This is a genomic window from Halomonas sp. McH1-25 (genome assembly GCF_022348165.1).
Taxonomy (GTDB): domain Bacteria; phylum Pseudomonadota; class Gammaproteobacteria; order Pseudomonadales; family Halomonadaceae; genus Modicisalibacter.
This window is the reverse complement of record NZ_JAKRFI010000001.1, coordinates 114,406-339,382: the sequence shown is the minus strand read 5'-3', so window position 1 is coordinate 339,382 and position 224,977 is coordinate 114,406. Positions and strand designations below refer to the sequence as shown.

General features: G+C 59.5%; 230 protein-coding genes and 1 tRNA gene (2 of these 231 running past the window's edge). 103 read left to right on the top strand and 128 right to left on the bottom strand.

All coding sequences use genetic code 11. The features are described from left to right. Positions 1-668, top strand: the 3' portion of a protein-coding gene (locus tag MHM84_RS01675) for a YciK family oxidoreductase (protein ID WP_239261790.1). It extends 94 nt beyond the left edge of the window; the window shows 668 of its 762 coding nt (coding positions 95-762); its start codon lies off the left edge, out of view; its stop codon occupies positions 666-668. Positions 669-731: 63 nt separating this feature from the next. Here MHM84_RS01675 and MHM84_RS01670 read toward each other — a convergent pair whose 3' ends face one another. Genes MHM84_RS01670 through MHM84_RS01660 form a run of 3 tightly spaced genes read right to left on the bottom strand, consistent with a single transcriptional unit; the run spans position 732 to position 3,495 of the window. Next, the gene (locus MHM84_RS01670; RefSeq protein ID WP_239263768.1) at positions 732-1,400 is read right to left on the bottom strand and encodes an HAD-IA family hydrolase; all 669 of its coding nucleotides are present in this window, start codon (positions 1,398-1,400) and stop codon (positions 732-734) included. Between the two features lie 5 nt (positions 1,401-1,405). Next, the gene (gene ubiG / locus MHM84_RS01665; RefSeq protein WP_239261788.1) at positions 1,406-2,146 is read right to left on the bottom strand and encodes a bifunctional 2-polyprenyl-6-hydroxyphenol methylase/3-demethylubiquinol 3-O-methyltransferase UbiG; all 741 of its coding nucleotides are present in this window, start codon (positions 2,144-2,146) and stop codon (positions 1,406-1,408) included. After that, a complete protein-coding gene (locus MHM84_RS01660; RefSeq protein ID WP_239261786.1) occupies positions 2,143-3,495 on the bottom strand; it encodes a TRZ/ATZ family hydrolase in 1,353 nt (450 codons plus the stop codon). Before MHM84_RS01660 ends, ubiG begins: the two co-directional genes overlap by 4 nt. A 391-nt stretch (positions 3,496-3,886) precedes the next feature. Between MHM84_RS01660 and galU the strand changes: the two genes are divergently transcribed. Both galU and MHM84_RS01650 read left to right on the top strand, forming a co-directional pair. Continuing rightward, complete coding sequence (gene galU / locus MHM84_RS01655) at positions 3,887-4,777, top strand: UTP--glucose-1-phosphate uridylyltransferase GalU (RefSeq protein ID WP_239261784.1); 891 nt, start codon at positions 3,887-3,889, stop codon at positions 4,775-4,777. Positions 4,778-4,781: 4 nt separating this feature from the next. Then, entirely contained in the window at positions 4,782-6,083 is a 1,302-nt protein-coding gene (locus MHM84_RS01650) for a nucleotide sugar dehydrogenase (RefSeq protein WP_239261782.1), read from the top strand. Between the two features lie 82 nt (positions 6,084-6,165). On the opposite strand, the gene MHM84_RS01645 is transcribed toward MHM84_RS01650, so the two are convergent. Then, positions 6,166-6,744 (bottom strand): Fe-Mn family superoxide dismutase, encoded by a 579-nt coding sequence (locus MHM84_RS01645; protein WP_239261780.1) that lies wholly within the window; start codon positions 6,742-6,744, stop codon positions 6,166-6,168. 179 nt (positions 6,745-6,923) lie between these two features. On the opposite strand from MHM84_RS01645, the gene MHM84_RS01640 reads away from it, so the two are divergent. From MHM84_RS01640 to MHM84_RS01630, 3 genes are all read left to right on the top strand, one after another. Beyond that, positions 6,924-7,820 carry a hypothetical protein gene (locus MHM84_RS01640; protein ID WP_239261778.1) on the top strand — a complete coding sequence of 299 codons (897 nt, stop codon included), beginning with the start codon at positions 6,924-6,926 and terminating at the stop codon, positions 7,818-7,820. A gap of 135 nt (positions 7,821-7,955) precedes the next feature. Continuing rightward, the gene (locus MHM84_RS01635) at positions 7,956-9,815 is read left to right on the top strand and encodes an autotransporter assembly complex family protein (RefSeq protein WP_239261775.1); all 1,860 of its coding nucleotides are present in this window, start codon (positions 7,956-7,958) and stop codon (positions 9,813-9,815) included. After that, positions 9,779-13,903, top strand: coding sequence for a translocation/assembly module TamB domain-containing protein (locus MHM84_RS01630; RefSeq protein WP_239261773.1), 4,125 nt, complete (start codon positions 9,779-9,781; stop codon positions 13,901-13,903). The genes MHM84_RS01635 and MHM84_RS01630 overlap by 37 nt, the downstream gene beginning before the upstream one ends. Here the strand turns inward: MHM84_RS01630 and MHM84_RS01625 are convergent. Next, complete coding sequence (locus tag MHM84_RS01625) at positions 13,872-14,348, bottom strand: YchJ family metal-binding protein (RefSeq protein WP_239261771.1); 477 nt, start codon at positions 14,346-14,348, stop codon at positions 13,872-13,874. The genes MHM84_RS01630 and MHM84_RS01625 overlap by 32 nt on opposite strands. A 14-nt stretch (positions 14,349-14,362) precedes the next feature. On the opposite strand from MHM84_RS01625, the gene msrA reads away from it, so the two are divergent. Beyond that, complete coding sequence (gene msrA / locus MHM84_RS01620; RefSeq protein WP_239261769.1) at positions 14,363-15,013, top strand: peptide-methionine (S)-S-oxide reductase MsrA; 651 nt, start codon at positions 14,363-14,365, stop codon at positions 15,011-15,013. On the opposite strand, the gene MHM84_RS01615 is transcribed toward msrA, so the two are convergent. The 9 genes from MHM84_RS01615 to can all read right to left on the bottom strand — a co-directional run bounded on the left by MHM84_RS01615 (position 14,991) and on the right by can (position 25,168). Next, the gene (locus MHM84_RS01615) at positions 14,991-16,013 is read right to left on the bottom strand and encodes a hydrolase (protein WP_239261767.1); all 1,023 of its coding nucleotides are present in this window, start codon (positions 16,011-16,013) and stop codon (positions 14,991-14,993) included. The two genes, msrA and MHM84_RS01615, sit on opposite strands and share 23 nt — an antisense overlap. Before the next feature lie 71 nt (positions 16,014-16,084). Continuing rightward, positions 16,085-17,398, bottom strand: a complete 1,314-nt coding sequence (gene pepQ, locus MHM84_RS01610) for a Xaa-Pro dipeptidase (RefSeq protein WP_239261765.1) — start codon at positions 17,396-17,398, stop codon at positions 16,085-16,087. Then, positions 17,395-18,306, bottom strand: a complete 912-nt coding sequence (locus MHM84_RS01605; protein WP_239261763.1) for a LysR family transcriptional regulator — start codon at positions 18,304-18,306, stop codon at positions 17,395-17,397. The genes pepQ and MHM84_RS01605 overlap by 4 nt, the downstream gene beginning before the upstream one ends. 71 nt (positions 18,307-18,377) lie before the next feature. Next, positions 18,378-19,442 carry an oligopeptide/dipeptide ABC transporter ATP-binding protein gene (locus tag MHM84_RS01600; protein WP_239261761.1) on the bottom strand — a complete coding sequence of 355 codons (1,065 nt, stop codon included), beginning with the start codon at positions 19,440-19,442 and terminating at the stop codon, positions 18,378-18,380. After that, a complete protein-coding gene (locus tag MHM84_RS01595) occupies positions 19,439-20,476 on the bottom strand; it encodes an ABC transporter ATP-binding protein (protein ID WP_239261759.1) in 1,038 nt (345 codons plus the stop codon). The genes MHM84_RS01600 and MHM84_RS01595 overlap by 4 nt, the downstream gene beginning before the upstream one ends. Positions 20,477-20,480: 4 nt before the next feature. Beyond that, complete coding sequence (locus tag MHM84_RS01590) at positions 20,481-21,422, bottom strand: ABC transporter permease (protein ID WP_239261756.1); 942 nt, start codon at positions 21,420-21,422, stop codon at positions 20,481-20,483. Continuing rightward, a complete protein-coding gene (locus MHM84_RS01585) occupies positions 21,419-22,468 on the bottom strand; it encodes an ABC transporter permease (RefSeq protein ID WP_239261753.1) in 1,050 nt (349 codons plus the stop codon). Before MHM84_RS01585 ends, MHM84_RS01590 begins: the two co-directional genes overlap by 4 nt. A gap of 124 nt (positions 22,469-22,592) precedes the next feature. Continuing rightward, entirely contained in the window at positions 22,593-24,167 is a 1,575-nt protein-coding gene (locus MHM84_RS01580; protein ID WP_239261750.1) for an ABC transporter substrate-binding protein, read from the bottom strand. A gap of 347 nt (positions 24,168-24,514) precedes the next feature. Then, positions 24,515-25,168 carry a carbonate dehydratase gene (can, locus tag MHM84_RS01575; RefSeq protein WP_239261748.1) on the bottom strand — a complete coding sequence of 218 codons (654 nt, stop codon included), beginning with the start codon at positions 25,166-25,168 and terminating at the stop codon, positions 24,515-24,517. Between the two features lie 136 nt (positions 25,169-25,304). Here can and gorA point away from each other — a divergent pair, with 136 nt between their 5' ends. From gorA to MHM84_RS01555, 4 genes are all read left to right on the top strand, one after another. After that, the gene (gorA, locus tag MHM84_RS01570; RefSeq protein ID WP_239261746.1) at positions 25,305-26,666 is read left to right on the top strand and encodes a glutathione-disulfide reductase; all 1,362 of its coding nucleotides are present in this window, start codon (positions 25,305-25,307) and stop codon (positions 26,664-26,666) included. A gap of 208 nt (positions 26,667-26,874) precedes the next feature. Next, positions 26,875-27,453: a diaminobutyrate acetyltransferase gene (gene ectA / locus MHM84_RS01565; RefSeq protein ID WP_239261744.1), complete on the top strand. Its 579-nt coding sequence runs from the start codon at positions 26,875-26,877 to the stop codon at positions 27,451-27,453. Between the two features lie 73 nt (positions 27,454-27,526). Beyond that, on the top strand, positions 27,527-28,792 hold the full coding sequence (gene ectB / locus MHM84_RS01560; RefSeq protein ID WP_239261742.1) for a diaminobutyrate--2-oxoglutarate transaminase: 1,266 nt from the start codon (positions 27,527-27,529) through the stop codon (positions 28,790-28,792). Between the two features lie 86 nt (positions 28,793-28,878). Then, positions 28,879-29,268 carry an ectoine synthase gene (locus tag MHM84_RS01555; RefSeq protein WP_239261740.1) on the top strand — a complete coding sequence of 130 codons (390 nt, stop codon included), beginning with the start codon at positions 28,879-28,881 and terminating at the stop codon, positions 29,266-29,268. A 68-nt stretch (positions 29,269-29,336) separates the two neighbouring features. Here MHM84_RS01555 and MHM84_RS01550 read toward each other — a convergent pair whose 3' ends face one another. Then, positions 29,337-31,073, bottom strand: coding sequence for a bifunctional protein-serine/threonine kinase/phosphatase (locus tag MHM84_RS01550; RefSeq protein WP_239261738.1), 1,737 nt, complete (start codon positions 31,071-31,073; stop codon positions 29,337-29,339). A 50-nt stretch (positions 31,074-31,123) separates the two neighbouring features. Further along, positions 31,124-31,951 (bottom strand): formate/nitrite transporter family protein, encoded by an 828-nt coding sequence (locus MHM84_RS01545; RefSeq protein WP_239261736.1) that lies wholly within the window; start codon positions 31,949-31,951, stop codon positions 31,124-31,126. Between the two features lie 637 nt (positions 31,952-32,588). On the opposite strand from MHM84_RS01545, the gene MHM84_RS01540 reads away from it, so the two are divergent. The 8 genes from MHM84_RS01540 (at position 32,589) to yidD (ending at position 41,696) form a co-directional block, all read left to right on the top strand. Continuing rightward, complete coding sequence (locus MHM84_RS01540) at positions 32,589-33,746, top strand: efflux RND transporter periplasmic adaptor subunit (protein WP_239261734.1); 1,158 nt, start codon at positions 32,589-32,591, stop codon at positions 33,744-33,746. Next, on the top strand, positions 33,746-36,808 hold the full coding sequence (locus MHM84_RS01535; RefSeq protein ID WP_239261731.1) for an efflux RND transporter permease subunit: 3,063 nt from the start codon (positions 33,746-33,748) through the stop codon (positions 36,806-36,808). The genes MHM84_RS01540 and MHM84_RS01535 overlap by 1 nt, the downstream gene beginning before the upstream one ends. Before the next feature lie 130 nt (positions 36,809-36,938). Further along, positions 36,939-37,796 carry a RimK/LysX family protein gene (locus MHM84_RS01530; RefSeq protein WP_239261729.1) on the top strand — a complete coding sequence of 286 codons (858 nt, stop codon included), beginning with the start codon at positions 36,939-36,941 and terminating at the stop codon, positions 37,794-37,796. A 14-nt stretch (positions 37,797-37,810) separates the two neighbouring features. Beyond that, a complete protein-coding gene (locus MHM84_RS01525; RefSeq protein ID WP_239261727.1) occupies positions 37,811-39,319 on the top strand; it encodes an inactive transglutaminase family protein in 1,509 nt (502 codons plus the stop codon). 4 nt (positions 39,320-39,323) lie between these two features. Further along, entirely contained in the window at positions 39,324-40,286 is a 963-nt protein-coding gene (locus tag MHM84_RS01520; RefSeq protein ID WP_239261725.1) for an alpha-L-glutamate ligase-like protein, read from the top strand. A gap of 221 nt (positions 40,287-40,507) precedes the next feature. After that, positions 40,508-40,984: a transcriptional repressor gene (locus MHM84_RS01515; RefSeq protein WP_239261723.1), complete on the top strand. Its 477-nt coding sequence runs from the start codon at positions 40,508-40,510 to the stop codon at positions 40,982-40,984. Then, positions 40,977-41,420, top strand: a complete 444-nt coding sequence (gene hisI / locus MHM84_RS01510; protein WP_239261721.1) for a phosphoribosyl-AMP cyclohydrolase — start codon at positions 40,977-40,979, stop codon at positions 41,418-41,420. Before MHM84_RS01515 ends, hisI begins: the two co-directional genes overlap by 8 nt. 3 nt (positions 41,421-41,423) lie before the next feature. After that, positions 41,424-41,696 (top strand): membrane protein insertion efficiency factor YidD, encoded by a 273-nt coding sequence (gene yidD, locus MHM84_RS01505; RefSeq protein WP_239261719.1) that lies wholly within the window; start codon positions 41,424-41,426, stop codon positions 41,694-41,696. 12 nt (positions 41,697-41,708) lie between these two features. On the opposite strand, the gene MHM84_RS01500 is transcribed toward yidD, so the two are convergent. Then, positions 41,709-42,125, bottom strand: a complete 417-nt coding sequence (locus MHM84_RS01500; protein ID WP_239261717.1) for a SufE family protein — start codon at positions 42,123-42,125, stop codon at positions 41,709-41,711. A gap of 74 nt (positions 42,126-42,199) precedes the next feature. Further along, a complete protein-coding gene (locus MHM84_RS01495) occupies positions 42,200-43,408 on the bottom strand; it encodes a site-specific integrase (protein ID WP_239261715.1) in 1,209 nt (402 codons plus the stop codon). Positions 43,409-43,634: 226 nt separating this feature from the next. On the opposite strand from MHM84_RS01495, the gene MHM84_RS01490 reads away from it, so the two are divergent. Continuing rightward, entirely contained in the window at positions 43,635-44,600 is a 966-nt protein-coding gene (locus MHM84_RS01490) for a DNA-binding protein (protein ID WP_239261713.1), read from the top strand. Between the two features lie 80 nt (positions 44,601-44,680). Here the strand turns inward: MHM84_RS01490 and nfuA are convergent, their stop codons facing one another. Beyond that, a complete protein-coding gene (nfuA, locus tag MHM84_RS01485; protein WP_239261711.1) occupies positions 44,681-45,268 on the bottom strand; it encodes a Fe-S biogenesis protein NfuA in 588 nt (195 codons plus the stop codon). A gap of 226 nt (positions 45,269-45,494) precedes the next feature. Between nfuA and metH the strand changes: the two genes are divergently transcribed. The 4 genes from metH (at position 45,495) to MHM84_RS01465 (ending at position 53,079) form a co-directional block, all read left to right on the top strand. After that, on the top strand, positions 45,495-49,223 hold the full coding sequence (metH, locus tag MHM84_RS01480; protein WP_239261709.1) for a methionine synthase: 3,729 nt from the start codon (positions 45,495-45,497) through the stop codon (positions 49,221-49,223). 78 nt (positions 49,224-49,301) lie between these two features. Next, the gene (locus tag MHM84_RS01475) at positions 49,302-50,627 is read left to right on the top strand and encodes an MATE family efflux transporter (protein ID WP_239261707.1); all 1,326 of its coding nucleotides are present in this window, start codon (positions 49,302-49,304) and stop codon (positions 50,625-50,627) included. Between the two features lie 300 nt (positions 50,628-50,927). Next, complete coding sequence (locus tag MHM84_RS01470; protein WP_239261705.1) at positions 50,928-52,580, top strand: nitrite/sulfite reductase; 1,653 nt, start codon at positions 50,928-50,930, stop codon at positions 52,578-52,580. After that, on the top strand, positions 52,573-53,079 hold the full coding sequence (locus MHM84_RS01465) for a DUF934 domain-containing protein (protein ID WP_239261703.1): 507 nt from the start codon (positions 52,573-52,575) through the stop codon (positions 53,077-53,079). Before MHM84_RS01470 ends, MHM84_RS01465 begins: the two co-directional genes overlap by 8 nt. Positions 53,080-53,156: 77 nt before the next feature. On the opposite strand, the gene smrA is transcribed toward MHM84_RS01465, so the two are convergent. Then, complete coding sequence (gene smrA / locus MHM84_RS01460; protein WP_239261701.1) at positions 53,157-53,753, bottom strand: DNA endonuclease SmrA; 597 nt, start codon at positions 53,751-53,753, stop codon at positions 53,157-53,159. 186 nt (positions 53,754-53,939) lie between these two features. Here smrA and arsC point away from each other — a divergent pair, with 186 nt between their 5' ends. From arsC to pdxH, 7 genes are all read left to right on the top strand, one after another. Then, complete coding sequence (gene arsC, locus MHM84_RS01455; RefSeq protein WP_239261699.1) at positions 53,940-54,293, top strand: arsenate reductase (glutaredoxin); 354 nt, start codon at positions 53,940-53,942, stop codon at positions 54,291-54,293. 19 nt (positions 54,294-54,312) lie between these two features. Next, on the top strand, positions 54,313-54,933 hold the full coding sequence (gene wrbA, locus MHM84_RS01450) for an NAD(P)H:quinone oxidoreductase (RefSeq protein ID WP_239261697.1): 621 nt from the start codon (positions 54,313-54,315) through the stop codon (positions 54,931-54,933). Further along, positions 54,933-55,328, top strand: coding sequence for a DUF2069 domain-containing protein (locus MHM84_RS01445; RefSeq protein ID WP_239261695.1), 396 nt, complete (start codon positions 54,933-54,935; stop codon positions 55,326-55,328). Before wrbA ends, MHM84_RS01445 begins: the two co-directional genes overlap by 1 nt. 68 nt (positions 55,329-55,396) lie before the next feature. Then, positions 55,397-56,581 (top strand): hypothetical protein, encoded by a 1,185-nt coding sequence (locus MHM84_RS01440; RefSeq protein WP_239261693.1) that lies wholly within the window; start codon positions 55,397-55,399, stop codon positions 56,579-56,581. A 125-nt stretch (positions 56,582-56,706) separates the two neighbouring features. After that, on the top strand, positions 56,707-57,381 hold the full coding sequence (locus MHM84_RS01435; protein WP_239261690.1) for an AzlC family ABC transporter permease: 675 nt from the start codon (positions 56,707-56,709) through the stop codon (positions 57,379-57,381). After that, positions 57,378-57,731 (top strand): AzlD domain-containing protein, encoded by a 354-nt coding sequence (locus MHM84_RS01430; RefSeq protein ID WP_239261687.1) that lies wholly within the window; start codon positions 57,378-57,380, stop codon positions 57,729-57,731. Before MHM84_RS01435 ends, MHM84_RS01430 begins: the two co-directional genes overlap by 4 nt. 70 nt (positions 57,732-57,801) lie before the next feature. Further along, a complete protein-coding gene (pdxH, locus tag MHM84_RS01425; protein WP_239261685.1) occupies positions 57,802-58,446 on the top strand; it encodes a pyridoxamine 5'-phosphate oxidase in 645 nt (214 codons plus the stop codon). A 76-nt stretch (positions 58,447-58,522) separates the two neighbouring features. On the opposite strand, the gene MHM84_RS01420 is transcribed toward pdxH, so the two are convergent. The 4 genes from MHM84_RS01420 to MHM84_RS01405 form a co-directional block, all read right to left on the bottom strand. Beyond that, positions 58,523-59,407 carry a glycine betaine ABC transporter substrate-binding protein gene (locus MHM84_RS01420; RefSeq protein WP_239261683.1) on the bottom strand — a complete coding sequence of 295 codons (885 nt, stop codon included), beginning with the start codon at positions 59,405-59,407 and terminating at the stop codon, positions 58,523-58,525. A 98-nt stretch (positions 59,408-59,505) separates the two neighbouring features. After that, the gene (locus MHM84_RS01415; RefSeq protein ID WP_239261681.1) at positions 59,506-60,348 is read right to left on the bottom strand and encodes a proline/glycine betaine ABC transporter permease; all 843 of its coding nucleotides are present in this window, start codon (positions 60,346-60,348) and stop codon (positions 59,506-59,508) included. Beyond that, complete coding sequence (locus tag MHM84_RS01410; protein ID WP_239261679.1) at positions 60,348-61,553, bottom strand: glycine betaine/L-proline ABC transporter ATP-binding protein; 1,206 nt, start codon at positions 61,551-61,553, stop codon at positions 60,348-60,350. The genes MHM84_RS01415 and MHM84_RS01410 overlap by 1 nt, the downstream gene beginning before the upstream one ends. A 286-nt stretch (positions 61,554-61,839) precedes the next feature. Continuing rightward, positions 61,840-64,587 (bottom strand): bifunctional acetate--CoA ligase family protein/GNAT family N-acetyltransferase, encoded by a 2,748-nt coding sequence (locus MHM84_RS01405; protein WP_239261677.1) that lies wholly within the window; start codon positions 64,585-64,587, stop codon positions 61,840-61,842. 106 nt (positions 64,588-64,693) lie between these two features. Between MHM84_RS01405 and MHM84_RS01400 the strand changes: the two genes are divergently transcribed. The 5 genes from MHM84_RS01400 (at position 64,694) to glp (ending at position 68,480) form a co-directional block, all read left to right on the top strand. Further along, a complete protein-coding gene (locus tag MHM84_RS01400; RefSeq protein ID WP_239261675.1) occupies positions 64,694-65,647 on the top strand; it encodes a histone deacetylase family protein in 954 nt (317 codons plus the stop codon). Positions 65,648-65,739: 92 nt separating this feature from the next. Next, positions 65,740-66,372 (top strand): XRE family transcriptional regulator, encoded by a 633-nt coding sequence (locus MHM84_RS01395; RefSeq protein WP_239261673.1) that lies wholly within the window; start codon positions 65,740-65,742, stop codon positions 66,370-66,372. Positions 66,373-66,425: 53 nt separating this feature from the next. Next, complete coding sequence (locus MHM84_RS01390) at positions 66,426-66,740, top strand: DUF1244 domain-containing protein (RefSeq protein WP_239261671.1); 315 nt, start codon at positions 66,426-66,428, stop codon at positions 66,738-66,740. Then, a complete protein-coding gene (gene moaB / locus MHM84_RS01385; RefSeq protein ID WP_239261669.1) occupies positions 66,737-67,267 on the top strand; it encodes a molybdenum cofactor biosynthesis protein B in 531 nt (176 codons plus the stop codon). The genes MHM84_RS01390 and moaB overlap by 4 nt, the downstream gene beginning before the upstream one ends. After that, on the top strand, positions 67,260-68,480 hold the full coding sequence (gene glp / locus MHM84_RS01380) for a gephyrin-like molybdotransferase Glp (protein WP_239261666.1): 1,221 nt from the start codon (positions 67,260-67,262) through the stop codon (positions 68,478-68,480). Before moaB ends, glp begins: the two co-directional genes overlap by 8 nt. 9 nt (positions 68,481-68,489) lie before the next feature. On the opposite strand, the gene MHM84_RS01375 is transcribed toward glp, so the two are convergent. The 7 genes from MHM84_RS01375 to MHM84_RS01345 form a co-directional block, all read right to left on the bottom strand. Then, positions 68,490-69,038, bottom strand: coding sequence for an ACP phosphodiesterase (locus tag MHM84_RS01375; RefSeq protein ID WP_239261663.1), 549 nt, complete (start codon positions 69,036-69,038; stop codon positions 68,490-68,492). Between the two features lie 9 nt (positions 69,039-69,047). Next, positions 69,048-69,401: a TusE/DsrC/DsvC family sulfur relay protein gene (locus MHM84_RS01370; RefSeq protein WP_239261661.1), complete on the bottom strand. Its 354-nt coding sequence runs from the start codon at positions 69,399-69,401 to the stop codon at positions 69,048-69,050. 3 nt (positions 69,402-69,404) lie between these two features. After that, positions 69,405-69,695 (bottom strand): sulfurtransferase complex subunit TusB, encoded by a 291-nt coding sequence (gene tusB, locus MHM84_RS01365; RefSeq protein ID WP_239261659.1) that lies wholly within the window; start codon positions 69,693-69,695, stop codon positions 69,405-69,407. A 17-nt stretch (positions 69,696-69,712) separates the two neighbouring features. Continuing rightward, positions 69,713-70,084, bottom strand: coding sequence for a sulfurtransferase complex subunit TusC (tusC, locus tag MHM84_RS01360; RefSeq protein WP_239261657.1), 372 nt, complete (start codon positions 70,082-70,084; stop codon positions 69,713-69,715). A 14-nt stretch (positions 70,085-70,098) separates the two neighbouring features. Next, on the bottom strand, positions 70,099-70,491 hold the full coding sequence (gene tusD, locus MHM84_RS01355) for a sulfurtransferase complex subunit TusD (RefSeq protein ID WP_239261655.1): 393 nt from the start codon (positions 70,489-70,491) through the stop codon (positions 70,099-70,101). Positions 70,492-70,577: 86 nt separating this feature from the next. Further along, the gene (locus MHM84_RS01350; protein ID WP_239261653.1) at positions 70,578-71,243 is read right to left on the bottom strand and encodes a Bax inhibitor-1/YccA family protein; all 666 of its coding nucleotides are present in this window, start codon (positions 71,241-71,243) and stop codon (positions 70,578-70,580) included. Positions 71,244-71,392: 149 nt separating this feature from the next. After that, entirely contained in the window at positions 71,393-71,695 is a 303-nt protein-coding gene (locus MHM84_RS01345; protein WP_239261651.1) for a hypothetical protein, read from the bottom strand. Between the two features lie 166 nt (positions 71,696-71,861). Here MHM84_RS01345 and MHM84_RS01340 point away from each other — a divergent pair. From MHM84_RS01340 to MHM84_RS01325, 4 genes are all read left to right on the top strand, one after another. Beyond that, positions 71,862-71,951 (top strand) — tRNA-Ser (locus MHM84_RS01340). A gap of 297 nt (positions 71,952-72,248) precedes the next feature. Then, positions 72,249-72,500, top strand: coding sequence for a DUF1654 domain-containing protein (locus tag MHM84_RS01335; RefSeq protein ID WP_239261650.1), 252 nt, complete (start codon positions 72,249-72,251; stop codon positions 72,498-72,500). Then, on the top strand, positions 72,497-72,946 hold the full coding sequence (gene umuD / locus MHM84_RS01330; RefSeq protein ID WP_239261649.1) for a translesion error-prone DNA polymerase V autoproteolytic subunit: 450 nt from the start codon (positions 72,497-72,499) through the stop codon (positions 72,944-72,946). The genes MHM84_RS01335 and umuD overlap by 4 nt, the downstream gene beginning before the upstream one ends. After that, entirely contained in the window at positions 72,943-74,220 is a 1,278-nt protein-coding gene (locus tag MHM84_RS01325) for a Y-family DNA polymerase (protein ID WP_239261647.1), read from the top strand. The genes umuD and MHM84_RS01325 overlap by 4 nt, the downstream gene beginning before the upstream one ends. A gap of 732 nt (positions 74,221-74,952) precedes the next feature. Here MHM84_RS01325 and MHM84_RS01320 read toward each other — a convergent pair. Next, a complete protein-coding gene (locus MHM84_RS01320) occupies positions 74,953-75,123 on the bottom strand; it encodes an Arc family DNA-binding protein (protein ID WP_239261644.1) in 171 nt (56 codons plus the stop codon). A gap of 107 nt (positions 75,124-75,230) precedes the next feature. Here MHM84_RS01320 and MHM84_RS01315 point away from each other — a divergent pair, with 107 nt between their 5' ends. From MHM84_RS01315 to MHM84_RS01295, 5 genes are all read left to right on the top strand, one after another. After that, positions 75,231-75,515: an Arc family DNA-binding protein gene (locus tag MHM84_RS01315; RefSeq protein ID WP_239261642.1), complete on the top strand. Its 285-nt coding sequence runs from the start codon at positions 75,231-75,233 to the stop codon at positions 75,513-75,515. After that, on the top strand, positions 75,512-76,393 hold the full coding sequence (locus MHM84_RS01310; RefSeq protein WP_239261640.1) for an endonuclease: 882 nt from the start codon (positions 75,512-75,514) through the stop codon (positions 76,391-76,393). The genes MHM84_RS01315 and MHM84_RS01310 overlap by 4 nt, the downstream gene beginning before the upstream one ends. A gap of 240 nt (positions 76,394-76,633) precedes the next feature. After that, positions 76,634-77,806 (top strand): ImmA/IrrE family metallo-endopeptidase, encoded by a 1,173-nt coding sequence (locus MHM84_RS01305; protein WP_239261638.1) that lies wholly within the window; start codon positions 76,634-76,636, stop codon positions 77,804-77,806. Then, the gene (locus MHM84_RS01300) at positions 77,806-78,330 is read left to right on the top strand and encodes a DUF4411 family protein (protein ID WP_239261636.1); all 525 of its coding nucleotides are present in this window, start codon (positions 77,806-77,808) and stop codon (positions 78,328-78,330) included. Before MHM84_RS01305 ends, MHM84_RS01300 begins: the two co-directional genes overlap by 1 nt. 46 nt (positions 78,331-78,376) lie before the next feature. Continuing rightward, complete coding sequence (locus tag MHM84_RS01295) at positions 78,377-78,589, top strand: hypothetical protein (RefSeq protein ID WP_239261634.1); 213 nt, start codon at positions 78,377-78,379, stop codon at positions 78,587-78,589. Here MHM84_RS01295 and MHM84_RS01290 read toward each other — a convergent pair. The 6 genes from MHM84_RS01290 to MHM84_RS01265 all read right to left on the bottom strand — a co-directional run bounded on the left by MHM84_RS01290 (position 78,586) and on the right by MHM84_RS01265 (position 89,187). Beyond that, entirely contained in the window at positions 78,586-85,284 is a 6,699-nt protein-coding gene (locus MHM84_RS01290) for an LPD38 domain-containing protein (RefSeq protein ID WP_239261632.1), read from the bottom strand. The two genes, MHM84_RS01295 and MHM84_RS01290, sit on opposite strands and share 4 nt — an antisense overlap. Before the next feature lie 75 nt (positions 85,285-85,359). Then, entirely contained in the window at positions 85,360-86,403 is a 1,044-nt protein-coding gene (locus MHM84_RS01285) for a hypothetical protein (RefSeq protein WP_239261630.1), read from the bottom strand. After that, on the bottom strand, positions 86,403-87,014 hold the full coding sequence (locus MHM84_RS01280) for a hypothetical protein (RefSeq protein WP_239261626.1): 612 nt from the start codon (positions 87,012-87,014) through the stop codon (positions 86,403-86,405). Before MHM84_RS01280 ends, MHM84_RS01285 begins: the two co-directional genes overlap by 1 nt. 18 nt (positions 87,015-87,032) lie before the next feature. Further along, positions 87,033-87,998 carry a hypothetical protein gene (locus MHM84_RS01275; protein ID WP_239261623.1) on the bottom strand — a complete coding sequence of 322 codons (966 nt, stop codon included), beginning with the start codon at positions 87,996-87,998 and terminating at the stop codon, positions 87,033-87,035. Position 87,999: 1 nt separating this feature from the next. Next, positions 88,000-88,338 (bottom strand): hypothetical protein, encoded by a 339-nt coding sequence (locus MHM84_RS01270; protein WP_239261621.1) that lies wholly within the window; start codon positions 88,336-88,338, stop codon positions 88,000-88,002. 12 nt (positions 88,339-88,350) lie between these two features. Continuing rightward, positions 88,351-89,187: a hypothetical protein gene (locus tag MHM84_RS01265; protein ID WP_239261619.1), complete on the bottom strand. Its 837-nt coding sequence runs from the start codon at positions 89,185-89,187 to the stop codon at positions 88,351-88,353. 137 nt (positions 89,188-89,324) lie between these two features. On the opposite strand from MHM84_RS01265, the gene MHM84_RS01260 reads away from it, so the two are divergent. Beyond that, positions 89,325-90,011 (top strand): hypothetical protein, encoded by a 687-nt coding sequence (locus tag MHM84_RS01260; protein WP_239261617.1) that lies wholly within the window; start codon positions 89,325-89,327, stop codon positions 90,009-90,011. On the opposite strand, the gene MHM84_RS01255 is transcribed toward MHM84_RS01260, so the two are convergent. From MHM84_RS01255 to MHM84_RS01170, 18 genes are all read right to left on the bottom strand, one after another. Beyond that, positions 90,004-90,642, bottom strand: a complete 639-nt coding sequence (locus MHM84_RS01255; RefSeq protein WP_239261615.1) for a hypothetical protein — start codon at positions 90,640-90,642, stop codon at positions 90,004-90,006. The two genes, MHM84_RS01260 and MHM84_RS01255, sit on opposite strands and share 8 nt — an antisense overlap. Before the next feature lie 2 nt (positions 90,643-90,644). Then, positions 90,645-91,709, bottom strand: coding sequence for a hypothetical protein (locus tag MHM84_RS01250; RefSeq protein WP_239261613.1), 1,065 nt, complete (start codon positions 91,707-91,709; stop codon positions 90,645-90,647). After that, positions 91,709-92,770 (bottom strand): hypothetical protein, encoded by a 1,062-nt coding sequence (locus MHM84_RS01245; protein WP_239261611.1) that lies wholly within the window; start codon positions 92,768-92,770, stop codon positions 91,709-91,711. The genes MHM84_RS01250 and MHM84_RS01245 overlap by 1 nt, the downstream gene beginning before the upstream one ends. Then, a complete protein-coding gene (locus tag MHM84_RS01240; protein WP_239261609.1) occupies positions 92,763-94,241 on the bottom strand; it encodes a hypothetical protein in 1,479 nt (492 codons plus the stop codon). The genes MHM84_RS01245 and MHM84_RS01240 overlap by 8 nt, the downstream gene beginning before the upstream one ends. Further along, complete coding sequence (locus MHM84_RS01235; protein ID WP_239261607.1) at positions 94,238-94,870, bottom strand: hypothetical protein; 633 nt, start codon at positions 94,868-94,870, stop codon at positions 94,238-94,240. The genes MHM84_RS01240 and MHM84_RS01235 overlap by 4 nt, the downstream gene beginning before the upstream one ends. 3 nt (positions 94,871-94,873) lie before the next feature. Beyond that, a complete protein-coding gene (locus tag MHM84_RS01230; protein ID WP_239261605.1) occupies positions 94,874-95,290 on the bottom strand; it encodes a hypothetical protein in 417 nt (138 codons plus the stop codon). 81 nt (positions 95,291-95,371) lie between these two features. Beyond that, positions 95,372-96,364: a N4-gp56 family major capsid protein gene (locus tag MHM84_RS01225; protein ID WP_239261602.1), complete on the bottom strand. Its 993-nt coding sequence runs from the start codon at positions 96,362-96,364 to the stop codon at positions 95,372-95,374. A gap of 20 nt (positions 96,365-96,384) precedes the next feature. Then, positions 96,385-97,374 (bottom strand): hypothetical protein, encoded by a 990-nt coding sequence (locus MHM84_RS01220; protein WP_239261600.1) that lies wholly within the window; start codon positions 97,372-97,374, stop codon positions 96,385-96,387. Between the two features lie 62 nt (positions 97,375-97,436). Beyond that, entirely contained in the window at positions 97,437-97,643 is a 207-nt protein-coding gene (locus MHM84_RS01215) for a hypothetical protein (RefSeq protein WP_239261598.1), read from the bottom strand. Beyond that, positions 97,636-99,876 carry a hypothetical protein gene (locus MHM84_RS01210; RefSeq protein WP_239261596.1) on the bottom strand — a complete coding sequence of 747 codons (2,241 nt, stop codon included), beginning with the start codon at positions 99,874-99,876 and terminating at the stop codon, positions 97,636-97,638. Before MHM84_RS01210 ends, MHM84_RS01215 begins: the two co-directional genes overlap by 8 nt. A gap of 1 nt (position 99,877) precedes the next feature. Then, a complete protein-coding gene (locus MHM84_RS01205) occupies positions 99,878-100,600 on the bottom strand; it encodes a hypothetical protein (protein WP_239261594.1) in 723 nt (240 codons plus the stop codon). Beyond that, positions 100,597-100,830, bottom strand: a complete 234-nt coding sequence (locus MHM84_RS01200; RefSeq protein ID WP_239261592.1) for a hypothetical protein — start codon at positions 100,828-100,830, stop codon at positions 100,597-100,599. Before MHM84_RS01200 ends, MHM84_RS01205 begins: the two co-directional genes overlap by 4 nt. Continuing rightward, on the bottom strand, positions 100,827-101,537 hold the full coding sequence (locus tag MHM84_RS01195) for a terminase family protein (protein WP_239261590.1): 711 nt from the start codon (positions 101,535-101,537) through the stop codon (positions 100,827-100,829). Before MHM84_RS01195 ends, MHM84_RS01200 begins: the two co-directional genes overlap by 4 nt. Beyond that, positions 101,530-102,129 (bottom strand): hypothetical protein, encoded by a 600-nt coding sequence (locus MHM84_RS01190; RefSeq protein WP_239261588.1) that lies wholly within the window; start codon positions 102,127-102,129, stop codon positions 101,530-101,532. Before MHM84_RS01190 ends, MHM84_RS01195 begins: the two co-directional genes overlap by 8 nt. 120 nt (positions 102,130-102,249) lie before the next feature. After that, on the bottom strand, positions 102,250-102,843 hold the full coding sequence (locus MHM84_RS01185) for a Gp49 family protein (RefSeq protein WP_239261586.1): 594 nt from the start codon (positions 102,841-102,843) through the stop codon (positions 102,250-102,252). A gap of 3 nt (positions 102,844-102,846) precedes the next feature. Continuing rightward, positions 102,847-103,386 (bottom strand): 3TM-type holin, encoded by a 540-nt coding sequence (locus MHM84_RS01180; RefSeq protein WP_239261584.1) that lies wholly within the window; start codon positions 103,384-103,386, stop codon positions 102,847-102,849. Continuing rightward, positions 103,383-103,706 carry a hypothetical protein gene (locus MHM84_RS01175; RefSeq protein ID WP_239261582.1) on the bottom strand — a complete coding sequence of 108 codons (324 nt, stop codon included), beginning with the start codon at positions 103,704-103,706 and terminating at the stop codon, positions 103,383-103,385. Before MHM84_RS01175 ends, MHM84_RS01180 begins: the two co-directional genes overlap by 4 nt. Next, a complete protein-coding gene (locus MHM84_RS01170; protein WP_239261579.1) occupies positions 103,703-104,263 on the bottom strand; it encodes a glycosyl hydrolase 108 family protein in 561 nt (186 codons plus the stop codon). The genes MHM84_RS01175 and MHM84_RS01170 overlap by 4 nt, the downstream gene beginning before the upstream one ends. Before the next feature lie 357 nt (positions 104,264-104,620). Between MHM84_RS01170 and MHM84_RS01165 the strand changes: the two genes are divergently transcribed. Further along, the gene (locus MHM84_RS01165; protein ID WP_239261577.1) at positions 104,621-104,824 is read left to right on the top strand and encodes a hypothetical protein; all 204 of its coding nucleotides are present in this window, start codon (positions 104,621-104,623) and stop codon (positions 104,822-104,824) included. 58 nt (positions 104,825-104,882) lie between these two features. On the opposite strand, the gene MHM84_RS01160 is transcribed toward MHM84_RS01165, so the two are convergent. The 14 genes from MHM84_RS01160 to MHM84_RS01095 all read right to left on the bottom strand — a co-directional run bounded on the left by MHM84_RS01160 (position 104,883) and on the right by MHM84_RS01095 (position 113,300). Continuing rightward, complete coding sequence (locus tag MHM84_RS01160; protein ID WP_239261575.1) at positions 104,883-106,049, bottom strand: hypothetical protein; 1,167 nt, start codon at positions 106,047-106,049, stop codon at positions 104,883-104,885. Positions 106,050-106,528: 479 nt separating this feature from the next. Further along, complete coding sequence (locus MHM84_RS01155; RefSeq protein WP_239261573.1) at positions 106,529-107,161, bottom strand: DUF6338 family protein; 633 nt, start codon at positions 107,159-107,161, stop codon at positions 106,529-106,531. Positions 107,162-107,177: 16 nt separating this feature from the next. Continuing rightward, on the bottom strand, positions 107,178-107,798 hold the full coding sequence (locus MHM84_RS01150) for a hypothetical protein (RefSeq protein ID WP_239261571.1): 621 nt from the start codon (positions 107,796-107,798) through the stop codon (positions 107,178-107,180). Positions 107,799-107,932: 134 nt separating this feature from the next. Next, a complete protein-coding gene (locus MHM84_RS01145) occupies positions 107,933-108,166 on the bottom strand; it encodes a hypothetical protein (protein ID WP_239261569.1) in 234 nt (77 codons plus the stop codon). 92 nt (positions 108,167-108,258) lie between these two features. Continuing rightward, positions 108,259-108,591, bottom strand: a complete 333-nt coding sequence (locus MHM84_RS01140; protein WP_239261567.1) for a hypothetical protein — start codon at positions 108,589-108,591, stop codon at positions 108,259-108,261. Next, positions 108,588-108,872: a putative HNHc nuclease gene (locus MHM84_RS01135; RefSeq protein ID WP_239261565.1), complete on the bottom strand. Its 285-nt coding sequence runs from the start codon at positions 108,870-108,872 to the stop codon at positions 108,588-108,590. Before MHM84_RS01135 ends, MHM84_RS01140 begins: the two co-directional genes overlap by 4 nt. Next, positions 108,872-109,378 (bottom strand): hypothetical protein, encoded by a 507-nt coding sequence (locus MHM84_RS01130; RefSeq protein ID WP_239261563.1) that lies wholly within the window; start codon positions 109,376-109,378, stop codon positions 108,872-108,874. The genes MHM84_RS01135 and MHM84_RS01130 overlap by 1 nt, the downstream gene beginning before the upstream one ends. A 536-nt stretch (positions 109,379-109,914) precedes the next feature. Continuing rightward, a complete protein-coding gene (locus MHM84_RS01125; protein WP_239261561.1) occupies positions 109,915-110,241 on the bottom strand; it encodes a hypothetical protein in 327 nt (108 codons plus the stop codon). 87 nt (positions 110,242-110,328) lie between these two features. Then, a complete protein-coding gene (locus tag MHM84_RS01120; protein WP_239261558.1) occupies positions 110,329-110,538 on the bottom strand; it encodes a hypothetical protein in 210 nt (69 codons plus the stop codon). Continuing rightward, positions 110,535-111,260 carry a hypothetical protein gene (locus MHM84_RS01115; RefSeq protein WP_239261556.1) on the bottom strand — a complete coding sequence of 242 codons (726 nt, stop codon included), beginning with the start codon at positions 111,258-111,260 and terminating at the stop codon, positions 110,535-110,537. Before MHM84_RS01115 ends, MHM84_RS01120 begins: the two co-directional genes overlap by 4 nt. After that, positions 111,260-112,213, bottom strand: a complete 954-nt coding sequence (locus tag MHM84_RS01110; protein ID WP_239261554.1) for a hypothetical protein — start codon at positions 112,211-112,213, stop codon at positions 111,260-111,262. The genes MHM84_RS01115 and MHM84_RS01110 overlap by 1 nt, the downstream gene beginning before the upstream one ends. A gap of 236 nt (positions 112,214-112,449) precedes the next feature. Next, complete coding sequence (locus MHM84_RS01105) at positions 112,450-112,656, bottom strand: hypothetical protein (protein ID WP_239261552.1); 207 nt, start codon at positions 112,654-112,656, stop codon at positions 112,450-112,452. Between the two features lie 19 nt (positions 112,657-112,675). Beyond that, positions 112,676-113,020 carry a hypothetical protein gene (locus MHM84_RS01100; protein WP_239261550.1) on the bottom strand — a complete coding sequence of 115 codons (345 nt, stop codon included), beginning with the start codon at positions 113,018-113,020 and terminating at the stop codon, positions 112,676-112,678. A gap of 67 nt (positions 113,021-113,087) precedes the next feature. Further along, positions 113,088-113,300: a Cro/CI family transcriptional regulator gene (locus MHM84_RS01095; RefSeq protein ID WP_239261548.1), complete on the bottom strand. Its 213-nt coding sequence runs from the start codon at positions 113,298-113,300 to the stop codon at positions 113,088-113,090. Positions 113,301-113,331: 31 nt separating this feature from the next. On the opposite strand from MHM84_RS01095, the gene MHM84_RS21550 reads away from it, so the two are divergent. From MHM84_RS21550 to MHM84_RS01035, 12 genes are all read left to right on the top strand, one after another. After that, positions 113,332-114,054, top strand: a complete 723-nt coding sequence (locus tag MHM84_RS21550) for an XRE family transcriptional regulator (RefSeq protein ID WP_343218266.1) — start codon at positions 113,332-113,334, stop codon at positions 114,052-114,054. Between the two features lie 267 nt (positions 114,055-114,321). Then, the gene (locus MHM84_RS01085; RefSeq protein ID WP_239261544.1) at positions 114,322-114,624 is read left to right on the top strand and encodes a hypothetical protein; all 303 of its coding nucleotides are present in this window, start codon (positions 114,322-114,324) and stop codon (positions 114,622-114,624) included. A 1,204-nt stretch (positions 114,625-115,828) separates the two neighbouring features. Further along, positions 115,829-116,038 (top strand): hypothetical protein, encoded by a 210-nt coding sequence (locus tag MHM84_RS01080; RefSeq protein WP_239261540.1) that lies wholly within the window; start codon positions 115,829-115,831, stop codon positions 116,036-116,038. Further along, positions 116,035-116,424: a hypothetical protein gene (locus tag MHM84_RS01075; protein ID WP_239261538.1), complete on the top strand. Its 390-nt coding sequence runs from the start codon at positions 116,035-116,037 to the stop codon at positions 116,422-116,424. The genes MHM84_RS01080 and MHM84_RS01075 overlap by 4 nt, the downstream gene beginning before the upstream one ends. Next, positions 116,421-116,696, top strand: coding sequence for a hypothetical protein (locus MHM84_RS01070; RefSeq protein WP_239261536.1), 276 nt, complete (start codon positions 116,421-116,423; stop codon positions 116,694-116,696). The genes MHM84_RS01075 and MHM84_RS01070 overlap by 4 nt, the downstream gene beginning before the upstream one ends. Continuing rightward, the gene (locus MHM84_RS01065) at positions 116,693-117,010 is read left to right on the top strand and encodes a hypothetical protein (protein ID WP_239261534.1); all 318 of its coding nucleotides are present in this window, start codon (positions 116,693-116,695) and stop codon (positions 117,008-117,010) included. Before MHM84_RS01070 ends, MHM84_RS01065 begins: the two co-directional genes overlap by 4 nt. Before the next feature lie 74 nt (positions 117,011-117,084). Further along, positions 117,085-118,170 carry a YqaJ viral recombinase family protein gene (locus MHM84_RS01060; protein ID WP_239261532.1) on the top strand — a complete coding sequence of 362 codons (1,086 nt, stop codon included), beginning with the start codon at positions 117,085-117,087 and terminating at the stop codon, positions 118,168-118,170. Further along, positions 118,167-119,210 carry a RecT family recombinase gene (locus MHM84_RS21405; protein ID WP_275445631.1) on the top strand — a complete coding sequence of 348 codons (1,044 nt, stop codon included), beginning with the start codon at positions 118,167-118,169 and terminating at the stop codon, positions 119,208-119,210. Before MHM84_RS01060 ends, MHM84_RS21405 begins: the two co-directional genes overlap by 4 nt. 8 nt (positions 119,211-119,218) lie before the next feature. After that, positions 119,219-119,800, top strand: a complete 582-nt coding sequence (locus MHM84_RS01050) for a hypothetical protein (protein ID WP_239261530.1) — start codon at positions 119,219-119,221, stop codon at positions 119,798-119,800. Between the two features lie 249 nt (positions 119,801-120,049). Continuing rightward, positions 120,050-120,283, top strand: a complete 234-nt coding sequence (locus MHM84_RS01045) for a hypothetical protein (RefSeq protein WP_239261528.1) — start codon at positions 120,050-120,052, stop codon at positions 120,281-120,283. Then, positions 120,280-121,365 (top strand): hypothetical protein, encoded by a 1,086-nt coding sequence (locus MHM84_RS01040; RefSeq protein ID WP_239261526.1) that lies wholly within the window; start codon positions 120,280-120,282, stop codon positions 121,363-121,365. Before MHM84_RS01045 ends, MHM84_RS01040 begins: the two co-directional genes overlap by 4 nt. Next, on the top strand, positions 121,362-122,093 hold the full coding sequence (locus MHM84_RS01035) for a hypothetical protein (RefSeq protein WP_239261524.1): 732 nt from the start codon (positions 121,362-121,364) through the stop codon (positions 122,091-122,093). Before MHM84_RS01040 ends, MHM84_RS01035 begins: the two co-directional genes overlap by 4 nt. A gap of 178 nt (positions 122,094-122,271) precedes the next feature. Here the strand turns inward: MHM84_RS01035 and MHM84_RS01030 are convergent, their stop codons facing one another. Continuing rightward, positions 122,272-122,430 carry a hypothetical protein gene (locus MHM84_RS01030; protein WP_239261522.1) on the bottom strand — a complete coding sequence of 53 codons (159 nt, stop codon included), beginning with the start codon at positions 122,428-122,430 and terminating at the stop codon, positions 122,272-122,274. Positions 122,431-122,551: 121 nt separating this feature from the next. Here MHM84_RS01030 and MHM84_RS01025 point away from each other — a divergent pair, with 121 nt between their 5' ends. The 9 genes from MHM84_RS01025 to MHM84_RS00985 all read left to right on the top strand — a co-directional run bounded on the left by MHM84_RS01025 (position 122,552) and on the right by MHM84_RS00985 (position 129,844). Further along, the gene (locus tag MHM84_RS01025; RefSeq protein WP_239261519.1) at positions 122,552-122,818 is read left to right on the top strand and encodes a hypothetical protein; all 267 of its coding nucleotides are present in this window, start codon (positions 122,552-122,554) and stop codon (positions 122,816-122,818) included. A 103-nt stretch (positions 122,819-122,921) separates the two neighbouring features. Continuing rightward, a complete protein-coding gene (locus MHM84_RS01020; RefSeq protein ID WP_239261516.1) occupies positions 122,922-123,560 on the top strand; it encodes a hypothetical protein in 639 nt (212 codons plus the stop codon). After that, positions 123,547-124,656, top strand: coding sequence for an XRE family transcriptional regulator (locus MHM84_RS01015; protein WP_239261513.1), 1,110 nt, complete (start codon positions 123,547-123,549; stop codon positions 124,654-124,656). Before MHM84_RS01020 ends, MHM84_RS01015 begins: the two co-directional genes overlap by 14 nt. Positions 124,657-124,723: 67 nt before the next feature. Beyond that, positions 124,724-125,692 carry a recombination-associated protein RdgC gene (locus MHM84_RS01010; RefSeq protein ID WP_239261510.1) on the top strand — a complete coding sequence of 323 codons (969 nt, stop codon included), beginning with the start codon at positions 124,724-124,726 and terminating at the stop codon, positions 125,690-125,692. An 87-nt stretch (positions 125,693-125,779) separates the two neighbouring features. Beyond that, on the top strand, positions 125,780-126,658 hold the full coding sequence (locus tag MHM84_RS01005; protein WP_239261508.1) for a DUF4747 family protein: 879 nt from the start codon (positions 125,780-125,782) through the stop codon (positions 126,656-126,658). A 1-nt stretch (position 126,659) separates the two neighbouring features. Next, the gene (locus MHM84_RS01000) at positions 126,660-127,247 is read left to right on the top strand and encodes a hypothetical protein (protein ID WP_239261506.1); all 588 of its coding nucleotides are present in this window, start codon (positions 126,660-126,662) and stop codon (positions 127,245-127,247) included. A gap of 143 nt (positions 127,248-127,390) precedes the next feature. After that, positions 127,391-127,618, top strand: coding sequence for a DUF4224 domain-containing protein (locus tag MHM84_RS00995; RefSeq protein WP_239261504.1), 228 nt, complete (start codon positions 127,391-127,393; stop codon positions 127,616-127,618). Continuing rightward, positions 127,615-128,658 (top strand): tyrosine-type recombinase/integrase, encoded by a 1,044-nt coding sequence (locus MHM84_RS00990; RefSeq protein ID WP_239261502.1) that lies wholly within the window; start codon positions 127,615-127,617, stop codon positions 128,656-128,658. The genes MHM84_RS00995 and MHM84_RS00990 overlap by 4 nt, the downstream gene beginning before the upstream one ends. 1,006 nt (positions 128,659-129,664) lie before the next feature. Further along, positions 129,665-129,844 (top strand): hypothetical protein, encoded by a 180-nt coding sequence (locus MHM84_RS00985; protein WP_239261500.1) that lies wholly within the window; start codon positions 129,665-129,667, stop codon positions 129,842-129,844. Between the two features lie 57 nt (positions 129,845-129,901). On the opposite strand, the gene MHM84_RS00980 is transcribed toward MHM84_RS00985, so the two are convergent. After that, on the bottom strand, positions 129,902-131,926 hold the full coding sequence (locus MHM84_RS00980) for a hypothetical protein (protein WP_239261498.1): 2,025 nt from the start codon (positions 131,924-131,926) through the stop codon (positions 129,902-129,904). 408 nt (positions 131,927-132,334) lie between these two features. Here MHM84_RS00980 and MHM84_RS00975 point away from each other — a divergent pair, with 408 nt between their 5' ends. Next, complete coding sequence (locus tag MHM84_RS00975; RefSeq protein WP_239261496.1) at positions 132,335-132,502, top strand: hypothetical protein; 168 nt, start codon at positions 132,335-132,337, stop codon at positions 132,500-132,502. Between the two features lie 274 nt (positions 132,503-132,776). Beyond that, positions 132,777-133,037, top strand: a complete 261-nt coding sequence (locus MHM84_RS00970) for a hypothetical protein (RefSeq protein WP_239261494.1) — start codon at positions 132,777-132,779, stop codon at positions 133,035-133,037. 46 nt (positions 133,038-133,083) lie between these two features. Here MHM84_RS00970 and MHM84_RS00965 read toward each other — a convergent pair whose 3' ends face one another. Next, on the bottom strand, positions 133,084-133,335 hold the full coding sequence (locus tag MHM84_RS00965; RefSeq protein WP_239261492.1) for a hypothetical protein: 252 nt from the start codon (positions 133,333-133,335) through the stop codon (positions 133,084-133,086). 32 nt (positions 133,336-133,367) lie between these two features. Beyond that, positions 133,368-133,949: a hypothetical protein gene (locus MHM84_RS00960; protein ID WP_239261489.1), complete on the bottom strand. Its 582-nt coding sequence runs from the start codon at positions 133,947-133,949 to the stop codon at positions 133,368-133,370. Positions 133,950-134,192: 243 nt separating this feature from the next. Between MHM84_RS00960 and MHM84_RS00955 the strand changes: the two genes are divergently transcribed. Next, positions 134,193-134,702, top strand: coding sequence for a ferritin-like domain-containing protein (locus MHM84_RS00955; RefSeq protein WP_239261486.1), 510 nt, complete (start codon positions 134,193-134,195; stop codon positions 134,700-134,702). A 63-nt stretch (positions 134,703-134,765) separates the two neighbouring features. Here MHM84_RS00955 and MHM84_RS00950 read toward each other — a convergent pair whose 3' ends face one another. Continuing rightward, positions 134,766-136,475, bottom strand: a complete 1,710-nt coding sequence (locus MHM84_RS00950; RefSeq protein ID WP_239261483.1) for a potassium/proton antiporter — start codon at positions 136,473-136,475, stop codon at positions 134,766-134,768. A gap of 193 nt (positions 136,476-136,668) precedes the next feature. On the opposite strand from MHM84_RS00950, the gene MHM84_RS00945 reads away from it, so the two are divergent. Further along, complete coding sequence (locus MHM84_RS00945) at positions 136,669-137,802, top strand: ABC transporter substrate-binding protein (protein ID WP_239261480.1); 1,134 nt, start codon at positions 136,669-136,671, stop codon at positions 137,800-137,802. 115 nt (positions 137,803-137,917) lie between these two features. Then, a complete protein-coding gene (locus MHM84_RS00940; protein WP_239261478.1) occupies positions 137,918-139,312 on the top strand; it encodes a 3'-5' exonuclease family protein in 1,395 nt (464 codons plus the stop codon). Here the strand turns inward: MHM84_RS00940 and MHM84_RS00935 are convergent. The 3 genes from MHM84_RS00935 to MHM84_RS00925 form a co-directional block, all read right to left on the bottom strand. Next, positions 139,309-140,100, bottom strand: a complete 792-nt coding sequence (locus MHM84_RS00935) for an alpha/beta fold hydrolase (RefSeq protein ID WP_239261474.1) — start codon at positions 140,098-140,100, stop codon at positions 139,309-139,311. The two genes, MHM84_RS00940 and MHM84_RS00935, sit on opposite strands and share 4 nt — an antisense overlap. Before the next feature lie 12 nt (positions 140,101-140,112). After that, a complete protein-coding gene (locus tag MHM84_RS00930) occupies positions 140,113-140,778 on the bottom strand; it encodes a 7-cyano-7-deazaguanine/7-aminomethyl-7-deazaguanine transporter (RefSeq protein WP_239261472.1) in 666 nt (221 codons plus the stop codon). 143 nt (positions 140,779-140,921) lie between these two features. Then, the gene (locus MHM84_RS00925; protein ID WP_239261470.1) at positions 140,922-142,832 is read right to left on the bottom strand and encodes a propionyl-CoA synthetase; all 1,911 of its coding nucleotides are present in this window, start codon (positions 142,830-142,832) and stop codon (positions 140,922-140,924) included. A 434-nt stretch (positions 142,833-143,266) separates the two neighbouring features. On the opposite strand from MHM84_RS00925, the gene MHM84_RS00920 reads away from it, so the two are divergent. Beyond that, on the top strand, positions 143,267-143,584 hold the full coding sequence (locus tag MHM84_RS00920) for a metalloregulator ArsR/SmtB family transcription factor (RefSeq protein WP_239261468.1): 318 nt from the start codon (positions 143,267-143,269) through the stop codon (positions 143,582-143,584). A gap of 31 nt (positions 143,585-143,615) precedes the next feature. Here the strand turns inward: MHM84_RS00920 and sohB are convergent, their stop codons facing one another. Further along, entirely contained in the window at positions 143,616-144,650 is a 1,035-nt protein-coding gene (gene sohB / locus MHM84_RS00915; RefSeq protein WP_239261466.1) for a protease SohB, read from the bottom strand. A 123-nt stretch (positions 144,651-144,773) separates the two neighbouring features. Between sohB and MHM84_RS00910 the strand changes: the two genes are divergently transcribed. Then, complete coding sequence (locus MHM84_RS00910) at positions 144,774-145,091, top strand: SCP2 sterol-binding domain-containing protein (protein WP_239261464.1); 318 nt, start codon at positions 144,774-144,776, stop codon at positions 145,089-145,091. A 36-nt stretch (positions 145,092-145,127) separates the two neighbouring features. On the opposite strand, the gene nudC is transcribed toward MHM84_RS00910, so the two are convergent. The 4 genes from nudC to MHM84_RS00890 are packed head-to-tail and all read right to left on the bottom strand — an operon-like array spanning position 145,128 to position 147,924. Beyond that, positions 145,128-145,904 carry an NAD(+) diphosphatase gene (nudC, locus tag MHM84_RS00905; protein WP_239261462.1) on the bottom strand — a complete coding sequence of 259 codons (777 nt, stop codon included), beginning with the start codon at positions 145,902-145,904 and terminating at the stop codon, positions 145,128-145,130. After that, on the bottom strand, positions 145,904-146,671 hold the full coding sequence (dnaQ, locus tag MHM84_RS00900) for a DNA polymerase III subunit epsilon (RefSeq protein ID WP_239261460.1): 768 nt from the start codon (positions 146,669-146,671) through the stop codon (positions 145,904-145,906). Before dnaQ ends, nudC begins: the two co-directional genes overlap by 1 nt. A gap of 22 nt (positions 146,672-146,693) precedes the next feature. Next, positions 146,694-147,155 carry a ribonuclease HI gene (gene rnhA / locus MHM84_RS00895; RefSeq protein ID WP_239261458.1) on the bottom strand — a complete coding sequence of 154 codons (462 nt, stop codon included), beginning with the start codon at positions 147,153-147,155 and terminating at the stop codon, positions 146,694-146,696. Next, the gene (locus MHM84_RS00890) at positions 147,148-147,924 is read right to left on the bottom strand and encodes a methyltransferase domain-containing protein (protein WP_239261456.1); all 777 of its coding nucleotides are present in this window, start codon (positions 147,922-147,924) and stop codon (positions 147,148-147,150) included. Before MHM84_RS00890 ends, rnhA begins: the two co-directional genes overlap by 8 nt. 125 nt (positions 147,925-148,049) lie before the next feature. Between MHM84_RS00890 and gloB the strand changes: the two genes are divergently transcribed. From gloB to MHM84_RS00860, 6 genes are read left to right on the top strand one after another with little or no spacing between them, the layout of a single operon-like run. After that, entirely contained in the window at positions 148,050-148,817 is a 768-nt protein-coding gene (gloB, locus tag MHM84_RS00885; RefSeq protein ID WP_239261454.1) for a hydroxyacylglutathione hydrolase, read from the top strand. A 37-nt stretch (positions 148,818-148,854) separates the two neighbouring features. Continuing rightward, positions 148,855-150,159 carry a LysM peptidoglycan-binding domain-containing protein gene (locus tag MHM84_RS00880; protein ID WP_239261452.1) on the top strand — a complete coding sequence of 435 codons (1,305 nt, stop codon included), beginning with the start codon at positions 148,855-148,857 and terminating at the stop codon, positions 150,157-150,159. 38 nt (positions 150,160-150,197) lie between these two features. Continuing rightward, positions 150,198-152,030 carry an extracellular solute-binding protein gene (locus MHM84_RS00875; RefSeq protein WP_239261450.1) on the top strand — a complete coding sequence of 611 codons (1,833 nt, stop codon included), beginning with the start codon at positions 150,198-150,200 and terminating at the stop codon, positions 152,028-152,030. 14 nt (positions 152,031-152,044) lie between these two features. Next, positions 152,045-153,118 (top strand): microcin C ABC transporter permease YejB, encoded by a 1,074-nt coding sequence (locus tag MHM84_RS00870; RefSeq protein WP_239261449.1) that lies wholly within the window; start codon positions 152,045-152,047, stop codon positions 153,116-153,118. 4 nt (positions 153,119-153,122) lie between these two features. After that, the gene (locus MHM84_RS00865) at positions 153,123-154,229 is read left to right on the top strand and encodes an ABC transporter permease (RefSeq protein ID WP_239261447.1); all 1,107 of its coding nucleotides are present in this window, start codon (positions 153,123-153,125) and stop codon (positions 154,227-154,229) included. Continuing rightward, positions 154,219-155,805 (top strand): dipeptide ABC transporter ATP-binding protein, encoded by a 1,587-nt coding sequence (locus tag MHM84_RS00860; protein ID WP_239261445.1) that lies wholly within the window; start codon positions 154,219-154,221, stop codon positions 155,803-155,805. Before MHM84_RS00865 ends, MHM84_RS00860 begins: the two co-directional genes overlap by 11 nt. Here MHM84_RS00860 and MHM84_RS00855 read toward each other — a convergent pair. The 3 genes from MHM84_RS00855 to MHM84_RS00845 all read right to left on the bottom strand — a co-directional run bounded on the left by MHM84_RS00855 (position 155,802) and on the right by MHM84_RS00845 (position 158,023). Further along, on the bottom strand, positions 155,802-156,452 hold the full coding sequence (locus MHM84_RS00855; RefSeq protein WP_239261443.1) for a hypothetical protein: 651 nt from the start codon (positions 156,450-156,452) through the stop codon (positions 155,802-155,804). The two genes, MHM84_RS00860 and MHM84_RS00855, sit on opposite strands and share 4 nt — an antisense overlap. 66 nt (positions 156,453-156,518) lie before the next feature. Next, the gene (locus tag MHM84_RS00850; protein WP_239261441.1) at positions 156,519-157,220 is read right to left on the bottom strand and encodes a pseudouridine synthase; all 702 of its coding nucleotides are present in this window, start codon (positions 157,218-157,220) and stop codon (positions 156,519-156,521) included. Next, positions 157,220-158,023 carry an amidohydrolase gene (locus MHM84_RS00845; protein ID WP_239261438.1) on the bottom strand — a complete coding sequence of 268 codons (804 nt, stop codon included), beginning with the start codon at positions 158,021-158,023 and terminating at the stop codon, positions 157,220-157,222. The genes MHM84_RS00850 and MHM84_RS00845 overlap by 1 nt, the downstream gene beginning before the upstream one ends. 129 nt (positions 158,024-158,152) lie before the next feature. Here MHM84_RS00845 and rarD point away from each other — a divergent pair, with 129 nt between their 5' ends. Beyond that, complete coding sequence (gene rarD / locus MHM84_RS00840) at positions 158,153-159,073, top strand: EamA family transporter RarD (RefSeq protein ID WP_239261436.1); 921 nt, start codon at positions 158,153-158,155, stop codon at positions 159,071-159,073. Between the two features lie 14 nt (positions 159,074-159,087). On the opposite strand, the gene MHM84_RS00835 is transcribed toward rarD, so the two are convergent. Further along, positions 159,088-160,116 carry a hypothetical protein gene (locus MHM84_RS00835; protein ID WP_239261434.1) on the bottom strand — a complete coding sequence of 343 codons (1,029 nt, stop codon included), beginning with the start codon at positions 160,114-160,116 and terminating at the stop codon, positions 159,088-159,090. Between the two features lie 329 nt (positions 160,117-160,445). On the opposite strand from MHM84_RS00835, the gene sulP reads away from it, so the two are divergent. After that, positions 160,446-162,206, top strand: a complete 1,761-nt coding sequence (gene sulP, locus MHM84_RS00830; RefSeq protein WP_239261432.1) for a sulfate permease — start codon at positions 160,446-160,448, stop codon at positions 162,204-162,206. A gap of 30 nt (positions 162,207-162,236) precedes the next feature. Here sulP and MHM84_RS00825 read toward each other — a convergent pair whose 3' ends face one another. The 11 genes from MHM84_RS00825 to MHM84_RS00775 form a co-directional block, all read right to left on the bottom strand. Then, a complete protein-coding gene (locus MHM84_RS00825; RefSeq protein WP_239261430.1) occupies positions 162,237-163,358 on the bottom strand; it encodes an ABC transporter ATP-binding protein in 1,122 nt (373 codons plus the stop codon). A gap of 50 nt (positions 163,359-163,408) precedes the next feature. After that, positions 163,409-164,287 carry a carbohydrate ABC transporter permease gene (locus MHM84_RS00820; RefSeq protein WP_239261428.1) on the bottom strand — a complete coding sequence of 293 codons (879 nt, stop codon included), beginning with the start codon at positions 164,285-164,287 and terminating at the stop codon, positions 163,409-163,411. Continuing rightward, complete coding sequence (locus MHM84_RS00815; protein WP_239261426.1) at positions 164,280-165,209, bottom strand: sugar ABC transporter permease; 930 nt, start codon at positions 165,207-165,209, stop codon at positions 164,280-164,282. Before MHM84_RS00815 ends, MHM84_RS00820 begins: the two co-directional genes overlap by 8 nt. 71 nt (positions 165,210-165,280) lie before the next feature. Continuing rightward, positions 165,281-166,552: an ABC transporter substrate-binding protein gene (locus MHM84_RS00810; RefSeq protein ID WP_239261424.1), complete on the bottom strand. Its 1,272-nt coding sequence runs from the start codon at positions 166,550-166,552 to the stop codon at positions 165,281-165,283. Positions 166,553-166,705: 153 nt separating this feature from the next. Continuing rightward, entirely contained in the window at positions 166,706-168,133 is a 1,428-nt protein-coding gene (locus MHM84_RS00805) for an ATP-binding protein (protein WP_239263766.1), read from the bottom strand. Between the two features lie 59 nt (positions 168,134-168,192). Next, a complete protein-coding gene (locus tag MHM84_RS00800; RefSeq protein WP_239261422.1) occupies positions 168,193-168,909 on the bottom strand; it encodes a response regulator in 717 nt (238 codons plus the stop codon). A 145-nt stretch (positions 168,910-169,054) separates the two neighbouring features. Further along, the gene (locus MHM84_RS00795) at positions 169,055-169,456 is read right to left on the bottom strand and encodes a hypothetical protein (protein ID WP_239261419.1); all 402 of its coding nucleotides are present in this window, start codon (positions 169,454-169,456) and stop codon (positions 169,055-169,057) included. A 292-nt stretch (positions 169,457-169,748) separates the two neighbouring features. Beyond that, positions 169,749-169,955, bottom strand: coding sequence for a DUF2795 domain-containing protein (locus MHM84_RS00790; protein ID WP_239261417.1), 207 nt, complete (start codon positions 169,953-169,955; stop codon positions 169,749-169,751). Positions 169,956-170,062: 107 nt separating this feature from the next. Then, positions 170,063-171,304 (bottom strand): cation:proton antiporter, encoded by a 1,242-nt coding sequence (locus tag MHM84_RS00785; protein ID WP_239263764.1) that lies wholly within the window; start codon positions 171,302-171,304, stop codon positions 170,063-170,065. A 116-nt stretch (positions 171,305-171,420) separates the two neighbouring features. Continuing rightward, positions 171,421-172,251: an ammonia-dependent NAD(+) synthetase gene (nadE, locus tag MHM84_RS00780; protein ID WP_239261415.1), complete on the bottom strand. Its 831-nt coding sequence runs from the start codon at positions 172,249-172,251 to the stop codon at positions 171,421-171,423. A gap of 51 nt (positions 172,252-172,302) precedes the next feature. Next, complete coding sequence (locus MHM84_RS00775) at positions 172,303-172,809, bottom strand: CinA family protein (RefSeq protein ID WP_239261413.1); 507 nt, start codon at positions 172,807-172,809, stop codon at positions 172,303-172,305. 173 nt (positions 172,810-172,982) lie between these two features. On the opposite strand from MHM84_RS00775, the gene MHM84_RS00770 reads away from it, so the two are divergent. From MHM84_RS00770 to MHM84_RS00745, 5 genes are all read left to right on the top strand, one after another. Beyond that, entirely contained in the window at positions 172,983-173,231 is a 249-nt protein-coding gene (locus MHM84_RS00770; protein WP_239261411.1) for a hypothetical protein, read from the top strand. A gap of 279 nt (positions 173,232-173,510) precedes the next feature. Next, entirely contained in the window at positions 173,511-175,217 is a 1,707-nt protein-coding gene (locus MHM84_RS21400; protein ID WP_275445623.1) for a methyl-accepting chemotaxis protein, read from the top strand. Positions 175,218-175,473: 256 nt separating this feature from the next. After that, a complete protein-coding gene (locus MHM84_RS00755) occupies positions 175,474-175,983 on the top strand; it encodes a hypothetical protein (protein WP_239261409.1) in 510 nt (169 codons plus the stop codon). 93 nt (positions 175,984-176,076) lie between these two features. After that, a complete protein-coding gene (locus MHM84_RS00750; RefSeq protein WP_239261407.1) occupies positions 176,077-176,511 on the top strand; it encodes a phage holin family protein in 435 nt (144 codons plus the stop codon). Then, positions 176,511-177,545 carry a DUF3618 domain-containing protein gene (locus MHM84_RS00745; protein WP_239261405.1) on the top strand — a complete coding sequence of 345 codons (1,035 nt, stop codon included), beginning with the start codon at positions 176,511-176,513 and terminating at the stop codon, positions 177,543-177,545. The genes MHM84_RS00750 and MHM84_RS00745 overlap by 1 nt, the downstream gene beginning before the upstream one ends. Before the next feature lie 144 nt (positions 177,546-177,689). On the opposite strand, the gene MHM84_RS00740 is transcribed toward MHM84_RS00745, so the two are convergent. Beyond that, on the bottom strand, positions 177,690-178,340 hold the full coding sequence (locus MHM84_RS00740) for a hypothetical protein (RefSeq protein WP_239261403.1): 651 nt from the start codon (positions 178,338-178,340) through the stop codon (positions 177,690-177,692). A gap of 321 nt (positions 178,341-178,661) precedes the next feature. On the opposite strand from MHM84_RS00740, the gene glsB reads away from it, so the two are divergent. From glsB to MHM84_RS00725, 3 genes are all read left to right on the top strand, one after another. After that, positions 178,662-179,612 (top strand): glutaminase B, encoded by a 951-nt coding sequence (gene glsB / locus MHM84_RS00735; RefSeq protein ID WP_239261401.1) that lies wholly within the window; start codon positions 178,662-178,664, stop codon positions 179,610-179,612. 117 nt (positions 179,613-179,729) lie between these two features. After that, positions 179,730-180,899, top strand: coding sequence for a zinc-dependent alcohol dehydrogenase (locus MHM84_RS00730; protein WP_239261399.1), 1,170 nt, complete (start codon positions 179,730-179,732; stop codon positions 180,897-180,899). Between the two features lie 26 nt (positions 180,900-180,925). Continuing rightward, positions 180,926-181,498: a hypothetical protein gene (locus MHM84_RS00725; protein WP_239261396.1), complete on the top strand. Its 573-nt coding sequence runs from the start codon at positions 180,926-180,928 to the stop codon at positions 181,496-181,498. An 80-nt stretch (positions 181,499-181,578) separates the two neighbouring features. On the opposite strand, the gene MHM84_RS00720 is transcribed toward MHM84_RS00725, so the two are convergent. From MHM84_RS00720 to MHM84_RS00695, 6 genes are all read right to left on the bottom strand, one after another. After that, complete coding sequence (locus tag MHM84_RS00720; RefSeq protein ID WP_239261393.1) at positions 181,579-182,181, bottom strand: Yip1 family protein; 603 nt, start codon at positions 182,179-182,181, stop codon at positions 181,579-181,581. Positions 182,182-182,336: 155 nt separating this feature from the next. After that, complete coding sequence (locus MHM84_RS00715) at positions 182,337-182,717, bottom strand: hypothetical protein (protein WP_239261391.1); 381 nt, start codon at positions 182,715-182,717, stop codon at positions 182,337-182,339. A 382-nt stretch (positions 182,718-183,099) separates the two neighbouring features. Next, on the bottom strand, positions 183,100-184,578 hold the full coding sequence (locus tag MHM84_RS00710) for a sodium:solute symporter family protein (RefSeq protein WP_239261389.1): 1,479 nt from the start codon (positions 184,576-184,578) through the stop codon (positions 183,100-183,102). A gap of 10 nt (positions 184,579-184,588) precedes the next feature. Further along, positions 184,589-184,759: a hypothetical protein gene (locus MHM84_RS00705; RefSeq protein ID WP_239261387.1), complete on the bottom strand. Its 171-nt coding sequence runs from the start codon at positions 184,757-184,759 to the stop codon at positions 184,589-184,591. A 123-nt stretch (positions 184,760-184,882) separates the two neighbouring features. Beyond that, the gene (locus MHM84_RS00700) at positions 184,883-186,154 is read right to left on the bottom strand and encodes a type II toxin-antitoxin system HipA family toxin (protein ID WP_239261385.1); all 1,272 of its coding nucleotides are present in this window, start codon (positions 186,152-186,154) and stop codon (positions 184,883-184,885) included. Beyond that, the gene (locus tag MHM84_RS00695) at positions 186,151-186,339 is read right to left on the bottom strand and encodes a helix-turn-helix domain-containing protein (protein WP_239261383.1); all 189 of its coding nucleotides are present in this window, start codon (positions 186,337-186,339) and stop codon (positions 186,151-186,153) included. The genes MHM84_RS00700 and MHM84_RS00695 overlap by 4 nt, the downstream gene beginning before the upstream one ends. A gap of 242 nt (positions 186,340-186,581) precedes the next feature. Here MHM84_RS00695 and MHM84_RS00690 point away from each other — a divergent pair, with 242 nt between their 5' ends. Both MHM84_RS00690 and MHM84_RS00685 read left to right on the top strand, forming a co-directional pair. Further along, complete coding sequence (locus MHM84_RS00690) at positions 186,582-188,096, top strand: NAD(P)H-dependent oxidoreductase (protein ID WP_239261381.1); 1,515 nt, start codon at positions 186,582-186,584, stop codon at positions 188,094-188,096. 218 nt (positions 188,097-188,314) lie between these two features. Next, entirely contained in the window at positions 188,315-188,950 is a 636-nt protein-coding gene (locus MHM84_RS00685; RefSeq protein WP_239261379.1) for a L,D-transpeptidase, read from the top strand. Positions 188,951-188,959: 9 nt separating this feature from the next. Here MHM84_RS00685 and MHM84_RS00680 read toward each other — a convergent pair whose 3' ends face one another. Further along, on the bottom strand, positions 188,960-190,087 hold the full coding sequence (locus MHM84_RS00680) for a PQQ-dependent sugar dehydrogenase (RefSeq protein ID WP_239261376.1): 1,128 nt from the start codon (positions 190,085-190,087) through the stop codon (positions 188,960-188,962). Between the two features lie 106 nt (positions 190,088-190,193). Here MHM84_RS00680 and MHM84_RS00675 point away from each other — a divergent pair, with 106 nt between their 5' ends. Both MHM84_RS00675 and MHM84_RS00670 read left to right on the top strand, forming a co-directional pair. Further along, complete coding sequence (locus tag MHM84_RS00675) at positions 190,194-190,565, top strand: helix-turn-helix transcriptional regulator (protein ID WP_343218265.1); 372 nt, start codon at positions 190,194-190,196, stop codon at positions 190,563-190,565. Continuing rightward, the gene (locus tag MHM84_RS00670) at positions 190,562-191,818 is read left to right on the top strand and encodes a type II toxin-antitoxin system HipA family toxin (RefSeq protein ID WP_239261372.1); all 1,257 of its coding nucleotides are present in this window, start codon (positions 190,562-190,564) and stop codon (positions 191,816-191,818) included. Before MHM84_RS00675 ends, MHM84_RS00670 begins: the two co-directional genes overlap by 4 nt. Before the next feature lie 19 nt (positions 191,819-191,837). On the opposite strand, the gene MHM84_RS00665 is transcribed toward MHM84_RS00670, so the two are convergent. From MHM84_RS00665 to MHM84_RS00655, 3 genes are all read right to left on the bottom strand, one after another. Next, positions 191,838-193,265, bottom strand: coding sequence for an MATE family efflux transporter (locus tag MHM84_RS00665; protein WP_239261370.1), 1,428 nt, complete (start codon positions 193,263-193,265; stop codon positions 191,838-191,840). Next, the gene (locus tag MHM84_RS00660; RefSeq protein WP_239261368.1) at positions 193,262-193,558 is read right to left on the bottom strand and encodes a hypothetical protein; all 297 of its coding nucleotides are present in this window, start codon (positions 193,556-193,558) and stop codon (positions 193,262-193,264) included. Before MHM84_RS00660 ends, MHM84_RS00665 begins: the two co-directional genes overlap by 4 nt. Positions 193,559-193,697: 139 nt before the next feature. Continuing rightward, positions 193,698-194,615, bottom strand: a complete 918-nt coding sequence (locus tag MHM84_RS00655; RefSeq protein ID WP_239261366.1) for a LysR family transcriptional regulator — start codon at positions 194,613-194,615, stop codon at positions 193,698-193,700. Positions 194,616-194,763: 148 nt separating this feature from the next. Here MHM84_RS00655 and MHM84_RS00650 point away from each other — a divergent pair, with 148 nt between their 5' ends. From MHM84_RS00650 to MHM84_RS00640, 3 genes are all read left to right on the top strand, one after another. Continuing rightward, entirely contained in the window at positions 194,764-195,897 is a 1,134-nt protein-coding gene (locus tag MHM84_RS00650; RefSeq protein WP_239261364.1) for a 4-oxalomesaconate tautomerase, read from the top strand. Between the two features lie 56 nt (positions 195,898-195,953). Continuing rightward, positions 195,954-197,084, top strand: coding sequence for a tricarboxylate transporter (locus MHM84_RS00645; RefSeq protein ID WP_239261362.1), 1,131 nt, complete (start codon positions 195,954-195,956; stop codon positions 197,082-197,084). 69 nt (positions 197,085-197,153) lie between these two features. Next, the gene (locus MHM84_RS00640) at positions 197,154-199,118 is read left to right on the top strand and encodes a tripartite tricarboxylate transporter permease (RefSeq protein ID WP_239261359.1); all 1,965 of its coding nucleotides are present in this window, start codon (positions 197,154-197,156) and stop codon (positions 199,116-199,118) included. A gap of 164 nt (positions 199,119-199,282) precedes the next feature. Here the strand turns inward: MHM84_RS00640 and MHM84_RS00635 are convergent, their stop codons facing one another. Beyond that, a complete protein-coding gene (locus tag MHM84_RS00635) occupies positions 199,283-200,200 on the bottom strand; it encodes a hydroxymethylglutaryl-CoA lyase (protein WP_239261357.1) in 918 nt (305 codons plus the stop codon). A 30-nt stretch (positions 200,201-200,230) separates the two neighbouring features. Further along, complete coding sequence (locus MHM84_RS00630) at positions 200,231-201,436, bottom strand: CaiB/BaiF CoA-transferase family protein (RefSeq protein WP_239261355.1); 1,206 nt, start codon at positions 201,434-201,436, stop codon at positions 200,231-200,233. Between the two features lie 146 nt (positions 201,437-201,582). On the opposite strand from MHM84_RS00630, the gene MHM84_RS00625 reads away from it, so the two are divergent. Both MHM84_RS00625 and MHM84_RS00620 read left to right on the top strand, forming a co-directional pair. Next, the gene (locus MHM84_RS00625) at positions 201,583-202,479 is read left to right on the top strand and encodes a LysR substrate-binding domain-containing protein (RefSeq protein ID WP_239261353.1); all 897 of its coding nucleotides are present in this window, start codon (positions 201,583-201,585) and stop codon (positions 202,477-202,479) included. A 130-nt stretch (positions 202,480-202,609) separates the two neighbouring features. Next, positions 202,610-203,593, top strand: coding sequence for a tripartite tricarboxylate transporter substrate-binding protein (locus MHM84_RS00620; RefSeq protein WP_239261351.1), 984 nt, complete (start codon positions 202,610-202,612; stop codon positions 203,591-203,593). Positions 203,594-203,613: 20 nt separating this feature from the next. Here the strand turns inward: MHM84_RS00620 and MHM84_RS00615 are convergent, their stop codons facing one another. Next, complete coding sequence (locus MHM84_RS00615; RefSeq protein WP_239261349.1) at positions 203,614-204,408, bottom strand: hypothetical protein; 795 nt, start codon at positions 204,406-204,408, stop codon at positions 203,614-203,616. Positions 204,409-204,696: 288 nt separating this feature from the next. Between MHM84_RS00615 and MHM84_RS00610 the strand changes: the two genes are divergently transcribed. Further along, positions 204,697-205,836: a glycosyltransferase family 4 protein gene (locus MHM84_RS00610; protein ID WP_239261347.1), complete on the top strand. Its 1,140-nt coding sequence runs from the start codon at positions 204,697-204,699 to the stop codon at positions 205,834-205,836. Positions 205,837-205,853: 17 nt separating this feature from the next. Continuing rightward, the gene (locus tag MHM84_RS00605) at positions 205,854-206,456 is read left to right on the top strand and encodes a YrbL family protein (RefSeq protein ID WP_239261345.1); all 603 of its coding nucleotides are present in this window, start codon (positions 205,854-205,856) and stop codon (positions 206,454-206,456) included. A gap of 9 nt (positions 206,457-206,465) precedes the next feature. Here the strand turns inward: MHM84_RS00605 and MHM84_RS00600 are convergent, their stop codons facing one another. From MHM84_RS00600 to MHM84_RS00565, 8 genes are all read right to left on the bottom strand, one after another. Next, positions 206,466-207,692: a glycosyltransferase family 4 protein gene (locus MHM84_RS00600; RefSeq protein ID WP_239261343.1), complete on the bottom strand. Its 1,227-nt coding sequence runs from the start codon at positions 207,690-207,692 to the stop codon at positions 206,466-206,468. 45 nt (positions 207,693-207,737) lie between these two features. Continuing rightward, on the bottom strand, positions 207,738-208,874 hold the full coding sequence (locus tag MHM84_RS00595; RefSeq protein WP_239261341.1) for a glycosyltransferase: 1,137 nt from the start codon (positions 208,872-208,874) through the stop codon (positions 207,738-207,740). 9 nt (positions 208,875-208,883) lie between these two features. Continuing rightward, positions 208,884-210,104, bottom strand: a complete 1,221-nt coding sequence (locus MHM84_RS00590) for an O-antigen ligase family protein (RefSeq protein WP_239261339.1) — start codon at positions 210,102-210,104, stop codon at positions 208,884-208,886. 205 nt (positions 210,105-210,309) lie between these two features. Further along, positions 210,310-211,575, bottom strand: coding sequence for a sugar transferase (locus MHM84_RS00585; RefSeq protein ID WP_239261337.1), 1,266 nt, complete (start codon positions 211,573-211,575; stop codon positions 210,310-210,312). A gap of 28 nt (positions 211,576-211,603) precedes the next feature. Continuing rightward, entirely contained in the window at positions 211,604-212,527 is a 924-nt protein-coding gene (locus MHM84_RS00580; protein WP_239261334.1) for a glycosyltransferase, read from the bottom strand. 84 nt (positions 212,528-212,611) lie between these two features. Then, the gene (locus MHM84_RS00575; RefSeq protein WP_239261332.1) at positions 212,612-213,937 is read right to left on the bottom strand and encodes a UDP-glucose/GDP-mannose dehydrogenase family protein; all 1,326 of its coding nucleotides are present in this window, start codon (positions 213,935-213,937) and stop codon (positions 212,612-212,614) included. Positions 213,938-214,640: 703 nt separating this feature from the next. Beyond that, a complete protein-coding gene (locus tag MHM84_RS00570) occupies positions 214,641-214,922 on the bottom strand; it encodes a hypothetical protein (RefSeq protein ID WP_239261330.1) in 282 nt (93 codons plus the stop codon). A 381-nt stretch (positions 214,923-215,303) separates the two neighbouring features. Next, positions 215,304-215,687 carry a histone-like nucleoid-structuring protein, MvaT/MvaU family gene (locus tag MHM84_RS00565; RefSeq protein WP_239261328.1) on the bottom strand — a complete coding sequence of 128 codons (384 nt, stop codon included), beginning with the start codon at positions 215,685-215,687 and terminating at the stop codon, positions 215,304-215,306. 172 nt (positions 215,688-215,859) lie between these two features. Between MHM84_RS00565 and bioA the strand changes: the two genes are divergently transcribed. Continuing rightward, positions 215,860-217,137 carry an adenosylmethionine--8-amino-7-oxononanoate transaminase gene (gene bioA, locus MHM84_RS00560; RefSeq protein WP_239261326.1) on the top strand — a complete coding sequence of 426 codons (1,278 nt, stop codon included), beginning with the start codon at positions 215,860-215,862 and terminating at the stop codon, positions 217,135-217,137. A gap of 313 nt (positions 217,138-217,450) precedes the next feature. On the opposite strand, the gene MHM84_RS00555 is transcribed toward bioA, so the two are convergent. The 8 genes from MHM84_RS00555 to dctP all read right to left on the bottom strand — a co-directional run. Beyond that, positions 217,451-218,389, bottom strand: coding sequence for a branched-chain amino acid transaminase (locus MHM84_RS00555; protein ID WP_239261324.1), 939 nt, complete (start codon positions 218,387-218,389; stop codon positions 217,451-217,453). Between the two features lie 80 nt (positions 218,390-218,469). Continuing rightward, positions 218,470-219,651 (bottom strand): class II histone deacetylase, encoded by a 1,182-nt coding sequence (locus tag MHM84_RS00550; protein WP_239261322.1) that lies wholly within the window; start codon positions 219,649-219,651, stop codon positions 218,470-218,472. Then, positions 219,648-220,622, bottom strand: a complete 975-nt coding sequence (locus tag MHM84_RS00545) for an ornithine cyclodeaminase family protein (RefSeq protein WP_239261320.1) — start codon at positions 220,620-220,622, stop codon at positions 219,648-219,650. Before MHM84_RS00545 ends, MHM84_RS00550 begins: the two co-directional genes overlap by 4 nt. 1 nt (position 220,623) lies before the next feature. Further along, positions 220,624-220,983 (bottom strand): RidA family protein, encoded by a 360-nt coding sequence (locus MHM84_RS00540; RefSeq protein WP_239261318.1) that lies wholly within the window; start codon positions 220,981-220,983, stop codon positions 220,624-220,626. A gap of 31 nt (positions 220,984-221,014) precedes the next feature. Beyond that, on the bottom strand, positions 221,015-222,043 hold the full coding sequence (locus tag MHM84_RS00535; protein WP_239261316.1) for a histone deacetylase family protein: 1,029 nt from the start codon (positions 222,041-222,043) through the stop codon (positions 221,015-221,017). Positions 222,044-222,050: 7 nt separating this feature from the next. Next, on the bottom strand, positions 222,051-223,328 hold the full coding sequence (locus MHM84_RS00530) for a TRAP transporter large permease (protein WP_239261314.1): 1,278 nt from the start codon (positions 223,326-223,328) through the stop codon (positions 222,051-222,053). Continuing rightward, positions 223,325-223,897, bottom strand: a complete 573-nt coding sequence (locus MHM84_RS00525; protein ID WP_239261312.1) for a TRAP transporter small permease subunit — start codon at positions 223,895-223,897, stop codon at positions 223,325-223,327. The genes MHM84_RS00530 and MHM84_RS00525 overlap by 4 nt, the downstream gene beginning before the upstream one ends. Positions 223,898-223,976: 79 nt before the next feature. Then, positions 223,977-224,977, bottom strand: partial view of a TRAP transporter substrate-binding protein DctP gene (dctP, locus tag MHM84_RS00520; protein ID WP_239261309.1) — the 3' portion only. It continues 79 nt past the right edge of the window; only the last 1,001 of its 1,080 coding nucleotides appear in the window; its start codon lies off the right edge, out of view; its stop codon occupies positions 223,977-223,979.

Sequence of the window (224,977 nt, the reverse complement as noted above, 5' to 3'; positions counted from 1 at the left end):
CTGCGCTGGCATATGCGCAGCATGGAGCGACGGTCATTCTGCTCGGCAGAACCATCGCCAAGCTAGAGTCTGTGTATGATGAGATTGAGGCTGGCAATGGCCCACAGCCTGCCATCTTTCCTCTCAATTTCGAAGGTGCCACCCTGAAGGATTATCAGGACATGGCCGACACGTTGGACAAGGAGTTCGGCCACTTGGACGGCATTTTGCACAATGCCGGCCTGCTTGGGCGGGTTACTCCGTTCGAGCAGTACAATCCTCAGCTGTGGGATCAGGTCATGCAGGTCAACATCAATGGACCTGTATGGATGACTCAAGCGCTGCTGCCTCTGCTCAAGGCATCGGAGGATGCCTCCGTGGTATTCACCTCGTCGAGTGTGGGCCGTAAGGGAAGAGCCTTCTGGGGCGCTTATGCCGTTTCCAAGTTCGCGACCGAGGGATTCGTTGAGGTATTGGCCGACGAGCTGGAAAATCTGACCAACATCCGCGTGAACAGCATCAACCCGGGGGCGACTCGTACCCAGATGCGCAAGACCGCGTTTCCGGGTGAGGATCCCAATACGTTGCGGATGCCCCGGGAAATCATGCCTACCTATCTGTGGCTGATGGGACCGGACAGCCGGGGGCATACTGGCGAGCGCTTCGACGCTCAACCCGCTCGCAAATGAACCGATTGCGACTACCGCACAAGCAAACAGCCCAACAAGGCATGGGAGGCTGTTTGCTTGCGTTCATTCATCCTTGTCTATCAAGGCGTTGACCAGTTCTGACGGACTGTCGAACCAACGGTCCGCTTGCCAATCTTCGCGTTTCTGGCCTTCTTCGATATAGCCGTAACCCACGGCAATGGCTGTCATGCCGGCGGCATGGGCAGCTTGCATGTCACGCGCATGGTCACCGATGTACCAACAATCTTCCGGCAGAACATCCAGCCTGCGTGCCGCTTCCCAGAGTGGCTCGGGTGAAGGTTTCTTGACAGGAAGATCGTCTGCACAGAGCAGGACATGCGGTGACAATGACAGTGCCTCGAGAAGAGGCTCTGTATAGATCCTGGGCTTGTTGGTGACGATGCCCCAGCGCCGTGGGGGAGTTGCCCAGCGCTCGAGGAGCCTCTCCAGACCGGAAAACACCCGGCTCTCTACGGCGACCTCCTTGCCGTAGGCGGCAAGGAGAACATTGCGCGCCTCGGGGTGGTCCGGATGATCATGGGCAATACCCAACGCCAGTGTCACCAAGGCGCTGCCACCGTTGGAGACTTGGGCGCGTATCGTCTCGAACGCTAGAGGCGGTAGTCCGTGATATTGACGCAGAACATTCGTGGCTCGTGCCAGGTCGGGAGCCGTATCGATCAGCGTGCCATCCAGATCGAACAAAAGGCACTGCGGAGTGGGCAAAGGCAGTGAGGTCAAAGAGCCTCCTCCATCGAGCAGTGCATCATGTAATTGACCGATACATCGCTGGGCGCCAAACGGTAATGCTTGGTTACCGGGTTGTAGGTCAGGCCGCACTGCTCGCGAACGCGTAGGCCCGTGGCACGGCACCAACCCGACAATTCTGAAGGGCGTATGAACTTGCGATAGTCGTGCGTGCCGCGCGGGAGCAGCCTGAGTACATACTCTGCGCCGAGAATCGCAAAGGCATACGCTTTGGGATTGCGATTGATCGTCGAAAAGAAGATATGGCCGCCTGGCTTGGCCAATGTCGCGCAAGCGCGGACTACGGCCGCCGGGTCGGGAACGTGCTCGAGCATTTCCAGGCAGGTCACGATATCGAATTCGCCGGGATGCGCATGGGCCATTTCTTCGGCGCTGGCCTGCCGATAAGTGACGTTGGCCCCGCTCTCCCGCTGATGAAGGCGGGCGACTGCCAGGGGAGCTTCGCCCATGTCGATGCCCGTCACACCGGCGCCACGGTGCGCCATGGCCTCGCTGAGGATGCCTCCGCCGCAACCTACGTCGATGACGCGTTTTCCGGCGAGGCCTGCATGACCGTCGATAAAATCCAGGCGCAGTGGATTAATGTCGTGCAAGGGTTTGAATTCGCTGTCTCGGTCCCACCAACGGCTCGCCAAGGCCTCGAACTTGGCGATCTCATGATGATCGACGTTGCTGCGATGATCGTTGATGTCACGTTGCGCTTGCGTCATGAAGCCTCTCCGGGTTGGCCTGGTAACGACATGGCTTGCTGATAGGCATGAGCCATGCGTTTGAGTTCGTTAACGTCGACATCGACCAGTTGACCTTCGTCGACACGTAGCTTGCCGTCGACCCATACGTGGCTGACTTGCCGGCTATTCATGGCGTACACGATCGCCGAAGCCGGGTGGTGCAGGGGCAGGGTATTGATGGCATCGAGATCGAGGGCTATCAGGTCGGCATCGAAGCCTTCTGCAAGTTGGCCGCGGCGATGCGCTATTCCCAGTGCCTTCGCCCCATCGCGTGTCGCCATGGCCAGGGCCGCCATGGCCGGTAGCGCGGCGGCATTTCCACTGACGGCCTTGGCAATGAGCGCGGCGCTTTTCATTTCGTCGAACATGTCGAGATCGTTGTTGCTGGCAGCACCGTCGGTTCCCAAGGCGACATTGATCCCGGCGGCCTGCAGGCGGTCGACGGGGCAGAAGCCACTCGCCAGCTTTAGATTGGACTGAGGGCAGTGTATGACATGCGTGCCGCTGTCACGCAGTATCGTCATGTCCTCATCATTGATCTGGGTGACATGGACCGCCTGGAAATGCGCTCCCAGAAGCCCGGCATCGTGGAGGCGCCGGAGCGGCCGCTTGGCATATTTGGCCAGCCCTTGCTCGACTTCCTCGGCGGTTTCGTGCACGTGCATCTGAATCGGTAGGTTCAGGCGCTCACGAGCTTCGATCAAAAGGGCCAGGCTATCGTCCGCCACGGTATAGGGGGCATGGGGGCCAAACGCCAGGCTAATCGAGGAATGGTTGCGATAGCGTTCCACCAACGCCTCTGTGCGCTCTAACCCTGTGTGAAAGTCGGGCGCCCAAGGTGTCGGAAAATCGATCAATGGCGTACACAGCTGAGCTCGAATGCCGAGCTGTTCCACCGCATCGGCAACGGGTTCGGGGGCAAGATACATGTCGGAAAATGTCGTTGTCCCTGAACGTAGCATTTCGGCTATTGCCAGGCGCGTACCATCAGCGACGAAGTCAGGCGTGACATGTGCCGCCTCCGCCGGCCAGATATGCTCATTGAGCCAGGTCATCAATGGCAAATCGTCGGCATAGCCGCGCATCAGACTCATGCCCGCATGATTATGCGCATTGATCAAGCCAGGAAGTAGCGCGTGGTGTTCCAGTTGCAACGTGCGTTTCGCTTCGACCCGACGGCGGGCTTCATCGATAGGCCATGGCCCGAGTAAACGTCCGGCGTCGATGGCGATGGCCTGATGCTCGAGAACCGGAAGTCCCTCGCTCATTGGCAGGATCCAGCGGGCCTCGATCAAAAGTTCGGCATCGAGTGGTGCGATGGGGGGCATCACGAACCTCCTTCGACAAGATGCCTCGCATTCTACTATCTCTCGACTTTTTTTGCGGCCCGTAGCACTCTTCATGGATAAAATGGCTACATTTACCGCCTCATGGCTTACTGGTAGCGTCACGGCCGGATAGGAAGCGTCCTGATTGGATCGTTTCGACGTTCAGTTGATCGTTTGCAATGCAGCATGTACGGTAATACTTACTGTTACATTGCCGCTACGGCATTCATAGGCCATGGAGTGAAGCCTGCCGAAGTTGGCTATCAGTGATGCGTAGGCATGCGATTCCGCTCTTTTTTCCCTCGCAAGAGGGCGATTGGCGGTTGCTTGGATACCAACGTAACCGTTTGTGTCATACTGGAAAACATTATCATCATGTTGGAGGGACCCCATGATTCGTAAGGCCGTTCTCCCCGTTGCAGGGCTCGGTACCCGCTGTCTTCCCGCCTCGAAAGCCATTCCCAAGGAAATGATCACCATCGTCGACAAGCCGGTCATCCAGTATGTCGTCGAAGAAGCGGTGAAAGCGGGAATCAAGGAGATCGTACTGGTTACGCACTCCAGCAAGGGCGCCATCGAAAACCATTTCGACAAGCATTTCGAACTCGAGACCATGCTCGAGGCCAAGGGCAAGGATGAGATGCTCGACGAAGTGCGCAACATCGTTCCTGACGATGTCAGTATCATCAGTGTGCGTCAGCCAGAGGCTCTGGGGCTTGGCCATGCCATACTCTGCGCGCGTGCCGTGATCGGCGACAACGAGCCATTCACCGTTCTGCTGCCGGATGTGCTCGTCGATGACGAAGGAAGGTCGCGCAACGATCTCGCCGGCATGATCGAGGCCTACGAAACGACCGGCGATGCCCAGATCATGGTCGAGAACGTGCCTCAGGAACTGGTCTACAAGTACGGCATCGTGGCACTCGAAGGCGATACGCCCGAGCCCGGCAAGAGTGCGCCGATCACGGGAATGGTCGAAAAACCCAAGGTCGAGGATGCGCCTTCGACGCTGTCGGTCATCGGCCGTTACCTGCTGCCCGGCGAAATCTTTCCGGTGCTGGCGGATACCCCGCCTGGGGCCGGCAATGAAATCCAGTTGACGGATGCCATCGACACCCTGCGCAAGCAACACGGCGTCGCCGCCTTCCGTATGCAGGGCACCACCTATGACTGCGGTCATCAGTTGGGCTACCTGGAGGCGACGCTGGCCTACGCCAAGCGGCATCCCAAATTCGGCAAGGGCTTCAACGAACTCCTCCAGCGCTACGCCAACGAGGGGTGAATCGATGCGTATCATCGTACACGGGAGCGAGTTGGCCGCGGCGACTGCAGCCGCCGCGCTTTCCTCGGTAGGGCATCAAGTCGACTGGTGGCCGCACCCTGACGCCCCTTGGTCGCAACTTTCGCGTGCCGAATGGTTGACGGGCGAGCCCGGCGTGGTCGATCAGATCGATTTCGGACAGCGCACCGGCTCACTGCGGTTGCTCGAAAATGGCGACAGCAACGTCAGTTTATCGGGCGAGTATGATGTCGCCTGGCTGGCGTTGGCACCGGACCAGCGCGACGCCGCCGAACGTTTCATCGAATTGATTGCCGGTCAGCAGAGCTCGCCGTTGGTACTCGTCAACAATTCGACCTTTCCCGTCGGTCACACGGAAAGCCTGGAATCCCTGCTGCGCCATGCCTCGCAAGTGGCAGTGGTGCTGCCCGACATGCTGGAGGAGGGTCGCGCCTGGCAGGCGTTTACCCGCCCCACACGCTGGTTGCTGGGGTGTGAAGACGACTGGGCCGAAGATCAGGTGCGTGAGCTGTTGCGTGCCTTCAATCGCCGGGCCGAACTCTTTCAGCGCATGCCTCGACGGGCTGCCGAGCTAACCAAGCTGGCCATCAATGGCATGTTGGCGACACGCATCAGCTACATGAACGAAGTGGCAGGTCTGGCGGATTCGCTGGGTGTCGACGTCGAGTATGTCCGTCAAGGCATGGGGGCCGATACCCGTATCGGCTACGAATACCTCTATCCCGGTTGCGGGTTTGGTGGGCCGAACTTCTCCCGCGACCTGATGCGCCTTGCCGATGTACAGCATGCGACGGGGCGCGAGTCGCATCTTCTCGAGCAGGTTCTCGACATCAACGAGAGCAAGAAGGAAACGCTCTTCCGCAAGTTGTGGGGACATTTCCACGGCCAACTCGAAAATCGCACCGTGGCCATCTGGGGCGCAGCGTTCAAGCCCGGCACCACACGCATCGACCATGCCCCGGTGCTGACATTGCTGCGTGCACTGTGGGCACAGGGCGTGCACGTTCGCTTGCACGATCCCGCCGCTCTGCCCGCGGTCAGGAAGGTGGTAGGCGATCATCCGCTGTTGACCCTGTGCGAAGGTACCCCTTACGAAGCCTGTGAAGGTGCCGACGCGCTGATCCTGGTCACCGAGTGGAAGTGCTACTGGAATCCCGACTGGCGCCGGCTGGGAGAGATGCTTGGGGAGCGGCTCATTCTCGATGGACGCAACATCTATGACCCGGCCTATGTCGCCGCTCGCGGTTTGACTTACCGGGGAATAGGACGGCGTGCCGATCCCGCTTGAAATGCATCACATGCAAGCCAACGCAGAACGCCCCGCACAGCGGGGCGTTCTGCGTTGGTGATGCTCTGGCGGCGTACAGATGTCAGCTGTAATTCTGGGCGGCAAATTCCCAGTTGACGACGTTCCACACGGCGTCGAGATACTTGGGTCGAGCATTGTGATAATCGAGGTAATAGGCATGTTCCCATACATCGATGGTCAGCAGAGGCGTCTGGCCATGGGCGATGGGAGTATCGGCATCGTCGGTATTGACGATATCCACGCTGCCGTTGGCGCTCTTTATCAGCCAGGTCCAGCCAGAGCCGAAGTTGCCGATAGCCTTGGCATTGAACTCCTCTTTGAAGCGCGCGAAGGTGCCGAACTTGGCATCGATGGCGTCAGCCAGGGGGCCGCTGGGCTCTCCACCGCCACCGGGAGACAGGCAGTGCCAGAAGAAGGTGTGATTCCACACTTGCGCGGCCTGATTGAAAAGCGTCCCCGAGGACGACTTGATGATCTCCTCGAGCGATTTGTCCGCTTCGGCAGTGCCGTCGGTCAGCTCGTTGAGCTTTGTCACATAGGCCTGATGATGCTTGCCATAGTGATACTCCAGCGTTCGGGCAGAAATATGCGGTTCCAACGCATTCTTCTCGTACGGCAACACGGGAAGTTCAAAAACCATGGTTATCTCCATTTTATGGGCAGCGTGGAATACAGCGCGCGATAAAAAACCTTACAATACCAAGCATCTGCAGGCGGTGTCGCGAGATCTTGTCAGCCTGGGTTATGCTCGCATGTTCTGGATATGACGCGTCATCGTCTGCCCGCTTTGCTGTGCCAGGGAATAGAGAGGAAGTCGACATGGTGGAACGCTCGGATGAGCCGCGCTTGAATGCGCCGATCGTACCGGATCCCAGTGACGAACTGGCCGACCGGCACCGTGGCGTGGTGGTCTCCTCGGCACGCACATGGCCCCTGTGGTTGCTTTGTCTACTCCTGTTGGCCGGCTTCGTGGGCATCGCCGGTGTCTACTGGCTCGATCGACAGGCTTGGCAGGCCGACCAGCGCGAACTGCAGGGCCAACTGTCCAACCTTCACGCTCGCTTCGACAGCCTGGATGATCGCTATGAGATCACCGGGATGGAAGAGAAGCTGGATGCGTTGAGCTCGGCCCAGCGCAATTTGCAGGAGCGGCAGACAGGGCTGCAATCCGCTGTTCAGAAATTGGAAAACAGTAGTGCAGATGCGTCTAATATCAATGAACTGGTCGAGCGTCTCGAGGCCGGCGAGGAAGAGCGGGACATCCTCGCGGCCACCTTGGATGCTATGCAGCGCTCGCTGGACGTCATCGAAGCGGACGGTGAAGATGCCCGAGCGGCTCTGCAGGAACGATTGCAGGCCTTGGAGAACGCTCAGGACGCCACCGAGCAAGGGCTCGCATCGTTGCGCGACACGGTCAGTGGAGTCCAGACGAATGTCATCGGCATACGCGAGTCGAGCCAACAGCTTGAGTCGCGTGTCACAGAGCTGGACAATGCTTATACTGAGATTGAAAACCAAGTACAGGATATTGCCGCTCTGGAGGATCGTCTGGCGGACATGGCCTCGAGTATCGAGACCTTGCGCTCCAGTGACGAGGAGCGACAGGCACGCCTGGATCAATTGGCTGCACGCATCGGCAGCAACCAAGCGGGGCTCTTGGAGCTTCGTCAAAGCCTGCTGGCGTTGAGTGCCAATGTGGAAAGCCTTGGCGGTTAGGCCGAAGGATAGCCCGCTTCCATTGCGGGTGATCCACTCAAGGATTAGAGGAATCATGAAGTGAAGGAAACCGGCTGCATAAAAATGTCCGTCATGTTGCCTGCCTTCGGTCACGCGTTTCGGCGACATTGAGGCATGCGTATGTTCCGCCACGGCGTTCTGGTAGTTGCGTTGGGCTCTGGCCTGTTCGCTACATCCAGCTTGGCTCTGGAAGCCGAGATTCAGGGTATCGACGGTGAAGCTGCCGAGAACGTGGCCAATTATCTGGCCGCATTCGACGCCAGTGAATATGGAAAGGATCGAGTTCGCTCCCAAGTGGCCAAGCGTACCCGCGAAGCGCTCAAGGCCTACGGTTATTATGAACCCGAACTCGATATCAGCCTGGTTGGAGAGAATCCCGTCGAACGGGCACGTCTACGGATCCGGCCAGGGCCTCGCGTGATCGTCACCGAGCTGGACGTTTCCGTCGAAGGCGATGCCGGCGATGACGATGCCTTTCAGCAGGTGCTCGACAACCTGCCACTCGAGGAAGGCGAGCCGTTACGCCACGCTCCTTACGAAGCGTTACGTAGCCGTTTCTCCACGCTTGCCGTGGAGCGTGGCTACTTCGATGCCAACTTTAGCGATCGACGCATCGAAGTCCGGCCATGGGAGGAGAGTGCGCGTATCTACCTGACGCTGGACAGTGGCGAGCGCTACGTCTTCGGGAATGTCCGCTTCGATGGCAGCCAGATCGAAGAGAGTCGATTGCGCAACATGATGCCCTTCGAGACCGGGGATGCTTACCTCGCCGGCTCGCTGGCCGTATATAGCCAGCGCCTCGGTGAAACCGGCTGGTTCCGCAGTGTCAGCGTGCGACCGCGTTTGCAGGGTCCCTCGGCTTCACTTGTCCAGGCGCATCGAGGCTGGTGGGAGGCCGTGGATACTGGAACGGACGACGCCGACAACGTACTCGAGGAGTCCCCATTACTGTCGGCCAGTGCTGTGAGTACCGCGAATCGCCTGGGTAGGGAGCGACCTCCGAGAGTGCCGGTCGAGGTCAACCTGATACCCGCCGATCGTCACCAGTTCGAGGTGGGCATCGGCTATGCCACCGATGTCGGGCCGCGCACCCAGTTCGCCTGGGAACAACCCTGGCTGAACGAGGATGGCGACAGCCTTAATCATGAGCTCTACCTGTCGGAGCCGGAACAGATATTCAGCGGCACTTACACCATTCCGCTCGCCAACCCGCTGACGGATAGCTACGAACTGACATACGGGCTGCGGCACGAAGACTATGAGGACACGCAGAGTCTAGAGGTGTCCACCGAAGTTGCCCGCCGCTGGTTGTTCGAGAACGGTTGGACGCAGCGGCTCTTCTTCCGTACCACCTACGAAGATTTCACCCAGGCGGACCAGGAAGACCAAGTGCTGCTGATGTATCCCGGCATTAGCTGGGCTCGCGTGCGTACGCGGAACCCGCGTTTCCCTACGTGGGGCGACAGACAGCGGCTTTCCCTGGCGATATCGGACGATATCTGGGGCTCGGATGCGTCGTTCGTACGCGCTACGCTGGATTCCCAATGGATTCGCATGCTGGGCGAGGATACCCGCTTCGTCGCTCGCACCGGTGTTGGGGCCATGCATACCGATGATTTCGACAGAATACCTCCGTCGCTACGCTTCTTTGCCGGCGGCGATCAAAGTGTTCGCGGCTACAGCTACGAAAGCCTAGCCCCCGAAAACGAGGATGGGGAACTTCTCGGCGGCCAACACCTACTAACCGCCAGTCTCGAGGCTCAACGACGGATCACCGGCGACTGGTGGGGCGCCGCGTTCGCCGATACGGGCAATGCGTTCAATTCGTGGTGGCCGGACGACCTGGCTACGGGGGCGGGCCTGGGTATTCGCTGGGTGTCCCCCGTAGGACCGGTTCGACTGGACATCGCCCATCCCTTCGATAGCGAGGAGGATTCGTGGCGTCTGCATTTCGCCATAGGTCCCGAATTTTGATTACCGTTCTACTCCGCCTGTTGCTTTGGTTCCCGCTGTGGCTGATCGGGTTGGTCCTGTTTCTGTTGGGCTTGGCATTGTCTCCCTGGGGAACGTCCTGGCTCGTGAATCAGGGCGAGGAGCGGGGCTTCTTCTCGGTAGAGAGTGTCAGCGGGGCGTTTCTCGACGATTTGACCCTGGAAGGACTGGAGCTGACGGCCGGCCCGGCGTTCGTTCGTATCGGTCGCCTGCACCTGGCCTGGGCCGAAGACTGCCTGCTCGATGGCAAACTATGCCTGGACGCCCTGCAATTGTCAGACGTTGACGTGGATATCCAGGAAAGCGATGCAACGACACAGGGAGCGGATCCCTCGGAGTCGGAGGGCGGCGGTATGCCCTCGATCGCCGTGCCGTTTCCTATCGAGCTACGAGCGTTGGAGTTGCGCGATGTCGACGTCCGGCTGGCTGATGGGACACGCTTCGCGTTGCAACGTTTCACCTCCGGCGCACGTCTCTCAGGCGATACTTTCACTTTGCTACCGACACGCTTGAGCGATGGCAAGCTGGTTCTGCCGGTCTCATCCGGGCAGGCCTTGGCGCTACCGGAACCGATGGTGGCCGATGGCGAATCGGACGCTACCAGCGAGACAGAGCCCCCGATACGGCCATTGACGGCGGATGCTATCGATGCGGCGATCGGTGTCGCTTCCATGCCGGTTCAGGCCAGTCCTAGCGAAGAGACGCAGGGAGAACGGGACGAGACGTCACTGGCCGATCGCGAGCCGATCAGCTTGCCCGAGATTACCCTGCCCATGGCCATCAGAGTGCCTAGCCTCGTGGCCGAGGATTTCGTCATCGACGGCCCCGAGCGTTATGTCGTCGAGCGGCTCGCGCTTAGCCTGGAAGGCGAAGGCCATGACATGCGCCTGCACAATCTGGCCGTGACTTCCTCCGAAGCCGATGCCGAACTTAGTGCCAGCGTCAGTCTGCAGGACGCTTATCCCTTGAACGCCGAACTGAACGCAGTGGTTCATCGCGCTCCCTTGGCAGGTGAAACGCTCTCGCTGACGCTCGATGGCAGCCTGGCCGATCTGTCGGCGAATCTCGAGGCCGGCGGGCCGCTGGCTGCCACACTCCAGGCGCAGGCCGACCTGCTGGCACCCACCGTTCCGTTCGAGCTACTGCTCGAGGCGGATCGTGCGCAGTGGCCGTTGGAAGGAACATATATCGACTCTGCAGCGGTCGACGTCGCTATCGAGGCAGCCACGGGAGTCTCTCCTGGAGAGGATGCAGCGAGCATCGTCAGCCCAGAGCGTGTGCCCTACGTAGTGAAGGATCTGACATTGCGTGCCGATGGCGATCTGGCCGGCTATCGTGTCGCGCTTTCCGGTGCGGTTTCAGGTGGGGAATTGCCTGAAGAAATCAGCCTGGCGATGACCGGCGAAGGTGACCTCGAACGTTTCGCCTGGACGCCGCTGGCCGTGTCGGCCGATAGCGGCGCATTGATCAGTCGCGGTGCCGTTCGCTGGACACCGCGTCTGGAGGTCGATGCCAGCCTGAACCTGGACCGCTTTTCTCTGGATGCCTTGACCGATGCTGTCCAGGGCCGGTTGAGCGGCGACGCCGAAGTGCACTTCGCCATGCGTGAAGAGGACGAAGGATGGCAGCTAAGCGTTCCGCAACTCGACATCGAAGGCACGCTGCAGCAGCGCCCGCTATCGTTGGAAGCCCAGCTTAGCGGCAACAGCGACATGCGTTGGCGGATACAGCGACTGCAACTGCGCCAGGGCGAAAATCGCCTGACGGCGCAGGGCAGCATTGCCGAATCGATGGACCTGAGTGGCGAGTTGAACGCACCGGCACTAGGCACACTATTGCCGGCATTGGGAGGAAGCGCACAAGGTCGCTTTACGGTAGGCGGAACGTTCGAGGCGCCCCAGCTCGATCTCACCCTGTCGGGCAACGATCTTCGCTATGCCGAAAACCGTCTCGACCGCTTGAGCCTGGATGCCGAGACGGCCGGCCTGGAAGACCCCCGTCTCGATGTCGCCTTGGATGTTTACGGTATCGAGGCGGGTGGGCAACGTATCGAGCATGTCGATCTCGACCTCGATGGGCGCCTGTCGCAGCATCGTCTCGAATTGGCCGTCGATGCAGCCGAGTCGATGCCGTTAACATCAGCCTCGCTGGCGTTGACCGGCGGACTCGATGCACAACGCACCCGTTATCAGGGGCGCCTTACCTCGCTGGCAGTCGACACCGAACAGGCGGATCTGCGCCTCGACGAGGCGGCAGAGTTTAGCGTCGCTCTGCCCGAGGGTCGCGTCACGGCCGAACCCTTCTGTCTGGTAAGGCAACAAGGCGGTCGTCTATGTTCCGTGGAGCGGCTCCAGGCATCCGCAGAGCAAGGCAATGTCGTGCTTGCCCTGCGCGACTTTCCCATGGACCTGGTGAATGCGGCACTTCCCGAGGCCTGGAGTGCCGAGGGCGAAAGCAATGGACGCATCGCTCTTGGCTGGTCAAGCGGTGGACGCTGGTCGGCACAGGCGGACCTGCAAAGCCGGCTGGCGTTGAGCGGCGAAGATGCCTACGGGCAGCCTTGGTCGCTGCCCGATTCGCGCCTGTCGTTGCAACTCGATGCCACCCCTGCCAGGGCCAATGTCGAGTCGACCCTGTCTCTTGCCGAGGCCGGAGAGTTGGCGGTAAATGCGGCAATCACGGATCCCACCGGCAATGCGCAGTTGGGGGGCAACATCACGTTCAACGACATTCAGCTGTCCCCGTATCGCCGCTTGGTAACCGGATTGGAGCAACTCGAGGGTGCACTGAATGGCCAGGTGAATCTGGGCGGTGCGCTGGCCGATCCCCGCCTCAATGGCAATCTTCAACTTGGCGATTTACGGGTGAGCGGGGGCGATATTCCCTTGGCCATCCGTGATGGCCGTCTGGACATTCAGCTCCTGGGCGATAATGCGACCCTGGACGGTTTCGTGGCTGCCGATGAAGGGCGACTCGAGCTGCAGGGCCAGGCACGCTGGCCCGTACCCGGCGAATGGGTGGCCGAGCTCGGCGTCGAAGGTACCCAATCGCCGCTGCTCGTCGATATGCCCGAGTTCGGTCGCCTGCGTGTCGCACCCGATCTGGACATTCGTGCCACGCCCGAGCTACTGCGTATACGGGGCGACGTGCAGGTTCCCTGGGCGCGGCTGAGCGTCTCCAGATCCGAGTCGCCACCCTCCGCCGTGGCGCCGAGTTCCGACGAGGTGATCATCACACGCGAAGATGAAGCGCGTGCTCGCGAGGCGGCGCGACAGGCGCTGGAAGAGGCGACGGAAGGAGGGGACGAAGCAGCGGCTCAGGCATTGCAAGAGGCCGGTATGCGTCTCGATGTGGCGGTCGATGTGAGCCTGGGTCCCGATGTGCAACTCGAGGCCTATGGCCTCGAGGCGGAATTGCAGGGCGACCTTCAGGTCCGCCAGGCCACGGGCCCCGTTCAATTGTTCGGTGAGATCAATCTGAATGACGGCCGCTACCAGGCCTTCGGTCAGGACCTGATCATTCGCCGCGGTCAGGTACTGTTCAGTGGCCCGGCATCGCAGCCCCGCTTGCAATTCGAAGCCATTCGCAACCCTGAAGCCACCGAAGACGATGTGATTGCCGGGCTGCGCGTGACGGGGCCTGCTTCGCAACCCAACCTGTCCATCTTCTCCGAGCCGGCCATGGACGAGAGCCGTGCGCTGTCCTACCTGCTGCGCGGCCGGGCGCCGGACGACGCCGGCGGCGATGACGGCGCCCTGACCTCGGCTCTGATCGGTCTGTCGCTGTCGCGCACTGGCGGTGCCGTGGGGCAGCTCGGCCAGGTTTTCGGTGTCGAGGACCTGAGCTTGGATACGTCGGGCAGCGGAGAAGAGAGTCAGGTCGTCGTCAGCGGCTATCTCTTCGACGATCTCAAGGTCAGCTATGGCGTAGGAATATTTTCGCCGATCGCCCAACTGACCCTGCGCTACAAGCTGCTACAGAATCTTTACGTCGAGGCCGTATCCGGTGCAGCTCAGGCCGTGGATCTGATCTATACCTTCAGTCTCGGGCGCAGCAACGCTTCGCCTTGACACCGCTGCCACAGGGACATGGGGCACTGCGGCCAGCCGATAAGCTGCGCCATTGTGCGTCGCCATCGACGTAAAACCATTGCCGTGCATCGTCGTCGAATCGAAAGCGGCTGGTTTCCTGCAGCGTGAAGAAGCGGCCATTTTGCCGTCCCGTGGCCTGGAACCGGACCCAGCCTTCGGGCGGCTGTCCACCGCTGGCCTCGATGTCCAGGTGTAGCCAGCGAGGCTGGGCATCCTCGAGAGCGTGCCGCGGCGGTCGGGTTTCGGGAGCCCAAGTGGCAAGCAGAACTTCCGTCTTGCCCTGGGCAAACGCAGTGAAGCGGGCACGCATCAACGCTTCAGGCTTGCCTGCGCAGGATGGGTCGTCATGCACCGGTTGGCAGCACTGGGCATAGGCACGGCGACTGCCGCAGGTACATAATCGAAAAACTTCATTCTGAACCAAGAGGAGGCGACTCCATGTGGTCACGTGATAAACAGCGCATGCCGGCGGCCGATGAAGCCCTGCCGGGGCGTGGCGAGCCGATACGAATCTCCGGCAGGCATCTCGTCAACGGTCACTCGATGATACCGCCTTTCCCGTCGGGCTGTGAGGAGATCGTTCTGGGCCTGGGGTGCTTCTGGGGCGCCGAGCGCTTGTTCTGGCAGCTGTCGGGTGTGCACGTCACGGCGGTCGGCTATGCTGGCGGATTCACCCCCAATCCGACCTATGAGGAAACCTGTACCGGGGGCACAGGGCATACCGAAGTGGTACGCGTCGTATTCGACCCCGAGGCGATCGGTCTCGATCGTATCTTGCAGGTATTCTGGGAAGCCCATGACCCCACGCAAGGCATGCGCCAAGGCAACGATATCGGCAGTCAGTATCGCTCGGCGATCTATACCACCAGTGATTCCCAGCGTCGCGAGGCGGAGGCCAGTCGTGACAGCTATCAGCAGGCGCTGAGCCAGGCAGGCAAGGGCACGATTACCACCGAAATTGCGCCACTCGAGACATTTTACTACGCCGAGGAATATCACCAGCAGTATCTGGCCAAGAACCCGGGGGGCTATTGCGGCCTGCGTGGCACGGGAGTGCAATGTCCACTCAGTCCGGTCGGTTCGTCATGAGGTGCAACTGACGAGGTACACTGGCCCAGTCCTGCAACTGTCGACATACGCGGCGTGCCAGCCATGAGCCAAGACGGCCCTGACGTGACTCGATGAAACCGACATGGCCGCCATGGCTGGCGATCTCGACACGCACGGCATCGCTGGGCGTCGGCAGGCGCTCGAACAGATCGTCTGGCATGAACGGATCGTCGGCGGCCTGCAGGATCAGGGTCGGCAATTCGATATCGCCTATCAGGCGCCCCGCGGAGGAGCGACGGTAATAGTCGCTGGCCGAACTGAAACCATGCAGCGGAGCAGTCACTTCGTTGTCGTAGGCCCAGAAACTATCCAGCCGACTGAGTTGACAGGATGACAGGCTAATGGGAAGCGTCTCGGTCGTCATCTTGGCGGTGATCTTCAGCTTGAGCGACTTCAGCAGGTAACGCTGATAGTGACGAGAAAAGCCGCGATTGAGCGCGTCGGCGCACGCAGCGAGGTCGAGTGGGGCACTGATGGCAATGGCACCGGCCAGGTCGAGTCCGTCGCCGCCCTGTTCGGCGACCAACTTGACAAGCATGTTACCGCCCAGGGAAACGCCTGCCGCGACTTTGATGGCCCGCGGATAACGGCGGGCAAGCTGACCAATGAACCAGTATGCATCGGCGGTATCGCCGGAATGATAGGCTCTCGGCAAACGATTGGGAGCCTGACCACAGCCACGGAAATGCATCATCACCGTTCGCCAGCCCAATGCGCTTGCGGCGGCCAATATCTCCCGGGCGTAGGGCGAGTCGAATCCTCCCTCCAGGCCATGAAACAGTACGAACACTGGGGCATCGTCGTGTAACGGCGCGGGACGCACCCAGGCCAGTTCGACGAAGTCGCCGTCGGGAAGATTGAGAATCTCGGTATCGCGTTCGAGCGACACCAAGGGGCGCAGGCGGGGCAACAGGGTTTGGACGTGCCGGTTGGAGAGCCCCCTGGCGGGCCGAAAGTCTGCGGGGACGATGCGTGACATACTGACCTCGCTATAAATCCTTCTATCAGCATATCGTTCACGCACCGGCTGGCAAGTCGCCAAAAGGCGATTCAGTGGGCCAGTCCGATGCGCGTCAAGTTTTCGTGGCCCGCTTCGGCGACTCGGATATTGTCTTCGATACGTATCCCACCATGACCAGCAAGTGCATCGACCAGTGCCCACTCGATGTGCCGCCCGGTTGGCGTTTCCCGCAATGGGTCGAGTAATAGGGGAATGAAGTACAGGCCAGGCTCCACCGTAACTACCATCTCCGCTTCCAGCTCTCGCGTCAGTCGCAAGGCGGGGTCGCTTTCCGGTGCCGGTAGCGGCTGGCCGTCAGATGCAACGCGACCTCCCACATCGTGTACCTGCAGGCCGAGGAGATGGCCCAATCCATGCGGGCAGAACGCGCGTGTAATGCCGGACTCGACGGCAGCCTCTTCGCTACAGCGAGTCAGGCCGTGCTCGATCAGCAATTTCCCCAGCTCCTGGTGCATGCGCCGATGCAGGACGATGAACGATACGCCGGGGCGAATGGCCTCGATCAGGCGTTGCTGCATGGCTTCCATGGCGTGTATCAGCGCACTGAATCGTGCATCGGCATCGCTGCCTGCCCAGGTGCGGGTAATATCGGACGCATATCCGGCCACACTGCGACCGGCATCGACCAGCAGGCTCGAGTAACTGGCTGGCGGCTGCAAATCGTAGTGCTGGTAATGCAGCACGCCGGCATGCCGATTGAGGCCAATGATGTTCTGGTAGGGAACGTCGGATTCACGCTGCCGGCTCGCACCCAGATAGGCGAGCTGGATATCGAGTTCTGCCGCGCCAGTCTCGAACGCATCATGGGCAGCCCGATGACCGGCCAGGGCCAGGCGGTTGGCGTCACGGATGCAGTCGATTTCGTACGCGGTCTTGCGCACTCGTAATTCATCGAGCGCGCGGACGAGTCTGGGCGGATTGAGTTCGCCGCCCAGCCGCTGAGCGAGATCGGCGGGTACGTCGCCAAGTATCGCTAGCCGCCCTGTGGGCGATATCGATGGTCTCGTGTCGACCGTCAGGCGGATATCGAAGCGGGACGTCCATGGCGCATCGGGCAATTGGGGGGAAAGGTGCCAAAAGTCGTCCGGCGCATGCAGGTACAGTACCGGCGTGTTGCCGGGGCGAATCCATAGCCAACTGTGGCTCACACCAGGCAACGGTACCCAATGCAGGAAATGCGCATAGGTCCGGAAGGTCGCCGCCTGGTCATCGGCATGATGGTAACGGGGCGCGCCACTGTAAAGCAGCAGCGCCTCATAGCCTTGTGTTTCGGCCACGCCTTGGTAGGCGCTCGTCAACCAGGCTAGATGATTCAAGTGGTCCGTCGGGTAATCATCGCTCATGTCACGGTCTCCTGAAGTTGCTGCCAGAGGTCGTCGAGCCCCGGATGGCGGTGCTCGCAGTAGCGATAGAGGCGCAATTCGAGGGGCACGTTCCAGCGTTCATCGCCGGCGTACACGAGCTCGCCACTGGCCAGCGAGCGTTGCACCGTACGCAACGGCAGCCAGCCGATACCGTAACCCTGCGTGACCAGTTCCTTGATATTGGCCGTCTGCACGTTCTCGTTGAGTTTCATCAGGTGAACTTCTTGCGAGGCCTGCGCCAGCCTTGCCTCGAGCACGGCATGTAGCAAGCCGCGAGGATGGTAGGCAATGTAGGGCAGCGGTTGGCGTCGTTGGCCGGGCAGAGCGTACCTGGGCTTGCCGTTATCGTCCGGCGCGCTGACAGGGATCAGTGTCTCGGTGTCGATGCGTAGATATTCGTAGCCGGACAGATCCAGGGTCAGCGGGCTGCGTCCTTGCGGCCAGTAGCAAAAGGCAAGGTCGCATTCGTCACGCTCCAGGGCGTGAAAATAATCGAGCAGCAGCCAACTGGTGGCACGCAGATAGGGTTCGACACGCTCCTGCAAGTCGTGCCGGGCAAGCCAGTCGGGAAGCACATAGGATAGTACGCTCTGCGGCGCGGCGATGACGATACGCCGGGCCTGGTTGTCGGCTATCTGATGTAGACGTTCGCGGGTCAGGCGCACGCGCTCGGTCACGTACTCGCACAGCAGCAAAAACTCTTCGCCCGCCGGTGTCAATGACAGCGGCAGCGTCTGCCGGTTGACCAGGGTCAGGCCCATTTCCTCCTCGAGCAGCTTGATGCGCCGCGAAAAGGTCGGCTGCGTCACGTTCTGAACGTCGGCGGCACGCGAAAAATGCCGCGTCTTGGCCAAGGCAATGAAGTCTTCCAGCCAGCGGATTTCCATCGCTTACTCCGTACCCCCCCGTGCAGAAGTGTCCGCACAGGGTAACGCTGCCATCGTGTTCACGTCGTGGCTCATGCCGTGATCCGGCCTTCCTCGACCGCATGGCAGGCGACCCGCGTGCCGCCGCTGGACGCAATCAACTCAGGCACCTCCTGGCGACAACGTTCGTTGGCGTGCGGACAGCGAGCGTGGAACACGCAGCCGGAAGGCAGGTTGACCGGTGTGGGCACTTCGCCCGACAGGCGGATGTGATCGGGGCGATCGTCTTCAAGACGCGGGATGGCCGAAAGCAGCGCTTGCGTATAAGGATGATGCGGCTTGGCGAACAGCTGACGCGTTTCGGCGATTTCACACACCCGACCCAGATACATGACCACGACACGCGAGCCGAAGTGCTCGACGACGGCCAGGTCATGGGTTATGAACAGGTAGGTCAGATGGCGGTCGCGCTGAGCATCCATCAGTAGATTCAAGACCTGGGCCTGGATCGATACGTCCAGGGCCGAAATCGGCTCGTCGGCAACGATGAATTCGGGATCGACCACCAGCGCCCTGGCAATCGCGATGCGCTGTCGCTGACCGCCGGAAAATTCGTGCCCGAAGCGCTTGCCCCAGTCGGGGTCGATCCCCACCGAACCCATGACCTCGGTGACCTGTTGGCGGATGCGTTCGCGGCTCCAGTCCGGATGATGAAAACGCAGCGGTTCTTCCAGGGTCTGCTGAATGGTCATGCGTGGATTCAGCGAGGCATAAGGGTTCTGGAATATCATCTGCATGCGCCGTCGGTACGGCAACAGCTGACGTGGACTGAGGTCGTCGATGCGCTGGCCAGCGTAACGGATTTCGCCACGCGACGGCGACAGCAGGCCCATGACCATGCGTGCCACGGTGGACTTGCCGCAGCCGGACTCGCCGACAACGCAGAGTGCCTCGCCGCGCCGTACGTCGATATCGACGCCGTTGATGGCGTGGACATAAGCCTGGCGACGCACCAGCTTGCCGCGCTCGAAGCGCAACTGGTCGAGGAAGTCGCCGGACAGGGGGAAACGCTTTTCGAGCCCACGGATCTCGACCAGTGTCGGGTCAGTCTGTGTGGACACGACACTTTCGGCAGCGTGCGGAACGACCTGGCTCATGAAACCTCCTGCGATGTCTTGTGCGGACCGCTGCCATCCGGTGTGCGCTCGACCAAGTCGCGCACCATATGACAGGCCACATGACAGTTGCCCGACGTGACGAACCCGGGCACCTGTTCGCGGCAGTCGCGACGCGGGTTGCCCGTGTCATCCATGGAAAAGCTGCAACGCGGATGAAAGGCGCAACCGGGAGGCGTGTTGGCCAGCGAAGGCATTGCGCCGGGAATCTGATTGAGGCGATGCCCGGGCGTGGCCATCTGTGGCAGAGCGTTGATCAACCCCTGGGTGTATGGATGCTGGGCATCGTTGATGATTTCCCGGGTCGGGCCTTGCTCGATGACACGCCCGGCATACATGACCAAGGTTCGCTGAGTGACCTGGCTGACCACGCCCAGGTCGTGGGTGATCAGGATCAGTGCGACGTTGTGCTTTTCGCACAACTCCAGCAGCAGCGTCATGATCTCGGCCTGGATGGTCACGTCGAGGGCCGTGGTTGGTTCGTCGGCGACGATGATGTCCGGATCGAGCAGCAGGGAGATGGCGATGATGATGCGCTGACGCATGCCACCCGATAGCTCGTGCGGATACTGGTCGAGCCGCTTTTCGGGCGAGGGAATATAGACCTGGCGTAGCTTGTTCAGGGCAACGTTGCGTGCGTCCCGGGTGCTGATGCGACGGTGCGCCTTGAGGCACTCGACCATCTGGTCACCGATGGTCAGCACCGGATTGAGCGTCATCATCGGGTCCTGGAAGATCATCGAGATCTTGTTGCCACGAATCTTCTGCAGCGCCTTGGGCTTCAGCGTCGTCAATTCCTGCCCGTCGAAGCGTATGCTGCCGCCGGCGATATAACCCGGTTTGCTGATCAGATTGAGAATGGTGAAGGCGGCCACGGACTTGCCGGCGCCGGACTCGCCCACGATGCCGAGACGCTCGCCCCGGTCGAGCGTGAAGCTGATGTCACGCAAGGCGCGAACATCGCCGTGGCGTAGTGCGAAACGCACATCGAGATTGTTGACTTCGAGAAGTGCCATGCGATCAGCCCTTGTAAAGACGGGGGTTCATGACGTCGCGCAACCAGTCGCCCAGCAGGTTGATCACCAGCACCAAGACGACCAGCACCATGCCGGGAATCAACGTGATCCACCATGAGCCGGATTGGATGTAATCGAAGCCGGACTTGATCAGCGATCCCAGCGACGGTTGCGTTTCCGGCATACCCAGGCCGAGGAAGGAGAGTGCCGCTTCGGAAATGATGGCATTGGCGACCTGCACGGTGGAAATGACGAAGATCGGCGAGAGCGTGTTGGGCAGGATATGCCGGAACATGATGCGTTTGGCACGAAACCCCATGACCCGCGCTGCATCGACATACTCCTTGCTGCGCTCGGCCAGCACCGAAGCGCGAACCGTACGCGCATACTGGGGCCATTCCGCCAACCCGATGATCAGCACCAGTAGCAGCACAGCGTACTCGCTGAAGGTTTCCCCGCCGAAGGTGGCCTTGAACACGGCGCCGACGATGATCGCGACCATCAGGGTGGAGAATGACAGCTGGATGTCTGCCAGGCGCATCAGAAAGGCATCGACGCGACCGCCGAGATAGCCGGCCAATAGGCCGAAGGAGACCCCGATCAGTGCCTGCAGTATGACTGCGCCGAAGCCGATAATCAGCGATACCCGTGCACCGTAGAGAATCGTCGACAGCAGGTCGCGGCCCTGGGCATCGGTGCCCAGCAGGTACTGCGGATCGCTGCCCTCGATCCAGAACGGAGGCAATTCGGAGCTGAGAATGTCGATCTGCGCCAGATCGTAGGGATTCATGGGCGCCAGCCAGGGGGCCAGGGCGGCCGCTACGACCATGGTCACGAATATCAACAGACAGACCTGGGCGATCATGTCGCGTTTGAAGCTGTAGAGCAGATACGAGTCACGGAAGCGTGCCCAGCGCGAGGGCACGGTAGGTGTTGTTGTCGTCATGCGGGCTTGCCTGTCAGTTTGACGGTGGGATTCACCAGTCCGTAGATCAGATCCACCAGGGTGTTGGTAATCACGAAGATCAGGCCGACCACCATCAGGTAGGTGATGATCAACGGAATGTCGGAGCGCTCGATGGCATCGAGAAACATCAAGCCCATGCCGGGCCACTGAAACACCGTCTCGGTGAGGATGGTAAAGGCGACCAGCGTGCCGATCTGTACGCCGCCAACGGTGATGACGGGCAACATGGTGTTCTTGAGAGCGTGCAGGAAGTAAATGCGCCGCATGCTGATGCCCTTGGCCTTGGCGAACTTGACGTAATCCGACTGCAGCACTTCGAGCATCTCGGCACGAATCAGGCGAATGAACAGCGGCAACATGATCGATGCCAGTGAAATCGCCGGCAGCACCAGGTAGACCAGGCTGTCCCAGGAGGCAAAGTTGGTGTACCAGGTACCGAACACATGGGTCAGGTCGTTGCCCCGACCATAGGCCGGCATGCCGCCTTCGGTGGAAAGCAGGCCATTGAGCCAGCTGCCCCAGCCGGTATCGTCGGGAAAGGGCGTTACGTTGATGCCGATCGAGAATATCTGGATCAGCACGATGGCGGTCAGGAAGACGGGAATGGAAATGCCGACGATCGACACGCCCATGAACAAGCGTGACAGGGGCGAACGAGGCTTGATGGCACTATATACCCCGATGGGCACGGATAGCGTGACGATAAGAAACGTCGCAGCTACCACGAGCTCGAGGGTGGCGGGCAAGTGCCGCAGAATGACATCGGTGGTCGGCTCGTTGAAGAAATACGAGTAGCCAAAATCGAACTGCACTGCGTTCTTGGCGAAGCGTAGATACTGCACCAGGAACGGATCGTTCAAGCCGAGCTCCTCGCGCAGGACGGCACGCTCACTCTCGGGAACCGACTGGCCGACCATCTGCTGAATCGGGTCGCCGAGGTTGTCCTGGATGGCGAAGCTGATCACGCTGATGACGAACATCACCAACAGGGCGTGAAACAGGCGCTTGATCAGAAAGGCAATCATGGATTGCGGGTCCTGTCTTGAAACGAAAGGCGCCACGGCGGAACACAGGCCGCCGAGCGCTTTCCTGACGTTGAATGGAGGTAGGGCCGTCCACCGCCAACGGGGCGGACGGCAGTTGGGCAAGTTATTGCTGTTCGACGACCACGTCTCCCAGATACGGGAAGTTCATGACGTTGAGGACCGGCTCGATCTGCACGTCCTTCTGTGCCGCCCAGGCCAGGTCCTGCCAGTGCAGCGGGATGAAGGCGGCATCGTCGTAAAGCCCTTTCTCCACGGCTTGGAGCATCTTGGCGCGCTTGTCGCGATCGGTCTCGAGGTTGGCCTCGGCGACCATCTCGTCGAGCTCGGGGTTGCAGTAGTTGCCGCTGTTGTACTGACCGGCGCCGGTTTCGGGATCGGGGCATTCGGTCAGGTACTGGAAGAAGTTGGCCGAGTCCTCGGTGTCGGCATGCCAACCGATCATCATCATGTCGGCGGCGCGATCGTCGAACTCACCCCAATACTGAGCCTTGGGCAGCGTCTTCAGGTCGACCTTGACGTTGATCCGGGCCAGCATGGCGGCCACCGCCTGGGCGATCTGGGCATCGTTCACGTAGCGGTTGTTGGGAGCCATCATGGTGATGCTGAAGCCATCTTCGTAACCGGCTTCCTTCATCAGCTGCTTGGCCTTCTCGATATCGTAGCGCGGCGCGAGATCCGGGTTGTAGCCGGAGTAGCCTTCCGGCGAGAGCTGAGCAGCCGGGGTGGCAAAGCCCTTCATCAGGCGATCGGCGATTGCCTCCTGATTGATGGCGTAGGCGAAGGCTTGGCGTACCTTCGGGTCCTTGAACGCCTCGACGCGCTTCTGGTTCATCTGCATGGTAATGATGCGCGTGCCGGACATGGTGACCAGCTTGACGTCTTCGTCGTTGCGGACGCGCTCGAGATCGTTGGGTGGTACCGGGGCGATGAAGTCGACGTCACCGGAGAGCAGCGCGGCCACACGAGTTGCATTCTCGCTGATCGGGGTCAGCACGATGTGGTCGACATTGCCCGGCGAGTCGGTGTCCCAGTAGTCCTCGAAACGTTCGAACTCGACCTTCACTCCCTGCTGGCGTTGGGTAACCTTGAAAGGCCCCGTGCCGGAGATGTGGGTAGAGGCCCAAGAGTTGCCGTTCTTGACGATTTCGCTCTTGTCCTTGCCGCCATCGGCGGTACCGGAATAGAACTCGCTATCCATCGGGAAGACATACGTAGCGAGGTTCAGCAGCAGCGGATAGGGCTTCTTGGTCTTGAATTCGACCGTATGTTCATCGATGGCGGTGACGCTGGCCACCGGATCGAAGATGGCCTTGAAGTCGGGGCTGCGCTTGAGGCGTTCGACCGTCCACACCACGTCCTTGGCGGTAAACGGGTTGCCGCTGTGGAAAGTCACGTCATCGCGCAACGTCATGCGCATGGTGGTGTCATCGACCTGCTCCCAGTCGCTGGCCAGGCGTGGCTCGAACTCGAAGTCCTGGGTCCAGCGCACCAGCGGGTCGAACGTCAGATGAGACAGCTGCAGCATGCCGCCGGAGAGCTGTTCATGGATATCGAGCGACACCGGGTCGGCATCGTAGGCGACACGCAGGGTGATGTCATCGGTCTGGGCAGTGGCAGCCAGCGGCAGGCTCAGCGTGGCGCCAATCAAGGAGGCGAGCAGAGTTTTCTTGAACGTCATGTGTTAGCCCGAAGTGATTGTTGGTTTTATGACCCCTAAGGTCCCACTCCACCATAGAGAGAGTCGATAACCGGAACAATCGAAAAACCGAGTGACGTCATTCACCTAACGTATGGGCAGGCTGAAGCACAACAATGAAACGGCAACGCAATCGCCCCGGCACCATGCCGGGGCAGCGACGATAGCGTCGGTTAAATAAGAGGATTTAGGTGCTGTCTGGAAAGTCGACGAGCGACGGTAAGACAAGGCGAAAATCGGCGAAGGAGCGGAGTTTACGCGGTGTAAATGAGCATCTTGAGCCGATTTTTAACGCAGTATTGCCGCGCGCAGTACTTTTTGGACAGTGCCTAGTCCTTTTGCGGAACGGGGTCCAGGCGGTCGACACGATAAAGCTGAGGGACCTGATCCAGTCCTTCGATCGTGCAGTCGAGATCATTGACCCGCCCATCGCTCAGTCCGTAGACCCAGCCATGGATCGACAGAGGCTGACCGCGCAGCCAGGCACGCTGAATGATCTTGGTTTGCGCCAGTGTGGACACTTGGCTCTTGACGTTGAGCTCGCACATGCGGTCGACCTGATCGTCTAGCGGCAGGTCGCCCAGTTCCTGGCGATGGCGGCTGTACAGTTCGCGTACCGAGTGCAGCCAGTAGTCGACGATACCGCATTCGGTGCCGGTGATTGCCGCACGAACGCCACCACAGCCGTAATGACCGACGATCATGATGTGCTTGACCTTGAGCACGTCGACAGCGAACTGAACGACGGACAGGGCATTCATGTCGTTGTGGTGAAGAATATTGGCGACATTGCGATGCACGAACACTTCACCGGGCGGCAAATCGATGATCTGGTTTGCCGGTACACGGCTATCGGAGCAGCCGATCCAGAGATAGTCGGGGTTTTGCTGGCGTGAAAGACGGGCAAAGAAATCCGGATCGCGCTGATTGATGGACTCGGACCAGGCGCGGTTCTGTTCGAGCAGCTTTTCGATGTCGTTCACAGGGCAAACCTCACGATAGAGCGTTGTCGTGGGTGAACTTTTACCTTTCGCCGAAAGAGGGGTCAACTGCTCGCCCCTCCCGAAGGAGCGGTATGGCTGGTATCATCGCCGCAACCAAAGATAGGAGAGCAAACTAGTGGCTGAGTACGATTACGATCTTTTCGTCATCGGCGCCGGCTCTGGGGGCGTGCGTGCGGCGCGTACCGCAGCGGCAACCGGGGCCCGTGTCGCTGTCGCCGAGGATCGCTACCTGGGCGGTACCTGTGTCAATGTCGGTTGCGTTCCCAAAAAGCTCTATTCCTACGCGGCACATTTTCACGAAGCCTTCGAGGACAGTGCCGGCTTTGGCTGGACCTTGCCCGAAGCACCACGTTTCGATTGGGCCACGCTGCGTGATAACAAGATCGAGGAGATCAAGCGTCTCAACGGCATCTACGGCCGCCTGTTGGAAAATGCCAATGTCCGCTTGATCAATGGCCGTGCGCGTATTGTCGGCGAGCATGCCGTCGAGGTGAATGGCGAAACGATACAGGCCGAGAAAATTCTCGTGGCCGTTGGTGGCTGGCCCTGGGTTCCCGACTTCCCGGGCAATGAGCATGCACTGAACTCCAATCAGGTTTTCGATCTCGATACCTTTCCCAAGCGCTTCCTGGTGCTGGGGGGCGGCTATATCGCCGTCGAGTTCGCCAGCATCTTCAATGGGCTGGGCAGCGAGTCCCACCTGATCTATCGCGGCGAGCTGTTCCTGCGCGGGTTCGATCATGAAGTGCGCGAGTTCACCCGTGACGAGATGGCGAAGAAGGGCGTCAACCTCCACTTCGAGACGACGATCGAAAGCATCGAAAAGGTCGACGGTGGGCTCAAGGTCATGCTGACCAATGGCGAAACTCTGGAGGTCGATGCGGTACTCGCCGCCACCGGTCGTCGTCCGCATCTCGAGGGACTGGGGCTCGACCAGTTCGATATCGCCCTGAATCCCAACGGCACGCTGAAGGTCAACGATCGTTACGAGACTTCCGTACCTTCGATACTGGCGCTGGGCGATGTCACGGGCGGCCCCGAGTTGACACCGGTAGCGCTGGCCGAAGCCATGCATATGGTTCAGCAGCATTTCAGCGAAGTTCCGGCCCAGCCGTTGAACTACCAGAACATTGCCACAGCGGTCTTCTGTCACCCCAATATCGGCACTGTGGGGCTGAGTGAGGAAGAGGCGCGCGCCCAGTACGATGCGGTACGGATCTACACGGCGGATTTTCGACCGATGAAGCACACCCTGTCGGGAAGTGACGAGCGCTGCCTGATGAAATTGATCGTTGACGATGTCAGCGATCGGGTGCTGGGAGCCCACATGGTGGGCGAAGAGGCCGGCGAGATAATCCAGGGCATTGCGATTGCCGTGCGTGCAGGACTTACCAAGGCGGATTTCGACGCCACGGTCGGTATCCATCCCACCGGAGCGGAAGAGTTCGTGACCATGCGCACTCCCAGCCGCACCTGAGTCCACATGTCGTTAGAACGAGACCGCCTTTTGGCGGTCTCGTCGTTTGTGCGGCGAGCCTGGAAAAATTGCCTAAACTGAAGCGAAGGTGGGGCTTGCTTTCATAATGATTATTTATGCTAAAAATGTTTAACAATAAGCAGCCTTTTGATTTATAGCTAAGTGCCTGTTATAGTTCATCGCAAATTCGCAACGGCGAACGCTAACCATGAACACAACGACTAAAGCATTTACCCCATCGGCCGATCTGGCAAAGCCCAGTGTCGCGGATGCCGTGGTAGGGCATGCCCATACTCCGCTGTTCATTCGTAAGCCAACGACCGACGACGGTTGGGGGATATACGAGTTGGTGAAGTCCTGCCCACCGCTCGATGTCAATTCAGCCTATGCCTATTTGCTGCTGGCAACTCAGTTCCGCGACAGCTGTGCTGTCGCCACCAACGAAGAAGGGGAAATCGTCGGTTTCGTCTCCGGCTACCCCAAGCGCAATGCGCCGGATACCTATTTCCTATGGCAGGTTGCCGTGGGTGAAAAGGCTCGCGGCACCGGCCTGGCGAGACGCCTTGTCGAAGCGGTGATGCGTCGTCCGGAAATGGCCAACATCCGTCACCTCGAAACCACCATCACGCCCGACAACCATGCGTCTTGGGGGCTCTTCAAGCGACTTGCCGACCGCTGGCAGGCACCTCTCAACAGTCGGGAGTTCTTCTCCACCGATCAGCTCGGCGGTGAACACGATCCCGAGAACCTGGTGCGTATCGGTCCCTACGATCCGACGGGACTCTGAGGCGTACTGAACGACTGGATTTCGTTACCGGTTTTCTCTTCTTTTGCTTTTTTACCGACCAGGAGGTCGTTGCATGCTGACCCAGATTCTCGAACGTATGGAATCGGAAGTCCGTACCTATTCACGGTCATTCCCCGTCGTCTTTACCGAAGCCAAGGGCGCACGCCTGCATACCGAAGACGGTAAGGAATACATCGATTTTCTCGCCGGGGCCGGCACGCTGAATTACGGTCATAACAATCCAGTCATCAAGCAGGCGCTGCTGGATTACATCGCTTCGGACGGTATCGTTCATGGCCTGGATATGTGGACCAAGGCCAAGCGCGACTATTTCGAAACGCTTGAAGAAGTCATCCTCAAGCCACGTGGCCTGGACTACAAGGTGCATCTGACGGGGCCGACCGGCACCAACGCCGTGGAAGCGGCCATTCGTCTGGCGCGTGTCGTGACAGGACGCCATAACGTCGTCTCGTTCACCAATGGCTTCCATGGCGTCACCATGGGTGCCTTGGCGGTGACGGGCAACAGCAAGTTCCGCGAAGCGACGGGCGGCATTCCGCTGCAGGGCGCCAATTTCATGCCCTACGACGGTTATCTCGGCGAGAACATCGACACTCTCGATTATTTCGAGAAGCTGCTCAACGACAAGTCAGGTGGCATGGATCGTCCGGCTGCCGTCATCCTCGAGACCGTGCAGGGCGAGGGCGGCATCAATGTGGCCGGTGTCGAATGGCTGAAACGCCTGGAAAAAATCTGCAACGACAATGACATCCTGTTGATCGTCGACGACATTCAGGCTGGTTGTGGCCGTACCGGCAAGTTCTTCAGCTTCGAACATGCCGACATCAAGCCCGATATCGTGACCAACTCCAAGTCGCTGTCCGGCTTCGGCCTGCCATTCGCTCATGTCATGATGCGGCCCGAACTCGATAAGTGGAAGCCAGGCCAATACAACGGCACCTTCCGCGGCTTCAATCTGGCGTTGACCACTGCAGCAACCGCGTTGCGCGAATATTGGACCAACGACACACTGGCACGGGACGTCGAACGCAAGGGTCGCATCGTGGCCGATCGATTCCAGAAGATCGCGGCCTGGCTGACCGAGAAAGGGCACCCGGCCAGCGAACGCGGTCGCGGTCTGATGCGCGGCCTGGACGTCGGTAGCGGCGATATCGCCGACAAGATCACCTCCAAGGCCTTCAAGAACGGCCTCATCGTCGAAACCTGCGGCCACGACGGCCACGTGATCAAGTGCCTGTGTCCGCTGACGATCAGCGACGAGGATCTGCTTGAAGGGCTGGATATCCTCGAGGCCAGCGCCAAGGATGCCATGAGCTGAACATCGGCTACGCTAAGTAAATCAGCCGGCCCTGAAGGCCGGCTGATTGGTGTACGACACGTGTCACGCAAGTCAAGGATATCAATATGATCGTTCGTAATCTCGAAGAAGCGCGCAAAACGGATCGCTTAGTGGCGGCGACCAAGGGCACTTGGGACAGCACACGCCTGCTGCTGGCCGATGATGGTGGTGGTTTCTCGTTCCATATCACTCGCATCTTCGAAGGCACCGAGACGCATATCCACTACAAGCATCACTTCGAATCGGTGTATTGCATCGAAGGCGAGGGCGAAGTCGAGACGCTGGCCGATGGCAAGATCTGGCCGATCAAGCCGGGCGACATTTATATTCTCGACCAGCACGATGAACATATGCTGCGTGCTTCCAAGACCATGGTGCTCGCCTGCGTCTTTACTCCAGCGCTGACGGGTAAGGAAGATCATCGTCCCGACGGCTCCTACGCACCGGCCGAGTGACATCGGGCATTACCCGGCACAACGAAGCTGTGCTTGCACCCGCCGGGGTTCCCGGCGGGTGTTTTCGTTCAGGCGTCGTATAAACGCCATGCCAGGAAAGCGGCGAGTACGGTCAGGAGCAGCGAGAGGCCTTTCCAGAAAAGCACCGGGTTGCGCTCCATGAGAGGAGGGCGGTGCTTGCCGAGCAGGGCCTTGCTGGCATGGCGTAGTTCATGGATGAATTCGGAAAGTTCTCCATAACGCCGGTGGGGGTCGGGGTGCACGGCCTTTCTGAGCACATCGTCGATCCACACCGGTACCTCGCGATGACCGTCGAATATCGGGGCATAGTCGAGCTTGCGTTGTGCCGCCAGTGTGCGTGACTTGGCCACTTGTGTCCCATAAGGCAGCGTACCGGCCAGCATTTGGTAGGTGATCACGCCTAGCGAGAAGATATCCGAACGTGCCGTTCCCCGGGCACCCAGAAAATACTCGGGGGCCATGTACTGCAGCGTGCCTGGCGGATGGGTCGTTTGCTCTGTGCACACGCTTTCTTCGATACCCGCGACGTGAGCCGAGCCGAAGTCGATGATCTTCACAACCCCTGAAGTGTCGATCAGCACATTGTCGGGACGCAGATCCTGATGCAGCATTTCCAGCCGATGGAAGGCTTGCAGGCCCCTGGCTATCTGCTCGACGATGGAGCGCACCGTTTCCAGGTCGGGCTGCGGATTGTCGAACATCCATTGCCTGAGCGTACGGCCCTCGACATATTCGCTCACGGTATAGAGATAGCCACGTTGACGGGTGGGCGAGTGCAACTTGAGTACATGCGGATTATCGATGCGTCGTGCGATCCATTCTTCGAGCAGGAACCGTTCCAGGTGAGCCGAATCGCCATGCATCTCGATCGACGGCGTTTTCAACACGACGGGCGCCTCGCTGGCGTTTTCCTCGCTGGCCAAGTAGACGTGACTGCGGTGGCTGGCATGCAGCGTTCTCAGAATGCGATAGCCATCGAAGCGCATCCTGGGCTCGAGCACGGGAGGCAAGGGCAGTTCCAAGAGATGCTGGTAGAAAGACTGGCTGTCGTGGGGAGGCAGGTTGTCGACTCTAACGATCTGTGCCGTCAGGTTGTCGTGACTTCCCTGAGCATAGGCGTCTTCGGCCAGTTGCCTGGCAGCGTTATCCAAGTCGGTGTCGTGCTGGCTAAGCGTTTCACGCATTTGGCGTAGAGAGACATGCTCGTAGATGCCGTCGGTCAAAAACAGGAAAACGTCCCCGATTTCGACGGCCAGCGCCTGGTAGTCCATTTCCAGGTGGGGATGAATGCCCAAGGCCCGAGTGAGGTGGCTCTGGTGCTGAGAGACCCAAATGCGATGATCCTGGGTAAGTTGCTCCAGCGTGTCGTTGCGTAGCCGATAGACCCGCGCGTCACCGACATGAAAAAGATGCGCCGTCGCCGCTTTGAAGACCATGGCGCTCAAGGTGCAGACATAGCCACGGTTCTTGTCGTCCCGGTACTGGCTTTGCTGGGTCTGGGCATGCAGCCATGAATTGATCGCCGACAGGACGCGTTGCGCCGCGGTTTTGACGCTCCAGCCATCCGACGTGCAGTAATAGTCTGCGAGAAACCCAGCGATTGCCGCCTGGCTGGCAATGTGGCTGACATCGCTACTGCCGATACCATCGGCAATGGCTACCGCAATACCTTTGGTCGTCAGTTGGATATCGTGGGGAATACAGAGACCGTGGAAATCCTGATTGATTTCCTTGCGCCCCTTGTCGGTAAACTGTCCAACGGCGATGTCGAGATAGGTCGTCATGAATTCATGAAAAGCCCCGGTTCAAGACCGGGACTTCCTGGTGTGAGCCATTAGCCAAACGATTTGTTGGGTAGCGTCTTTTTGGGCGCAGTCTTTACATGAGTGGTGTAAAGGGTCAGGCCGGTCAGGGACAGTCCGCCGACCAGATTGCCAAGGGCCGTGGGAAGCTCGTTCCAGAACAGGTAGTCGCTGACCGAGAACCCGCCACCCATGATCATCGCCGAGGGGAACAGGAACATGTTGACCACGGAGTGTTCGAATCCCATATAGAAGAACAGCATGATCGGCATCCACATGGCAATGACCTTGCCGCTGACGGAGGTGGAGATCATCGCGCCGACGACGCCCATGGAAACCATCCAGTTGCACAAGATGCCGCGAATGAAGATCGTGGCCCAGCCGGCAACGCCGTAGTCGGCATATCCCAACGTTCGTGCTTCGCCAATGCTGGCGATCTTTTCTCCGATGACGCCAGGATCGGCATTGAAGCCATAGGTGAAGACGAAGGCCATCAGGAAGGCGACGGTCAGTGCACCCAGGAAGTTGCCGGCGAAGACCAGTCCCCAGTTCTTGAGCACACCTTCCATGGTGACGCCGGGCCGCCTGTCCAGAAGTGCAAGCGGCGTCAGCATGAACACGCCGGTCAGCAGGTCGAATCCCATCAGATAAAGCATGCAGAAACCGACCGGGAAAAGCACCGCGCCGAGTAGCGGCGAGCCGGTCTGCACGGTAACGGCCACGGCGAAGACGGCGGCCAGCGCCAGGATGGCACCGGCCATATAGGCACGAATCATCGTGTCGCGGGGAGCCATGAATATCTTGGATTCACCGGCATCGACCATCTTGGTGACGAATTCTGCTGGAGCTAGATACGACATGATTAGGTTCTCTTGTCAGTAGAGGAAGAAGTTGGCCCAAGCGAGATCGCTGGCCTAGCCAACGCGCCGATTTCCCAGCCAGGCGCTTTTGCAGCGATGCACGTAAACAAAACAAAAAGGCGCCAGAGCCGCTTGAGGGCGGCTCCAAGCGCCTTTGCTTGGTCATCGTTCTATTTCTTGTCTCGCGGTACCGGCATCATCCGGTAGTGTTTGCTAAAGCCTTAGTTGCCCCGAGTCGCCATTGACTCGGAACGACGTGTGCCGTTGGGCTGGCCCTGGTAATCAGAAGCAAACTGCATGCCATGAAGGCTTTGGAGGAATGAAGCGTCGTCCTTGGGTGCTGTACGATAGATGATGTGGCAATGGCGAAAGAAAGTGACCCAGAAACGTGCAATGGGTTCTTGCCGGGGACGGTGTTGGTGCATGAAAAGCCGAAGGTCGCCTGTAAAGGAGTGCCTAATCCCTGACTTCGCATAATATATATTATGTTAAATAGAGCTTATGTTTCGCTTTGTTGCAGCCGGCTCTGGTCATTCGCCTACGATACCCGCATCATAAGCAGCTTATCTAGTTCTTATCTCCCAGGCTCCTCATCTGCTCGGGACCATAACGAAAACCTTGGCTGGGACCTTCAGGCATGAAAACCGTTGTTCGCTTGATTGTGGTATTGATCCTGCTCGCTCTGGTATTGGGCGGTATTTTCGGTTGGAAATATCTGAAAATGCAGGAAATGGCTGCTCAACAATCGCAGCCTCAGCCGCCGGTCCCCGTCGATAGCGTACAACTTGTAGCGGAGAATTGGCGTCCCGAGTTGAAATCGGTGGGCTCGATGCGTGCCGTCAATGGCGTGGCCGTTTCCAACGAAGTGGCCGGCATGGTCAGTGAGATTGCCTTCGAATCCGGTCAGCGCGTCAGCCAGGGCGAGATCCTCGTCAAGCTCGACGATAGCGTCGATCAGGCCGCACTGGCCGCTCTCGAGGCCCAGGCCAGATTGACCAACGAGACATTCCGCCGTTACTCGGACCTGTTGCCACGCAACGCCATCTCGCAATCCCAGTACGACGAAGCCCAGGCCAACTATCAGGCGGCGCGTGCCGATGTTGCCCAACAGCGCGCCCAGATGGACAAGAAGACGATTCGCGCGCCGTTCGATGGCGTGGTTGGCCTGCGTCAGGTCGACTTCGGAGAATACATTGCCGTCGGAACGCCGATCGTCGATCTCAATATGCTGGATCCTATCTACGTGGATTACAGCGTTCCCGAGAAACAGCTCGGCAGCATCCAGGCGGGACGCAGTGTAGAAGTCAGGGTTGCCGCTTATCCTGACGAGGTTTTTCCCGGCGAGATCCAGGCCATAGCGCCGGCCATCGATGAAAGCAGCCGGACCCTGGAAGTTCGTGCCACGCTTGCCAATCCTGAACGTAAGCTGCGTCCCGGCATGTTTGCCGATGTGCGCACGCTGGCTTCCGAACCCGAACGAGTACTTACCCTGCCCCGCACTGCCCTCGCCTTCAATACCTATGGCGATTATGTCTTCCTGGTCACCGAGAATGATCAGGAGCAACTGGTAGCCAAGCGAACCCAGGTAACGACCGGACGCACTCGCGGCGATCAGATCGAAATCGTGGATGGATTGGAGGCTGGTGACCGTGTCGTGGCCGTCGGCCAGTTGCGTTTGCGTGACGGTCAGCCGGTCTCTCTCGTGAATGAAGAAGGTGCGGCAGCCGTTAACGATGATCAGGAGCCGGGCGACCAGCGTGAGCCGGAAACGGCTGGTGAGGAGGCGCAAGGCTGATGAAGTTCACCGATATCTTCGTTCGTCGGCCGGTCCTGGCGACGGTCGTCAGCCTGCTGATTCTGCTCATGGGCCTGCGTTCGGCCATGGATATGGAACTGCGCCAATATCCGGAATTGGAAAGCACCGTCATTACGGTAAGCACCTCCTATCCCGGCGCCAGTTCGGAGCTGGTTCAGGGCTTCGTTACGACGCCACTGCAGCAGGCGATTGCCGAGGCCAACGGCATCGACTTCATTACCTCGGAGAGTATCCAGGGCGCCTCGACCATCGAGGTTCACATGGAACTCAACTACGATGCCAATGCGGCACTTGCCGAGGTGCAGGCCAAGGTGGCCAGCCAGCGCAGCGTGCTGCCCGAAGCGGCGGAAAGTCCGGTCATCGAATCGAGCACTGGCGACTCGACTGCGCTGATGTATCTGGCCTTCTATTCCCAGCAGATGCCGGTCCCTCAGATCACCGATTACCTGGTCCGCGTCGTACAGCCCAAGCTGCAGGCCCTGCCCGGAGTGGCCAAGGCGCGAATCTTTGGCCAAAGTTTCGCGCTGCGGGTGTGGCTGGATCCGCAGCGTATGGCGGCGCTCAACGTTACGCCGCAACAGGTCATCGACGTTCTGCAGAACAACAATTATCAAGCCGGTGTTGGCAAGACGCGCAGTGAATTCGTGGCCATCAACCTCACTGCCAATACCGATATCAGCGATCCTGAACAGTTCGCCGACATGGTGGTACGCAACGATGACGGCAATCTCGTGCGGCTGCGCGATGTCGCCCGCATCGATCTAGGGGCCGAAAGCTATGACAGCATCGCCTGGTACAAGGGAACGCCGGCTAGCTTCATGGCCATCGAGCAAGCGCCGGGAGCGAATCCTCTGGACGTGGCGCGTGCCGTGCGCGAGGCCTTGCCGGAGATACGCAGCCAGCTTCCCACTGGCCTCAATGTCGTGTTGCCCTACGATGCCTCCGAATTCATCGAGGACTCCATCAACGAAGTGATCAAGACGCTACTCGAGGCCTTGGTCATTGTGCTGGTGGTGATCTTTTTGACCCTGGGGTCGTTTCGTGCCGCTTTGGTCCCGGCGGTTGCCGTCCCGTTGTCACTGATCGGCGGCGCCTTCGTCATGCTCATGCTGGGGTTCTCGCTGAACCTGTTGACCCTACTTTCCATGGTGCTGGCCATCGGTCTCGTCGTCGACGACGCCATTATCATCGTCGAGAACGTGCACCGGCATATCGAGGAAGGCGAAAGCCGTTTCGAAGCCGCGCTAAACGGTGCGCGTGAGATGGCGACGCCGATCATCGCCATGACCACGACGCTCGTGGCCGTCTATGCCCCGATCGGCTTCATGGGCGGTCTGGTGGGCTCGCTGTTCACCGAGTTTGCATTTACCTTGGCCGGGGCCGTTGTCGTGTCGGGTGTCATTGCCCTCACCCTGTCGCCCATGTTGTCGGGCAAGGTGCTCAAACCCCACGGCAATGCGACGCGCTTCGAGCGCCTGGTCGAGAGCAGTTTCAACCGCTTGGCCAACGGCTACCGCTCGGCCCTGTCGGGGATCCTGCAGACGGTGTCCGTGCCGGTCGTGTTCGCGGCGATCGTGCTGGCATCGATCTATTTCATGTTCGTGACCAGTCAGAACGAACTGGCGCCTACCGAGGATCAAGGCATCATGTTCTTCCAGGGTACCGCTCCGCAGACGGCAACCCTCGAGTATCTCAAGCGTTATTCCAACGACATCCAGGCGAACGTCGAGCAGGTCGAAGGCTACAACGAGACCTTCATGATTCTGGGCGGCATGAGTGCCGATACCGTCTTCGGCGGCTTCAAGATGCTGCCCTGGAGTCAGCGCGATATTTCTCAGATGACTGTTTTGCCTAACCTCCAGGCGGCTCTGTCCCAGGTGACAGGGTTGCAGACGGCGGCATTCCCGCGCCCTTCCCTGCCCGGTTCCAGCGGTGGCTTGCCCGTCCAGTTCGTGCTGGCGACCGGCAACAGCTTCGAGGAGTTGAACGCTGCTGCGGACGAACTGCTGGGCAAGGCCATGGCCAGTGGCAATTTCGCCTTCCTGCGCAAATCCATCGATCTGGATCGTCCGGTGACCGACATCCGTGTCGATCGCGATCGGGTCGCCGACCTGGGGCTGACCATGGCCGACGTGGGCCAGGCGCTGTCGACCATGCTGGGCGGAGGCTTCGTCAACCGTTTCAGCATGGATGGGCGTAGCTACAAGGTCATTCCGCAGGTCGATCAGCAATATCGCCTCGACGCCTCCATGATCGATAACTACTACATCGAGGCCGATTCCGGCGAGCAGGTGCCGCTGAGCAGCCTGGTCAGCTTCGAGCGTAATGTCGAACCGTCCAAGCGAACGCAGTTCCAGCAGCTCAACGCCTTGATTCTCGAAGGTGTGCCGCGCCCGGGCGTAGCGCTCGGCGATGCGCTGACCTGGCTCAACCAGGCTGCGGCCGAGACCCTGCCTGCCGGCTATTCGGTGGATTATCAGGGGGCCTCTCGTCAGCTCATGGATCAGGGCAGCGCCTTGGTACTGACCTTCTTCCTGTCGCTGATCGTCATCTATCTTGTGCTGGCTGCCCAGTTCGAAAGCTGGCGGGATCCGCTGATCATTCTGGTGTCGGTGCCCATGTCGGTGGCCGGTGCCATGGTGTTCATCACTCTCGGCATCTCTACGGTCAATATCTATACCCAGGTGGGCCTGATCACCCTGATCGGCGTCGTCGCCAAGAATGGTATCCTGATCGTGGAATTTGCCAACCTGCTGCAGCGTGAGCGCGGCCTCGACAGGCGCAATGCCGTGATCGAGGCCGCGGCCATCCGCCTGCGCCCGATAATCATGACGTCGGTCGCGCTGATCGTCGCCATGGTTCCGCTGTTGTTTGCAACAGGAGCCGGTGCAGTCAGCCGCTTCGATATCGGCTTGACCATTGCTGCCGGCCTGGGGATCGGTACTCTGTTGACGCTATTCGTACTGCCCGCGTTCTATATCCTGCTGGCACGCGATCACAATGCCACGCGAGACGTCGATGCGGTGAACTCTTCGGCTTGAGTGTGTCTAATGCGGGCGCGACGCGTCGCGCCCGCATGGACCATTGACCATCGATTCCTTTACTATCGCGTCCCTATGGCCTGTGTGGCCCGGATCTCTATCGCATCAATGGCTGTTACTAAGGAATGACATGATCATGCCGATTCGACGTGAGCTACTGGCGGTTTCTGCTGGCTTGTTGCTCCTGGGCGGCTGTGCCCTGCAACCCCAGCCCGACGAAGGCGACCGGCTCGACGAATTGTTGACCACGTCACGCTTCAACGACCGAATCGGTGAACTCGAAGCGACTCTGGCGACCTCTTGCCAAGTACAGGAGGCTTCTCGTCAAGGTCAGCAGGACCGACTCGAGCGTGTCGGTGCCGATGTGCGGGAAATCGGTGGACTGGTTAGAGCCCTGCGAGCCGATGTCGAGACGCTCGACAATGAGCCGGGCGTCGTCATGCCCGAATGCCCTAGCGATGACATCGCTGCGTTGGAGAATAAAACGTTGCTGGGCCGTACGGAGTGGGTCGGTTTTCCTAACGTAGGCACCTATCTCAAGGCACGTGTCGATTCTGGCGCCAACACCGCATCGCTATCGGCCCGCGAGATTACCGAATTCGAGCGCGAAGGCGAAGATTGGGTGCGCTTCAAGCTGGCTCTGGATGAAGACGCCGTTGCCATCGATGCCGTACGCGACAAGTGGATAGAGGCCGAGGTCGTGCGCCGGGTGAGAATCATCCAGGCTTCCGGTGAAGAGAGTCGGCCGGTGGTCAGCTTGCTGATGGAGCTGGGCCCGATCAAGCAAAATGTCGAGTTCACGCTCAATAACCGTACCCACCTGAATTATCCCGTCCTGCTCGGGCGACGATTCATGATGGATATCGCCCTGATAGACGTCGCTCAGGCCTATCTTCACGAACGTCCGGAATATCCGGGCGGGGAATCCGCCGAGATGGCGGCCGAGGATGAAGCCGGCGACCGCGTCGATGACGACGAAGACGAGTAAGGACCTTTCGATCCATGTCACGTGCACCCTTCTATCTGCTGGTCGGCGTCCTGATGCTGGCCGGCATCGTCATGACCGTGTATCGCCACATCGAGTTCGATGTACCGTGGACGCCGGGTGAGCAGAGGGAGGTCTGGGAGGTCGAAGCCCAGGTGAACTTCTTTGCCAACGGTGGACCCATCAAGGTGAACCTCGCCCTGCCCTCGCATCAGGAAAATTTTCGGGTACTGACCGAGAACACGGCCTCTTCCGGTTATGGCCTGTCCTTCCTCGATGACGATGCCGGACGTCGCGCCCAATGGGCCATCCGTGAAGCCAGTGGCAGTCAGCAGCTCTATTATTCCGTGCAGTTGCTGGTCGCTCCCGATGCCGAGGCGCCGTCTATCCAGCCGCCAGCGATTCCTCAGGATATTGCCTGGGAGCGCCCCTACGATACCGCCGCTCAAGGCATCATTGCCCGGGCGCATCAGCAATCCGCAGATGCGTTCACCTTTGCCCGGGAATTGATTCAGGATTTCAGCGGCGATCGTCAGGATGAGAACGCACGCTTGCTGTTGAACCGCTTCGATAGGCCGGCCCTGCTCGTGCGCCTGCTTAACCAGGCCGGCATCGCTGCACGCGAGGTCGACGGCTTGATGCTCGAGGACGGTCGCCGTCGCCAAGCGCTCTCTTCCTGGCTGCAGGTCTTCGATGAGGACGGTGACTGGGTGATTCTCAATCCGGCCACCGGCGAGCAGGGGCGGCCCGACAACCTTCTGCTCTGGGAGGCCAGTGGACAACCTGTGCTCGAGGTTCAGGGCGGTAGCAATTCCCGGGTCAGCTTCTCGATGCTCAAGCACAACGAGCCGGCTGCCGTGGCCGTTCGCAACCAGCTGATGAACAACACGCTACTCAATTTCTCGATTCACAGCTTACCGCTGGAAGAGCAGTCGCTGTTCAAGACCATCCTGCTGATTCCCATCGGTGCACTGGTCGTCGTGCTGCTGCGCGTGCTGGTTGGCATCAAGACATCGGGCACGTTCATGCCGGTACTGATCGCGCTGGCCTTCATTCAAACCTCGCTTTTCACCGGCCTGGTCGGTTTCCTGCTGGTCGTGGCCGTAGGGTTGGTGATTCGCAGCTATCTGTCGCATCTCAACCTGTTGCTGGTGGCACGCGTCTCGGCGGTGATCATCACGGTGATCGCTATCATCTCGCTGTTCTCGGTGGTGGCCTACCGAATGGGGCTGAATGCCGGCCTGACCATTACTTTCTTCCCGATGATCATCCTGAGCTGGACCATCGAGCGCATGTCGATCCTATGGGAAGAGGAAGGTCCCAAGCAGGTCTTGATCCAGGGCGGCGGCAGTTTGCTGACGGCGGTCCTGGCCTACCTGGCAATGAACAACCCCTGGATTCGTCACATCACGTTCAATTTCCTGGGCGTCCAACTGATCCTGATGGCCTTCATTCTGCTGCTGGGCAACTATACGGGTTACCGTTTGCTCGAGCTGCGTCGTTTCAAGCCGATTACGGAGGATTGATGCCATGTGGGCCAGTCCCGGACAACTCAAAGCCAAGGGCATCATCGGCATGAATCGGCGGAACATTCGCTATATCAGCCGATATAACAGTCGCCACCTGTTTCCGTTGGTGGATGACAAGTTGAAAACCAAGCTGCTGGCCAAGCGATTCGGTATCACGACCCCCGATCTGATCGGTACCGTGACGACCCAGTTCGACGTCAAGCACATTGCCGATATGGTCGACGGGCATGAGGGCTTCGCCATCAAGCCCGCCAAGGGTAGCGGTGGCAAGGGCATTCTGGTCATCGAACACCAGGATGCCGATGGCTACATCAAACCCAGCGGACACCGGCTACAGCGCGAAGACCTCGAGCGCCACGTATCGAATATCCTCTCAGGGCTCTATTCGCTGGGCGGCGCGACGGATATCGCCCTGGTGGAGACGCTGATCTCCTTCGACGAGTTTCTTGCCGAATACACCTACGAAGGCGTGCCGGATATTCGTGTCATCGTCTTCAAGGGCTATCCGGTGATGGCCATGATGCGTCTATCCACTGCCGCCTCGGACGGCAAGGCCAACCTTCACCAAGGGGCTGTCGGTGTAGGGCTCGATATCGCCACCGGCACGGCCTTGCGTGGCGTGCAATTCGACCGCCCCAGAATGGACCATCCCGACACCGGGCATGAGCTTGCCAGCCTATGCATTCCCGACTGGGAAGTCCTGCTCAAACTGGCGGCCAGTTGCTACGAGATGACGGGGCTGGGCTATTTGGGAACCGACATGGTGCTGGACCGACGCCACGGTCCGATGCTGCTGGAGCTGAACGCGCGGCCAGGGCTGGCGATCCAGATGACTAACGGCGAAGGCCTTAGGCCGCGTCTCGACCTCATCGAGAAGCAGCCCGATGGCGCCAATGTCGACGCGCGCGTCGCGTTTGCCCGGCATCACTTTGCCCGGCGGGGCGAACTGCAGTCGGCGTCCTAGGCACTGTCCGAAAAGTACTGCGCTCGGCAATACTGCGTTAAAAATCGGCTCAAGGTGCTCATTTACACCGCGTAAACTCCGCTCTTTCGCCGATTTTCGCCTTGTCTTACCGTCGCTCCTCGACTTTCCAGACAGCCCCCAGATTCTGTCTGGAAAGTGCCTTCCTGGCCGTCAGGCGGCCAGGCGCGTAAAATGCCCTTTTCGCCAAGCGATCGAACCGAATGCCGGACACCCGACTTCTGATACAGCAGGCCGAGCGACAATGCCAGCAGCGTGGCGTGCGGTTCACACCGATACGCCGCCGGGTGCTGGAAATGATCTCCTCGTCTCCCGGGGGGCTAAAGGCCTATGAGTTGCTCGATCACCTGACCAGCGAGCACGCCTCGGCAAGACCGCCCACGGTCTACCGTGCGCTCGACTTCCTGATCGAGCAGGGGCTGGTGCATCGCATCGAGTCTCTCAATGCCTACGTGGCTTGTCCTTGCCCCGAACACACGCATGGCTTTCAGCTTTTGATCTGTCGTCACTGTGGCCGGGTCGAGGAACTGCATCTCGACGATGTCAACGCCCAATTGAGTCAACGTGCCCAGGCGCTGGGCTTCCGGGTCGATCGGCAGACCATCGAGTTGTTGGGCAGCTGCGATGCCTGCCGTGGACGCCTACGAGAACCCTCCATTGCCGAGAGCCAACATGAGTGAGTTGTTCAAAACCCTGGAAAACGCCTCCCCCGGCACCCGCCGTCCTCTGGCGGAGATTCTGGAAGCCGTGCGTTGGAATGAAGGCGGACTGATCCCGGCCATCGCCCAGCAGCACGATAGCGGCGAAGTATTGATGATGGCATGGATGAATCGCGAGTCGTTGCAGGAAACCTTGCGCACCGGTCGCGTGTGTTACTGGTCGCGTTCGCGCGGCAAACTATGGCGCAAGGGTGAGTCGTCGGGTCAGGAGCAGCACCTGAAACGAGCCTGGCTGGATTGCGATGGCGACACGCTATTGCTGAGCGTCGACCAGACCGGCCCGGCCTGCCATACGGGCCGGCGCAGTTGTTTCTACCTCGAGGTCGATGCCGAGCAGGCCAGTGTCGACAGCGAACCGATGATCGATCCTGCGCAACTCTATTCCGGCAAGCGGTGATTCATGTTGCAACGCGTTTCGAGCGCCCTGCTCATTGGCCTGCTTCGGCTATACCAATATGTTCTCAGTCCGCTCCTGGGGCCTCGCTGCCGTTTCTGGCCAAGCTGCTCCCAGTATGCGATCGAGGCAGTGCGTGAACACGGGCCGGCTCGCGGAAGCTGGCTGGCGTTGAAGCGAATTTTCAAGTGTCATCCCTGGCATCCGGGAGGCGTGGATCCCGTACCGCCCTGCTGCCATCATGTCCAGGGTGCGGACAGCCGCCACCATCCGCACTGAGTCGCTCGACGATTATTCGTCAGTCTCCTGCTCCGCAACGCTATAGATTCGCTGCAGCATGGCATGCAGGCCATTGGAGCGCGTCGGCGACAGATGCTTGTCCAGGCCCAGCTCTTCGAGAAAACTGGGTGGTGTGTCGACGATTTCCTCTGGGCTCCGGTCATTGTAGATCCGCATCAGCACGGCAATCAGACCCGAGACGATGGCGGCATCCGACGTCGCCAGAAAATGCACGACATCGCCCTGGCGTTCGTGATGCATCCATACGTTCGACTGGCAGCCCTGGATCTTCGTTTCCGGGGTCTTCAGTGCTTCGGGGAAATTCGGTAGCTGCTTTCCCATGTCGATGATGTACTGATAACGATCCATCCAGTTATCGAAAATGCTGAATTCCTCGATCAGCTCGGCCTGGGCGTCTTGTGCACTCATGAAATCTCCTTGCGAGTTGCTTGGGGCCGCCATTGACTAGCGATGTGCAAGCAAGCGTTGGGTTCTAATCCTCATTATAACGACTCACTCCCGGTATCGTCCGCCCTTGCGGCGATATCGAGGCGATGGGTGGCTATTTGGCGTTGCCATTCCTCGGCTTCGGCATGCAGATAGCGGGCCGTGGTATCCAAGCGTGTATGTCGCGCCGTCTTGGCCAGATAGCGCAGCTCGACGCCGGCCTGGGCCTGATGGGTGATGGCGGTGTGCCGCAGCCAGTGAGGCGATGCCTTGGCCAATTGGCGGGACATGGCGGATACGCCGCCTTGACCTGTTCCCGTGTCTTGGCGCGCCAGGTCGCTTGCGGCGTCACGAAAGGCTTCTTTTATCAGGCGATAAAGCTGATTGTCGGTCACGCCTGTCCTGCCATCCAGGCGACACAGCACAGGACGCTCGTCATCGCGGTCCGGCAGTGCATCCATTCCCAGGGCGATTCGCCAGTCGGTCAACAGGACCAGCATGTCGGGCGGCACCGGGATACTGGCCCGTTTGCTTCCCTTGCCTATGACGTTCCACCACCAGCGCCCTTCTCGGTACTGGAAGTCGCTCATGCGCGCCTGGGCCATTTCGGCGATGCGTGGCGCGAGCAAATAACCGAAACCGAACATGAACCTCCGCCGATGCCAGGCCAGCCGTTGGCGACTTGTGGTCTCCTCGCCGCAGGGACGATTGAGCCATTGCCATAGCCAGTCCCAGATGGGCCGTTCCAGGTAGCGCTCGATGTGCGTCTGGCGGTTATCCATACGCCGGCGCTTGTCCCGCATGAGTCGGAAGGGATTGTGTTCCACCCACCCTGCCTCGACCAACCAGGCAAAAAGACCTTGCAGGATGACCAGGCTCTGCCGCCGGCTGGCGGCGGATAGCGGACCGCGAAAAGGACGCCACTGTGGATGCGAACGAGCCCTGGGTGGGCCGATCCAGCGCTCCGTTGGGCGTGGGTCGGCAAGGAAGCTTTCGTAGGCTTCCAGCCAGCGTCGGTCGATGTCCCGCAGGGCCAGCCCGTTATCTGCGAGCCACAGCATGAGCCTTTCGGCTTCCTTGCGGTAGGCGCGGAGCGTCTGTGGGCTGGCGGCATATTCGGCAAGCCAGTGTCCAATGGCCTCGATGTCATCCCGTGCCGATATTCGCGCCGTAGCCGGCCGGGAGTGGCCAGGCGCAAGCGCCCCCTCGTTTCGCACGCCAGGCAGTGGCTCAAGCGCGGAAAAAGCGCCCTTTCGTTCGTCCATCGTTGTCCGCTTCGTTCGCTGGCCTCGAGTGTCGCTATTTTCCTCTGTACGCAGCCTCGATTCAAGATAAGCCGCGTAATCATGAATATTTGGCTCGAAATATTATTGTAATTACGTAATACGTAATTACAATAATATCATTACGGCCCCGGCTGGGCTAAGCTTCGGAAATCGCGGAAAATGATGAAATCCGGGCTAGCTGCAATGGGATTCCAAGGAGACAGGCATGGCGCGCAGTGGCGTGCAATACGACGACGTACGTCGGGCAATCGATAGGCTGCTTCAGCAAGGTGAGGCACCAAGCGTTCAGAAAATTCGTGAAGTGCTCGGCACCGGCAGCTTCACCACCATCAACGAGCATTTCCGAGAGTGGCGGCTACAGCGAGAGGAGAACCGTGACCAGCCGCCGCTACAGGCCATTCCCGAGCCGGTAGAGGCCTTGGTCCAATCGCTTTGGTATCAGGCGCAGGAAAGTGCGGCCGACGGGCTGGCGCACTATCGTCAGGAAGCCGACAAGCGGGTCGAGGACGCCGAGTTGAGGTCCGATCAGGCCCGCCGTGAAGCGGAAGATGCCCGGCAACGCGAGACGGTACTGGGTGAACAGTTGCGTCAGGCCCAGGAACGTCTGGAAGAATACAGCGCCAAAATCGCCAAGTTGGACGCACAGTGCGAAAGCGCCTCGCAGCGCGAGGCGCAGCAGGCCCGCCAGATCAAGCAAAGTGAAGAGCAGTTACAGCGTTTGCAGGCGGATAACGAGCGGCAAGGCGCTGAATACCAGGCCGCCCTATCGCGCAAGAGCGAGGAGTTTCGTGCCCAGCTCAATCAGGAGGAGCAGCGCCACGAAGCGGCTGAGGCCCGGCTCATGACGCTGCTCGACAATGCGCGCCAGGAGCGGCAAGCGGCCGAAAGGCAGCTCAATCAACGTCTGGAAGTCATGGAAAAGCGCGTCAGTGAAGTCGACGCTCGGCTACAGCAGGCTCGGCGCGAGCTCGGCGAGGAGCAAGCGGTTCACCGCGAAACGCAATGGAAGCTTCAGCAGGCCAAGGATCGCTTGCACGAAGAGACGCTCAGATGCGAGCGCCTGGAGGCAACGCTTGCCGAGAGGGACGATACGCTCAGGCAGGTTCGCGAGCGTCTGCGCGATACCGAGATTCGGCTAGCCAAGGCTCCGCTCCCGCCATTCGTCTGTTGATGAGATTGCGTTTTTGGTCAACGCTCAACGCAACGGGCCGCCCTCGGGCGGCCCGTTACTGTCACCATCGTGACGTCGCCTCAATAGTAGGCATTGGTCGTGTCGGTATGGTCGGTCACGTCGCGGATGCCCTTGAGTTCGGGAATTCGCTCGAGCAGGGTCCTTTCCACGCCTTCCTTGAGTGTCAGGTCGACGGCGGCGCAGCCTTGGCAGCCCCCGCCGAACTGCAACACGGCAACGTTCTCTTCGGCGACCTGGATGAGTTTGATTTCGCCGCCGTGCGCTGCCAGGCCCGGGTTGATCTCGCTGTAAAGCACATAATTGACCCTGTCTTCCAGGGGGCTGTCGGCATTCACCTTGGGCATCTTGGCGTTCGGGGCCTTGATGGTGAGCTGTCCGCCCATACGGTCGGCATTGAAATCGACGACCGCCTCGTCGAGAAACGCCAGGCTGTGCTTATCGAGAAAGACATTGATCTTTTCGAGCTCCAGCTTCTCGTCGCTGGGTTCCTCTTCGCCCGGTCGGCAGTAGGCCAGGCAGGTTTCCGCATACGGCGTGCCCGGTTGGGTGATGAAGATGCGAACGGCGATACCTTCGACATTCTGCTTGGACAGCAGCTCGGCGAGGTAATCCTGGGCACTGTCGGTAATCTGAATAGTCTGGCTCATGAACTCGACTCGTCAGGAAAGTTTTGTGACATGGTAAGAAAAAACCCCTGCCAACACAATCCTGACTTAAATACTAGGTCTTTCCCGACCGCCCCGCGACAAGCGCTTTTCTGGTAGCATGATCGCCAATTAGGCTGGCCCGCAGGGCCCCGAGGGGGCATTTCACGATGTGCTGCGGAATGTGCCCGGGCCAAATCGATTTTGTCGCTGGAGATGATCGCTGACCATGGCTGTTGATACACAACTTCCCTCTTCGCTGACGCGGGTTCCCCTGCCCGATGCCCTCAAGGAGTCGCTTGCCCGTCGGATACTGATCCTGGACGGCGGCATGGGGACCATGCTGCAGAACGCCAGGCTGAGCGAGGAGGAGTTTCGTGGCGAGCGGTTCAGCGACTGGCCTTCGCAGCTCCAGGGCAATAATGATCTGCTGGCACTGACGCAGCCCGACCTGGTGTACCGAATTCATCGCGACTACCTCGTCGCCGGCGCGGATATCGTCGAGACGAACACCTTCAACAGCACGCGCTTGTCGCAGTCCGACTACGGCATGGAAGACCTGGTCGTCGAGCTCAATCGCGAATCGGCTCGCCTGGCGCGTGAGGTCTGCGATGCGGTGGCAGAGGAAACGGGCGTGCCCCGCTACGTCGCCGGCGTGCTTGGCCCGACCAGTCGCACGGCGTCGCTCTCCCCGGACGTCAACGACCCGGCCAAGCGCAATGTCACCTTCGATGCGCTGCGCGAAAACTACTACGAGGCCGCCGAGGCGCTGATCGAGGGTGGCTCCGATTTCATTCTGATCGAGACCATTTTCGATACCCTGAACGCCAAGGCGGCGATCTACGCCCTCGAAGAGCTTTTCACGGCGCGTGGTACACGCCTGCCAGTGATGATCTCGGGCACGATTACCGACGCGTCGGGACGCACCCTGTCCGGGCAAACCACCGAAGCCTTCTGGAACTCGGTACGCCACGCCCAACCGATGTCGATCGGCCTCAATTGCGCCCTCGGCGCCGAGGAGTTGCGCCCTTACCTGGAAGAGCTGTCGGCCAAGGCGGATACCTTCGTGTCGGCCCACCCCAACGCCGGCCTGCCCAATGAGTTCGGTGAGTACGATCAGAGCCCCGAGGAAATGGCGGCAATCGTACGCGACTTTGCCCAGAATGGACTGTTCAACATCATCGGTGGCTGTTGCGGTACGACGCCCGAACATATCGCCGCGATTCGCGATGCCGTCGACGGCATCGCTCCGCGCCAGATCCCCGAGCGCCCTCGGGCGTGTCGGTTGTCCGGCCTGGAGCCATTCAACATCGAAGCCGGCTCGCTGTTCGTCAACGTCGGCGAGCGTACCAATGTGACCGGCTCCGCGCGCTTCAAGCGGCTAATCAAGGAAGAAGACTTCACGACGGCGCTGGAAGTGGCGCTGGAGCAGGTCGAGAACGGCGCTCAGGTCATCGACATCAACATGGACGAAGGGATGCTCGACTCGCAGGAGGCGATGGTCCATTTCCTCAATCTGGTCGCCTCGGAGCCGGACATCTGCCGCGTGCCGATCATGGTCGACTCGTCCAAGTGGGAGATCCTCGAGGCCGGTCTGAAGTGCATCCAGGGCAAGGCGGTCGTCAACTCGATCTCGCTCAAGGAAGGCGAAGATGCCTTCCGTAAACAGGCCCTGGCCTGTCGCCGCTTCGGTGCTGCCGTGGTGGTCATGGCTTTCGACGAGGCCGGTCAGGCCGACACCTTTGCCCGCAAGACCGAGATCTGCGAACGTGCCTACCGCTTGTTGGTCGACGAGATCGGCTTCCCGGCCGAGGACATCATATTCGACCCCAACATCTTCGCTATCGCTACCGGCATCGAGGAGCACAACAACTACGCCGTCGACTTCATCGAGGCGACACAGTGGATTCGCGAGCATCTGCCGAATGCCATGGTGTCGGGCGGCGTGTCCAACGTCTCGTTCTCGTTCCGTGGCAATAATCAGGTACGCGAGGCGATTCATTCGGTTTTCCTCTACCACGCCATCAAGGCCGGCTTGACCATGGGTATCGTCAATGCCGGTCAGTTGGCGGTGTATGACGACCTGCCCGGCGAACTGCGCGATGCCGTCGAAGATGTCGTCCTCAATCGCCGCGAGGATGGCACCGAACGGCTGCTCGATCTGGCGGAAAAGTACAAAAGCGACGGAAGCGGCGCGGCCAAGAAAGAAGACCTCGAGTGGCGCAGCTGGCCGGTCGAGAAGCGTATCGAGCATGCGCTGGTCAAGGGCGTCACCAGTTACATCGAGGATGATACCGAAGAGGCCCGACAGCGGGCGCAGCGTCCCATCGAGGTCATCGAAGGTCCGCTCATGGACGGCATGAACGTGGTCGGCGATCTGTTCGGGGCCGGCAAGATGTTCCTGCCCCAGGTGGTCAAGTCGGCGCGCGTCATGAAACAGGCCGTGGCCTACCTGATTCCCTACATCGAGGCCGAGAAGAGCGGGGACGCCCAGGCCAAGGGCAAGATCGTCATGGCGACCGTCAAGGGCGACGTCCACGACATCGGCAAGAACATCGTCGGCGTGGTCCTGCAGTGCAATAACTACGATGTCGTCGATCTGGGTGTCATGGTCCCGGCAGAAAAGATCCTGCAGACCGCCCGCGAAGAGAAGGCCGACATCATCGGCTTGTCAGGGCTGATCACGCCGTCGCTGGACGAAATGGTCCATGTCGCCAAGGAAATGCAGCGCCAGGGTTTCGACATCCCGCTACTGATCGGCGGCGCCACGACATCCAAGGCGCACACGGCGGTCAAGATCGAACCGCAGTACGAGCACCCGGTGATTTATGTCACCGATGCCTCGCGTGCCGTCGGTGTCGCTGGCCGCCTGCTGTCGCCCGGCCTCAAGGAAGCTTACGTCGAAGAGATTCGCGACGATTACGTGAAGGTACGCGAGCGTAACGCCAAGCGGCGGCCCAAGGCGGCCGACCTGAGCTATGCCGAGGCACGTGAACGGCGCTTCGATCCCGGCTGGTCGGACTACACCCCGCCCTCCCCACACGTTACCGGCATCAAGGTGTTCGACGACTACGATCTCGAGGAACTCGTCGAGCGCATCGACTGGACGCCCTTCTTCATGAGTTGGCAGCTGTCCGGTAAATATCCCAAGATCCTCGAGGACGAGGTGGTTGGCGAAGCGGCGCGCAACCTGTTCGACGATGCTCAGGCCATGCTGCGCAAGCTGATCGACGAGAAGCACATCACCGCCCGTGGCGTCATCGGCATGTGGCCGGCCAACAGCGTCGACGACGATGTCATCGAAGTGTATGCCGACGATAACCGCGAGACGGTCGTCGAGCGACTCCACCACATCCGGCAGCAGACCGCCAAGAATCGCGACGGTGTCTGCTACAGTCTGGCCGACTTCATTGCCCCCAAGGCGAGCGGCAAGGCGGACTGGATCGGTGCTTTCGCCGTCACCACCGGCCATGGGGCGGACGAGCTCGCCAAGCGCTACGAGGCGGCCGGCGACGATTACAATGCGATCATGGTCAAGGCACTCGCCGACCGCCTGGCGGAAGCCTTCGCCGAGCGCATGCACGAGCGGGTCCGTAAGGAATACTGGGGCTACGTACCCGACGAGGTTTTGGATAACGTCGATCTGATCGCCGAGAAGTATCAGGGTATCCGCCCGGCCCCCGGCTATCCGGCCTGTCCGGACCACACCGAGAAGGCCACCTTGTTCCGCCTGTTGCAGGCCGAGGCCAACACCGGAATGACGCTGACCGACAGCTTCGCCATGTGGCCGGCTGCAGCGGTGTCGGGCTGGTACTTCTCCCATCCGCAGTCGAAGTACTTCTCGACCGGCAAGATCACTCGCGATCAGGTCGAGGCGCTGGCCGATCGCAAGCGGATGGGCTTGGCGGAACTGGAGCGCTGGCTATCGCCGGTACTGTCTTACGACCCAGACCAATAGTCCGTTGCGCCACGGCACCTACCTTTTGTCGTCCCTGTAAGTTGGCCCGCCCAGGCGGGCCAAGCTTCGAGATCACGCATGCTGCCGGAAAGTACACGCAGTCAGACCATTCTCAAGCTGGCGCTACCGATCATTGGCGCCATGCTCTCCCAGAGCCTGATCAACCTGATCGATGCTGCACTGGTCGGGGCACTGGGAGAAGTTGCACTCGCCGGCGTCGGCATTGGCGGCTATGCGATGTTTCTGGTTACGGCATTGCTGTTCGGCCTGTCCTCCAGCGTCCAGGCGCAGACGGCTCGCCGTCATGGCGAGAATAATCGGCCACGGCGCGCCATTGCACTCCATGCCGGCCTGCTGATCGCCTTGTGCGTGGCGCTGCCCTTGACGGCGCTTTGTTTGTGGCAGGCTCCCCGCCTGCTGACACTGATAACCCAGCAGGCCGACGTCCAGTCGGTAGCCGTCGAGTATTTTCGCTGGCGAGTCATAGCGCTGCTGCCGGTGGCCATGATCTTCTGCTTTCGAGGTTTCTGGAGCGGTATCCAGCAGACCGGCATCTACCTACGCATTATCCTGCTCATGCATGTCGTCAACGTGGCAACCAGTATCGGCCTGATCCATGGCATCGGACTGCCCCGCCTGGGTGCACCCGGGGCTGGTGCCGGCACGGCGATTGCCTTGTTCTTTGGGCTGGCACTGTGGGTCTACCATAGCCGCTCCCATGTCGGGCCCGGCGTAGAAGCCTGGCAATGGCCGTCCCGCAAGGATGTGTCCACGACGCTGCGCCTGGCGATTCCCCATTCGCTGCAACAGGTGTGGTTTGCTGGCGGCTATGCCGTGCTGTTCTGGATCCTTGGGCTGATCGGTACCGCGAGCGTGGCGGTGGGTCACGTGCTGGTCAACCTGTCGCTGTTGCTTATCCTGCCTGGCGTCGGCCTGGGGCTCGCAGCGATGAGTCTGGTAGGCCAAGCTCTGGGACGCGATACGCCCGATGATGCGCATCGCTGGGGATGGGATGTGGTCCATGTCGCATGGGCTTGCCTGGCCCTGCTGGCATTGCCGATGCTGCTGTTTCCCGAGGCCATTCTTCGCCTTTTCCTGCACGATGCCGATCTATTGGCGCTGGGAAGGCTGCCACTACAGCTGACGGCCCTCATGATCGTGCTGGATGCGGCCGCCCTCGTACTGGGACAGGCGCTACTCGGCGCCGGCGCCAATCGCACGGTCATGGCGGTCACCTTGTGTTCCCAATGGCTGCTCTTCCTGCCTTTGGCGTGGTGGATCGGCGCGATACACGATCACGGCCTTCTCGGGGTCTGGTGGGTTCAGTTGGGTTACCGCTGCCTGAACTCGTTGTGGTTCGTACTCATCTGGCAGCGTCGCCGTTGGCAGATGGTGAGTCTCTAGCATGATATGCACGCTTTCCGATCGATATTCAGCTCTCTTGCTGCATTCCTTGAAAGGATCTACCTGTCATTGGCGTCATTCGGTATCATTGCAGGCTACCTGTTGCCCGGCCTCCTTGGTGCCCGCCCCTATCGGTTTCGTACGTTAGCGGGTCATGCCCGGCCCCTGAACGGCCGAGGCCGTAATAACGTTAATGTTAAAAACTATGCCTATTTATTCTTTCATAGAATAAAAGAAACGGAGTATGGTCTGTGTCACGGCACAGATCCCATTTCGCCCTGACTAGCAGGACACGCCTGTATGTATCGGTACGACACCTACGACCAGACGCTCGTAGACGAACGCGTCGCACAATTCCGTGACCAGATGGACCGTTATCTGGCCGGACGGTTGAGCGAAGAGGAATTCCGTCCCTTGCGCTTGCAGAATGGCCTGTATATCCAGCGTCATGCGCCCATGCTGCGTATCGCCATTCCCTACGGCATGCTGTCCAGCGAACAGCTTCGCACACTGGCGGACATTACACGGCGTTATGACCGTGGCTACGGTCATTTCACGACGCGTCAGAACCTGCAGTTGAACTGGCCGAAGCTCGAGGACGTCCCCGAGATTCTTGCCGAACTGGCCAAGGTGCAGATGCATGCCATCCAGACCAGCGGTAACTGCATTCGCAACACCACGAGCGACCAATTCGCCGGCATCGCCAAGGATGAGGTGGAGGATCCTCGCCCGTGGTGCGAACTGATTCGCCAGTGGTCGACCCTGCATCCGGAATTCGCCTATCTTCCGCGCAAGTTCAAGATTGCTGTCACCGGAGCGGACCACGACCGAGCTGCGATCCAGGTGCACGACATCGGTGTGCGCCTGTGGCATAACGACAAGGGTGAGCTGCGTGCACGCGTCCTGGCCGGCGGCGGACTGGGCCGCACTCCCATGGTCGGCGACGTGGTCCGTGAGGATCTGCCCTGGCAGCACCTGCTCACCTATCTCGAGGCCTGCGTCCGTGTCTATAACCAGTTCGGCCGCCGCGACAACAAGTTCAAGGCGCGCATCAAGATTCTGGTCAAGGCGCTGGGGATCGAGGAATACCGGCGTCGCGTCGAGGAAGAGTGGGCGCACCTCAAGGATGGGCCACAGACCTTGACCCAGGCGGCTGTCGATAATGCCAAGGCGCACTTCCCGGAACCCAGTCGCCGTGAGGTCAGCGAGGCAGCCATCGTCGCCTATGAGCAACTGCGCCAGAACGATCGCGCCTTTGCACGCTTCGTGACCAACAACGTGACCGATCATGTAGTGCCCGGCTACAAAGCCGTCACTCTGTCGCTCAAACGGCGTGAACATGCCCCAGGCGACGTCACGGCCGACCAGATGGATGCCATCGCCGACTTGGCGGAGGTGTTCAGCTTCGGCGAAATGCGCGTGACGCACGAGCAGAATCTGGTGCTTTCCGACGTGCCCGTCGATGAGATCGAGGCGCTGTGGCACAAACTCCAGGCGCTGGGCATGGCCAATCCTACGGTAGGTACGCTCAGCGATATCATCTGCTGCCCCGGTGGCGACTATTGCTCGCTGGCCAACGCCGTATCGATACCTATCGCCCAGGCCATTCAGGAGCGCTTCGAGGACTTGGATTTCCTGTACGATCTCGGCCCCCTGGACCTCAATATCTCCGGTTGCATGAACGCCTGCGGCCATCACCACGTGGGCAATATCGGTATTCTGGGCGTCGACAAGAAGGGGGAGGAGTATTACCAGGTATCGCTGGGCGGCAACTCCCGGGACGATGCGTCGCTAGGCAAGATTCTCGGCCCCTCCTTCTATCGCGAGGACGTGCCTGACGTCATCGACAAGGTACTCCAGGTGTACGTGGAACAGCGCCACGACGACGAACGCTTCCTGGATACCTATCGCCGTATTGGGATCAAGCCCTTCAAGGAGCGGGTGTATGCATAACGATCAACCGGATACCACGCTGATCAAGCTGGGCCAGCCCGAGCGGGACACCTGGAGTTTGTGCCGCGATGAAGATGGGCTCCCCGATCGACGGCCGGCCATCGTTCCCCTGTCGATTTGGCAACAGCACACTGGCGAAGCGGACCTGGCACCGTGGCTGCCCAGTGATACCGAACTGAATCCGACATTGGCCGAGGAACTCACCAAGGCCCCTCTCGTTGCCATCGACTTTCCCGCCTTCACCGATGGGCGTGGCTACACGCTGGCCCGCCTGCTACGCGAGCGGTACGGGTTTGCGGGCGAGATTCGTGCGATTGGCGATGTTCTGGTCGACCAGCTTTTCTATATGACTCGCTGTGGCTTCGACGCCCTGGCACTGCGTGAGGATCAGCATCTGGACGACGCACTGCGTGCCTTGGGAGCGTTCAGCGTCAGCTATCAGCCTGGCGTCGACGTCAAGGAAGCGCTGTTCGAGCGTCGTCTGCGCGAAGCGACCTGAACGAGCCTGCCGGTAGGCAGATCGAATGGGTAACGGCGCCGCCTATTGGGCGGCGCCGTCGTATCGTCAACGCTCATTCAGCCGCGTCGTTTTTGCTGAATTTCCCGATTGCGAGCCCGGGCTCGCTCCGACTTGCGCAGCATGACGTAGGTCGCCCCGATCCCACCATGCGCTGGCTGGGCCGAGGTATAAGCCTGGACCTCCTCGAACTGCGTGAGCCACTTGGCTACATAGGAACGGACGACGTTGGCGTGGCTGTCCACGGCCTTGCCCCGGCCATGCACGACGAGCAGGCAGCGCAGATCATGGGCGACGGCATCCTGAATGAAAGAGAACAGCTCGCTGCGGCATGTACGTACGGGTTGCTTGAGTAGATGCAGACGTGCTTCGGGCGCATAGCCGCCTTGACGCAGGCGGTCGATGACGCCCGTCTGTATGCCGTTGCGTCGAAATTCGATGGGATCGTGCTCAGGCAACAGGTCGACGAATTCGTCGCTGAGGAAATTGCCTGTAGTGGTTTCCTCTTCGGCACTGGCACGGCGAGCCAGTTGCGCTTCGCTCGGCGAGCGGGGCGTCGCGGTGATATCGGCCTTGTCGCGCCCCTTGGATAGCGGCTTGACCTCGTCTCCCATCAGGCTGCCGAAATCGAGATTCTGTTCCAGGCAGTGGTTCATGCAGCGCCCTCCCGCAGATGTCTATGTACTACATACTATCAGGCGCGATCATCGTTCCCTCAAGCTCGAACCCATCGCGCACTGCCAGTCTATGAGACAGCCGTTGCGTTGTGGAGTGCCGTACGATCGGCTTAGAATGTTTGCAATCATCTGAAAAAACGATACTTTCCAAAGGACAATGGCGGCATGGCTGCGCTGATTCTTTACCACAATCCCCGTTGCTCCAAGTCACGCGAAGCACTGGCTCTGCTCAGTGCGCATGACATCGACCTGCAGGTGCGTCGTTACCTGGACGATCCCTTGGACTTGGAGGAATTGCGCTCCTTGGCGGCACGCCTGGATGCACCGTTGGCCTCTTTGGTGCGCAGTAACGAAGCGGAATGGAAGGCGTTGGGCCTTAGCGAGGCGGATGACGAAGCCTGTCTCGCCGCTATCGCCGAGCACCCGCGCCTACTGCAACGACCGATCCTGGACCGTGGTGATCGAGCCGTGATCGGCCGTCCACCGGAAGCGATCCTTACCCTTATCGATAGCAAGTGAACCCCAGCCTGGAGTCACGATGAGCCTTTCCCGCCCCTATGTCCTGGTTCTCTACTATTCCCGTTTTGGCGCGACACGCGCCCTGGCCGAGCAGATAGCTGCTGGCATCGAAGAGATCGCCGGGATGGATGCACGGCTGCGTACCGTGCCTCCAGTGTCCACGACCTGCGAGGCGGTCGAGCCCGAGATTCCAGACGAAGGCGCCGTTTACGCCTCGCTGGAGGATCTTCGGCAGTGTGCTGGGCTTGCAATCGGCAGTCCGACTCGTTTCGGCAACATGGCGGCACCGCTCAAGTATTTCATCGACGGTACCAGCGAACTCTGGCTCAACGGGGCGTTGATCGACAAGCCAGCCACGGCGTTCACTTCCACGGCCAGCCTGCATGGTGGCCAGGAAGCCACATTGCTCACCATGCTGGTCCCTCTGCTCCACCAGGGCATGGTCTATGCCGGTGTGCCTTACAGCGAGGATGGGCTAGTGGCCACGACCAGCGGCGGTACTCCCTATGGCACCAGTCATGTCGCCGGGGAACGCAGCGATCGTAGTGTCGACGATATCGAACGTTCGCTGGCGCGGGCCCAGGGGCGCAGAGTGGCGCGTCTGGCGATGGCGTTGCGTGCACTTCGCGAGGAGGCCTGATGCGCGCTGCACTGGAGCGCCTGGAGAAGCGCCATGGGCTGGATCGTTTGACCCGGCTTTCTCGACAAGGCGTGATCGTCAGCTATGGCGTGTTGATTGCCCTGCTGTTTCTGGGAGGTTTGCAGTTACAGGCTCAGAGCGATAGCGGGCTAATGCCCATGCTGGTGCGCATTTTGCCACTGGTGCTGTTTCTGCCTTCGATCGTGACGCGACGGCCGCGTGGCCATGCCTGGCTGGCTTTCGTGAGCCTGCTCTATTTCATGCAAGGGGTGATGATCGCCACGCTACCGGACAAGGCCTGGCTGGGAATGCTCGAGGTCGTGGCCAGCCTCGCCCTGTTCATCGCCAGCATGTTCTTCGCCCGCTGGCGTAGCCGGCAACTTGCCGTCTCGTGAGGCATTCGAGCGCCCTCATTCTCGCCATGCTGTTGCTCAGCGTTGCCAGCAGCCTGCTGAACTGGCCGATGTGGCCCGCGGCTGTGCTGAGCTGGCTCGCCACCCTGCGATTGGGGCGTCAGTTGCCCCGGACCTCACGCCGACAGACCCTGCTACTGGGCGGCGCAGGCGCTGCGTTCTGGGCAGTGGCGCTACTTCGCGACACGCCGAACTCACTCGTTACCGCTCTCGTGATCAATCAGACATTGCTGATGATGTTTGCCGGGATCAGCTTCCTGTCGTTGGCCACGCCGACCGACAAGGCTGTGTCTTCCCAGCGTCAGCAAGGCAGCCTGCTAGGTACCTTGTTTGGCGTACATTTTTTTGGTGCTGTCATCAATATGTCGGCATTGTTCCTGTTTGGCGATCGTATGCAGCGTGATGGCCAGCTCAACAAGCAGCAGATGATCGTGCTGGGGCGAGCCTTTCCTGCCGCCGCGGCCTGGTCGCCGTTCTTCGTCGCCATGGGGGTGGCATTGACCTATGCGCCGGGGCTCGATTTCCTGGCGTTGTTGCCTTGGGGGTTGACTGCTGCCGCCCTGCTGCTGGGTCTGGTCGCGCTGGATGCCTATCGGGTCGGTGGCGACTTCATCGGCTATCCCCTCGAGGCGAATGCCTTGATCCTGCCCTGCACCCTCGCCCTTTCGGTCGTGGTGATTCACCGTTGGTGGCCCAGTCTATCGATTCCGCTAATCATCAGCATCGTCTCGCCCCTGTTCGCCATTCTGCTCATGCCGCGCTCGGATCGCCTTGGCCGACTGCGCCATCAATGCAATGACGGCTTACCTCGCTTGGCCCCACAATTCGCCCTGTTCCTGGCGGCCGGCGTGCTCTCCAGCGGGCTGGCTGCCATGCTGGCTAGCTGGCCGGACGGTCCCGACCTGCCCTTTACCGAGTTCGGCGAGTGGCATGCCTGGCTCCTGCTGGGCCTTATCGTGGCTCTGGCTTTTGTCGGTATCCATCCGCTGGTTGGCGTCACTACGCTCGCCCCGCTGTTGGCGCCGCTATCCCCCGACCCGACATTGTTGGGCATGCTGTTCCTGATGGGATGGGCACTGGGGACAGGCAGCAGCCCGTTATCCGGCAGCAATCTGGCGTTAAGCGTACGTTACGATGTCCAGGCCAAGGACGTCATGCGCTGGAACCTGCCCTATGCCGTGTGCGGTTGGTTGCTCTGCGGTCTGGTCTTTGCCGCGCACGATTGGCTGGCCTGAACCGTTGTTGGCCCTCGATCGACTGCCTCGATGCCAGCATTCACGCATATTCGTATATCATGAACTTTTGCCAAACGATCAGGTAAGCGCTCGTGTCTTCACATGTCAGCGATTGGCGGGACGCCATGCTTCAGACCGTTCCAGTCATGTTCGGCTATCTCCCCTTGGGAGCAGCATTCGGCATCCTCTTCATGCAGTTGGACCATCCCTGGTGGGGAGCGCTGCTGATGTCGCTCTTCATCTATGCCGGTGCCGGGCAGTTCCTTGCCGTCACGCTGCTTGCCAATCATGCCGGATTGCTGGAGATCGCCGTAGCCACGTTCATGCTCAATTCGCGGCATCTTTTTTATGGGCTTTCTTTGCTCAAGCGTTTTCAGGGTGCCGGCTGGCGTAAGCCTTATCTGATCTTCGCCTTGACCGACGAGACATATTCGCTGTTGACCAGTCAGCGGCACACGACGCTGGATCGTCACGATCATGCGTGTGCCTGGCGCATCAGTGCATTGAACCAGCTGTGGTGGGTGCTTGGCACACTCGCCGGTGCACTGGCCGGCGCTACGTTGGAGTTCGATAGCCGGGGAATCGAGTTTGCGCTGACGGCTCTGTTCATCGTGCTGACCCTGGAACAGGCGCGACGCCTGCGCAAAGCCCTGCCCTTTCTCGTTGCACTGGTCGTCGGCCTAGGGGCCATTGTGTTGCTTCCCGATCGCCATCTGCTGCTTGGTGCGATCGGTACCGCTAGCCTGGTACTTCTCGCCCATTATCTCTGGGTTGATCGACGTCAGGAGAATCGGGCATGAGTGAGACTATGCTGTTGTTGGTCATTGCCGTGTGCGCCCTGGCGACATTCGCGACGCGCGTGCTGCCGTTCGTCGCCCTGTCGCGGCATGCCGAGCATCCTTTGATTCTGCACCTGGGTAAGTTTCTGCCTCCGGCGGTCATGCTGATTCTGGTGATCTATGCGCTACGTAACTTTCGACCACTGGCAGAGGGAAGCCTCAATGGCGGAGAAAACGGCTTGCCGCTTATCGTTGCGTCCATCAGCGTGGCGGTCCTGCATGTCTGGCGACGCAATGCCTTGCTATCGATCATCGGTGGCACTGGACTTTATATGGCCATGATCCAACTGGGCTGGTTCGTGCCGGGTTGAGCCAAAACAATTCATCTTGAGCCCAACGCCGACAGCGGCGAAGATGAAGGGAAAACGTCAGGAGAGCGCCATGATTCGCGATATTGCCGATGTCCGACGCAATTATACCGGGGACGACCTGGATACATCGACGTCGCCCGATACACCGTTGCCACTGTTTCAGGATTGGCTGGCACTCGCTCTGGAAAATGAGCCCTACGACGCCAATGCCATGACATTGGCTACCGTCGACAGCCAGGGCTTGCCACATGCCAGAATCGTGCTCCTGAAAGGTATCGATGACCAGGGCGTTGTGTTTTATACCAACTATCAGAGCCACAAGGGCAGCGAGCTGGCCAACGTGCCGCATGCGGCTCTGGTCTTCTGGTGGCCGACGATCCAGCGCCAGGTACGCATCGAAGGTCGGGTATGGCAGATCGATGCTCAGGAATCGGAGGCGTATTTTCTCAGCCGTCCGCGCAATAGCCAGCTGAGTGCCTGGATTTCGCAGCAAAGCGTGGAGATTCCCGACCGTAGCTGGTTGGAGGAGCGCAAGCATCGCTTCGAGCAGGTCTACGATGGCCAGCCGGTCAAGCGCCCCAATCACTGGGGCGGATATCGCATCGAACCGTCCATGATCGAATTCTGGCAAGGCCAGCAGGACCGCCTGCACGACCGGCTGCGCTACAGCCGTCACGAAGGTCATGGCTGGTTGAAAGTGCGGCTGGCTCCCTGACGACTCATTCGGTCCCGCCATGAAAAACGCCCGACCTGATGGTCGGGCGTCGTTTTATGGCTGATCGAGGAACGGCTTATTTCCCGAGCCATTCGGACACGACGTCCTGGTTCTCTTCCACCCACTGCTTGGCGTTTTCGTAGGGGTCGCTGTCTTCTTGCTGATTCATCAGCATGACCTCGCCCATCTGCTCGGGCGTCCAGGAAAAATTATCCAGGAAAGCATAAACTTCTGGCATATCTTCCTGCAGGCCCTGACGCGCGATGGTATTGATCTGCTCGGCACCGCCATAGACGTTCTTGGGATCGTCGAGATACTTCAGATCCCAGCGAGCGAACATCCAGTGCGGTGTCCAGCCGGTCACGACGATATCTTCCTGGTTGTTGATTGCGGCTTGTAAGGCCGCGGTCATCGTCGCTCCGCTGCCTGACTGTAATTCAATAGCGTCTTGCAGCTCATATTCGTCCATCGCTTCCTCGGTCAGACCCATTAGGCCGGCGCCGGGATCGATACCGATAATTTCGCCGTTGATGGTGCCGGCCTTGTCGGCCAACTGATCGATGGAATCGATATCGGTGTAAGCGGGTGCCACGAGACCCAGCTTGGTGCCATTCAGGTTGGGTCCCAGGTCGGTCACCTGATCCTTGGTCTGCTCATAGTAGTCTTCATGCGTGGTCGGCAACCATGCCGCCACCATGGCGTCGGCATCACCGTAAGCTACCGCCTGCCACATTGCAGCGGCAGAGAGCGACGACATTTCCACCTCGTAGCCCATCTGCTCAAGGACGGCACGCACCACATTGGTCGAGGCCACCTCGGAAGACCATTCCACATAAGCCAGTTCGACCGTTCCCTTGTCCTGTTCCTGTGCCTGGCCTGTCCCGGCGGCGAAACCGATGCCAGCTACCATCAACACGGAGCCGTAGCGAACGGCGCGAGATAGAGCGTTTATCGTTTTCATCACTTTTCCCTTCTGGATGACATGGTCGAGTCACCGGCCGATAGATGGCCGACGCCCGCTTTTACCGGCCTGTGATCAGGCCGGGCCTTACAGCGTTGTTATTTTGCTTTTTTGCCATGGCGCAGAGCCTGGGTCAGGCGGTCCAGGATCATGGCCAGAATGACTACCGCAATGCCGGCCTCGAAACCATCGCCGGGGCGCAAACGCTGGATGGCTTTCCAGACCTCGTTACCGAGACCATCGGCGCCGATCATGGCTGCGATGACGACCATCGACAGGGCCAGCATGATGGTCTGATTGATGCCCGCCATGATGGTGGGTAGCGAGAGCGGCAACTGTACCTTGATCAGCTTCTGACTGCGTGTCGAGCCGAAGGCATCCGCCGCTTCGACCAGGTCCTTGGGAACTTGGCGGATACCTAGCGTCGTGAAGCGGATGGCCGGTGGCATGGAAAAGATCACTGTGGCAAATATGGCCGAGACGGAGCCGATGCCGAAGAACGGGATAGCCGGAATCAAGTAAACGAAGGCCGGCATGGTCTGCATGAAGTCGAGTATCGGCATGATCAGACTGTAGAACCGGTCGGACACTGCCGCGAGGATCCCGAGCGGCAAGGCGATGATCACCGCGACGAGCGTAGCGATGACGACCAGTGTCAGCGACTCGATCATCGGATCCCAGAGCCCCAGATTCCAGATCAGCAGCAAGCCGAGTACCGAGCCGACAGCCAGGCGAATGCCAGACAGCCGCCAGCACAGCAGACCGATCAGTGCCATGAGCGCCCATACGGGCATCCACATGAGGGCATCGTTCAAGGCATTGATGCCGGTCTGGGTGAAACGCGAAATGCCGCGCGTCACCATCGAATATTCAGAGGTGAGAAAGTCGAGCCCGCCTTCGATCCAGTCGCCCAGCGGAATACGAGGAATGTCGATAGCCATCAGTGTTCTCCTGCTTCAGCCAGTTCCGCCAGTACGGCACCCTTGACCACGACGCCGAGGAGTCGCTGATCATCATCGATAACGGCAATCGGAAAGCTCTTCTCATTGAACATGGCGAACAGGTTATGCAGTGGCTCGTCGGGGCCGACGCGTGGGAAGTCGTCGCTGATTATCCCCTCCAAGGTATTCCTGCCTTCGCGCGCCGCCCGGTTGGCGTCATCGGCTTCGATCAGGCCTATCAACTTGCGTTCGCGATTGGTCACGTAAATGGAGTCGAGGCCGTTCTCGCTGAGCTTGTGCAGCACGGTTCTGGGACCGTCGTCGGACTTTGCCGTCGCCCGCACCGGCCGCATGGCGTGGCGAGCAGTCAAAACACGAGACATATCGACGCCTTCGATGAAGCGCGCCACATAGTCATCGGCGGGCTGCGTCAGAATTTCTTCCGGCGTGCCGATCTGAACGATTTCCCCATCCTTGAGCAGGATGATGCGATCGCCAATGTTGAGGGCTTCATCCAGATCATGCGTGATGAAGATGGTGGTTTTCTTCATGCGATGCTGGAGTTCGAGCAGCTCCTGCTGCATGTCCTTGCGAATCAACGGATCGAGTGCCGAAAACGCCTCGTCCATGAGCAGGACCGTCGAGTCGTTGGCCAGGGCACGGGCCAGGCCGACACGCTGTTGCATGCCTCCCGACAGTTGATTGGGAAAAGCATCTTCCCATCCATCCAGGCCGACCTGCTTGAGTGCAGCACGTGCCTTTTGGGCACGTTCGGCCTTGTCGACTCCGCGAATTTCCAGGCCATACTCGGCATTGAGCTGCACACTACGATGAGGAAACAGCGCGAAATGCTGAAAGACCATCGAAAAGTGGCGGCGACGACATTCGAGCAGCTCCTTGTCGCTGAGCTTGGGAATGTTCTCGCCACCGATGATAATGTCGCCTTCGGTCGGCTCGATCAGCCGATTCAGGCAGCGAATCAGGGTCGACTTGCCGGAGCCGGACAGGCCCATGATGACAAGTAACTCCCCTTCCTTGACATCGAAGCTGATGTTGGAAAGGCCTAGCGTCTGCCCCGTCTTTTCGAGAATTTCGGGTCGTTTGAGCCCTTGGTCACGTAACTCGAGCGCTTTCTTCGGCTGATTGCCAAAGACCTTGCTCAGGCCGCGCACCTGAATCTTGGTCTGTTGTGTATTGTCGCTCATCGGCTTGTCCGTATGTCGCCCTTCGGTTCCTGTCGACGGCGCGCCCGGGTCGGGCCAATCGCTAAACCATAGCGCAGTGCGATGCTTTAGCGCCGCGACAATAATAAATCGTTATGGAAAAGCAATCATACGGTTTTATTCAAAGCTGGGCAAATCAGAAACTCTGATGGTTGATCAACGGTTCAATAACCCGGGCCTGCCATTGTGGGCTTCTGGAGCATTTTTGAACGTTTCCGAGTCAGGCGATGCCACAGCTGCGCGAGTGTGAACCCGACCGGGCTTGCGCTCAGTACGCCTGGTTTTCCAGGCGGTGCCGCTGCCATTCGCTGGTAGGCTCGTTGAGGCGCAGTACGGCATCCACGACCTGCTCCTCCATGTTGTAATGCAGGGTAAAACCGAGGTGCTTCATGAGCGCACGCATCGGATGGTTATCGACCATGATCTTGCCGACCATTTCCAGCGTGCCGACCCCCTTGCAGTAGCGGATCATCTTGTTCATCAGTGCACTGCCCAGGCCTTGCCCTTGAAGATCGTCGCGGATGATGATGGAAAATTCGGTGCGAATATTGTCGGGGTCGTTCCACACCCTGACGACCCCCAGCATTTCCTTGCTGTCGTCGTCGCGAACGTGCTCGGCGATGAAAGCCATCTGCCGGTCGTAATTGATCTGCGCCAGGATCGACAGGTCGCGCTTGGTCAGATCGGCCTTGTTATGGAAGTAGCGAAAACGAATGCTCTCTTCGGAGAGTTGGGAATGAAAACCGGTGATCAGCGGTGCGTCCTCGCCGCGGATGGGGCGGATCTCGACTTGCATTCCATTCTTCAACATCAACCATTCACGCAATTCTTCCGGATACGGCATGATTGCATGTCGTGCCGGAGTACCCAGATCCATGGCGAAATCGACCGCCACCAGTCCGTCGCGATTGAGTAGCAGCGGATTGATTTCGAGCCCCTTGAGCTCGGGCAAATCGGACGCGATTTGAGATAGTTTCACGAGTAGCTGGCACAGGCGATTTATGTCGCGCTGGGGAGTGCGTGAATGCTCCAGTATCAACTTGGCGGCATGGGTATGGGACACCAGGTCGTTGGCGAGTGTCATGTTCAACGGCGGTAGCGCCACATGGCGATCGGCAAGGACGTTGACTTTGTAGCCACCGATGCCGAAGACGATGATCGGGCCGAAAATGGGATCGCGAGTGATCCCGGCGCACAATTGCATGGAATGCTTGCCACGCTGCATGGCCTGCAGACAGTAGCTATAGATACAAACGTCAGGGAACTTCTCACGAACCTTGTCGCCCAGTTGCCGCACCCCTTCAGCGACCTGCTCGGGGGTATGAAGATCCTGCAGCAGTCCCGACGACAACTTGTGAGGATGCTTGCGGTATCGATAAGGCACACAGTTGTGTTCGTGGACCACTTTCAGAGCCATGCGCCCCTCGAACTCCACTGCACGTGCCGCACCCTCCTCGGCGGAAAACACATAGCAGCTCGGGGCGGTGGGAATTCCGTACGCTTCGAGGACCTTGCCGGTTTCTTCATGAGTCAGCTGGTCTCTTCCGCGTTCCTTGGCAGCCTCGATCAGGCGATGACAACGGGCGCGAATTTCCGGGGTCGTGGCGAAGGGCAAGCTGGGGGGCGTTTCCTGCAACAAGGCCTGGACACGCTGGTAATCCACCATGTGCATGAAGGCCTTTACGGCCTTTTCAGGAGATATGTAAGTCGGTATGCCCGCGAGGTTGCATTCATGGCGCGCTGACAAGGCTTCCTCGAGCCCCATCCAGCTAGTCAGCAGGTTGCGCTTGAAGCGCCTGCGATTGGCGACCAACGCCTCTGCCGTGGTCTTCGAAGGGGCCATGCGTGTCGGGGCATGAACGACCAAGACGCTATCCACGCCGGGGTCGTTGGCGACGATCTCCAACGCCTCCACGAAGCGCTCCGGCCGCGCATTGCCACCTAGGTCGACCGGGTTGCGCCCGGGCAGGCTGACATCGAAATCCCCTTTGACCAGTGCCTGGCGGGTCTGGTCGGTGAATTCCGCCAGCTTGCCTCCCGCCGTGATGAGCTTATCGATGGCCAGCAGTGCCGGGCCAAGCCCATTGGAGACGATGGCCAGGCGGTCCCCGCGCAGCGGCCTCATGCGCGAAAGCGTTTCCAAGGCATCGAAGAGTTCGTCGGAGTTGTCGACTCGCACCACTCCGGCACGGGCCAGGGCGGCATCGAAGATGACGTCGCGGTTGGCGACACCCGGCGTCGGAGGAACATCGGAAAGCTCCGATTGCGGCGTGCGTCCGCTCTTTATAGCCAGCACGAGCCGATTGCGCGACGCGTCGCGCAATGCCGTCATGAAGTGCTGGGAGTCGAAGATACGTTCCAGATGCAGGAGGATCGCCTGCGTTGGCGAAAATTGATTGATGTAATCGATCAGGTCGGGGAGCATCACGTCGATACTGTCCCCCAACGTCACCAGATGCGAAAAGCCGATCCCCCGGCCCGCCGCCCAATCGATCATGGCGTTGCCGAGCATCCCCGACTGGCCGAGGTAGGCGACGCGTCCCTGCTTGACCGGCTGACTGGCGTAGGTCGCATTGAGCTTGCGTCCAGGCACGATCAACCCAAGGCATTCAGGGCCCAGCACACGGATTCCCGAACGTCGGGCGGCTGCCAGCATCTGCTCGCGGATCGAGGTGCCATCGTCGTCCTGATCGTTCAGGTAAGAGCCCCCGGAAAGCACCATCGCCGCCCGTACGCCGAAGCGTCCCAGTTGCTGAATCAACTTGGGTACCGTGGCCACCGGCGAGCAGACGATCGCCAGGTCGGGAACTTCGGGCAGGTCGCTCACGCGTTTAACGCATGGCCTTTCGAATACCTTGGCATAGCCTTTGGGATTGACTGCCCAAATGGTGCCTGGAAACCCGCTATCCTCCAGGTTACGGATGACCAGTCCGCCCATGGAGTGGGGTTTTTCGGAAGCCCCGATGACTGCGAGGGTTCTCGGCTCGAAGAAATGGCGTAGAAAACGCGTACCCACAACCTGACTCCTTGCTCATCGTCATCCCTTGTGTACGACTTATTGCCACTGTCATGCAAGCATCGGGCGCAATTAATGTCGCAGCTTGTCGTTCCGGAGAGCCGCCATGATCACTTCCTTTATCACCCACCCCCATTGTGATCTGCATCATATGGGGCCGGAGCATCCGGAAAGTCCCCTGCGCCTGGAAGCCATTCGCAAACGCATGGCCCTGGCCGGCATTCTTCAGCAGACCATGCAATCGGAAGCGCGTCAGGCCAGTGACGAGCAGTTGGCTCGCGTGCATCCGCAGCGCCACTTGGTCGCCCTTGGCAAATGCGTGCCCGAGCACGGCCTGATCAACCTGGACAACGATACGTTCATGAATCCCCACAGCCTCGACGTGGCTCGTCTGGCCGCGGGAGCCGTGGTGCGTGGTATCGATCAGGTCTACCGTCACCAGGCCGACAACGTCTTCTGTGCCGTACGGCCGCCGGGACACCATGCCGAAGCCACCGAGGCCATGGGATTCTGCTTCTACAACAATGTGGCCGTCGGGGCCGCCCACGCGCGTGCCAAGTATGGCGTAAAGCGCTTGGCCATCCTCGATTTCGATGTGCATCAATGCAACGGCACCATCGACATTTTTGCCAATGACCCGGACGTGCTGATCTGCACCAGTTACCAATACCCTTTCTATCCTTGGCGTTACCTGCGCCCCGAGGCAGAGAACGTCGTCTGCACCCCGCTGGATTCCGGCACCGACAGCGTGGCCTTCCGGCATGCCATCGAACGGGACTGGCTTCCTGCCCTGCAGGCCCACCGGCCTGAGCTGATTCTCGTCTCGGCCGGCTTCGACGCCCACCGTGCCGATCCGATGGCCGAGTTGTGTCTCGATGACGAGGACTACCACTGGATCACCACGCTGATAATGGACGTGGCACGCATTTATGCCGGCAAGCGGCTGGTGTCGGTGCTGGAAGGCGGCTATGACCTGGATGCGCTGGGCAGGAGTGCAACGGCGCATGTCCAGGCGCTGCTGGGGTTGCCTTACACTCGGGAAGAGGAAAAAGCCATTTGACAGAGCGAGGAGGGTGCTTCGCGTTACGCCGCCCTTTGCCGAGAGTTCCTGTGATAGGATCGAGGAAACTTTATTTCCTATAGTGAACCGCCATGTCAGCCAACACCGATCAAGAGGCGGCGCTTCGCATTGCTTCGGGTCGCAAGCCGTTCGTAGAGCCGCTGAGGCTGGGTGAACGACTCAAAGAAATTCGCCTGGCCAATCAGTGGACGCTGGAGGATGTCAGCCAGCGTACCGGGCTGGCCCGCTCTACGCTGTCCAAGATCGAGAACGATCAGATCTCGCCGACGTTTACGGCGGTACAGAAACTCATCGGCGGGCTGGGCATCGACCTGCCCCAGTTGCTCAGCCCGCCCAAGCCGCAGAGCCGGACGTTGGGGCGGCGAGACCTGACCCGCGTCGGCGAGGGCCAGCAGCACCCAACGCCGACCTATGAGCACGAACTGTTGTCCTGGCAGCTTGCACAAAAGCGCATGATACCTTTCAAGACCATTGTCAGGGCGCGGCGCTTCGAAGAGTTCTCCGAGTGGGTGCGCCACGATGGAGAGGAGTTTCTCATCGTTCTCGAAGGGATCATTCGGCTATATACCGAATTCTACGAACCGTTGGTACTCGAGCAAGGCGACAGCATCTATTTTGACAGCGACATGGGCCATGCGCTGGTGTCCGCGAGCGATCACGATGCCATCGTACTTTCCGTGTGTACGCGTAGCGATGCGAGCTGACCGGACCGATCCGGCGGTCATCATCACTCATCTCGATCAGGGGGAATCCTGCCATGCAACAATTGGACGATACGACACGCACCGAACTGGAGGCGGCCGCCTTTCGGCGTTTGCTTCAGCACTTGGATGCCAACAAGGACGTTCAGAACATCGATCTGATGATCCTGGCGGACTTTTGCCGTAACTGCCTTTCCAAATGGCTGGTTGCCGCTGCACAGGAGCGAGGCACCGAACTCGACTATGAAGCGGCTCGCGAACATGTCTATGGGATGCCCTACAGCGAGTGGAAGGACAAGTACCAGCAACCCGCCACACCGGAGCAGCTCGCGGCACTCGATGCACGTCAGAAAGCCAAGGAGCGTTCATGAGCGATACCGGGAGCGCCTTCGTCCCTCTGAATATCGCGGTATTGACGATTTCCGATACCCGTACGGAAGACACCGACCGTTCAGGACAGGTGCTGGTCGAGAGCCTGACGATGGAAGGTCATCGTCTGGTCGAAAAACGCATCGTCGCCGACGATGTATATCGCATTCGCGCTGAGGTTGCCGAGTGGATAGCCGATCCGGGGGTACAGGTCGTGCTTACTACGGGGGGAACCGGCTTCACCGGTCGCGACTCCACGCCGGAAGCCATTGGCGTCCTGCTCGACAAGACGATCGAAGGCTTTGGCGAGCTGTTCCGCCATCTTTCCTGGCAGGAAATCGGTAGTTCGACCATCCAGAGCCGTTGCCTGGGCGGACTGGCCAATGCCACGGTAATCTTCTGCCTGCCTGGGTCCACGGGCGCCTGCCGTACGGCCTGGAACGGCATCCTCCGTGAGCAGCTGGATAGCCGCCACAAACCATGCAACTATGCCAACCTGGTCATTCCCGGGCGAGGGACTCATGGCTGAGCAACACGGCTCCGGGCTTCAGAGTGTGGAAGAGGCGTTGAGCGCCTTGCTCGAAGACGTTGAAGCCCTTTGCTGCGAGACGCTTCCCGTCGAGCGCGCCGGCGGTCGGGTGCTATCGGAAGACGTGATCGCGCAGCAAGATGTGCCCCCCGCCGACAATAGCGCCATGGACGGCTATGCCTTGCGCCTTTGCGATGCCGGAAAGACGCTGCCGGTCAGCCAGCGAGTGGCTGCTGGCATGCCCCCTGCCCCATTGGCGCCGAAGAGTTGCGCCAGGATATTTACCGGCGGCGAAATTCCTGCCGGTGCGGACTGCGTTGTCATGCAGGAAAAGGTAGCAGACACCGCGGAGGGGATTCGCTTCCCCGCCGGTATTCCTGAAGGCAATAACATTCGGCGTCGCGGTTGCGACGTGGCGTTGGGCAGTAAACTCTTGCGGGCAGGCACTTGTCTCGAGGCTGCCGCGCTCGGCCATCTCGCCGGGCAGGGCATTACCGACGTCAGTGTGCGCCGCCGCCCCCGGGTTGCCTTGCTCTTTACCGGCGATGAGATCGTCGATCCGGGCAAACCGCTATTGCCGGGACAGATATACAACTCCAACCGTCCCATGTTGCAACGGTTACTGGAGCGTTTCGGTGCCGAGGTCGTCATGGCGGAGTCTGTACCCGACCGCTACGAAACGACCTGTGACATGCTCCGCCAAGCCGCCGCAGGGGCCGATGTGGTGGTTACCACTGGCGGCGTCAGCGTCGGTGAAGAGGATCACGTCAAGCAGGCGCTCGATGCGCTTGGTTCATTGGATCTGTGGCGCCTGGCGATGCGCCCGGGCAAACCGCTGGCCTTGGGGCGCCTACCTCGTGACAGGCACGATGATCAGGTTAGGTTCGTAGGGCTGCCAGGCAATCCGGTATCGAGTTACGTAGGGGCGTGGCTATTTCTCCGGCCCCTGATGGGACGACTGCTTGGCTGTCCCATGCTCGAGTCGCTGCCACGCGTCTATGCTAGCGCAGGATTCAAGGCGCAGACCCAGGGGCGACGACATTACATGCGAGTCAGCCTGGAATTCGGTCCGGAAAAAAACGTGGCGCATGCCTTCGCCGACCAGAACTCCAATGTACTCTCGTCCTGCATCGATGCCGACGCCCTGGCTATCGTGCCGCCGTTTGCCGACATTGACGAGGGCGATACGCTGGAATGCCTGTGGCTGAGATAAGAAGTCGACTCAGCGGCTCAGGCGGGCGCTGATATCTGGCCATAGCCGATGGAAAGCGTCTTCCATAGCCGTATAGTCCTCTTTCAGCCAGGGAACGAGTTCCTCGAGACGGTTGGGGCCGCTTAGGCGGCGGCCCAACCCGGCCAAGGCCTTGCAGGTAAACTCGAAATCGGCATAACCACGCAGCCAGTCCTGGGCCAACATTGCCGGCACCATGCCGCCCAGGCGCGCTGGCGCGTGCCGTCTACCCAGCACACGGTAGGTACGCTCGATAATGGCATCGTCCTCGAGATCGCGGGCAAGGAAGTGGTCCCAAACCATGTCCAGGGCCACCCCGGCAAAGCGCCTGCCACCACCCGGCGCCCTGGCGCGGGCGGCCAGTACCTCGGGGTGTATATCGACCGTGGCATCGACACGTCGATGATGGCGAATGCCGTTGGCTACGTCATCAGACCAGGCGCCCAGATCGCTTCCCTTAACGCCATCGGCAATCAGATTGCCGAACAGAAAGTCGTCGCTGCCGCCCTTGGCCAGTAACGCATGGGCTAGAAAATTCACGGGCCCTCATCAGAGGCAGTTGGTGGGTTTCGGCAGGCCGGCAAGACGTGCGGCCACCTTGGCGGGACTCTCCGGAAAGAGTTTCATCAGGTGAAGGGACCTGCCCTTTTCCGCTCCCAGCGTCTGCCCCACGGCCTTGACCAGGGGGCGCATGGCCGGTGCCATCTCATAACGCCTGTAGAAGTCCCGCAGCACCTCGATGACCTCCCAGTGCTCCTCGGTTAGCACGCGTCCCTCCCTGGCTGCCAGCGCCTTTGCGACCTCCGGCGTCCAATCGTCCAGGTCGACCAGATGCCCTTCGGGATCCAGCGCGATTTCTTGGCCATCGACCGTCATCTCGATCCCATGTGTCCGTGCCGTCATTGATCAGTACCAACTCACCGTTTGCGTCGCCTGCTCCGTCAACGCCACGAAGCCATCCATGTCGACCAGTTCGATCGCTGGGTCACGCCTGTCTTCGAGCCCCCTCGAGGCCAGATCCTCTTGGAGTGCATAGACACGCCCTTGGATGGCGGCGAAAACGTTGGCTAATGGCCCAACCGCACCATATACCCCATCCTCGATGAGAAGTAGCCGATCATTACCGCTCATGGCACGCAGTGTGTCGAGCGGAACCCGACTTGATGACTGTGAACGATTAAGTATATGCAACAGCATGCCGTCCTTCCTCTCGGCTAGAAGCTATAGATCGGTGAGTGCTGGGCAAAGAGTTCGGGTAACGAGACTGCCTCAACCGGGCTGGCGGGCAATTGGAGATCGGCGACGGTCAACCCCCGCTGGGTCAGTGCCTCGCTATCGACAAGCAATGTATCGATATCGTACATCTCCAGCATATCCAGGGTAGGATGCGTACCCTTTTGGCCGAGCGGCCCATGCTGTTGTCCGGAACGAAGAGCCAACACACCGTCCCCGAGAAAAAGCAGGTTGACCGTTTTGCCCAGTGCAGCGCCGACCAGCGCCACATCGAGCCCCTCGCGTAGCCAGCTACTGCCATGCGGCGCATGGCGCAGCACGACGAGCATGGGGTGATTGGTCGTATCACTCATATCTGTCGAATTCACTATGGTGAAAAAGTGACCAGCCGGTCGTGACTGGTATGAACGTCAATGAGTTGACCGAGTCCAGTCAGCTCAAAAGGCGCTTCGAGGGTGTATCCCTCCTTGCCATGACGTCGCGCCTCGCGTTCATCGATGATGCCGCGCCGCAATGCCGCTGCGATACACACCAACAGTGACGTACCGTGGTCTTCATGCAGCTGGCGCCAAGCCTCTACCAAGTGGGGTTCGTCCTGGGGTGGGGCTGCCAGCCGCGACGCATTGTAGACCCCATCATGGTAAAAAAAGACCGTACCCAAGGTGTGCCCCCGAACAATCAGGGCATGGGCAAACCGTAGGGCAGAGTGAGCGGCTTGCTGGCTGTAGGGAGCGCCTTGTACCAGTAGCGCGTAGTTCATTCTGACTCCCTTCTTGCCAATGAGTAAAAGACATGGCCCCGTCCATCCGGACGGGGCCATATCGATAATACCCTGACGGCGTTTATTTAGTCGTCATTCATGATGCCGAGCAGAGACAACAGGCTGATAAAGAGATTGTAGATCGAGACATAGAGCGTAATCGTAGCCAGGATGTAGTTCGTTTCACCAGCACGGTGCACGATCTCGCTAGTCTGGTAGAGAATGACTGCCGACGAGAACAACACGAACCCAGCGGAGACCGCCAGAGCCAGTGCGGCAATGTCAAAAATCATCGCCACGACCATGGCGAGAATCAGGACGATGGCGCCGGCCATCAGGAAATTGCCCAGGAAGCTGAAGTCCTTGCGCGTCAGCAAGGCGACGGCAGACAGGCCGACGAACGTCGCCCCTGTCATGGCCAGCGCAGTCATGACCAGCTGTGCGCCATTGGGTATCGACAGGTACAGGCTAAGCACTGGCCCCAAGGTAAAGCCCATGAAGCCGGTAAAAGCGAAAGCCGCCAATAGCCCGGCCGTCGAATTCGCCGTCTTGTGCACCAGAAACATCAGCCCATAGGCCCCGATGAAGAACACGAAGATGTTCATCTGGCCGACGCCCATGGCCATGGCTGCTCCAGCCGTCACCGCCGAGAACAGCAGCGTCATGGCAAGCAGCATATAAGTATTGCGCAATACCTTGTTGGTACTGACCTCACGCGTCTGGCGGTCGGTCACATGCGACTGATAGGCCATCGATTTGGCTCCCCTGTAAAGTTGCTACCGTTAGATCAAGAATGCCGCCTTCTGGTTCCCTGTGCAAGTTACTAAAGTCGTGATCAAGCACATAAAAAAGGGAGCCCCATCAATCCCGGGACTCCCTTCGCAGGCTTATGAAAGCCGCATCAGAATTGCTTGAAATGATGGCCTCGCTGCTCGAAGGTCTCGAGTTGCGATAGCGTCTCGACGGCGGAGCGTAAACATTCCGAGTCGTTGGGGTCGTCGATCTCCACAAGTAACAAGTTGGGGGCCCCTTCACTGTTATGAGCGTCGCTCGAGGGCGTTACCGGCAACTGCTGCAGATCACTCATCAATTCGACATAGCGATGATCATCGTCGTGCCGTCCTACCGCACCGATAATGTGGATATTGGCCAGTTGGAGTTCCTTGGCCTGCTCGATAGGCACCCGTACGGTGTTTCCTGACATGGGCTTCTCCTCGGTTACTTAGGTGCCTCTACAGGCTGGTCCGATTAACCTCTCTTTGCCACAATTTTCTGCCGCCGCGCCGATTCGCATCATCGCATTAAGCTTATGATTGCCAACGCCCTCTTGACGAATCCTTAAAAGTTGGTAGTATGCAACGCCGTGAGCCGGAGGGATGGCAGAGCGGTTGAATGCACCGGTCTTGAAAACCGGCAAGGGTTAACGCCCTTCCAGGGTTCGAATCCCTGTCCCTCCGCCAAAACATAAAGGGGAATCAGTTACTTAGCTGATTCCCCTTTATCGTTTGTGCGGTTAAAAAATCGCCAAAGTGCAACGGGTGCAACGTTCTCCGTTGCACCGCCCGCCCTAGACCAGTGCCTAAACGCTTGTTTTTCGACCAAGGTACTAGGCCACATCATACTCGCCCGCCTCATCCTCCCTTGCAGTTCTTCCGTTGAACACTCCCGAAACGCTTCGTTGTATTAGCGGTTGCCTAACCGCGTTCCTGTATCGAATACTGTATAGGTAAACAGTACTTCAAACAGGGAGGAAAACCATGGCAGTACAGGCGCAGGCAGCGGAGACACCGCCCTCTTATCTCAAGCTCGGCCAACGCGTGCAGCGCGCGGTCAATACGCCTCGGGCCCGCATGGCTCATAGCGTCATCCTGGAACGTCAGCCGGATGAGAGCGTCGAGGACTGGGAGGCGATGCTCGAGGAGCTTGGCACCCACGGCAACGTGACGATTACGCGTTTCGATGACGACTCCGTGGGCCTGCGCTGGAACGTGGCGGAGCGTGCGGTATGACGATGGCTTTCGACATCCTCGGTCGCGTCGATGAAGTGACCCCGCCTACTTTACTGCCATTGGCCGCTGGCGAAGTCCGGGCCGGCTTCCCTTCCCCAGCCGATGACTACCTGGAACGGGATCTCGACCTGGTCGGGCATCTGGTTCAGCACCCCTCGGCCATCTTCTACGTGCGCGCCAAGGGCGATTCGATGCTCTCGTTCGGCATCTTCGATGGGGATTTGCTGATCGTTGACCGGGCGCTGGATCCGCGTCCGGGCGATGTCCTGATCGCCGTCGTCGATGGCGAGCTCACCTGTAAGCGGTTGGGCATGACCAATGGCTGCACGGCGCTCATCTCCGGCAACTCGGCCTATTCCCCGATCGTGCTGGACGGCTGTGATGTCACTGTCTGGGGCGTGGTCACGCACAACATCCATGCTCACCGGCGTGGAGTGGGACGATGATCGGGCTGGTGGATTGCAACAACTTCTACGTCAGCTGCGAGCGGGTGTTCAATCCGAAACTGGAGCGGCGACCGGTCGGCGTCCTTTCGAACAATGACGGCTGCATAATAGCCCGCTCGGCAGAGATTAAAGCGCTCGGTGTCGAGATGGGAACGCCGGCATTCCAGCTGCCGCCTGATATTCGGCGTCAATGCGTCCTGCTCAGTTCGAACTACACACTTTATGGCGACATGAGCCGGCGAGTGACCGAGACGCTGCGTGATTTTACGCCCGACGTCGAGATCTACAGCATTGACGAATCCTTCCTGGGCTTCGATGGGTTCGCCCGGGACAAGCTCGAGGCTCACTGCCAGAAGATGCGCCACATCGTTCGGCGCAACACTGGCATTCCAGTCAGCGTCGGTCTCTCGACCAGCCGCACCCTGGCGAAGGTGGCCAACAAGTTAGCCAAGAAACTGACAGCGTTAGAGGGAATCTGTCTGCTTGATCCTGATGCCCGAGTTACGCGAACCATCCTGGAGCGTACCCCTGTCACCGACTTATGGGGTGTAGCCAGGCGTACAGGCGTCCGGCTGGGTGACATGGGTATTCACTCGGCATGGGAGCTTCGCCAAGCTGATCCCAAGCGCATGCGGCGGCAATTCAGCGTGGTGATGGAGCGGACGGTCTGGGAACTACGCGGCGTGGATTGCATCGAGACCGACGATATCGCCAGGCCCAAGCAGAACATAATGACGAGTCGGTCCTTTGGCCGGCTGACCGGCTATAAGTCGGACCTGCGTGAAGCCATCCGTGTACATGCCAGCCGCGGGGCCGAGAAGCTACGCCGGCAAGGCTCGGTAGCCCGGGCCATTATGGTGTTTCTGCAGACGAACCGGCACCGCCTAGACCTGGCACAATACAATCCCAGCCTAGTGGTGCCACTACCCCGCCCCTCCGACGATAGCCTGACTATCGTCAACGCTGCCCAGCGTGCACTTGATGAAATGTATCTGCCCGGGTACGCGTTCATGAAGGCGGGCGTCATGATGATGGACCTGGCCGACAAGGCGACGCTGCAGATGGATCTGCTCGACACACCACAGTCGGATGTCGATCGGCATCGTAATGAACGACTCATGGCTGTCATGGACAAGATCAATAGGGAGCATGGCCGGGACATGGTCAGCGTCGGCAAGGCGAAGAAAGACAGCGCCTGGAAGCTACGCTGCCAGCACCGGACGCCACGATATACCACTCGGTGGGACGAACTGCCCGTGGCGTGGGTAAGATAAAGCCACAAAGAAAAGCCCGGCCACTGGGGCCGGGCTATCTAGCGCTGCTTTCCGTGCTACCACCACAGGCATCCTGCCCGTGCATCCTTGGTCATTGAGCCATCCATGTGCTCGGCCTTCCTTGCTCGAGCTTTCCTTAGCTCGATGGATGCAGTGTGGCAGGTATAGCTGGGTCACGATATAGACTATGTTGGTGGTGCTTGTAGGAGATCTACGACACGTAGCGTAAGCAATGCTCAGATAACTAGTAAGAAGGCCCCACCATCCTGGCAGGGCCTTCTAATGACGTAGACTTAGGGCGATCCCAAAAGGGAACGCAGGATGAGACGTCCCAGCGACGTTAACACGCTAATTACACGGCAGCGTCAGAAAACTCATACAATTCATGTAAGACATTCACGACAAGCGATGACAGGGAGCGGCGTACTTTGCCTCAACGGCGCGTTGCTCGCCGCATCGAGTGGGCCAGCTTTGCTGCCATTATGATGTGGGCATGGCACTCCACGGCATGCCTGCTCCCCAGCCCCTGCAATGCGGGGCCCAGCTCTGTCTGCCATCGATGGCACAGCCATTTGGCGTGATAGCACAGCAGGTTGAGGTCTGCCGCTTGCTCGCTGTTGAGTGTGACTCGCCCTTCCCTACGCTTCCAGTATCCGGCGTGGCGCTTCCCTGTCCCTGTTAGCCCCTGATGACTTCTGAATCTACTCACTGACCTACCTGCGTAAAAAGTGACTATCGGGTCGGCTCGCTGTCGTTCTTGGCGCCCTCCTGGGCCCGTCGCGACTGCTCTAGCCGATACGTGATTTCGGCGCTCAGGCTCCGGCGGTTACGCTTGGCCTCTCGCCGCAACCACTCCTTTATACCAACGGGCAGGCGTACGTTGGTCTGAACAGTAGCGGGCATGACGGGCTCCTTTCCATCAAATGGCTATTAAAAACGTAGCACACTGCTTTATTGTCACATGTAGCACTTTGCTACATTCTCGCCCCATGAGAGAAAACGAAGCCCAGATGAACCTCCGTGTACCCAAGGATCTGCGTGATCTGATCAGGGAGGCGGCCAAGCGAAATAACCGCACTCAGACGGCGGAAGCGGTGTCGCGCCTTGAAGAGAGCTTCGCCCGCGAGGGTATTGTCCGCGAAGGGGCTGAGGTAGGTCCGCGCATCTCGACCGACTCCGATACGCGAGAACTGATCGTGGCCATGGAGATGCTGCTCAACCAGGTCGATCTGATGCGCAAGGAATTGAACGGCAGGCTTAAGGGGCTCAAAGGTGGCGAGGACGAGCAATCTTGAAGCATCGCACCCTCCTTCTGCTCTCCTGCCTGCTTATTGCATTGCCCACGTTTGCGGATGCTCCTTCCTCTTTCTCGGCGGCCAAGCGGATTGCTTGGGAGATTTATGCTGACCACCGGGAAACGTTCTACTGCGGCTGCAACTACAGCGGGCCAAACAACACGCCGGACCTGGAAGGCTGCGGCTACCAAGTACGCAAACAGCCCAAGCGTGCAGCGCGCATCGAGTGGGAGCACGTCATGCCGGCGTATGATTTCGGGCGTGCGATGCAGTGCTGGCAAGAAGGAGGTCGCAAGAATTGCGAAGCGACCAGCCCCGAGTTCAACCGTGCCGAGGGCGACCTCATCAACCTGGTTCCATCTATCGGCGAAGTGAACGGTGACCGTTCGAATCTACGCTATGGCATGGCCACGAGTGTTGATGCGTTTCAGTACGGCGCCTGCCAGTCGAAGGTCGATTTCGGTGTCGATCGATTCGAGCCGCGTCCCGAAGTGAGGGGCGATATCGCCCGGACGTACTGGTATATGCGCGACACCTACGGCATAGATATCAGCAGTCAGCAGCAGCGCCAATTTGAAGCATGGGCCACGGCGGACCCCGTTGATAGCTGGGAGTTCCTGCGCAACCAGCGTATCGCCGCTATTCAAGGCAGTGGCAATCCGTATATTGAGCCCAACGCTGAGCCGGCACCACTCCCCACACCAGCTGCCAACGATCCGATCTTCGCTCAGCCGTCAGCGCAGTTTGATTGTGGGACGAAGAAGACCTGTGGCGTCATGGCCTCATGCGAGGAAGCGATATTTCACCTGCAGCAGTGCGGGAATGGAAGGCTTGATGGCGATAACGATGGTACGCCTTGTGGGGCTATCTGCAGGTAACAGTACTGCTGCTTCATGACAGAGGCGCAAATAAGCCCTGACACCACATCAGAAGCCGTTAGGCAACAGTGAGCCTGGGCAGGCGATGCATTACTTCAAAGCAGCAAATAGCGCAAAAAAACCGCCCTATCTCTGCTTTGTGCCTGGCCTTAAGGAGCGCTAATCTAGTTGGCACGTCGTGCTCTGCAGTCTACGCATTAAGGTATCGGCGCCGAGCCGAAGCCGATGGAGACATAGGTAATGGGTAAAGCAAATCCAGACATACTCAAGTGGGCGAGAGAAAGCGCCGGCCTGAGCCTTGAGCAAGCAGCGAAAAAGCTGTCACTCAAGAGTACAAACATGTCTGGGGTAGAAGTGCTGCAAGCTTTTGAAGCCGGCGAAAAATCCCCTACTCACAAGCAGTTGATGATAATGGCCAAGCAGTACCATCGGCCGTTTATCACTTTCTTCCTGCCAGCACCTCCCCGCAGCGCGTCTATGGGGGAAGACTTTCGACGCCTGCCCGATGCGAAGAGGGAAGAGCACGAGGGTAGCGTGAATGCCTTGGTGCGAGATATCTATACTCGCCAGTCTCTAGTGAAAGATGCTCTCATTGATAGTGAAGAAGACGAGGCGGTGGAGTTCGTCGGAATGGGTCTCAAAATGCCGGAGATCGACGAAGCCTGCCAAGCAATAAGAGATTATTTCGGGATCGATATCACCGAATATCGAAAAAAGCCGAATGCGCACGAAGCCTTCAACTATTTGAGAGCGCTCGTTGAGGAGCGAGGCATTTATGTTCTGCTTATAGGCGATTTGGGCAGCCATCACTCTTCAATAAGCACCGATGCATTCCGCGGTTTCGCTCTATCCGATCCGATCGCACCGTTTGTTGTAATCAACCAAAACGACTCGAAGCCTGCCTGGTGCTTCACGCTACTCCATGAGGTCGTTCACCTCTGGCTGGGCAAGACGGGCATCAGTGCTCAAACACATGAGCATCAGGTTGAACGCTACTGCAACGATGTGGCGAGTCACATCCTAATTACCTTGGACGAAATCAGACTGCTCTATAGCGATGCTCGGCGATCTGAAGAGCCTTTCGCAACGGTTCTGCAGCGCGAGGCCAACTATTTCAATATCAGCGCCTCGCTCGTTGCCTACCGCCTGTTTAGGGCCAACCTGATAGACCAGGGGAAATGGCAGCAGATAAGCGATGAGCTTCGTGAGCTCTGGCTTAACAGCAAGGCTACACGCAAAAAAGAAAACTCGGGCCCAAGCGGTAATTTTTACAATACACAACGGCACCGCGCTGGGGGCGCACTGATTGGCCTAGTGCGCCGGTCGCTCCATGGCGGGGTGCTTACCGAGACGAAGGCTGGGAGAGTACTGGGAGTAAGCCCAGGTAATGTTGCTGAAATGGTAGGGTTGTAATGCCAGTTAAACAAAAAGAATTGTTCCTACTTGATGCCAACGTCATCATCCATGCTCACGACCTCTACTACCATATGGATCGGGTGCCGGAATTTTGGGACTGGATCGAGTTTCATGCCGCAAACGGTTCGATCGCCATGCCGTACGAGACGCATGATGAAATAAAAGGCGGAGCCAACGCCCAGCACGTTCAATGGGCAAGGCGTAGGGATGTGCGGGATAGGTTAGTCCTAGATGAAGAGTTTGATCCAGTTCTATTGAATAGGGTTATACAAAAAGGTTACGCACCCGACCTGAATGAGGTGGAGCTAGAAAAGATCGCAATGGACCCATTTCTGGTCGCCTATGGGTTAAGGGATCCCGCTAATCGCATTGTCGTTTCCAATGAGGTTTCAAAGCCAAGCAAGAAGCGCGCGAACCGCAAGGTCCCTGACGTCTGCAGCGCCGTTGGCGTGAGGTGCTGTAATGTCTACCAGCTCCTTAGAGAACTAGACTTCCGGACGGATTGGCGTAGCGCAGTTTAGATTATAGCCCCTCGCATTTCACGCTACGCCCCGTTACGCTGCATCCATGGACATGGATACCCTTGGCCCGGTACTGATGACTCTGCCGCTTTTTGGCTTGATGGTCATGACCGTGATGCCTCGTGACTGGCAGAACCTGCAGGGCTGGCTGATTGTCAGCTTCGTGGCCATCCCTGGCCTATTGCTGGTGATCTGCTTTCCCCCGCTGGTGTTCGGGCTGCTGTTCTTTGCCGGCGTGTTCGCCAGCAAGAAACGCTAGCTGGCTGCCCTCGCCTCCTGCACCCGCTCGCCCAGCGCACGTTGGATCTGGTTCTTCACCGCGCGTAGCCGATCCATCCGCTGTCGCTTCTCATCGCTACCGAGATTCGAGCGACGCACCATATCCATCTGCTGGTTCACCTTGCGCAGTCTGGCCTGAGCGCGATTGAGCGCCGGGCGCAGCCGTAGCATGGCCTGCTTGCTGTCGGCTACTTCCCGGGCTCGCTCCAGTTCGCCCATCTCACGCAGTTCCTTCACGTCGCTATAGGCGCGCTGGGCAGCCTGCAAGCCGTCATAGAACAGCGTGCCGTACTTTGTGTAGCGGTCCTCGTCACCCAGGTTCTGGTAGAAGCGGCGCACAGGTTGGTATTCGTACCAGTGCTGGGCCGGGCTCTCCTGACCGTTGAGGGTACGCCAGCCGACATCGGTCGCCCCGGCTGTCCAGGCGCCGACCTGCCCCAGGTAACCCTGAATCAGGTGATCGACCTGGACTGGAGAGAGGGCTAGCGGATTGTCTTCCTTGGAGATGCCCAGCCACTCACCGAGCGCACCGGCCGTGCTGTTCAGTGCCGTGCTGACGCCCTGGCCGACAGCCGTGGTGCTGCTGTTGCGGCGCAGTTCCGGCGACAAGCGATCCATGCCCATGCTCTCGATCGGCCGCCCGGTGAAGTCATCCTTGTTAGAGTAGACATTCAGCACCGGCTGGAAGGCCTGCGGCACCGGCGAGAAGCTGAATGTGTCAGTGAGCATGTGGGCCAGGCGCTGACGGAACAACTTGCCCGTGGCTTCATCGTCCATGGCCTGCTCGAGCATGCGCTCAGTGAGGGTGCTGATGGCCCCCACCTCGAACGGCTTGGGAATGAAGAAGGCCTTGTCACCGACCCGGAAGAACCAGTAGGTATCCTTCTGCCAGTCCTCGAGCTTCTGGTATTCCTCGTCATCGTAGTTGTGGGCGTACAGCGCCATGGTGGCCATGGCTAGCGCACCGGTGACCATCCAGAAGCGGGCCGCTGCCTGGCGGTCGTTGACGCTGGCCTGCCCCTGGCCGAAGGCTTCCAGCACGGTATTGGCGCCGGGCTTGATGCCGCTGCGGTAGATCTTGTCTAGGCCCTGCAGGCGAGCGTTCAGGAACGGCACGATATCGATGAGGATACGCACCGCCGGCCAGGCGCCGTGCGAACTGAAGTCCATCAAATCGCGGGATTCGAAGGCGCTGTACAGCTTGCCGCGCCCTGCATCCCGGTTCTGCTGATAGATTGCCCCGCGGTTGAGGTTCTCGGCGAAGTTGTTGACGTCATTCCACTTGGACCATAGGGTGCGCACCGCATTGGGCACCATGCTTGGTCCGCTGACCATATTTGCGTTGCGCATGTCCCGAGTCAGTTGGGCACGCAGTTCGTCGGGGTTGCTGCCGAACAGATGGCCGAAGTTGAACGATGCCCCGCTGGCCATCATCCGGGCATTAGTGCGGGCGTCCTTGAGCGTGCGCCCTCCCGTAATCACGTTGGCCAGGGCGTTCTTGCTGACGTTCGACGTTGCCGAGGCCTGCAGGCTGTCGCGGATCAGGTTGGCCACGACGAACTGCGGCGTGATCGTCGTCATGTTGGTAAACACGCGCTTGAAGCCACGCATGATCTTCATGGCTGACGAATTCATGCCCGGGTGGGCCAGCGACGTGATGGCCTTGAATACCATCGGATCATCGATCTGGTAGAAAACCTTCTGGCCGTTGCGCATCACGAAGGTGCTGTTGGTGGTGTCGCGGTTGGATTCCGGCACCTGGCTGGCAATGCCCACCGCCTCGGCGTTGTCCACCGCCTGCATGGCCGCCTGGTTCTTGAGACTGGCTTCCATCAGGTGGTGGAAGTTCATCATCGTGTTCTGCAGCAGGTCGTTGAGGTTGTCGGTACCGCCCTTCAATTTCTTGACCGCCTGTTGGCGGGACAGGCCGCTGGTGGCGATCGGCCCCTCGAAGGACTTGTCCTGCTCGTTGATGCGGTAAAACGGCACGTAAAATTCATCGCGCCACATGGCCCGCTGCTCGCCGCTGATGATGCCGGACTGCTCAGCGATGGCCAGCACATCATCTCGGTACTGCTGGAACTCGGTGAAGACGTCATCATAGAGCTGCGAACGGTTCTGCCCGCTCTCTGTGCTGCCACGGTTCCAGTTGCGCATGGCATCGATCTCTTCGGCGGCGAACAGGTTCTCTCTGCCCTGCTTGGCAAGCTGGTGAGAGCGGTTGCCGGCAATCCAGCCCATGAAGCGCTCGATCTCGGCCGCCGAACCCAGGCGTCCAAGCACACTACCCAGCCCGGTGCTGCCATCGTCGCGAATGTCGATGACCTTCTCGTCTGGATCCAGGTAGACCCTGCCATTGTGGAGCATGGCATTCAGGGCGCCGTTGGCGGCATTGGCCATGCGGGCCAGCACCCAGCTCGATGAGGCCGTGCTGTTCTGAACTACGTCCTTGTCGTTGGCGGCCGCCTGGTCGATTTCCAGCAATGCGGCATAGCGATCCACCATCCCCTGGCGTATGACTCGCCTTGCTACCTCCCACCGTTCCATGAAATAGGTCATCGCCTGGCCGTTACGCCAAGCCTGAATCGCTTCGCTCAAGGCGCGCTGCGTCGGCGTCTTGGGTCCGATCTTATTGGCAGCACTGCGATCAGTGTCGGTGAAGTCGGCGAACTGGTCGGCCAGTGGTGTGCGTGTCTTGCCGGCCAGGGCGAAGCGCAGGGCCTCTTCGCTGTTGGGTGCAGGGTCCGCCTGACGCTTCTGCAACCAAGCGCGCGACTGTTCACCGAGGGCCAGTACATCGGTATAGGACCACGCTACGCCGGGGAACAGGCGGCGCAGTAAGCTGCGGATCTTCGCGATGGCGCGCTGCCAGGCCTTGGGCCGATGCCCCTTCTCCAGGAGGTGGGCCACCATCTCTTCAGCAATGGTCACCTGGTCGTCGGGGTTGTTCTTATCGAGGAAGTTGTAGGTTTCCAGCACCTCGTTGAGCGCTTCGCGGCCCTTCGGATGATGCGGCAGGTTGCGGTACAGGCTGCGCATCACCGGGACCAGTTCCTCGCCAAGCACGCCGCGCATGCCCTTGTGCCCTACGGCTTCATGCACTGCGGTCTGCACCGCCTGAGTGAGGCTGAGGTTGTTGCCGGCGATAATGTAGAGCTGGTCACCCAGGTACAGGCCTTTCACGTCACGCGGGTTCACGCCCTGCAGGGCCATGGCCATGATGGCGTTCTGGGGCAGCTCGCGCGGGTGATCGATGATTGTGAAGTCACCGAGCTGCTCTTCCATGCCGGCCAGTGCATTGCGCACGGCTTCGGCGGTAGGTGCATCAGCGCCTGCGTCGGAGTCCTCGAGGCGGTAGCGGGTTCCGCCATCCAATGAGCCCTGCGTCTGCTCTGGCGCGGCCTCTACTTCTTGGGCTTCTGCAGTCCCTTGGGCAGGATCAGCTTGTCGCCCTTCGGCAGCGTCTGGTTGGCGACGTGCAGTGCGTCCTGAAACATCCCGCGCAGGTGCTCGTTGCCCTACTGCTTCGGCTTGTCGGAATCCTTCATCGAATACGTCCTGGGTGGTTGTTGTGTCTTCGAAGAGTGCGCCGTTCTGCTCGCCTTCGGCACGCACGCGCACAGCCTGGCCAATGTATCGCATGGCCTGCTCGAGCGCAGCGCGGGAGCGCATGTTGGTGTTGAGCCCTAATGCCAGGTCGGCGGTCAGGGCCGGTACCGGCTCGGCAAAGGCATCGGTCTGGTTGACCAGCTCACGAATCGGCTTGCCGTCCTGACGGGAGCGGCGCACCAAGCGCACGGCGTCATTGATCGTATCGATGGCGGCCAAGGCATCCTGACTGCCTGTCTCGCGGGCAATGGCCAGGTCCGGCGCCGCGGCTTGCAGGGCTCCGGTCAGGTTGCGCATGGCGTCGCCCTGCTCGGTCGCCATCTCGACCATGTCGCTGTCGGCATAGGCCTTTGAGAATACCGCGCGTTGCATACGGCTTGCCAACTCGGGCGTGGCCTGGCCATCTCGCGTGGTGTAGCGGCTGGCTTCGTTGCTACCCAGGCGAGAAACGAAAGAGCGTAGGAAGGCCCGGTTGCTGGCGGCCAATGGGTCACCGGATTGGTCGGGAGTCCACTGCTGCAGATCCTCCGCGCTCAGTCTGTCGGCGTCGGCCTGCGCCTGCTCGTAGCTGGTCATGCCGGCGACGGTCGATTCGTTGGCTCGGCGGGCAAACTCGGCGCGGTCGATGCTGGTCACGCGCTCGCGCACCAGGACCGGTTGCGCCATATCGGCAACAGCTGCCGGGTCCATGCCCATGGCCTTGGCCTGCTGGGCGACGAACTGACGATAGCGCTGCGCCTGGCTGCCGCCTTGCTGGTATGCCTGCGAAATCGCCATGGTTCGCCCATTGCCCGACTCCACGACACCGTCGGCGCCGATGATCGGCGCGCCAGTGCCAGCATCGTTGCTGCGACCGAGTCGTTCGGGGTTCAGGTTGGCGGCGATATTGCGTACCTGCACCTGACTGTTGGCGTTCGTGCGGTCGCGCGGCTGCAGTTCCGCTGGGAAGCGGGGGTTCTTGCGCCCATCCGGCGTGTTGGAAGGCGTCAGCTCTGCCAGGTCCATGATGCGGTACCGGGCGCGCACCGGCGTGTTGTCCGCCAGGTAGGCGGTCTCGATCGGACCGCGGGTGCGGGCAAGCTCGGCAACCTCTTGGGCGCGGCGCTGCTGCTCGGCGCGCTGGGCATCGTTGTCCTGCTGGGCTCCGGTATCCGTGAACCGGGCTCGGTCGAAGGTCTGGTCCAGTCCGGTGTTGGCATTGCCTCGCTGGGCCACCGGACCGTCACCGTATACGATGCCCTGGTCGGTCAGTTTCGGACGCTGCGCGGCCACGTCCTCGCGCATGCGCTGGGCGCCCTGCTGCTGGGCTGCCATACGCTCATCGCGACGTACCGTGCGCGCTTGCTGGTCGTATTGGGTGGTATCGGCGGTGGGGCCACTGCCGTAGATTGTGCTCGGGTCACCTGGGGGCAAGCGGCGGCTGTCCTGGCCGAGCAGGCCTGCCACTCTCTGCGCTTCGCCATCAACCAATTCTCCCTCGGCTTGCACGGGACGCTCGCTGCTGCCGGCACGATTCAGCGCGTCGCGCAGGTTACGGGCAATCAGCTCGGCGCGATCGACCATGCGCTCGGCTTGGTCAATGTAGCCGACCTCATGCGCTGCAACGGCACGGTCGAGCATACGGTTGATATTGCGGAGCCGGGTCTGGCCCTGGTAACTCGATCCCTTGGCCATGTGCTGCAAGTCGTCTAGTTCACTCATGACCAGTTGGATGCGATTGCCAACTTTGGCATCGCGCTGCAGTTCAGCCTGGACCTTGCCCTCGGTGGCCTGCTCCTGACGGGTTATCCCATCGGCCATCTGCTCGGCCTGTTGCGCTGCCTGCGCCTGGCTCAGGGCGTCCCCGCCGGATGCGGCGGCCTGCTGGCGAGCTTCGGCAATCGCCTGGTCCTTGCGACGCTGGGCACGTTGTGCCGGAGGCATGTCGTACTCGGCCCAGGCGTCGCGGTATTCCTGCTGGCTGACGTTGGCATTGTCGAAGACCAACGGATCAGGATTGCCGTCCGGGCCCTGCTCGGTCGGCGGCAGGTTGCGGGCCTGTTCGATGCGCTGCACCTGGCCTTGAGCCCGGCTTCGTTCGGCAACGCCGGCAGGGGCGCCCATGGCGGCGCCCATCAGGCCACCGGCAGCAGCCTCATCGATCATCTGCTTCCAGTTGACCTCACCCAGGTTGGCCAGAAGCGACTCGCCGTTGTTCTCCACCCAGTAATTGGCGTGCTGGCTGATCAGCCCCTGCAGGCCTTCAGTGCCGCCTTCGAGCAAGGTCTGCAGTGCAGAGCCTCGCCCAGCCGCCGCTGCGGTGCCACGATTAGCAGTGCGGCGTAGACTGCCCAACACGCTGTCGGAGATCTCATTGGCCGCCCGGTTGGCGATCTCGTCGCCACCAAACTTGCGTAACGCATAGATGGCCGGGATCGCATCCAGCGCACCGGCAACGGCGCCGTGGGCCAGTGCGACATCGGCACGCTCGACCTCACCCATGATGGCACCGATCTCCATGCCGGTAGAGGCGGTATAGGCCCCGGCCGCCTGGCCCAGTCGCTTGGCAGCGAGCTTGGCCGATTCCTTGACCGCCTGACCGGCCAGTAGCTTGGCGCCCTGACCCGCAACAACACCACCCACACCACCTCCTGCCATGGACGTGGCCAGCATCGGCAGCAGGTTGCCTGCGGTATAGCTCGCCCACTGCAGTGCGCTGGTCTCGGGATCGCTGAATAGGTCAGTGAAGCCATAGCCGAGCGCGTTCTCGTCGGCCTCGGCCATGTTCGACTGGTAGATGTCGCGACCGGCATCGAGCATGCCTTTACTTTCCAGGCCTTCACCGGCAGCCATGATGAGGCCGCCACCCATCGCTTGAAGCTGGTCCACACCGGCGGACAGGCCGGCCATGAAACCGGGCTCGCTATCGCTCTTGGTCTGTGCGGGTTGGCCACTCACGTAGGCGTCGAACTCGTCGTCGCTGAAGTAGCTGAATTCGGGGGACTGGCGAATGAGGGATTTCAGTTCGGTGTCCGAGCGATCGCGCAGGGACGGATTCTTCTGACGGATTTCGTCAAGCAGAGCCATGAGGCGTTGTCTCCCGACAAGGCTGGTAGGCACTAGACGTGATCAGGCGAGGGTCAGCCAGTCACGCCCAGCGGATCATTGGTTGATGTTGATGGGAACGCCGGCGTCCTGCAACTGCATGATTCTCTCGGCCAGCCAACGTTTCTCGTCGGCGGAGAGGTTCTCGTTTCGGCCAAGCTCGACCAGCTGATCGGCGACGCGCTGGGCTTCGGCAATCGTCGCTTCGCTGATGCTGCCCTGGCCACGTGCCTGGTTGATGCTGCGCAGTAGCCCGCCGGTCGCGCCGCCGCCCTTCTCCTGTTCGATCTTTTCGAGCAGTCTATCGGCTGTCTCGCGAGCGGCATTGGCTTCACGCGCGGCCTCGTTGCTGGCTTGCGTGCTTTGCTGTACCTGGCGTTCTCGCTGAATGATGCCGGGCACGGAGTCGGCAGGCTGTGCGCTGGGCTCGGTCAGGCCGCCGCCCTCGCCCTGGGTCAGCTGCTCAAGGATAGTCTGACCTCCACCCCCGCTGCCGAGAATGGCCTCGTACTGTCCTTTCAGACGCCCCAGTTCGGTCTTCTCTTCCGTGGTCAGGTCGCGCATGTTATTGCTCGCCGCCTCGCGGATCGCCTCCATGCGATTCTGAATAGCATCGAGCTGGTAGGTTTGCCGTTCGGATAGATCGGTTGTCGCGTCCAGCTTGGCCCCTTCCGGCAGGTTTGCATCGCGGTACTCGTTACGCGTCGGGCTGTACTGGGTGTAGCCGCCGCCTTCCATGGGCACCAACTGCCAGTCGTTGCGCCCCTGCTCGCGGTCAGCGCTGAGGCGAGCATTGAGCCGAGAGTTTGCCCCACCCTCTCGCATCTGGGTGAGTCGGGTATCGTGCTGTCGGTTGGCCTGGTTCTCGCCAGCGGTAAACTCCTGTCCGGCGATGCGTTCACCGCGTTGGAATGTCCGGTTAGCGGTATTCTCCTGGGCAGTGAACTGTTGCTGGTCTTTCTGCTCGGCCATGCTGTACTTGTGACGCACGCCCAGGAGCGCCTCTTCCTTGCGCTTCTGCAACTCGAGCTTGGCATTCGTCTGCACAGCCTCGCCGGCACCGCCAATGGCGCCCATAACCGCTCCGAGTAGTCCCGCCATCAGCGTGCCTCCTGTGGTTGAGTCTGCGTCTGGGATTGCTGGGCTGGTCGCTTACCCGCCTGCTGCTTGAGCTGTCGCATGGCCCGAATCATCTCGGCATAGCGCTGCTTCTGCTGCTGGGTCATGGCGCCATCCTGCACGAGTTGGCCGAAGCGTCCGATGCCCGCCATGAATGCGGCCTCGATGGGTTCAGCATTGCCCTGGCCGGGCAGCTTGCGCATCTCGACGGCGATCTCTCCCACGGCCTTGGCAAGCTCCATGCCTGCCTGGAACATCACGCCCGGCGGCACGGTTTTTCCCTCGGCGTTGAGCGCGTGATAGGTGGTGAGCATGACCGAGCTGATGACGGTGGCCATGCGCTGCACGATGTCATCGCCCTGGTTGAGTGCCTGCTCGACCTGCGGCATACCCGGGCCATACAGGTAGCCGAGCATGGATTTCATCAGGGCGTTGTACATCTGCTGGCCCTGTTGAGGATCGGTGTCCGTGCGCGGGTCGCCCTGCTGGGGTTGCTGTGGCTGTGGGCGCTGCTGAGGCCCGGCCTGTGGGGAAGGTCGCTGCTGTGGCGGTGCAGCCTGCTGCTGCATGCCCTGCTGAAGTAATCCTGCCATGTGTCGCCTCCCGGCGAGTTATGCGAAGAAGGATTCGGCGTAACTGGCGTAACCGTCGAAGTCAGTCGGGCCGTTGATCGTCGGCGCCGTAGTCGTGGCCGGTCCTTGATTGGTCGCGCTGGCCAGCAGGCCGCCTGGTTGCTCAGTTCCTGATCCTACCCCAACCGTGGCGTTTGCGCCCGGATCGGTAAAGGCTGCTTGACGCCCCAAGTTCCGACCCATGACGCCACCAAGCAGTCCACCAGCAATGGCCCCAGGGAGTCCGGCTACCGCCATGCCGGTACGCGCCCCGGCGGTACCACCGACCTTGCCTCCGACAAAGCCCGTTGCAGTGCCTACCGATTGTTGGGCCATGCTGTGACCAAAACTGTCGTCGAGGTTGGCCCCAGTGATGTCGTTGTATCGCCCGATGTTCTTGGCCGCCTCGCGGGCAGACAGCGTCGTATTGACCGCAGTGCTCAGTGCAGCGCCAGGAACACCACCAAGCAGCCCAGCGGCAAAACCGACAGTCTTGCCGGCCCAGCCGGGGCTGGCGTCCTCCTGGATGCCGCGCGCCGCGTCCTCATGGCTCACCGGCGTGGCATCGAGACGGTCCATGAATGACCGCTCGGCCCGCTCGGCGGCCTCGTCCATCGTCGCAATGGTGCCGCTGGTAATGCTCTGGTTGTTGTGCGCAGTCGTCGTCGAGGTTGCACCCAACTCCCTACCGAAGCGACCAGCGTATGTGTCAGCCTGGGCAGCAGCTGCCTGCGAGCCTGAGTTAGAGCTTGAACGTCCACCTGACTCGGCACGACTGGAAGCATCGACGGCGTTGCCGATGGCGCCGCTGTATCCACCTCCGCCGCGACCGCTGCTGCGCCCCCCGTTACCCGCCGCCCCCTTGCCGTTACCCGATGAAGATCCACCGCTCGGGCTGGAGTCGCGCCCTGGCGATCCGGTGCTGCCGCGCCCTACGCCACCGCGTCCGTCAGAATCACCTGCCATGTCACTGCCCTCCCGCAATCATGCCGTTGGAGAGCAGCCCCTTCTTGGCGGTGCCCACGTGCGTGCCGTAGTTCTCGATCGTGCCGGGGTTGATCATTGCGTCGTCGCGCTTCTCCCGGTACAGGTCGCGCTCAAACTTGAAGCGCTGATCCAGCGCATCCTGCTGAGCGAAGTAGGACGCCGCGCCGGTAGCCAGGCCGCCTAGGACGTTGGCCGCCGCCGGGTTGTCGTTCAACCAACCGAAGGCATCGGTGGCGTAGGACGCCGCGGACTCGAACAGGCTGCCAGCGCTCTCGCTGGCCGCATCCACGGCAGTGCCAATGCTATCCATCCAGCTCATATCGCTTACTCCTTATGCCAGGTTGGGGAAGACGCCGGTATTGGCGAGGTAGGTGCCCAGGTTCTCGTAGAGACTCTGCTGGAACTCGATATCGGTGTTCCGCATGTCGAGGATCTGCTGGATCATCGTCGCCTTATTGTCGGCAGTGATGTCAGGGTTCATCTGGATCTGCTGGATAGCGCTGGCCGACTGCCCTACCAGGTCGGTCAGGTTATTGGCCATGACGCCCCAGGCGTTCGCCGTTGAGGTGGCGTAGAGGTTGTTCAGCGCCTGGTTGGCTTCCTGCGAGGACAGTTGCGAGTTGTAGCTGAACTGCTGGGCGAGCTTGCCGGTATCGAACTCGTATTGCTGCTGGTTCAGGCCGAGCTGCTGCTCGTACTGTTTGTCGCTCATGTAGTCCTGCATCGAGCGCGTGGCATTGGCCTGGGCGTTGTTGTAGTAGGTCTGGGCATCCTGCTGGGCGAACGGTGCGGCGTTGGCGATCATGGCGCCCTGCGCCGCCTGCCCTGCCATGCTTGAGTTGAGCAGGCCACGCTGGGCGGCCTGTTGCTTGCCCTGCGTCGCGCTTAGTTTCATCAGCGGCGAGCCGCTGGAGAGCATCTGCTCGAGCTGGCCCTGGGAGGTTTGTTCCTTGGTCACTGTGGTCTGAGGAACAGAGGCCGTCTGGGTGTAGGGCGAAACACCTTCGCTCTTGCCCCACTTGGCATAGTGCTGCTCGGCGCTCAGCCCGGAGTCTTTGAAGGCGTTCTGGACGTCGCCCACCGTCCAGTCTTTCCGGCCTTGGTAGCCCGTCTTGTTGAGTTGGGCGGCCTTGTTGTTGAGGTACGTCGTGGTATCGAATGCGGCCATGGGGAAACCTCACGGTTTGCCGTTTCAGATTGCTTTCGGTGCTAGCCCGACTGCAGGTGGTGGTGTCGAATGTCGCCTTACGCTACCCTCTTGAGCGCTAATCAGGACCGGCTTTATAAGATCGCCAAAGAGGAAGCATGACGTCTTATCTAAGGAAATCGTTCTTCATACCGCTAGTAGTGATTGTATTGCTGCTGCTGGCTCTTATCTACTTTGCAATCCCTTTGGTAAACGATGGCGAAGAGCAATCAATAAACAAACTCAATACCATAAGCGCATTTACAGCTGCAATTGTTACCATAGTGGCAGTAGCTATTGGTGTACTTCAGTTGGAAAGCCTTAGAAAAAGTAAAATAGAATCATGTATAAGCTCCTTATTATCTGCCACATATGATATGGAAGTTCCGGCTCGCTACTGGATCATCATAGCTGACAGAGACCTTGCCAGTGCCACAGAAATAATGCGGTATGCCGACCTAACATTCTCTGAGCAAACAAAGCTATTTGAGACCGCAATGAGGGATATTAAATATCTCCAGCGCACCCTTGGCGGGGATAACGTGCGATACCAATTAAGCATCATCCTCCAGTTTACAGAAGCCTACTCTTTGGCAATACGTTACATAAATATGTACACTGGCAAGCCTATTCCTCCAAGCAGCAATGTCAATTTGAAATACAAGCGGCTATGTCTTCGAATGGAGAGAATGAGGCGCGAAAGCTATCTTCCTCTTAACGAAATTGATAACACTTCGTCCCTAGGCATAATGCGTTGCAGGCTAAAAATGATTGAACAGTGGGCCATGAGGCGGGTCATTATTTAAGAACCAAGCTCACCCATGTCACAGCCCGTGCCGCCTCCGGCGTCTCGGCAGCGAGGATCAGCCGCTCACCGCGATGCCTGCGCCCGGTCAGTTCCTGCGAAGCGACGAAGGCCTCGACGTTCTTGAGTACCTTGCCGACGAGCTCGGCGATCGTCTCAGTACCGTCCGTGCCATTGCGGCCGGCAAGAATTCGATCGAGAACCGGGGTGGCGGGAGCGGTGCCCTGGCTGCCGTCATCCAGCCACGCCTGGTAGGCACTGGCCTCGGACTTCTGCTGGTCCCAGCTCTCGCGCTCGAGCTCGGGGTAGGTCTTGATTAGCGGGCGCATGGCGGCTTCATAGTCGGCGTTGAGCTGGGTTAGCGCGTCCTGTCTGGCCTGTGCCAGCTGTTCAGCGAGCTCGTCTTCCGTGAGTTCGCGCACCTTCCAGGTCTGGTACCAGACACTATCACGTTCCTGAGACTCACCCAGCGTGACGACATCACCCGTCGGACGCGGCGTGCTCTGGATGCGTGGATAGCCCAACGCTGCCATCTGTGCGTCTGAGGGCTTACGCGGCAACGAAACTTGCGGCAAGGCCTGACGAATCGCTGGCAGCGAGACGTCTCGCTGGTTGACTATATCTCTGTACACAATCACACCTCCGGCCTGATAGCTGCAGCGCGATAACTCGTTGAGTACCTGCCCGCATCAACTGTGGCTGCAGGCAGGCTCGCGTATTGAAATAGGGGATGAGGCCCCTGGTTGCGGCCGTCCACGTAAACCAGCAAATAACCGCCCGGGGAGTAGAGCGTGTACCCTTCGCTGCCCAGCAAGGTCACGCTGTAATCCCCGGGGTTATGAAGGGCCGCCAATGCTGCATTGCCGCTGATGATGGGTGGCACGACCGGATCCGAACCGACACTTCCGTCCCACGACAGAAAAGAGTGAAGTCCATAGGCACTGTACAGGCAGTAGTCGCCATCGATCGGGAAGCCCACGAATCCCCCCGGATCCATGTTCCGAATGGCCGGGAGCGATACTGCCGTGGTGCGTATGGTTGGGGAAAACGAGGTGTTGTGCTCGAACACCTTGTAATTCCTGTCACCGGAGTAGTTGCTTTTGAAGATGATGTTGCCAGTCACAGGGTGACAGAACAGCGCCTCGATTCTGGAATCGCTATACGCGGGATCGGTATAGATGTTGCCGACGTACTGGTCGCTGATTCGAACCTTGCCAAGAGTGTTGAGCCCGTTCTGGCCTCGCGTTACGTACAGGTATTGCTCATCCAGGGAAAAAGCCGCGCATCCTCGGTTGTCATAGCCCGGCCAAGTGTAGATCTTGCTGCCGTCAGCCAGTGAGTAAAGCACGGCCGCATTCGAGTAATTGTCGGTACCGTCCGAATACACCACGCAGAAGTAAGAGCAGTTCGGGCTGAACACTACGTTGACGATGGGAAGTTGGGCAGGTCTGAACGAGTTGAACAGAACGCACTGCCGATCGACGATCTGATAGATGTAGAGATACCCGCTATCCCAGCCTGCAGCCAGCCATTCCCCATTGCTGGAAAATCCGACATAGCAGAGCTTCCCCAGGCTTGCCTGGCTTGCTGGGGATATATCCGCGCCGCTTTCCGTATCGTGTACCACCAGCGATGTCTGGCCTGTCGCCACAATGGGCATTGTCATCGAAGCGCCTCCCGCCAACATGGCCTCAAGCATTACGCCAACTCCTTTCCGAACCCGGTGATTTCCTCATTATCGATGTCGAGCAGCACGCGGGTCGCGACATCGCCCAGCACCAGGGGCTTGCCGTCATCCCACTGGATCGGCACCGGTGTCACCCAGGTGATTGGCCCCGGCCCTGTCACCTTGATTTTCACGACCATGGACCGGCCTGCAGGCGGCAAGTTGATCAGTTCAAGCGTGCGAGCCACCGAGGCATCGACGCGGAACACCTGTTGCTGAGCCAGATCGAGCGTGGTGGTTGCTGTTGCGCTGGCCGTATCGTAGCGGGACAGCTTCGCGACCTCGTTGCCTGCCGTCAGTTGGGCGCGGAAGTCCGCAACTAGGTTGCGCGTGACCAGGCTTCCTGCGCCGTCCGTGCTGACGTAATCCTTTTCAGCTGCCAGCGTGCCGGGCTTGAGGCTGGTGACCGGTGTGTTACCCGTCACCTTTTGCTCAGCGACGCCGGCCCAATATTTGGCACTGCGCAGGCCGGGCAGCACCTCTCCTTCTTTCTCGGCCCATTCCTGGGCACGAATCCTGCTCGCGTCCGCCGCCTTGGCGTCGTCGTCAGCAGCCGTAACCAGCGGCTGCAGGTCAGCCTCGACCAAGTCGCCCACTTCAGTGCGCAGCAGGGCTTTGACGGCGGTATAGTCGAGGCCCAGCGCCCAGTTCGTGGTCGCGAAGGTGGTGCCAGAGGTATGCCTTGCCGTCGCGATATACCAGTTACGCGTGGCGGGATCGCGCACCACGTCATTGACGAAGTACTCGGTGCCAGCCACCCAGTCGCCGCGCCAGGTGAAGCCTGCCATCAAGGCCAACTTGCCCTCTGCATCGAAGCCCACCACCTTGTTGCGTCGCTGTAGCGCCGTGGCCGCAATCTCCTGGCTGACGCCAGCCTCGGCGGGGAGCTTGAGCGCACGATCGGTATCCTCCTCGACGCTATCGAAGCCCGTAGCCACGGCGTCGAACTTGGCCTCGACCGCTTCAGCTTCCGCCGTGGTGCCCGGCTGAAAGCGCTGGCCCGGGTCCGAATTGTCGTAGTATGAGTTAGCCACGACGCTGTCTCCTTACATCAAAGTGCAGGTCATAGCCCAGCAGCTCATGCGGGGCGCTGATCGAGTTGGAGTAGATAGCGAAGTTGATGCTGGTTCCGGTGCCCGCAACGTTGACCGACTCCTGTCCCAGGCTGGGTACGGACCAGTTGAAGTCGCCCCACTTGGCCACGTCCCATAGCCCGCCACCGAGCATGAAGTCGATGAACTCGCGACGCGGCTTGCCGGTCTCGGTGCGTCCGTAGTCATAGTCGGCCTGGATGGAGATCTCGGCGTCGGTACCGGACCGGATGTCCCAGAACACACGCCGAAAGCGCTTGCGCACGCTGGGCTGCTTGAGATCAGTGAAGGCCAACGTGAGGAAGGCCGGGATCGGCTCGCCGTTGAATGACGTGGCGCCATTGCCCAGGCGATAGACGTTGCCCGCGTCGTCCCCGATGAGCAGCTGTTCGGCGCCGGTCGCAAGCTCGCCGGTGTGCGCCACGGCCACCTGCAGCGGATAGCGAACGGTAGTGATACCCGCCGGGCTCATGTAGATCCCGGTGCCGTTGTCGAACCACACACGATACTGCGCCTTGCTCTTGCTGATCGCGCTGGCCACGACACGGTTGGTCAAGCCGTCCTGCGTGAATAGCGTCTCGACCTTGCGCCCCGGCTGCATGGGCCGGAAGTCGCCGAACTGCTGCACCGCGTCGAGGCTGGTGATGCCCCGCTCGGCAATGAAGTACGGCTGCATCAGCGACTGGCCTGAATATGGCCTGGCACCGCTGTTGGGTACCGTGGTCTTGAGCTGAAAGTCAGCGCTGCTCGTGCCGTAGAGCGTCTTGATGCTGTCACGGCACAGGATGTGCAGTACGCCACCGGTCCCCGGAACCAGGCCGGTCAGCGTCTGGCCGACACCGATCTCGCCGGCCCCGCCGGTCGAGGCGTCCCATGCTGCCGGATCGCCAATACCCGAGTGCTGCAAACTGCCGGCAGGAAAGCCGAGCATGAGATGCTCGCTGTGCAGGGCAATATACTTGGCGCCGGCCATGGCCGCCGTCAGCGACGTGAATGTGCCGTCTGTCTTCAGCTCGAACGGTTTGCCACCACCAACACCGTACAAGGCACGACCCGACTCCGTGGCATATAGGTTGCCCTCGACGAACTCGTGGCGGCCGTTGTGCAGTGCGCCCGCGGTTCCGACCACATCCCAGGCGTTGGCCGCAGTGTCGAGCCGGTACAGCGTGGCCGTGTCGGCGCCGGTATCCTTGCGCACGGCATAGATGGCGTCGTTGAACGTCACCACGCCGAGTAGCGACCCCTCGCCGGGCACCGCCGGCCCCTGCTGGGTGTAACCGTCGATGCGCCGATAGCCGCCGGTGACGGGACACTCGTAATTGACGCAATAAAGGGCCGCACCAGGTGGCAGTTGCTCGGGTGGCGTGACTAGGTCGATGCCACCCCCCAGGAGGATGTAGGCGGATTGGCTCATACCAGCGGCCCTCCAAGCTCCATCGCCGGAAGCTCGCTGATCTCCATCTCGCTCATGAGCCGCGCAGCATTGGCGCTGCCCTGCTGGAGCACCTCGGGAGCATTCTCGAACAGGGCGTACTGCATCATGGCGCGGTAAACGATGAGCATGTGATAGCGCGCCGGCAGGCGCGGCACGTCATTGTTCTCGGCCAAGGTCTGCGGCGTGCGGAAATACTCGAAGCGCAGCGTGGCGGTCGTCGCCGGCGGCGTGTCGAGCCGGATGCGGTTGTCCGGCAGCAATGTAATCACCTGCGGCGCCGCGGCGTTACTCGGCTCCCGGAATCGCTCGCGGAACTCGTCCCAGCCCATCAGGCACAGTCGATCATTGCCAATGCGCAGCGTCTCGGCGATCCAGTGTTCGAAGTCGTCAGGGACCGGGTAGTCGCGGAACTCGGGCGATAGCTCGATCTCGGCCTCGGCCCAGGCGAAACGCCAGTCGCGGCGCTCCGTCTGGATCTCGTGCCAGGCCTGCTGAATCCAGCCGATCAGCCTCAAGTATTCACCGTTCTGGCCCACGACCGACGCCGGACCCGCCCCGGCTGCGCCAACTTCGCGGCGCAGCCGTTGGCACAGCTCGAGGAAGGTCATGGGTTATGCCTCGCTCATGATCTGGAACGGGTACGCCATGACCTTGTTCTCTTCCATGGTCTTGGGGTCATGGACGTGCTGGACAGCATTGCGCAGCACCTCGACCACGGATTCAGGTACCGTCACTTCCTTGCCACGCTCGATGACATAGGTGCGACCGTTCACGCCCACCTGGACCGGCTGCTTGTCCTGGTCGTGGGTGGCCACGATGATCTTGAAGCGCTTGGCCTTGGGCTCTTCCCCGGGAGCGTGTGCTTCGGTGGCGGTCGGCGCCGGTGCCAGAGGCGCATCCCCCAATGCCTCGTGAATCTTGGCCACCAAGGTCTCGTCCTTCATGGTGGCGGTCACCTTGATGCCCAGATCGCTTGCGGTGGCTTCGAGTTCTTCGCGGCTCATGGTGTCGATGTTCTGCTCGGACATGCTCAATACCTCACGGTATGTCGGAAAGTAGGCAGCCCGCCGGGTGGCGGGCTGCGGTCACTTCAAGTCAGGGATGGTGGATTACGCCAGGTTGGAAGCCGCCACCTCGAGGCGAGCGCCCCAGGCCTCGTTGAGGATCTTGGCCACGAAGTAGGTCTTCCATCCGACATAGCCACGCTGACCCAGCGGGTCGTCCTTGGTCTTGGTGTCGGGGTTGATGACCGATGGCTTGATGCTGTTCTTGCCCTTGAGCGGGATCAGGCCGTAGAACTCCTTGCCGATGTAGACCACCGGGTACACGTCGGCGTTGGTTCCGGTCGTGGATACCATGGTGCTGGTAGTCGCGCCGGCATCGGCCCACTTGGTGAGCACCGGTGATAGGACGTAGCGCACGTCCTCGACCTTGCCGATCTCGTAAGGCAGCGCCTTCATCGACCCGTACTTCTCGGTCGGCGTGAAGCCTTCCATATCGCGGATGTCCGCCTCGAGGTCGGTGTGGGCGAAGGCGATGAACGCCGCATCGACCGGCTCAGTCGCATAGTTCGGCGACGCCGAGACCATGCTGGTGACTTTCTTGGCCCGGTTGCCCTTCAGGTTGCGAGTGATCGCGCGCTGCTTGGCCAGGCTGATCTTGGTGTTCACCGCGCTACGGGAAGCACCGTTCGAGTAGAAGACGTTGGTTCCTGCACGCAGGGCGCCCCAGGTCTGCAACTCGATGGTCTCGGCCGCCTGCTCGCCGCAGTTGACCGTGGCATCGGACAGCACCGGGTCTTCGGCCAGGTCGTTGACCACGTCAGTGATCTCGACGACATCGCCCCACTGCTTGATCTGGACCGTCACGTCCTCGTACTGCATCTGGCGGGCAGTCGGGGTCACGCCTTCCTGCAGCGGCGCGGTGACGACCGGGAACGGTACCGGCCGGCGGAACTTGACCGTATCGGCCTTGTTCTTGGGCAGCGGCTTGCTCTGGCCGAACTTGGAGAGCACCAGGATGGGCTCGGCGTGGGACAGCATTTCGGTGGCGGCCCAGGCGGCGGTGCGCTGGGAGATATCGCCATAGGTGGTCATAGCCATGTGCTTACTACCTCACGGTGTTAGCGGGCCGCTTTCTTTGCGGCGTAGTGGTCGAAGGCGGCATCGAAGTCATCGTCTACCGCGCCCTGGCGTGGCGCCCCTCGGCGTCCTACGGACTGGGCGGCCGCGAGACGTTCGCGCCGTTTGTCTTGCGTGTCGTGCGTGACTGCACGGCTGTCAGCGGTCCCGGCACTCCCTGTGGCTGCCTGATAGAAATCCAGCAGCGCGGCCGCGTCGGCGGCGTTGTCGGATGCTGTCAGGCGTTGCAGGGATTCGGGTTGCTGGTTGAGCCATTCAGCGAACGCCGGCGCAGCGATCACTTCTCGCCAGTCAGGATGGCGGGCTGATAGCGCGTCCTCCTGAGCCTTGAGGTGCTGTTCCTGGGCCTGCTGCTGGATGGATTGCATCGCCGGCTCGTACTGAGCCAGACGCTGCTCGAGTTGCGCATACTGCTGCCGGTCTGCTTGGAGACGGGCCTCGAATGCGCGGGCCATGTCGGGAAAGTCCGCCTTGAACGACTCCCAGTCTTCCAGTCCCATGGACTCGGCCATGTCCTGTTTTTGCTGGTCATTAACGCCTTTGGCGTCCTGCCCGTCAGGGTTCTTGCTCTGCGGCGTCGCCGACGCGCCGCTCTGGCGCTGCTGGTACTGACGCTGCAGTTCGTTGATCTGTCGCTGATACGCACCCAGGCGGCCACGTTGGCTAGCCTCGGAATGCTTCAGCCGCTGGTTCTCTGCCTCGAGGGTTTCCAGGCGAGCAAGGCGCTCGGCAATATCGTCCTTGGGTTGGCCAGTGTCCTCGCCTTCCTCCTGGTCTTCGCCGGGCTCAGGGTCGTTACCAGTTTCCCCTTGCGCATCCTCGTCCTGGGGTTCGTCATCTTTCCCAGCGAAGTCGCGGTCGGTATCACGGGTATCGGCTCCGCGACCTCCGGCAAACTCATCGAAAGCGCTATCGAAATCGTCTTCTTGTTCCGGCGGCTGGTTGTTCAGCGGCTGGTTCTCGGTGCTCATTAGCGGTTCTCCCGAACGGCTGTGGTGCCTCACGGCATGAAAAGGCCCGCGCAATGGCGGGCCTAGTAGGTAACTGGGGTCTGTATCGGCTCGGGCTCGTCAGCCAGGGCCAGCAAGTCATCGATTGCGCGGATCTCGCCGCGAAGCTTGTCATCATGGCCAGGCGCGGTGCCGCCCTGGATCAGGCTGGCTGTTGCTTCGCCCCGGCGTTTCTCGGCCCACTCGGTAACGGTCTTCCAGGTGAGGCTGTGCTTCTCGATCTCAGCCATAACTATCGAACCCCATGGCCTGGTTCTGGCCGCGTGCCAGTCGGTCGTTCTGGCGATCGGTCAGCTGTGCTGCTGCCTTGTCACGCTCGGTCTGTAGCTTGGCGGCTGTCTCCTGCATTTTGAGCTCTAGCTTTTGGGACTCTAGACCTAGCCTGGCTTCGAGCTCCGCCAACGAGATGCCTTGCTCGGTGGCTAGCTTCTGACGAGCAATCTCCTGATCGCTCTGCAACTGGGCCGCCTTGTACTGCTGATCCCACTGCTGCTGTTGCTGACGCAGCTGGAGGTCGGTCTGCTGCTGCTGGGCCTTGAGCTGCAGCTCCTGTTGCTTGAGTTGCATCTCGGCCATCTTGATCTGTACCTCGGGTGGCGGCTCCTGCTGCCCCTGGCTCTGCTGTTCTTCAGCCAGCGTTTCCTCGCTCTTGACGATACTATCCACCGGCACCTGCATGGAGCGCAGGATTTCCTTGTACAGGCCATGCCAGTCGGTCATCTGCGCGAACAACGGATTGCCGCCGGCCACTTGGGTGAGCATGATCAGCTTTTCCTGCTGCTCTTCGCGTGCCACCAGTACCGTGCTACCCCGCGCGACAATATCGAAGTCACCTTTGATCTCGGCGCGATCGGTATACAGCATGTGGTAGTCGTAGAAGCGACGCACCGTGGGCTCGGTGATACCGTCATCGAAGTTCTTCACCGCCGAGCGCAGCACGATGTTGCTGTTGTTCATCAGCATCTGCATGCCAGTCGCTGTCTTAGCGCCGGGACCGCCGCTGGCTCCTTCACCCTGGAGCAGGATCGGCAGGTTCGTCTCGGTATCAGCGAGTTGCTGGGCCGCCTGGAAGATGGCGAACAGGTCGCCCTGGTTCGACTGGATGTTGAACACCTTGAAGGCCTGATCGACGTTGCCTTCACCGGTGGCGAACCAGACTTTCCGGGGCCGGATCGTCCAGCTACCGTCTGCCGGTGAGATGCCTTTCTTGCTGACGACGACCTGCGGCCCGGCGGAGAGCCCGGCGTTGTCCATCATCATTCGCCATGCGGCATTGACCACGCGCTGAGGGTGACGCATCAGGTACGGCACGCCGAAGCCAAAGATACTCGAGCGGTCCTCTTCCCAGTTGAAAACTGAGTACGGCAGGTCGTCGGTATCCAGCGGATTGATGGCCGCCTTGATGACATGCGGGCCCACCATCAACACGCAGCCGGTGTACTCGACGAGAGGATCGTCATCGGCGTCACAGCCGCATGAACGTAGCTCGTCCTTGTCCAGCGGCCCCCAGTATTCCCAAAGCTCCCAGCGCTTGTCCGAGGCCACGGTATCAACGCCGGTAATTGCTCGCAGTTCGTCGCGCCGATCCTGACTGAAGGATTGCCCCTTCTCGTCCTCCAGCGCCTTGCGCAACTGTCCGGGGATGACGCCTGGCAGGTCAGCTAGCTCGCGCAGCTGCTTGCGGTTGACCAGCTTACGCTCGAAAACGAACTCGGCTTCCTTCATCGAGCATGCCGACATGTCTGGGAAGAAGTCCCACGGATCCACACGCTCGAGGCTAGGCCGGAATTCTTCCTGCACCTCCAGCACGCTGCGACCGGATTGTGGATCGGTGACCCAGGCACGCCGGGCGCGATTGACCACGGTCGGCCCCTTGAGGATGCCGGTACCCAGCTTGCAAGCATCGTCGATGACATCCCGAACCTTGCCGTTGTAGCTGGCCTCGGTGAAATCGTCCTCGATCTGCTGCTGCATGGCCCTGGCGGCTTGCTCAAGCTGCTTCTGCTGATCGGGCTGGCCAAACTGCGGTGATCCCGCCTGACCCATGGCGCCCATCATGACGGCCTGGCTACTCATGCCGTCATGCTGCAGGGCTCGCCCAGCCTGGCTGGTTGCCGGTACCGGGGTCGGCTTGAGACCGAAGTTGCGGTCATCATTGGGCAGCAACATGTCACTGAGCCGGGCGATGGCTGCGCGTGTCTTGTTGCGGGTGATGTTGACGTAGACCTGGGACGAGTCGTTGGCCTTCATGCGCGCAATCTCGTCCGGCGTGTAGTCGCCGTGGTACTGACGCAGGTCGGTCAGCCAGCGCGTCTCGATCTGGTTGCGTGCCGCGACCTGATCATGGGCCAGGGTGTGCAGCTTCGAACCCAGGCCGGCCAGCGTCTCTTCCAGGAATTGGCGCTCGGCCTCTTCCTCATACTGTTCGTCGTCCGTCATCGCGACGGTCGCTTCATCTCGCATGTCAGTATCCTGCAGTCGGGTCGCCGGGCGTGGTGATCTGGTGCGTCTGCCCCAACGGGCGCGTGGTGGCGTGGTGAAGCCCCATGACCAGGTAGCGGGTAGCATCCATCAGGTGGTCGTTCTCCTTCACGATGCGGCCTTTCTCGTCACGCCGATATAGCCGGAACTCACCCAGCCAGTGCTGCAGCGTGCTGAAAACCTTGAGACGCCCGGACGAGAGCCGCTCGAGGACTTCCATCAGCCCAGCTTCCACGGCCTTGTTGGCGTTATTGAGCAGCAGCCCCTCGTCCTCGTAGAGGTTGAACAGACTCCTGCCGTCTACCTGGCTGCGGCCGCGTGCGGCGGTATCGATCACGCCGGGAATCCAGGCGCCGCGCATCTTGATCGCCTTGGCGTGTACCGCTGCCTCGGCCTGGCCCCGGTAGTGCTCGCTGTACAGGTAGAGCATGTCCGTGTCCCGGTCGATCGCACCCCAGATGCCGGCGGTCTTCTTCCAGCCCACGTCGAGGCCATACACACGCGCCCACCAGGTGGGAATCTGGAACGGGTCGCAGACAATGTCGTCTTCCGGTACCGGATAGATCGCCCCGGCGCCCAGCGTCGGAATGCCCTTCATACGTGCATCCAGCTGATGCGGGGATATGCCCTGGCTCATGTCGTCGATGTCCTGCTGGCTCAAGTGAGGCGCGTCCTGCCAACCGGCCTGCACCACATAGCGGCTCATGCCTGGGCGGGATCCTGCACGGTGAATTCGGCGCCTGCGATGGTCATCACCTCGCCATGTTCGACGCGGCTGTCGATCTTGCGGGCAATGCGTAGAGCCAGGTTGCCCCGCTTGATGCCACGCTCACGCACCAGGTCGGCGATGCGCTTGGTCATGGACGTGGTGCGGCCCTGCTGGTACTGGGCTGACAGTGTCCCGGCGAGATATTCGTCACGGATCGGGTCGGTCATACCGGCTCCTGTTGATGCTTGGCTTCGAGGAACGACACCACCAGTTCGGTGAGGCCGGACAGCGGCGTGAACGTCATCATCACGATGCCGCGCGTGGTCATGGTGCGGATCAGCGCCTCGTCGTAGACATCCTTGGGCACTTCCTCGTCGAGCCACACCACGTCCTGCTCAGTGCCCTGGAAGATGCGCCGGCCCTGGTCGTAACTGCGCAGCATGAGCCGCGACCAACCGCCCGAGGCGTGCTTGACCCGGATTTCCTCATAGAGGTTGGCGACGCCACGCGCGGGTGTCGGCTTGCCCAGCAAGGCGCGCGGGATCAGCCCGGTACCAAACTCTTCGGTATCCCACAGGCCGCCGAGCAGCTTGGACTGGATGATGTCGCGGGTGGTCTGGCTGGTGTCACCGGCAGCGAGTGCCGTGATCGGCCGTTCGAGGCGATGGCCGTCCCACCAGTCTGGATAGTTGCCAGTCAAGTGGTAGGTCATCTCCCCACCCCCGGCGATGGTCTTGCCGACACGGTTGCCGGCCATGAACAGCCGTTCTCGGTGGAGCTTGCCGGCCCGGAAGAACTCCATGTGCTTGGCGTACAGCTCACGCCGGAACGGCCCTTCCTCGGGAAACAGCGAGTCGATCAGGTTGTAGCGGCGACGCCGGGCCTTTTCCTCGAGCAGGCGCAGCAGCTCCAGCTTGCGCGCCCGGTCATCCATCGGATTCCTGCAGTCGGCGGATCTTGGCGTCGAGCTCGGCGTCGGTCATCTCGCGCTCGGGTGGCGTATCTTCACCTTCCAGGTCGAGCCCGTAGGACTGTCGCTCAAGTTTGACTACCTTCTCCAGCGCGGCGGTGCCGTTGGCCATGGCCTTGCCGACGTAGTCCAGCGGGACATCGATCTCAACCACGTCGCCGGACTTCACCTGGACGTCGATCTTGCCGGTGGCCAGCTGTGACTCGAGCGTCTCGGCGTAGCGCTCGGTGATGGATCGCCAGCGAGTCAGCAGCTTGCGGTGGCCATGAACGACAGCGGAATTTTCATTGGCGGCATGCTCGACGATAGCTTCGTCATCGTCGTTGAGCGCCTCCCGGGCCTCGGGCGGCAGGGCCTCGCGGGTGATCTTCTCACGCGTGCGCTTGCGGACGGCGTCCGTCAGATCCTTTTTCCAAGGCGGACGCTTGGCGTCACCCTTGGCGCGCTTGCGGATCGCGGCCTCACTCGGCCCATGTCGGTCAGAAAGCTGACGCAGCGAGAAACGACCGGTGCGATATTCCGCTTCGATCGCCTCCCAGTCGTATCGTGCTGCCATGTCGTTTCCGGACGCCTCACGGCGTGCGGCCTCTTTGTAAAAGATGCGGGCGTCTCACGACGAGCCGCGGATAAGCGGGCGGCGCCTCACGGCGTGGCCCTACCCCTTGCGGGGATTCGGTTACCTGTCTTCGCTCAGCTCGGTATAGCCGTCTTCGAAGACATGCTTCGGCGACCAGGACTCGTAATGGTCCTCGGTGCCTCGGTTATAGATGACCAGGTAGCCCTCATCGGCCGGGTTCTCGTCTTCCGGGATCTGCCAACCTCGATAGAGGTTGTAGTCGCCTCGCGTCATTGGGCGAGCATGAACGCACTTGTGCGACTGGTAGAAGTTCAGGCCGCCGCAATCGGTTACCACCAACTCTGAAGCGCTGGGCTTGCCCTGCTTGCGAGCGGCAACGGGTGCAGTCATTGCGCCCTGGTGGAGGCGTTCACGCAGCAGGTAGCCTTCAAGCTGCCAGATCTTCTCGCGGGCATTATCGCGGGCAATCTTGCGACCGATGCTCTCGTCAAAATTCTCGGGGCTGGCACACGCCGACTCGCCCACCACGGTGAATCCATTGCGCAGTGTTAGGCAGCACACGGTCACAGTCGTGCCAGGGAAAACGTGGTAGCTTCCGGCGACAATCATGTTATCGATGTGCTCGGGCGTCAGACGTGGCGCATTGAGCCCCTTGCCCTGAATCTCTTGCTCGATGGCTGCTTCGTTGCTCATGCCTTACCTCGTCTTGATCCGATCCAGCAGGCTGCCAGGCATAATGCCAAGCCGTGTTGCCTTGTCCTTGCTGCGCTCGCGCACGTTGATGCCCAGCGCTGCGCCCATGGTCACGAACAGCCACACCAGCATGCCGGTGAAGTCGGGATCGCTGACGACGGTAGGATTCAGGGCGACGGTATAGGCCATAACGCCGGCCAGCGCGCCGAGTGAGGCAGCGAATACCCAGCCCAGCGCGGGACGCCAGCCAGACTTGAACCAGCCTTCCTGCGATAGCTCGGCCTGCATGGTCTGGTTAACGATGCGCTGCCGCTCGGTGGTTGCCTCCATCCGGGCTCGCTCCAGGTCAGCTTCCACCTGGCGCAGCTTCAGTGCGGACGCAGGGTCACGCTTGAGCGCCGCCTCGACTGCTTCCGGTGTTGCTTCCACGCCCAGCGCAGAAGCCAGCAGACTGCCAACAGCAGTACCAGCCGGTCCGCCAAGCGCCGTGCCCAGTGCAGGCGCCACGGTTGCGACGGCATTACGAATGTCTCCCCAGTTCATGACGCCCCCTTGATGAGCTCGAGCACGGCCTTGCTGATGAGGGAGCCGATCGCTCCGAGGATGACCAGGAAGATGGAGAACATAGCGCCCCATCGTCCCAGCAGGCGTTTGCCTTCCTGTTTGGTCGTGGCCACGGACACGGCATGCTGCAGTTCGATGTCGCGTAGGCGCTGGCTGTGCTCGGTCAGCTGCGCGCGTTGGCTTTCGAGTTGGGCAGACTGCGCATTCTGGCGCTCTTCCATACGGGACAGGCGATCGAGCACCTGTGAAAGCAGGCCCTCGATACGGTCAAGCTGGGTATCGTTTTGCCCTGCCATCATGCCCCTCCCAGTTCGACGACACGCCGGAACCAGCCATAGGCGAATGCTTCCTGGCTCTGTCGTTTGCGTGCCAGGTCGCGGCAGAAGGCAATGCGACAGGCATTGATCGTGGAGGCCAATACGCGCAGGCCTTCATCGCCTCGTGCCCGGTTGAAGTCGCGCAACGCCGCGAGCGTGATCGGGCCAATCGCCCCGTCCACCTTCATGTCGCGGTAGTAGCGCTGCTGATCATTGAGCACGTTCAGGGTGTGCTGCAGTTCTTCCCCGGCACGGCCATACCCGCTGTTCACGCCGTAGTCGAACAGATACTCGGCCAGCGGCTCATGGATCGACGCGATATCGTCCAGGCGTAGCGTGTGCCAGTAATCGGCGGCGTAAATGTCGAAGGCCTTCTGGTACGGCAGGTCGCACATCGGGCCGTGATAGCCATGCCGGCGTGCCACTGCCTGGGTGATGCCGTACTTGGTGGGCCCGCCACGGTCGGACGGATGATCGACGAAACCGCCCTCTCGGTCGATGACCTCGGCGATCAGTCGCTGCTGGAGCGGATGCGTCATGTAATTACCTGCTGTCTCACGACAGTAGAAACTCAGCTGCGTAGCGTTTCGCTCGCTTACTTAAACTAAACGAAAATTAGCAGCGCGTGATGAAAAGCACTTCTAGGGTGGGAAGTGCATGAATACTGCTCCTTCGGGCCGGTCACGACTGGGGGTCACGAGCCGGCCCACCCCAAGGATGGGGTAACTTGTAGGGCCGTGATCCATCCCCCTCCAGCAGGCCCTCTTGGCCCGGCAAGGATGCCGGGCTTTGTCTTTCCTGCCATGTTTACCCGCCTCACCCTTTGAACGTAACGCAATGTGTATTAACGTAATGGGCGAGGCAGTGAAGCCTTCGACATGACAAGGAGAGCAACAATGACTATGGCGCAGCGGGTCCTTCGCTCTGTCCGCGTACGCTTGGGAACGCATCAGACCAGCTTTACCAACGCTTCCAACTCTGATTTCGAAGACGAAGCCCCGGTCAGCCTCAGGCAGGCTGAACAAGCCCGCCGCGAAGCCGAGTATCAAGCTCGTCGCGAGGGGGCCAAAGCTCCCCTGCTGCAGGTCTGGAAGGTGTAGCGGGCTCTACGTAAAAGGCCCTGCCGGACTGGCAGGGCCTTGGCATGGGCAACATGCCTTATCCTAATTCTCGTCCCTCTGCCTGACCATACTCCAGCCAGTGCCCTAAGGGATTGATGCCGACCAGGGCGACATCCGGGTTGGCTTCGAGATAAGCATCGGTATCGAACTCTGCAGACGGATCACGTCCTTCTTTCCAGCCCCAGTCCCAATAGTGATCGACCGGGTCGATACCAGCTTGTGCAACATCAGGGTTCTGGCTCAGATACCAATCCACATCAAACCAGGCGTTGGGATCACGGCCTTCTTCCAAGCCGTACTCTTCAAAGTGCTTGGCCGGATTGATGCCAGCGTTGGCCACGTCAGGGTTCTCGCTGAGGTAGAAGTCGGTATCGAACTCGACACTTGGATCGCGGCCTTCTTTCCAGCCGTACTCCATATAGTGCGTGAGAGGATTGATTCCTGCGGATTTGACGTCCGGGTTCTTGGCCAGATAGAAACTGGTATCAAACCAGCTATTCGGATCACGCCCCTGTTGCCATCCGTCGGTAGCAAAATGCACATCCGGATCGACACCGGCTGCCGCTACATCCGGGTTATTGGCCAAGTAGAACTCGTCATCTAGCCCTTCCACCTCAACGCTGGGGACCGCGGGAGGGGCTGCATCAGCCCGCTGTGCCAGCACCTGCTCGCTGCCTAGCACATAAGCCATAAACTCGTTCAGGTCGGCATCCGTAGTGCCTGGTGGCAGGACGCCTTCTTCGACCAGCTGGCTAGTAGAAACGTCACCAAGGTAGTTCGGGCTCGCTTCCATGAACTCTTCGATCTGGGCGCGAGTGAAGAAACCATCAGATAGCTGGAAGTTTTCGACGGCGCCTTCAGACTTCCAATTCGTGATCGCGACCTGCTGACCGGTATAGACGTTCGCAGCAATTAGATGCTTCCCGTCCACAGTGGCAGCGTACGTGCCATCGCTGTAAGCACCGATACCGTCAGCAACTACAGTGTCCTCACCCCCTGAATCGATGATCGTCAGGACCGAGTCATAACCATCGGCAACGTACGTATCATTGCCCGCACCGCCGACCAAGAAGTTGTAGTCGGAGTAAGAGCTAGCGATAAGGGTGTCGTCGCCATTCAGGCCGAAGTTGATCTGCTGTCCATTTGAAGTCAGCCGATCGGATTGGTTGGTTCCCACCTGCTCAGGATAGCGAAGCTTTGCCATGGTCCACCTGCGAGTCCGTGTGTATTTTTATATCCCGAAGGCAGGTTAGGGCTCGTCACGGCTCGAATCAACCCCTAGTAGAGGTCAGAACTGAAAACGCCCCGGCTTTTGCCAGGGCGCAATAATCGATCATGGGAAGAGAGTAAGCGAAACGGCGGCAGAAAATCAAGACCTCTTAGGAGCTTTGGGAGGTGTCGGCTTTAGGATCGCTTGGTTCTCCTGGCCACCTCCCGCAGGTTGAAAATTGCTTTGTGCTGGCTCTTTCCGCTTAGCAGGTTGATAATTTTCCCATATGGGGCGCATCCCGCCTTTTCTGTTTTTACCTGACATATAGTTACCTCTTTGGAGCAATGGGCGGAGTGGGCTTAACAATGCCTGGTGTTGTCCCGTTGCCTTTTGTGGGCTGTCCGCCAACCTTCGCCTGCGCCGGTTGAAAACTTTTCTTGAGCACATCAGGAGAGTTATTTATCACTCTTTTGTCACTCATCGTAGTACCTCACCTTGTCGGAAATGAATTCGATATGAGAGATATTATTTCCCATCAGAAGCAGCCCTACTGAACCTTCTTTGGGCCTATCTGGATTACCCTTTTCATCGACCTCGTATTCTAAATCTAAAAAAATCTGGTGATTATCCGGAAACTCAGAGAAAGTGGCATCTTTTGTGACAGCTCCAGCCACAATAGACCCATCATCTAGGGTAATTTTTAGAATTACTGGAGTTTTACCAACAAGGTACTCCCCAAACACATACTCCCAAGCTACTGCGGAAGGATGCTTGTTGGGAAAAAATTTTCTTACAAGGAGCTTCCTCAGCCAAGCAACAAATAATGGTACAAGCAATAGACCAAAGACGGATGGCGAGTCAGAAAGCCTGATACGCAATCCTGTTAGCTCCTCCTTTTCAGAGCCAACATAAAGGGGAAGGTCAACATGGCTTGGAAAACAAGATGTAATCAGGTAGCAAATCGCACCAAAGATAGCAGCGCTTAGGACCTGCTCATTCACGGTTTGTCGGGTATACGGATTTTGTAATGACCAGAGCCTCATTACGATAAGGCCGGGGATAATATATTTAAGTAGGAAATCTACCCCGGCCGAATCGAGCGTCATTTCAGATCCTGTTATGTCATGCTGCTTCGGCGTACATGAGCTGAGCTACCACACCTAAGCATCTGTTATCCAATGTATCCAAGCATGCCAATATTCGTGCCCAAATACCACCCCAAGCAGACCTATCCTTCCTAGCCCAATCCCTAACTTCGACATCAACGCCATAGTCCTCCAGCATGAACCTTTGCACAGCCTTAGGTGTCGGCAGCCCCGACCGCGAATATGGCCAGGTAGTCTCCGCGTAGTGATACGCCGCCGCTCGGCATAGCCAGTAGAATTGGTTCAACTGCTTCTGACTGGGTTTGCCCCGTCCTTGCCCTGGTAGCCTGATGCCATCGGCGAGCAATTCCCGATATAGCGCCACCTGGATCTCGTCGAGATACTCGCCACGCTCTTCACGTGTCAACGGACCGTAGCAATAAAGCGCCATAGCCTTGAGATGTACCGGCAACGCCTCTACCCGGCTGATCACCGCCCCGGCCTCGAGCCCGTGCACGATCCGCCAGTCGTTGTTCTGCTTCTGCGTGGCCTGCACCACATTGCCCAAGCGCGCCCGATCGATAGCGCCGGCCATCACGCTGTCACCAGTCATGCGGTACGCATCGAAAATCATTTGCCGTGCCGAGTTATATCGCATCGCTTTCCCCCTAATGGTTTGCACTGGTGTGTACTGCGTACCTAAAAGTTCGCATTTGCGTACTTTCGCGTACCTGTTTTGCCCTTGAATCCCGCTCTAGCCCGCATGGTTGCTGTGGTTCGCACCTGCGTACTTTATGCCCCGCTCAGCTCTTGCAGCGCTTCCCTCACCCGCTCCCTGGTCAAGCCCGGCAGCCTGCCTTCCCACTGGGCAAATACTGCCTCTCGGCTGCCCCGCTCTGCCTTGAGCATTTCTCTGGCGACCATCTTTGCCTGGCAGTACAGCGTGTATTCGGCCCACTCCAGCGGGTAACCGTTCTCTCCACCGACTAGGCGCCCGTCTGGCCATGTGCGGGGTGGTTCTTTCACGCTGCCTTTCCCTCCCGGGATAATTCGCCCTCATTTGCCCCGCTACCGCCGATTTCTTTCCCTACAGGGATGATCTCTACCCATGTCCCACTCTATTGCTTGCGGTCGATGATTGGCGGCCTGACTTTCCACTCCCTGACGTACTCGCCACGGTCATCCGGAAGCAGGCCGGCGCGGACCAGTCCATCCTCGATGGTCTTGCAGCTGATCGAATAGTTGCCGGTGTCCCTGATGCGCTCTTTCGGACCCAGCCGAGGCGTGAAGTAGATATCCACCTGAACATCGATAGGCGGTAGACCGGAACTGATTACCGCCTGCTTGGTAAGTAGGTCGCAGAGTTCCACCTGATCCTTATGCTTCCGCCAGTGCTGACGCAGCGCGACATTGGTGGAGGGGCCGATGTACGGCACGAACAGACGGATCATCGCTTCTCCCCCAGCACGCCTTCGGCGAGCGCCCTGTTGAGGGTCCGAGCTACCCATTCCCACTGCCGTTCCCACAATTCAGGAGACCGGTGGATCTCGTCGTGATGCCGGCGACAGACCGGCATAACCATTGAGTCCGGGGCCGTCATGCCGCCACCACTCAAGTGGCCGACGCCTTTGATGTGGTGCGGATCGTCTGCCGGGGCGCCACACATGACGCAGGGCTGCTGCTTGACCCAGTCCAGATACTGACGACTGCGGAATGGCTTCTGCTTGAGCATCACGCCACCTCCCCAGGCATAATCTGAATCATTGCCTCGATCTGTTCCTGATTGCAGTTGGGCCAGTACCTGGCGCAGATATGCCTGCAGATGCCCCGGAAGAATTCCTGGAACTCGACCTCGTCCATCTCGTCGTAGTTGAGCGACTGAGCCTTGGTCAGCCTGAGCACACCTTCGCCCGGCACCTCGAGGTTATGGATGTCGCAGTACACGCCGGATTCGCGCTGCAGCTCCTTGAGCACGTCATGGGCATCCCAGCCTTCGAAGCCCTCGATGTGCTTGGCTACCAGCTGGCCCAGGGCATGCGCCCGGTAGTGCTGGCCGGTGCTGCGCGGCTTCTTGAACTCGGCCCGCACCACGTCACCGATCTTGTAGCCGCGGCTGCGCATCATCGCGTAGTCGATATCGGTTCGAGCCACCCAGGCGTTGATCTCTTCACCGCTGCGCGGATCGATGAGACGGCGGGCCTGCAGGTATAGCGGCCGGCTGCGCTTACGCTTGCTCATCCAGCCTCCTTGCCTTTCGCTCGTCACACTTGGCGCCACGAAGGAAGATGCAGACCAGCAGGAAGCCACCTAGCCATAGGGCAGGAATCAATACCCAGTTCATGACGGCAGGCCCTCGACAATAAATCCTCTAAATGGACTTAACTTCCGAAATCCCTTGCCGATAAGGAGTCGCCACGAAAAACAAACAACACTTACCCCCCTATCGCAGGACCATTGATGGCAATCTATTCGGTTGTTTTCGAACTTCTCCTTCCCCAGGAGTACGAGGCATTTTTTAGTCGGCTTCAGAACTACCCATGCAAGTACGTGACTGATACGTGCTACCTGGTTGAGGCCGAGATCAGCTCCGATTTCCTTCGGGACAAACTGATGCCGTTGATGGGCGAGAGAGATCGCGTCTTCATAACCCGCGTATGTGATGACTGGGCGAGTGCTGGTACGCAATGTGGTTCGTGGCTGAGTGCTCCTGAGCGAGAGCTCGTCTGAACTAGCTCGATCGATTGGCGGCAGGGATGCCGCTGTTTTAAATTCCTTCATGCAGCACTACCCTCGAACATGTCGCCCTGCGGTGCCGGCGCCGGCTTGTAGCCACCCTGCATGCGGTACTCGTCGGCTGTGCTGCCGGTACGGCGCCGGCGCATGATGGTCTGCCCGCACTTCCTACGAAGGTCCCGAATCCGGGCACTGATCGCGGCATGGCTGTCCACCACCTGGAAGCGCGCCTGGATCGACTCGGCAATCTCATGCAATTGCATCCAGTAGGTTGCGTCGCGCAGCACCAGGTAGGTCCGGCCCAACTGGGTGTCGTCGTCCAGGTAGCTCGCGTCGCGCTGCGGGCGAAGTTCTGTCACGGTCCCCATCAGGCACCTCCTGCGATCAGCCAGATTGCGTAGACCTCGGCCAGAATCACGGCATTGCCCGCGACCAGCAGGCAGAGGCATGCGCCATTACTGAGTTGTTTCATGCAGCCTCCCGGTAGCAGTGACTGCCAGGGCCTTACGGTTGGCTTTGCTCGAGCTGAGGCTGCATGTCTTGCACACCATGCGGGCCTGACGCTCACCGCTGACCGGATCGACGTCGGTCATCTCGGTTTCGCCCTTCCAGCGACTGCAGGCCGGGCACCAGTGGCGGCCGTAGCCGCGACGTAGTTGGGTCATGCGGCACCTCTCTGAAGCCGTTCGGCCTGTTCCAAGAGTTCTTCGCGACGCTGCTCAGTCGCCTGCTGTTGTTGCCGGCGCCGTTCCTTTGCGGCTTCGTCCTGTCCGTCGATGACCTGCCGCAGGTGGGCCACGATTTGGCGGCGTTGCTCCCGGCACCCCGGTGTGTCGGGCGCTTCCGGGGCTGGCAACAGATGCTGAACCTTGGGCGCTTCTAGCAAGCCATCAGTAACCGCTTTCTGAACGGTTTCCTGTCGGCGCACCGGATCATGGCCAAGCGATACCTCCCAGGTGGGTTGGTGCCCTTCTGCCTTGGTGGCTGCCACTTCACGCTCGTAGGCACCGATGAATGCCATCCGGGCCCCAACCTTGTCGCCTTGCTCCAGGACCGGCCGGGCGGTGCCCATGGCGATCGCGACTTCACGTGTCCATACCACGGTCTCGTTCTCATCCAGCGAGGTCAGGGCCAACGCCCAAGCCTCGTTCGGTGACAGGTAAGCATTGGCGCTGGGCATGCGCTCAAGGATCGCTGCCAAGGTCAGCCGGCCCGTCAGTTCGGCACGACAGCGTGCCAGGGCCTGTTCGATCTCCGGCCGGTTATAACTCCGCATGTCGCGAATCATCAGGTTGGCCGCGGCGGGCTTGATCTCGCTCCCCAAGACCTCGGCTGTGGCGTAGAGCTGCTCCAGCAGCTGCTCGGCGTCTCGGCTGGTCAACGGCATCACTCGTCTCCCCAGGAAGCGCGCAGCATGGCCTTGGCCTCATCCACTGCGCTGAGATTGGCTTGGGTTCCGTCCATCTGACGGGCGCGTGTTGCGGTCATCTGCTGGCCGGTGCGCATCTGCGTGGCGATGGTTTCGCAGTCCTGCAGCATCTGACCGACCTGGTGCCCTTTGGCGATGTAGAACTGGTTGTTCATGCTCAGGAAGTACGCAGCCACGCCGGGAGCAAGATCCTTGCCCACACGGTCCACCAGTTGGCTTAGCTGTCCTGCAACACGCTGGTTCCAGATTGGGTATTCGCCGTAGCGGCGACGGTAGGTCACGGCGTAGTTGGCCCAGGCCTTGAACGTCTTGGCCTTCGGATCTCGTGGACCAGGCAGGTCGGCAGGGACACGTGCCAGTTCGTCATCGTCGTGTTCGTCGTTCGAAGCCGGCCCGCCATCCAGGACCAGCGACTGGGGCTCGCCCCCGGTCGCAACATGATCACTGGTATCCTGATTGGTAACCTGATTACTGGTATCCTGATTTGTCGGAGATTTTTCCGATCCAGGCTCGGATTTTTTTCCGTGGGTGCTCGGAGATTTTTCCGACCCAGCGCGGATATTTTTCCGATCCTTGGTCGGATATTTATCCGACCCATCCAGCTTCTTGTTCCAGGTTTTTCCCTTCTCGGTCAGACGCACCAAGGTGATGGAATTCGTATTCGATAATTCGATCAAACCTGCCGCCTTGAGCGCGCGCAGCATCCGGTAAGCGGTGTCTGGCTTGTCAGTCAGCAGTGGCAGTTCTTCGACGATCTTCTGCTTGCTCAACGCATAGAACACGCCATCGTCGGTGCTTACGGGCTTCGCCCATGAAGGACATTCGTAAACGAAGGCGAATAGCAGAGACTGCTGAGCATTCAGCCCCCACTCAAGCGCCTTGGCCTGGTTTATGGATACAGTGAACTGCATTAAGAACTCCTTGCCGGGGAGCTCTTCAGGCCCGGCGCTTGGGCGTCATCTCGACGCGCGGGATGCTGGAAAAAATGTTTGGAGTCCATTACGATATCCTCACGTTGTTTCTGAAATCGCCCCGCCCTGGTCGCCACAACCTGCGGGGCTTTTTCATGTTCGCCGCTCGTCAAAAGGACTGCGAGGGCCTTGTTTTTCCAGACAGAGCGAGGCCGAAAAGCCCCGCCTGCCCTGCCTTAAATCAACCGCAAACGCGGACGTGACTGTTCCTTTCTCAGCGCAAAAAGCGCCTTCCCTGCTTCTTCCTGCGCGACCTGTAACGCTGTCTCCAGCGCGATGTCGCAAGCCGCGACGCCGCGTGTCCGTGCGGCCTCGTGCACCATTGCCTGGTATTCGGGGCTTATGCTGTTGAGTGCGGCCTGCGCCATTTCCCGGTCGAACACGTGTGCCTCCTAGGGCCTGTCAGGCGGTTTGTCGTTGGTGCAAACTGCGCATGAGCCCGACTTCGAGCATGCGCTGAAGCATTTGGGTTGCTGCCGCCCTGCTCTCGTCGCTGAGCGGCTTGCCTTCAGCCAATTCAGCGAGCATCTGCGCATGGCGGCGTTGGTTGGCCTCAAGGCTTTCCATCGTCAGGTCGTGGACATACGTGGCGAGGCGTCCCCCGGTCTGTAGTGCAGCGGCAGCCTTGAGTTCATCGAGTTCGGACTCGGTAAATCGAACCTTGACCACCTCGCTCAGGTGGGTGCCCTCCGGCTTTCGGCGGCGATCCTCGAGCAGGTGGCTGTCGTTTGAGAGAAAGCGATCCATGAATGAGTCCTTCCTTGCTGTTTTGGGAATCAGGAGTCGCGGCTCTCACGAGCAGGCGGTCAGGGATTTAGGCGGCCGCTACATCAGCGAGCCGGGGACAAAGCTCGACTGCTGCAATGGCCCCGTTTGTGATTCGCTCAGCCATCAGGGCATGCACTTCAGAGATGCCATGCCGGCCAGTTGCCCAGCCGGACACCGTGCCCTGCTTCACACCCAGAGCAGTGGCGGTTTGCTCCTGGGTGCCGAAGTGCTTAATGAGTCGGGATATAGGGGTATCCATAGGAACAACCTGAAAAGATAGGAATGCCTATATGCTAGCTATAGGAAGTCCTTTTTGCAACGCTATAGGCGTGCCTATATCTTCCGAAGCTATGACTATCGGGGATCGGGTGCGGCGCGCCAGAAAAAGCGCCGGGCTAACTCAGTCGCAACTAGGCAAAGTTGTTGGCGTGAGGCAGGCCACCATTTCAGAGCTAGAGAAAGGCGAGTCGCGCTCAAGCGCGTATCTTGTGCAGATAGCTCATGCCTGCGGAGTAAATCCAGACTGGCTGGCCACCGGGCGCGGAGATATGCACGACACCGTGCCGGAAAGCCCTGCCCCTGCTGCAAGTAACGTACGGGAAGGGCCGTCCAATATCCGCCATGTGCCTGAGATCAGTTGGGTGCAGGCTGGGTGTTGGACCGAAGTGAGCGAGTATTCCTTGGACTTGGCAGACGTGCCTCATTGGCCCTGTCCAGTTAGCTGCAGCGAAAGGACGTTTGCCCTCCGGGTCGAAGGCGACTCCATGGCCCCCTACTTCGTGCCAGGCACAATTATCTTCGTCGATCCTGAGGTCATGCCGATCAGTGGCAAGAAGGTAGTGGCCATGCTGAGCGACTCGGATTCTGAGAAAGCGACCTTCAAGCAGTTCATAGAAGATGGCGACCAGAAGATGCTCAAGGCAATGAACCCCAACTGGCCACAGCCGTACATTCCCATCAACGGCAACTGCAGGATCGTAGGTACGGTGATCTTTGCTGGGATGGAGATGTGAGCGTTTGGCGGGGGTGTGAAACCGTCCAGGTACGTGCGGTAGTGAAAAAGAGCGGTCAGAATTCCGCGAGGCTGTCCAGTCGATCCAGCAGACCCAGCAATCGATCCTTAAGCGCTTACCTTCTGCGCCTCAGCAGCCTCAGCAAGTAGATAGCTGGCTGCTCTTCCAGCCCGCCCACCGAGGCGGGTCTTTCATGTTCTGCTACTCTTGGTATGAAGCCACCCAGCCGAGGCGGCTTACAAAAACTACTACGCAAGGGAACAGACCATGATCAATCGTATCGCGGTATTCGTTACCGCCCTTCTCCTTTCGTTTGCCGTTCAGGCATCCCAGCCCGGCTCGCAGCCCAGCGAACTGCAAGCTGTTGGCCAAGGCTCAACTATCCACGCTTTTACTCAAGAGCTACAGCTCGAAGGTGACTGTCCTGTGGTTCAGGAAATGAGCAGCGACGAGCTCATCCTCGCTCAGGGCTGCTGTAAGGTCTGTCGCAAGGGTAAGGCCTGTGGCGATAGCTGCATCAGCCGGAACTACACCTGCCATAAAGGGCCTGGCTGCGCATGTGATGGGTAGGTCCAACCTAACTGGTTCCAAACCCGCCTGCCGAGGCGGGTTTTTTGTGCCTGCCTGTTAGAAAAATAGACCTGCCGATAAAAAAATATAGGTATACCTGTTGACGTGTTTTATAGGTTTCCCTATATTTCAACACATGGACGCGGCGCTGCCGGTTCAAGGCCCTCACAGGCCGACGCTCTTTAACAACCAGTCATCCGTCCCGCTCGGTAATAAGCGGGCACCTGCATTCTCAGTCGGCTGTCAGTAGCGGGACTGAGACCTTCGAGGCAAATGCATGCAGCGTGGACGAGGCCATCCAAGTGGAGCCAGGCCCTCAGCGTTGAGGGTAGGTCTTGGGGTTGGCGCCCCGGGCAGAGAGCGATGCCCAGCCTCGTTACTTCATGAGCAACACGCGATCCGCTGCGTAGTGCGGCCTAGCGCCCTGGGCAGAGGCTGAGAATATCTGTCCATCTGGAAGCACTCTGCCGGAAAAGACGATCCAGCCTTCCCTAGCCGTGGTCGTGATGACCAGTTAACGACAGAGTACTTCCAGATGTTCACTCAGCACCTCAGTTCCCTGCGTATTCCCCCGGCTATGCCGGGGGCCTTTTACCGGGAAGCTGACAGGTAAGGCCTGGTTACCCGTTTCGGTCTGGGAGGAAGCTGCTGAGACAAGGCGTGCTTGAGCATGGCGAGGTCGTGTTCACAGTCAGTTTCCATGAACTGAGCCAGCATTCGCGCCGCTTCTACACGGACGAAGTTAAGAATGTAGTCGTCATAGGTGGTGATGAAAGAGTTGCAGTACCGACAGGCCAACTCATCGGTCGGGGCGGGATCCCCTTTCCAGTAATTAACACCATGGCAATGGGTACAAGCGACTTGCCGTGAACGGTTAAACATGACTAAGGCCTCCTGCCTTTTCTCATTATTGTCAGAAGCAAATTAACAGGAGTTTGATGGCAAGAACATTAAAAATTCGTGTATATGAAAATCTATTTTCTCTAATAAAAACAGACGTTTAAATTGAAGGTTTAATTAACTTCGTTCAGTGGAACGCGGACCCTGCCGCGTACTTTCAGCCAGCATCCGGATGGGCATCGCGCCCCTTCGCGGGGCCTCCGCCGAGCGGTGCCCATCCGGATGCTTACTGCATCGATCCCTGCGTACCGATATTGCCCGCCACCGTGCGGGCTTTTTTACGCCCAATCCCAAGGAGGTTTGCATGCCGCGACCCATGGACCTGTTGAATGCCCGCGTCACGATGCCGTCACTCGACGCCCAGACGCGGCTGCAAGCTGAGCTTCGAGAACGAGCCGCCCAGGCTCGCTACCGAGATGAAGATGCCAAGCCAATGACCCTGGCCCAGCACGACAACGTGCGCCGGGGCATCGCCTACCGCCAGCGCTTGGCTGGCCTGGGTGAAGCGTCATGACGCCCCAGCGTGAAGCGCTGGCTCTGTCCAGCGTGGTCGGCGCCCTACTCGGCCCCGGCACTACACGTGCTGACCGGGCCTTCATCGTCGATGGCCGGCTCTACAAGCTGACCGTCGAGCAGATCAAGGACGAGATCGCGATGCAAGAACTCATCAATCGCGAGGCAGGCCTGCCCTCGCCGGACGACGATCCCTATGCCATCGACCCCGCCGACATGCGCGAGGCGTTACTGGCGGCATTGGTCGATCCCAACCTGGGCGCCGAAGTCGCTGACCGGCTCGCCCTGTTCACTGAATCGAATGGCTACCCAAGGCGCACAGCTGATGCGGTGGAGACGCTGCGCGACGTGATGCGCTGGTACCGAGAGCGGAAGGAGGTTTCATGAGCTATCGCGAACGACTGATCCGAGAGCATGCCGAGCGGCTGCGCGAAGGCGTATACGACGGCGAACCCGATGCCGTGGCGCCCTTCGCCGAGTATCTGGCCGAACAGGGCTCGCTAGGACATGGCGTGGTCGAGATAAAGGCCAACATGACCGTGGCCGACCTGGTTGATGCCTATCTGAAAACGCGCTCGGCACAGCTCGAGCTATCCGCCTGGGCAAAGATCGTCGCCGAGGAAGCCCAGGAAGATGCAGAGATGAGGATGGTGGGATGAGCGAGTTCCAACGAGAAGAGCGATACATCGTAGTCAAGATTTCAGATATTCCACCCGGAGAAACGCCGTGGCTTCGGCGCAAGCTGCAAGCGGCCCAGATTCCCACCCGAGAATGCGTTGTAGTTGAAGCCGACTGGCCGATTTACGAGAAGACATGGGATGCCGTACAGCGAATGGCTGAGCGTAAACCGCAGCTAGCGGAAGAGCTGTATGCGCTGCTCGATGAGTTCCCGGGTTTTACGGCATCACTGCACGAAAAAGCGGCATGGGCAAGCCGGGTGATCAGCGCAAAGCGAAAGGCACGCGGCAAATAAGAGGTGCCCCTTTCCAGGGTGAGGCCTGGTCAGGGGCTGAAGCACGGGTCAGAGCTTCATAGTGGAGAGTAGACATGATTCTGGAAGAAGCGAAGCAGGAACTGCAGGCCAATGGTCGCATCAGCACCCTTGGCATGCCCGAAGATATCTGGCTGGAACTGCGCGGCCTGGGCATCGGGGCCAGTGAGGCCGCGGCGGCGATCGGTATCAGTGAGCATCGTACGCCCTACGAGATTGCCGAGCGCAAACTCAGCTTGGCCAAGGACGACGACGAGGCCAACTATCGCCGTCAGTTGAAGATGGCCATGGGTCACGTCATGGAGCCGGTCACCGCCTCTCGCTTTGCTGAGGCCACCGGGCTCACCGTCCAGAACTACAACGCCATGGTCGCCCACCGCGACCATCCCTGGATGCTGGCCAATATCGACCGCCGGGTCGTAGGGGTCACCGAAGGCCAGTCTGTCTGGCTGGAAGGCATCTTCGGGCAGGCCGTCAGCGGCCCGGGCGTGATCGAGCTGAAGAATGTCGAGTTCGGCCAGAAATGGGGCAAGCCCGACAACGTCCACGCTACAGCCGGTCTCTGCACCTCTGGCGAGGTGCCGGAAGATTACTTCGTCCAGGTCCAGCATCAACTCGCAGTCATGGGCTATGAGTGGGCGTTCCTGGTGGTGACCATCGCCGGCTGGGAAACCCGCTGGTACCCGATCCTGCGCGACGACGCGCTGATCGAGGACATTATCGAGCTCGAGGGCGAGCTGTGGGCCGGCATCCAGCGAGGCGAGTTGCCCGATATCGACGTCGAGCATCCCAAGGCTATCGAGCTTCTGAAGCGCCGGTACCCCGGCACGGACGGAAGCATTGTTCGACTGGATAGCGTTGCGCACTGGCGTGAAGAAATCGAGAAAGCCGACGCCGAAATCAAGAAGAACGAAGGCATCAAGGAGGTCGCCAAGGCTCGCCTGCTTGAAACCATGGGCGAAGCCGCTGTCGGCGTCTTCTCCGATGGCGCCTGCTTTCGCCGCAAGGTCATCAATAAGAAGGCCTATACCGTCGAGTACCAGGCAACCAGTTACCTCGACTTCCGAGCCGGAAAGATCGGCAAGGCCGAGAAAGACCAGCTCGCCGCCCAGCACAATGACACCCAGGGAGAAGCCGCATGACTCAACAGAATATCGCCCAGTTCCAGGCGCCGACCGAAGGCCAGCAGGCAACAGCCCCCGCCGTTCAGACTCAGGAGGACATGCAGCACCTCCTGTTCAACCACAACGCCATGTCTCAGCTTTACAACCTTGCCCAGGTCATGGCCAGCGGCAAGTCCACGGTACCGCAGCACCTGCAGGGTAACGCCGGCGACTGTATGGCGGTGGTCATGCAGGCGGCACAGTGGCGTATGAACCCGTTTGCTGTTGCCCAGAAGACACACACCGTCAACGGCACGCTGGGCTATGAGGCACAGCTGGTCAACGCGGTAATTACCACCATGGCCCCGACGACCGGCCGCCTGCAGTACGAATGGTTTGGGCCGTGGGAAAACGTTCTGGGCAAGTTCGTCGAGAAGCAAGGTAATGGCGGCAAGTCATACAAGGCGCCGGGCTGGAAGCCAGAAGATGAAGTCGGTCTCGGCGTGCGCGTGTGGGCGACGATCAAGGGCGAGGAATATCCGCGTGTACTCGAGCTGCTGCTCACCCAGGCACAGACACGCAACTCCACGCTCTGGGCAAGCGATCCCAAGCAGCAGCTCGCCTACCTGGCCATCAAGCGCTGGGCGCGGCTCTACACACCTGACGTCATCCTCGGGGTATATACGCCTGATGAGATGGAGGGCTACGGCGCTGCTGCCGGTGAGCGTGACATCACTCCGCAACCGGATGCCCCTCGCCAAGTCAGCCATCAGCGCAACACCGCCTCTCGGGTGGGCAGCAAGCTGGCCGAGAAGCGCAAGGCGCGGCAGGAGTCTGAGCCACAACCCGAAGCCCAGCCTGAGCCACAGGCAGAGTCCGAGCAACAGGAAGCCGGCCCCGGCGGCGTGATCACCTGCGCCTACGTCTGCGACCAGATTCAGAAAGCCACCACGCCCGACGAGCTGGCCGAGGCCATCGACTTGGCTCGCCATGTGCCTGAAGAAGACCGTGGCGTGGTCAATGAAGCTTACAAGGGTCGCGTCGCAGCGCTGAAAAAGGCTGCCGCAGCCAAACAGTGAGGTAGCCCATGGCTAGCAAAACCTGGTTGAGCGACGAGCTCGATAAGCTGACCCGATTGCTCGAGCAGGGTCTGACTTACGCTGAAGCTGGCAAGGAAATGGGTCGATCACAAGGCAGCGTGCGTAGCGCTGCCCTGCGCTACCGGCTCATGGATCCAGCAACACGAGTGATTGGCACGCCCTGGTCGCGTGCCGATTACGACCACCTGGAAGCGCTCTATCTGAAGCGGCACACCTATGCCGAGATAGGTCGGCTCATGGGTCGAAGCGAGGCCAGCGTCCGCGGCGCCAGTGAGCGCCTAGGGCTGCGCAGCCATGACCGGCCCCATCCCGGCAGTTACGACTACGGCGAGCGCGTGGATGCCATGATCCGCGACATGATCGAGGTCGAGCGCTTGTGCGTGCCTGCGATCGTTCGTCGTCTCAAGGCCCATGACATCACAGCGTCGGGCCACTGGGTACATAAAAGGATCGCTGCCATGCCGGCAGAGGTCCGTTGGGCCATGCGCAGAAATGCCGTTGAGCGCCGAGCCAGGCTTCGCAGTCTGTGGGCGCGACGCCAGCGGGCACAGAAACGCCAGGCGGCGTAACCCCTTTCGAAACATCCCGCTGTTACCCAGTGCAGCCAGCCTCGGTGGGGCCCGGCGGAGGGTTCAACTGTACCAATAACCGAACGGCAGTCTGCGATTTGGCCAACTCTCCGGCTCTACCCCTATTGCAGTAGGGATGAGTCCACCGCCTAGCGGGAGGTCGAGGGCGCAGACCGGCGCCGCCCGTCACGCGGCTTTCATTCTCAGGCCCTGCCAGTCCGGCGGGGCTTTTCGTTTCTGGAGGTGGTTATGCATCCCCGCACCAAAACGACGTGGCACATACACATGCCGGTCGGTTACCTGCTGAAGCTGTCCGATAAGCGGTTGATGGAAACGATCACGCACCCAGGCGGCGCAGACGGAGCCCGGGCAGAGCTACGCGACATGCTCAGCAAAGGCATCACCAACCTCGTGGCGGGGCCATGCGATAACCAAAACCCGGACGGCTCGTGCGCCGGGCATTCGGACAAGGAGGCATCATGAGCACGGTAAACCGAACCGGCACTGTGAGCTTCGGCGACGCCAGTCTAAACGTCTGGGAGGATCCAGTACGTCGCGACACTCTGCAATGGCAAGCATGGGAGCGCCAGTTCAAGAAGGACGTTTTCTTACGCGTGGCTCAGCAGCTTCGCCGCCTTGGCTGGAAGACTGAAGTGCCTGCCGAGATGGTCGAGCAGTATGGCAGGCGGTTTGCCGAGAAACACCGATACTGCCGCAAGGGCGACCTGCAAGGCTTCTTGGACATCTCGGGGCGCTGCATCAAGTTCGAAATGTGGCAGGACGTGGCCAATGGCGAGAACCCGAACGGAGGGCGCTACGACTTCGGCAAAGAGAAGCGGATGCCCTACCTGCTGTGGCTGGAAATGGAGCGCACACGCCGCCGTCTGCGCACCTACTTGTGCAATATTTTCTTCGGCTACGAGTTCAAAGACGCCAAAAACGATGGCCGCAACGAGAATCGCGGGCCGGGTGCATTGACCGCGATGGAGTGGGTCGAAGCGTGTTGGCGTACCAGTTGGCATTTCAAGGGCGACACCAGCGCCTACAAGATCAGCGACTGCAACAGAAAGTCCGCCGATGGAAAGCTGATCGAGCACGGCCAACGGGTCTTCTTCACCGACCGGAAAGGCCGAATGAACACCGGTATCGCCTACTACAACATCAATAACATGTGGTGGGTTGTCAGCGGCAAGTACGGGGTGAGCAACGAAGCCAGCTTCAGTATTTACGTTGATAGCCCGGGCGATTTGCGCCGTAAGCGCAACGAGGATCTTCGTCGCAAGCGGCTCGAGGGTGAGATGGCGAAGGCTGTCAATGCGATGGACTTCAAGCGCGCCGAGACGCTGAAGCAGATCCTGTTTCCCCAGCCCGAGCCGCTCTACCTGATCTGGCACAAGGGGCACGGCGTCTACCACCGCCCCGGCGCCTGCGGCTACACCAGCAATCCTGTCGAAGCCGGCAAGTTCACATGGGATGAGCTTGGGCGCTTTCGTCCGAAAGACGGCAGCCTAGAAGACAGCCTGAGCAGGATCATTCCCCTCGATGAAGCGGAGGCGGCCGCATGAAAGAACGTCCGATCTTGTTCAACGGCGAGATGGTCCGCGCCATTCTCGACGGCAGGAAGACCCAGACGCGGCGGGTGGTGAAGCCAAAGGTGGAAGAGCTGATCCGCTGTCACGCTGGCGTGCCAGGCGAAGAGTGCGAAGTCAGCTTCCGCTACAACAATTGGTTCGACGATAACGGCACAGCGCATGACCCGGAGTGGCTTTGCTATGCCAGCGAATATCCCGAGGAAGGGATTATCCCTATCGGCCAATGCCCCTACGGCGAGCCAGGCGACCGGCTTTGGGTGAGGGAAGGGATACTGCAATCTCTCGACAGCACTACGCTGCCCAGTGGTGAATGCGAGTCCTACTGGACGCATGAGAAGGTCGAATACCTAGCCGACACGCCACAGCCTCAGCAGCGATTCCTTCGTCCCGATAGCTACAGCTCACCTTGGATGAAGCGCCGTCCCTCTATCCACATGCCCCGCTGGGCCTCGCGCATCACGCTGGAGATCGTCAGCGTGCGCGTCGAGCGGCTGCAGGAGATCAGCGAGGCGGATGCCAAGGCCGAGGGCGTCCATGGTGAGCAGGAAGCAGCGGATGCCGGCCTGAGCTGGCATGACAAGCCACGGCGCGCCTTCCGGTTCCTCTGGCAATCGATCAATGGTGCCGACTCATGGGACGCCAACCCCTGGGTGTGGGTCGTCGAGTTCAAGCGGATCGATGAAGCGAGGGCCGCTGCATGAACATGATGATGGCCATCGACGCCATGCTCAGCGCTACTGCCCGGGCATGGTCAATGCCCACCATTACGCCGCATATTCAGCCCCTGCCGCCAGCCTCTCGCCGTGGCAGCGTGAAGCGACACCAGCGCGCCGCGGCTAGGGCCAGGGCGCGCCGGCGAGCGAAGCGGTTGAGGCAGACTTAATCTTTACCCTCGAGCTCCTTTCGAGCCTCTTTTTCTAAAATTTCCAATCCTTCGTCTGGAATTTCATCAAGGTTCATTTCTGCGAAACCACACCGCTCTCTGGCTTCCATCATCTTCTCTCGAAGAAGCTTTTTGCCGAAGTTGTCTTTAGCCATGGAAGTAACCTTTCCCCTGCTGTGTTTTCGTTAGCGACGCCACATGAATATCCCAGTAAACAACTATTCGGTAAAGCCAGGCCACCCAAGCGGTGGCCTTTCTCGTTCTGGAGGTTTCGCCATGCACACGGCCATCGAGTGGCAGCGAGTCATCGAACGCAACAAGCACGAATACAGGGAGAGCGATGCTGAAGGCAGAGCCTGGCTGCTTGAGAGCTGGCAGCGCCACCATGAGCGCATGACCAATACCGCCGCCGCTTGGGAAAGGCTCCGCAACGCCTCGCCCGAGGAGATCGCAGAGCATCGCAGCAAAGCCGCGGACTATGCCGGGCTGATCGAATGGGCGGCGAGTCAGCCGGGGGAAGTGCAGAAGCGCTTGGCCTTCTGAAGATCCATGCGCGAATAATAGAAGCTTCCCTACACTCACTTGACAAAGACAGGGAAAAGCACAATTATCAGGTTTACAAATCCCTGCTTTGGAACAATTTCTTATGAATCAGCCTTGCCACCCTGCGGAGCTTGACCCAGAACTGACCGAGCAGCGTTTGAATGAGCTCGCTAGGTATATGCTGGATGTCTTCTCGCGAGCCATCGCTGAGACTAACCATCCCCTGGATGACACCTACACTCAAGGGAGCCGAAGCTGGGCTTGGCTGCGCAATTCTCTGCTTCGAGAAGGTGAGAGCCGATTCCCTTGGCTACGAATCGTCCACCGTGGCAATGATATTCAATTTAGCATTGGCAATGCTATCTTTCGTTTCTTCTGTGATGATCCAGAGAGGCCAAAAAAATATTTCGCTACTGCTTTAACTGAAGCAGAATCAATGACGACCAATTTAACGCTGTTCGATGAGGACTTTATGGGCCATGCAGGGCTGTGGAGGTTCTTTGTTCGCAAAGCTATGAATGATGAAGATGAGCACTCCCTGTTTTGCATAAATTATAAGTTTGGCTCTAGAGACGTTAATGCAAAATGGCAATATAACGCCAGCGTAAATACGTTCATGAGCACTACGGCCGATATCCCAGAGGCTGCAAAATTACCAGACCATGTACTTGTCCCAAGGCCGAATGCTGCCGAAGCGGGTGAGAACGATGAAACCATCGAAGGCAACAATGGCTCAGTTTGAAGGAAGCAAACTTAGGCTAGCGAGACATTATTGGGGTAAAACTCTTGGCCAGGTTGCGGAAGACATAGAGAGATCTAGGCAATATGTCTCTCAACTTGAAACCGGAAAAGCCAGCAGCGTTTCTCGGGACGTGCTAGAGAGTTTGGCGCATTCTCTAAATGTTACCCCTGATTTTTTTTGCTCTCCAGCTGGCCCTGCATTGACAGAGGACCAAGCTCACTTCAGAAGCTTGGCTTCTACCAAGGTTAGCACCAAATTAAAAGTGCTAGCTAGAGGTACTATATTTGATCAGCTGGCTCGCTTTATTGATGAGCGTGTAGCCCTGCCTGACGTCAACTTTCCAGACTATTCGGGAGCTTCAACTCCCGAAGAGATCGAGCGTGCTGCCGAAAAGTCTCGTCTCTATTGGGGCTTAGGGCTTGGCCCTATAGATAATATGGTCAAGGTTGTAGAGCATGCAGGCGCATTAGTTACTTTTTTCCGTGATGCATCGCAAGAAGTTGATGCTCTATCGATACCGTCGATAAGGCCAATTATAGTTAGAAATGATGCTAAAGAAAGCCCTTTCAGGCAGCGGTTCGATATTGCTCATGAGATGGCGCACTTGATACTTCATGAGGGCATAGAGACCGGAGATCGTAAAACTGAGACCGAAGCCAATAGGCTGGCATCGGCGTTTCTTCTTCCACGGTCTACCTTCGCCAAGGTATTCAAAACTCGGGGAAGAAGCCTTGACTGGCATTGCATCGTAGATATCAAGATGGCTTTTGGAGTTTCCAAAGCAGCCATTCTTTATAGAGCAAAGGTGCTCGGATTGATTGATGAGCGGCAGTACAAGAGTGGTGTAATATTCTTGAAAAATACTCGCCAAAGCAAAAAAGAAGACGAAGATGATTTGGTGGAAAAAGAGCGTGCCGACTTGCTATCCAAATCTTTCGAAGTCTTATCCAATCATCACGGGCTAGGATTCAATGACGTCGCAAGTGCCCTTGGTGTTCAACCAAGTCTGCTCAGAGTGGTAATATCAGATGTTGTTGAAGAAGATCTTATTCGCAACGACCATAAGATACGCAGACCAAATCTAAAGCTCGTTTAATTCCTCTTCATTTTAATATGAAGGCTGCCAAACAAGGCGGCCTTTTTTTATTTTTGGAGGCCTAACCATGTGGTTCAAGACCCTACACCTCTACCGCGTCCATGACGCGGTCGCCCTCGCCCTGCCCGTCCTGAACGAAGCGCTCCAAGAACAGGCCTTCCGCCCGCTGGGCAGTGCCGAAGCCAAGCGCATGGGCTGGGTTGCTCCGGCCGGGCGCGGCAGCGAGGCCTTCGTCCATCAAGTGAACGGTCAGCGCCTGTTGTCGGCGCAGCGGCAGGAGCGGCTGTTGCCCGCCTCGGTGGTCAAGGAAGAAGTCGAGGCGCGTGCCGCCGAGATCGAGCAGGCAGAAGGCCGCCCGCTTCGCCGGAAGGAAAAGCAGGCGCTGAAAGAGCAGGTTTATGAAGAGTTCTTGCCCCGCGCCTTCGTGCGCTCGTGGCGCTTCGATCTGTGGTGGGACAGCTCGCGCAACCTGATCGCCGTGAATGCCTCCAGCCGCAAGCGTGCTGAGGACGTACTCGACTTGCTGCGGCAGACATTGGGTAGCCTGAAAGTCACACCGTTGGCCACGAAGACGACGCCCAGCCGGGCCATGACGGAATGGCTCAATGAACCGGAAAAGCGCCCTGCCTGGCTGTCCTTGGGCAACCAGGTGGAGATCAAGGCAGTCAGTGGCGACGAGAGTGTCGTTCGGGGCAAGCAACTGGATCTTGACGGCGAAGAAGTTCATGTCTGCCTGGATGCCGGCCGGCAAGTCACGCGCCTGGCAATGACTATCGACGAACAGGTGTCGCTTGTACTGGGCGATGACCTGGCTCTGAAGGGCCTGAGGTTTGCCGACGCTCTCCTCGATGAGGCCAGCCAGACCGATGATGGCGACGATCCTGTCCTGCGGCTTGAGACGGACTTCGCGCTGATGGTCGGCGCGCTGGGTGGCGCGATCGACATGCTGGTCGAGGGGCTGGGAGGTAATGTGCCCCTTATTCCTCCAACGAGGTCAGATTTGACTGTAACCGCTCCATTGACCGTCTCGCATTAAGGATGCGTTGCGCATTACGCCTAGAGGCAAATTGAGCCATAAGATAATATTGGCTTCGTCATACCAAAAATGCAAGGGACAAGGCCAGTGCTAAAAACCATCAGAATCTCAGGCTTAAATATCAAAACTCACCCACACTCGCCTGATTCGTATGTGCAGTTATTTGAGAGAGCTATCAGTTTACAGAAACCGGTAAACTATCATGGCAACCGTTATGCTTTGTTAGGAAGCACCCATGAAAAGACTCTTTATGATAGACGCGTAATTACAGGTCAGATTTACACTTTTGTGGACTTTGACCCGACTGAAGATTGGCTAAACACAGAGACAAACGAGCCAGTTAGCGATGATTTAAAAAAGGAAATAGAGCTACCCCAACATCTCAAGCCAAGCTTTAGAAAATATGAGTATATCTTTTTTGTAAACAAACATAGATTATTCTTCGAATCAAAAAACACAGATGGTCAGTCTCTGGGCGTTTCGTCTCTAAAAAGAATATTTGAAACTATTTTTAGCCAAAAAGATGTAATAGCAAATCTTGAAGAAGTGCATGTCATTCCACAGGCTAAACATGGTGCACTTGATGAAGTTCTTTCCATCTCATTCATGTCCAGGTTGTATATTGAAATAACAAGACCAAACCCTGATGCTAATACCAGCTCTTTTAATAGAAAAATGCTTGAGAAGCTGGACAGCCAGAACGCTGGTAAATTCGAACAAAAGTTATCTTCAGTTAAGGACAAATCTCTTGAGCCTGACAAAGAAACCATCGAGTTAGCTAAGCTTGCGACCTCGGATGGCGAAGTAATAAGCCATGGAAAAAACCATTTGGGAAGGGTAATAACCGCCTCTACAAAAGACAAGCCTCTCAATGAGCCCCACAGTTACGATCCCAAAACACACCTTCCGCTTAGTGCCTTTAGAGAGGGGGCAATTAAGCTATTCAGCCTTCTGATCGGAGACTAATATGTCTAAGATATTGACATGGATTAAAACTTGGAAGGCTAACTCTGCTGATAATTACAAAGGATTATTTGAAAATCTCAGTGATTATTGGAGCGGCTATGGTGGCTTGGCAGCCATTCTTGCTTCACCAATATTACATATAGCGGTTGCTCTAAACCTTTTTTTCTATAGTGTTTGGAGCCAAGAAGGTTGGTGGGATATGGTAATATCGGTAATGCCAAATTTACTGGGTTTCTCCCTGGGTGGCTATGCAATACTCCTTGGGTTCGGATCCGAGTCTTTTCATAAGTTTCTAGCCACCAAGGATAAAAATGAGGAGCAATCTGCCTTCAACATTATAAACGCAAATTTTGTACACTTCATATTAGTCCAAGCATTAAGCCTGATTATTGCGGCGCTATTCAGCTCAAAGTTCTTGACCTCCGAAAGCATGATTAGCACACCGCTTTGGTTCATTGGGCATCTATTTTTTATTTATGCACTGCTCCTTCTTATATCTACAACGCTTAGTGTTTTCGCGTCTACCATATGGTACGAAATACACAGTAGAAACGAGAGTGAAAAAAATCAAACAAACACCAAAAAATAACGATAATAAGTAATATAACTATTTATATATTGTTCAGTAAGCAACAATAAAAGAAACCGCCCACGAGGCGGTTTCTTTTTTGCCGGCCGCCAGGGTTCGCAGGCCCTGCCGGTCCCTTTCAGGTCAATAAGCTAGAGGTCATCATGGCGATGGAAGCACTGTTTCTGACCCCCGAAGAGCTTGAGCAGCTCACCGGACGCAGGCGCGGCAAGGAGCAGCGCGAGACGCTCGACAGCCTGGGCATTCGCTGGAAGGTCAACGCCGCCGGCGACACCCTGGTCGGGCGCCGACACGTCGAGGAAGTGTTCTGCGGGCTCGGGGCAGCCAACACGGAACGCAAGAAGCCGAACATTGGAGCCCTGAGTCGATGAGCAAGATCGGGATACCGCGCGTCTACTGGCGTAAAGGGGCTTGGCGGTTCATGTGCAATGATCGCCAGAAAGCCCTGGTCGGCAAGTCGTGGATCCGCCTGGGCGTCACGGAGGACGAGGCGCGTGCCGAGTTCCAGCGCTGGGAAGAGAGGCTGTTTCCAAAGGCAGGGATGGGCCGGCTGTTCGATCGCTACGAGGCCGAGATCATTCCGCGCAAGGAGAGTGAAGCGACAAGGAAGTCGAACCGCCAGGAGCTCAAGCGATTGCGCCTGGTGTTTGGCGAGTGCGAACCGGAAGACATTACGGTGCACGACGTTTACAGCTTCATGGATGCCCGGGGCGCCCAGTCGAAGACCCAGGCCAATCATGAACTGGCCCTGCTCAAGCATGTCTTCCGCTTCGGCCAGCGCTGGGGCGTCTGCGAACACAACCCCGCCGACCCCGTGCAGAAGTTCAAGCCGCGCGTCAGGGATCGCTATGTCACGGATAGCGAGTTCCGCAGCTTCCTCAAGTACACCTCGCCCTGGGTGCGCCGCTACGCCTTGCTCAAGTACAAGACTGGGCTTCGCCAGGCCGATCTCTTGGCACTTCGCCTCGATCAACTACAGGCGGATGGCATCCACTTGCGCACGAGCAAGGCCAGCAAGCAGGCTATCATTCCCTGGGACGACGAACTGCGTCGGCTGGTGACAGAGATCAAGGCCGACAACCTCTCTCGGGGCCGACAGGGAGCCACCCTCTTCTGCACGCGCCTGGGCACGCCCTACGACAAGGATCGATTCCATAGCCGCTGGCAATACGGTATGCGCAAGGCGATCAAGGAAGGACGTATCGCCCGTTTCACGGAGCATGACCTGCGAGCCAAGCATGCCACCGATGCTGAGCAGCAGGGCCTCGACGTTCAGGCCAACCTGCAGCACAGTGATCGCCGTACGACTGAAATCTATCTGCGCGCCAAGCAGGTGCTGCAGGTGTCCGCGCTGGGTGCCGACGCCTTTCTCGACGACGAAATCAGTGCAATAGAAGCGACCGAGAAATGAGGGGTAATCACCCCGTTTGAGTGCCGGTGCAACGCAAAAGCGTTACCCCCACACTATCTAAATATCTGAATCATAAGGATAAATGGCATGAAACCGACCGGTCTTGAAAACCGGCAAGGGTTAACGCCCTTCCAGGGTTCGAATCCCTGTCCCTCCGCCACTTTTTACTTTCTCAGCAATGACTTACGTCACCCCGCCCGCTGAGACGAAACCCCAAAAAATCCCGTTTCTATAACGTCTATAACGATACCCGTTATAGAGCTTTGCGCGTCCCGGTGCTTAAACGCTTGTTCTCCACACCACTGCCTGACTCGCCCTACTCTCAGACTGCTCTCTCGCTTCGATGATCCGCCATTGAATCGTCTTGCCGTACCTCGGTAGGTCTGCGCTGTAACGCGTAGCTGAGTGTGCGCTCGGCATACTGCGGAGAAGCAGCACAGGGAAATAGAGTAAGACTAAGGTCTTAATGAATTTTTCTCATTGCGCCAAGCGCGCATTCCATTTGCGAAACAGAAGGTACCGGTACACACGCGACACATGGATTGGAATGCAAAAGCGGACAAGGTGGCTATCATTTAGTCTTGCCGCCTAACCCTTTCGTCCGTACAGCCTGGTAACGCCGTTCAAAGGAGGATCCCCGTGAAGCCTCTCGTTTTGCTCTTGATTCTGTTCGTTGGCGTCGTCGTCGGGATAATCATCATCAATTCAAGGGACGGAGACGAGCCTTCCTATGGCTCATGGACCCCTTCGACGCCTTCAGAACGGATCGGTTAGCGACGGAGACAGATGACCACCCTGCTTCATTATCTCTCACCGATGATGGCAGCTGCCTACTGGTGCATTGCTGTGCCTGCGGGGAGATAGGCGCTCCGCCATTATCGAAACGGAAAGTCATTAAAGAGTAAGCGAGGCGCTGGCCGTGCGGTCCAAACGTAACTGACATGTGTGTGCTTATACCCTAAGCTGACTTAGAACATTACAAAAAAGCCAGCGCAGGATAGAAGTCATGAGACAGGTCGCATTGCTGATCATCCTGCTCGTCGGAGCAGCAGCACTATTCGTAATCCTAACGCCCCAAGACGACGACGTGCAGGTGGATTCGCTTCCAGATTGGGACATGCGCCAAGAGATCCAGCAGGCATCGGATACTGAGCGCAACCCCTGGAAACGAGAAAGGGATATGTAACGCTCAGTAGCTTGCCGACAGGGGTGTGCAACGAGCCGAAGGCGAGCAATCTGTTCGTCATCCCATGTCGAAGCGTCGTTCAATTCTAATGTAGTGCCGACGTAACGCCTGCTTTTGAAGACCTGCCACTTTGAGCTCAATGTTTTCGGCCTGAGCCCACGCAATGCCCGTATCCAAGCTCAAAGCCTGATAGAGTCCAGTGGTTGTCGACATAAATAATCGGCAGTATTTGTCGTCCATGCCATTGCCTGATGCGAATATGATCTTGCCGTTCAACCCCACAGTGCCTTCATCGTGGTCCAGTTCGTGTATTGTAGTGCCATTGATTAGCAAAAGTATCTTCGCTTGGGTAGGTAGCTCGATCATTGTCTCGAAAATGACGATACTGTCATTCGCTATCGAGCCGACAGGAACTTCCAGCGAGCCTATTACGACTTGGCCGTCCATGGCATCCAGGCTATTAGAATAAGCGCTATAAAAAATAGGTGTGGACTTGAAGGTCTTGTTGCCATCCTCGTCTGTGTGAGCTTGGTGGCGATTAACCGCTCTTAAAACGTCTACGCTTCGCTTCGAGCCATCAAAACTGCGCAATACGTTGGCGTGGAATTCGCCTTTATCCACGATGATGCTTGCTCCCTTGGCTTCTTCCTGAGAAACAATGACGTTGCCATTGGCATAGCCATGACTGAAGCCGGCTATACCGAACTCCTGCCCCCAGGTGATGGTGCACCCAGACATGGTTGCAAATGCATCTCCCCAGACGCCGCGACCAAAGGTATTGATCGTGAAGTTCCTAACCGAGGACTCAGGTCCGGTTTGCAACGCGGTGGTACCGCTATCGCTGGGTCCCCCATCGTTCAGGTGCCCGCCAGTGATATGGATGCGCTTTGCACCTTCGGATGTATTCGCGTGACAGACGTAATCCCCAGGTTCCGGGGGAGCGCCCTTGGATCTCGAAATGCTCGGGCCAGTGATCTCCGTGTCGTGAGAATAGTAAGCGAACTCCCAGGCATTCCTTGAATAGAGAAACTCGCAATTGTTGAAAGATGTTCTGGCAACGGGATTTCCGGATACCGCTGTGTAACCTTCCTCCGAGCCAAAAGAGCAATTTTCGAATACAGTCTTATAGGTACTCAAATTGACTGCCGGCCATCTGAATCCCGCTTTTTGTCGAAAACCGACATCCGTTATACGAGTATTCACGGAAACGTGGAGGTTCCACTTCCTGCCTGTTGCATCAACGAGTGTGTTGCCTTTAGGTAGCTTGGGCTGATTGAGACGAATCGCCCTGCCGCCATGATAGTCGTCATCGATGGAATACTTCAGAACGATGTGATCTTTATTGACGCCTACCACTTCATTGATCTGGTTGGGCGAGTACAGGTTCGTGTCGCGAACTCGCCGATTGCCCTCGATTCCAATAATGTCTCCCAGCTTGAAGTCCAGTGCGCCGTTCAAGTAGAGGCGATTCTCCGTAATGCGCAATAATGCATAGACGTGCTCTGGGTGGTAGGCCGGAATATAGCTATTGGCAGGTCCATAAGTCCCTACGATCACGCCACGCTGACCGGAATCGAGATAATCGTTGTAAAAGAAGGATTCGTGCATGCCAGACCCCGTAATCACGGTATCGTGGGGAATGACGATCATGCTGCCATGAGTATGTGCGCCGGGAGAGAGATGAAAGCGTAATTTGCGATCGAAAGCGACATTGATGGCCTTCTGGATAGCCTTATCCTCACGGGTGCCATCCCGCCTGATTCCGGCCTGTGCACTGGTAAAAAATCCTTGTTGATCACGCCGCCAGAGCTTTTGGCCAGTTCCGGTCACGTAGATGATGTCATCGGCTTGCTCGCCGGTTTCCGTGACCAGCGAAAAAAGTCCGCCACCGCCATCGCCAGGGGTGTGGTAGCCATCTACCCATACCTTGACTCCCGTCTTCAAATGTATGCTCGAGAGCCTCCTAAGGCATTCCAGCGTGTCCACGCTGATCACTCTGGTGTCGAGTGCAGCGTGCAGCGGCTGCGGTCCCGTCACGGTCCGGACCTTGGCATGCGAGATGTCGGCACTTTGCCGATCCATGCGTGTACTCTCTGAATCCGCAGACCGGCTCGCTGTGTCCGTAGTCTGGGCTGACATTGCATTGGTCTCACCCGCCCATACTTGTTGAACCGCTGTGATCGCCGCTCCTGTTCGGAATAGGTTGTAGAGAAAATGCCGTCTCGAATGATTCACTGCCCTTCCCCGTTCTGAACTGCTGTGCTGATAGCGCCTTTCGTAACGTTGCGTTGCGGTGGCGTGACTTCAGTTGACTATAGCGGTTAGGGTCGGGAGCGAGAGGCCCTTTCTCGCATGCGGCATGCATTTCCATACCAAGGTCTGACTCAAGAGGACGGCTTCCGTGCCGATGTACATTAGGCGAATCAATTAAAGACCTGGTACGGATTGCTAAGTACCGGTCAATCATCATGACCAACGCAGGGTAGCCCCATGAACGGCATGTTCGATGAAAGGCACGAAAAACTGATGAGTTTAAGGTTCGAACGCGATGACTGGCGCCGTCGAGCCGAGGCTGCCGAACGCCAGCTCCGTGAGATGCAGCGTCAACTCGAGGCAGCCAGGCAGCCGCAAACCCAAGATATGGCGACAGAAGCCTGATATCGAACGGATATTGAGGCTGCAGCTACGATATCCGCTGATCGCTTACCTCTGACGACTCGGTCGCTCTGCGCGTCCGAGTCCAGGTATGCACTATTCATGTCTATCTGCGCTTGTTGTAAGAAATTACATTTCCTAGCCTAACGCATTGAATATTTTGGCTATCTTGATAACGGTTACCACGTGGTGCCGGCACGAGTAAGTCGGCAGTCAAGGGAAATCAATGCCTGGCCCGAACATGCCTTCGGCGTCAGCATGCATCAAGGAGCTTCATATGCCGACATTCCTGATCCAGAAGGATTACGAAACCGGGGATGCCAATACCCCAGATGGCACTTTCCAAGTCATTACGCTTGAGGATGAAAACGGCAATGACATGATGGATGAGTTCGGCATCGATCCCAGTATGCTCTACCCCATCGACACTGGTGACGCCGAGATCGCCAGTCAGATCGGTACTGTACTGGAGCTCGATCCCGGCGATATCGAACTGGAAGAATCCAATCCCGGTAATCCGCAATATCGGAATGAATAACGCCGAGGCCGAATGCAATAATGCATTCGGCCTTGCCGTGAGCCAGTCAGGGACTGGATTCTCGGTCAGTGAGATCGGAACTGTCGTAATCCTGGTTGTCGTCCGGGTCCGATCCCGGTTCCCAAGAAGTGCTAGCTTCGAATTCCCTTGCAGCCTCGATAGCTTCAGGCTCGCTCTCGTGGCGCGAAATTTCTCGCGGGCTGTCGGGCGTGGTGACGTCTACGACACGCCATCCTGAAATGAGATAGTGTTCCCCGCGATCTTCCTTGATCGGCTCGACTCGTGCGGTATGAGTCATGAAGTGCCTCCTTGTCGTCGGCGTCGGTTCCTTTACGGTTTAGCTTCAAAGATCGTTTCGGTAAACCATGGATGATGCAATAGCCCATGCAAGGCGCGACAGCGCGAAGCCAGATCAGCATCGCATGCTTGCCGATCCTGGCCTTGCCCCATCAAGAACAAGTCCATGATCCAACCCTGTATACCTTCTTCGCGAAGGACGGTGCGTTGCAGCTCAAGCTGGGCCACATCCTCATTAGCGCAAAATAGTTCATTGTCGTGCAAGGTTTCGAGTAGTCGCCCTGCAAAAATCAGGCAACGATCGAAATTCTGAAACCATGTGCGATCGCGAAAAATCATGCCAACGGCCACGACATGAGCCAACTGTCCATCATAGTCATGATAGCTGGTATCGATTCTGACGGATTCGAACATACCACCCGGTGCATTGATGGCTTCAAGCAGCTTTCTCAAGGCAGGCTGCCCTTCGAGCTCAGGAATGAGTGCTATCTGCTCGGGAGCCTGGACCAACGGACGATAGGGATGGATGGTGCCTTCGGTGTAGCTCTCCGCCTCATAGGGGATGTGCAGAGTTTCATCGTCAAGTGTCAGCCTAATACATACTTTTCTCGGCATACTCTCTCCTGGCGTTTCGAATATACAAGTTCAGGCGATGTTCGTTCACATTGAGGTACACAATATTACTTGCCATCCCGGCGTTCTCTGCCTGCACTTAGGCTTAAGTTAGGGTGGCGGCGTCAGCGAAATGGCGCTCTATCCTGGCCAGTTTCATCTATGGTGTATCGAGTCGTCGCAATCCGAACGTGCTTCTGGATTGCATTCGCCGATGAAGGAAGTTGACAAGCTAGGGAGAGTAATATGAAAGCGGCAGAGAAGCGATTGGTGGAATGGTTGCGTGATGCCCATGCCATGGAGGAACAGGCAGAACAGATGCTGAAAGCGCAAGCTGGCCGCATCGAAAACTATCCGGAAATCAAGCAGCGGATCGAGCAGCACATAGAAGAGACTGTCAACCAGGGCAAGCAACTGGAAGCCTGTCTGGCCCGCTATGACGAGAGCCCTTCAACCGTCAAGGATACTACCGGCAAGATGACCGCCATGGGTCAAGCCGCAGGCGGTATGTTCAGCGGCGATGAAATCGTCAAGGGGTGCATTGCCAGCTATACCTTCGAACATATGGAAATTGCCTCGTACCGTGTACTGATCTCTACCGCAGAAGAAGCCGGCGATGCGGAAACCAAGCGTATTTGTGAAGGCATCCTCCGTGAGGAAGAAGCCATGGCGGCTTGGTTGGAACAGCATACGCCGCAAGCCGTTCATCAGTACTTGCAAAGAGATGAAGCGCCTGGCGCAGATGCCAAGCGCTAACGCAACGTTCTACAGCTTCGGTCGCCACCTGAGTGGGTGGCGACCGAGTATGATTGGCTAATGTCAGTGGTACAGACGCAGCCCCACTTTGGTGACTCTGTTGCCTTCCATTGCACTGATTACCCATTGGATGCCGTGCCAGTCGATATCATCGCCTACCACCGGATGCCCCCCCACACGTAGCGAGACGAACTCGCCCAAGGTGATTTCCTTCTCGTCCGGGCTTAACGTCAAGCCATAAGCACTGGCGACATCCGCCATTATGGCTTCCCCGTCGAGAGTGAACGTGCCAAAGAAGGCTCGCTCGCGCTTGAGTTTTGCATCGCCATTGAAAAGGCGGTTCAGCGCAGGCAAGTCGGCGGGCCGGCCAATCACGCACAGCAGATCATCCAGCCGCAAGCGCGTACTTCCCTTGGGGTGAAGCATGGTGTGCTCCCGGAACAGTGCTGAGATCAAAGCGCCGGAAGGAAACCTCAATAGTCGTATCGGTACGTCTTCCAACGCTTCGTTGTCCACGCGATAGACGAACATTTCATAATCGTTATCGGGAAGGATGCCCAATGGTCCGCGCCTGTCGGGCTCTACCTGGAAAGGTACGGTCACGCGTAACCGATTTGCCACCAAAGACAAGGTCGTGCCTTGCACTATCAACGACATCAAGACCACGAAGAAAGCGACATTGAAGTACAGGGCAGCATTTTCGACACCGCCAACGACGGGAAAAATCGCAAGCACGATAGGCACTGCGCCACGCAGGCCCACCCACGAGATGAAGCCTACCTCTCGCCAGCGGAAATTGAAAAAGGGCTTGACGGCGAGGATGACGGCCAGAGGACGTGCAACGAAAATCAATACCGCAGCGAGCAGCGCGCCGAGCCATGCATACTCGATCATGTCCGACGGTGTGACCAGCATGCCTAGGACCAAGAACAAGCCTATTTGGCTCAACCAGGCCAGGCCATCATGAACGGGAAGTATGAAGCTGAGATGGCGTCCTGGCTGGTTACCGATCATGAGCCCCGCCAGATAAATGGCCAGGAAGCCGCTGCCGCCCAAGGCACTAGTCAGTCCAAACACGCAGAAGCCCAAGGCCAACGCCAGCAGCGAATACAGGCCAGGAGCGAGGTCCAGCCAGCGTAGCAGTTTGCCGGCGAGCCATCCTCCTCCAATACCGATGGCCAGGCCAAGCCCGAATTGCTTCATGAAAAGCCATAGCGTATCGACGGGGCCACCGATCTCGCCGGTGAGAACTTCGACTAACGTGATGGTTAGGAAAATAGCCATGGGATCGTTGGTGCCGGACTCGATCTCGAGTGTGGCACCGACGCGCTCGTTGAGGTTGACCCCCTGGCCACGTAACATCGAGAAAACGGCAGCAGCATCCGTGGAGCCCACGATAGCCCCTACCAGTAAGCCCTGAACGAGGGTCAGATCGAAGACCCAGGTTGCAAACACCCCGACGATTCCACTAGTGAAGAAAACGCCTAGCGTTGCAAGGGAGAGCGCGGGCTTGAGCCCTACCCGAAAGGTCTTCAACCGTGTGCGCAAGCCACCATCGAGCAGAATCATCGCCAGGGCCAAATGACCGATGATGAAGGCTAGGCCATAACTGTCGAACTCGATTCCCAAAATACCGTCTTCCCCGGCGAGCATTCCCAAGGCGAGGAAGATCACGAGCAAGGGAAGCCCGAACAGCGATGACAGTCGACTTGCGATCACGCTCAGCGCAATCAGCGAACCAGTGAGAATGAAGAGGGTGTTGATGCTATCCATGGCGGAGCCGTCAGCGTATCGGCTGGTAGTATGCCACAACACCGAAACGCTCACGAAGCCGCATGGCTGCATCGAAGTGGAAGCGACCCGTTGAATAAGCGCCAGAACGATCTCTATACAAAGCTGGTCTCTTCCTTTCGACAAAAGCTAGACTAAACGGCCGCTTGGCTGCAGCGCCATTGATGAGGTAGGCATGAAACATGGGGTAAAACGGGCTCTGCCCGTGGCGTTGGCATTCATTCTGGGCATGAGCGGGATGATCCCCGCCGTGGGGATCGGGGCGAACCAGACGCTGGATGAGGCAGCGCTACAGGCCGCCGAAACGGTGGTCGGCCTGCAGCCTTCCAATGGCAAGGCGAGCGATGGCGACACGGACGCCATGCCGATCTCAAGTCCTCAGGTCATTACTGGCGAACCCGAGCCTATCGTGCCTCCGCCTGCACGTCCGTTGCGTGTTGCCCTGGATTGGTACCTGACGCCTTATCATGCGGCACTGGTCGTCGCTCGCGAACGCGATCTTTTCAAGCAAGCGGGTCTGGACGTCACGTTGATCCAGCCCGCCGATCCGACCGTGCCACCCAAGCTCGTTGCGGCCCAACACGTCGAGCTCGCCCTGACCTCACAGCCCCGTCTGCATTTGTTGGAAGATCAGGGGCTTCCTCTGATTCGTGTAGGGACCTTGGTACCGGCGCCGCTGGCGACGCTGTTGGTGCGTCAGGACGCCAGCCTCGATTCCCTGGCTCAGATCAAGGGCAAGAAGGTGGGCTATGTCTTCAAGATGCCTGCGCAGCTGTTGCTCGACGGGTTGTTGGACAAACATGCACTGACTGCCAGGGATGTGGATCTCCAGCGTATCGACTTCGGACTCAACACGACCCTGGCAGATGGCGATGTCGATGCGGTCATCGGGGCGCTGAGACATGTAACGTCGCGTCAGCTGGAAGAAGCAGGCGTCAGGGTCATCGAGTTTCCCCTCACTGAAACGGATCTTCCTATCTATGACGAACTGATCGTGGTTGCCAACCGCGACGTTCTGCAGCAGCACCGGCGCGATATTCGGTATTTTCTCGATGCGCTCGAGCAGGCCACGCTATGGCTGATCAATCATCCGGAAGCGGCCTGGGAACTGGTAAGGACTGCCGAGCCTAGCCTGGATACCGAAGCCAATGCAAAAGCCTGGCCCGACGCCATACGCTATCTTGCCTTGCGCCCGGCCGCGGTGCAGATGCAGCGTTATCAACGACTCGAAACTTATCTTCTTCAGCAAGGTCTGATAGAGCACCGGACACCGGCCAACCGGCTGGCTACTGACGTAACGCGGCCATAGCCCAGTCAGATAGCCAAGCCAGGGCGACTAGGCCGTAACCACTCGTATCGGCTAGACCGGCAAGTATTCCAATCATCATCCCTGGGATTGCTCTCAGGTATGCCTTCAAGGTCGCATGAACGATATACCGCTTGTTTTTCTCGATCTAGAAACCACCGGCACACGTACGACGCGGGACCGCATAACGGAAATCGCGGCACTGCGTGTGGTTGATGGCGAGGTGATCGATCGTTACGTCACGCTGGTCAATCCCCAAACCGGCATTCCCCCCCATATTCAACAATTGACCGGGATAAACGATGCCATGGTCAGCGATGCGCCGTCGTTCGAGGCATTGGCAAACGAGTTTTTCGCCTGGTTGGGCAGGGATATCATCGTGGCGCACAATGCTCGCTTCGATTACGGTTTTCTACGTAACGAGTTTGCGCGTGCCGGCCTGGACTATACGGCACGCTCGCTGTGCACACTGAAGCTGTCACGACGCCTCGCTCCGCAACATGCCCATCACAATCTCGACGCGCTGATAAAGAGACACGCTCTGGCGTCGCAATCCCGGCATCGCGCCGAAGGCGATACCCGCGCCCTGATTGCACTATGGCATAGCTGGCACAAGCAGCATTCAGCGTCGACGATTGCGGAGCTGATCCAGGCACAGATGCGTCAGGCCAGTCTGCCGGCCCACCTGGATCCGACGCGGCTCACCGACTTGCCGGAGCATCCAGGCGTGTACCTTTTCTATGGCGAAAATCGTGCCGTCCTATATGTCGGCAAAAGCGTCAATCTCCGTTCTCGAGTACTCAGCCACTTCAGCAATGACTTGCGCAACGACAAGGAGATGCGCCTGGTCCAGCAGATCCATGACATCGAATGGCGGGAAACTACCGGCGACCTGGGGGCACAATTGCTTGAAGCCCAGCTCATCAAGCAATTGATGCCGGTACACAATCGCCTGCTGCGCCGTCGCAGCAGGCTGGTCAGTTGGAGCTGGCCAGAAGACAGCGATGCACCCTGGCTGGTCGACCAGCAGGATCTGTCGACCTCCGCACAAGCGTTGTATGGCCTGTTTCGTTCGCGACGCGATGCGATCAATGCCTTGAAGCAAATCGCCGTGGACCACCAATTGTGCGCCCAGACACTGGGGCTGATTCGTGGCAAAGGACGCTGCTTCGATCACCAGTTGCGCCGTTGCCGCGGAGTCTGCTGCGGTGAGGAGTCGCTGGCCTCGCATGCCGGACGGGCACGCGAGGCCCTGCAGAGATTACGCATTCAGCAATGGCCTTGGCCAGGACGTGTGGCGTTCGGTGAACTCGGCCAAGCCAACGAGCGAACCTGGCATATCGTCGATCACTGGTGCTACCTGGGCTCGGTCGAATCGCTCGACAGCGACGACCTGAAAGCGCTGGAAACGCAAACGCCCAGATTCGATGTGGATACCTACAAGATCCTCAATCGCTTTCTCGCCAGGCAGGACGATACGCTCGAAATCCACCCCTTGAGGGACGGGGGTTAGCTCGGACGCTGATTCAGGAACTCGTTGACTGCCGTCTGAAACGCCTCCGGCGTTTCGGCATGCAGCCAATGGCCAGCGTCCAGCGTCACGATATCGGCCTGTGTCAGGATCTCTCGTGTACGCGGCAACAGCTCATCGGTTACGTAGTCGGAGTGCAAGCCTCGTAAGACCAGTGACGGACCATCGAACGTGCCCTCGCCTGCCGGTTCTGCGACGATATCGGAATAGGCGCTCTCGATTTCGTCGAGCCCGACACGCCAATGCATCACGCCACCATCCTCTCCGCGCACCAAGTTAGTGGCCAGAAACATGCGTATTGCCGGCGTCTCGACATGCTCGGCCATCAGGCTGTCGGCTTCCTTGCGCGAGCCCGGCCGCCCTTCCTCGACGCGCCGCATGGCGGCAAAGATGCTGTCATGGCCGTGACGATATGCAACCGGCGCGATGTCGGCGACGATCAGCGACGCCAGTCGCTCGGGGACAAGGCGTGCCACACTGATCGCTACCTTGCCGCCCATGGAGTGGCCGAGCAGGTCGCAGCGCTCGATACCCAGGGTGTCCAGCAGGGCGATGACATCCTCGGCCATCGATGCATAATCCATGGCAGGCGCGTGGGGAGATCTACCGTGGTTGCGCAGATCAACGGCGATGACGCGTCGTCGTTCCTGCCATTGCTTGACATGCGAACGCCAGTTGTCGGCGCTGCCGAACAGGCCGTGGAGCACGACCAATGGCAGCGTGTCGCCAGATCCATTGTCCTGATAGTGCAATGCGAGAGGTTCGCTCATCTCGACTCCTTGTCAGATTCCTTCGGGTGACGGCTTGGCTCCCCAACTCAGCAGACGACGAATCAGCCAGCCCAGCAGCAATCCGTACATGGGCAGGAACAGTAGCAGGGAAACCGTCAACTTGATGGCGTAATCCACCCAGGCAATTTCCACCCAGTGGGCAGCCATGAAAACGTCCGGCCCCTGATGGAAGGCGATTGCGAAAAACGCAAAGGTATCGGCCAGATTGCCGAATACGGTAGAAACGGCCGGCGCGACCCACCAGTGGGCATTGCGACGCAGGCGATCGAATACCTGAATATCGAGCAACTGTCCAATCACATAGGCCATGAAGCTGGCCAGGGCAATGCGTGCCACGAACAGGTTGAACTCCCCTAGCGCCGCAAAGCTACGAAACTCGCCTTTTTCGAACATTACCGATAAAACGTAGGAAATGACCAAGGCAGGCAGCATGACACGCGCGATGATAGCGCGTGCCGGGCCCTTGCCGAACAGGCGGACGGTCAGGTCGGTCGCCAGGAAGATGAACGGGAAGCTGAAAGCGCCCCAGGTGGTATGCATTCCGAATAGAGTAAACGGCAGCTGTACCAGGTAGTTGCTGGCAGCAATCACGAGAATATGGAACGCTACCAGAGCCATCAGGCAGCGACGATATTGGGTATCGGTCAGCGAGAGCATGCATGTCCTTTTTTGGCTTGCGAGGGGTGAGGGAACCCTCGTGGGGTCTAATGGCTGAAGCGGCGAGGCATTATACAGAAAGCCTGTCTACCTGCCCAATGGCAAAAAATGCCTGGGCTCTCAGAATCCGACCTCCCCTCGCTTCAACGTAGACGAGCCTTATGCGCATCGCCGATATTGCGATCGATCATCGTGTCGTGCACATCCTGCAAACTGCCCGGATCGTCGATCGTGGAAGGCATGGCGAACGTTTCGCCATCGGCGATCGTGCGCAATAGCTTGCGCAGGATCTTGCCCGAGCGGGTCTTTGGCAGGCGGGAAACCACCAGTACCTGCTTGAAACAGGCAATTGCCCCGATCTGTTCACGCACCAAGGACACGAGTTCACGCTCGAGCCTGTCGGTGTCGCCATCGAAGCCATCCTTGGCGATGACCAGGCCCAACGGGACTTGTCCTTTAAGCGCATCCTGGATACCGATGACGGCACACTCGGCAACGGCGGCATGGGAGCCTACGATCTCTTCCATCTCGCCGGTGGAAAGCCGGTGGCCAGCGACATTGATGACATCGTCGGTGCGCCCCATCACGAAGAGATAACCATCCTGATCGAAGTAGCCAGCGTCGCCGGTCAGATAATAGCCGGGAAAGGCGGCCATGTAAGCGCTATGGAAACGTCGCGGATCACGCCAGATCCCGGCCAGGCAGCCAGGCGGCATGGGTTCTCGTATGACGACGTTCCCCTGTTCGCAGGGGCCGGCAGGCTCTCCACTTCTGTCGAGAACCCGAACGTCGAAGCCTGGCACAGGGACCGTGGCCGATCCCGCCTTGATGGGCATCGGATCGAGTCCCTGCAGATTGGCCGCAATCGGCCATCCCGTCTCGGTCTGCCACCAGTGGTCGATGACCGGCACGTTCAACAGATCCTCGAGCCAATGGAAGGTGGGCGGGTCGAGCCGTTCTCCGGCAAGAAACAGGGCCCGCAGGCAGGAAATATCGTATTTTTCCAGCATCACCCCGTCCGGATCCTCTTTCTTGATGGCGCGGAATGCCGTTGGGGCCGTGAAAAAGGCCTTGACGCGATACTCGGAAATCAGCCGCCAGAAACTGCCGGCATCCGGCGTCTTGACGGGTTTCCCTTCGTAGATGAGCGTGGTGCAGCCGTAGATCAACGGGGCGTAGATGATGTAGGAATGCCCTACCACCCACCCCACGTCCGAAGCGGAAAAAAACACCTCGCCCGGGGTCATGCCATAGACGTGCTGCATGGAATAGTGCAATGCAACGGCATGGCCGCCATTGTCTCGTACCACGCCCTTGGGTTTGCCGGTGGTGCCTGATGTATAGAGGATATATAGCGGGTCCGTTCCGCGGACGGGAACGCAGTCCACGGCGTCGGCAAAGCTGACCAGGCTCTGCCAGTCATGGTCGATGGGGCCGAGCTCGGCCTTGGCCTGATCGCGCTGCAGGATGACACACGCCGTCGGCCGGTGCCGGCACTGGCTCAACGCCTGATCGAGAATCGGCTTGTAAGGCAGTACCCTATCGATCTCGATCCCGCAAGAGGCGGCAATCACGACGCGAGGCTCGGCATCATCGATACGCACCGCCAGCTCATGAGCGGCGAACCCCCCGAAAACCACCGAATGGACGGCTCCCAGACGGGCACAGGCATACATCGCGATCAACGCTTCGGGGACCATGGGCATGTAGATGACGACGCGATCGCCTTTTTCCACCCCCAGCCCGGCCAGTGCACCGGCGAACCTGGCCACATCGTCGCGTAACTCACGATACGTCAGGGTACGCCGTTGTTCGGATACCGGCGAGTCCCAATGGATGGCCGGCTGTTCGCCACGGCCACATGCAACATGATGGTCCAGTGCCACGTAGCACGTGTTCAGCTCGCCGTCGTCGTACCAGCGAGCATGATTCTGATCATCGTAGCTGAGTATGGTTTCCGGTGGCTTGAACCAAGGGATTCGCTTGGCCTGCTCTTTCCAGAAATCGTCGGGTTGATCGATGGAGCGTTGGTGCTCGGCATGGTACGCGCGCATGGTTTTCCTACGTAATTATGGTTGTCGAGGGAATAAACACAGCTACTAGGCAAGTGATGCATTGTTGACACTTTAGTGCAAAAAAATTTCTTTACCGCTATACGAAAGGCTAGATGTGGCAAAAAGCCACCGATGCATGGCTTTGCATGACTAATTCCAGTCAGGCATTGTCGACAAAAAAGGGCTATTTATTCTATTTTTCAGTTTGACGAGATGATTTAGCGTTTAACGCGTCATGGTCAGGAATTGGCGAAGTGCTTAAAGGTTCGCTAAATCAGGAAGAGGAAGTAAGTTTTATTCAACGACAATAAAGGGTGCTGCCGATAGCTATCACAAGGCATCGTTCTCCACCTTATCGCCGATTCACGATGATGGGGCGCAAGCGCAAGCAGTCGACGCGGCGTGGAGTATCGTTACCCTTAGGAGACGTATCAATGAGTACCCCTCAGCCCGCCACACAACTTCTCGATAAAGGCGACGGCGCCATGACCCATGCCACCAACCTCCTCAAGGCCATGGCCAACGAGAACCGTTTGCGTATTTTGTGCCTGCTCGACGATTCGGAATTGTCGGTCTCGGAATTGAATGCAAGGTTGGTGCTGAGTCAATCGGCCCTTTCACAACATCTGGCCATCTTGCGTCGAGAAGGCCTGGTCGCGACACGGCGCTCATCGCAAACGATCTACTACTCCCTGCAAGGCAAGGAGGCCCGTGCCGTCGTCAAGACCCTGGCCGATCTTTACGCCTTATGAATTTTTGATGCAACGACAGGTCGATGTCGGTTCAGCGGCGTTGCCAGCGGCTGGCATCCACCACCTCGAAGAGGCGTTGCACCCCACGCTCGATGCCAAGCGATACCGTTTTTCCCAGACGTTCCGACAAACCCCGATGCTTTTCCAGAGCCAGCAGGATTACCCGTGCCTGCTTCATGCGCTCGAGCAGGTAAGCCTCGCTGGTGCCTACTTCATCAACGAGACCGTTTTCCACGGCTTCGCTGCCATACCAGATTTCGCCGGTGGACACGGCCTCGATATCGAGTTGCGGCCGACGCTGGCTCACGAAGCGTTTGAAGAGTTGGTGGGTGTTTTCGAGATCATCCAAAAACTTTTCACGCCCTTCCTGGGTATTTTCGCCCAGTACCGTCAGCGTGCGCTTGTAACGTCCTGCCGTCAGCAGTTCGACATCGATATCGTGTTTCTTTAGCAGACGGTGCACGTTGGGCAGCTGGGCAACGACGCCGATCGAACCAATGACGGCAAATGGTGCGGCTCGCAACCTGTCACCGCAGCAGGCCATCAGGTAACCGCCACTGGCAGCGACCTTGTCGATACATACGGTGGTGGTAACCCCCGCCTCGCGCAAGCGGTCGAGCTCAGCCGCCGCCAAACCGTACGCATGCACCAGGCCGCCCGGGGATTCGAGCCGGATGACGACTTCATCGCCCTGCTCCACCACGCCCAGCAGTGCGGAAACCTCCTGAGAAAGTCGTGAGGTCGCGGATGCCTTGATATCGCCATGAAAGTCGATGACCCAAACGGTCGTCGATCCCTTATCTTCGGCATCCTTGGCCTGCGCCGCCTGCTTGTCCTCCTTCTTGAACACCTTCAGCGCCGCCTTGCGCTGTTTCTTGCCCATGCGCGTCAGACGTAAGCGGCGCTGTCTGGAACGGTAGCGACCGTTGAGTTCCTCCACCCGTAGCTTGCTGCGTTCCACATTGCCCTTCGTCCGCGCAATGACGGCGATGAACAGTAGGCCTATGATGGCGAACGTAGCCACCTGGGCCAGGAACATGCCGTAATCGGCAATCCAGTCGATCACATTTCTCTCCGTTTCCATGTATGCCTGAACATAATACGCTCGGTGCTGCTGCGCAGACTTGATTCAAACGAATGTTTTAAATACTCTCGCAGTTTTCACCCACCTTGTATCAAGGGGCGCCTAATGGCCGATAGCACTACCATCATCGAGAATCTCAAGTCTCGGTTCGATCCCGCTGCCGCACAAGGCATGGATGACATTTTCCAGTTCAACATCAGCGACGCCGAGAACTACTATCTGATCGTGCAGGACGGCACCATGGACGTTCACCAGGGCGAGCACGACGATCCTTCCGTCACCTTGAGCACGGATACCGACACCCTCAAAGGGGTTATGAATGGCGATATCAATGGCATGCAGGCCTTCATGTCCGGCAAGCTGAAAGCCAGTGGCAACCTCATGCTTGCCACCAAGCTGACCAGTCTGTTCCCGAGCCGATAACGGCACATCGCCCATATGCGCAGCAGCGCATATGGCTCAACGTGCACCAACCGATTTCAGGTGCGTCTCGATCAAATCACGCGATATCGAATACGGCGGTGGCAGCTGTGGCAAGCGGCGAGGTGAAAACCAGGCCGCGTCGGCAATTTCCACACCATCGATGGCAATACGTCGGCTCGCCGCCTCGGCAAAATAGCCCAGCATCAACGAATGCGGAAATGGCCAGGATTGACTGCGATAGTAGGCAATCCTGCCGACATCCACCCCCACCTCCTCGAATACTTCGCGTCGTACGGCATCCTCGGCACTTTCACCCGGCTCGATGAATCCGGCCAGGGTCGAGAAGCGGCCGGGCGGGAAACGTGGGCTGCGTGCCAGTAACAGGTCTTCTCCGTGAGTGACCAAGGTGATGATGCACGGAGATATGCGTGGGTAATTGCGATGACCACAGGCTGGGCACTGCATCGCAAACTCGCTTTCGATGCGCTGCATCGCCGTGCTGCAACGTCCGCAGAATCGATGATCGCGTTGCCACGTGGCGACCTGCAGCGCCGTCGAAATCAGCACGGAGTACGAACCGGGCAACTGACCCAGCCACTCCCGGGCCGGCAACCAATCCTCGTCTCCCTGCTCGATACTGAGGGCAACGGGGCGGTCTTGCCAGAATCCGAGAGGCTGGGCGTTTTCGGGCCAGCTCGCTACGTCGGCCAGCACGCCAGGGGCATCGCCCGGCGCAATGACGCCTCGCTCACCGATACGTACCAACAACCCGCCCGAATGATCCACCAAAGTGGGAAGTTCTCGACGAAACATCAGAGCGTAGCCTGGCCGGTATCATCGTGCTGCCAACCGGCCAGACTGTCCCAGTGACATTGGCCGCTCTTGTCGCGGATCTGGGCCAGCTTGGCGTGGTGTGCCGCCAGCTCCGCGTCGCTCAGCCGGGTCACGGCCAGACGCGGACGTTCCATGGCCAAACGTCGAATACCGCCGGTCGTGCCACTCTCCGCGCCGGTGTCCTGCGTTTCCGCATCGAGCAGCAGAGCCGTCTGGCCCCCGGTCATGGCAAGGTAGACGTCGGCCAGGATCTCGGCATCCAACAATGCGCCGTGCAACACACGGTGGCCATTGTCGATTTCGTAGCGCTTGCATAGCGCATCCAGACTGTTGCGCTGCCCCGGATGCTTGTCACGGGCAAGTTTCAGCGTATCCAGCACACCGCAGTGGTCGGCGACCGGTCCCAGGCGAGGATCGCCGCGCTGAGCATGCAGCAACTTGAATTCATGGTCGATGAAGCCGACATCGAAGGCCGCGTTATGAATGACCAGCTCGGCGCCGCGGATGAATTCCCAGAATGCGTCGGCGACCTCGGCAAAGCGCGGCTCATTGGCGACACGTTCATTGGTGATGCCGTGAATCCCGATGGCTTCCGCTTCGATCTCCCGGTCGGGGTTGATGTATTGGTGATAGGTGCGCCCTGTCAGGCGGCGATTGATGACCTCGACGGCCCCGATCTCGATGAGGCGATGCCCTTCCTTCGGGTCGATACCCGTGGTCTCGGTATCCAGAACGATTTGGCGCATGCTTTGATCCGTACAGTCCTGATTAATCTTGGGCGAGTTTGGCGGCGTCGATGGCCTCATTGGCCAACGTGTCGGCGCGTTCATTGCCGGGATGACCGCTGTGGCCTTTCACCCAGTGCCAGTTCAACTCGTGCTTGCGGGTCTCGGCGAGCAGCTCACGCCATAACTCGGCGTTCTTCACTGGCTGTTTCGCCGCGGTTTTCCAGCCCCGCTTCTGCCAGCCGTGAATCCACTCGGTGATGCCTTTGCGCACGTACTGTGAGTCGGTGTACAGCTCGACCCGGCAGGGGCGCTTGAGTTCGCGCAGCGCCATGATGGCTGCCATCAACTCCATGCGGTTATTGGTGGTCGTGGGCTCGAAGCCGTTGAGCGTCTTTTCGTGACGCCCCGAACTCAATATAGCCCCCCATCCCCCCGGCCCGGGATTTCCCCGACAGGCGCCATCGGTATAGATCGTCACCTCGGGGCAAGTCTTGTCATTCAACCTCGGTCAACCTCTCGCGTTCATGCTCGGCTGTGATGCGTGGAGAGCTGCCTAGCAGCGAACGTCCAACGACCGTGGCCGGCAGCCGCGGTTTGACGATCCGGGCCCACTGGACCCGACGTCGTGCGCGGATCATGTATGTATCGCCCAATGGCAGGTTGTGGCGTCTTCCGAACGTCTCGAGAGAAGCATTGCGCGGCAAACTGCCGGGCAACCTGAAGCCGCAGTAGTCTACTCGTTCGATCTCGAAGTCGACAAACTCGAGCCAGTCCTTGAGCCGTCCCGGCGTTCGCCAGCGGCCTCGCCATGGTAAGGCGTCACGCGGCTTGAGCCAGGGCCGGTTCAAGCCCTCCACGCCCAAGGGCGACCAGCCGAAAATGATGACGTAACCGCTATCGCCGACGACACGCGTGGCTTCCTGTAGCAGGCGATGGGGCTCGGGCACGATTTCCAGAAGATGATGGATAACCACCAAGGAAAGGCTGTCGTCGGGAAGCGCCAAGCGATCGGGAGGACAGATCAGGCAGGAGGAATCCTCCGCCAATTCCCGAGTCGGCGCCCAGCACAGCGAATGTCGGATGGGGCACATGTCGGTCAGGCGCGGCGACATCCCCATGTGCAGGCTATGAGCGCCGAACAACCGCTCGCAGACAGGGCCAAGGCACGCCCGTTCGGCTTGCCAGTGGGCGCGGCCGGTTGGCGAGGACCAGTATTGGCGGCCTTCTTCGACCAACTGGGTCAACGATTGGGTAATATTCGAATTTGACACAGCGCTTCGATCCCCCCAAGGTTGTGCCATTTGCGCAGCCTGGGTTCAGGCCGATTCCACTATACTACGGCATACGGCATGCAGCGTCCCGGCTGGCGATAACTGCGCAGAGGAATTATCGATCCATGATGAGCGTGATCCCCATTCCCGCTTTCAGTGATAACTATATCTGGCTATTGCTACAGGACAACTCTACCGAGGTGGCCGTCGTCGATCCCGGCGATGCGCATCCGGTCATCGACTATCTGGAGCGCGAAGGCCTACGACTCTCAACGGTACTGGTGACCCATCACCACCATGATCACACGGGTGGCTTGGCGGAGCTAGCCAAACGCTACTCTCCTCGTATCATCGGCCCGGAAAATCCTCAGATCAAGGAGATAGACGAGCGCGTTGGCGAAGGCGATTCATGCCGCGTTTTGGGTCGTCGCTTCGAGGTGATGGCCGTTCCCGGGCACACGCTCGACCATATCGCCTTCTTTGCTGCAGGCACGCCTTCTCTGCTGTTCTGTGGCGACACTCTATTTTGTGGTGGATGCGGACGCCTGTTCGAGGGTTCACCGGAGCAGATGTATCGATCGCTGACGCGCCTGGCCAAACTGCCCGAGGAAACGATGGTCTTCGCGGCGCATGAGTATACGTTGGCCAACTTGCGCTTCGCCCAGGCAGCCGACCCTGACAACGCAGCACGCGACAGGCATCTGCTGGAATGTCAGAGGGCGCGGGAGTCGAACCGGGCCACCCTGCCCACTACCATCGCTCGCGAGCGCCAGATCAATCCGTTCCTGCGCGTCGAGGACAAACGCGTCCAGGCAACAGCGGCGACCCAGGGCGAAAGCGACACGCCGCTTGCCACGTTCACGACGCTGCGCGCCTGGAAAGACAATTTCTAGTCTCGAAAAATCAACCTTCGCTCACAAGGATCGTCCTATGAGTGACCGCTCGTCCCGCCGCCAGGCCATGAGCCTGGCGGGCGGCGTCATTTTGACCCTGACGACACTGGCCGGTACGGCACAGGCACAGTCCGAATCATCCACCGCCCCCTTCTGGGAGGCCCTGCTACTGGAAACTGTCACGCAAGGCGACATCTGGGAGCGCCTACGCGGCAATTTCCAGTGGCAGGTCGATACGCAGGAACCGCGAGTTCAGGAGTGGATCGACTATTATCGCCGACTTCCGGGTAGCGTAACGGCAATTGCCGAACAGGCCCGCCCCTGGCTTTACTGGGTGCTCAGTGAGCTGGAACGGCGCGATATGCCGGCCGAACTCGCCCTGCTGCCGTTCATCGAAAGCGCTTACGATCCCGCGGCGCGTCATCCCGGTGGAGCCACAGGCATGTGGCAGTTGATGCCGGGCACGAGCGACGCGCTCGGATTACGTCGGGATTGGTGGTATGACGGTCGACTCGATGTCATTGCTTCGACCAAGGCGGCACTCGATTACCTTCAGCAGCAGGCGGACCGCTGGTACGAGGGCGATCTGGAGCTTGCCCTGGCGGCTTACAACGCCGGACCGGGCACGGTCAACCAGGCGCGACGCAAGGCTGTGGCACGCGGAGAACCTGGCGACTATTGGCACTTGGATCTGCCCAACCAGACGATGGATTACGTACCCAAACTGTTGGCGCTGTCCCGCCTGATTGCCAAGCCGAGCCGCTACGGCATCGCCTTGCCCAGCATTCCCGATCAGGCGGTGTTCGCACGCGTCGCGGTAGACGGGCAGTTCGACCTGGCTCAGGTGGCCGACCTGGCGGATGTTAGCCTTGCGCGTCTCAAGGCACTCAATCCTGGGCTCATCCGAGGCACCACCCTTCCCGAGGGTTCTCCGGATCTGCTGATACCCCGAGCCGCCAAAGACTCCGTGACCGAGGCTCTGCTCGAGCAGGACCAGGTCACGGCACGCTGGGCGCAGTATCGTGTGCGTCGTGGCGATACGTTGTCTGGTTTGGCATCGCGCTACTCCATTCCGGTAAGCACGCTGCGTCACCAGAACAATTTACGTAGCAACATGATTCGTGTCGGTCAGATGTTACGCATCCCCGTCGATGCCAATGTCGATGAACTGGCTTCGACCGGCAATGGCAGCCCGCAAACCGTGCAGGTACGTGCCGGGGACAGCCTTTCCCGCATTGCCGCTCGGCATGATGTATCCACGGACGACCTCATCCGGTGGAACCAGTTGGACACCGAACAGTATTTACAACCCGGCCAGCGCCTGACACTTTACTCGCAATAAATCAGCTCGTTCGACCGGACTGCAAAGGAAAAGTGTCGATGTCGCGTATCGTTAAAGCCGCCCTGGTGGCTGTTGCCTTGTCCTTGCCGGGCATCACGCTGGCGGTAGAGGCGCAGGAAGTTCCCACCGTACATGCCCTTGCCATGTATGACGATCCCGAAATGCCGGCCGATTTCGACCATTTCGCCTACGTCAACCCAGAGGCCCCGGTAGGCGGAGAACTGGTACGCGCCGCCATCGGCAGCTTCGACTCGACCAATCCGTTCATCGTCAAGGGCACGCCCGCCAGTGGGCTCACGGAAATCTACGACACCCTGATGGTGCAAAACCCGGACGAACCCTTCACCATGTACGGCTTGCTCGCCGAAGGTGTACGCCTGGACCCGGAACGCCGCTGGATGGAGTTCGACCTGCATCCCGAGGCGCGTTTCCATGATGGAACTGCAATAAGCGCTTCGGACGTCGTTTTCAGCTTTCGGTTACTGCGCGCTGAAGGCGCTCCCTTCTATGCCGCCTATTACGCCGACGTGACATCGGCACAGGCCATCGATGAGAATACCGTCCGATTCGACTTTGCGGAGCAAAATTCACGCGAGCTGCCGCTGATCCTCGGGCAGTTGCCCGTCCTGCCAGAGCATTACTGGAAAGGCCGCGATTTTGCGAAGCCCACCCTCGACCCTCTGTTGGGCTCCGGCCCTTACCGGATCGCCGAAGTCGATCCAGGCCGGCGTATCGTCTATGAACGTGTCGATGACTATTGGGGCGAGAACCTGCCGGTCAACCGTGGGCGTCACAACATCGAGCGGCTGATATTCGACTATTACCGCGACCAGACCGTGGCACTGGAGGCGTTCAAGGCAGGCAACCTGGACATGCGTATCGAGTCCAGTGCGCGCAACTGGGCCAGGGCGTATGACTTCCCCGCCGTGGAACAGGGTTACGTCGAGAAGTTGCTGATTCCCGACGGTCAGCCTGCCGGCATGCAGGCTTACGTAATGAACCTGCGTCGAGACAAGTTCAAGGATCCCCGCGTTCGCGAAGCTCTCAACTTGGCCTTCGACTTCCCCTGGCTGAACGACAATCTGTTCTATGGTGCCTACGAGCGTACGCACAGCTACTTCGAGAACTCCCCCATGGCAGCCGAAGGCCTGCCCAGCGAAGACGAGCTGGCCCTGCTCGAGCCCTATCGCGATCAGCTGCCCAAGAGGGTCTTCGACAAACCGCTGCCCATCGAGCATCCGCAAGAGTTGCGCCCGCGCCTGCGCGAAGCGCTGGGACTGCTGAGAGACGCCGGCTATGAGGTCCAGAACGGCAAGCTGGTCAACCGCAAGACCGGAGAGCCCTTCACGCTCGAGGTGCTGCTCTACGATGCGCAGTTCGAACGTATCGTTCAGCCCCTGCTGGCCAACCTCGAACGCATCGGCATTCAGAGCAAGATCCGTATCGTCGACGTCAACCAGTACCTGAATCGGCTGCGCAATTTCGATTACGACCTGATCGTGGGCAGCTTCCCGCAGTCGGCCAACCCCGGCAACGAGCAACGCGAATATTGGACAACGCCATACGCCGACCAGCCCCAGAGCCGCAATCTCATCGGCTTGAAGAACCCCGTGGTCGATGCGCTCGTGGAGCAGCTCATCCGTGCCAGCAGCCGTGAAGAGCTGGATACCGCCGCCCAGGCACTCGATCGCGTCCTGCGTTGGGGCTTCTATGTGATTCCGCAGTTCCATCTGGCAGCGACCCGGGTGGCTATCTGGGACAAGTATGGCTATCCCGAGCCTTTCCCCGAATATAATCTGGATCTGGCAGCCTGGTGGGTCGATCCCGAGCGCGCCCAAGTCATCAACCAGCGTCAGCATGGTGGTCGCTGAGCCGGAGACTCGCCATGGCTGCCTATGTTCTACGACGCTTGCTATTGATGATTCCCACCCTGCTGGGAATCATGCTGCTGAATTTCGTGATCGTGCAGGCAGCTCCCGGTGGGCCCATCGATCAGATACTAGCGCGCTACCAGGGGCTGGATAGTGCCGCCAGCACACGCATGAGCGGCGGCGGTGGCGATACCGCAGGCGGAAGCGAGTCGCGCGGATCGCGAGGCGTCGACCCGCGCTTCATAGCCGAGCTCGAGGAGCAGTTCGGTTTCGACGAGCCGGCCCATGTGCGTTTCATGAACATGATTGTCGATTATGCGACTTTCGATTTCGGCACCAGTTTCTTCCGGGATCGTCCCGTCATCGACCTGATGATAGAACGGCTCCCGGTATCGATTTCACTCGGGTTGTGGACGACCCTGCTCGTCTACTTGATCTCCATCCCGTTAGGGATCCGCAAGGCGTTGCGTCATGGCTCGAGATTCGACGTCTGGACGTCGGGACTGGTCATCGTCGGTTACGCCATACCCGGTTTTCTGTTCGCGATCCTGCTGATCGTCCTGTTTGCCGGCGGCAGCTACTGGGACGTTTTCCCGCTACGTGGCATGACGTCGCCCTACTTTGACGATTTGAGCCTGCTAGGAAAAATCGGCGATTACTTCTGGCACATCACGCTGCCGGTCTTAGCCGCCGCCATCGGCAGCTTTGCGACGCTGACCATGCTGACCAAGAACAGCTTTCTCGACGAGATCCACAAGCAGTACGTACTCACCGCACGGGCCAAGGGCGCGAGCGACCGCAAGGTGCTCTATGGACACGTCTTTCGCAATGCGATGCTGATCATCATCGCCGGGTTGCCTTCGGCCCTGGTGGGAATCTTCTTCACGGGTTCGCTGCTGATCGAAGTCATCTTTTCGCTCGATGGTCTCGGTCTGCTCGGCTTCGAAGCGGTCATGCAACGCGACTACCCGGTCATTTTCGGAACGCTGTATCTCTATACGCTGATCGGGCTCCTTCTCAAGCTAGTCTCCGACTTGACCTATGTCTGGGTCGATCCACGCATCGACTTCGAGACCAGAGGAGCCTGATTCCATGCTGTCGCGTTTTCTTGCAGACCTGTCACCCATCACCCGTCGGCGCATTGCCGTCTTTCGTGGCAATCGTCGGGCGCGATGGTCGCTCTGGATCTTCGTGGTTCTTTTCGCGATCAGTTTGGGTGCGGAGTTCATCGCCAACGACAAGCCCATCGTCATGCAGTACCAGGACCGCTGGTACGCACCGCTGTTCGTCGACTATCCGGAAACCGAGTTCGGTGGCTTCCTGCCCACCACTGCCGATTACCGGGATGAGTTCGTCTACGATGAGATTGCCGCCAATGGCTGGATGCTCTGGCCCCCCATTCCCTTCAGCTACGATACGCTGGACCGCAATCTCTCCCACCCTGCCCCTTCGCCGCCAACCTGGCGGCACTGGCTGGGGACCGACGATCAGGGCCGTGACGTCATGGCCAGAGTGATCTACGGTTTCCGGCTCTCGGTCGTCTTCGCATTGGTACTGACTGCCGGGTCGCTGGTACTTGGCGTTCTCGTCGGCGCTATCCAGGGTTATTTTGGCGGCAAGGTCGATCTGATCGGCCAGCGCTTCACGGAGATCTGGGCCGGGTTACCGATGCTTTTCCTGTTGATCATCCTGGCCAGCCTGGTCGAGCCCAATCTCTGGTGGCTGCTGGGCATCATGCTGCTCTTTTCGTGGTTGGGCCTCGTGGATATCGTACGTGCAGAATTCCTGCGTGCACGCAACCTGGAGTACGTGCGCGCTGCACGTGCCCTGGGATTGCCGTCCTACCTGATCATGTGGCGGCACGTGTTGCCCAATGCCATGGTCGCCACCTTGACCTTCATTCCTTTCCTGTTCACCGGCGCGATCACCACCCTCACCGCGCTGGATTTCCTGGGCTTCGGGTTGCCGCCCGGCTCACCGTCGCTGGGCGAGCTGGTCGCACAAGGCAAGAACAACCTCCAGGCCCCTTGGCTGGGGATCACTGCCTTCGTTACCTTGAGCCTGATGCTGTCGCTGCTGGTATTCATCGGCGAAGGACTGCGCGACGCCTTCGATCCGCGACACATCCTCGCCCCCATGCAACCGGATACCGAAACGTCCATGGCGCCGCTCACCGAGGAGCCAGCCGATGAGCGCTGATAGCGTATTTTCCCTGCACCGTTTCAGCATTGCCTTCGGCAACACGACCGTGGTCGACAACCTGTCCCTCGAGATTCGTCGCGGCGAAACCCTTGCACTGGTCGGGGAATCCGGTTCCGGCAAGTCGGTCAGTGCCTTGGGCGCCATGGGATTGTTGCCGGAGAGTGCCAGCGTGATCGGAGAGCGCCGGCTTTCCGACGTGGATCTGTCGAGGTTGACTGCACGGGACTGGCAAGGCGTTCGCGGCAACCAGGTCGGCTTCATTTTTCAGGAGCCAATGACCTCACTCAACCCGTTACATACCATTGTCAAGCAGATCGGTGAAACGCTGCGGCTTCATCAGGGGCTGAGCGGACGCGCCGCACGTGAACGCGTCCGAGAGTTGCTCGTGCAGGTGAAACTGCCGAGGCCGGACGAACTACTCGATGCCTGGCCGCATCAACTCTCCGGCGGGCAACGTCAGCGCGTCATGATTGCCATGGCCATTGCCAACAGCCCCAGGCTATTGATTGCCGACGAGCCGACAACGGCACTGGATGTGACGGTGCAGCAGGACATCCTGGCACTACTCGCCGAGCTGCGCGAAACGCATGGCATGGCCATGTTGTTCATTACCCATGATCTCAATCTCGTGCGCCGCCATGCCGACCGTGTCTGCGTCCTCTACCGTGGCCGGGAACAGGAAACCGGGCCGGTCAGCGACGTCTTCCAACGTCCCAGGAGTGCGTATACGCGTACGTTGCTGGATGCCGAACCGCAAGGTCGTCCGAGCGACTTTCCCGTCAACGCGCCCCCTCTGCTGGAAGCCAGGCAGCTCAAGGTCGCTTATGAGCGGCCGAAGCGGCTGTTTTCCCGACGCCGCCCTCCGTTCGTGGCAGTACAGCCGATGGACCTGCAATTACATTGCGGCGAAACCCTCGGCATCGTCGGCGAGTCCGGCTCCGGCAAGACGACGCTGGCCATGGCGCTGCTACGTTTGACAGGTTCATCGGGTGAAATCGTTTTCGATGGAACGCGTATCGACGACCTCGCGGGCAATGCACTTCGCAAGAAGCGGGGTGATTTTCAGGTCGTGTTCCAGGATCCGTTCGGCTCGTTGTCGCCACGTATGCCCGTTGCCGATATCGTCAGCGAGGGGCTGCGTTTTCATCAGCCTGAACTCGACGCCGGGGAAGTCGGCCGGCGCGTCGCGAAAGCGCTTCAGGAAGTCGGTTTGCCGGCCGATTGTACCGCTCGCTATCCGCATGAGTTCTCGGGCGGCCAGCGTCAACGTATCGCCGTCGCTCGCGCACTGATACTCGAGCCGCAATTGCTCGTTCTCGACGAGCCCACCTCCGCCCTTGATCGTACCGTGCAGAAGCAACTCGTCGAGCTGCTGCGTGACGTTCAAGCTCGGCGGGGATTGAGCTACCTGTTCATCAGCCATGATTTGGCGGTGGTCCGTGCCATGGCGCATCGCATCATCGTTCTCAAGGACGGCGCCGTTGTCGAACAGGGCGACTGCGAGCAGGTCCTGCATGCCCCGCGTAGCGAGTATACCCGGGCCTTGGTCGATGCCGCTGGATTGAATGGCTAGCTTTGAGCCAGGATTTCTTCGTGATCCTTGGCCAGTTGGCTACGCACCAGGGCGGCGACCAGCAGGGGAAAACGCTCCTGCGAAACATGTTGCGCCAGACTGGCGGCATCGTTGCCCAATCCCAGCCGACTGGCGGCCTTGAGAGCCAGCTTGTCCGCAAAGGGTTGGTATTCTTCCCAGGCCACCTGGACTTCACGCAGGAAAATATCGGCGCCTACATCGCCGATTCCCTTGAACTCCTTGAGCAACCGACGTGCCTTGTTGGGATCGCCATCCGCTTCGGCGCGGAGCTTGCGTAAATCACCGGCATATTTCGCCTGGAGATGTCCGACCATGTCAGCGAGCTGACTAGCTGTCTTTTCATCGTACCGGGCGTAGCCATTCTTGTTCAGTACGTCGACGCGCTGTTCCCATCGGGTATTGGCCATTCCCTGTGGCGTTTTCCATCCCGCTCGAGCTAGCGCCTTGCTGGCCTGCATTGCCTTGCCGGCGCCTAATCTGGCACTGCTAAGCAATGCCAGACAGAGCAGTTGAAACAAAGGAGAGGGAGTATTCCGTTTGGGGTTCACTCCGAGCTCATCGGCAAAGGTACGGCCATGCTTATCGAGCAACAGAGTGACGATTCGGTCCGTTCGTTTGCCAGCCATCTCCTCCTCCTTGAGTTCCTAAGTTTTAATTCCTATTTTTTTTAAATAAAGATAACGGTATAAAGTTTAAAAGGCGTCGATTTCTTCCTGCTTCAACAGCCGACATTCGCCAGGTTCGAGTTCCTTGTCCAGAATCAACGGGCCGATCGATTCCCGGTTCAGGCTTTCGACCCGGTTACCGATGGCTGCAAACATCCGCCGGACCTGATGGTACTTGCCTTCGGTGATGGTGACACGGACTTCGGTGGAGCCAAGAATGTCCAAGGTCGCCGGCTGTGTCGGCTTCTCTTCGCCATCCAGCAAGATGCCTTGTGCAAAGGCATTCACGGCGTGCTCGGCTGCATCGCCCTGCAGTGGCTCGGCCAACGTCGCCCGATAGACCTTATCGCACTTGGCTCGAGGCGATGTAACGCGGTGCGACCACTTGCCGTCGTCAGTCAGCAGTACCAATCCTGTCGTATCCACATCCAACCGCCCTACCGGATGCAGGCGCTCCACCTTGGGAAGATCGATCAGTTCGAGGACAGTCGGATAACGGCCCGGGCGCGTCGTGCACTCCACGCCAAGGGGCTTATTCATCATCAGGTAACGAAAGCCGACCAGCTCGAGTCGCTCGCCAAGCCAACGAACGTCTTGGGTCGCCTCGACGTGAGTGGCTGCATTCTTCACGACCTCGCCATCGACGGTGACCTCTTCGCGATGCAGTGCCTTCTTGGCCAAACTGCGTGTCAGATCCGTCGTCTCGCTGAGAAACTTGTCCAGGCGCATTAGCGTTCCACCGTAAAGCGATCGGCATCCATCCAGGCGGGGAATTTTTCCCGGAAGCGGGCCAAGGCATCGAGGTCGAGTTCGCCGGTTCGCATGAACGTGGTATCGCGTGGCTCGTCGATCAGCGCCTCGCCCTTGTAGTCGACCAGCATCGAATCGCCGGCATAGGCCAGCCCCTTGGCATCCTCGCCAACCCGATTGACGCCCACCACGTAGCACAGGTTCTCTACGGCACGCGCTTGCAACAGAGTCCGCCAGGGCTGGCGTCGCGGAGCTGGCCAGTTGGCGACACACAGCAAGGCATCGTATTCGAAATGCTCGCCTTCCCCTGGCTGCTGGCGTAGCCACACCGGAAAACGCAGGTCGTAGCAGACGGAGAGCAGCAGGCGGAAACCCTTGAGTTCGACGATCATCCGCTGGTTGCCCATCCCGTAACGCTCGTGCTCGCCGGCCATGCGGAACAGATGCCGCTTGTCGTAGTGAGTCACCTGGCCATCCGGCGTCGCCCAGATCATCCGGTTGTAGTACTCGCCGTCATCGAGCACCGCCACACTACCCGTGACGACGCATTGACGCTGTGCGGCCTGATCGCGCAGCCATGCCACGCTCTGGCTATGCGCCATGGGTTCGGCCATTTCGCGGGAATTCATGGTGAACCCGGTAGCGAACATCTCGGGCAATACGATCAGGTCGGTCTCGTTGCCGTCCGTGTCTCCCAACTGAGCCTCGAGCTGACGACAGTTGGTCGCGGGATCTTCCCAGTGCAGGTCTGGCTGCACCAGGGTGACGCGCAACTTGCTCATTTCCTCTCCTTGCCGTGGCCTGCCACGGTTAATTTGGCATTACCGAAGACTAACCGATGGCGAGCCCTCCCTGCAGCCCGACTAGGGAAATGATGTTACATTAGCCTCCTACTCATCAAGGAAGACGCCATGGCCTCACCTGCATCAGCGGATAAGCAAGCCACTCAAGGGGTTATCTTCGGGCTCACCGCTTACGTGATGTGGGGCTGTTTCCCGCTGTTCTTCGCCCTGTTCGAGGGTATCCCCGCCTGGGAGGTATTGATTCACCGCATTCTCTGGTCATGTGTCTTTCTGGCGGGCCTGATCAGCGTGCTGCGCCGCTGGACACCGGTGAGTGCCGCACTAGCCCAGCCACGCCGACTGGGTCGCGTTCTCGCTTGCGCATTACTCATTGGGCTCAATTGGGGAATCTATATCTATGCCGTCGAAACACGTCATGTCTTCCAGGCCAGCCTGGGCTATTTTCTGACGCCGCTGGTCAACGTGCTGCTCGGCATGATCGTGCTCAAGGAGCGTATGGAAAGGCTGCAGGGTATCGCTGTCGGGCTGGCCACGGTGGCCATCGCCATTCAATTGATACTGCTGGGGGAACTGCCATGGATCACCTTGACGCTGGCAATCTCGTTCGGCACCTACGGACTGCTGCGCAAACAGATACCACTGGATGGCCTGTCAGGCCTGTTCGTCGAAACGCTGCTGTTGCTGCCGCTTGGCTTGGTGGCCATTGTCTGGTTGAGTGCGGTTGGCGGCTCCCACTTTTTCGCCGGTGACGGTCAAGCCACACTATTGCTGATTTCCAGCGGCATCATCACCGCCCTGCCCTTGATGGCCTTTGCCGGTGCAGCACGCCGCCTGCGACTCGCCACGGTCGGTTTCCTCATGTACATCAACCCGACCCTGCAGTTTTTCATTGCGCTACTGGTCTTTCGCGAGCCTCTGGCCCCGACACAGCTCGCGTCTTTCCTGTTGATCTGGATCGGCCTGGCGCTGTATTCCTACTCGGCCTGGCAAAGCCGGCCCCGCAAGAGATCGGTGCCGGAATCCGCCTGACCTCATGCATCGCATCAACTGCCGCATGCATCGATCGTAGCCTCGACCGCTTTAACGCATGCCAGTCGCTCGATCAATGAAGCCAGGACACGCAGGTTGGGCGCCTGACATTGCCACAGCGACTCGTCGGGAGCGAGCAACAACGCCTCGCGATGCATCTCGGCCGCCGGATCGTCGCTGCGGTCTTCCAGTCGCTCGAGGCCCAGCCCATGCAGGCTTTCGATCTCGATTCCGGGAAGCAGCATCACGCAATTGCGCACCCCTTCGGCATTGAGTGCGATGCGTCGACCGTTGCTTGGCAGGCGCCACAGCGAGAGCCGCAATCGGCTCACGTAGCGCTCGGCGACCACGTCAGGGCACTTCTCGAGCCAATCCGCCGCCAGGCGGCCGTTGATTCGCCGATCCCGGCATACGGCATTGGTGTGCGAGTACAGGAAGCCGCTGCGCTGAACCATCCAGTCGAGCGCTTCGTCCAGCGGCACCCCCTCTTCCCGGGTATGCACCATCTCGCGACGGGATACGGCATTTCTCACCGTCGTCAGCTTGAGTCCACACACGGCGGCAATCTCGATGACACTCAACCCTACGGTAGCGTGCAACGTCGGAAGGTCGACGGTGGGCGTTAGCCCGACATGGCGCTCCAGTCGTGCCCGCACCATGGCCAGCCCCAGAAGATGTAGCAAACGAGCCGGGATGGGCAAGCCCTGCGTCTCGGCCAAGCTGCGTGCCATGGCCACGAAATGGATGAAGTCTTCCAACGAGACCGACTCGGGCCGCGGCAGCACGCTGAGATCGCCGGCCAACGCCCAATTGTGCAGCACATTGAGTGGCCCCCGCATGCGCCAGGCGAGGCTCGTGGCACTCAACGAAATCTCCTGCTCATTGTCGATGCCGTTGCATAGTCGCAACAGCGGTGCTGCCATCGCCACACTGGCCTGCTCGACCTCGGTCATCAGCGCACCGATCGCCAGCACGTCGCCCACTGCCTGACCCAAAAATGGCTCCTGCAGCAAGACCAAGGGCTTCGATGTCCCTTTGTGCATGCTTGTGTTCTCCCCTGCGTAACGCCGATGACGGCCACTTGGGACCGGCAAGCCAGGCTTGCGTCCCCTTATTCTTATGTCGCCGTATCCGGCGAGCATCGGCTTGATAATCATGGAACAGAATGTTACCGAAATTAACGGCAGGTAGCAGGAATTCTTGAGGATGATGACAGCAAACGCAGGAGTTATTCGAAAGTTGCCCGGACTATGGCAGCCCGCCGGTTAGCGATACCGGATGTTGGCAAGGCCATTGCCTGCCGCTTGGACGACGCGGGTAAGCTGAAATGTTATAATCTTATGCTTTATTTACCCCGTCGTGTGAGAGCAGGATGCTGAAGCGCTACTTCCCCATTGTCGAATGGCTTCCCCGCTACGATCGTCAGACGCTGAGCAGCGACATGGTCGCTGCGCTCATCGTCACTTTGATGGTTATTCCCCAGGCTCTGGCCTATGCCCTGTTAGCGGGCCTGCCAGCCATTGTCGGACTTTACGCCAGCATCCTTCCCTTGTTCGCCTACGCCGTGTTCGGCACGAGCCGGACCCTGGCCATTGGCCCCATGGCCCTGGTGTCGTTGATGACCGGTGCCGCCCTGGTCGAAGTTGCGACGCCGGGCAGCGCCGCCTACCTCGAAGCCGCCATTACCCTCGCCTTTCTTACCGGCATCATCCTGACGTTGATGGGACTGTTTCGCCTGGGATTCTTCGCCAATTTTCTCAGCCATCCGGTCGTGTCGGGACTGCTTAGCGCCTCGGGGATATTGATCGCGGCAAGCCAGTTGGCGGGATTGGCAGGCATCGAAGCCTCGGGATTCACGCTTGTCACCCAAGCGAGCAACCTACTGGCGAATCTCGACGCGATTCACTGGCCCACCCTGGCGATAGGGCTGGCATCGGTGGCGCTGCTGCAACTGTTTCGTCGCGCACGGCCGCGACTCAAGGCCTGGGGCATGAATGCCCGCCACGCCAGCTTCCTGGTCAAACTGGGACCGCTGTTCGTGGTCGCTTTGACGACGGCGGTCTGTTGGGCTGCGGATCTACCGTCCAGGGGCGTCGACGTGGTCGGCGACGTCCCGGGCCACTTGCCACCGCTCGGCATTCCTTCATCCGACCTCGGCGTGTGGCGCGACCTGCTCGTGCCGGCGCTGCTGATCGGCATCGTCGGCTTCATCGAGTCGGTCGCCCTCGCACAGATGCTGGCCGCCAGGCGCAGACAACGGATCTCTCCCGATCAGGAACTGATTGGCCTGGGCACAGCGAACATCGCCTCGGCCGTGTCATCCGGTCTGCCAGTGATAGGCAGCCTGTCGCGTACGGTGGTCAACTTCGATGCAGGCGCGCAAACCCCAGCCGCCGGCGCCTTCGCCGCAGTCGGGGTGGCCTTCGTCACGCTCTTTTTGACACCGCTGATATATTTCCTGCCCATCGCCACGCTGGCAGCGATCATCATCGTCTCGGCCTTGACGCTGATCGACACACGCACGCTGCGGCGGACGTGGCGCTATTCTCACGGCGACGCCGCCGCCATGCTGGCGACCATCGTCCTGACCCTCGTACAAGGCGTGGAAGCGGGTGTCATTGCCGGCGTCGGGCTGTCCATCGGCTTGTACCTCTACCGTACCAGCCGCCCTCACAGTGCCCTGGTCGGGCGTATTCCGGGCACCGAACACTTTCGCAACATTCATCGTCACCAGGTCGAAAGCAGCGAACGAGTCGCCCTGTTACGCATCGATGAAAGTCTGTACTTCGCCAACGCACGTTACCTGGAAGATACCGTGTACGGCCTAGTGGCCGAGCATCCCGAGCTCGAACACATGGTGCTGATCTGCTCGGCGGTCAACCTGATCGATGCCTCGGCGCTGGAAAGCCTCGAAGCCATCAATCTGCGCCTCAAGGACTCCCAGGTCACCCTGCACCTGGCCGAGGTCAAGGGGCCGGTGATGGATCGACTCAGGTACTCGGACTTCCTGGAGCATCTGACCGGACGGGTGTTTCTCAGCACCTATACGGCCTGGAGCGAACTGCAACAGGGTCACCAGCCCACCGCCCACAACGCAGAGGCGCCGCTCGGTGATGTAACGACCAAACCCTGACTCTCGATTGCCCGCCAGTTGCAGCGAGCGCTACGCCAAGCGTCGCTCACTGTCCGGACTGAAGAGTACCGCCCGGCTCATGTCCACACGCAGCTCGATCCACTCTCCCGCAGCGATGGATGCCTTGGGCCCGACCCGGGCCGTCACTTCGCCATCGCCCAATGGCAGACGAAGCAGGATATCGGCCCCTGTGGGCTCGGCGACGGTGACTTTCGCCGCTAGCAGGGTACCTTCAGCGCGGTCGCCCAGGCGCAGGTCCTCTTCACTGAAATGCTCGGGGCGCAGGCCCAGCACGGCCCGTCCTCCAACGGCATCGGCCATGGCCGGCGTTTCACGCGCTGCCGGCCAGGGCAGGACCAGGCGCGGCGATTCCGGCGTCTCGATCGCCAGACGATAGGCACCTGCGTCGCCTTCCAGTGTCGCCTGAATGAAGTTCATCGACGGCGATCCCATGAAACCGGCCACGAACATATCGACCGGATCGTTGTAGACCTCCTCCGGCGTGCCCAACTGCAGGATATGCCCGTCGCGCATGACCGCAATGCGGTCGGCGAGCGTCATCGCTTCGATCTGATCGTGAGTGACGTAGACGATGGTGGTGCCCAGGCGCTGATGGAGCTTCTTGATCTCGGTGCGCATCTCCACACGCAGCTTGGCATCCAGATTGGAAAGCGGTTCATCGAACAGATAGATCTTCGGCTCGCGTGCCAGCGCCCGCCCCATGGCCACACGCTGTCGCTGCCCCCCGGAGAGCTGCGAGGGCTTGCGATCGAGCAGAGGCGAGATCTGCAGCAAATCGGCCACTCTTTCCACGGCCGCTTCGCGCTCGGCCTTGGGCACCTTGCGCATCTCCAACCCAAAGGCGATGTTCTGGCGCACCGTCATGCTCGGGTAGAGCGCGTAGGACTGAAATACCATGGCAATGTCGCGCTCGGCCGGTGTGCGCCAGGTGACATCCTCACCGGCAATCAGAATCTCCCCCGCCGTGACCGGCTCCAGTCCGGCAATGGCATTCATGAGCGTCGACTTGCCGCAGCCCGAAGGGCCGACCAGGATCAGGAACTCGCCCGAGTCGATCGACAGGCTGACATCCTTGAGTACGCGGGTGGCCCCGAAATCCTTGCGGACCTGGCGAATTTCCAAAGCAGACATAGCAGTTACCTCAACTCTTGTTATTCCCGTCGCCGCAGGCGACGTTCACGTCAGCCTTTTACCGAGCCGGCCGTCAGCCCGCGCACGAAATACTTGCCTGCCAGCACATACACCACCAGCGTCGGCAATGCGGCGATCATGGCCGCCGCCATGTCGACGTTATATTCCTTCACGCCCGTGGAGGTGTTCACCAGATTGTTCAGCGCCACGGTGACCGGTTGCGTTTCGAAGGCCGAGAAGGCCACCCCGAACAGGAAATCGTTCCAGATCTGAGTGAACTGCCAGATGACCGACACCACGAAGATCGGCGCGGAAATCGGCAGGAGGATACGCCAGAAAATGCGGAAGAACCCCGCCCCGTCGAGCTTCGCCGCTGATACCAGTTCGTTGGGAATAGAGACGTAGAAATTGCGGAAGAACAGCGTAGTGAAAGCGATCCCGAACACCACGTGCACCAGCACCAACCCCGCCGTGGAGGTGGACAGGCCGAGCCAGCCCAGGGTACGCGCCATGGGCAGCAGAACCACCTGGAACGGAATGAAGCAGCCGAACAGCATCAGGGCGAAGATCAGATCGGCGCCTCGAAAGCGCCACTTGGTCAACGCATAGCCATTGAGCGCCCCGAGCAAGGTGGAAATCGCTACGGCGGGAATCACGATCCGAAACGAATTCCAGAAGTAACCGCCCACGCCTTCACAGCGCATCCCGGTGCAGGCTTCGCTCCACGCCTTGACCCAGGGGGCCAGCGTGGGAGCCTGGGGCAACGCCAGCAACGAGCCGGCACGAATCTCTTCGAGCGGCTTCACCGAGGTCAGCAGCATCACCACCAGCGGCAGCAGATAGAACAGCGCCATGCCTATCAGCACTGCGTAGAGGCTCCAGCGAGCCAGGCGTGCACCGGGTGTCCGGCGCCGAATCACGTTATCCATGCTTGCGCCCCCTCAGTTCGGAAAACAGATAAGGCACCAGAATCGCCAGCACGGCACCGAGCATGAGCATGGCACTCGCCGAGCCGAGGCCGATCTGGGCACGGGTGAAGGCATGCACGTACATGAACGTGGCAGGCAGGTCCGTGGCATAGCCCGGCCCGCCTCCGGTCAGCGCCATCACCAGGTCGAAACTCTTGATGGCGATATGCGCCAGTATCATCACTGCGCTGAATACCACGGGCCGCAGACAGGGCAACACCACTCGCCAATAGACGCGCGGCAGGCTGGCGCCATCGAGTTGAGCGGCCTTGATGATGTTGTCATCGATGCCGCGCAGCCCGGCCAGGAACATCGCCATGACGAATCCCGAGGCCTGCCATACGGCAGCAAGCACCAAGGTATAAATGGCCATGTCCGAATCGACCAGCCAGTCGAACTGGAAGGATTCGAATCCCCACCCCTGGACCATCGCTTCGATGCCCAGGGACGGGTTGAGCAGCCATTTCCAGACCACGCCGGTGACGATCAGCGACAACGCCATGGGATAGAGATAGATCGTACGCAGAACACCTTCCTGGCGTATCCGCTGGTCGAGCAGAATAGCCAGACCGGCGCCGATCACCAGGCATATGACCACGAACAAACCGCCGAAGATCGCCAGATTGGTCGATGCGACCCACCAGCGTTCGTTCTCCATCAGCCGCGCATACTGCGCGAAGCCGATGAAGTCGTATTGCGGCAGCATGCGCGAATTGGTCAATGACAGGACGAAAGTCCAAAGCATGAAGCCATAGACGAAGAACAGCGAGATGGCGAAGGATGGCGCCACGACCAGACGTGGCAGCCAGTCCTGAAGCCGGGCGGCAGGCGTGCGCCGAGAGGCCGCGCTGCCAGTGCCGTCACCGAGCGTAGTGGTAACCATGACGAATCACTCTTGTGTGCAGGACCGGAGGGCGCCCGACCGGACACCCTCACGCTAACGAGGAATTGTCGTTACATCGCCGCGTTGGCGGTGTTGACCAGGCGCTCCGCGGCCTGCTGTGCGGTCATGTCGGGGGAATTGAAGTAGTTGGTCACGACATCGAAGATCGCCCCCTGCACGTCGGAGCGGACTGCCATGCCATGGGCCATGCTGGGCACCAGACCGCCCTCTTCGGCGGTGCGCTGAAAATCCTCGAGTGATTGCTGAGCGCACTGATCGAACTCGCTCATGTCGAGATCGGGGCGGGCCGGGATCGAGCCCTTGGCCAGATTGAAGGTCTTCTGGAATTCCGGCTCGAGTACCAGACGCGCCAGCGTCCGCTGGGCCTCTTGTTCCTCTTCATCGGCGACTCTGAACATCGCCAGGCTGTCGATGTTGAAGGTGAACGCCTCCTGGGTTCCCGGCGCCGGTGCACAGAGGTAATCCTCGCCCGGGGTCATGCCGGCAGCGGTAAATTCCCCCTTGGCCCAGTCGCCCATCAACTGCATGGCGGCTTTGCCATTGATCACCATCGAGGTGGCCGTGTTCCAGTCGCGGCCGGACATGCCGTCATCCATCAGCTCGTGAGTGCGTTTGAAGGTTTCGAGCGCCTGGATCATGGTATCGCTCTTGAGCGCCTCGGGATCCAGCTCCACCAGCGCCTTGCGATAGAACTCGGGGCCTCCCGTGCCGAGAACGACCGTCTCGAAGACGGTGGCGTCCTGCCAGGGCTGGCCACCATGCGCCAGAGGAATGTACCCGGCCTCGCGAATCTTTTCGCCGGCGGCGAACAGCTCGTCGAGGGTCGACGGCACCTGCTCGACCCCGGAATCTTCCAGCACCTTGGGGTTCGCCCACAGCCAGTTGACGCGGTGCACATTGACCGGTACCGCGACATACTGGCCATCGTACTTCATGATGTCGGCAACCACGGGCGGCAACAATGCGTCCCAATCCCCCTCCTCGGCGACGCTATCGAGCTGTCCCAGCAGGCCCAGCTCGCCCCACTCCTGGATTTCCGGCCCCTTGATCTGCGCAGCGGAGGGGGGATTTCCGGACATGGCCCGCGACTTGAGCACGGTCATCGCCGTTTCACCGCCGCCACCGGCCACGGCAAAATCCTTCCATTGATGGCCCTCTTCTTCCAGCAGTTGCTTGAGTACGTTGGCGGCACGCGCCTCACCGCCGGAAGTCCACCAATGCAGGACCTCGACTTCGCCCGCTTGCGCCGTGGTTCCCAACGTGGCCGCTACGGCCAGGCCACCGAGCGCCGATTTCAACAAGGTACGCTTGAGCATTCTCATGGACGTGTCTCCTAGCTTGTTATTCTGTCAACCTTTCATCCATCGGGTGGATAAGGACACGCTAGCCGATTCGCCTGCCGGTTGTTACTTACGCTTTGCTGAATAGTGTTTGCACTTTATTACATGGCTGTAATAAAGCCGCCGCCACGTGACTCACGACTCCAGCGCATGCCCGGAGAAACGCAGCGTCACGACGAGGCCGCCCGAGGGATGGTTGGCGAGCATCAGTTCCGCGCCGTGGGCGTGGGCAATGTGACGGGCAATGCTCAGTCCCAGGCCACTGCCGCCCGTATCCCGGCTACGCGAGGGCTCCAGCCTGACGAAGGGAGCGAAGACCCGCTCGAGCTGATCGTCGGGAATGCCCGGGCCGTTATCGCGAATGACGATATCCAACGTCTTCCGTCCCCGCTGCAGCGTCACCTCCGCACGTCCGCCATGAAAGATGGCGTTCTCGAGAAGATTGGCCAGGCAACGCTTCAATGACAGCGGTTTGACGCGGAGCCGCGCGGCATCGCCATGTACGCTTATCTTGCCGCCCTGTACCTCCAGTTCCTGGGCCAGCGCCACCAGAAGCTCGCGCACGTCGACGACCGCTGGCCTTTCGTCCAGGTCCAGCCCCTTGACGGAGGCCAGCGCCCCCTTGACCAGGGTATCCAGCTCATCGAGCGAGGCGCAGAAGCGTTCGCGCTGCACGGCGTCATCGAGCATCTCGGCACGCAGGCGCAAGCGAGTAATGGGCGTCTTGAGATCGTGCGAAATGGCCGAAAAGAGCCGCTCGCGTTCCTTGATCTGGCTATGGATACGCTCCTGCATGCGATTGAACGCCTGCGCCGAAGCGGCCACTTCACGCGGCCCACGTTCGGACAGCGGCACGGCCTGAAGGCTGTCGCCCAACTGTCGGGCCGCCCGCGCCAGGCGCGCCAAGGGACGGGTCACACTGCGGATGACCCAGAACGACAATCCCAGCACGGTCACCAGCACCACGAACAGCACGAACAGGCGATCCGCTGACAGCCAGCTACGTTCATCGATGCCCATCGGCAGCGTAGTCGCCACGTAGAGCCATGCGGTATCCTCGAGCGGCATCTGGATGACCAGAATCGGCGGCGAGACGGGCCCCATCAGCAATGTGTGCCGTCCCCAACGCGGCGGCAGGTCGCGCAACAAGACTTCATTGTTGAATACGCGTAGCGTGTCGGGACTGGAAAACTCGACCAGGGCATCCTGAATGCCCAGCTCATGTCTCAGGACAGCACGGACCCGCTCGACGACCATCGCCTTGCGCTCACCCTGTCCGATGTCGAGGACCGGGATCCGATGCTCGTTGACGCTGACGAAGAACCGCGTGCCGCCCATGTCGCGCAATTGCTCCAGCACGATATGCCGATATTCGTAAGGTAGGGAACGAAAGAACCTGACCGTGGAAGAAATGCTGTAGGCCAGGCTGCCGGCCATTTCATCGAGCTGCGCGTTCTGGGACGAGCGTGCCTGCGCCGACCATAGCGCATAGCTCGCAAGCTGAGCGCTGAGTACGCCGACGATCATGATCAACACGAAACGTCCACGCAACGACGCAGGCATGTAGCGGGCCAGCCAGCGACGCCCGCGTCGGCGCAGGGACGGTCGCGTCTCGTCCGGGCTCACTGCACGCTTTCCACCTGCGCAGTGAGCACATAGCCTGCACCACGGACGGTCTTGATCAACTGGGAGTGCTGCGCATCTTCGCCGAGGCGCTGGCGCAGCCGGCAGACATGGACATCGATCGAGCGATCGAGCGGCGGCGCAGGCCGGCCACGGCTAAGATCGAAAAGCGCATCACGGGAAAGGACCTGCTCGGGGTGATCGAGAAAGACCTGCAGTAATTGGTAGTCGGCCCCCGACAGGGCGCTCCGCTCACCCTTGTCGTCGATCAGCTCGCGTGTGACCCGATCCAGTTGCCACGGGCCGAAGCGCAACCAACGGGCATGATCCGACGGCAATCTCGCCCGGGTACGCCGCAGTACCGCCTTGATCCTCGCCAGCAGCTCGCGAGGATTGAACGGCTTGCTCAGATAGTCGTCCGCTCCCAGCTCCAATCCCAATATCCGGTCGGTATCGTCGGCACTGGCCGTGAGCATGATGATGGGTAGGTCGCTGCTTCGCCGTACATCGCGACAGATGGCAAAACCATCCTCCCCGGGCAACATGATGTCGACGATGAGCAGATCGGGGATGTCATCCGCCAGTAGCCGACGCAGTGCAGCGGCATCTTCTGCCACCCGGGTCCGAAAACCATGCCGCCCCAGGTAATCGGCCAGGAGCTCGCGAATCTCGATGTCGTCATCGACCACGATGAGTGTCGCTGGGGTCATCGTCATGCCCAGCCCCGCCAACGTTCCCCGGTGTTTCGTTGTGCCATGATTCATCGTCATCGCTATCGTTTGAGTTAGCGACGATCAGGATACTCGCTGGAGCGCGGGCCGCGAACGCGACCAAGGTGTTACGTCATGGCCAACAAGGGCATCACGCCGACAAGCGAGGCGAGACGGGCATTTCTTCGCACTCGCGACGCTCTTCCTCGCTATCCACGACACGGATGCTGGTAGGATCGACAGCATAGGCCTTGGCGACACGCAGCACTTCTGCCTGATGCTCTTGCAAGGCGACCCGGCGAAGACGCGAACGGCTGGGAGTAATGCATTTCAGCAGCAGCCACAGCAGGCAAGCCACCCCGACCAGCCACAGACCGTAACGTCCGAGGAACCCCCACAGCGTGAGGCCGCTGGCGAACCAGCACGTCATGCCCAGCATCGCCGTGGCGACGCCGCTCCATACCGGGTTTGGCAGCCCCAGCAACCGGTTGGCGCTGATCAGTGTTTTTTCGTAATAACGCTGCGAGTAAGCCACAGGGGTTTTGCCAAGCATGATCGATTCGCCGAACGGCTCTAGAGAAAAACAGTCTGTCTCGTTTGCGCTCATCGCGATCAAGCGAATAGCCATGCTTTACACAAGCAATTATCAGGCGAGATGCAAAGCGGAAAACTCCGCTTACCGTTCCTATACCAAGATTGCCACAATCGCTGAATATCCCCGGGTTACGTTACCTCCCGTTGCAAGTCGAATCGCCCATGAACGCTGCGCCCATCATCTGTCATGCCATGAAAATGGCCCGACACATGAGCCGGGCCATTGTTGCCTAATCGTTCCTGGCCAGAGATCACTCGACCTGTCCGACCCCTTTCGTCACGTCGGCCATGCTTTCGTAGCGTTCGTCGGGCAGCGCACGAATCACTTCCATGACGTCGCTTTCTGCGTCGTTCTGCTTGGCACACGTTTCAAGGTCCTGCTTACTGGCAGGAAAATCCACTCCCTTGAGATAATGCGTGATATTGGCCGGTGATTTGCCTCCCAAACCTCGTGTCATGATATGTCTCCCTGATTCCTTGGGTGGAAATGCACTGAGCGTCACACTCACGCTCAAGGTAGGCAACCTTTCCGGGGTTGCCTACCCGACTCACAGAACATTACCTCTCACGACATATCTTCGCGTTGGCCCCGGTCGCGTCCGGCGACACGGCCATACCACTTGGCGAAAGGCGCCGCGGTCGCGCCATGAACGACGATCGAGGCGAGCACGACGAGACTGGACACGATCCAGACCTCGTGATTGCCCGTATGCCTGGATGACAATGCCGCATAGAACAACGCCGATACGCCAATCGGACCGAACCACCCCATGACCAGGGCGATGCGCCATTGCCGTACCGGTCCGAGCCACGGTCTCAACGCTAGAATGACCGGCAGGCGACGCAACAGCAGGATCAGCGTGACCAGCCCCAGCCCCGACCAGCCCAACGCCAACCATTCGCCCCACGGCGCGATCAAGCCGAACAGGACGAACACCGGCAGGGTAAAGAACATGTTGACGGCTTCCTGGACATTGTTCTCTTCGGAGCGCTCCTGGCCGCCGACGACCTGGTCGAAGAACAGCCCAGCCACGAACACGGCCAGAATACTGTCGGTACCGCACAACTTGCCTACGCCGAGGACGAGAATGGTCAATGACAGGGTTACCGACATGAACGAAGGCTGATCCAAGTACTTTCTGGCCTCGGCCCACTGCAGCGCGCGACCGCTTAACCAGCCGAGCAACGCCCCGATGGCGATGCTGCCTCCCACTTCCCATAGCCAGACCTTGAGCGCCCACTCTTGCCAGACGCCGCCGGTCTCGGCGGATAGCACGAGTATCGGCAAAAACACCAGGGGATAGGCCAGTCCATCGTTGGCACCCGATTCACTGGATAGCAGATGCCGGAATCCACCGGGTAGGTTGTTCTTGGCAACGCCACCGGTCACGATCGACGAGGCAATGACCGGGTCGGTGGCGCAGACACACGCGCCCACGAGCAGAGCCACCCACAAGGGGAGCGGCAACGTCCAAAAGCTGAGCAGCCCACTGATCAGCCACATGGCGGGCATGCCGATGCCCAACAGAATGCCCAGCGCCTTCCATTGCCGGAGTGGATAACTGGGCGGTAGCCTGAGTGCAATCGCCATCAGGCTGATACCCAAGGTCAGACGGGCAACTTCTTCCAGGAGGTGTTCGGGATTGCCCCAGGACGACGGAGCGAGCCAGCCCAGGCCTTCGGGCCCGAGCATGACGCCGAAAATGAAGGCAAGCAGCGGCGGCGAGAGCCATGACTTGTCGATGGGGCTAGACAACAACCCCAGAACGAAGATGAACCCACCCAAACTGGCCAACACGATATTCATGTCTTGCACGACGCGTAGCCCTCCCTGGCCCGTTGCATTGCGAATCGCTAGTCAGCGCAGACAAAAGCACCGCCAGGGCGAGAGACGCACCCACCCTGTGACGGCTCTTGCCCCGCTCAACCCGGTGTCTTGGGCAGCTGACGCTTGTGTTCGGTACGCCGATAGGTGCCGACGATGATCCGGTAAGCCTCATCCTCGATCGCCTGCCCCGTCAGGAAACGATCGATCTGTGCATAGGTGACGCCCAAGGCATCCTCATCCGTCAACTGCGGTCGTAACGATTCCAGATCGGCGGTTGGAACCTTCTCGACGAGTTGGGAAGGCGCCCCCAGCGTACGGCCAAGTTCCCTGACCTGCCCCTTGGTCAGCCCGGTCAGCGGAACCAGATCGCACGCCCCGTCGCCGTACTTGGTAAAGAACCCCATCAGCGCTTCAGCGGCCTGGTCGGTTCCCACTACCAGGCCCCCTCTGGCGCCTGCCACGCCGTACTGAGCGATCATGCGCTGGCGGGCCTTGATATTGCCCATGACGAAGTCGCGCTGGCCATCGCTATCGAACGTCAGTCCGCCCTCCTCCATGGAGGCCAACAAGGCATCACTGGCCGGCTTCACGTTGGTCACCAATACCTCGTCGGGCTGGATGAAACCAATCGCCTGTTGCGCCTCCTCTTCGTCCTTCTGTTCACCGTATGGCAGGCGCATGGCATAGAAACGCGCCTCGACGCCGCGTTGACGTGCCTGTTCGACGGCAAGCTGGCACAGCCGACCGGCGACCGTGGAATCGACGCCACCACTGATCCCCAGCACCAGGGCATGCTGACCGGTTTCGACAAGCTGTTCGCACAGAAAGCCAACGCGCCGATCGATTTCCTGCTGTGGATCGATGGATGCCTGTACGGCCAAAGCCTGGATGATTTCCTGCTGCTCGGTACCGACTTCCGTTGCCATTGGGCCCTCCTTGGGTGAGATGTCACTATGTTCACTGATCTTTCGATACGATCAGACCGGCGGCGCCTTGCCTTCGAGAACCTCACGATGCAGCGCCGGCACCTGCTCGAGCGCATGATGCGCCGCAGCCAGCCTGACCTCGTTGCGATCGCCTGAAAATCGCCGTGTTCGGGTATACACGTACAATTGTCCTGCGTGCCTGAAAGCCCAGGCAAAGCAGACCGTACCCACGGGAATATCGTCCGGCGCGCCCGGTCCGGCGACCCCCGTATTGGCAATCGCGACATTGGCCCCATTGTTGTCGATGGCGCCCAAAGCCATCTCTCGCGAGGTTTCCTCGCTGGTCAGCCCATAGCGCTCGATGGTATCGAAGCTGACCGACAGGTAGCGATTCTTGGCCTCGGGCGAATACACCGCCAAACCGCAGTCGATGGACTGACCGCTCCCCGGCACGCGAGCCAGTTCGGAAACGATCAGCCCCGCCGTGCAGGATTCGGCAGTAGTCAGTATCAATTCATTGTCGTTCAGATAACGGGTTACCGTTTCAAGCAGATCCATTGCCTCGTCTCCTGTGTCCTTGCTTGACGTCCTTGTTTGCCAAGCGTTACCAGCCTATGACCAGCATAGCCAGCCGAGGGACGATTTCGAGCCCCTCTTTTATCAGCCACGCGATTTATCACTCACTCGATGGATGGCCTACGCTGCAATCAGCAGGCAAGGAGGCTAACCAAATGCTTTACCAGGAAAGAAAACCGCCCTTGGGAGATGCCAGGGCGCTTCGGGTGGGTCAGAAAGTCGAAGTCGGCGCAGCGATTGGCCACCGTATCATCGTGCTGGAAGTGACGGACGTCCTTCGCGAAGGTCATTACCAGGGCGATCAGGTCGCTCCGGACCCACTCGACCATCGTCCGCTCAATGAGGATAGCCGACTGAAAGATCAGCACTTCAGTTGGCGCAATGTATTGAGAATCGTTTCGTGAACAAAGGTATTAGCTTTGAAAGCTAAACATTAGCATGACGCTTTAATATTTATCCTGAATCAACCTTTTTGCGCTCTGTGTAAAAGTTTTGTAAATGAAATTGCGCCCCTGCCGATATACCCACCGAGCCCTTGGTTGGGTGACAGTGTGTCTCTAGAAGACCGCAAACATTAGCTCTCGCACTGGGCAAAGACTTCCGGGAATCGTAAGTGAAGCGGCACAAGACCTGACTGCCCTTGCCACGTACCTGACATCAGGTATTCGAGGAGAACATCAAGAATGGTAAATCGTCTGCGCAATCTCTCGGTCAAGGCCAGCCTGACTCTGGTCCTGGCCGTCTTCACGGTTTTTCTATTAATGACCGCCTGGCTGGGACATTCCGCCAGCAACAACGGCGAAAAGGCCCTGGAAGAGCTGCACCAGATCAACGTTCTGCAGCTCAACGCCATCAATCTGACCCGGGCGCATCTCTCCGATGTGCAATTGAACTTCGAACGCTTCGTGGATGCCACTGGCCAGGGCGAAAACGAGCGGGCCAGCGCCTATCTCGCCGAGTCCCAGGCGGCCATGCAGCGCGCCGAAACACGCTTCGCCCAATACCGGGACGCGCCCAAGACCGAACGCGGCAAGCCGTTCGCGGATGCCACCGGCGCCGCTTACAGCCATCTGGTCAACGAGCTCTTGAAACCCCAACTGCAAGCGCTGAACGGCAACGACCTCGACGCCTTCCGCGCGCTGCAGGATGAAGCCATGGCAGCCACGCAGGAATTCAAACGCGTCAGCCAGGAATTCATCGATTATGCCGATGCACGTGGCGATGCGTTGATTACCGATTTCAATGCGCAAGTGGAACGCTTCGAGATCTTCGAGATCGTCGTCCTGCTATTGACGGTCGCCCTCGTCGTGCTGGTGCGTGTGGGCATGGTTCGCGCAGTCATCCGTCCGCTCGAAGAGGCGGTTCAGCATTTCGAGCATATCGCGCAAGGCGACCTGTCGAAGCGCATCGCCGACCGCGGCAACAACGAGATCGGCAAGCTGTTCGATGCCATGCAGCGCATGCAAGCCGGCCTGACCCGTACCGTTTTCACCGTTCGCGACGGCAGCAGTTCCATTCATGTCGGCGCGCGCGAGATCGCCAGCGGAAATAGCGACCTGTCCTCGCGTACCGAACAGCAGGCAGCATCGCTGGAAGAAACGGCCGCCAGCATGGAGCAGCTCACTGCGACGGTGCGTCAGAATGCGGATAACGCCCGCCAAGGCAGTTCGCTGGCGAGCGACGCCTCAGTCACGGCAGGGCGTGGCGGCGAAGTGGTCGACCAAGTCATCACCACCATGCACGGCATTTCCGAAAGCTCGAAGAAAGTCGTCGATATCATTTCGGTCATCGACTCCATTGCTTTCCAGACCAACATCCTGGCATTGAACGCCTCCGTGGAAGCGGCACGTGCCGGTGAGCAGGGGCGCGGCTTTGCGGTCGTTGCCGGCGAGGTACGCAACCTGGCCAGCCGTAGTGCCGATGCCGCCAAGGAGATCAAGGCCCTGATCGAGGCCTCGGCCACACAGATCGTCAAGGGCTCGACCCTGGTAGAGAGTGCCGGCGCCACCATGCAGGAAATCGTCGCTTCAGTGCGCCGGGTCACCGACATCATGGACGAGATTTCCGCTGCATCCCAGGAACAGACTACCGGCATCGAGCAGGTCAATCTGGCCATATCGCAAATGGATCAGGTCACCCAACAAAACGCGGCGCTCGTTCAGCAGGCCTTGGCCGCCACGGCCGCCCTCGAGGAACAGGCCGAGCAGTTGGAGGCCGCCGTGTCGCAGTTCCGCCTGGATGGCAGCATATCGCCCGGCCAACCCGCCCTTCCTTCGGTACGCCCTTCGAGTACCGCCCTTTTGCATAATGGCGCAGCATCCGCATCGAAGACGCCGGAAAAGCGCCCGGCTCCGCTAAAACAAGCCGAAGCCGAGTGGGAAGAATTCTAACCCGTCCATAACGAAGGCCAGTAAAACTGGCCTTCTTTCCATGTCCCGGATGTCGACGCCCTCAAATGAGGTTTTTTCTCGCATTTCCAGCAGATAGCTTTGCCGCCCCAAGACGACCGGCACGGCAAAAGGACATTGACAGGCCTGTTACGAGAACTATTTTTCGGAATGAAGCGGATAAAAATACGCTCCGATTAGGTTATCGGCATGCGAATTCCGCAACGTTGTTTAACGTCATGAAACATGGAGGTGTCATATGGCCGATCCGGAAAAGCGTGCTAACCCGAGCTTACCTGCCAGCGACAATGGCGCTGCCGGGGGCAACGGCCCTGCGTCATCTGGCGGTGGATCGTCTCAACGGGACGAGTTCAAGCAACGTGGGCGTGAGACAGCGGAAGAACTCAAGGGCGCAGCGCGCCAACAGGCCGAAGGTTTGTTCAGTCATCAGCGCGATGCAGCGGCGGAACAGGCGGATAAGGTGTCTTCTGCGTTTCGCAAGATGGCGGAAGAATTCGACGATCAAGAGCAGCCGCTTTTCTCCAGCTATGCGCAAAACGTTGCGAACTGCACCGGCGACCTTTCCCAGCGGTTGCGCGAAAAGGATTTGGGCGGGCTGGTCGAACAGGCGCAGGAATATAGTCGTCGCCAACCGGCCTTGTACTTCGGTGGCGCCGTGGCTGCAGGCTTTCTACTGACGCGTTTCCTGCGCAGCTCGAGCGAGCGGCAGATGCAGCAATCTCATACTCAGGATACGGCTCCCTATTGACCATGCCATGCCCTTCGCCACAGGACATGGCAAATTGCCTGAGCGAAGAACGTTTCAGGCCCTTTTCATTGCATTCATAGGGAGGCTGCTACCATGGACGAAGAAAACAGAAACAGAACGGGAAGTGCCTCGCTGGGCTCGCTGCTGTCGAGCCTGACTCATGAGCTCACTTCCCTCGTCCGCAAGGAAATTGAGCTAGCCAAGGCAGAAATGGGCGAGAAAGGCTCACAAGCCGCTAGCGGGGTCGGTGCCATAGCCGCCGCTGGCGCTATCCTGCTCAGCGGTTTCCTGGTCCTGCTCGCTGCGGCTGTCTTCGGCTTGAATACCGTTCTACCACCGGAAACCACGCCGTGGCTTTCCGCCCTTATCGTGGGCGGAGTAGTGGTCATCATCGGGCTCATCATGCTGCAGAGTGGGCGCAAGAAGTTGAAGGCGCAAAGCCTCATGCCCAGCAGAACCATGGCCAGCTTACGCAACGACAAGGAGCTTGCCAGCCAGCATGAGCACCGGGCCAAGGAGCAAGTGTAATGAGCGAGCATACTTCACGTCGCCGTCCCGAGGAGATCGAAACGGATATCTACCAGACCCGGGCGCGACTCGACGATACATTGCATGAACTCGAAGAGCGGCTTTCTCCCCAGCATTGGGTGGACACCGCGTTCGATTACGTGCGCCAGGGCGGTGCCAATGACGCCATGGCGCGGGTCGGAAAGGTCGTCAAGCGCAACCCCTTCCCGGTCATGCTGACCGGCATCGGCTTGGGTTGGCTGGCCGTGTCGCAGTATAGCGCCCAACGCAAGGCAGACCAGGGACATACCAATCTGCCCATGCGCCAGTCCGAGGCGAATTTGCCGGTGGCGCAGCATGCATCCATGCCGGTCACCGACGAGCCTCCCCGGCGTAGTGTCGGTGCAAGCGCCACCGGGCCGGAAACGACAGGCGCCGGCACGACCTCGACAGGCAAGGACCCGGCTTCGGTAGGTGCCTCGGCAACCTATTCTTCAGCCACTCCACCAGTGGGGGAAGCTCCTCCCGAAGCCGACCATACCGGCCGCGGGAATAGCGGCAAGGAGAAAGCACGACATATGACGGACAATGTGAAAGGGAGAGCACAGTCTATGGGCAGTTCATTTCGCGAACGAGCGTCACACGCACGTAGCGGTTCCCGTTCGGCGATGCGCAACGCCGGTTACAGGGCGCAAGGCGCCGGCGAGCAGTCGCTCAACTTCATTCAGGAACATCCCATCGTGGCGGGCGCCATCGGTGTTGCCATTGGCGCTGCCCTAGGCAGCATGTTCCCCTCGACACGTCTCGAGAACGAACGTGTTGGCCGCTATCGCGACCGCGCCGTGCACAAGGCGGCAGAAGCGGGCCGACATCAGGCGGACATGGCCCAGCACAAGGTCCATGAGAAAGCCGAACAGGCCAAGTCAGGCTCCTCTTCCGATCGCGATCGTGACGAGTCGACCGGTAGCGACACGTCGTCTTCCTATTCAAACTCGGGTACGACTCAGAGTTCGAGTACGACAGGCAACGAGCATCCGCCGACCCGGGGCGGTTAATTCAGCCACCACGACTTCTCAGCCTTACATTTAGACTTACAGAGGGCCGGTTCGCCGGCCTTTCTTTTTAACGCCCCAACTTCTACACACAAAAAAGGTGCGAACTCCGCCGCACCTTTCGTTGAATATTGCTTGCCAAGAGGATTACTGGCTCTCTTGGGTATCCTGAGCGGATTGTGAGTCCGAACCGCTCTGATTCTGCGACCCGGTGTTGTCGGTTTGCGTGTTCTGCTGGCGCTGCTGGTACTGGCGATAGCGCTGGAGCTGTTGCTGTTGCTGGTTATCGCCCTGCTGGATCTGCTGAGAGGCTTGTTGCAGGCCTTGAATATAGCCTTGCTGATAGCCGCGCATGAGTCCCTGCTGAACACCTTCTTCCTTGCCTTCCATATAACCCCTGACATAGATGTACTGCATCAGTTGCTCGGGGCTATTGATCTGGCTGCCCTGGTTGCCCATCTGGCCGCCCTGGTTGTTTCCTTGGTTCCAAGGCTGGCCGCCCTGGTTATTCTCCTGGTTCCAAGGCTGGTTGCCCTGGTTATTCCCCTGATTCCAAGGCTGGTTGCCTTGATTTGCCTGGCCCCAGTTCTGGTTTCCGCCTTGATTCCAGCCTTGACTACCGCCTTGGTTGCCTTGGCCCCCGTACGGATTGGCCTGTCCCTGATTGTAAGACTGCTGACCAGCTTGGCCTTGGCGGTACTGATTGTAATTCTGTCCTTCATCCCATTGCTGGGCCGTTGCCGCTCCGGTAGCGAATGCGGATGAAATTGCTGCTGTGATGAGTAGGCGCTTGAACATACTTCCTCCTTGATTAGCGTATCCGGTGAATACCCAGTTAGGCATTCACCCCTTAAACACACTAGAAGCAGACAAGGGGATTGAAAGAAAACAAACTCATATTTCGTGTTATTTGATTTTTCAGAAAGAAACTCAGAATTACCTCGATCGGCGATTCCTCAGTACGGACGCCCTCTTATTTATTTCACGCTTAATATAAACCGCGTTTTCCGTCATTTTTGTCTTGCCGCACTTTGTGCCTGGCGATCGCTCATCGACTTTCCAGTCAGCACCAGGTGACTAGACTGAACGGTAGAATCCGCCATGTCATCGTGAGGTAACGTGATAGACGCTCCAGCTCCATTACGTCCCGAAGAACTGCAGACCCTACTCGATCAACTGGCCCGGGATGCGCCTCGTTGCTTCGGAGAAGGACGGGTCGCCAGCTACATTCCCGCCCTGGCCGAAGTCGATCCCGACCAGTTCGGCATTGCCGTGTGCCATGCCGATGGCCAAGTGCAATGCGCCGGGGATGCCCAAACGCGCTTTTCGATTCAGTCCATTTCCAAGGTGCATGCCCTGGTGATGGCCATGCAGCGACTGGCGCCGGAGGATATCTGGTCACGCGTCGGACGCGAGCCCTCCGGCCAGGCCTTCAATTCGATCGTCCAGTTGGAAGTCGAAAACGGCACCCCCCGCAACCCATTCATCAACGCTGGCGCCCTGATGGTCAGCGACATGCTGGCGTCGCGCCTGGTCATGCCGCAACACACGCTACGCGAGCAGGTACGCCGGCTGGCGGCGACACCGACAATCGATTTCGATGAACGCGTCGCACGCTCCGAAATGGATCACAAGGCGCGCAATGCCGCCCTCGCCTATCTGATGCAAGCCTATGGCAACATTCAAAGCGACGTCGAGCTGGTACTCGATACCTATTTCCATAACTGTGCCTTGGCCATGAACTGTATCGAGCTGGCCAAGAGCTTCGCCTTCCTGGCTAACCGTGGCATCAACCCACACGATGGCACGCACGTGTTCAGCGAGGTCCAGACGCGCCAAATGAATGCCCTGCTGCTGACCTGCGGGCTTTACGATGCCGCCGGCGACTTTGCATGGCGCGTCGGCTTGCCCGGCAAGAGCGGCGTCGGCGGCGGCATCGTCGCCATTCTCCCGCGCCGCATGAGCATCTGCGTGTGGTCGCCGCGCCTGGACAGTTACGGCAATTCCATTGCCGGGCGGCATGCGCTGGAGGGGCTGGTGTCCGGTCTGCGCTTCACCCCCATGGGATAATTCCGGCGCTGTTGTAAGCACGCTTTACCGAAGCATAAACATTGCTTACCTGACGCCGACAGTCCCTGAACTATGGTGTAAATGGTCATATGGCGAGTCTTACAGGGAGTTAGAGTAATGAAAGCACTTTGCTGGCATGGAAAGAACGACATTCGCTACGAAACCGTGCCCGATCCGCAAATCGAGGATCCACGCGACGCCATCATCAACATCAGCAGTTGTGCCATTTGCGGTTCCGACCTGCACCTCTTCCACCATTTCATGCCCAGCATGAAGTCCGGTGACATCGTCGGCCACGAGTTCATGGGCGAAGTGATGGAAGTCGGCAGCGAGGTGAAGAAACTCAAGGTCGGCGACCGGATCGTCGTGCCCTTCACCATTACCTGTGGCGAATGCGATCAATGCCGGCGAGGCAATTTTTCTCTTTGCGAGCGCTCCAACCGCAACAAGGCCATGGCGGATAAGGTGTTCGGCCATGCCGGTGCCGGGCTGTTCGGTTATTCCCACCTGACCGGGGGTTACGCCGGCGGTCAGGCCGAATACGTGCGTGTGCCTTTCGCCGACGAGACGCATATCCAGGTGCCCGATACGCTGACCGATGAGCAGGTCCTGTTCCTTGGCGACATTTTCCCCACCGGCTGGCAGGCTGCCGTACAGTGCGACATCGAGCCAACCGATACAGTGGTCGTGTGGGGCGCGGGCCCGGTAGGCCAGTTCACGATACGCAGTGCCGTGCTGCTGGGCGCCAAGCAGGTCATCGCCATCGACAACGTTCCCGAGCGCCTCTCCATGGCGGAAGCCGGCGGCGCGATCCCCATCAACTTCGATGAAGAGAGCGTTCTCGGCCGGCTGCAGGAACTCACTCAGGGCAAGGGTCCCGAGAAGTGCATCGATGCCGTGGGCCTGGAATCGCATGTGCCCCGCTCTCCCGACTCCATGTATGACCGCGTCAAGCAATCGCTGTGGATGGAAAACGACCGGGCCCATGTCCTGCGTGAAATGATCTACGTCTGTCGCCCAGGTGGCGTCCTGTCGATTCCCGGCGTTTATAGCGGCCTGGTCGACAAGATTCCCATGGGACAGCTGATGAACAAGGCGCTCAGCGTGCGCACCGGTCAGACGCACGTCAAACGCTGGAGCGATGACTTGCTGAGGCGCATCGACGACGGCCAGATCGATCCGTCCTTCGTCATTACTCACAGCGTCAGTCTCGAGGATGGGCCGGAAATGTACAACGTGTTCAGGAACAAGCAGGACGGTTGCGTCAAGGTCATACTCAAACCGTAAATGCCCATGGCTCAGGGAGGAAGAGCATGAACAGATCACATTCGTACATGTCACATTCGCTACACGGTTCGGATCGTCTCGCACGCGGCCTGGGCTGGTTCAGCATCGGGCTGGGGCTATGCCAGGTACTGGCGCCACGCAAGCTGACGGAGCCGCTGGGCATGGAGGGCTTCGAGCCTCTCGTCCGTGCCTGCGGGGCCCGTGAAATCGCCTGCGGTGTCGGGGCCTTGTCGAACAACCCGACCTTGGCCATATGGTCCCGGGTGGGTGGCGATGCGCTCGATCTTGCCGCGCTGGCGACGGCGTTGCGCGACAAGCACAACCCGAAGAAAGAGAACGTCGGCGTTGCCCTGGCAGCGGTAGGCGCGGTGACGGCGCTCGACCTGATTTGTGCCTCCAGGCTCCAGAAGCGTTACGCCTATCAGGCCGGCCCCACGCCCGACTATAGTGACCGCAGCGGTTTTCCGCGTCCGGCGGCAGCCATGCGTGGCGCTGCCGACGATTTCGAAACGCCTCGCGACATGCAGGCGGCGTTGCCTTCTCCGGCCAAATCACCGGGCCCGCGTGTGACACCCACGACACGTAGCCCGATCGAGTGATGCGCCGTTCGTAAATACGGGAGCCGGCATAGCCGGCTCCCGTTCGCTTTTCACCTCTCCAGAATCCCTATGTCCCACCGTCACACGGAGCCTGTCAGCCACCGGGCGCCATAGCCCCAAAGCAGCACAGTCACCGCCAACATGGCCTCGAGCACCAGCACACCGATGCCCAGCGTCGCCCCCGTGACGATGAACCCTTCCTCATGGCTGATGCCGAGAAAGGCAGGAATCCCCAGGTACAACAGGTAGGCGCTGTAACAGAGCCCGATGATTCCCGCCAGCAGGCATAGCCACACCAGGGGATACAGCGCGATCAAGCCCGCCATGAACATGGGGGTCGCCACGTAACCGGCAAAGATGATGCAGCAGCGCCGGTCCGGGTGACTCGAATAGCGTCTGGCCAACCGGTAAATGACGTTCCCCATCAGGCCGACAGCCGCCAGAATGGCAATGTAAAACGCGATTCCCGCCCCCAGTGCATCCCAGGGCGTCAGCAGAATCGTCCGGCTATCGCCGATACTCCATCCTACTGTCGTGGTACCAATAAAGGCGCAGATTACGGGCACCGCCGCCATCAGCAGCACGTGATGCGCGTAAAGATGCGTCACCGTTTCTCTTTCGCTCTGGATCTGTTTCCATTCGCGATTCGGATGAGCCATCAATCCCCAGACGTGAGCCAGCATAACAATCCACCTCCTGTCGCCTGTGTTCGGACAGTCGGCTGAGCCTCTGCCCCTAAGGGCAGTATAGGCAATCGGTATCCGAACGTGACAAATTGCCGCACTCAACAGTGCATAGCGCATGGGCGACGGAATTGGCTTTTATCAGCAGGCTCCCCTTAGGACTGTCTCGCCAGGAAAGCGTCGATATCGTCGATCTGACGAGAATCCATGGAAGTGAACTCCACGCCGAGTTCCTTCAATGCGGAGAGCATGTCGCCATCGAAAACCGCCAAGTCGTCTTGCGTGTGAAACAGCAACCGCGTCACGCCGTGACGTCTGGCCAACGAGACGGCTTCGCTCGGATAGTAGACCCGCACGCCATCGACCAGCGTGCCATGGTTCCAGGGAAAGTCGTCGATCAACGCCAGCAGTTCGTAGCGTCTCGACCGCTTGATCAATGACTGGATTCGGTAATGCTCGTAATCCAGGCCGCAGAGTATCACTGGCTGGCGCGCCCGATCGTTCCGCTGCGCGGTGGTGCGCTGCCATGGCGTCAAGAGTCGCCTCAATCGTTTCAAGGAATCACCACGTCCATTGTCACACCTCGTGTCTTCGCCATGGCCAGCAGCGCTCGTTTCAATGCCTGCTTGGCTTGGCGTTCTCCGTGCACCAACCTGACCTGCCGCGGCCAATGCGCCATGCCAGCGATAAAGCTCAGCAGGCCATCCCGCTAGCGGCAATGATGACTGCCGGTCGCTTGCTGCCGGCTAGATGGATTACTACCCACCTATGTTCTTCACGTAAGTTAACGGTATAAAGGCTATCGAAATCGAGCGGATGCCTGCCCGCCCGCTTTTCCTGTCGTCAAGTGAGCCGATAGGGTATCGCAGCGGCAGCACCTACGCTGTCAGCCATCGACCACAGCGCTATGCAGATACGTCACGATCGGGAGTCCATCAGCGTTCGGTAGCGATTTGCCTCGGCCATGAACGCCTGCGCCCGTTCGACTGGCGGGCTGGTCAAAAGGCTGACCGCGACGAAAAGCAGCGTGGCGACCGGAATGCCCCAGACGCCCGCCGGTAAGCCGAGTACCGAATTGCCCGTGAGATAGACGCCGATCACGAAGGCACCGGCCCCCAGGATACTTACCAAGGCGCCGCTTGCCGTTCCCCGCCGCCAAAAGAACGCCCCGACGATGGTCGGCACCATGACGGCCAGACCGGACGACGCCGCCACGGACAATACCGCAATCAGCCCCAGCTCGAGTTCCGCAAAGCCGAAAGCCACCAGCGCAATCAGTGGAATGACCAGCTTGCCGATCAGCAACTGGCGCCGCTCGGTGACACGCGATCCGAGATTGGCATAGACATCCCGCGCCAGCATCGAGGACAGCGTCAGCAGGATCGAGTCGATGGTGGACACCGCCGCCGCCATGATGCCTACCATGACGATCACGCCCAGCACCGGCGGCACGTAGGATGACCCCAGCAGCGCCGGTGTCGCCAGGTCGGCCGTTTCCAGATCCGGAAAGGCGACCAGGGCAGAAAAGCCCCACAGTACCGATACCAGGGTATACACGAATCCAAAGCCCAAAAATCCCAGCAACATCTGGCGCAAGGCGCGCAGCGACGACGGCATGTAGAGACGCTGGCTGACCTGCGGATTCGACAGACTGAAGAAGAACCAGGGGATCGTCAGGCCCAGAAAGGTCACGAAGCTGAAAAACCCGCCACCCGGTACGCTCAACGATTGCGGCTCTTCACGCGCCAGGGTCGAGAATAGCGAGTCGAAGCCGCCTAGTTCATGAATGACCAGCAACGCCACGAGCGTGGAGGCGATCACCATCATGATCGCCTGCAGCGAGTCGGTCCACATCACCGAACGAATGCCGGCCACCTGGGAGAAGACGATGGCCAGTACCGTGGCAAGCACGACGCCGGTCGTAAACGAGATCGCCCCGTCGGTCATGCCCTGCAACAGGTAACCGATGCCCGATAACTGCACGGCCGCATAGGGAATCAAGAACAGGCAGCTCGCCAGCGAGACCACCACGGCAACCATCCTGTTGGCATAGCGATGGCCAAGCATCTCGCTGGGCGTGACATAGCCATAGCGCTTGCCCACCGCCCAGAAGCGCGGACCGAACACGGCGACCAGGGACACGCCGGCAAAATAGATGATTTCGAAACCGAGCGCCCCGACGCCGCCGGCGTAGGTCAGCCCGGCCAGCCCGACCATCATGAAGGCGCTGTAGGTCGTGGCGCTGTAACTCAGCGCCGAGACAAAGCCATTCATTTGCCGGTTGCCGAGAAAATAGCCCGACATGTCAGCCACCCCGCGCTGGCGGGACAGCACGGCAATCGCCAACGCCACCGTCAGGTAGATGACGATGGCCGTCCAAATCAACGCCTCGCTCACCCTCGCCTCCTCAGAATCGCCGCGTCATTACGACGTTGACGGCGATGACCAGCAAGCCGACCAGCGTCCAGAACAGAAAGCTCCCGTACCAGGCATGAACGTCGCGGAGCAGCGTATACGGCACTGCGTAACTGAGCAGTACGAGTAGCCAGAGCAACCAGATTGCATGCTTTCCCTGCATCGCCTTCGTCCCCGTTGCCATACCGACCAGGCGCCGCGGGCCCACTGCCTCGCAGCCCGCCTGCAGCGGTATGTGATTGAATTGCCTGTCAGGGTAGTCAACGATACCCGTGGCCGAAAACATTCACCATCGCTGCGCTCGTCGGCACTGGCGCTGAATGTGCTGGCGCTGTTGCTGCAACCGCAGCCAGCCGTTCTCGGGCAATCCCGCACGCAGCAACGCGTCTCGCAGGCGTTCGGAATCGCCCAGCGCCAGCAACTTGGCGGCAAGCTCGGCAATTTGCCGCTTGACGAAGGGATAACTGAAACCGCATTCAGAGGCGAACTGCTGCCAATCCCGCGGCAACAGTTGCATGGAATTGAACTGGTCGCCTACCGAGAACGCCAGATCGGCATGGTAGCCAAGCACGATCGTCCCCACCAGGTCATAGGCCGGGGCTATCTGCCAACGTCCCCGGTCATCTTGCAACAGAGAAACGTTCTTGGCGTGAGCGTCGCTGTTGCCCACCAGCACATTGAATATCTGCCAGGTCAGCAGTTGCTGAATCGAGGCTGCCGGTGGCCGGCACGCCTCGCGGACGGCCTGTACGCACTGACCGAAGCGCGGCCCATTGAAGGACTGGTACTTCTGGCTTCGTGACAGCCCCATGGCCTGGCACAGATCTTCCTGGTGAATGCGCTCGATATGGGTCGTTCCCAGCCCCGTTCGGTCGTAGCGCTCGACCATCAGGTAAGGGTGACGCCCGGCAACATGCATGGTCGTGACGGGGCATGCCAGCCCGGCTTCGCGGGCTAGCGTATTCAGATAAAGCTCATTGAAAACGACCTGTTCACGCCCCTCGACGGCGAACTTGAGGATATGCGTCGAAGGAGCGTTGCCCATCGGCAGGTACAACGTGCCATCCCGCCAATGAACGGGAATTTTATCCTGGGCGCCCGCCAGCGACAGGCGCGGTCTCGCTTCAGGCGCATCACCGGCCATCAGCGCATAGCGCTCACGAAACGCCGCCCAATGGCCTAGCTTGTCGAGGGGCAGCGGCTGGTAGGTTCCCCCACGCTGGGGCGATTGATCGCTGGGTAGGATCACCAGGGCACCGGCACAATCGCCACCGATCGCTGCCAGGAGCGAGAAGTCGTCATCCGGCACGCCCAGGCGTTTGATCAACGCCTCGCGGGCCTGCTCCTCCGGTAACAGATTGCCGAACCAGCGATGGGCTCGTGAATCTTCGGGCGGCCAGACGGCTCGGGCAAGTGGCAGGCTCGTGGAAATCGCCACCCCCGACGCCTGCCAATCGGCATCGTATTCGAAGCCTATCGAGCGCCCATCGTTGCCGCGCCAGAGCGTACCGACACGCCGCTCGCCCTTCCACACGGCCAGCTCATCGCGCCGGCTCACGTGGTCGTATCCTCCGGTGGGCTGGCATACAACTCGATGCCGAGCGTGTCGAGCACCCGCATGATGCGTACGAAGCTGCACGTCTCACGCCCGTTCTCCAACTCGCTCAGAAAGCGCATGCTCAGCCCGCAGAGGCCCGCCAGCGTTTCCAGGCTCAGGCCCTGGGACTTACGAACGCGGCGCACGAGCCTTCCCAGGCTCAGTGCATCGTCCATCCGCACAAACGCCGCGCTTTGCTCTATGGTGTTCGGGGTCATACGCTCCGTCCGGCTACTATAATTTTTCCCGATAAGGAAAAATTACCATCAGGCGCCCCGGCAAACAACTAATTTTTCCCTCTAGGGAAAAAACGATGAGATTCACAGGAGCGCCTCAGTTTTTTATCCCGATAGGGAAAACCGACAGGGAATCATAGGAAGGTGATGCCATGCGAGTCCTGATCGTTCTGGGCCATCCACGCCATGACAGTTTCTGCGCTGCATTGGCGCGGGCCTATCGGGAGGGGGCGGAACAGGCCGGTGCCGAAACGCGCCTGCTGGCGCTCGGCGAGTTGACGTTCGACCCGCATGTGCGCATCGAATCACCCGAAGACCAGCCTCTCGAGCCCGACCTCGAACGCGCCAAGCAATGGCTGATCTGGGCGGAGCACTTGGTTTTCGTCTACCCCACCTGGTGGGGCACGATGCCCGCCCTGCTCAAAGGCTTTCTCGACCGGCTGGTGATGCCCGGCTTCGCCTTTCGCTTCTATGGACCGGGCGCCACGCAGTGGGAAGGATTATGGCAAGGCAAGTCGGCGCAATTGATCACCACCATGGATACTCCACCGCCCGTCTATCGCTGGCTGTTTCGCGCCCCCGGCACGCATGCCATGCGCAATGCCACGCTGGGATTCTGTGGCGTCAAACCGGTACACACCCTGATCGCCGGGTCGATTCGCACCTCAACGCAACAACAGCGCCATGGCTGGCTGGAACAGGCCCGGGCACGGGGGTTTGCCTTGCGCCATGGGGTAAACGGCCCGGCGGGACGCTGCTGGCAGCGGATCAAGCCCTGGCTGAAAGCGCTGCGCCTGCAGTTCTATCCCATGACCTGGGCGGCCTATACCCTGGGGGCACTCGCCGCCGCGGCAAACGGCCTGGACTGGGCCCCTTATCTCTGGGGCTATCTTTGTCTGTTCCTGCTCGAAGCGGCCACGGTGTTCATCAACGACTATCACGACTATCCGAGCGACAGCCAAAACCGCCATCATGGCCCCTTCAATGGCGGCTCGCGCGTCCTGGTCAGCGGCGAAATCGGCTTCGCGGCGATGCGTCGCGGCATAGGGCTGACGCTCATCGCGGCCCTGGCCGCGGCAGGCCTGGTGCTCAAGACGACGGCGGCACCCCTGGCCTCGGCGCTCTGGTTATCGATCGCCGCCGTCCTGACCCTGGGTTACACCCTGCCGCCCCTGAAGCTGAGCTATCGCAGTGTCGGCGAGCTCGATGTGGCCTTTACCCATAGCGCCATGGTGCTGTGGCTCGGCTTCGTCTTCCAGGGCGGAGCGCTCGGCGCCACACTGCCCTGGCTATTGGCGCTGCCCCTATTCTTCGCCATTCTTCCCGCCATCGTTCTCTCCGGCGTGCCCGATCGCGAGGCGGATGCCGCCACCGGCAAGCACACCCTGCCGGAACGCTTCGGCAATACAGCGGCGCTGGCCTTGGCAGCGGGTTCGGTCGGCGTGGCGGCCGGGCTGGCGCTGATCTTCGACCGCATGGGGCTGGCGGCAGGCGCCTTTGGCGGACTGAGTTACTTCGTGCTGCCTCACGCTGCCCTATGCCTTGCCCTGCTGTGGCTCGCTTTCCAGCGAGGAGCCAAGCGCCTCGAGCGTATCGACGGACTGATGTTCGTCACGCTCAACTACATGGTGTGGTTCGTCGCGGTCCCCTTTTATCACTTGGCGTAACCGGACCGTTGGGGCGTACATCGGCAGTCGTTTCCGTGCGCTGCGCCTCATGCTGTTACATCAGGCGCATAATGCGTACCATCTGCTCCGCGAGCTTCAGCGCGCACCAGCAAAGCGCCAATTAGCCACCGAAAGTGCGCGCTGAACGAAATACCGCCGCATCGGCAAATCACCAACAATCGAAGAACCAGCACACGCACTCGGAGTGATAGATCGTCATGCAGTATTTGCGCGCCCTGGCTGTCGCCGCCCTCATGGTCTTTGGCGCCTCGACGGCCCACGCCGCCCTGGAAGCATTACCCCCGACGGCGAGTGGCTCCGCCACGCTGTGGTCGGAATTGGACGCCACGCCCCTGCCGGACGTTCTGCCCAATGAAGTCTGGGTCAACATCAACCTGAAAGCGCGCAAGATGGCCGTGTACCGCGGCGATACCCAGGTACTGGTGATTCCTTACCTGGCCATCGGCAATGCCGGGGCGCAGCGCATTCGTTTCGAAGGCAGTCACCAGACGCCGATCGGCGAGTTCCATGTCGACCGGGTCAACCGCCAGAGCGATTTCAAGCTGTTCTTCGGTATCGACTACCCCACGCCCGACATCGCTCGCGAAGCCTGGCGGGACGGCCTCATGTCGACCCGCGACTACACCTATTATCGCAACTACCTGCGCCAGCACGGACTGCCGCCTGCCGACACGGCGCTTGGCGGTTCCATCGGCATTCACGGCCTGGGCGCGCGCTCGGCCCGTCTGCACAGCCAAATGGACTGGACGCAAGGCTGTATCGCGGTCACCAACGCCGAAATCGAGGCGCTCGATCGCTGGGTGAACGTGGGCACCCGCGTGGTGATTCACTGAACCCAGGCCTTACTCCAGCGGCGACAACCGCATCACCTTGCCATCCTGCTGATCGGTCAGCACATAGACGTTGCCTTGGGGCCCCTGTTCGACATCGCGGATGCGGGCGCCCAAGGGGATACGCTCTTCTCCCGTCACCGACTGTCCATCGTTGGTGACGCGCACGATCGCTTCGGCCGACAAGCCGCCGATCAACGCGCTGCCCTGCCACTGCTGAAAGACATCTCCGGTATAGAACACCATCCCCGACGGCGAGATCACGGGCGTCCAGTGCTTGATCGCATCGGCGAAATCGGGATGCGTCGGCGGATCGGGAATGTCGCTGCCGTCGTAGTTCTGCCCCCAACTGACCACCGGCCAGCCATAGTTGCGTCCCGCTTCGGGCAGATTGAGTTCATCGCCACCCAGCGGCCCCATCTCGGCAACCCACAACTGGCCAGTCTCGGGATGGATGGCCGCGCTCTCGATATTGCGATGACCATACGACCAGATCTCGTCCTCGGCATCCTCGCGATCGACGAAGGGGTTGTCGTTGGGCACCGAGCCATCGTGGTTCAAGTGCACGATGGTCCCGAGATGGTTGGACAACTCCTGGGCGGGCTCGAACTTGAAGCGCTCGCCCAGCGTCAGGAACAGCGTACCCTGCTGGGTGAAGGCGATGCGGCCGCCAAAGTGATTCTCGCCGGGCACCTTGGGCTGCTGGGTAAAGATGACCTCGAAGTCTTCGATTCTGTCATTCTCCAGGCGCCCGCGCCCCAGCGCCGTGGAGGCACCGCCCTCGCCGGACTCGGCGAAGGAAAGATAAACGCGCCGGTTGTTCTGAAAGTCGGGATCGAGCGCCACATCGAGTAGCCCGCCCTGGCCCTGGTTGAACACCTCGGGAACGCCCTCGACCGGTGCCGACAAGGTATTGTCGGAATCGAGAATTCTCAGCCGGCCTTCGCGCTCGGTCACCAGCAACCGGCCATCAGGCAGGAACGCCATGCCCCAAGGGTGTACCAGCCCCTCGGCCAATATATCCACCTGAACGGCACCGGCCTCCGTCTGCACCGAACTGTCCGGCTGGGCCAGCGCCAGCGGCGACACCAGCATGGCCGTCGTCGCCATGCCGAACGACATTTTGCTCGTACGCATCATGGTAATACCTCGCTTGGATCGCTCTTTTCAAGGTAAGCGCCTTGCCGAGTTTGGCAAGCGAGGCATTAGCAACTCATATGTTGCTTTTTGGGTTGAATAGCAACATATGAGTTGCTATCTTGCCTATAATGAAACTCAAGAGTTGCCAAACATGAATCTTCATGACCAAATCAAACGACGCCGGCGGGAGTTGGGCTTGACGCAAAAAGCCATGGAGAGCCGCATCGGGATGACCCGTCAGCAGTACCAACGGCTAGAAGCGCGAGGCAACCCGCGACTCGACTCATTGCACCTCGTGGCCCAAGGCCTCAATGCCGAGCTCATGCTTATTCCACGAGAAAAGCTGCATGCCGTCAGGCAATTGCTGGAAGAGAACGACATCCAAGGCGAGCATACGCCGCCCGCCCCCGACGAAGACCCATGGCATGGCCTATTGGATGGCCTCGGCCAAGGCGATGAGCCCAAGGAAAGAGAATGATGGAAGAGGCCGTTCAAGCGCTCGAAATCAGACTGCATGACCAGCATGTCGGCTACTTGGCAGGCTACCAGGGTGGTCGTAACGTCATGGTTTTCGACGAAGGCTACCGGAATGATCCAGAACGCTTTACGCTCACCTTGACTAACCATCCGTCATTCTCCAAAGCGTCCCGGATCATGGCCAAACCATGGATACGCCAACAGAGACTGCATCCCTACTTTTCCAATCTACTTCCAGAGGGTGCGTTACGCGATTGGCTCGCCCAAACGCTCAAGGTGCATCCCGATAATGAGTTTCCACTGTTAGCGCAGTTAGGTCATGACTTACCCGGCGCCGTTACTGCCATCCCCCTTGATGCCGATACCATTCCCGATCGGGTACTCGCGCATAGAACACGCATTACTCCCGTCAAGCGGACGGCCCAGTCCACCAGGGGATTTTCCCTGGCAGGGATTCAAATGAAATTTTCGATGCGTGAAAGGGAGGGAAGGTTTCACTTCGGACACAGCGACGAACTGGGCGATTGGATAATCAAGACACCCTCGACACGCCACCGCGGGGTCCCTGTCAATGAATACACAGCCATGCGACTCGCCATGGCTGCCGGAGTGAACGTTCCTGAGACGCGCCTGGTGGCCCTGAAGGATGTAGAGGGATTACCTGAAATCAACTTGCCTGCCGAACCTTGGGCCTATGCCATCAAGCGATTCGACCGGCAGCCCCAAGGACGCTACCACACAGAGGACATGGCCCAAGTTTTCTTTCGTTACCCTCACGAGAAATACCAAGGCCATAACTATGAGCAGATAGGCCGCCTGCTACGTGACTACACCAAGGATGGCCTTGCCAACGTCCAACAATTTGCCCGCCGTTTACTAGTCAACATTCTCTTGGCCAATGGCGATGCGCATCTGAAGAACTGGAGTTTGCTGTATCCCGATAGACGGACGCCTGTCCTGGCCCCTGCTTACGATATCGTCGTGACCCAGGCCTACATACCTGAGGAAAGTGAGTTTGCACTGAATCTCAACGGACAGAAGCGTTGGTATCAAATCCACTATGAGGATTTCAAGGCATGGGCGAGTGCCGTTGACGTACCTTGGCCGGCCATTCGCATGACTCTCGACGACACGATCCGGCGGGCCAGAGAGCAATGGAAAACACTGCTCCTCGAAAGCCCTATGCTTCCTGAGCATCAGGAACTTCTACGGACACATTGGCGCAGACTTCAACCCGAGTGGCGGATCGCATAGCTTCGGTAGAGCGAGTCAATCAAGCCGAGCGCTCTTCGATCAGCACTTCCTCCGTGACGCGCTCCGCCAAGGGATCGTGTTCGACCAGGCGCCCTTTCTTCCAGTCGCCTTTCAAGAACCAGATCGCCGTGACTACCGCAATCAGTACATTGGTGACCGGGAACGCCCACCACAGGCCCTCCAGGCCCAGCACGCCGTCGCGCGACAGCACGAAGGCCAGCGGAAACTGCAGCACCCACTGCGAGACCAGCGTCAGCACCATGGCGATCAAGGTATTGCCCGACGCGCGAAACACCCCCGTCAGCGCCATTTGCAGCCCCATGAAACCGAAGGAGAGCGAGACCGTGCGCAGGAACGTCGCCCCGGTCGTCACCACCGCCTCGTCGTCGGGCACGAAGAAACGCACGATGGCGGCGGCAAACAGGAACACGAACAAACCGACGGCGGACAACACGACAAAGGCGATGACGGCACTCAGCCGGGCGATGCGGTCAGCGCGCTCGATCTGCCCCGCGCCGATGTTCTGGCCGGCCAGCGCTGCAGTGGCCATGGACAGCCCCAGCGCCGGGATCACGATAAAGCCCAGCACATTGATGCCGACGCCGTAGGCGGCCGTGGTCACCGTACCGAACCCGGTCACCAGGAAGATCATCACGTTCATGCTGAGCGCCCGGGCCGAAAGCTCGACCGAGGCCGGAAAGCCTAGCCCGAACGCGCGTTGCATGAACGCCAGGTCGGGCCGGAAATCGCCGATGCGAAGCTGGATTCCCCAGCGCCCGCGCGACAGGATGGCCATGCCGACGGCCAGCGCGAGACCCTGGGTGATCAACGTGGCCAACGCGGCGCCGCCCACCCCGAAAGCCGGCACGATACCCCAGCCGAAGATGAGCAACGGATCTAGCACCACGTTCAGCAATACCGTGCCGGTAACGATGTAGAGAGGAAGCTTGACGTCGCCGACGCCGCGCATCAGCGACTGGAACATCGCGAAGCCGAACGAGAAGATCATCCCCGCCAGCGAAAAACGCAGGAACACCAGGGCGCCATCGTAGACGACCGGGTCGACACGCAGCAGGGCCAGCAGGCCCGGCGCCAGCGCATAGCCGAGCGCAGACAACAGCAGCGACACCACGGCGACCATCAGCATGGTCTGCGCCGCCACATGATTGACCATTCGCCCCTGGCCAGCGCCCATGTATTGCGCCACCAGCGTGGAGCCGGCCACCCCCAGCCCCGAGCCGATGGCCACCAGCAGGAAGATGATCGGAAAGCTGACCGACACGGCAGCCACGGCGTGGCCGCCCAGCCGACCCACCCAGAACGCGTCGATCAGCTGATAGGCCGACTGCAGCACATTGGCCAGAACGATGGGGATCGAAAGCTTCAGCAGCGACCCGAGAATCGGCCCTTCCAGCAAGGTAGCCTGCGAGTGACGCCCAGAACTCATTCGCTACTGCTCAAGCGCTCCCATACGCCGGCTTCCGGCTCCTCGAGGACGATATTGACGTGACACGTGTTCTTGCCCGGATAGATGGCGTTGGAATACTTGAACAAGCGGGTCTTGACGCGTCCGGTCATCGGATCGGTGTCGCCGAAGTGCGCCTGTACCTGCACGTAATCGCCGACATTGGGCAGCACATGCTGCCCGGTCTTCTCATCCTCGCCCAGTTCGATCACCTGCCCTTTGATGGGCTGTTCCTCGCCCTGGCGAATCAGCTCGTAGTTGAATGTGTACTTCACGATCGGTGCTCCATGCGGATCGACTCTTCTGCACCTTAGATGGCTGGGGCTAAAATCGAAAGTCTAGGCATCTTGAATCATGGAAGCAGCCAGCCCCTTGGCTCACATCGCGAGCCAAGGCAGGTAACCAGAGGCCTTTCTAGGAAGGTTTTTGCCGATTTTTCTCCCCCCACAGCGCCAACAACGTTTCAATGAACAACTCGGCGGTACTCGACAACGCATGGTCATTACGCTGAATGAGCCCGATGGTGCGCTGTATCCGTGGCTCGGGCAGTGGCCGAGAACAAAGCGTGTCATGGTCCGCACCCGGCATGGTCATTCTCGGCAGGATGGCGACTCCCAGGCCGGACTCTACTAACCCGAGGGAGGTAGAAAGATGCTGGACCTCATAAAAGCCATTGAGACTGATGCCCTCTGAAGACAGCACGTTATCCAAAAGGGTGCGATTGCCGCTGTCGCGGCTGACTGTAATCATGCGCACTGCCTCCAGGTCGGCCCAAGTGATGCTCTCCTTGGCAGCCAAGGGATGGTCGGAGCGCAGTGCCAGCACGAAAGGGTCACGCAGTAGCGGCGTAAAAGAAACTTCAGGCAGCTGCGGGCTGATCATGTTGATACCGAAGTCCGCTTCGCCATTGACCACCCGTTCCAATCCTTCGTTGGCGCTGACATCGAGAATGCGGATCCGAATGCCTGGCCAAGCCTCGTTGAAACGCCGAATGACGCTGGGCAGGAAATAGAATGCCGCCGTGGGTAGGCAGGCGATGGTCAATGTTCCCTTCTGGTGCGTTGCCAGCTCACGAATACCGAGGATCGACGATTCGTAGTCCTCGAGCATCCTGCGGGCCCGTGGCAAAAAGTCGGTTCCGATCGCGGTCAGCCAGGTACGCCGGGTGGTGCGCTCGAGAAGCGTAACCTCGAGCGCCTCCTCGAGTTTCTGGATGCGTCTCGACAGCGCGGGTTGCGATAAATGAAGACGCTGCGCCGCTTCGTGGAAGCTGCCTAGTTCAGCAACCTGGACGAAGGCCTGTAAATCGAGAAACTCAATGCGATGCATCATTGGCGATTCTTGCATTGGCAATAGGACATTAAACAACTTATCACATTAATGCGATTAACACATCGAATAGGGCTTTAATTTGCATTTGAGGCATCAAATAGGGGGTGACATGCTCAGTTCATGAGTTTTAGCAAAGAGTGAAACGGCAATGATCAATAGTATTCCTTGCATCATCATGCGCGGTGGCACCTCCAAAGGCCCCTTCCTGCGCATGAACGACCTGCCCGAATCGACAGAGGCACGGACGGAGACCCTGCTCAACCTGATGGGTGCCGGACATGCTCTGCAGATCGACGGCATCGGTGGCAGCGATCCGTTGACCAGCAAGGTGGCCATCGTCGAACGCTCCGACCATCCCGAAGCCGACGTCGATTATCTGTTCGCTCAGGTCGATGGCCCTGGTCGTCGCGTCGACTTCAACCCCAACTGTGGCAATATGCTTTCTGCCGTTGGTCCCTACGCAATAGAGACCGGGCTGGTCGAGGCGCTTGACGGCATGACCGTGGTGCGGGTTCGCAATCTCAATACGCAGCGACTCATCGAGTGTCACGTCCCTACCCCTGGACGCCAGATACTCTATGAAGGAGATACCCGAATCAGTGGCGTTCCGGGTACTGCGGCAGGCATCCAGTTGAGCTTCCTCGACGTCGTGGGGACCAAGACCGGTTCCTTGCTGCCTACCGGCCAGGCGCAGGAAGTCATTGACGGTGTCGAAGTGACCTGCCTCGATGCCGCGACACCCACCGTGCTGATTGCCGCCGGGACGTTCGGCCTGACGGGAAACGAATCCCCAGCCGAACTCGACGCCAACGGTCTCCTGCTCGCCCGGCTCGAAGCCATTCGCCGCGAAGCCGGACGACGCATGGGATTGGGTGACGTTAGCCAGGGCGTCCTGCCCAAGCCGATTCTGCTTTCGGCGGCAAGCGGGGCCGATGCGACGCTACGCGCCCGTTACTTCGTGCCGCATCGCTGTCACAAGGCACTCGCCGTTACCGGCGCCATCGCCCTGGCGACGGCGGTCAGCGTCCCGGGCACGATTGCCAACCGTATTGCCGTCACTAGCGGACGTCTGATCGATGGCAACTCGCTGGACCATGTTCGCCTCGAGCATCCTTCAGGCTATATCGATCTCGATATCGAGCATCGTGGACAGAACCCGCATGACGTCGCCCGCGTCTCGCTGGTCCGCACGGCACGCAAGATCATGGCCGGCACGCTGTATTACCCCGGCACAGTAACCGGCCACCCACCGGCCAATGCCAATGAGGCGAAGGCCTGCTAGATCGCGTTAACCCCCGGCAAAACAACCAGAGCCTCACAACAACAAGGAGTCACGCCATGCGCCCCTTAACATCACGACAGTCCCTCAACTCCCGTCTGAAGCACGCCGCCAGGCTTGGCTTGCTGTGTGCCGGACTGAGCCCCCTGATGCTCCCCGCCACGGCCAATGCCGCGGATACCGAAGTGCCCGACACCATCAAGTGGACCATTCCCTTTGGCGTGGGTGGTGGGACCGACGTCTGGGCACGCTTCTTCGCGCCCTGGTTCAGCGAGTCTCTAGCTGGCGAGCCGACCATCATGATCGACAATGTGCCTGGCGGCGGCTCGATCAATGGCGCCAACCTGTTCTCGGTACGCGCCAGGTCCGATGGCAGCCAGTGGCTGGGCACATCGGCATCAACCCAGTATCCGGCCATGCTCGGCGACCCCCGTGTACGCTACGACTATGCCGATTGGAAGCCGATACTCGCCACGCCGACCGGAGGCGTTGTCTACGCCTCGCCCGAGATGGGTCAGGATGCCGACAGCGCCCTGCAAACCCTCTTGAAGCAGCCGGTCAAGCTGGCCGCCCAATCACCGACGGGGGTCGAACTGCCGGTGCTGATTGCCCTCGAGATGCTGGGCGTCGACGTCGATCCGGTGTTCGGGATGCGCAGCCGGGGCGAGGGGCGCCTGGCCTTCGAGCGTGGCGAGGCGAACATCGACTTCCAGACCACCTCGGCCTACCTGAGCAATGTCCAACCGCTGGTCGACGATGGCAAGGCGATCCCACTGTTCAGCCTGGGCGTGCTCAACGACGACGGCAAGATTGTCCGCGACCCGACCTTCCCAGACCTGCCGACGTTCAACGAGGTCCACCAGCAGACCAAGGGCGAGGCACCGTCGGGCAACGCCTACGAGGCCTATCGCAAGTTCTTTGCCTCAGGCTACGCCCTGCAGAAACTGGTGATGGTGCCGGTAGACACTCCAGAGGCACTTACCGAAACCTACCGACAGGCGGCCCGCGACTTCATCAAGACCGACAAATTCAAGGAGGAATCGGCAGCTCAGCTCGGCCCCTATACACCCATCATCGGTAATACAGTCTCGGCCCACCTCGAGGATGCCATGTCCATCAAGGACGAGACGCGCCAGTGGCTGATCACCTGGCTGGGGGACAAGTTCGACGTCCATCTGGCCACGCGCTGATCTCTCCGGCTCCGTCGCATGGCGACGGAGCCGGCTCGATTCCGACACGACAATGCGAAGAACCACGCCATGTTCGACATCCTTCTCTCCAGTCTGGGGCAGGTTTTCACCCTCTCCCATCTCCTCTACATGATGCTTGGGATCATCGTCGGCCTGGTGGTCGGCATCATTCCCGGCCTCGGTGGAATCGCCGGCATGTCGCTTCTGCTGCCCTTCCTCTATGGCATGGACCCCTCGGTGGCACTAGGCATGCTGATGGGCCTGGTGGCCGTGATTCCAACCGGCGACACCTTTGCCTCGGTACTGCTTGGCATCCCGGGCTCCAGTGCCTCGCAAGCGACAGTAATTGACGGTTTCTCATTGGCCAAGCGCGGCCAGGCGGCCCGGGCTCTCTCCAGCGCTTTCCTGTCGTCAATGGCTGGCGGCCTGATCGGCGCCGCGGTACTCACCGGCTTCATTCTCATAGCCCGGCCGCTGGTCCTGGCGTTCTCCTCATCAGAACTGTTCATGCTGACACTGCTGGGGCTATCGATGGTCGCCGTGCTCTCGGGGCGCGACCTGTTCAAGGGACTGGCCGCCTGCGGGCTGGGCCTGCTGATCGGCGGCATGGGCATGGCGCCGGCTACCGGCGAGTTTCGCCTAAACTTCGGCCTCGACTACCTCTACGACGGCCTGCCCCTGGTCGTGGTGGGGCTAGGCATCTTCGCCCTGCCCGAAATCATTGAACTACTGGTGCAACGAGGTGCCATCGCCAACGAGCCCTGCCGGCTTGGTGAAGGATGGCGACAGGGCTTTCGCGATGTCCGCCGGGAACGCGGCCTGGTAGCGCGTTGTGCGGGGTTCGGCAGTTTGATCGGCACTATTCCCGGGCTGGCCGGTTCCGTCGTCGATTGGATGACTTACGGCCACGCCGTGCAGAGCGCCAAGGACAAGAGCGAGTTCGGCCAGGGCGACATCCGTGGCGTGATCGCGCCGGAGTCGGCCAATAACGCCTGCGCCTGCGGTGCGATGGTGCCCACGCTACTGTTCGGCGTCCCCGGCTCCGGCAGTGCAGCGGTTTTCCTCGGCGGCCTGCTTCTGCTCGGCATGCAGCCGGGCATCAGCATGATCGAGACCCACCTCGACCTGACCTATACCATCATCTGGTCGCTCGCCCTGGCCAACATCGTCGGTGCCGGCCTCTGCCTGGGCCTTGCCGGCCCGGTAGCCAGTCTCACCCGGGTGCGCTTCACCATTCTCGCACCACTGATCACCGTCCTCATTCTGTTCGCCGCCTATCAGGCGACCCGGGCCACGGGCGATCTGGTCGCTCTGGCCGTGGTCGGTGCCGTAGGCGTGCTGTTCAAGAAGGCCAACTGGTCTCGTCCGGCCTTTCTGATTGGCTTCGTTCTGGCGCCAGGCGCCGAGACCTACTTTTATCAGGCGGTCCAGTTCCAGGGCAGCGCGGCGTTTGCCCGTCCCGGAGTGCTGATTATCGGCGCATTGATTCTGGCGGTATTGTTCATTCCTGCACTCAAGGCGCTGTGGACGAAACGTCGGCAATCGAAGACAAGTGGCGTCACCGCCAGCCCCGAAATGACGCAGCCGGTCGAGCAATCCCCTACGGTCGGTGTGGTGGACGTCCTGCTACTGGCTGGATTGCTGGGTCTGGCGGCCTTCGCCTGGAGCGATGTCGCCGGCCTCTCGATGCTGGGCAGCGTGTTTCCCATGTTGGCCATTGCCATCATGGCGTTGGGCTGCCTCGCCGAGGCGACACGCTATGCGCTGCGCCGGCCACAGTGGCAACACCAGGCATGCCGGGAAGAGCTGATCTGGCTGGCAGGCTTTTGCGCGCTGATCGCGGTCATCCTCGGCCTGGGTTTCATCAGTACGGCTGCCCTGTTCTGTCTGGTGTTCCTGCTGGGCATCGCCCGATTGAAGCCATGGACGGCAGCGGGAATGGCCGTCGGCGTGGTTGCCTTCCTTGTCGGCATGGCGCACTTCCTGACGCTGACCTATCCCAGCGGCCTCCTAGACCCCTGGTTGTTCAGCTGAGCCCAGATGATCTGCCGGCCGATGTTAGTCGCGACGGCAGGTCTTCCCGACCCGATGTAATACCAATACATAACAGGCACTTCATGCGCAGCTTCCCAGCGGAGCTGCGCCTTCAGCGTCTGTAACACAGTAGGCCTCGTGGCATTCTCGTTCTGCCTAGTCTTCTAACCGCGCGCCGGCATCGGATAGCGCCGGTCGGCCTTGCCGGCCTTGACGACATGCCCTGGCGTTTCGTGCCCCACCAGATCGGGCAGCGTGGCCGATACCGCTAATAGCGCATCCAGATCGACGCCGGTGTCTACGCCCATCCGCTCGAACATGTGCACCAGGTCCTCGCTGCACACGTTGCCCGTGGCACCCGGCGCGTAAGGGCAGCCACCCAGCCCGCCTAACGAGGCATCGAAGTGCACGATGCCCGCTTCCCAGGCGGCCAGCGCATTGGCCAGACCCATCCCGCGCGTATCGTGGAAATGCAGCGTGAAGGGCACCTCCGGCCAGCGTGACACGACATCCCGGCACAGCCGCTTGACCTGGGCCGGGTTGGCCACCCCCGTGGTATCGCACAGCGTGATGCCCTGGATGCCGATCTCGAGGAGCCGCTCGATCAGCGTCATCACACGCCGCTCATCGACATGGCCTTCGAACGGGCAACCGAAGGTGGTCGAGAGCGAGGCATTGATGAACACCCCGCTGCCCTGGGCATGGGCCACGATCTCGGCGAACTGCGCCAGGGATTGTTCGGGCGTCATGCGCAGGTTCGCCAGGCTATGCGACTCGCTGGCCGACATCACCAGGTTGATCTCCTCCACGCTGCATTCCAGCGCGCGCTGGCAACCCTTGAGATTGGGCACCAGCGCCGTGTAGATCACCCCCGGCTGGCGGCGAATGCCCTGCATTACCTCGGCGGCATCGCGCAGGTTGGGGATCGCCTTGGGCGAGGTGAACGACGTGGCTTCGATCTTGGCCAGGCCGGTCGCCGAGAGTTTGTCGATCAGGGCGATCTTGTCCGGCGTAGGCACGAACGCCGCTTCGATCTGCAGGCCATCGCGCGGCGCCACTTCATTGATGTAGATACGTGACATGCTCGGTACTCTTGATAAAGGTATTCTCGCTCAAATGATCCCGCCCTGACGCAGCTTCTGGCGCGTTTCCTCGTCGATGCCCAACTCGTCGAGCACCTGTTCGGTATGTTGCCCCAGGTCGGGGCCGCCCTGACCGAGCTGCCCGGGGGTGGCGCTGAGCTTCGGCAGCACGCCGGGAACCTTGAGCGAACGTCCGCCCGGCGTAGTGATGGTCTGAATCATCTCCCGCGCCAGATAGTGCGGATCATTGACGATATCGGCGGCGGTATACGGATAGCCTGACGGGACTCGCGCTTCGTCGAGTCGTTCGAGGATCTCGGCGCGGGAATGCTGGCGGGTCCACTCGGCAATGGCGCCATCGATCAGCTCGGCATGCCGGCTACGCCCATCGTTATGCGCAAAGCGCTCGTCCGCAGCCAGATCCGGGCGGCCGATCACCTCCATCAGGCGCTTGAAGATGCTGTCGCCGTTACCGGCAATCAGCACGTAATCGTCATCCCGGCACAGATAGGCGTTGGACGGCGTAATGCCGGGCAGCGAGCTGCCGCTGGGCTCACGAATCCTGCCGCTGGCATCGTATTCGGGAATCAGGCTCTCCATCATCGCGAACACCGACTCGTAGAGCGCCACGTCGATGACCTGGCCCTGGCCGCTGCGCTGGCGCTCCTGCAATGCCAGCAGCGTGCCGATCACCGCATACAGCGCCGACAGCGAGTCGCCGATGCTGACGCCGACGCGCACCGACGGCTGCCCCGGTTGGCCGGTCAGGTAACGCAGCCCGCCCATCGCCTCGCCGATCACCCCGAAGCCGGGCTTGTCGCGATACGGGCCGGTCTGGCCGTAGCCCGAGATGCGCACCATGATCAGGCGTGGATTCAACTCGGAGAGCACGTCCCAGCCCAGCCCCCAGCCTTCCAGCGTGCCGGGGCGGAAGTTCTCGACCAGCACGTCGGCCTCCTGAACCAGGCGACGCACGAGTTCCTGCCCTTCGGAAGAGCGCAGATCCAGGGCGACGGAGCGTTTGTTGCGGGTCTGCACGTGCCACCACAGCGACGTGCCCTCCTCGATCATTCGCCATTTACGAAGCGGATCGCCGGCGCCCGGCGGTTCGACCTTGATCACGTCGGCGCCGAACTCGCCCAGCAGCTTGGTGGCGAAGGGACCGGCGATCAACTGGCCAAGCTCCAGTACCTTGAGGTCTTCCAGAGGCAGGCTCCGGGCGTCGGACAGGCTCATAGGGCGTTACTCCTAAACGATATGCAGGCAGGATGCGTTACTCCGCCGACAGGAACAATTAGGCGTTGAGCAACGTAGCATTCGCTTTTGACGAAGGCTTACGTAAGATGAGGCTCTGGCTGGCGTCACATCAAGAGGAGCGCAACATGGGGCGGTTCGATTTCGTCACGTTGAAACTGTTCGTGTCGGTGGCCGATGAAGGCCGGCTCACCGCCGCCGCAGAGCGCGAGCATCTGGCCCTGGCCGCCGCCAGCAAACGCATCAGCGACCTCGAAGCGCAACTGGACACCACGCTGCTGTATCGTCGCCCGCGCGGCGTCGAGCTTACTCCGGCCGGTCATGCGTTCCTGCATCATGCGCGCAGGATTCTGGAAAACATCGAACGCCTGCAGGCCGACCTGAGCGAGTACGGTCAGGGCATCAAGGGCCACATCCGGATCCACTCGAACACCTCGGCGATCATTGCCTTTCTTCCCGAGGATCTCAGCACCTTTTCGCAGCGCTACCCCCAGATCAAGCTCGACCTGCAGGAAAGGGTCAGCGCCGAAGCGATCAGCGCGCTGCGCGAAGGCCTGACAGACATCGGCATCTTCGCCGGCCATGTGCCCTGCGATGGGCTGCAGGTGTTGCCCTATCGCAGCGACCGGCTGGTCCTCGTCACCCCATGCCATCACCCCTTCGCGGAGCGCGAATCCATCTACCTGGAAGAAGCGGCGGGCGACGACTTCATCGGCCTGCAGCAGGACTCCTCGCTCCAGGACCTGCTGCACGAACACGCCAGCCGTGCCGGCAAGAGCCTGCACATGCGCATCCAGGTGCGCAGCTTCGATGCGATCTGCCGCATGATCCATCACGGCATGGGCATCGGCGTGCTGCCCGAGCAGACCATCTACCGCGAGCTGGGCGATCTGCAGCTTTGCAGCATCCCGCTCAGCGATGCCTGGGCCACGCGGGAAACCGTGATCGGCATGCGCCAATACGACACCCTGCCCGTCATCGCTCGCCATCTGGTCGACCACCTGACCGCAGGCACCCGGGACTAGTCTCGCACCCTTCGCGGCTGACGAACCCCAGCTTTCCCAAATGCTACTTCTAGCGCCATGACGCTTCGGATACGGTGCAAGGCAGACACGCCGCTTTACTACGACACATACAATAAACAAGGAGTCGTTCATGAAACGCAAAAGCACTGCACTGCTCACCGCCGCCGGTTTGGCCCTCACCTTCGCGTCGAGCGCCATGAGCTTCGAACTCAACGGCAAGGTGGACTGCATCGCCCCCTCCGACCCCGGCGGCGGCTGGGACTTCACCTGCCGCAGCGTAGGCAGGATCCTGCAGGAACTCGACATGGTTCCCCAGGCCGTGCAGACCATCAACATGCCTGGCGCGACGGGCGGGGTCGCCTACGCCCACGTCATCAGCAAACGCCCCGCCGATGAACAGCTACTGGTCGCCGCCTCCACGGTAACTTCGGCCGGTCTGGCCCAAGGGCTGTTCCAGGGGATGACCGCCGATCAGGTCAACTGGGTGGCCGCCCTGGGCGCCGATTACGGCGTGATCGCCGTGCCCAAGGATTCCGAATTCAAGACCCTGGACGACCTGACCAAGGCGCTGAACGAAGACCCGCGTTCGGTCATCTTTGCCGGTGGCGATGCCAAGCGCAGTTGGGACCATCTGAAGGTATTGATGTTTGCCGACAAGGCAGGCGTGGAGGACCTGAGCCAGGTCCGCTACCTGGCCTATGAAGGCGGCGGCGAGGCACTGACCCAGGTGGTCGGTGGGCACGTCGATGTGTTCTCGGGGGATATTTCCGAGGCCAAGGGCTTCCGCGAATCCGGCGATCTGCGCATCCTCGCCCTGCTCTCCGACGAGCGTCTGGAAGGCGACCTGGCGGACATTCCCACCGCGAAGGAGCAAGGCATCGACGTGCTGGCGCCCAACTGGCGCGGTTTCTACATTCCGCCCAACGTCTCGGATGATGCCAAGCAGTTCTGGACGTCCACCATCCAGGAGCTGTCACAGAGCGACGAATGGAAACAGGCCATGGAAAGCAACGGCCTGATGCCCTTCAACATGAGAGGCCAGGAATTCGAGCAGTTCGTCCTCGATCAGGTCAAGGACATCGAGGACCTCTCGCAGCGCATGGGCGCCGGTTGAGTATCTGGCTTAATACCCGATCATCCCCGGTCTTGGGCCGGGGATGAATCGAGAGCTGCCGCCCGGCACTCCTGCAGGGCTTCGGCCATGTTCTGCAACGCCTTCTCGCCGGTTTCGCCCTGCGTGACCTCACGCCACCAGTCGACATGCACGGCACGCACGCGGACAACGATCTCCTCCAGGCCCAGTACCTGCGCCATGGCCAGGCGATGCAGGCCGCGATTGATCTTGACGATACCGCCATGCCGATCGATCGCCACGCCCAGCCGGTCCTTGCCCAAGGTATCGTCGAAACCGTTACGGGCCATCTCGTTCATATAGCCCACATAGGTTTCCAGATAAGCCAGTACCTTGTCCGGCGTGTTGAGCAAGAAGCCCTTTTGATGCGATGTGAGCGGCCTGCCCTGCTCCAGCAGCTTTATCAGATCATGATAGGCCTGGCTCTGATCCAGCGCATGGCGATGCGCCCAAACATCGCTGATGAACTGGTAACGCTGGCCCTTGTGAAAATCGTAGCGGAAGAGGTCCCACTTGCCTTTCCAGATAAAGGTATTCTTCGCCTTGTTGCGCTGGCCCGATTTCGGAAAGGATTTCTTCATCGACAAGGAGCAAACCAATTGGCGAGGATCGATATGCAGGTCGAGACCCTCGCCGAGATAGTCATCGACACTGCGGTAAGGCAGCCCCATCTCCTCGACCTGCTCGGCCAGAAACCCATTGGCAAGCCAACGTTGGAACAGACGATTCTCCAATGGCCGGATAACTCGGTCTTCAAATGCCTCACGGGTGACATAGGCCCAGCGTGAGCGCAGCATGGACCACCGCAGCCTGGGGTCGTACAAGTCCGTTGACAAGGCTTCGCCGGACGGCGTTCGGGGCAGTTTTTTCGGTGCCGACATAGCAGGCCTGACTATGTTCCTCTGCAGTTTATTAGTTTGTTAATTAGTATAACGCGTTTTCCCCTAGCGTAACGAGCCAAATGAGCCGCAGCGCTGCACGTAAAGCAGCATTAACAATGCCTAATGCCAAGTTGCCGCAAGACATTTCTCAGCGTAGCCTATGCCCCTTCGTTAACTTTGACCCAGGTCGCATCGAAAAACGACATGACGACGCCTAGCAAGCGACACGCCCCCCTGGCAGCCATCGCCATCCGCCAGGTCGAGAAAAGCACCGGTGCCAGTCGCAACGCCTTCGAACAGGCCGCCGCCCTTCAGGAACTCGGCTACCGCGTCGTCATCCTGGCCGAGCGCGGCAAGGCAGAATTGGCTCAGCGGGCCGGCGCCGCCTTCGTCAAGCTACCGCGCTGGCCGATCAAGGGAAAGTTCCGTCGTTTCTGGTTCAATCGTCGTGTTCAGGCCTGGTGCAAACGCCATTGCCCCGATCTGCTCGTCAGCCATGGCGATACCGTCAGCAGCGACGTCGTGTACATGCATAACTGCGTGCATCTGGCCAGCCAGCGAATCCACGGCAAGCCGCTGCCCAACGGTCACGAAGTCGCCGCCATTCATGACCATGTGCTCATACAGGGTGGGTTCAAACGCGTGGCAGTGAACTCACAGATGATGGCGGACGACTTCATGCAGCGCTACGCCATTGCCCCCGACAAGATCGAGGTCAGCTACCCGGGCTACGATCCACAGCAGTTCAATCCCGACTCGGCAAGGCGTAACAGGCAGGTTACACGGAAAGAATTCGGTGCCGACGATGAGACCTTCTTGATCGGACTAATCACCTCTGGCAACTTCAAGAAGCGCAACCTGGATGGCTTCATCGAGATCGCAGCCCACCTCAACCGCCAGCTTCCGCAGCGTTGTCGCTTCCTAGTGGTCGGCAAGGACGATACGACGCCCTACCGGAAACAGGCGGAGTCCCTGGGCATCGATAGCCTGATTACCTGGCGCAGCACCGAGCCTAATGTCGAACGCCTATACGGTGCACTGGATGTTTTCGTGCTGCCCGCTCACATCGAGGAGTTCGGCCGTGTCGCGCTGGAAGCCATGGCCTGCGGTACGCCCAGCGTAGTGTCGGCCTGGGTCGGCGCCTCGGAACTGATTCGAGACTCGCACCCCGATCTGGTGCTCGACAAGGATACCCAAGGCTGGGCCGAACGCATTGCGGAGTTCCTGCAGTCTTCCAAGCGCGAAGAACTTGGCCAAACGCTGGCTGAGTTGGCCAAAGACTATTCCCATGAGCGCCAGTACGAAAAGCTCAAGGCGTCATTCAGCAGCCTGACGAACGACTAGCCGGAACGAATCGCCGCGTGACAAGAAGAAAACCAGCACCACACGACATGCTCTATCTCGACGACACCCTGCTCATTGGCCAAGGCTCCGAGCGTGCCTGCTTCAGGCATCCGAGCGACGATGGGCTGTGCATCAAGGTCACTCATCGCCACAAGAGCCGCCGTAGCCAGAATGCCAGGGATCATGCGTATTACCGGAAACTTGAGAAGCGCGACATTGCCTGGACGTACCTGCCACGCATGCACGGTTGGGTAACGACGAATCGGGGGGAAGGCCTGGTATTCGACCTGGTGCAGGATCGAGACGGCAAGCCGCTCGACACGCTAAAGCACCTATTGGCGCGGCGGGACGTACACTATGCGGATATTGCACCGGAGTTGGAACGATTTCACCGCTACTTGCTGGATAACCTGATCTTCACCAGCGACATGCGGGACAGCAACATCGCCTGCGACATGACTCGCGCCGACAGTCCGCGCCTGTATCTCATCGATGGGCTGGGCAATCATGACTTCATCAAGCTGGCATCCGTCGTGCCCATTCTGGGGCGCAGCAAGGTCGAACGCCAATGGGCGCACTTCATGAAACGCATGGCAAAGTGGCGGGACCAGACGATTTGAGACTGAAGGTCACCGCCCTCTTGCGATGACCTCGCTCATGAAACCGACCAGTTGCTGGCCGTACTGATCGATATTGAATTCGTCGCGGATTCTCGCTCGCGCCCTGGCGCCCATCTCGCGACGACGGGCAGGATTGCCGGCCCATTCTCCCAGTACACGCGCCGTCTCTTCCGGCTCGATAATACCCGCCTGGACGATGGCATCCCGTTCCGGGGAATAGACTTCATCCGGCCCCTGCAGACAGGCCTGGCCATATTTGCCCAGTTCGTGACGATTCCGCCTGGGCGACAGCACAGCGCCGTTGACGCCATCCTGCACCTGTTCCGCCAATCCATCGACAGCGCCGACCAAGGTAGGCACGCCGTAAGCCAAGGCCTCTTGAGCCACATTGCCGAACGGCTCACGCCAGGAGGGGCAAATGAAGGCATCCAATGACGAATAGAACGACGCCATATCATCGACCAGCCCACAGAAGCGTACGCTGCCTTCGAGCCCCCACTGCTTGGCTTGCTTGCGCAGTGTTCCCTCCAGTGGCCCTTCCCCCGCTATCCAGAACTCCGCCTGGGGGTACTGTGTTTTCAACCCAGCAAACGCTTCCAGCGCGACCATGGGCGCCTTCAATGGCACCAGACGGCCTGCAAAGCCCAAGCGAAAACGCCCCTCGGGGTGAAGCGCATGGTTGGACGGTAACTCAATGGTATTGTAAAGCACGCGCGAGGGTAGCTCGGAGCTCAGCCCCCATTTCAATTGCAACATGCGTAGCGCCGCGTGGGAATTGCATAGCGCCCCGTCGAGGCGCTTCAGATAGGTATGCAAGGCCGGCTGATCATCCACAAGCCAGGCACTGCCCCGCTCGAAATGTACGACTGGTGTGTTGTCTGGAAATCTTAGCGGGTGATTGACGATCTTACCCCAGACAAGAATCGCTTCTATGCCCAGCCGTTCGAGTAGCGAACGCTGATAGCGGGAGCGAATATTGTGAAAGGCGCGGGGAATCTTGACGAACCCAGGCCCTTTTATGCTGTGGATACGCCCCGCCGCATGCTGTTTGTAGTAAGGCTCAAGTAATGGATGGATACCATCGGTCTGCTTCAATATGTGCTGGTCATATTCGGCAGCGAAACGGGAAAAGTACCGCGTGAAGTAGCGCTCGATCCCACCAAGATTTTTCAGGCTCACCAGATGCCCAATGCGCGGGTTCAGAGGTTTACTATTTCCGTCAGCGATAGTAGCCATACCATTCCCTGAGCTATTCAAAAAACGTCTTCTGCACGGCCCATTTCACTCAACAAAACGCTTTGCGACTCTGCTGGGCAGGAAATCGTGTAGCCAAGCATCGTTTACGGCCGGCTTGGGCCCGGTCAATGCCACCTTCATTTTCTCGGCTAAGCCCTCTGCACTATGCGGCGCAATGGCCTCCTCCAGTTCGCCTTTCAGGACTTCGCGTATTCCGCCGGGGCAGTCGACGGAAATCACCGGAGTGCCACACGCCAAGGCCTCTGTGAGCACGATGCCCATTCCTTCCACGCGGGAACTCAGCACGAACAGCCGGGCATGGTGCATCCACGGGTAAGGATTGTTGCGATGGCCGACGAAACGCACTCGGTCAGCGATATTCAAGCTGACGGCCAGCGATTCCAGCGACTCGCGCAAAGGGCCATCGCCGACGATGACCAGGGGCAGCTCGGGCCGCGCCTGGGCGTAGGCACGCAACAGCAATTCATGGTCTTTCTGCGGCACCAGGCGCGCCACATTGACGATATAGGGCTTGTCTGGCAGATCGGACGTTTCCTCGCGCATCAGCTCGCGAATTCGCCCCACCGGACAAGGGTTGACGATGACCTGTAACGACGCCGGGCGAAACGACCACTTTGCCTGCGCCTGACGTACTGTCTCGGCCACGCCTTGCGAAACAGTCACTAGATGCTTACCGGGATACAGGCACTTGGCAAACAACCGATAACGCCAAGCATCCTTCTTGACTGGCAGATTGTTCTCCAACACGAAGCGGGCCCGTGCATCGCGATAACTCCACACCAGCTCGAAGGTACCAACACCACGAAACACGATTCGATCAAGCCGCCCATGTCGCTTCTCGAATCGCCACAGCCAAAGGCGCAATAACTGACCGCCTAGCCACCCGGTCCATACGAAATATGACCGGGGGATCAAGGGATTCATGACCAAGCGAGCCAGCAGTTCCAGAAAAAAGCCAACGATGGTGGCACGCAGCCACCAACGCAGTGGAAACACATGCAGCCTGACGTTAGGGTGTTCCGGCGCGAGCCCCTGCTCTCGCTTGCGATAAACCATCAGATGGCTTTCATGACCGGATTCGGCAAAGGCATCGGCCAGGTTACAGGCTACCCGCTCCATGCCGCCCATCTTCAGGCTGCGTACGATCACCAAGGTTCGCAAAAAAGGTCCTTACTCTGGCTGACTGGTAGGTTGCAGTTGGCTATCGTCATCTCGCTTACGGATCAATTGCCAACGCCAGTAATGGGTGACCAGCCCGCCCACGACAAGATTGTGTACGAACACGCCCGTCCAAAATGAATTGTACGACTCGAACTGATTGACGATGACCCAATAGATAAAGAACGAGACGCCGAACAACGCCATGTCATTCGGCATGACGCCACCACGCCAAGCCAGCCATGTACCGCGCCCTACCCAGAACGCCAAAGCGACAAATACGCCAACTCCTAACAGCCCATACGCGACAAAAAGTTCAAGGAAGTAATTATGTAGATGGCCATATTGATCCTTGACCCATTGCGGCATCCATTCCGTTTCGTCTATAGCCAGGCTTCGGCCAGCTCCACCCCAACCGACGAGGGGACGCTCGGCGATCCACTCCGTAGCGGCGCGCCATGTATGGAAACGGATTCCTGCACTATTATAGGGAATCTCGGAAAAGTCACCGGCAAGTATGCTTTCAATGGTAGGCCTCTCCTGCTCCAGTCGGTCAGCGATGGCCTCATATCCAAAGTTCGCTGCAGGAATGCCAACTGTCATTACTGCCAAGAAACTGCCAATGAGTACCGAGCGGGCATGCTTCAGAGGATGGAATCGCAAGTACCACCAAGAGAACAAGGTGGCCATGAGAGGCATTGCCACAATCAGCGCCAGCCACACACCCCGAGTTTGCGTAATGATCACACCGGTAAGACAGATGATCGTCGCCAATGCCCAGGCAAAGCGCCGAACTATAGCCAAACTGCCCAGAGCCAGACTACGCCGAGCAAAGGCTAGCAGCCCCAGCAGCCCCGTACCGAAATACATGGCGGTGTGCTGAGCATTGCGAATATCGAAATCTACCCTGTCGCCGCCCACACCTCTTAAGAATTCCGCCATTCCATCACCTCGAATGAATAAGGCTGCGAAATAACCAATAAGCGCAAGCGACCAAATGGCAAGTGTCCGCCTCGTGCTACCTCCCAGCCACCAAGCAACACCGATAAAAATGTACAGCTTGGCAAGGCGGTCGATCTGCGGATTGTCTGCGACCCACTGTGGGTGGTGTAAATAACCTAGCCCCCAGGAAACAAACTGCACTAGGATAACAGCTAGCAGCAACCATAAAGCAGCACTGTTGCGCAGGGTTCTTCCCCAGACCAACAAAGCCAGCAAACCTGATATCGCCATTACCGTTTCTGATGGACTGCCAAGAGACGGCCAGGCTACTAGGCATAGCGCGTACAGAGCTAGAAAGAAGACGCCGACCCATTCTATGGCCCGTGGATAACTCACCCCTAGTTTTGATTTTTGAAAAAACAGCGAGTCGAGACGTGTACCTGCACAAGCCAATATGCTACTTCCTTGAACGCTTAAACAAAGTTAGCAAAACAACTTACCTAGCACCAAACCCTGTAACCAAGGTTTTGAATGTTTTAAAAACAATCAGCACATCAATCCAGAAAGAAAACTTTTTTATATAGTAAAAGTCATATTGCAACTTTACAGTCATTCCTTCAACTTCAGCGGCATAGCCTTGCTCAACCTGCGCCCAGCCAGTAATTCCAGGGCGGACAACATGCCGATAGCTAAAAAAAGGCACTACTTCTTCATACCAATCCGAAAGCTCTTTGGATTCCGGCCTGGGGCCTATAAAACTCATCTCCCCTTTTATAATATTAAATATCTGCGGCAGCTCATCTAGCCTGTACTTTCTTATAAAGCACCCTACGCGAGTTATCCTTGGATCGGTTGATGAAACCGTAAACTTTTCGCCACTCAGCATGTGGTACATGCTGCGAAACTTATACATATTGAACTCTTTGGCTCTATATCCAATCCGCGGCTGCTTAAAAATAACAGGCCCCCTGCTGTCTATTTTTATAGCAATAGCAATAATCAGCATTATTGGCAGCAATAGCGGAAGCAATAAAATCGCCGCACAAAAATCAATTACAAACTTAAACCCGCTATACAAAGAAGAAGGGAGAAGACTTCCAAAATCATTTTCATTAAGCCTGTTTATTTTTACACGACCAAACATTGATTCATGTATTTGTCTAGTGTGGTATACAGGTATATGTGAAAGTGTGCAGGCAGCTATAAATTTCTCCCATTCGGAGTTTAGCTCTTCAGCGCGAAGATCAGCAACGACACCATCAACACGAACTCCTGCCAAACTTGGGCCAGATAAGTAGCGCCAATCAATATGAGCATTTTCTGGCAACAGACAGGCTTCACCGTAAGGAACCACAGCAAGCTTTAACCGTCGATAACGACGCCCAATAAAATAACCACAGAAAAACCATAACAAGCTTAAAATATAACTTGTAAACAAGACCTGCCTAGTATAGCTTTCACGTAAAAAGAAAAGCACAGCTATCGAAAATAGAAAAAAGAAAGTAACGGTGGGTATTATATACGCTACAATTTGAGACCCAGGCAGCGTAGCAATTCGTTTCAAGGTAAAAGCTATTAAAGAAAAAGAAATTGCGACAGCAATAAGAGTATTGGTGCGCAAATCAGGCAAATACAGCCAAAACTCCCAGCCCCATCGCTCCAAGGATGGAAGCAAGATCACTAAAGGCAAGCCTATCGCGAAATGCAGAGGCAGGCCAAGAAGCAACCTTTCATACCAGCGCGAGTGCCGTCTCTCAAACATAGTATTAGTTCGTTTATATTAATATGTTTTAGAATCTTAGCTTCCTGGGCTTATAGAAAACTAAAAAAACAAAAGCCAAACTTAAAAAAAATTGATCCCTAAAGCGTCGTCTATAACGAAAAGGGGCAATCGCCAGCTTAAGCATCTTAATTCTTTCGAAACTGCCAAACAAAGAAACCAAACTTTTCTCTTCGCGACTAACAAGAGCTGCTATGGTTTTTGCTTGCAACATCCATTCACCACTAGCTATGGCATGGATACGCCTAAAGGCAGCGTAAAAACCTATATTTGCACCTAATTGATTACTGCTATGCTGCCGATAGAACATCGTAGGCTCAGGATCGATAAACCAACGGTATCCATGTGATCTAGCGTATGCATAGAATAACCAATCATGCAGCTTTATTTCTTTTACCACAGCCCAGTTACCCAATATAAACTCTTTAACGCCAACCGCCAAACCCTTATTTAATACATAAGTACAGCCAGGCCCTGCCGCCTCAAACAAATAGTCCATTTCTCTCTGCGCCTGAGCCTTATTAATCAAACTTTTTCTTCCGTCAGGCCAAAAGGCTATCACGTTGCTTGAGTATGCATCGTATTTATTTCCATCCAAAACCCGAATGCTACGTATCAGCTTATCCGGAAACCAGATATCGTCTTGGTCAGAAAAGGCGATATAATCAAACTCCGTGACGTCAACTTCCCTAACCAGCCAATAGAAATTGACTGCAGCCCCACCAAACTCACACCCATAGGGCAAGGGTTTTACATTTTTATTTTCGCAAGCAACTTTGGAGACCCATGCCTCGGTGCCATCTTGCGAACTATCTACACTTATAAAAACTTCAACATCTACTTCTATTTGCCCAAGAATTGAACTTACTTGCTCAGAAAGCCAAGAAACTCCATTATAAGCTGCTAGTAGCACCGCCACTTTCGGTGTAACCAAGTCCACCCCTACTTATTCAATTTCAGCTTTGCGGCTGGTATTTCAATCACGAGCGCAGTTTCTGCCGAGCGGACCAGCAGCCAGTCATGTACGTCCTACTGAATAATAGATAAAGCCTTTCTTGCTCATCCTCTTGGGCTCGTACAAGTTACGCCCGTCGAAAATTATCGGCTGGCTTAGCTGTTGCTTGATAAGCTCGAAGTCCGGCGCTCGGAACGACTTCCATTCGGTCACGATGATCAGAGCATCTGCACTTTTGAGCGCAGCTTCCTTGGTGCCACAAAGGGATAGATCGTCGCGGTTGCCGTAGATGCGCTGGGTCTCTTCCATGGCCTCGGGGTCATAGGCTTGAACCTTGGCGCCGGCCTGCCATAACGCTTCCATCAGCACGCGGCTGGGGGCTTCGCGCATGTCGTCGGTGTTAGGTTTGAAAGCCAGGCCCCATAACGCAAAAGTCTTGCCCTGCAGATCGCCTTCGTAATGATGCTGGATCTTCTGGAACAGTGTGGTTTTCTGTTCATGGTTACGCGCTTCTACGGCCTTGAGCACTTTGGCATCGAAACCGATAACGTCTGCGGTGCGAATCAGGGCCTGCACGTCCTTGGGGAAGCAGGAGCCGCCATACCCAACGCCGGGATAGATAAAATGGTAGCCAATGCGCGGATCGGAGCCGATGCCTTGCCGAACCATCTCGATATCCGCGCCCAGGCGCTCGGCCAGGTTGGCCATCTCGTTCATGAAGCTGATCTTGGTCGCCAGCATGCAGTTGGCGGCATACTTGGTCAGCTCTGCACTACGCACATCCATGACGATGATCTTTTCATGGTTGCGGTTGAACGGCGCGTAAAGTTCACGCATCACTTCTTCGGTATGTTCGCTATCGGTGCCGATGACGATCCGGTCAGGTTTCTGGCAATCGGCAACGGCGGAGCCTTCCTTGAGGAACTCTGGGTTGGACACCACATCGAACGTCAGATCGGCTATTCCGCGGGCGGCTAGCGTCTCGGCAATCCTGGCCTTGACCTTGTCGGCAGTGCCCACGGGCACGGTCGACTTGTCGATAACGATCTGGTGACGGTCCATATGCTTGGCGATGGTTTCGGCCACGGCCAGCACGTATTTCAGATCGGCGGAGCCGTCTTCATCGGGCGGTGTACCAACGGCAATGAACTGAATGTCGCCATGGGCAACGGCTGATACGGCATTGGTCGTGAATTCTAGACGGCCCTCGGCGTAGTTTTCCTTCACTAAGGACTCGAGACCGGGCTCGTAGATGGGAATATGCCCTTCCTTGAGCCGTTCGATCTTATGACTGTCCACATCGATACAGACGACCTGATGGCCTGCGTTGGCCAGTACGGCCCCTTGGACCAGGCCAACATAGCCGGTCCCGAATACCGTTACGTTCATGTTTTGATCCTAGCAAGCGATGGATAGGTATGCCTGCCTAATAGAAAAGCGTTAGTTGTTTGCGAGAATTTACTTAGCGATGTTTGGCTACGCAAAGTGATCAGACACGCTACCGCCCAGAGATTGATCCGGGCAGCTTCCCAAAGCCCTGAACTGCACAAATTCCTGATGCTGCCAAGCGTAGGGAAAGAAGCGCAGCGACATTCATTCCTCGCAACACTGCATCTGAGGTCCCTTAGACTGCAGCTCCAGCTACGCTCTTGTTACGCTCTGTTATTCTGCCAAGCGGCTATTCTAGAGAACCGGCCTAGGCACCTCTAGGTTTCAGGCGTATGAATTTTGTGTGCGCCACGTCGCATGTAAGCGACAGGTTAACCGTGTGTGGGAATGGTCCGTTCCGCACCTAAGAGATAGCCCAAGCGGACCTACGCAGCTAATCAACGTCGTAGCGCCAGCTCCAAACCATGGATGCTGCGAACACGATCTCCAACTGAACGAATCATGGGAGCTATTTCACGGTCCTGTACGTAACGTCGGACTTAGCGACGTTTTTCTAAATGGCATACACAAAAAAAGCACGGTGCCAACCCGCACTGTCACGGGATTGTAATGCAAAGGACCTATCGGCACTAGCTCATGAAACTTAACGCTAGCGGGAAAACTATCGATAAATTGCGGGCTTAGCGCAGTGCTGCGCTCGCCTTCAGGCGATTTTGCCGAGCTTGAGCATGGTGCGCAGCAAGGTATCGACGCTGGTGTCGCTCTGCTGGTAGTCGGCCATCAGCGCGCGCAGGCGATTCTCGAATCCGTGGGGATCGGATTCGTGGGGCTCGTCCTGGGCCGGCGCTGCTTCTTCAGGCTCGGGTTTGCGGCTGGTTTTGTCGAGTTCTCTCAGGGCTTGGGCGAAGGCGTCATCGAGTTCTCGGAACTTGCGCAACTTTTCTCTCTCGTCCATCTGACGAGAATGCGGTTTGAAAGATTTCATGTATCGAGAAGACCACGGTTTATTCAACGAACTGGCATTAATGGCCTGAGAGAACTGGCCAAGTGAAAGGCCCCATTGCGGGAACCTGGGCTTTGTATGAAAACTGGCTGCCCCAGGAGCGTTAGCGATACGGGTACGCTCGTCGTATCCACACAACGCGGGGCTGCTGTGCATTTATGCAGTGGATGAATGGAAACTCAATCCACGTTGGTTCGTCAAGATACCCGGCGGAAAGAAAAAAAGCCCGGCCTAATGGCCGGGCATCAAAAACAGGGAAATACCGGATTCATGCTGGAATCTGATATCCAGGTCATCCTATCTTACATTGCGTAACAATTCATTACATTGTGTGTATCAACTTTCAACGCTAACGACCCGCTCTCAACCTTCGCTATGGACGAGCCAGGATTCGACCGTCTCGGCGCCATGCTCGTCCTTCCAGGCTTTCAGCGTCTTGTGGTTGCCGCCACGCGTCTCGATGCGCTCGCCGGTGCTGGGGTTTTCGTAGACCTTGAGCTTGCGTTTGCGGCGCCCATCGGAGGGAGCCGACGCCTGGCTTGGGGCCGATTTCTGTAACACAGGCAGCGCTTCGAGCAGATTGACCACGTCGCTAGTGCGCTTATCGAACTCCGCCATGAGCGACTCCAACTGCGCCTTGAAGGCCAGGTCGGCTTGGAGCTGCTGGTCGCTTTCCAGTTGCTTGAGCTCATCGCTGAGCTGGTTGAGCCGCTGCTCCTTGAGCAGGTATTCGCTTAGCAGTGACATGTGGGTATTGCCTTTGGTGAGGGGATGAGCTGCGGCCCATTATTGGCGTAGTGGCGTCGTCTGCCAAGGAGTCAGCGTGAGGAAGCGCTTTGAGAATGCCAGCGTGCTGTCTCGCTGGCGGCCTCGCATGTTAACCTTTCATATAGACCAAGGTTAACATAGCGATTTCAGCATGCCCCACCCCACCCAGACGTTATGGCACCCTTACGCTCAGATGAAGACACAGCCCCAGGCCCCGCGTGTCGTTGGTGGTCAGGGCGCCTGGCTGCATCTCGAAGGCGGCGAGGCGCTACTGGACGCCACCTGTTCGTGGTGGTGCATGATTCATGGTTACGGTCACCCTCGCCTGGTCGAAGCGCTCAAGGCCCAGGCGGACACCCTGTGCCATGTCATGCTGGGCGGGCTGACCCACGACCCCGCCCAGCAGTTGGCCGACGCCCTGGTGCGCGTCACCCCGGCCGGGCTCGATCACGTGTTCTTTTCCGACAGTGGCTCGGTGGGCATGGAAGTCGCCATGAAGATGGCCGTGCAGTATCAGGTGCAACGGGGCCGCCCGGGAAAGCACAAGATGCTGTCATTGATGCGCGCCTACCATGGCGATACCACCGGCTGCATGGCGGTATGCGATCCCGAGGAAGGCATGCACTCGCTATTCTCGGGCTTTCTGCCCCGCCACCATTTTGCACCGGCACCTAGCGCCCCGTTCGACGCGCCGCCAGAAGCGGCCGAGAACGATATCGCGGCGCTGCGTCAGGCCTTCGAGCGGCATCATCAAGACATCGCCGCCCTGCTGATGGAGCCGCTGCTGCAGGCGGCCGGTGGGCTCAACATGACTTCGCCGCACTATGTGCGTGCCGCCCGGGAGCTGTGCGACGAGTTCGACGTATTGCTGGTCTTCGATGAGGTCGCGACCGGCTTCGGGCGCACCGGCAAGCTGTTTGCCGCCGAGCACGCCGGCGTCACGCCGGACATCATGGTGCTGTCCAAGGGATTGACCGGGGGCTACCTGGGTCACGCCGCCACCTTGGCGACGAGCCGCGTCTTCGAAGCGTTCCTGAGTGACGATCCCGGCCATGCCTTCATGCACGGTCCCACGTTCATGGGCAATCCATTGGCCTGTCGGGTGGCGCTGGAAAGCCTGGCGATCTTCGAAGAGGAGGATTACCTGGGCAAGATCGCTGCACTGAACGGCATCCTGCGCCGTGAACTCCTGGAAGACGATGCCCTGCGCCAGCACCCCCAGGTCGATGATGTGCGCGTGTTGGGCGCGACTGCCGTGATCGAAGCCAAGTCGCCGGAACGGTTGACCGGCGTGCAGGATTTCGCCCGGGAGCGTGGCGTGTGGCTGCGCCCGTTCGGGCGCTGGCTGTACACCATGCCGGCGTATGTGACCTCACTCGATGAGATGCGCCGCATCACCACGGTGATGAAGGCCTGGTTCATGCGCTAGCGCATGAACCAGGCTTGGGCGCCATGCACCATTTCTTCATGCAATGGTCATGGCGCTGTCACGTGGAAACGCCATCCTGAGCATGCCGGTTAGCACTGACGGGCAACCGTTCACCCCCTCAAGACAAATGGACAATGTCGTTCAGCGTGTAGGGACACGAAGAGGGCAAGAAAGAGGGGAAGGCAGGCACAGGATGTGCTCAAGGATGACAGGCCGCGGGCCAAACAGCAGGACGCTGACCAGGGATGACGAAGAATATTTCGCCATGGAGCCCCTCCATGGCGTTTCTTTTTGTTGAGCTGCCCTGCTCAACTCACACGGGATGCAGCCAATCCGAATAGGCCGCCAGACCGTTGTCTCGTTCACCGCGAACCAGGCTACGATAGAGCCGCTGAATGTCGCGGGTGACCGGGCGCTCGCCGCTCCGGCCGATCCGGCGTCCGTCCAGTTCGCGGATCGGCAGGATCTCCGCTGCGGTACCGGTAAAGAAGGCTTCATCGGCGGTATAGACTTCGTCGCGGGTGATGCGGCGTTCGTGCACCGTCATGCCCAGCCGTTCACGGGCCAGCACGATCACCGTGTCGCGGGTGATCCCCTGCAGGCACGAGGTCACCTCGGGCGTATGCAACACCCCGTCGCGCACCAGGAAGATGTTTTCCGCCGAGCCCTCGGCGACATAGCCTTCGGGATCGAGCATCAGCGTTTCGTCGAAGCCCGCCTTCACGGCCGTATTGAGCGCCAGCATCGAGTTGACGTAGTGGCCGTTGGTCTTGGCCCGGCACAGGCTGATGTTGACGTGATGACGGCTCCACGACGAGGTCAGCACCCTCAGTCCCTGCTCGGCGGCGTCAGGCGAGATGTAATGGTCCAGGTACCAGGCGGGAATCATCACGTTCGTACTCAGCCCCTGGGCGCGCAGGCCCATGCCTTCGGCGCCGAAGTACACGGTCGGCTTGAGATAGGCGTTGGTTAGCCCGTTACGACTCAGAGCTTCGCACTGGGCCTCGATCAGCGTATCGGCGGTGTATTCGAGCCCCATGTCCAGTGAGTGGGCGCTATCGAGCAGGCGTCGGGTATGCGCCTCGACCCGGAACAGATGCGCGCCGTTCGGCCCGTCGTAGGCGCGCACACCTTCGAAGCAGCCCATGCCGTAATGCAGGGTATGCGTCAGCAGGTGCCCCTTGGCCTCGCGCCAGGGAATGAATTCGCCGTTCAGCCAGAACCAGCCATCGCGATCGCTGATCGAATCCATGGTCTGCCCTTCTTGTTGTTGATGTGTGGTTATCGCTCAAATCGCAGGGTCACGGCTATCCGCATACGCTGTCATTGGGGTCACCGAGCTTGCTGGGTGTCGACAGCCAGGCAGGATTCCACCAGGTCATCGGCCTCGTGCAAGCTACCGAAACGTTTCCAGCCGTGTCGCCAGGACTCGATCAGTTCACGCTGATGCGGTTGCAGGGACTGATACTTCCACGCCGCGATCTCGGCGTTCTGAGGATCGTGGACTTCAATGCGGCTGCCAGACAAGGTCGCGATCACGGCATGCCCGCACAGCGGCACATAGCCTTCCGAATATCCGCCCTCATGGATCATCACCAGGCGCCCCTGGCACAGTCGGTCCGCCAACGCCTGGACCTGGGCGGTCATTTCCGCAAAGGCGGCGCTGTTAAGCAGCATCTTGCCCAGCGGATCCTTGCCGCAGGCATCGTAACCGCAGGCGACGACGATCATTTCCGGGCGGAAGGCAGCCACGGCGGGCAGCACCAAACGCCGCATGGCATGACGATAGGCGCCGATGCCGCAACCCGGCGGCAGCGGCAGGTTGAGCGTGGCGCCGAGGGCATCGCCCTGCCCCTGTTCCTCGAACTCGCCGGTGTCCAGCGGATAGTTGCCGGCCTGGTGAATCGACACGCTGAATACCTCGGGATCGGCGTAGAAGGCCGCCTGGGTGCCGTTGCCGTGGTGCACGTCCCAGTCAATCACGGCGATACGCCGTGGCGTCGACTCGTTGCCGTGCTTTCGCAGGCGCATGAGCGCGATGGGAATGTTGCCCAGCAGGCAAAAGCCGCGCCCACGGTCGACCTCGGCGTGGTGCCCCGGTGGGCGGCACAGCGCATAGGCGTTACGCCGCCGCCCATGGGCCACATCGTCGATGGCGGCAATGGCCAAGCCGGCGGACTGGCGCGCCGCCGCGAGACTGCCTGCCGTATACGGCGCGCCTTCCCCGGCGTCGCCCCAGCCCCGCTGCGCGCCGGCTTCCAGCTCATCCAGGTAGCGTGGGGTATGAAAGCACGCCAGGTCGTCGCGGGTCGCGGCAGGTGGCTTGCTGACCGTCAGCTCGTCGATAACCCCCGAGACTTCCAGCAGGTTCTTCAGGCGGCGCTTGCTTTCCGGGCTTTCCGAGGCCGGCTGCGGTTGAAGGAACTCGCCCGGCGCGGAGAACACGCCGATTGCGCCGGGATCGTGCCAGAAACAACGCTCGTGCCAGTAGAAGCCGCAAGCGGGGGATGTCATGCCGTTTCGTCCCTGTTCTGGTCCTGGCCCTGGCCCTTGGCCTGAAGCCGCTCCCAGACCTCGACGGCAGCGGCGAGATCCTCGAGCGACGCCCCTACCGACTTGAAGACCGTGATGGCTTGCTCGGTGTTCCGACCGGGGTGTTCGCCGCGCAGCAGTTCGGCCAGTTCGGCGCGAATCGCGTCGAAGTCGAACCGCCCCTCCGCGATGGCCTGATGAATGTCGCCTGCCTCGCCACGCGCCCCGGCGTAGGTGTCGACGAACACCTCGCCACGCACCAGACATTGCGCGTCGCTTTCGCGCATGGCGGATCGAAACGCCCCGACCAGGTCCAGGTGCGTGCCGGGCCGCAACCAGTCGCCATGAATCAGCGGCTCGTGCGAAAGCGTCGCGCAACTGACGATATCCGCCTCGCCCGCCGCCGTTTCCAGATCCTCGACCGCCGCGCAATCGAAGCGATCCGCATACTCGCGGGCGAGCCTGGCGGCCTTGTCGGGATTGCGCCCCCAGATCCTGACCCGGCGCAGTGGGCGAACAGCGGCATGGGCCTCGATCAGCATGGGCGCGAGCTTGCCGGTGCCTACCATCAGCAGGGTTTCCGCGTCCTCGCGGGCCAGGGCACGTGACGCCAACGCCGAGGCCGCCGCCGTGCGCCGGCGGGTCAGCTCGCTGCCCTCGATACATGCCAGCGGCCGGCCGTGCCTGCCTTCGCAGAGCACATACAGCCCCGAGATCGCCGGTAGGCCATGCTCGGCATTCTGCGGGAAGACGTTGACCATCTTCATGCCGATGTAGCCATCCGGCTCCCAGGCGGGCATCAGCAGCATGGTCGCCTCGCCATCGCTGCGCTGCACGGAATGATGGTGGCGCGGCGGTGCCTCCACACCCTGCCGGAAGCCATCCCCGAGCCGGTCGATCAGGGCGAGCCAGGGCAGGGACGCCGCCACTTCTGCCGCGGAAACGATGCGCATGTCAGCCCTCCGCCAGCGCGGCCACCACCATGATCTCGACCTTCCACTCGGGCTTGGCCAGGCGCGCCTCGACACAGGCGCGTACCGGCGCACGACCGGGTGTGACCCAGGCGTCCCAGGCGGCGTTCATGGCGTCGAATTCGGCCATGTCGGTGACCCAGACCGTGGCCGACAGCAGGCGGCCCTTGCCCGACCCGGCCTGGGCGAGAAGCCGATCGATGGAGTCGAGCACCTGCTGGGTCTGGCCCTGCATGTCGGCACTGGTGTCGTGGGGCACCTGGCCTGACAGATAGACGGTGCCGTTGTGCACGGTCACCTGGCTCATGCGCTTATTGGCGTCGGTATAGCGGATATCGCTCATGTCATGTATCTCCTTGTGTCATTGCGGCTCCTCAGCGGAACCCTTGTAGGAAAGCGGTCAGATTCTTGCCTAGGCTGGCGGTGGGATAACCGCCCTCCTGCACCAGCACGGTGGGCAGGTCGAGCGCCTTCAGCCGTGCGCCGATCGGCGTGAAATCCTCGGTTTCCAGCGCCAGCCCGGCCAATGGATCGTCCTTGTGCGCGTCCAGCCCCAGCGCGACGACCAGCGCCTCGGGGCGGAATGCCGCCATGTCTTCCAGCAGTCGGTCGAGCGCTTCGATAAAGCACAGGTCATTGCTGCCGATAGATAACGGTATATTTAGATTGGCGCCTTCGCCGTCTCCACTGCCCCGCTCGTCGGCGCCGCCCCAGAAGAACGGATAGAACCCGCTCGGGTCGGCATGCAGCGAGCCGGTCCAGACGTCGCCACGCGCATAGAAGATGTCCTGGGTGCCGTTGCCGTGATGCAGGTCGACATCGACGATGGCCACGCGCGCATAGCGTTCGCGGAGGATACTGGCGGCCAGCGCCGAATTGTTGAGAAAGCAGAAGCCGCCGGCCCGCTCGGGGCCGGCATGGTGGCCCGGCGGCCGGCACAGGGCATAGGCCGAACGTTCGCCGCCCTTCACCGCGTCCGCTGCGGCCTCGGCGCTGGCGGCACTGGCCAGGATCCCGGCGAAGCTGTCCGCGCCGATCGGACAGGCCATGTCGTGCAGATGCCAGCCCGCCTGCCCGACCGGATGCTCGGGGTAATGATGGCCGCCGCCGGTGGGATGCACATTGGGCGCGACCAGTTCGGCGGCGCCGGGCATGGCGCGCCAGCGGGCGTGGATGGTCTCGAGGAACTGCAGGTAGCGCGGCGTATGAATCGCCTCCAACCGCTGGCGCAGCCCAGGGCTATCGATGCACGTTGGCGACTCGAGCCTCAGCCCCAGGTCGCCCAGGGCCTCGGCAAGGCGCTCGGCGCGTTCCGGCCGTTCCGGCGAGGGTGCCGGTGCACCGCGAAGCAGAAACGTGGCTGGCGCATGGCGATCCTGCGCCGGGGAATAGAAGCATTGCATGGGCACCTCAATCCAGCAGGCCGGGAATCCAGGTCGATAGCGCAGGGAACAGCGCCAGCAGCACGATCACCGCGAGAAAGGCGACATAGAACGGCAGCGAGGCGACGATCGCCCGCTCGTAGGGCACCTGGGCGATACGTGCCGCGGTCATCAGCGTCATGCCCACCGGCGGCGTCACGTTGGCGATGTTCAGGGTGACGATCATGACGATGGCGAAATGCAGCGGATCGAACCCCAGGCTGACCATGGCCGGCACGACCACCGGGCCGATGACCACCAGCGCCGGTAGCACGTCCATGACCGTGCCGATGACGATCAGCAGCAGGCACACCAGCATGATCTGGATGAACGGCACGTCGCTGATGGTGGTGATCAGTTCCGCCGCGTCGCGGGCGATGCCCGAGCGGGTGACGAACCAGCCGAGCACCGCCGAGGTGGCGAGCAGGAAGAACACCACGCCGGAAAAGCGCACCGTGGTCACCAGTGCCTCCCACACCTTGCGCAGCGTCAGGTTCTTGTAGAAGACGAAGCCGATGACGATGGCATAGACCGCCGCGAAGCCCGAGGCTTCGGTGATCGTGGTCATGCCGGAGAGGATGCCGCCGAGGATGATCAACGGCACGAGCAGCGCCGGCAGCGCCGAGAAGAACGCCATCACCGCGACCTTGATCGGCGTCGCGCCCTGTTTCGGATAGCCGCGCACCCAGGCCAGCACCATGCTGGTCGCCAGCAGCGTCAGCGCCATCAGCAGCCCCGGCAGAATGCCGCCGGCGAACAGGTCGATGACCGAGATGTCGCGCAGCAAGGTGGCATACACCACCATCACCACGCTGGGCGGAATGATCGGCCCGATGATCGACGAGCAGGCGGTCACGGCGGCGGCATACTCGGCATCGTAGCCCTGCTTTTTCATCTCGGGAATCATGATCTTGCCGATGGCCACGGTATCGGTGATCGCCGCGCCGGTCAGGCCGGCGAAGAACAGCGATACGGTCACGTTGACGTGGCTCAGCGAGCCGCGTACGCGCCCCAGCAAGGCGTTGTTGAAGGTGATCAGCTTCTGGGTCAGGCCGCCCTGGTTCATCAGTTCGGCGGTGAAGATGAAGTACGGCACGGCGATCAGCATGTAGCCGGACACGCCGGAGAACATGCGGTCGGCGATGATGCCGACCAGGCGCTCGCCGCCCAGCGAATAGACCCCGGCGACACCCGAGATCGCCATGACCACAGCGACCGGCGCACCGATCAGCAACACCACCACGAAGGCTACGATCGCAACGCTCATGGCCGGACCTCGCTTTTGCTATCCAGTACGGAATCATCGGTCTCCGGATCATCCAACGCGTCATCGATCAGCGCATTTTCATCTCTAAAATGCTCAAGCAGATCGAAACCGTAGACCAGGTGCAGCAGGAAGATCGCCCCGGTCAACGGCACGGTAATCGCCGTCCAGTGATGGGATATCTGGATATTGTCCGACACCATATAGACCTGGGTGGCATTCACAAAAAAGCTCCAGCCGTACCAGATCATCAGCAGCGCAAAGAACGCCATGACGAGTAGCGTGGCGATGGCGGCCAGCTTGACCAACGGCGCAGGCAGCAGACGCACCAGCAGCGTCATGGCCACATGTTCGCCGGAGCGCAGCGCAATGGTGGTGGATATCAGCCCGATCCACGGCAGGAACAGGCGCGCCAGCGAATAGGTCCAGCTCAAGGCATCGCCGGTGAACAGCGTGTAGAGAAACCCGCTGAACGAGATGGCCAGCATGGCCAGCACGCAACCGACGCACAGCACGATGGCGGCCCGGTTGACGCCATCGCTCACCTGGCGGGCGGCACTCAATAGCGACATGGCTTGGTCCTGGAGTGACTAAAAAAGCGAAGCAGCTAGCCAGCCCCGCCATGCCGGGCGGCATGACGGGACAACGTTCTTACTGGCCGTAGCGCTGGTAGGCCTGCTCGGGCAGCGTTTCGCGCAGCGTCTGCACTTCGGCGAGCAGGTCGTTGACCAGTTGCTCGTCCATGCCGAACTCGTTGACGATCCACTCCTTCCAGGCCGGCCGGGCGATCTCGGCCATCTTGGCGCGCTCGTCGGCGGGCATGATGTAGCACTCCTCGAACAGCTCGCAGGACTTCTGCCAGCTTGCCGTCGCCAGTGCCCCGGAAGCGCCGTGACTCAACGCGATGGCCTCGCGTGCGGACTCGGCGATCACGCGTTGGTACTCCTCGGGCAGTGATTGATACCACGCCTCACTGACCACCCAGCTGGCGCTGTTGTAGACGTGCCCGGTCAGCGTGGTGTAGTCGGTCACCTCGTCCAGGCCGTAGGTGGTGTTGATCACCGGGGCGTTGAACTGCCCGTCGGCCAGCCCCGTCTCCAGTGCCGTGATCAGCTCGCCCCATGGCAGCGGCGTGGCGGAGGCGCCGAGGGCGCGCATGGTGGCGACGTGGGCGGGGTTCTCCTCGGTGCGGATGTTGAGTCCCTCGAGGTCGTCGACGGTCTTGATCAGGCGCTCGTTGTTGGTAAAGGCCACGAAGCCGCCACCGTCGTCGAAGGTGCCCAGATAACGCATGTCGGCGGCATCGATGGTGCCCTGCATGAAGTCGGCGAACCACTCCCCGTCGAAGAAGGCCCAGGCCTGACGCCAGTTGTCGAACAGAAACGGGGCCGTGACGGCCTGATAGTCCTGATAGAACGAGGACATGGCGCCGGAGGTGAGGATGGTCGACTGCAGGGCGCGCCCACCGGACTGGACCTGCGAGCCGGTTTCCACTTCGGAGCCCAATTGGCCGCCACCGAAGATGCTCACCGCGACGTCGCCGTCGGTACGCGACTCGACCAGATCCTTGAAGTGGACCAGGGCCGGATAAATGCTGTTGTTGGTGAGGTTTTCGGGAATCAACGTGGCGATGGCCATCTCGTATTCCTGGG

Excerpts from the sequence above, each read along its gene's own strand:
- ubiG (WP_239261788.1), bottom strand. The coding sequence starts at position 2,146 with ATGACGCAAGCGCAACGTGACATCAACGATCATCGCAGCAACGTCGAT.
- MHM84_RS01660 (WP_239261786.1), bottom strand. The coding sequence starts at position 3,495 with ATGCCCCCCATCGCACCACTCGATGCCGAACTTTTGATCGAGGCCCGC.
- galU (WP_239261784.1), top strand. The coding sequence starts at position 3,887 with ATGATTCGTAAGGCCGTTCTCCCCGTTGCAGGGCTCGGTACCCGCTGT.
- MHM84_RS01650 (WP_239261782.1), top strand. The coding sequence starts at position 4,782 with ATGCGTATCATCGTACACGGGAGCGAGTTGGCCGCGGCGACTGCAGCC.
- MHM84_RS01645 (WP_239261780.1), bottom strand. The coding sequence starts at position 6,744 with ATGGTTTTTGAACTTCCCGTGTTGCCGTACGAGAAGAATGCGTTGGAA.
- MHM84_RS01640 (WP_239261778.1), top strand. The coding sequence starts at position 6,924 with ATGGTGGAACGCTCGGATGAGCCGCGCTTGAATGCGCCGATCGTACCG.
- MHM84_RS01635 (WP_239261775.1), top strand. The coding sequence starts at position 7,956 with ATGCGTATGTTCCGCCACGGCGTTCTGGTAGTTGCGTTGGGCTCTGGC.
- msrA (WP_239261769.1), top strand. The coding sequence starts at position 14,363 with ATGTGGTCACGTGATAAACAGCGCATGCCGGCGGCCGATGAAGCCCTG.
- MHM84_RS01615 (WP_239261767.1), bottom strand. The coding sequence starts at position 16,013 with ATGTCACGCATCGTCCCCGCAGACTTTCGGCCCGCCAGGGGGCTCTCC.
- pepQ (WP_239261765.1), bottom strand. The coding sequence starts at position 17,398 with ATGAGCGATGATTACCCGACGGACCACTTGAATCATCTAGCCTGGTTG.
- MHM84_RS01605 (WP_239261763.1), bottom strand. The coding sequence starts at position 18,306 with ATGGAAATCCGCTGGCTGGAAGACTTCATTGCCTTGGCCAAGACGCGG.
- MHM84_RS01600 (WP_239261761.1), bottom strand. The coding sequence starts at position 19,442 with ATGAGCCAGGTCGTTCCGCACGCTGCCGAAAGTGTCGTGTCCACACAG.
- MHM84_RS01595 (WP_239261759.1), bottom strand. The coding sequence starts at position 20,476 with ATGGCACTTCTCGAAGTCAACAATCTCGATGTGCGTTTCGCACTACGC.
- MHM84_RS01590 (WP_239261756.1), bottom strand. The coding sequence starts at position 21,422 with ATGACGACAACAACACCTACCGTGCCCTCGCGCTGGGCACGCTTCCGT.
- MHM84_RS01585 (WP_239261753.1), bottom strand. The coding sequence starts at position 22,468 with ATGATTGCCTTTCTGATCAAGCGCCTGTTTCACGCCCTGTTGGTGATG.
- MHM84_RS01580 (WP_239261750.1), bottom strand. The coding sequence starts at position 24,167 with ATGACGTTCAAGAAAACTCTGCTCGCCTCCTTGATTGGCGCCACGCTG.
- ectA (WP_239261744.1), top strand. The coding sequence starts at position 26,875 with ATGAACACAACGACTAAAGCATTTACCCCATCGGCCGATCTGGCAAAG.
- ectB (WP_239261742.1), top strand. The coding sequence starts at position 27,527 with ATGCTGACCCAGATTCTCGAACGTATGGAATCGGAAGTCCGTACCTAT.
- MHM84_RS01555 (WP_239261740.1), top strand. The coding sequence starts at position 28,879 with ATGATCGTTCGTAATCTCGAAGAAGCGCGCAAAACGGATCGCTTAGTG.
- MHM84_RS01550 (WP_239261738.1), bottom strand. The coding sequence starts at position 31,073 with ATGACGACCTATCTCGACATCGCCGTTGGACAGTTTACCGACAAGGGG.
- MHM84_RS01545 (WP_239261736.1), bottom strand. The coding sequence starts at position 31,951 with ATGTCGTATCTAGCTCCAGCAGAATTCGTCACCAAGATGGTCGATGCC.
- MHM84_RS01540 (WP_239261734.1), top strand. The coding sequence starts at position 32,589 with ATGAAAACCGTTGTTCGCTTGATTGTGGTATTGATCCTGCTCGCTCTG.
- MHM84_RS01535 (WP_239261731.1), top strand. The coding sequence starts at position 33,746 with ATGAAGTTCACCGATATCTTCGTTCGTCGGCCGGTCCTGGCGACGGTC.
- MHM84_RS01530 (WP_239261729.1), top strand. The coding sequence starts at position 36,939 with ATGATCATGCCGATTCGACGTGAGCTACTGGCGGTTTCTGCTGGCTTG.
- MHM84_RS01525 (WP_239261727.1), top strand. The coding sequence starts at position 37,811 with ATGTCACGTGCACCCTTCTATCTGCTGGTCGGCGTCCTGATGCTGGCC.
- MHM84_RS01520 (WP_239261725.1), top strand. The coding sequence starts at position 39,324 with ATGTGGGCCAGTCCCGGACAACTCAAAGCCAAGGGCATCATCGGCATG.
- MHM84_RS01515 (WP_239261723.1), top strand. The coding sequence starts at position 40,508 with ATGCCGGACACCCGACTTCTGATACAGCAGGCCGAGCGACAATGCCAG.
- hisI (WP_239261721.1), top strand. The coding sequence starts at position 40,977 with ATGAGTGAGTTGTTCAAAACCCTGGAAAACGCCTCCCCCGGCACCCGC.
- yidD (WP_239261719.1), top strand. The coding sequence starts at position 41,424 with ATGTTGCAACGCGTTTCGAGCGCCCTGCTCATTGGCCTGCTTCGGCTA.
- MHM84_RS01500 (WP_239261717.1), bottom strand. The coding sequence starts at position 42,125 with ATGAGTGCACAAGACGCCCAGGCCGAGCTGATCGAGGAATTCAGCATT.
- MHM84_RS01495 (WP_239261715.1), bottom strand. The coding sequence starts at position 43,408 with ATGGACGAACGAAAGGGCGCTTTTTCCGCGCTTGAGCCACTGCCTGGC.
- MHM84_RS01490 (WP_239261713.1), top strand. The coding sequence starts at position 43,635 with ATGGCGCGCAGTGGCGTGCAATACGACGACGTACGTCGGGCAATCGAT.
- nfuA (WP_239261711.1), bottom strand. The coding sequence starts at position 45,268 with ATGAGCCAGACTATTCAGATTACCGACAGTGCCCAGGATTACCTCGCC.
- metH (WP_239261709.1), top strand. The coding sequence starts at position 45,495 with ATGGCTGTTGATACACAACTTCCCTCTTCGCTGACGCGGGTTCCCCTG.
- MHM84_RS01475 (WP_239261707.1), top strand. The coding sequence starts at position 49,302 with ATGCTGCCGGAAAGTACACGCAGTCAGACCATTCTCAAGCTGGCGCTA.
- MHM84_RS01470 (WP_239261705.1), top strand. The coding sequence starts at position 50,928 with ATGTATCGGTACGACACCTACGACCAGACGCTCGTAGACGAACGCGTC.
- MHM84_RS01465 (WP_239261703.1), top strand. The coding sequence starts at position 52,573 with ATGCATAACGATCAACCGGATACCACGCTGATCAAGCTGGGCCAGCCC.
- smrA (WP_239261701.1), bottom strand. The coding sequence starts at position 53,753 with ATGAACCACTGCCTGGAACAGAATCTCGATTTCGGCAGCCTGATGGGA.
- arsC (WP_239261699.1), top strand. The coding sequence starts at position 53,940 with ATGGCTGCGCTGATTCTTTACCACAATCCCCGTTGCTCCAAGTCACGC.
- wrbA (WP_239261697.1), top strand. The coding sequence starts at position 54,313 with ATGAGCCTTTCCCGCCCCTATGTCCTGGTTCTCTACTATTCCCGTTTT.
- MHM84_RS01445 (WP_239261695.1), top strand. The coding sequence starts at position 54,933 with ATGCGCGCTGCACTGGAGCGCCTGGAGAAGCGCCATGGGCTGGATCGT.
- MHM84_RS01440 (WP_239261693.1), top strand. The coding sequence starts at position 55,397 with ATGTGGCCCGCGGCTGTGCTGAGCTGGCTCGCCACCCTGCGATTGGGG.
- MHM84_RS01435 (WP_239261690.1), top strand. The coding sequence starts at position 56,707 with ATGCTTCAGACCGTTCCAGTCATGTTCGGCTATCTCCCCTTGGGAGCA.
- MHM84_RS01430 (WP_239261687.1), top strand. The coding sequence starts at position 57,378 with ATGAGTGAGACTATGCTGTTGTTGGTCATTGCCGTGTGCGCCCTGGCG.
- pdxH (WP_239261685.1), top strand. The coding sequence starts at position 57,802 with ATGATTCGCGATATTGCCGATGTCCGACGCAATTATACCGGGGACGAC.
- MHM84_RS01420 (WP_239261683.1), bottom strand. The coding sequence starts at position 59,407 with ATGAAAACGATAAACGCTCTATCTCGCGCCGTTCGCTACGGCTCCGTG.
- MHM84_RS01415 (WP_239261681.1), bottom strand. The coding sequence starts at position 60,348 with ATGGCTATCGACATTCCTCGTATTCCGCTGGGCGACTGGATCGAAGGC.
- MHM84_RS01410 (WP_239261679.1), bottom strand. The coding sequence starts at position 61,553 with ATGAGCGACAATACACAACAGACCAAGATTCAGGTGCGCGGCCTGAGC.
- MHM84_RS01400 (WP_239261675.1), top strand. The coding sequence starts at position 64,694 with ATGATCACTTCCTTTATCACCCACCCCCATTGTGATCTGCATCATATG.
- MHM84_RS01395 (WP_239261673.1), top strand. The coding sequence starts at position 65,740 with ATGTCAGCCAACACCGATCAAGAGGCGGCGCTTCGCATTGCTTCGGGT.
- MHM84_RS01390 (WP_239261671.1), top strand. The coding sequence starts at position 66,426 with ATGCAACAATTGGACGATACGACACGCACCGAACTGGAGGCGGCCGCC.
- moaB (WP_239261669.1), top strand. The coding sequence starts at position 66,737 with ATGAGCGATACCGGGAGCGCCTTCGTCCCTCTGAATATCGCGGTATTG.
- glp (WP_239261666.1), top strand. The coding sequence starts at position 67,260 with ATGGCTGAGCAACACGGCTCCGGGCTTCAGAGTGTGGAAGAGGCGTTG.
- MHM84_RS01370 (WP_239261661.1), bottom strand. The coding sequence starts at position 69,401 with ATGACGGCACGGACACATGGGATCGAGATGACGGTCGATGGCCAAGAA.
- tusB (WP_239261659.1), bottom strand. The coding sequence starts at position 69,695 with ATGCTGTTGCATATACTTAATCGTTCACAGTCATCAAGTCGGGTTCCG.
- tusC (WP_239261657.1), bottom strand. The coding sequence starts at position 70,084 with ATGAGTGATACGACCAATCACCCCATGCTCGTCGTGCTGCGCCATGCG.
- tusD (WP_239261655.1), bottom strand. The coding sequence starts at position 70,491 with ATGAACTACGCGCTACTGGTACAAGGCGCTCCCTACAGCCAGCAAGCC.
- MHM84_RS01350 (WP_239261653.1), bottom strand. The coding sequence starts at position 71,243 with ATGGCCTATCAGTCGCATGTGACCGACCGCCAGACGCGTGAGGTCAGT.
- MHM84_RS01345 (WP_239261651.1), bottom strand. The coding sequence starts at position 71,695 with ATGTCAGGAAACACCGTACGGGTGCCTATCGAGCAGGCCAAGGAACTC.
- MHM84_RS01335 (WP_239261650.1), top strand. The coding sequence starts at position 72,249 with ATGGCAGTACAGGCGCAGGCAGCGGAGACACCGCCCTCTTATCTCAAG.
- umuD (WP_239261649.1), top strand. The coding sequence starts at position 72,497 with ATGACGATGGCTTTCGACATCCTCGGTCGCGTCGATGAAGTGACCCCG.
- MHM84_RS01325 (WP_239261647.1), top strand. The coding sequence starts at position 72,943 with ATGATCGGGCTGGTGGATTGCAACAACTTCTACGTCAGCTGCGAGCGG.
- MHM84_RS01320 (WP_239261644.1), bottom strand. The coding sequence starts at position 75,123 with ATGCCCGCTACTGTTCAGACCAACGTACGCCTGCCCGTTGGTATAAAG.
- MHM84_RS01315 (WP_239261642.1), top strand. The coding sequence starts at position 75,231 with ATGAACCTCCGTGTACCCAAGGATCTGCGTGATCTGATCAGGGAGGCG.
- MHM84_RS01305 (WP_239261638.1), top strand. The coding sequence starts at position 76,634 with ATGGGTAAAGCAAATCCAGACATACTCAAGTGGGCGAGAGAAAGCGCC.
- MHM84_RS01300 (WP_239261636.1), top strand. The coding sequence starts at position 77,806 with ATGCCAGTTAAACAAAAAGAATTGTTCCTACTTGATGCCAACGTCATC.
- MHM84_RS01295 (WP_239261634.1), top strand. The coding sequence starts at position 78,377 with ATGGACATGGATACCCTTGGCCCGGTACTGATGACTCTGCCGCTTTTT.
- MHM84_RS01290 (WP_239261632.1), bottom strand. The coding sequence starts at position 85,284 with ATGGCTCTGCTTGACGAAATCCGTCAGAAGAATCCGTCCCTGCGCGAT.
- MHM84_RS01285 (WP_239261630.1), bottom strand. The coding sequence starts at position 86,403 with ATGGCGGGACTACTCGGAGCGGTTATGGGCGCCATTGGCGGTGCCGGC.
- MHM84_RS01280 (WP_239261626.1), bottom strand. The coding sequence starts at position 87,014 with ATGGCAGGATTACTTCAGCAGGGCATGCAGCAGCAGGCTGCACCGCCA.
- MHM84_RS01275 (WP_239261623.1), bottom strand. The coding sequence starts at position 87,998 with ATGGCAGGTGATTCTGACGGACGCGGTGGCGTAGGGCGCGGCAGCACC.
- MHM84_RS01270 (WP_239261621.1), bottom strand. The coding sequence starts at position 88,338 with ATGAGCTGGATGGATAGCATTGGCACTGCCGTGGATGCGGCCAGCGAG.
- MHM84_RS01265 (WP_239261619.1), bottom strand. The coding sequence starts at position 89,187 with ATGGCCGCATTCGATACCACGACGTACCTCAACAACAAGGCCGCCCAA.
- MHM84_RS01260 (WP_239261617.1), top strand. The coding sequence starts at position 89,325 with ATGACGTCTTATCTAAGGAAATCGTTCTTCATACCGCTAGTAGTGATT.
- MHM84_RS01250 (WP_239261613.1), bottom strand. The coding sequence starts at position 91,709 with ATGCTTGAGGCCATGTTGGCGGGAGGCGCTTCGATGACAATGCCCATT.
- MHM84_RS01240 (WP_239261609.1), bottom strand. The coding sequence starts at position 94,241 with ATGAGCCAATCCGCCTACATCCTCCTGGGGGGTGGCATCGACCTAGTC.
- MHM84_RS01235 (WP_239261607.1), bottom strand. The coding sequence starts at position 94,870 with ATGACCTTCCTCGAGCTGTGCCAACGGCTGCGCCGCGAAGTTGGCGCA.
- MHM84_RS01230 (WP_239261605.1), bottom strand. The coding sequence starts at position 95,290 with ATGTCCGAGCAGAACATCGACACCATGAGCCGCGAAGAACTCGAAGCC.
- MHM84_RS01225 (WP_239261602.1), bottom strand. The coding sequence starts at position 96,364 with ATGGCTATGACCACCTATGGCGATATCTCCCAGCGCACCGCCGCCTGG.
- MHM84_RS01220 (WP_239261600.1), bottom strand. The coding sequence starts at position 97,374 with ATGAGCACCGAGAACCAGCCGCTGAACAACCAGCCGCCGGAACAAGAA.
- MHM84_RS01215 (WP_239261598.1), bottom strand. The coding sequence starts at position 97,643 with ATGGCTGAGATCGAGAAGCACAGCCTCACCTGGAAGACCGTTACCGAG.
- MHM84_RS01210 (WP_239261596.1), bottom strand. The coding sequence starts at position 99,876 with ATGCGAGATGAAGCGACCGTCGCGATGACGGACGACGAACAGTATGAG.
- MHM84_RS01205 (WP_239261594.1), bottom strand. The coding sequence starts at position 100,600 with ATGAGCCGCTATGTGGTGCAGGCCGGTTGGCAGGACGCGCCTCACTTG.
- MHM84_RS01200 (WP_239261592.1), bottom strand. The coding sequence starts at position 100,830 with ATGACCGACCCGATCCGTGACGAATATCTCGCCGGGACACTGTCAGCC.
- MHM84_RS01195 (WP_239261590.1), bottom strand. The coding sequence starts at position 101,537 with ATGGATGACCGGGCGCGCAAGCTGGAGCTGCTGCGCCTGCTCGAGGAA.
- MHM84_RS01190 (WP_239261588.1), bottom strand. The coding sequence starts at position 102,129 with ATGGCAGCACGATACGACTGGGAGGCGATCGAAGCGGAATATCGCACC.
- MHM84_RS01185 (WP_239261586.1), bottom strand. The coding sequence starts at position 102,843 with ATGAGCAACGAAGCAGCCATCGAGCAAGAGATTCAGGGCAAGGGGCTC.
- MHM84_RS01180 (WP_239261584.1), bottom strand. The coding sequence starts at position 103,386 with ATGAACTGGGGAGACATTCGTAATGCCGTCGCAACCGTGGCGCCTGCA.
- MHM84_RS01175 (WP_239261582.1), bottom strand. The coding sequence starts at position 103,706 with ATGATGGCAGGGCAAAACGATACCCAGCTTGACCGTATCGAGGGCCTG.
- MHM84_RS01170 (WP_239261579.1), bottom strand. The coding sequence starts at position 104,263 with ATGACGCATCCGCTCCAGCAGCGACTGATCGCCGAGGTCATCGACCGA.
- MHM84_RS01165 (WP_239261577.1), top strand. The coding sequence starts at position 104,621 with ATGACTATGGCGCAGCGGGTCCTTCGCTCTGTCCGCGTACGCTTGGGA.
- MHM84_RS01160 (WP_239261575.1), bottom strand. The coding sequence starts at position 106,049 with ATGGCAAAGCTTCGCTATCCTGAGCAGGTGGGAACCAACCAATCCGAT.
- MHM84_RS01155 (WP_239261573.1), bottom strand. The coding sequence starts at position 107,161 with ATGACGCTCGATTCGGCCGGGGTAGATTTCCTACTTAAATATATTATC.
- MHM84_RS01150 (WP_239261571.1), bottom strand. The coding sequence starts at position 107,798 with ATGCGATATAACTCGGCACGGCAAATGATTTTCGATGCGTACCGCATG.
- MHM84_RS01140 (WP_239261567.1), bottom strand. The coding sequence starts at position 108,591 with ATGATCCGTCTGTTCGTGCCGTACATCGGCCCCTCCACCAATGTCGCG.
- MHM84_RS01135 (WP_239261565.1), bottom strand. The coding sequence starts at position 108,872 with ATGCTCAAGCAGAAGCCATTCCGCAGTCGTCAGTATCTGGACTGGGTC.
- MHM84_RS01130 (WP_239261563.1), bottom strand. The coding sequence starts at position 109,378 with ATGAGCAAGCGTAAGCGCAGCCGGCCGCTATACCTGCAGGCCCGCCGT.
- MHM84_RS01125 (WP_239261561.1), bottom strand. The coding sequence starts at position 110,241 with ATGGGGACCGTGACAGAACTTCGCCCGCAGCGCGACGCGAGCTACCTG.
- MHM84_RS01120 (WP_239261558.1), bottom strand. The coding sequence starts at position 110,538 with ATGACCCAACTACGTCGCGGCTACGGCCGCCACTGGTGCCCGGCCTGC.
- MHM84_RS01115 (WP_239261556.1), bottom strand. The coding sequence starts at position 111,260 with ATGCCGTTGACCAGCCGAGACGCCGAGCAGCTGCTGGAGCAGCTCTAC.
- MHM84_RS01110 (WP_239261554.1), bottom strand. The coding sequence starts at position 112,213 with ATGCAGTTCACTGTATCCATAAACCAGGCCAAGGCGCTTGAGTGGGGG.
- MHM84_RS01100 (WP_239261550.1), bottom strand. The coding sequence starts at position 113,020 with ATGGATCGCTTTCTCTCAAACGACAGCCACCTGCTCGAGGATCGCCGC.
- MHM84_RS01095 (WP_239261548.1), bottom strand. The coding sequence starts at position 113,300 with ATGGATACCCCTATATCCCGACTCATTAAGCACTTCGGCACCCAGGAG.
- MHM84_RS21550 (WP_343218266.1), top strand. The coding sequence starts at position 113,332 with ATGCTAGCTATAGGAAGTCCTTTTTGCAACGCTATAGGCGTGCCTATA.
- MHM84_RS01085 (WP_239261544.1), top strand. The coding sequence starts at position 114,322 with ATGATCAATCGTATCGCGGTATTCGTTACCGCCCTTCTCCTTTCGTTT.
- MHM84_RS01080 (WP_239261540.1), top strand. The coding sequence starts at position 115,829 with ATGCCGCGACCCATGGACCTGTTGAATGCCCGCGTCACGATGCCGTCA.
- MHM84_RS01075 (WP_239261538.1), top strand. The coding sequence starts at position 116,035 with ATGACGCCCCAGCGTGAAGCGCTGGCTCTGTCCAGCGTGGTCGGCGCC.
- MHM84_RS01070 (WP_239261536.1), top strand. The coding sequence starts at position 116,421 with ATGAGCTATCGCGAACGACTGATCCGAGAGCATGCCGAGCGGCTGCGC.
- MHM84_RS01065 (WP_239261534.1), top strand. The coding sequence starts at position 116,693 with ATGAGCGAGTTCCAACGAGAAGAGCGATACATCGTAGTCAAGATTTCA.
- MHM84_RS01060 (WP_239261532.1), top strand. The coding sequence starts at position 117,085 with ATGATTCTGGAAGAAGCGAAGCAGGAACTGCAGGCCAATGGTCGCATC.
- MHM84_RS21405 (WP_275445631.1), top strand. The coding sequence starts at position 118,167 with ATGACTCAACAGAATATCGCCCAGTTCCAGGCGCCGACCGAAGGCCAG.
- MHM84_RS01050 (WP_239261530.1), top strand. The coding sequence starts at position 119,219 with ATGGCTAGCAAAACCTGGTTGAGCGACGAGCTCGATAAGCTGACCCGA.
- MHM84_RS01045 (WP_239261528.1), top strand. The coding sequence starts at position 120,050 with ATGCATCCCCGCACCAAAACGACGTGGCACATACACATGCCGGTCGGT.
- MHM84_RS01040 (WP_239261526.1), top strand. The coding sequence starts at position 120,280 with ATGAGCACGGTAAACCGAACCGGCACTGTGAGCTTCGGCGACGCCAGT.
- MHM84_RS01035 (WP_239261524.1), top strand. The coding sequence starts at position 121,362 with ATGAAAGAACGTCCGATCTTGTTCAACGGCGAGATGGTCCGCGCCATT.
- MHM84_RS01030 (WP_239261522.1), bottom strand. The coding sequence starts at position 122,430 with ATGGCTAAAGACAACTTCGGCAAAAAGCTTCTTCGAGAGAAGATGATG.
- MHM84_RS01025 (WP_239261519.1), top strand. The coding sequence starts at position 122,552 with ATGCACACGGCCATCGAGTGGCAGCGAGTCATCGAACGCAACAAGCAC.
- MHM84_RS01020 (WP_239261516.1), top strand. The coding sequence starts at position 122,922 with ATGAATCAGCCTTGCCACCCTGCGGAGCTTGACCCAGAACTGACCGAG.
- MHM84_RS01015 (WP_239261513.1), top strand. The coding sequence starts at position 123,547 with ATGGCTCAGTTTGAAGGAAGCAAACTTAGGCTAGCGAGACATTATTGG.
- MHM84_RS01010 (WP_239261510.1), top strand. The coding sequence starts at position 124,724 with ATGTGGTTCAAGACCCTACACCTCTACCGCGTCCATGACGCGGTCGCC.
- MHM84_RS01000 (WP_239261506.1), top strand. The coding sequence starts at position 126,660 with ATGTCTAAGATATTGACATGGATTAAAACTTGGAAGGCTAACTCTGCT.
- MHM84_RS00995 (WP_239261504.1), top strand. The coding sequence starts at position 127,391 with ATGGCGATGGAAGCACTGTTTCTGACCCCCGAAGAGCTTGAGCAGCTC.
- MHM84_RS00990 (WP_239261502.1), top strand. The coding sequence starts at position 127,615 with ATGAGCAAGATCGGGATACCGCGCGTCTACTGGCGTAAAGGGGCTTGG.
- MHM84_RS00985 (WP_239261500.1), top strand. The coding sequence starts at position 129,665 with ATGAGACAGGTCGCATTGCTGATCATCCTGCTCGTCGGAGCAGCAGCA.
- MHM84_RS00980 (WP_239261498.1), bottom strand. The coding sequence starts at position 131,926 with ATGGATCGGCAAAGTGCCGACATCTCGCATGCCAAGGTCCGGACCGTG.
- MHM84_RS00975 (WP_239261496.1), top strand. The coding sequence starts at position 132,335 with ATGAACGGCATGTTCGATGAAAGGCACGAAAAACTGATGAGTTTAAGG.
- MHM84_RS00970 (WP_239261494.1), top strand. The coding sequence starts at position 132,777 with ATGCCGACATTCCTGATCCAGAAGGATTACGAAACCGGGGATGCCAAT.
- MHM84_RS00965 (WP_239261492.1), bottom strand. The coding sequence starts at position 133,335 with ATGACTCATACCGCACGAGTCGAGCCGATCAAGGAAGATCGCGGGGAA.
- MHM84_RS00960 (WP_239261489.1), bottom strand. The coding sequence starts at position 133,949 with ATGCCGAGAAAAGTATGTATTAGGCTGACACTTGACGATGAAACTCTG.
- MHM84_RS00955 (WP_239261486.1), top strand. The coding sequence starts at position 134,193 with ATGAAAGCGGCAGAGAAGCGATTGGTGGAATGGTTGCGTGATGCCCAT.
- MHM84_RS00950 (WP_239261483.1), bottom strand. The coding sequence starts at position 136,475 with ATGGATAGCATCAACACCCTCTTCATTCTCACTGGTTCGCTGATTGCG.
- MHM84_RS00945 (WP_239261480.1), top strand. The coding sequence starts at position 136,669 with ATGAAACATGGGGTAAAACGGGCTCTGCCCGTGGCGTTGGCATTCATT.
- MHM84_RS00940 (WP_239261478.1), top strand. The coding sequence starts at position 137,918 with ATGAACGATATACCGCTTGTTTTTCTCGATCTAGAAACCACCGGCACA.
- MHM84_RS00935 (WP_239261474.1), bottom strand. The coding sequence starts at position 140,100 with ATGAGCGAACCTCTCGCATTGCACTATCAGGACAATGGATCTGGCGAC.
- MHM84_RS00930 (WP_239261472.1), bottom strand. The coding sequence starts at position 140,778 with ATGCTCTCGCTGACCGATACCCAATATCGTCGCTGCCTGATGGCTCTG.
- MHM84_RS00925 (WP_239261470.1), bottom strand. The coding sequence starts at position 142,832 with ATGCGCGCGTACCATGCCGAGCACCAACGCTCCATCGATCAACCCGAC.
- MHM84_RS00920 (WP_239261468.1), top strand. The coding sequence starts at position 143,267 with ATGAGTACCCCTCAGCCCGCCACACAACTTCTCGATAAAGGCGACGGC.
- MHM84_RS00910 (WP_239261464.1), top strand. The coding sequence starts at position 144,774 with ATGGCCGATAGCACTACCATCATCGAGAATCTCAAGTCTCGGTTCGAT.
- nudC (WP_239261462.1), bottom strand. The coding sequence starts at position 145,904 with ATGTTTCGTCGAGAACTTCCCACTTTGGTGGATCATTCGGGCGGGTTG.
- dnaQ (WP_239261460.1), bottom strand. The coding sequence starts at position 146,671 with ATGCGCCAAATCGTTCTGGATACCGAGACCACGGGTATCGACCCGAAG.
- gloB (WP_239261454.1), top strand. The coding sequence starts at position 148,050 with ATGATGAGCGTGATCCCCATTCCCGCTTTCAGTGATAACTATATCTGG.
- MHM84_RS00880 (WP_239261452.1), top strand. The coding sequence starts at position 148,855 with ATGAGTGACCGCTCGTCCCGCCGCCAGGCCATGAGCCTGGCGGGCGGC.
- MHM84_RS00875 (WP_239261450.1), top strand. The coding sequence starts at position 150,198 with ATGTCGCGTATCGTTAAAGCCGCCCTGGTGGCTGTTGCCTTGTCCTTG.
- MHM84_RS00870 (WP_239261449.1), top strand. The coding sequence starts at position 152,045 with ATGGCTGCCTATGTTCTACGACGCTTGCTATTGATGATTCCCACCCTG.
- MHM84_RS00865 (WP_239261447.1), top strand. The coding sequence starts at position 153,123 with ATGCTGTCGCGTTTTCTTGCAGACCTGTCACCCATCACCCGTCGGCGC.
- MHM84_RS00860 (WP_239261445.1), top strand. The coding sequence starts at position 154,219 with ATGAGCGCTGATAGCGTATTTTCCCTGCACCGTTTCAGCATTGCCTTC.
- MHM84_RS00855 (WP_239261443.1), bottom strand. The coding sequence starts at position 156,452 with ATGGCTGGCAAACGAACGGACCGAATCGTCACTCTGTTGCTCGATAAG.
- MHM84_RS00850 (WP_239261441.1), bottom strand. The coding sequence starts at position 157,220 with ATGCGCCTGGACAAGTTTCTCAGCGAGACGACGGATCTGACACGCAGT.
- MHM84_RS00845 (WP_239261438.1), bottom strand. The coding sequence starts at position 158,023 with ATGAGCAAGTTGCGCGTCACCCTGGTGCAGCCAGACCTGCACTGGGAA.
- rarD (WP_239261436.1), top strand. The coding sequence starts at position 158,153 with ATGGCCTCACCTGCATCAGCGGATAAGCAAGCCACTCAAGGGGTTATC.
- MHM84_RS00835 (WP_239261434.1), bottom strand. The coding sequence starts at position 160,116 with ATGCACAAAGGGACATCGAAGCCCTTGGTCTTGCTGCAGGAGCCATTT.
- sulP (WP_239261432.1), top strand. The coding sequence starts at position 160,446 with ATGCTGAAGCGCTACTTCCCCATTGTCGAATGGCTTCCCCGCTACGAT.
- MHM84_RS00825 (WP_239261430.1), bottom strand. The coding sequence starts at position 163,358 with ATGTCTGCTTTGGAAATTCGCCAGGTCCGCAAGGATTTCGGGGCCACC.
- MHM84_RS00820 (WP_239261428.1), bottom strand. The coding sequence starts at position 164,287 with ATGGATAACGTGATTCGGCGCCGGACACCCGGTGCACGCCTGGCTCGC.
- MHM84_RS00815 (WP_239261426.1), bottom strand. The coding sequence starts at position 165,209 with ATGGTTACCACTACGCTCGGTGACGGCACTGGCAGCGCGGCCTCTCGG.
- MHM84_RS00810 (WP_239261424.1), bottom strand. The coding sequence starts at position 166,552 with ATGAGAATGCTCAAGCGTACCTTGTTGAAATCGGCGCTCGGTGGCCTG.
- MHM84_RS00805 (WP_239263766.1), bottom strand. The coding sequence starts at position 168,133 with ATGCCTGCGTCGTTGCGTGGACGTTTCGTGTTGATCATGATCGTCGGC.
- MHM84_RS00800 (WP_239261422.1), bottom strand. The coding sequence starts at position 168,909 with ATGACGATGACCCCAGCGACACTCATCGTGGTCGATGACGACATCGAG.
- MHM84_RS00795 (WP_239261419.1), bottom strand. The coding sequence starts at position 169,456 with ATGCTTGGCAAAACCCCTGTGGCTTACTCGCAGCGTTATTACGAAAAA.
- MHM84_RS00790 (WP_239261417.1), bottom strand. The coding sequence starts at position 169,955 with ATGACACGAGGTTTGGGAGGCAAATCACCGGCCAATATCACGCATTAT.
- MHM84_RS00785 (WP_239263764.1), bottom strand. The coding sequence starts at position 171,304 with ATGAATATCGTGTTGGCCAGTTTGGGTGGGTTCATCTTCGTTCTGGGG.
- nadE (WP_239261415.1), bottom strand. The coding sequence starts at position 172,251 with ATGGCAACGGAAGTCGGTACCGAGCAGCAGGAAATCATCCAGGCTTTG.
- MHM84_RS00775 (WP_239261413.1), bottom strand. The coding sequence starts at position 172,809 with ATGGATCTGCTTGAAACGGTAACCCGTTATCTGAACGACAATGAATTG.
- MHM84_RS00770 (WP_239261411.1), top strand. The coding sequence starts at position 172,983 with ATGCTTTACCAGGAAAGAAAACCGCCCTTGGGAGATGCCAGGGCGCTT.
- MHM84_RS21400 (WP_275445623.1), top strand. The coding sequence starts at position 173,511 with ATGGTAAATCGTCTGCGCAATCTCTCGGTCAAGGCCAGCCTGACTCTG.
- MHM84_RS00755 (WP_239261409.1), top strand. The coding sequence starts at position 175,474 with ATGGCCGATCCGGAAAAGCGTGCTAACCCGAGCTTACCTGCCAGCGAC.
- MHM84_RS00750 (WP_239261407.1), top strand. The coding sequence starts at position 176,077 with ATGGACGAAGAAAACAGAAACAGAACGGGAAGTGCCTCGCTGGGCTCG.
- MHM84_RS00745 (WP_239261405.1), top strand. The coding sequence starts at position 176,511 with ATGAGCGAGCATACTTCACGTCGCCGTCCCGAGGAGATCGAAACGGAT.
- MHM84_RS00740 (WP_239261403.1), bottom strand. The coding sequence starts at position 178,340 with ATGTTCAAGCGCCTACTCATCACAGCAGCAATTTCATCCGCATTCGCT.
- MHM84_RS00730 (WP_239261399.1), top strand. The coding sequence starts at position 179,730 with ATGAAAGCACTTTGCTGGCATGGAAAGAACGACATTCGCTACGAAACC.
- MHM84_RS00725 (WP_239261396.1), top strand. The coding sequence starts at position 180,926 with ATGAACAGATCACATTCGTACATGTCACATTCGCTACACGGTTCGGAT.
- MHM84_RS00720 (WP_239261393.1), bottom strand. The coding sequence starts at position 182,181 with ATGCTGGCTCACGTCTGGGGATTGATGGCTCATCCGAATCGCGAATGG.
- MHM84_RS00705 (WP_239261387.1), bottom strand. The coding sequence starts at position 184,759 with ATGCAGGGAAAGCATGCAATCTGGTTGCTCTGGCTACTCGTACTGCTC.
- MHM84_RS00690 (WP_239261381.1), top strand. The coding sequence starts at position 186,582 with ATGCGAGTCCTGATCGTTCTGGGCCATCCACGCCATGACAGTTTCTGC.
- MHM84_RS00685 (WP_239261379.1), top strand. The coding sequence starts at position 188,315 with ATGCAGTATTTGCGCGCCCTGGCTGTCGCCGCCCTCATGGTCTTTGGC.
- MHM84_RS00680 (WP_239261376.1), bottom strand. The coding sequence starts at position 190,087 with ATGATGCGTACGAGCAAAATGTCGTTCGGCATGGCGACGACGGCCATG.
- MHM84_RS00675 (WP_343218265.1), top strand. The coding sequence starts at position 190,194 with ATGAGTTGCTATCTTGCCTATAATGAAACTCAAGAGTTGCCAAACATG.
- MHM84_RS00670 (WP_239261372.1), top strand. The coding sequence starts at position 190,562 with ATGATGGAAGAGGCCGTTCAAGCGCTCGAAATCAGACTGCATGACCAG.
- MHM84_RS00665 (WP_239261370.1), bottom strand. The coding sequence starts at position 193,265 with ATGAGTTCTGGGCGTCACTCGCAGGCTACCTTGCTGGAAGGGCCGATT.
- MHM84_RS00655 (WP_239261366.1), bottom strand. The coding sequence starts at position 194,615 with ATGATGCATCGCATTGAGTTTCTCGATTTACAGGCCTTCGTCCAGGTT.
- MHM84_RS00650 (WP_239261364.1), top strand. The coding sequence starts at position 194,764 with ATGATCAATAGTATTCCTTGCATCATCATGCGCGGTGGCACCTCCAAA.
- MHM84_RS00645 (WP_239261362.1), top strand. The coding sequence starts at position 195,954 with ATGCGCCCCTTAACATCACGACAGTCCCTCAACTCCCGTCTGAAGCAC.
- MHM84_RS00640 (WP_239261359.1), top strand. The coding sequence starts at position 197,154 with ATGTTCGACATCCTTCTCTCCAGTCTGGGGCAGGTTTTCACCCTCTCC.
- MHM84_RS00635 (WP_239261357.1), bottom strand. The coding sequence starts at position 200,200 with ATGTCACGTATCTACATCAATGAAGTGGCGCCGCGCGATGGCCTGCAG.
- MHM84_RS00630 (WP_239261355.1), bottom strand. The coding sequence starts at position 201,436 with ATGAGCCTGTCCGACGCCCGGAGCCTGCCTCTGGAAGACCTCAAGGTA.
- MHM84_RS00625 (WP_239261353.1), top strand. The coding sequence starts at position 201,583 with ATGGGGCGGTTCGATTTCGTCACGTTGAAACTGTTCGTGTCGGTGGCC.
- MHM84_RS00620 (WP_239261351.1), top strand. The coding sequence starts at position 202,610 with ATGAAACGCAAAAGCACTGCACTGCTCACCGCCGCCGGTTTGGCCCTC.
- MHM84_RS00615 (WP_239261349.1), bottom strand. The coding sequence starts at position 204,408 with ATGCTGCGCTCACGCTGGGCCTATGTCACCCGTGAGGCATTTGAAGAC.
- MHM84_RS00610 (WP_239261347.1), top strand. The coding sequence starts at position 204,697 with ATGACGACGCCTAGCAAGCGACACGCCCCCCTGGCAGCCATCGCCATC.
- MHM84_RS00600 (WP_239261343.1), bottom strand. The coding sequence starts at position 207,692 with ATGGCTACTATCGCTGACGGAAATAGTAAACCTCTGAACCCGCGCATT.
- MHM84_RS00590 (WP_239261339.1), bottom strand. The coding sequence starts at position 210,104 with ATGGCGATATCAGGTTTGCTGGCTTTGTTGGTCTGGGGAAGAACCCTG.
- MHM84_RS00585 (WP_239261337.1), bottom strand. The coding sequence starts at position 211,575 with ATGTTTGAGAGACGGCACTCGCGCTGGTATGAAAGGTTGCTTCTTGGC.
- MHM84_RS00575 (WP_239261332.1), bottom strand. The coding sequence starts at position 213,937 with ATGAACGTAACGGTATTCGGGACCGGCTATGTTGGCCTGGTCCAAGGG.
- MHM84_RS00570 (WP_239261330.1), bottom strand. The coding sequence starts at position 214,922 with ATGAAATCTTTCAAACCGCATTCTCGTCAGATGGACGAGAGAGAAAAG.
- MHM84_RS00565 (WP_239261328.1), bottom strand. The coding sequence starts at position 215,687 with ATGTCACTGCTAAGCGAATACCTGCTCAAGGAGCAGCGGCTCAACCAG.
- bioA (WP_239261326.1), top strand. The coding sequence starts at position 215,860 with ATGCCCCACCCCACCCAGACGTTATGGCACCCTTACGCTCAGATGAAG.
- MHM84_RS00555 (WP_239261324.1), bottom strand. The coding sequence starts at position 218,389 with ATGGATTCGATCAGCGATCGCGATGGCTGGTTCTGGCTGAACGGCGAA.
- MHM84_RS00550 (WP_239261322.1), bottom strand. The coding sequence starts at position 219,651 with ATGACATCCCCCGCTTGCGGCTTCTACTGGCACGAGCGTTGTTTCTGG.
- MHM84_RS00545 (WP_239261320.1), bottom strand. The coding sequence starts at position 220,622 with ATGCGCATCGTTTCCGCGGCAGAAGTGGCGGCGTCCCTGCCCTGGCTC.
- MHM84_RS00540 (WP_239261318.1), bottom strand. The coding sequence starts at position 220,983 with ATGAGCGATATCCGCTATACCGACGCCAATAAGCGCATGAGCCAGGTG.
- MHM84_RS00535 (WP_239261316.1), bottom strand. The coding sequence starts at position 222,043 with ATGCAATGCTTCTATTCCCCGGCGCAGGATCGCCATGCGCCAGCCACG.
- MHM84_RS00530 (WP_239261314.1), bottom strand. The coding sequence starts at position 223,328 with ATGAGCGTTGCGATCGTAGCCTTCGTGGTGGTGTTGCTGATCGGTGCG.
- MHM84_RS00525 (WP_239261312.1), bottom strand. The coding sequence starts at position 223,897 with ATGTCGCTATTGAGTGCCGCCCGCCAGGTGAGCGATGGCGTCAACCGG.